The following is a 228873-nucleotide window of genomic DNA, read 5'->3' on the forward strand; positions in this document are numbered from 1 at the left end:
CGCTGAGCTGCGCCCACTCTTGCTGCAGGCCGATGGGCGCCTGCACCCAGGCCGAGCGCACATCTTCCACGCTGAGCTCGAGCTGGCTGAAATCGAGATAGGACGCGCACAGAACCTGCAGGCGCTGCAGATTGTTTTCCTCGAACGACATGAAGGGCATGGTATGCACCGCCAGCAGGGCATCGACCTCGTCGTATTCGTCGAGCCGTAGCGGGGCGGCGAATACCCAGGGGTTGCTGCCGTCGGTTTCGTTCAGATGGGCTTGGGCGATGTGCACCGACTGATGCGTCTCCAGAATGCGGTTGATCAGAACCTCGCCGGGATCGAGCGGGGGCAGGGTTTGACCCAGTGAAGCGGCCAGCCGCCATTGCAGCCCTTGCGGGCCGATTTCGCGCACAAAGATGCCCGCCTCGACCAGGCGGCACGACTGGCTGAGCAGCTGCAGAAAGGCGCGCGGGTCGGGCAGGGGCGCGGGCGTCGGCAGGCCGGGTGTGGCTGCAGGGGCGGCCAGCGCCGGACGGTTGCCCTGGAAGGTGAAGGTTCGGCGCAGGTCGAGCAGGGCGTCGCGCAGGGTCATGGGACGGTCGGTGAGCTCCTGCTCCAAGGTGGACAGCGCTTCCTTGATGACGAACAGGCGGCGCTTGGTGCGCTCCAGCCGCGCCGTCAGGTCTTTGGTGACTTCGCGGTGCAGCACCTGCCGGTTACGGAAGGCCGCGCCGAACTCGCCCAGAATCAGGGTCATCAGCATGCCGCCGAGAAAGAACTCGGCCGGAAATTCCACGGCAGGAGCGCTATGGAACAGCGTGGGGGAGAACTTCCAGAACGCCGCGTAAAACCCCACGCCGAACAGCCCGTATCCGGCGCCGTAACGCACCGCGATCAGCCAGGGGCCGAACCAGGCCCAGGGAAAACCGGCGTGGGCGCCCAGCGGATCATCCGGCCTGAGCTTGGCGCCCAGCCACAGCACCAGCACCGGCAGCAGCACGGCTTCGAACATCGCCATCAGCCGCCCCGACTGCGTATTCGGTCGCCAGTAGCGCAGCCATTGCCAGCGCATACGCGCCGACTCGCTGCGCATGCGGCGGCTGACGCGGGTGGAGAGATTGTCGAGTTTCATGCGGCGGTAAGAAAGACGCTGGGCGCTGAGCGCGTCAGGGCTTGGCGGCGGGTTTTTCGACCGAGGCCGTCACGCGGATGCCGCGCAGAAGCGCTTCGATCTGCGACTGCCCGACCGCGGCTAGCGCCTGATAGCCCCAGCCTGAGCGGCCGCCGCTGGCGCTCCAGACCACTTGGCCTGTCGGCACGTCGGTGACTTGCAGCGTGATGCCCACCGCGGGCTCGCTGTCCACCCCGCTTTTGTAACGCCATTCGGTGACCGTGCCGGAGAGCGCATAGCGTGCGCCTTGCTGCTTGGCCCAGGCCAGCGCCTGCGCTGTGGTCACCGCGGGCTCGGCCTCCAGCGGGTTCTCGGTGGATTTCTGCGGATAGACCACCACGTCGCGCAAGCCCTTTTGCTGCAGCAGCGAGACGGTGATGGCCTGCGCCCTGCGCTCGACCAGCGGCACATCGGTGGCGTTGGCCAGCGGCAGCACGGCGAACTTGGCGTCCGCTGGCACCGAGAGCGACTGGCCGGGCAGGGCGGTGACGGCGCAGCCCGCGAGCAGCATCACGGCGGCGCCGGCCAGACCGAGCGCGGCGCGGCGGGCGGGGGAGTGTGGAGTGGGGGATGGGGACATGGAACTCTCCTGCTTCATCGGGGTGAAAAGAACGCGGTCATCGACCGAACCACAAACGGTACTGCAGACTCCACTGCCGGTTCAGGCCCGAGGTGTTCTGCTGGCGCTGGTAACTCAAAGACAGTTGATCGGGCCCGAACACCGGGCCGTGCAGCCCCAGGTTCAGGTTATTGGTCAGCCCCAACCGGCGTGATTGCAGCACATCGACCTCGGCATAGGGCATCCAGCGGCGGGTGTAGGTGTCGTTGTGCGCCATATTGAAGCCGAAACCCAGGCCGTACACATCGTCGCCCGCCGGGATGAAAAACGCGGCATTGGGCGCGGCGCCGCCCGGAACCAGCGGCGCGTAGTCGGGCAGCGGCGGGCCGGCGTTGGCGCTGAAGCGGTTGGAATAGCCCAGCAGTTTCACACTGAGATCGGGCTCGCTGCGGCGAAACCAAAAGCCCAATTCGAATTGCGTGCTCGCGCCATGCCCCAGCGGATTGCCGCGGCGGGTGTCATACGACATCACCGCCGTGCTGACATTGGCCCACATCCGCCCGAAATCGCGCGACAGTCGCAGCGCCAACCGGTCGCGCGCGCCTGCGATCTGCAGCGGGCCGGATTCATCGGCCACGGCGTTGTGTTCCGCTTCAAGCTGCGCCCGTACCTGACCCGGAAGCTGCGTGCCGCCCTCGATGCGCCAGCCACTCAAGCGACCCACGGCGGTGTTGTGGGTGAGCGCGGCGCCGAGTTGCGAACGCTCGCCCTGCCACTGCAGGCCGAGCTCCGCGTCGCTCCAGGTGGACGGCACGCCGACCAGCGCCGCGGTGTTGTTGCTGTGCATGGACTGGCGGCTGGCTTGCGCCTGCAGCCGCCACTGCCCGCCGAATTGCAGCGACAACCGCAGCACCGGCCCCTGGCGGATTACGTTGTCGATCTGGCGATGTTCCAGCGTAACGGTGGCGCGTTGCGCCAGCGCCAGTTGCTGCTCGGCGGTCTGCCGCGCCAGGGCTTGCAGCGCCGGGTTGTCCTGGCCGCGCTCGGCGGCCGTCTCCAGCACTTTTTCGGCGGTGGCCAGCGCCTGCAGCGGCCGACCGGCAACGCGCTCGGCCTCCGCCCGGTCTTGCGGCAGCAGAGGGCGGGCCGCGCCTTGTTGCAACAGCCGATTGACAGCCTCGCGGTCGCCCGCGCGCAGCGCCATCTGCAGCTCGATGGATTGCCGCGCCGCCGGGGTGAGCACGCGCCGTGCCAGCCACCAGCGGGCGGCCGAATTGGTGTCCAGTCGCAGCAGCCAGTCGGCAATCGCGGCGTTGGCCTGCAGGGTTTGAGGAACGGTCAGATCGCCGCTGCGGAGCTTGTCGCGCAACTGCCCGAGCAGCGCCTGTTGACCCGCGTCATCGAGCCGGGCGTGGCTCAGGCGCAGACGGGCGAGCAGCGCGTTCAGGTCTTGATCAGTGGTTTTACCCTCGGATTTTTTCCCGCTCGCGGCGGCTTTTTGCAGCAGCGCCCACGACTGGTTATAGGCCGCCTGCGCGCGGCGGCTGTCACCGGCCTGCGCCAGCAGATCACCGTAGTTGAGCAGCCAGAGTGCATCGGTCTTTTTGCGGGGGTAGAGCTGCTGCCCGTAGCGCACGGCGGCGGCGTTGTCGCCCAATGTTTGCGCCGCGGCGGAAAGCACGTCGAGGCCATCGGGCAGGCCTTGCAGGCTGCGGCTGTAGAGCGCCACGTCTTGCCGCAAGGCGTCTGGCTGGTTGGCATCGATCAGCATCCACAGCAGGGCGATCTGGTTATCGGTGTTGCCAGGTGCAAGACGCAGGGCCTCGTGCAGATCGGCCAGCGCCCGGTCGGTACGGCCCAGCGCGCGCCAGACCTGCGCGCGTGCGGCGTACATCTGCGGCTGCTGGCGCAGCGGCGCGCCCGCGGCACTGCCCAGCACGACGCGTTCCCACTCGGCGATGCCTTGGGCGCTGGGCTGACGCACCAGCGATTGCAGCCACAACAGCGCCAGCGCCTCCGACGGGGCCTTGGCCCAGGCTTGCGGCAGCAGACGCAGCGCGGCGGCGTCGCCCTGCGATTTTTGCGTGAGGATGATGAAGCGTTGCAGCTGATAGGGCTTGATGCGGTCGCGCAGTTGCGGGTTGTTCCAGATGCTGCCGTAGGCGCTTTGCGCGCTGCGCTGTTCGCCCATGTCCCAGGCGATGTCGCCCAGCAAACCCTGGTGCGCAGCGAGCAAATCGACATCGTTGCAAGGCGGGGTTTGTGCGGCGGCGCTGCCATCGGTGATGACGGCAGCAGCGGGCGCGTTGTGGCAGGGCGTGTCATCCGAGAGGTGCTGGGTTTGCTCGAGCGTCTGCCGCGCCTGCTCGAACTGCCCGTTTTGCAGCAGGGCAATGGCGTAGTCGATACTGCCGCGCAGGCTGAGCGCCCCGCGCTTCAGCGCCTCGGCGTACGTCGCCAGCGAGGCGTCCACCTCGCCCATATTGCCCAGCAGCCAGGCCAGGGAAGTCAGCACCTCGGGCTGCTTGACCGCGGCTTGGCGCAGAATGCTCACCGCTTGTTCAGGATGGCCGCGTACCTCCAGCGCCTGGGCGTATTGCAGCCACTCGTCTGTGGTGAGCGTGGTGTGCGCGGCGCGCTGTTCCCAATAGGCGTCCAGGCCGCTGCTCGAATGCAGCGCGAGCGCCAGCCGACGCAGTTCGTCGAGGGCGTGGCGTGTGAACTCGGCGCGCAGCAGGGCGATCCACTGTTGCATGGCGGCGTCGGGCTGGCCGCTCCACTCCAGCACCTGGGCGCGGCGTTCGGCCCAAGTGCGGCTGCCCGGCTGCTGCGCCAGCGCGGCGTCGGCGATGTGCACCGCGCCGCGCAGATCGCCCCCGGCCAGCAGCACTTGCCAGGCCAGTTCGCGCTGCGCCGGGGTGAGGGCCTTGCCCAGCGCGGCGGCGGGCAGGTCGAGATCGACGGCTTTGCGCAGCCAATCACCCGCCTCGGCGGGCTGGTTGGCGCCCAGTGCCAGCTTCACCATGAACCACGCCATCTGCGGCGCAACCGCGCCGCTACCCAGCGCCGCAGCGGTCTGGCGATAGGCCTGCGTCGGATCGCCGGAGGCCAGCAAGGCGCGGGCGGCCTGCTCGATGAGTTGCTCGCGCTCGGCCTCAGTCACCCGGGTCTTGGCGGTGGCGAACAAGACCTGCGCCGCCAGTGGCTCGGCGTGCACGCCCACCAGCAGACGCGCAGCCTGTAGTGCAGCGGCGGGCGGCAGCGGCAGAAAGCGGGTCACCATGCCGGTGAGCCGCTGCACGGCTTGCGGCTCGTCGAGGCCTTGCAGCAGCACCAGGGTGTCGCGCCATTCGTTGAAGTTGGCGGGTTGGGTGCGCTGCAGCAGCGCGGAGAGGGCCTGCCGGGCCTGCGCCTCTTCCGTGGCGTGCCCCAGGGCGCGGGCATCGAACCAGCGGGCCTTCCAGATTTGCAGCCGAAGGGCGTCGGCCTGCGGGGTGTGTACCGAACGCAGGGTGTCGAGGGCTTGTTGCGACTTGCCAATGTGCATATAGCGCTGCGCCAGCATCAGGCGCAGGTCGATATTGCCGCCGCGCAGATCGACGAGATGGCGCAGGTAGTCGATGGCCAGCCCGTCGTCGGCGCTGGTGCTCAGCAGCCGCATCAGGTTCTGCCCCGGATAGACCAGCGCGAGCGTTGCGGCGCACAACAGGCCCAGCCCCAGCAAGGCACCACGCGGAAATAGACGACTGCGCTGCGGATCGTCTGGAGAGATGTGCAGCGGGTCGCGGGTGGCGGGGCGGGTTTTTTCCAGCATTGAGGCGGATTGTCGGTCAGCGCGCGGTCGTTTAGGCCCGCTTCAGCGTGAGATCGACGGTGGCGCCGCTGCTGCTGACCCGCACCGCTGCGGCCGCCTGCTCGACTTTCGCCCCTTTGGCCGCCTGCACGCTCCAGCCGGAGGGCAGTTGAAACAGGGCTTCGACGGGCAGATGTCCTTGCAGGCTGATTTGTACGCTGCGGTCGTTTTGCACGGCCCAGCGGGTGACGTCGGCATTGGCCTCGATCAGACGCGGGACAGTCGCGGCCAGGGACTGACCCGCGGCTTGGCTACGCAGCACGGCCTGTCCAGCCGTCGCGTGCAGATAACGCTGCTGTTCATGCTCGTTCCAGCCGACGATGTTCTGGCAGTTGGCCAGTGCGGGCGTGGCGGCGGTGACGGGCTGGGTCCACTGGCGCATTTCTGCCCCGCTGCGCAGACGCCAGCCACCGGCCAGCAACCGGGCCACCGTCGCTTGCCGCCAGTCGTTCACGCTGCGGAAGTATTGGTGGCCGTAAATCGCATGCAACGGTTGTTTGAGCACCCATTGATAGACCGTATGCAGACTTTTCGCCCCTGCCGCCTTGGTCACGATGTAGGGGTGGTAATACAGGTCGATGGGCTTGATGCGACGCGGCGAGTCGGTCATCTGATAGCTCTCGACCACGCGCTCGAAGCCGAAATAAGGCCCCTGCCAGTTGTGCGTAAAAACCTCCTCGTTCGACTGCGCGGCATAGACCTGAAAATACTTGCCCTTGGGAATGCCCATGGGCCAGACATCAGACAGCGTGGGCCGGGTCTTGCTGATGGGGGCGCCGCCGCCGTTGATATTGCCAAGCCCGGTTTCATAGGCCATGGCCACGGCCTCATCGGGCGGATTGCAGTCGCCTGGCCAGAGAATCATGTTGCATTTCTTGCCGGGCGGGCAGAGCTTGTCGTCGATGTACTGCGCAGCGTCGACCACATTGCTCTTGGTGCTGAAGGTGTAGTTGGGCAGCGGCAGGTAATTGCCGTAAGGGAAGTTTTTGGTTTCTTTGCCGCGGCTGTGGGTCTCGCTCGCTGCAACCCAGTTGAATGGATGCGACCAGGTGTGGCTGCCGACTTCCACCCAAGGCAGGGCGTACATGCGCTTGGCCCATTTCTGCGACTGGTCGGCCAGTTTGGGATACAGACCTTCGTGGCTGATTTCGCCGATGATCACCGAGGCCAGGGTGGGCACCTTGTATTTTTCGAGGAATTCGGTCACCAGCACTTCGCAGGCCAGCGGCGAGCCGGGCTGGTCACAGGCGTTCGGCCAACCGTCGCCGTCGAAGTGCACGAAAAACGCCCGTCGCCCGGTGCGGGTGGTGATGTCGGGCATGGGGTCTGCGCCCACGCGCAGAGCCGCGCGGAAAAACTCGATCGGCTCGACCGACCAGCGCGTGCCGGTGTTGCCCGGTAGATTGAACACGCCGAACCCGCCCAGCGCATATCCGCCCCAAGGCGTGATGGCGGCGCCGTCCATGATCCGGCCATCACCGCCGGTGGCGCGCAGCCAGACCTGCGATCCGGCACTGGCGGTCAGTTGCACTGTGTCTTGCGGGCTGATTAGTGGTATGACTTCGCCGTTGGGCGTGCCGGGTTGGCGCTGTACCTTGATCGGCGCGTTCAGCGGCTCCCCGACGTGTTCGCCAAGATCGTCTAGCACATCGAGATCGGCGTAGCCCAGCACGGCCACGGGCACGCTTTCCGCCTTGGCGCGCTTGAGCAGAGTGCGGATGTCCAGTGGAATCTTGCCGTCATCGGGGTAGAGCACCACGGCGGCATAGCGGCCCGCCAGCGGTTCGGTGATGGCGGGCGCGCCGACATAGCGATATTCAGGAACCAGGCCGAGATATTCCAGCGGCATGGCGCCGTAGAGGTGCGCGCTCTGCGCCTGCAGCTCCGGGCTGTCGCCCTGTTCGCAGGAATGCAGCAACAGCACGCGGCGCGGCACCAGCTCGACTGTGCCCACACCGAGGCTTTCCAGCGTGGGGTCGGCCACCCAGGGAATGAGCCCTTGCGCGGCGATTTGCTGCGCCGTCTGCCGGGCAGAAGCGCGGTCTTGCGGGGCGCAATAGTCGATGGCGATGCCCGGCAACTTGAACTGGCTGCGCATCTCGCCAAAGCGGGCGAGCAGCCATTCGCGGTCGTCGGTCTTCACTTCGACATAGGTGGTTTCGGCTTGATTCCAGCCGCGATAGAGCGATTCGGCGGCCACGGCCAGAATGCTCGGCGCCAGGGTGGCGTCGACTAGCTCGAAGCCGCGGTTGAGCATCAGGCGGATGCCCGGATAGGCGGCAACCAGGCCGCGCAGGGTTTCCGCCAGCGCCTGGGCCTGAAGCTGGCGCGCCTGCGGGCTTTTGGCCAGCAGTTGATAGGAGTCGAGGGTGTCGAGGAAAAAGGCGCGAAAGCCCGCGTCCCACAGCGGTTTGACGATGCGCTCGCGCAGAAATTGCGGCCAGCCGGCGGCGGTCTGGTCGATCACCCTCGAACCCCAGGCGGCGTTCGACGTCGGCAGCCAAGCCTTGGGCATGTCGGCGTAGTAGGGCCGATCCGCAGTGACTTCGCCCACCGAGACATAGGCCAGCGCCAGGGTGTCCGGCCCCAGCACGGAGACCATTTTTGTATCTTGCGCCAGGGCATACTGCGGTTCGAGCACCACCCAGTCGAAGGCGCGCAGATCGTCCACCGGAATGCGGGCGCCGTAGTAAAAAGCGACTGCGGGCGGCGTGGTGTTGCCGCCCTGCAGGCAGTCGGGGCAATTTCCGCAAGTGCAGGCGGCGTTCTGGGCCATGGCTCGGCCGGCAGTGGCGCCGAGCAAGCCCAAGCCCAACAGGCCTCTGCGGCCCAAAGGGTTGGCAAGCAGGCGGCTCTGCGCAAGAGATTGGAGAAATTGGCGGCGTTGCATAAGGAATTTCAGGGGGACGACACACGTTCAAAGCGCGCCTTGAAGTGAACCGTTCTGTGATCTATACGGACTATGTCCTCAATTTTCCATGAGTTTTGGGAGCGCTTATAGGGTTTGCCTGGGGATTTGGCCTGGAACTGTGATTTTTTACGCTTACGGCATAGTTTGGAGGAGTTTTGATGGCGGTGTACCCCATGCAGACGATGGGCTGGATCGATACCCACGCCCATCTCGATGCCGCCGAGTTTGGCGGACGGGCGCGGGAGGTGGCTGCTCATGCCCGGCAGGCGGGGGTGGTGGGCGGGGTGATTCCGGCCGTCGAGCGCAGCAATTTCGACACGGTGCGTGAGCTTGCGCAGACCTGTGGGTGGGCCTACGCCCTGGGCATTCACCCGCTCTACGTCGACCGGGCGCAAGAGGCCGATCTGGAGGCGCTGCGGCACAGCGTGGGCGAGGCGTTGGTCGATCCGCGTTTTGTCGGTCTGGGCGAGATCGGGCTGGATTTTTTCGTCCCCGGACTCGACCTCGCAAAACAGCAGCGTTTCTATCAGGCGCAGTTGCGCATCGCCCGAGACTTTGATTTGCCGGTGATTCTGCATGTGCGCAAATCGCAAGACGCCTTGCTCGCCGGACTGCGCCGCGCGGGCTTCGGGGCAGGACGGCCCGCAGGCATCGCCCATGCCTTCAACGGCAGCCTGCAGCAGGCGCAGGGCTTCATCAATCTGGGTTTTTCGCTGGGATTCGGCGGCGCCATGACCTTCGAGCGCGCGCTCAACATCCGCCGTCTGGCGGCCGAGGTTGCCGAGACCGCGCCGGTGCTCGAAACCGATGCGCCCGATATCCCGCCGGTCTGGCTTTACCGTCCGCGCGAGGCGCGCGACGATGCGCCCCCGACCCCCAACTCGCCCGAACAGTTGCCCCGCATCGCGCAAACCCTGGCCATGCTGCGCGGCTGGTCGCCGGAACAAACGGCCCGGCAGACCACGGCCAACGCCCTGCGCGCCTTGCCGCGCTTAGGCGGTGCGTTGAACCTCGGGATCGAATCTGGGGCTTGATTTTTGAAGTCTTGACCGTATCTGCTTGCAGGTTTTTTCTTTTCTTTTTCCGCACGCACCATGAGCACTGAACAAACTACTCCTGCCCCTGCCGCCGCGCATACCCACGCCTTTCAGGCTGAAGTGCGGCAACTGCTGCACCTCGTCACCCATTCGCTCTATTCCAACCGCGACATCTTTTTGCGTGAACTGATTTCCAACGCCTCCGACGCCTGCGACAAACTGCGCTTTCAGGCCATCGACGACGCCTCGTTGATGGAGGGCGACGCCGACCTGCGCATCCGCATTGCGGTGGACCCCGAGCAGCGCACCCTCACCATCAGCGACAACGGCATCGGCCTGAGCCTGGAAGAAGCGGTCGAGCATCTGGGCACCATCGCCAAGTCGGGCACGCGCGAGTTCATGCAAAAACTCGGCGACAAACAAAAGCCCGATGCGGCGCTGATCGGACAGTTCGGCGTGGGCTTCTACTCCGGCTTCATGGTGGCCGAGCGCATCACCGTCGAGTCGCGCCGGGCCGGTATGACGCAGGCCGAGGGCGTGCGCTGGGAGTCCGACGGCACGGGCGAGTTCACGGTGGAAACCATCACCCGCGCCAAGCGCGGCACCGATGTCATCCTGCACCTGCGCGCCGATGCCGACGACACGCCGCACGAGGACAAGATCGACAAATACCTGCGGGTGTGGACGCTCAAAGACCTCATCGGCAAATACTCCGACCACATCTCCCTGCCCATCGAAATGCGCAAAGAGAAGTGGGACGCCGAGCAGAGCAAATACGTCGCCACCGACGAGTGGGAGCAAATCAACAGCGCTGCGGCGCTGTGGACGCGCAGCAAGTCCGAGATCACCGAAGAACAATATCTCGAGTTCTACAAGCAACTCATCGGCGACAGCCAGCCGCCGCTGCGCTGGACGCATAACCGCGTTGAAGGCCGCAGCGAATACACCCAGTTGCTCTACATCCCGTCCAAGGCGCCGATGGACTTGTGGGACCGGCAGCAGAAAGCCGGGGTCAAGCTGTATGTCAAGCGGGTGTTCATCACCGATGACGCCGAAAGCCTGATGCCCACCTACTTGCGCTTCGTTCGCGGGGTGATCGACAGCGCCGATCTGCCGCTGAATGTGTCGCGTGAAATGCTGCAGGAAAGCCGCGATGTGCGCGCCATCCGTGAAGGCTCGGTCAAGCGCGTGTTGTCCATGCTCGAAGACCTGGCAGGCAGCGAAGACCAGGCCGAGCGCGACAAGTACGCCGCGTTCTGGGCCGAGTTTGGCGCGGTGCTCAAGGAGGGTTTAGGCGAAGATTTCAGCAACCGCGAGCGACTGGCCAAGCTGTTGCGCGCGGCCTCCACGCACAGCGAGGATGATGCGCCGAGCGTGTCACTGGCCGACTATGTCGCGCGGATGAAAGAGGGTCAGAAGGCCATCTACTACATCACCGCCGAGACGCCGAAAATCGCCCGCTCCAGCCCGCAGCTCGAAATTTTCCGCAAGAAGGGCATCGAGGTGCTGCTGCTCACCGACCGGGTGGACGAATGGATGTTGGGCTTCCTCAATGAGTTCGACGGCAAGCCGCTGCAATCGGTGGCGCGCGGGGCCGTCGATCTCAGCGACATCAAAGGCGCAGAGGACAAGGCCGACGAGGCCAAGGACGACAAAGAGCCGTCTGCCGATCATCAGGCTCTGATCGAGCGCTTCAAGCAGGCTTTGGGCGAGCGGGTGAAAGAGGTGCGCATTTCCAAGCGGCTGGTCGATTCTCCGGCCTGTCTGGTCGCCGCCGACGATGGCATGAGCGCGCATCTGGCGCGCTTGCTCAAGCAGGCCGGGCGCGACGAAATGCCCTCTACCCAACCGGTGCTGGAGATCAACCCGGCGCATGTGCTGGTCAAGCGCGTGGCGGCAGACGAGGCCCATGCCGACGATCTGGCTCAGGTGGTGTTCGATCAGGCCTTGCTGGCTGAAGGTGGCCAACTCGACGATCCGGCGGCTTATGTTCGCCGGGTCAACGCTTTGCTGGCGGGCTGAGCGCGTCCCCGCGGGCTAGTCGTACCCAGGCCCAGGGGCTCAGCTTGGTTTCAGCTCACCCAGCTGACCACGCTGAGCATGGCCAGCAGCAGCATCCACAGCAGCACCGAGCGCCACACCAGCCCCACCACATTGCGTAAATGCGCGGGCTGGGGAATGGCGCCGGGCATCGTGGCTGCAAGGCCGCTCATGCCCAGATCGCCGTTCTCGCCTTCCTGGGTCCAGCCGGGCTCTGTCGGGGCGGCGGGCGTGGCAGCGGCTGTTGCTCCGAGCCGAATGCCTACCGCGCCCGCGGCAGAGGCCAGCATCACCCCGGTATTGCGATTGGCCCAGAGCTGCGAATAGCCGCGCCAGACATCGACGGCATCCTCGAAATTGCCGACGATGGCGTAACCGCTGGCGGTCAGGCGGGCGGGCGCCCAGTCGAGCAGGTCGAAGGCTTTTTGCGAAAAGCTCTGCAGCGCGGGGCTGGCTTCGCTGTCGGTCTGATTCCATTTGCCCGCTACATAGTCGCTAAGGCGATACAGCACGGCGCCTGCCGGGCCGATGGGCAGAATGAACCAGAAAAACACGCCCAGCACATAGCGCTGCACCGACACCAGGGCATGTTCGATGGTTTGCTGGGTGACATCGCTGGTGCTCATGTCCACGGTATCGAGCGCTTTCCACTGTTTGAGCAGGCTGCGCGCGGTGGCGGCATCGTTGTGATTGAGCGCGTCCTGGATGTCCGTGAAGTAGTGGCTGAACTGGCGAAAACCGAGGGTGAAATACAGCACCGCCACATTCCACGCCAGGGCCAGCAGCAGGCTGTAGTGCAGCGCGACGAGATAAATCACCAGTGTGATCAAGGCGGGCAGCAACACGGCGATGAACCAGGCCGCGACGCCGTGATGCGGCCGTCCCGCATCGAAGTTGCGCGCGGCAATATCAGCCAGACTCTGGCGCAGCCGATACACGGCGCTGCCGCGGCCCAGGGGTTTGAGTTGCTCGACAAGCAGGGCGATCAGAACGGAGAGAAAAGCCATGCATCTATCCTAAGGCAACCCTGAACAAGCCTTTTGCGCCTCGCATCCTCGTTGGGCTGTGCGGGAAGGGCTGGGCTTGGCCTTACGCAACCAGCAAGCGGTACAAATTGCGCAGCATGGCGGCCGTCGCGCCCCAGATGACGTAGCGCTGCCCGTTTGCGACATAGGGCATGACCAGAAAGCGGCGCCGCACGGCAACGGGGTTGGGCGCAACATCGTTGCCCGGCCTCCACTCCCTAAGCTCGTGATGCCGGGGGTTCATCAGGAAGGCCAGCGGTACTTCGAAGACCTCGCTGACCTCGTCGGGTTGAGGCTGCAGGTTTTCAGCGGCGGGAATGAGCGCTACCACCGGGGTGACGGCGTAACGCGATGCGGTGCAATACAGCGGCAGCGTGCCGAGCACTTCGGTCCCCGCCGGGCGCAGGCCGATTTCCTCATGGGCCTCGCGTAGTGCGGTTGCGGCAGGATGAATGTCCTGGCGGTCGCAGCGCCCACCGGGGAAACTGATCTGGCCGGCATGTTCGTGCAGGTGGAGATTGCGGCGGGTGAGCAGCACCTGCAGGCCTTCGGCACGTGGTACCAATGCAATCAGAACGGCGGCGCCGCGCAGCGCTTGGGAACTCAGGCGTAGTGAATCTTCAAACAGCTCCGGTGTCCACGCGGTGGGTGAAGCAAAGCGGCGCCGCAGCCAATCCGGCTCAAGCCGCTCGGGAGCGACGGCGGGCAGACCGTCATCGCGGCCGATCAGGTCAGCGCTTTCGGGGTCGATGGGCGTGAGGCGAAGAGTGGACACGTTTGATGTAGAAAACAAAAAAGCCGACGTGCAGTGCAAGTCGGCTTCGGCGGTGATCCGGCTGGGCCGGTATGACCAGGGACAAACGCTGATTAGGCCTCTGCAGTTGCGTTTGCCTGAGCGGCGGCAGCAGACTTGAGCACCAGTTTTTCCTTGATGCGTGCGGACTTGCCGGAGCGGCTGCGCAGGTAGTACAGCTTGGCGCGGCGCACATCACCACGACGCTTGACTTCGATCGACGCGATCTGCGGCGAATACAGCTGGAACGTACGCTCCACGCCTTCTCCGGCCGAGATTTTGCGCACGATGAAGCTGGAATTCAGCCCACGATTACGCTTGGCGATCACCACGCCCTCGTAGGCCTGGTTACGTTTGCGGTTGCCTTCAACCACCTTGACGGACACGATGACGGTGTCACCCGGGTTGAACTGCGGAAAAGTTTTGCCAGCGCTGACGCGGGCGATTTCTTCCTGCTCCAGAGTTGCGATCAGATTCATTTCATGCTCTCCAATGATCTTGCCGTGCCGGTGTGGGTCAGTTGTGGTTGCCGCAGCCCTGATGATGCACTAGCAAGTGCAGTCAGCCTGGCGGCTAGGCCAGCAGAGGATCAAACCTGAAGATTATACCCCAGAGCAGCCAGAAATCTCAGATCTTTCTGGCTCAACTGGTTGGCAGCCTGCATCTGCGCGATCAGGTCAGGGCGCCGCTGCAAGGTCAGGCGCAAGGACTGTTCCCTGCGCCATTGGGCGATGCGGGCATGATCGCCGCTGAGCAGGGCTTCGGGCACGCCGTGGCCCTGATAGTGCTCGGGCCGCGTGTAATGCGGACAGTCGAGCAGGCCGTTGGAAAAGCTGTCCTGCTGGGCTGAATCGGCGCTGCCCAGCACGCCCGGCAGCAATCGGCAGACGGCATCGAGCAGCGCCAGGGCCGGAATCTCACCGCCCGAGAGCACGAAGTCGCCCAAGCTGATCTCCGCGTCCACCCGGCGGTCGATCAGGCGTTGATCCACACCTTCGTAGCGGGCGCAAAGCAAGGTCACGCCATCGGATTGGGCCAGGTTTTCCACGAGTCGCTGGTCGATGCGCCGTCCGGTTGGCGAAAACAGCCAAACCGGGGCTTGCGGGTGCGATGCTAGACGCCGGTCGTCGGCGATGGCGTCTAGCGCTTGTTCCAGCGGCTCGGCCAGCATGACCATGCCGGGGCCGCCGCCGTAGGGACGGTCATCGATGGTTCGGTGCGCATCGGTGGTGAAATCGCGCGGGTTCCAGCATTGCAGTTGCAACTGTCCCGAGTCGAAGGCGCGGCGCGATACGCCGTGGTACTTCAGCGGCTCGAAATAGGCGGGAAACAGGCTGATGACATCAAAGCGCAGCATGGGGCGGGTCAGTCGTAACTGGCGTCCCACAGGGCGATGATGGTCTTCGCGGGCAGATCGACCGAGACGATGTAAGCCTCGACGAAGGGAATCAGCCGTTCGCGCGGTTTGGCGTCCGCACTGGCCTGCGGAATCTGCACGCGCAAAACGGCGTGGGCGGCGCTTTCCATCAAGCCAATGACGCGGCCGAGATCGGCCCCTTCCGGGCTGCGTACCTCGCAGCCGATCAGGTCGGCCCAATAGAACTCGCCCTCGTCAGGCGGGGGAAAGTCGGCACGTCGCACGGCGATCTGACGCCCGCGCAGCGCTTCGGCGCCGCTACGGTCTTCCGGTCCTTCGAGCAGTGCGACCAGGGCGCTGCCGTGACGCCGAACCAGACGTACCGCAATCGGCGTGGGCTCGTTTTCAAAGCCTGGACGGCTGAGCCACCAGGTCTTGGATTTGAGCAACGCGGTCGCTTGCGGGGCGTCCGGGGCGACCTTCACCCAGCCGCGCACGCCCCAGGCGTCGAGGATATGACCCACGAGGTAAAGATTGTCTGGAATAGCCACTTACAAGCCGGTGCGCGGATGAAAAAAGCAAGTGAAAAGCGGGACGACTTTTCAGCCGACCCGCTGCAGGCAAAACCCGTCAGGCTGACCGATCAAGCAGACTTCTGCGCGGTTTTTACCAGGCGCTGCACGGTCGGGGAGACCTGTGCGCCCACGCTGGTCCAGTGGTTCAGACGCTCGGTCGCAATGTGCAGGGGCACTTCGGCGCCACGGGCAACCGGGTTGTAATAACCCAGGCGCTCGATGTAGCGACCATCACGACGGCTACGTGAATCGGTGGCGACGATGTGGTAGAAGGGGTGTGCCTTGGCACCGGCACGGGTCAGACGGATCACAACCATTTTGCTTCCTTGTCAAAAAAATGAGAGCCAACGAGGGGGTCGTGGGCCATGTGTTTGGGCATCGCTTGGGTCAAGCTCTGGCAACCAACCGCTTAGAACCAGGCTTTCTGGGTAGGTGCCTTGCAGCAAATACCGGTGTTGTAGGGCAGCCGTCCGTCGGACGAGTATTGCCCTCAAAAACTTGGGGCGCGACGCTCGAATAAACTCGCCATTATAAACATGCCCCTTTCCGATCTTGCACTTCATGCCTGAATTCACCATTCGCGCCGCCGCTGCGGCAGATGTACCCGCTGTCACCGCCATTTATGGACACCATGTTCTGCATGGCACAGGCACCTTCGAAACTCTGGCGCCTGACGAGGCCGAGATGCTCCACCGTCTGCAGGAAGTGCAGTCGCGCGGGCTGCCGTGGCTGGTCGCCGTGCGCGGCCAGGAGATCATCGGCTACGCCTATGCCAACTGGTTCCGGGCGCGCGAGGCTTTCCGGTTTACGGTCGAAGACTCCATCTACATTGCCCCGAACGGCTTGCGTCAGGGGGTTGGCGGCCAGTTGCTTGATGCCTTGATCGACTCATGTACCCGGAGCGGGATGCGGCAGATGCTGGCTGTCATCGGAGATTCCGCAAACGCCGGTTCAATCGGTCTGCACCGCGCGCGTGGGTTCGAGGAACTGGGGCGCATGTCGGCAGTCGGCTGGAAATTTGATCGCTGGCTCGATGTCGTGTTCATGCAACGCGCGCTGGGTGCGGGCGCCGAAACCTCTCCGATTTGACGGCCCGCCATGACTGCTCAGACCGGATTCAAAAATAAATTCACCGCCGCTTTACTGGCTCTGCTGACCGGCGTGCTTGGCGGTCACCGCTTTTACCTGCGCGGCTTGCGAGATCCGTGGGCCTGGCTGCACGGCCCCTTGTTTCTGTTGGGTTTGCTTGGGGTTTGGCGCTTTGTCGCCCATCGTCAAGATGACCCGCTGACTTGGGCCTTGCTGGCGGTTTTTGTTGCCGTGGTGATCGCTGTGGTGGTGCAGACTCTGGTGATCGGCCTCACTCCGGACGCCAAATGGGATGCGCGCTGGAACGCGGCGGCGGTTCGCCGCAGTCAGAACGGCTGGGGCCCGGTGCTGATCGTGATCTTTGCGCTGTTCATGAGCGTGGGTTCGCTCACCGGTGGGCTCGCCTATGTGCTGCAGCGATTTTTTGGCGGTAGTTGAGCGAGAGATCAGGGGCTCAAGTCACAGCAGCCCGAGTTTTTCGATCGCCTGACCTTCGGCGACACGCTGTTCGGCTAGTTCGGCGACGCGCGTGCCGTCGATGCGGCCTTCCAGCCAGATTTCGGCCAGCGGGGCCAGCACGAAGGCGCGCTGTGCCATACGCGGATGGGGCAGGGTCAGCCGTTCGCTCTGGCGTTGCAGACTGCCGTAGAGCAGAAGGTCGAGATCGAGGGTGCGCGGGGCGTTGATTTCGCCGCTAGGGCGCTGGCGGCCGAGGTCGGATTCGATGCGCAGCAGCGCGTCGAGCAAGGCGTCGGGCGATAGGGCGGTGCGAGCCAGAATGACGGCGTTCCAATAATCGGGGCCGCTGGCGTGTTGCGGTGCGGTGCGGTAGAGGCTGGAGCGCGCGGCGACGCGCGTTAGCGACAGGGCATCGATGGCTTGCACCGCAGCACGCAGGGTGGCTGCGCCGTCGCCCAGATTGGCGCCAAGGGCGACGAACGCTTCGACGTCATCGGCGCAGGACATCGCGTTTCACTCGGAACTGTCGTTGCTGGCGCCGTCGGCAGGGTTCGCTTCAGACGGTTTTTTGCGCCGCCGCCTCCGCCGGGGTTTGCTGGCTGCGCTGGGCTGCGGCGCGGTGGCGAGCATGTCGGCACGGCCCTCGGCGTCGGCGAACTGGAAAGCCTCCCACCATTGCACCAACTCCGGCTCGGCCTGGCCGCTGCGCGCGCGCAGGCTGAGAAAGTCGTAGGCAGCGCGAAACCGTGGGTGTTCGACCAGACTGTTGGCATAGCGCGGGGTGCGGCGTTCGAAGCGCGATTGCAGCGACCAGATTTCGCGCATGTCGGTGGCGATGCGCCGCTGGATGGCCAGGCGCTCGGCCTGAGCTGCCAGCACTTCGTCAGCGGCCTGATCGAGCGCCATGAGGGGGGCGATGCCTTCGGCCAGCAACGCGTTCCAGCGTTGCTCCACGTCATGCCAAAGCAGGCAGGCGAAGAGGAAGCTGGGGCTGGCGGTCTTGCCTTGGGCGATGCGCTCGTCGGTGTCTTGCAGCGCATTGGTGATGAAGCGCTCGCCCTCGGGCTTTTCCAGCACGGGATCGAGCAGAGGCAGCAGACCGTGATGCAGGCCCAGGCGACGGAGCTGTTGCAGCGAGGCGACCGCATGGCCGGTCTGCAGCAGCTTGATGGTCTCGTCGAACAGGCGAGCGGCCGGCACATTGGCGAGCAGATCGGCGCTGGGGCCGATGGGCGCGAGCGTGGCCGGGTCGATATCGAAGCCGAGTTTGGCGGCAAAGCGGGCGATGCGCAGCATGCGCACCGGGTCTTCGCGGTAGCGGGCGGCGGGGTCGCCGATCATGCGCAGGCGCCGCTCTTTGAGGTCTTTCATGCCCCGGTGGTAGTCGACCACCACGTCGCGGATCGGGTCGTAATAGAGCGCGTTGATGGTGAAGTCGCGGCGCTCGGCATCGTCGTCGAGCGTGCCCCAGACGTTGTCGCGCAGCACGCGGCCGCTGCTGTCCACCGCCAGGGTCTTGTCGGCCAGGGCGCGGCGTGAGGTGCGCTCGTTGCCGTCCACAGACTCGGCGGCTTGCGCATCGTGCAGTGCGCGGTAGGTGGAGACCTCGATGATGTCGCGGCCATACATGACGTGCACGATGCGAAAGCGTCGGCCGATGATGAAAGCGCGCTTGAACAGCGGTTTGACCTGCTCGGGCGTGGCATTGGTGGCGACGTCGAAGTCTTTGGGCTTGAGGCCCAGCAGCAGGTCGCGCACCGCGCCGCCGACGATGTAGGCCTCGAAACCCGCCTGCTGCAGGGTCTGCACGGTGTTGCGGGCGTTCTGCGAAAGGCGGCTGGCGTCGATTTGGTGCTGGGCGCGGGGCAGGTCGCGGCGTTGGCCACGGTTTTGCGGGTTGGTTTCGGCTTTGTTCGAGGTGAACAGGCGACTGATGAATTTACGGATCATGTCAACAACTGAAGTGTGGGCCAGCCTTTTTCCTGGGCGACGGCGGCCAGCAAGGGGTCTGGATGGACGACCACGGGGTGGGTGGCGTGTTCGAGCAGAGGGCGATCATTGATGGAGTCGCTGTAGAACCAGATCTGGTCGAAATCGCTCCAGCCCAGTCCTTGCGCGGCCAGCCATTGTTCGGTGCGAACGATCTTGCCTTCGCGGAACGACGGAACGCCCACCCAGTTGCCGGTGTAGCGGCCCTGCGCGTCGCGTTCGAGTTCGACGCCGATGAGGTGCTCGACACCGAAGGCGTCGGCGATGGGGCGGGTGACGAAGGTATTGGTTGCGGTGACGATGCAGCACAGATCGCCTGCGGCTTTGTGACGGTCAACCAGTTGCTGCGCGGCCGGTTGCATTTGCGGCTGCACGACGTCGCGCATGAAACCGGCATGCGCGGCGCGCAGTTCGTCGAGGTCGCGTCCGGCAATCGGCAGCAGGGCGAAACGCAGATAGGCGGCGAGATCGAGGGTGCCGGCCTTGTACTGCCGATAGAACGCCTCGTTCTGCTGGCGGTGTTGCTCGGCATCGACCCAGCCCAGCTCGGCAACGTATTGCCCGAAGGCATGGTCGGAGTCGAAGGGAATCAGCGTGTTGTCGAGATCGAAGAGGGCGAGCTTGCGCATGGAGTGTGAAGGCTGGGTCTGTAGGGATCAGCCTGAAACGGATTCGGGCGACGCCGCGTGCAGCAATTGCGGCTGTGCGGCCAGCAGCGATTTGAGCAGAGGCACGGTGGCCGGTCGCTGCGCTGCCAAAGCATAGCGGTCAAACGCGGCCATCAGCACACCCAGCTGTGACAGGTCGCGGCTGAGGTGGGTCAGCATGTAGTGCAGCAATTCGGGACTGAGTGAGTAGCCGCGTTCCTGCGCCAGGCGCTGAAGCACGCTGGCGCGCACGGCGTCGTCGGGCGCTTGCAGGCGCAGCGCCAGCCCCCAGCTCAGGCGGGTGCGCAGGTCGGTGCGCAGGGGCAGCGCGGCTGGGGCGGCGTTGCCGCAGGCGAGAAAGGCGAGCTCGGCCGAGCGGGCGGCGTTGTATAGGCCGAACAGCCAGTCCTGCTGCCAGTCGGAAAGCTGCTGCGCGTCGTCCACCGCCAGCAGGCCACCGGCATGCTGGGCGAGCAGATCGGTGACATCGGGCCAGGCCGAGGCGGGGGTTTGCGGGGTGAGCAGCAGCGCCCAGCGCCCCTGTTTTTGGAGTTCGCGGCAGGCGGCCCACAGCAGGTGGCTTTTGCCGCTGCCGGTCTCGCCCCAGAGATACAGCGCATTGTGGCGGCGCTGTTGCAGCAGATCATGCAGGGCTTGCAGCGCTAGCGCATTTTCGGGCTGAACGCCGGGATCGAAATTCTCGAAGCTGCGTTCATCCTGCCATTCCAGCGGCAGAATCTGCTGGCGCGTGGTTTGCAGCATGGGTCAGACGAACAGCGCGCTCTGCCGGTACCAGGCGAGCAGGCGGCGCACCACGACCAGCAGCACGGCGCCCGCGGGCAGGGCCAGCAAAATGCCCCAGAAGCCGAACAGGGTGCCGAAGGCCAGCAGAATGAAAATGACCAGCAGGGGATGCAGACCAATGCTCTCGCCGACGAACTTCGGGGTGATGTACATGCTTTCGATCAACTGGCCGATGCCATACACGATGGCCACGGAAATCACGCCGTACCAGCTCAGAAATTGCAGCGCCCCGGCCAGCAGTGCTAGCAGCAGGCCCAGGCCGAAGCCTACATAAGGGACGAATACCGCCAGCCCGGTGAAGATGCCCACGGGCAGGGCCAGATTGAACCCGGCAATCACCAGGCCGAGGGAGTAATAAAACGCCAGAATCAGCATGACCAGCAACTGTCCGCGCAGATACTGGCCGAGGATGACGTCGCAGTCGTGAAAAAAACTCAGCACGGCGTCGCGGTGTTTGGGGGGGATCAGACCGCGAATTCGCACCAGCGTTGGCGTCCAGTCGAGCAGCAGATAAAAGGCCACGACCGGAATCAGCGTCAGATTGCCCAACAGAACCAGCAGGCTTATGCCGCCAGTGCTGGCTGAGCGCAGCAGCAGCCCGGCCCAGTCTTCTCCGTGCGCGGACAGGTATTTGGACAGGGTCTGCTGCACGCTGGCGGTATCGAACTTCACATGAATGTCGAATCGCGCGAGCAGCGGAGTGCCCCAGTTGATGATGGTCTGGAGCAGCAGCGGGAATTTTTCGCGGATCAAGGGCACGATTTCAGTGACCACAGGCACCAGCAAAAGAAACAGACCGATGAACAGACCAATGGCCACGATGATTGCCGCCGCAGCGCCCAGCGCACGCGGAATGCGTCGCCGCTTGAGTCGCTCGACCAGCGGATGCAGCACGTAGGCCAGCGTCAGCCCGACGAGAAAGGGCATCAGGATGCTGCCGAGCAGCCAGATCAGCCAAAGCGCGACAAGGCCGATGACCAGCCAGATGAGGGCATTCTTGACGGGAGGGGTCAGGAGCATGGGGGCGGTCGGGGCGTCGGGGGGAAAGGCTTGCGCAACGGCGCCAGCGTCGGAGCGAAGCAGCAGGCGCGGGCGCGCTCTCGATAAAATCTCTGCCTTGGCATTTTATGCGGGGCGGGTGCTGCGCTCCCGTTCCTCTTCCTCTGCTGCCCATCATGCAAAAAACTCCCCTGACTTATCGCGACGCCGGTGTGGATATCGACGCTGGAGATGCGCTGGTCGATGCGATCAAGCCCCTGGCCCGGCGCACGCTGCGCGACGGCGTGCTGGCGGGTATCGGCGGCTTCGGGGCGCTGTTCGAGGTGCCCAAGCGCTATCGCGAGCCGGTGCTGGTGTCGGGCACGGATGGCGTGGGCACCAAGCTCAAACTCGCGTTCGAGTGGAACCGACACGACACGGTGGGTATCGATCTGGTGGCGATGAGCGTCAACGATGTGCTGGTTCAAGGGGCCGAGCCGCTGTTCTTTCTCGACTATTTCGCCTGCGGCAAGCTGGCGGTGCAGACCGCCACGCAAGTAATCGGCGGCGTGGCGCAAGGGTGCGAGCAGGCCGGTTGTGCGCTCATCGGCGGCGAGACCGCGGAAATGCCTGGAATGTATCCGGCGGGCGAATATGACCTGGCGGGTTTTGCCGTGGGCGCGGTGGAGAAGAGCGGCATCATCGACGGCCGCACCATTGGCGCGGGCGACCGGGTCATCGGCCTGGCGTCGAGCGGCGCGCATTCCAACGGCTATTCGCTGGTGCGCAAGATCATCGCTCGCAGCGGGCCAAACGAGCTGCCGACAACGCTGGACGGACAGGATTTCCGCAGCGCGGTGATGGCGCCGACGCGCATTTACTGCAAACCCGTACTGAAGGCGCTGGCGCAGCACACCATCAAGGGCATGGCCCATATCACCGGCGGAGGCTTGAGCGAAAACATTCCGCGCGTGCTGCCCGAAAATGTGCAATGCGTGCTCGACCCTTCCACCTGGGGCCAGACCGAGCTGTTTGCTTGGCTGCAACGCGAAGGCGGCGTGGATGACGCCGAAATGCGCCGCACCTTCAATTGCGGCGTGGGCTTCGTCCTGGTGGTGGCCGCGGCCGAGGCCGAGGCCGTACTCGCCACCCTGCGCGCTGAAGGTGAGACCGGCTGGATCATCGGCGAGATTCAGCCGCGTCCTTATGCCGATGCGCATCAGGTGCGCTACACCGGCTGAGCCCGGTTTTACTGAAACGCGACTTCGTCGAAGCTGCGCAGCTTGCGGCTGTGCAGACGCCCCATGGTCTGCTGACGCAGCCGCGCGATGGCGCGCAGGCCGATGCGCAGATGCTGTTCGACTTGCTGGCGATAGAACTGGTCGGCCATGCCCGGTAGCTTGAGCTCGCCATGCAGTGGCTTGTCGCTCACACACAGCAAGGTGCCATAGGGCACGCGGAAGCGAAAGCCGTTGGCGGCCACCGTGGCGCTTTCCATGTCGAGCGCAATCGCCCGGCTCTGGCTGAAGCGTCGATCGGGGCCGGGGTAGGGCAGTAGTTCCCAGTTGCGGTTGTCGGTACTGGCCACCGTCCCGGTGCGCAGCACGCGCTTGAGTTCGTAGCCGTGCAACTGGGTGATGTCGGCCACGGCGCCTTCGAGCGCCTGCTGCACCTCGGCGAGCGGCGGAATGGGCACCCAAAGCGGTAGTTCCTCGTCGAGCACATGGTCTTCGCGCACATAGCCGTGCGCCAGCACGTAGTCGCCCAGGCGCTGCGAGTTGCGCAGTCCGGCGCAGTGACCGAGCATGATCCAGGCGTGCGGCCGCAGCACGGCGATGTGGTCGGTGATGTTTTTCGCATTGGCCGGGCCGACGCCGATATTGACCAGGGTGATGCCGCCGTGACCCGGCAGGATGAGGTGATACGCCGGCATCTGCGGCAGTCGGGTGGAGGCCTGTCCCTCGGTTCGCGCCGCGCCCTGGGCGGTGGCCCGGCGGGTGATGACGTTGCCGGGTTCGACGAAGGCGGTGTAGGGCGCGTCGTCGTCGGTCGCAGACGCGGCGGGCTGGTTCATCAGGGCATGGGCCATGCGCACGAACTCATCGACGTAGAACTGGTAGTTGGTGAACAGCACGAAGTTCTGGAAGTGTTCGGGCGCGGTGCCGGTGTAGTGCTGCAGGCGGTGCAGCGAGTAGTCGATGCGCGGAGCGGTAAACAAGGCCAGCGGCATGGGCTGGTCGTTTGGCGTGTCGTGGGTGCCGTTGGCAATGCCGTCGTCCATCGCGGCCAGATCGGGCAGATCGAAAATATCGCGCAGTTGCTGGCGCTGCTCGACGCTGAGATGGCCTTCGACATGCGCCTGACCCGCAAAGCTGAAATGCAGCGGAACTGGCTGTTCACCCACCCCGATTTCCAGCGCAACGCCGTGGTTGGTCAGCAGCAACTGGAACTGGGCGAGCAGATAGTCAGCGAACAGATCCGGCCGGGTGAGGGTGGTTTCGTAAACGCCGGGAGCGGCAACAAACCCGTAAGCCAGGCGCGAGTCAGGGTGCGCGACGCTGTCGATGCGCACCCGCACCACCGGATAGCAAGCCCGCACGCGGCCGGGCGGCAGCGTGCCCGCGATGAACTCGGCCAGCTTGTCGCGCAGATGGGTGATGGCGGCGGTATAGAGGGCCTGCACCTGATCGAGCGCGGCTTGCGCATCGGTGAAGACGGCGCTGGCGGTCGGGGCGGGGCAATGCAGGGCGTGAGGGCGGTGCGACATGTTGCGGGCTGATGGCGAGAGGTGGCGAGAGGTGGCGAGAGGTGGCGGAACGATGGCCGGTATTGTCCACCCGGAGTTTTTCACATCACCACACACTGCTGCACGGCAAGCACCCAAGAATGCAATATGCTTGCTCGGTTGCCCCTATCTTCCTTGTTTCGGTTTTATTTCCATGCGCATCCTGAGCTGGTTTTTGCGGTTGGTGGTCTTCCTGCTTTTGTTCGGTCTGGCGCTGAACAATCTCGAGACCGTCACCCTGCACCTGCTATTCGGCACCGAGTGGCGCACGCCCATGATCGTGCTGCTGCTCGTGGTGTTCGCCCTCGGCGCGGTGCTGGGCGCGCTGGCGCTGCTGCCTTCGTGGATGCGGCACCGCAAACAGGTCCGGCTGGCGCGCAACAGTGAGCCGCCGCCCAAACCGTCTGCTGCCACCGCCGTCGCTCCGGCCGACTTCCCGCAGCATCCAATCGACAGGCCGATCGATGGAGTTTGATCTTTGGTGGCTGCTGATCCTGCCCCTGATGTTCGCGCTGGGGTGGCTGGCGGCGCGCGTGGATCTGCGGCAGGTGGGCAAGGAGCGCGCCCTGCGGCGTGATGCCCCGCAGGCCTACTACCGCGGTCTCAACCACTTGCTCAACGAGCAGCAGGACAAGGCCATCGACGCCTTCATCGAAGCCATGACCGCCGATCCCGATACCGTCGATCTGCACTTCGCGCTGGGCAATCTGTTTCGCCGCCGTGGCGAGTATGAGCGCGCGGTGCGGGTACACCAGAACCTGCTCGCCCGCGCCGACTTGCCGCGCGAAGCGCGTGAACGCGCGCAACTTGCCCTGGCGCAGGATTTTTTCAAGGCCGGGCTGCTCGACCGCGCCGAATCCGCCTACGAAGATCTGCGCCGCAGCGTCTATGCCTCGCAGGCGCTGACGGCGCTGCTGCAGATCAGCGAGCGCACCCAAGATTGGAACAAGGCCATTGCGCGTGCCGGCGAACTGGAGCTGCGCGCCACCGGCGCCTATCAGCGGCAGATTGCGCAATATTGGTGCGAGCTGGCCGTGCAACATCACGCGGCAGGGCGGGCGCAGGAAGCTCAGCAGTCGCTCGACGCCGCGCTGCAGGCCGCGCCTCAGGGCGTGCGGCCGCGCTTGCTGCGCGCGCAGTGGGCGCAGCAGCACGGTGAACTGGAATCGGCTTTGCGCATACTGGAATCCATCGATCTGGTGCAGCCTGAATTCATTGCGCTGGCGGCGGTGCAGATCGCCCAACTGCGCCAGCAGCTCGGGCAGGTGGCCGAAGGGCTGATGTGGCTGCGTCAGCGTTTGCAGCAGACCCCCGCCATCGACCTGCTCGACGCCGTGCTGCTGCTCGACCCCGATCCCGCCTCGCAGGCCCGGTGCGCGCAGGACTATCTGCAGTCGCATCGCAGCCTGCTGGCGCTCAAGCGTGTGCTCGAACACCCCATGCCCGGCGCCACCGTGCCCGAAGCGGCAGCCGCCATGCAGGGTGCGGTGGACAATGCCTTGCGCAGTCGCCAGCGCTACCGCTGCGCGGCCTGCGGCTTCGAGGCGCGGCAATATTTCTGGCACTGTCCAGGCTGTCAGGGGTGGGAGACTTATCCGCCCCGTCGCCTGGAAGAACTCTCCCTTCTTGGATCATGAACGCAGAACAACTCGCCCAATCCCGTGTGCTCATCGTCGGTGACGTCATGCTCGACCGTTACTGGTTCGGTTCGACCGATCGCATTTCTCCCGAGGCGCCGGTGCCCGTGGTGCGCGTGCAGCGCGACGAAGACCGCGTGGGCGGCGCGGCCAACGTGGCGCTCAACGCCTCCGTGCTGGGGGCGCAGGCCACGCTGCTGTCGGTGGTCGGGGCGGACGAGCCGGGCCGCAAGCTGGTCACGCTGCTGGTCGATACCCCCATCCGCAACGCCATGCGGCAAGACCCCACGCTCAAGACCACGGTCAAGCTCAGGGTGGTGTCGCGCCAGCAGCAGCTTATCCGTCTGGATTTCGAGCACAAGCCCGATCACGAAGTGCTCGCCGCGATGATGGAGCGCTACGAGCAGGAGCTGGCCTTCCACGACGTGGTGCTGCTGTCGGACTATGGCAAAGGCGGCCTCGAACACCTCGACCAGATGATGAATCTGGCGCGCACCCAGGGCAAGACCATTCTGGTCGATCCCAAGGGCCGCGACTACAGCCGCTACGCTGGCGCCACCCTGCTGACGCCCAACCGCGCCGAGCTGGCGCAAGTGGTGGGCGACTGGAGCAGCGAGCAAGACCTCACCGCGCGTGCGCAGGGTCTGCGCAAAAAGCTCAGCCTCAAGGCGCTGCTGCTGACGCGCTCGGAAGAAGGCATGAGTCTGTACACCGAGACCGGTGAACTGCATATTCCCACCGAGGCCAAAGAGGTGTATGACGTTTCAGGCGCGGGCGACACGGTAATTGCCACGGTGGCCGTGATGCTCGGCGCCGGGCTTTCCATGGAAGACGCGGTGCGCACGGCCAACCGGGCGGCGGGCATTGTGGTCGGCAAGTTGGGTACCGCCAGCGTGACGCCGAAGGAACTTTGGGGAACGACATGAGAGTCATCGTCACCGGTGCGGCCGGTTTCATCGGCAGCAATCTCGTCAAAGGGCTCAATGCCCGCGGCATTACCGAAGTGATCGCGGTGGACAACCTCACCCGCGGCGACAAGTTTCACAATCTGGTGGACTTGCAGATCTGCGACTACATCGACAAGACGGTGTTCTTCGAGCAGTTCGCCAGCGGCCACTACGGCAAGGTCGAGGCCGTGTTTCACCAGGGCGCCTGTTCCGACACCATGGAACACGATGGCCGCTACATGCTCGACAACAACTACCGCAGCAGCCGCATACTGCTCGACGCTGGCCAGAAGCAGGGCGTGCGCCTGCTCTATGCGTCCAGCGCCGCCACCTACGGCGCCAGCAAGGTGTTTCGCGAGTCGCCCGAGTTCGAGCGCCCGCTCAACGTCTATGGCTACTCCAAGATGTTGTTCGATCAGGTCGTGCGGCGCGTGCTGCCGCATGCCACAACGCAGATCGCGGGCTTTCGCTATTTCAACGTGTACGGCCCGCGCGAACAGCACAAGGGACGCATGGCGTCGGTGGCGTTTCATCACTTCAACCAATACCGCGAACACGGCCAGGTCAAGCTGTTTGGTGAATATCAGGGCTACGGCCCCGGTATGCAGGAACGCGATTTCGTCTGGATCGACGATGTCGTGGCCGTCAATCTCTGGTTTTTCGATCACCCGGGCAAGAGCGGTATTTTCAACCTCGGCTCGGGTCGTGCGCAGCCGTTCAACGATGTGGCGCAAACCGTGGTCAACACCCTGCGGCAGCAGGCGGGGCAACCGGCCTTGAGCTTGGCGGAATTGGTGGATTGCGGCGAGATTGCCTATATTCCTTTTCCCGATGCCCTGGTCGGCAAGTACCAATGCCACACCCAGGCCGACCTTAGCCATTTGCGCGCGGCGGGCTGCACCCATCACTTCGCCACGGTGGAAGAAGGCACCGCGCAATACATGCGCGCGCTGCTTGCCGCGGCCTGATCAACTCGGCTGCGCTTGCCGTGCGGTGTCGCGCAGCATTACCAGTAAAAGCCCCATGCCCGCGAGCATCACCACTGCTGTGATGACCAGCGCGCCGCGGTAGCTCCCCGTTTGCGCGGCAATCGAACCGGCCATTGCCGGGGCGACAATTTGCGCCACGCCGTAGCTCAAAGTCAGCCGGGCCATGGCCTTGGCGGGGTTGTCGGGAAAGCTGCGGCCGATCAGCGTGAGCGTGAGACTGACGATGCCCACGAACGTGCCGCCGTACAGCACGGCGCTGAGCAGATTCAGCGGCAGATTGAGCGTCATCGCGGGCAGGATGATGGAGACGGTCTGCAGCCCGAACGCCAGCAGCAAGGCCTGGAGGTCGCCCATGCTGCGCGCCAGCCGATCCCATACAAAGCTCGACGGCGCCGCGGCAAGCCCCACGATCACCCAGACCCAGCCGCCCTTGTCCGCCAGCGCCGGCAGTTTGTCGAGAATGGCGACGATGAAGGTCGCGCTGATCACATAGCCGAAACCGGCGCAGAAATAGACGGCGATGAACAAAGCCATCCAGCGCCTCGGGGGCGGAACGACAGCGGTTTTTGCACCAGCGCCCCCCAAGGGCCCGGATGCCGCGGGCGAGGGCAACCATAGCCAGGCGGGCACGAAAAACACCAGACCGAGCAAGCCCAGCCCCATCCATTGCTGCGCCCAGCCGAGCCGATCCATCATGGCGCCAACGGCCAGACCCGAGACCACGACGCCCAGCCCCAGCCCGGTGAAATGCAGACCCAGCTCGGGCCGGTGACCGTGGCGGATCAGCCAGTTCAACGCCAGGCCCGAGGCCAGCAGCAGCCCCGCCGTACTCGACAGCCCGGAGAGAAAGCGCAGCACGGCCCAGACCGCGGTGTTGTCGGTGAAGCCCAGTGCGGCGGTTGTCACCACGGCCAGCACCAGCCCGATGCGATACATCACGAACTTCTGCCGCAAATTGCCCACCGCTGCGGCAATGAGTGCGCCGGTGATGTAACCGGCGTAATTGAAGGTCGCCAGCCAGCCCGCTGCCAGGTTGGTGAGACCGGCCTCGCGGTGCATCACCGGCAGCATGGGGGTGTAGGCAAAGCGCGCGAGCCCCACCGTGAGGATGAGGGCGCAGATGCCTGCAAACAGCACACGCAGGCGCGCGCCGTTGCTGGCGGTCGGGAGGGGGGATTGGCGGGTTGGCATGAAGGGGCGCAGAGCTTGCGGCGCTCGTAGCGCTCGCAGCAGATGCTATTCCCAGCCCCCTGCAAGCGGCTTACATCAGCACATGTTCGCCAGCATTGTTCTGGCCGAGGATGATGTAGTTGACCTTGCGGATGTCGGCGAGTTGCGTGCCCCCAGCATAGGAAATGGAGCTTTGCAGGTCTTCCTCCATTTCGCGCAGGGTGTCGGCCAGGCGACCCTTAAGCGGCTCCAGAATGCGTTTGCCCTCGACGTTGCGGTAGGCGCCCTTGTTGTATTCGGAGGCGCTGCCGTAATACTCCTTGAACAACTGGCCATCGACTTCCACAATCTTGCCCGGCGACTCTTCATGGCCGGCCAGCATGGAGCCGATCATCACCATGCTGGCGCCGAAGCGCACGCTCTTGGCGATGTCGCCATGTTCGCGGATGCCGCCGTCGGCGATGATGGGTTTGGTCGCCACTCGCGCGCACCACTTCAGCGCCGAGAGCTGCCATCCGCCGGTGCCGAAGCCGGTTTTCATGCGAGTGATGCACACCTTGCCCGGGCCGATGCCCACCTTGGTCGCATCGGCGCCCCAGGCTTCGAGATCGATCACCGCCTCGGGGGTGCCGATATTGCCGGCGATGACGAAGGCTTGCGGCAGCTTATGTTTGATGTGCGCAATCATGCGCCGCACGCTGTCGGCATGACCGTGGGCGATGTCGATGGTGATGTAGTCGGCGCCCGTGCCCTCGGCGGCGAGTTGGTCGATGAGCGCCTTGTCGTCTTCCTTGACGCCCAGCGAGATCGAGATGAACAAATCGGCATCGCGCATCTGGCGGGCGAAGGCCGCCACGTCCACATCGAAGCGGTGCATCACATAAAAGTAGCCATTGGCCGCCAGCCAGCGACAGACGTTGGCGTCGACCACGGTTTTCATATTGGCCGGCACCACCGGCAGGCGAAAGCGCCGCCCGCCAAACTCGGTCGACGGGTCGCACTGGCTGCGGCTCTCCACCCGGCACTTGCGCGGCAACAGCAGAATGTTGTCGTAGTCGAAGATGTCCATCACAGTCTCCAGAAGCGGCGCACGTTGGCAGCGCGCACAAAAAACCGGGCGGCAAGAAATTCGCGGCCCGGTGACTCATTCTAGGCCGATGCACATCGCTTCGGCACCCTAGAATTCCGCAATGTCTGCCCTCATCCAACAACTCAATCCCGAGCAGCGCGCCGCTGTCACCCTGCCTGCTGAAAATGCTCTGATCCTCGCCGGCGCCGGGAGCGGCAAAACGCGGGTGCTCACCACGCGCATTGCCTGGTTGATTTCCACCGGGCAAGTCACGCCCGCAGGCATTCTGGCCGTGACCTTCACCAACAAGGCGGCGAAGGAAATGATGGCGCGGTTGTCGGCGCAACTGCCCATTCCAGTGCGGGGTATGTGGATCGGCACTTTTCACGGTCTGTGCAACCGCTTTCTGCGGGCGCACTGGCGCGAGGCCGGGTTGCCGCAGACTTTTCAGATTCTCGACATCCAGGATCAGCTCGCCAGCATCAAACGGCTGCTCAAGGCGCTAAATGTGGACGATGAACGCCACCCGCCCAAGCAGGTGCAATGGTTCATCAACGGCGCCAAAGATCAGGGTCTGCGTCCGGGCGATGTGGAAGCGCGCGATCCGCAAAGCCGACAACTGGCCGAGATCTACCTTGCCTACGAGGCCCAATGCACGCGCGACGGCGTGGCCGATTTTGCCGAGCTGCTGCTGCGCTCCTACGAGATTCTGCGCGACAACGCCGCCATCCGTTCGCATTACCGCCAGCGCTTCCGGCACATCCTGGTGGACGAGTTTCAGGACACCAACCGCCTGCAATATCAGTGGCTCAAACAGCTCGCCGGACCGGAGGACGCGCAGGGCGCTTGCGTGTTTGCCGTGGGCGACGACGATCAGAGCATCTATGCCTTTCGCGGGGCGCATGCTGGCAATATGGACGATTACCAGCGCGAGTTTCGTGTCCGTCACCTCATCAAACTGGAGCGCAATTACCGCTCGCACGGCCACATTCTCGACAGCGCCAACACCCTGATCGCCAACAACGCCCGCCGCCTGGGCAAGAACCTGCGCACCGAGGCCGGTGCGGGCGAGCCGGTACGCGTGTTCGAGGCGCCGAGCGACTATGCCGAAGCCCAGTGGCTGATCGAGGAAATCCGGCAATTGCTGCGCGAGGGGCTCGTGCATAGCGAGATCGCCGTGCTGTATCGCGCCAACGCGCTGTCGCGGGTCATCGAAGGGGCGCTGTTCAATGCCGGGTTGCCTTACCGCGTGTATGGCGGTCTGCGGTTTTTCGAGCGAGCGGAGGTCAAGCATGCGCTGGCCTACCTGCGCCTGCTCGACAACCCGCAGGACGACACCGCCTTCCTGCGCGTAGTCAACTTCCCCGCGCGCGGCATCGGCGCGCGCACTCTGGAGCAGTTGCAAGACGCCGCCCGTCTGCGCGCCACGCCGCTGAGCGAAGCCGTGGACGCCCTCGGGGGGCGTGGTGCGGCCAGCCTGCAGGCCTTTCTCGATCTAGTGGCGCAGATGCGCTTTCAGACAGCCGCGATAAGCCTGCCTGAACTGGTGCGCCATGTGCTCGAAGCCAGCGGCCTCAACGCCCACTACCGCGAGGAACGAGAGGGTCAGGAGCGGCTGGAAAACTTGGAGGAACTGGTCAACGCCGCTGCCGCTTTCGTCACCCAGGAAGGCTTTGGCCTACAAGCGACGGCGCAGCAGCGTCAGGCGCTTGGAGCCGCGCCCGACAGCTTCGCCGCCACAGACGGCATCGATCCCGCCACCGGCGAAACCCTCTCGCCGCTGACCGCCTTTCTCACACACGCCGCGCTCGAAGCCGGCGACAACCAGGCGCAGAACGGACAGGACGCCATTCAGATGATGACCGTCCACGCCGCCAAGGGACTGGAGTTCGACGCCGTGTTCATTACCGGGCTGGAAGAAGGCTTGTTCCCGCACGAAAACGCGCTGAGCGAAACCGATGGCGTGGAAGAAGAGCGTCGGCTGATGTATGTGGCCATCACCCGCGCGCGCAAGCGCCTCTACCTCAGCCTAGCCCAGACCCGCATGCTCCATGGCCAGACGCGCTACAACCTGCGCAGCCGGTTCTTTGACGAACTTCCGGCCGAATCGCTCAAGTGGCTCAGCGCCAAACTGCCGGGGTTCGGCGGCGGTTTCGGCGCCGACCAGCACAGCAGTTGGAGTTACACCCCGAAAGTGTCGGTGCCGTCGTTCACGCCAGCGACTTCCAACGCCGGATCACCCTCAAGCACTGGGTTTTCTCCGGCAGGCGTGAGGGGGGCAAGTTCGTCAGGAGCACGCCCGCACGGCCTGCGCATCGGTCAGGCCGTGTTTCACAATAAATTCGGTGAGGGCGTCGTGCTCAGCTTGGAAGGCAACGGCGAAGACACCCGAGCCCAGGTCAAGTTCAACCGTCACGGCGCCAAGTGGCTCGCGCTGAACATCGCCAAACTCACGCCAGTGAATTAGGGACAGTCTGCACAGCTGCTTGCATGAGGCGGCTGAACCAGCCGTCTCATGCAAGGTTTTCGACCGCTAAGCGCTGACATGCCCTGTTTTCGGCTTGAAAAATAAAAAAGGCCTCACAGCAAAAGCTGTAAGACCTTGATTTTTCTCTGTATTCTGTGGCTCCTCGACCTGGGCTCGAACCAGGGACCTACGGATTAACAGAGGCTAAATCAGGCCCAAAATGGGTTGTCGCGCGCCGACGTCCCAAACAAAATCAATCACTTAGACGACAGCAACCGTAACAGAACGTCACTGAGCGTCAGTGCCCGACAGGCTCGGCACTGACAAAAGTACTGACAAGCCGCCTTGCGGACTCCATGCTATCCACGGGGCCGCAGCCAAGCAAGCGAGCTCCATGCGGATGGTCCGTCTGTGGGGCGGAACAACTGGTTCTCTGCGATGCCACACCACGCACGGCCGCGGTGCGTTCCATGGGGAGCAAGCCCGAATTGCTGACGTGCAGACGGGGCCAGGGGGTGCGGCGATGGTATTGGATTGTTCGTGCCGAACGAAAATTGACCCACTTTTGAAGGTTATGCCGACGCAAAATTGACCCGGGTGTTCCACCTACCCTGCTGCTTTTTTAGGCACGGGGAGCAGGAGTGATCACCATGGACATGATTGGCAAGATCCGGCGGATGCATTTCCGCCAGAACAAATCCGTTCGAGAGATTGCCCGCAGTACGGGGCTGTCGCGCAACACGGTGCGTACCTGGCTACGCCAGCCGGGCGATGTCGTACCGCGGTACGCGGCGCGGCGAACACAACCCTCGCGCAAGCTCGCGCCCTATGTGGAGTGGCTCCGGCAGGCCGTGGCCATTGATGCGCAGCGTCCTAAAGCGCAGCGGCGCACGGCCAGGGCATTGCATGCCGAGTTGAAGCGACAAGGCTATGACGGCGCCTACAGCCGCGTCACCGATTTACTGCGCGCTTGGCGACAGGCCGATGGCACGAGCGCTGTGCACGCCTTCGTGCCCTTGACGTTTGCGCTGGGCGAAGCCTTCCAGTTCGACTGGAGTGAAGAGAGCATGGTGGTGGGCGGCGTGCCGTACCGCGTGCAGGTTGCCCACGTCAAGCTGTGCGCCAGCCGTGCCTTCTGGCTGGGGGCCTATCCCAGCCAAGGTCACGAGATGCTGTTTGACGCCCATACCCAGGCGTTTGCCGCCTTCGGCGGAGTGCCGCATCGCGGCATCTATGACAACATGAAGACAGCCGTCGACAAAGTGCACCCGCGCAAGAAGCGCGACGTCAACGCGCGCTTTGCGGCGATGTGCAGCCACTACCTGTTCGACCCCGACTTCTGCAACGTCGCTTCCGGTTGGGAGAAGGGGGTGGTGGAGAAGAACGTCCAGGACAGCAGGCGACGTGTGTGGATTGAGGCCCTGTCGACGCCCTGGCGCTCCTTTGCCGAACTCAATGCCTGGCTGGCCATGCGCTGCCGTGGCTTGTGGCAGGAGATCTTCCATCCCGAGTTCAGCCAGTTCACCGTGGCCGAGATGCTCGAGCACGAGCAGCCGCACCTCATGCCCATGCCCACAGCGTTCGACGGCTATGTGGACAACACGGTCAAGGTCAGCAGCACCTGTCTGGTGGCCATGGCTGGCAATCGTTACTCCGTGCCCTGTGAACTCGCCGGGCGGCGGGTGAGCACCCGGGTGTATCCCACCGAGGTGGTCGTGGTGCATGACGGCGTGTGTGTGGCCCGCCATGCGCGGCTGGCCAACCGGGGACAGACCACCTACGACTGGCAGCACTATGTGCCGCTGATTCAACGCAAACCCGGGGCGTTGCGCAACGGCGCGCCGTTTGCCGATCTGCCCCAGCCCTTGCAGCAACTGCGCCAGGCGCTGCTGCGGCAAGACGGGGGCGACCGGCTCATGGCCCAGGTGCTGGCGCTGGTGCCCGCATCCGGGCTGGAGGCGGTCCTGGTGGCCGCTGCGCTGGTGCTGGAAGCCACGGCCCCGTCCGGGCGCATCAGCGTGGAGCATGTGGTCAACGTGATGGGGCGCTTGCAGACCGGCCCCCAGCCCGCCCAAGTGACCACGGCCTTGACGATGGCCGATCCACCCCGCGCCGACACGGCCCGCTATGACCGCCTGCGGGTGACTGACGAGGAGCGAGATCATGCGTGAGGTCATTGCGGAACTCAAGGCGTTGCGGCTGCACGGCATGGCCGGCGCCTGGGCCGATTTGCAAGGTCTGGGGACGAACGCCAGGCTGGATGCCGCGCAGTGGCTCGTCGAGCATTTGCTGCAGGCCGAGCAGGAAGATCGCGCCGTGCGCTCGGTACGCCATCAAATCCTCTCGGCCCGCTTCCCGGTGCACCGCGATCTAGCGGGGTTTGACTTTGATGCCTCAAGGGTTGATCGCACGCTGGTGGGGCAACTCGCCAGCATGGCCTTTACCGAAGCCGCGCACAACGTCGTGCTGGTGGGCGGGCCCGGCACGGGAAAGAGCCATCTGGGCACGGCCATCGGCGTGGCGGGCATCACGCAGCACGGCAAGCGGGTGCGGTTTTACTCCACCGTCGATCTGGTCAACGCGCTGGAGCAGGAGAAGGCGCAGGGCAAAGCCGGGCGGATTGCGGCAAGCCTCTTGCGTATGGACTTGGTCATTCTCGATGAGCTGGGGTATCTGCCCTTCAGTCAGGCGGGCGGGGCTTTGTTGTTCCATCTGCTGTCCAAGCTCTACGAGCACACCAGCGTGCTGATCACGACCAATCTGGCCTTCGGCGAGTGGTCCAGCGTGTTCATCGATGCGAAGATGACCACCGCCTTGCTCGACCGGCTCACACACCACTGCCACATTCTGGAAACCGGGAACGAGAGCTACCGCTTCCGTCACAGCACGGAAACCGCCAAGACCCGCATCAAGGCGCGGGAGCAAAGGCGTTCGGGCACAGCACAGGCACCCCAGCCCGCTGAGCCCGAGACACCGCTTTGACCCCCACAAGCCCTTGGGGCAAGCCGCTCTGGGCTACGCCCGACGCAGCTTGCCCCAAGGATCCAAACCCACCCACCAGGAGCCAACCCCACGCAAAAACCGTAGACTTATCCACACCCGACTGCGACGCAGTCGGCCTTAGACCCCGGGTCAAAATTGAATCGGCACGGTGGGTCAAAATTCCATCGGCACGAACAAGCCTGGGCCAACGGGTGGCGACGCCGCGTCAAAAACTGCCATCGCTGGCGCTTCAATGAATTGCCCATCCTCGAAAACGGTTCCTGCGGATGCCATGTTTGTCCTCCTTGGTTGTGAATGGCCTATGTCGTATAGGCACCAACTTCTCAACCGGGGATGACCGGGCTTGCCCTGGTCGCCGCAATGCAAGGGCCCCGCCTCACGAAAGGGCGGCCCTCGGCGCGGCTCAAGCTGAAACCGGCGCTTCTCGGACTCTCCATCCAGTGCGCCCGACGCGCCGCACCCCTGTGGTGCTGCAACGCAACAATTTTTGTCCCTAGGAGTCTGGGCGGCAGAATTCCGTGAACCTGTGCCGGAGCGCCGATGCTGGGCGAGCGGACTGTTTTTCGGGCACGGTCGGCATGGCCGGTCGTCTCACGCCCCCGAGAGGGCAGCAGCGGGCGTGTTGTGCGGGGCGGCCTGTGCCCCCATTTCTGTTCAGGCGGGAACCAACGAGGCCATCCGCCGGAGGTTCAGTGCTGCGCAGACGAGTTTCCACTCGGCGCGTACACGCTCAAGGCCGCGCAGGCTGAACTGGCGGAACCCCAGCACGCTCTTGATCCAGCCGTTGGGCGGCTCGGCGATCCACTTGCGCTTGCGATAGGCGGCGCGTCCCGCGGCGGTCTGCATCTTCGCGGCCATGGCCGCGGTGTGCGGCAGCCGCGCGGCATCGATGGCCGCGTGCTGCTTGCCTTCGCGCCCCAAGGCCACAACCAGATCGATCGGCGCATCGCGCAGGTTGTCCTCGCTGCGATAGCCCGCGTCGGCCAGACCCAGCGCGGGCAGCGCGCCCAGGTTCTCCTGGATCGCATCGATCATCGGCAGCAGCCAGTTGGCATCGGGTGCCGTGTTGTCCAGTTCCGCAGCCACGATGATGTGCGCAGCCTCGTCCACCGCCGTCTGCGCGTTGTAGCTGGGGTCGAAGCCGCCGCCGGCGCGCTTCATGATGCGGCTGTCCGGGTCGGTGAAGTTCTCCTGCGCCTTGTCTTCGGGCACGCCGAAGTCGCGCTTGAACCGCGCACCGCGCCGCGGCTTCCCATCCGGCCCCCGGGGACGGCGATCATCATCGTCACTGCGACCACGCTGCGCGTCGGCTTCACGCTGACGCTGTTCCAGCCGCTGGCGCGCCTGCCGGATCGCATCGAGTCGCGCCTCGCGCCGCTCGATCTCGGCCGGGATGTCGAGTTCGGGCTCCTGCGCCTCGGCCTCGTCGGTGGCCTTGGCGCGCGCCAGCAGCGCGTCGATCTGCTTTTTCAGTTCGACCTCGGTGTGCTGCATGCGCGCATAGCTCATGGCCTTGTGGCGGCTCGCGTTGGCCTTGACCTTGGTGCCGTCGATGGCCACCGTGCCCAGCTTGACCAGACCCATCTCGCGCGCCAGGCGCACGACCTGCACGAACAGGTCCGAGAATTCCTGGAGGTGCAGCGCACGGAAATCCCGGATCGTGCGGTGCTTGGGGAAGTTCCCTGCTGCCAGCATCCGGAACGCCAGGTCCTCGTGCAGCCGGCGCTCGATCTTGCGCGAGCTGAACACCCCGGTGGCGTAGCCGTACACCAGAACCTTGACCATCATCGCCGGATGGAAGGGCTGGTTGCGCGCTCCGCCACCCTCATAGCGCGCGTAGAACGCGCTCAGGTCCAGCGTGTCAATCGTGTCGTGGATGAAGTAAGCCAGGTGACCCGGCGGCAGCCAGTCCTGCGGCGCCGCCGGCAGCAGCATCACCTGGTCCGGCTCATAGGGGCGGTAACTAGTGGGCATGCCGTATTAACGCACGCCCACCGTCCTACGTCGACCTCAACAACCTTCTGCCGCTCACACTCCTAGGCTATTGCAGGGAAGGGAATCGGCCTAACATAAGGGTTATCCCTAATCACTATAAGAGGCTCCCCACAAGGGAGGTTTACCGTGAGCACCTTCAAACATTTCCTTGAAAAACTGTTTTCACCCCTTGATGCACAGCAGCAGGCTGAACAGGCGTTCCTCGCCAGGTCCGTTGATGCCTGCGACCTGGAGCGCCGGATGCATGACCTTGAGTACAGCGACGGGGCGGTGCTGGATTTTCCAGTACACGCAGCCCAATCGGGAACCCGCGCTTGGCGGTCGCCGTGGTGACATTCACCGCCGCGGCGTCCGCCATTGCGGAGAAGCCATCGTCGATAGAAGCGACCGTTGCGTCGGCCGTTTCGGTTGCGAAGCATGCCCTGGCATGGCCGTTCGACACGATGCGTGACCAGTACGCTAACGCTGTGCGCGCTGGGCTGGTTGAACGGTCGTTGATTGCGGCAGCACAGTTTGAACGCAAGGTCGCAGTGCTGGAACAATCGCTGCTGGGCGCCTGCGCCCGCCACGTCTGACGGCGGCTTCTGTCCTCTGCTGTTCAACGGGTTGCCGCAGGACGCGGCAATCCGCATATTGGAACGCCGCGGAGCGTATCGCCTTGAGCTGGCTAGTTGTGGCTCTATTCGCGAAACGAATTGACAGCGTCTATAGACGCTGGTGGCGGGGAGGCGCTAGTCGTAGACCTTGGCTTTCCACGAGAAACCTTACAAAGGGCGCCCCTGGTCTATCCACTCCTGGGTCTTGCCGATGGGCAGCCGATACCGAGCGCAGTTGTATGGCTCCAGATACTGCAACTCAGCCTTGAGCATGTCATTGAAGACTGCGCTATCCGCGTCGGGTATCGAAAGACTCGTGACGGCCTGGTCTAGGCGGGCGCCGAAATACACAATCTGGCGAATAGCCTCGCCGAGTTGCTCTCGGTAGCGCACTCGCATCAGGTCAGGCCCGCCCATCGACTCGACCACGACCTGATACTTCTCGATGGAACGGCGATAGGTCCACTCGAAAAGCTCTACTGCTAGCGTCACGTCTAGGCGCTCATAGACACCTAGCATCGCAAGCGCATAGTCCTGCTGCCCTACGTCAAGAAACGAAAGCGGCGCGCAGTTTGCCAGCACGTAAGGCATGTTCGCTGCCAAACGACTCGTCCGCTTGTTGCCGTCCACGAAAGGCTGAAGGTATGCGATATTCACCCATAGAAAGAATGAGGCCTCTACCGGATTGCGAACTTGACGCGCCTTGTCAACGATGTGCCCGAGCATTTCTTCGAGAAGATTGGGAACCTGGCTGGGAACGTAGACGGTGTCTTGAATGTTGACGATTTTCTTGCGGATGGCGCCGAGGTCCGCTGGGTCCGCCAGGAGGTCGCGCATCAGCAGGCTTTGAATGTTCCGAACGACTGGAACGGTGATGCCCTCCGTCGGCACCGCATCGACAAGGAATTCAATGGTCTCCTTGTGGTTCAGGAGCATCGTTGCGTCTCTATCATCACCTTCCGAACGGCCCTTCTCAAACAGGTGGCGCGTGTCCAAGAGGCTCTTGCGATTGCCCTCAAGCCGCGAGGAGAACCACGAGAGGTCGATGAGCAGTTGCTCCAAGACCTTGCGAGCGTATGTTCCTGCGGGCAGTTGGTTCTTTGACCTGCCAGCCTCATACAACTGGTTGGCAAGGAGCGCAGGCAGGAATGAAGACTCGTTCGGCTTGTAGTTGTCGACGAATGAACGCTGATAGGTGATGGGCTTCCTCGTCCCCAGTGGTTCCGACAGTTGAGCCACGAGCGCACGTGCCTGCGCGCTCCACTGCAAGGCTTGCTGAGTCTGTTCAAGGGTGCTCAGAGCGCGCTCGACCGCGGCGGTCGTTTCTGAGGAAGCAGCTCCGGCTGCCTCGGGTATCCGATAGACGATAGCGCGACCGGCGCCGTGCCTTTCAAGACGACCCGTCTTCGCTAGGTTGGCCAATGCACGGTTAACCGTGGGCCGGGGGCGACCAAGATGGGCCTCGATGGCTCCTGCAGCGACTCCCGCAGAACTCCCGCCCTGGCGTTGAGCCACGTACGCGACGATGGCAGTGAGGAGGTCCTCCTTGGGCATGATTTCTCTCAATGAAGTGAATCCTATCATTTATTTTATCATAATTCGGAAAACTTATCAATATTGTGACAAGAAAAAGGCGTATGTGATAGATTTTTGATAGAAAAGCGATTTCATATCGAGAAATGATAAGATTCAAGTGCGCCGACGGGCGGATGCGTCCAGAAGGCGGTGACGCTGAAGCGTTCGGCTTGTTGCTTAGCCCCCCTGATTGGAGCGCCATCTCGTCCCGGGCGGGGCGGACCGCAATTGGACGATGCGTCCAAATTTTTCGATAGTCGCCCTTGCAAAAAAAAGGCGCCGAACCCGGAAAGGATTCGGCGCTGAATTGCGACGCGTGACTGTTCGGCAAGCCGGTCGAGAAACGCGTTCTTGTTGTTGCCTTCTAAAGTCCGCGGGGTGCTGTCAATGGACCATGACGGGCATCGCATCTTGAGCGACAGATAAGTCCGCCCGCCCAGGAGACACATACTCCGGGTCCGGAATGCAAACCACGACGTGGAGTGTCTCGACTGCGAAACTGCTGATGACCGCCCGCGGCGCCGCTTCTAGTTTGAGCAGTAGGTCATAAAGGTCCAAGCCGAGGGCCTCCTGTTCTAGGTCATAGCGCGACTGCATGACCCGTTGTTTGGCGGCATGCCACTGCTCTCCGTTGATGTTGTCGACGAGCCGGGCCGAGCTCAGCAGTGCGACTTGCCGGGTTTCTGGCACAGACACTGCGAGCGTCACACTGTTATGGACCTCGACGGCTTCGATAAACCAGTCACGCGCGACCTGGTCGACCATGGGCACGATGTACATCACTTGCGTCGATGCAGCTTGAATGTGAACCGCCACGCAGAGCATGCCCTGTCGCGATTTGGCGATGCCCATCGCGATGCCGTGCGGGATGGTTGGGTTTTCTAGGAGCCGGACGACGGCGTCAGGTAGCTCACATAGCAATGCGTGCCCGTCGTGACGTGGTTTCTGTTTAAGCGTTGTGAGCTCTTCTGCAAGCTGAACAGGGTCGAGCACGATGCCCGCAGCGCGGGTGGTCTTGATGGTCATAGTCAATGTTCCTTTGAGGTAGTAGGTGGCCTACACGTTGTGTAGCCACCGACCTCTAGGAGCAACAGTTTCAGTGCAACACCTGGCTCTGCACGATGTCCGTGCCCGACGCCTCGTCCATGCTGCCATCTGCTGAAGCACCAGGTGGCCAATCAGCTGGTTGGACGACTACGACGTACCGCTCGCGCGTAATGACATCGTTAATCAACGACGCGTCATACCCCTCCATCTCCGCGATGCGGACGACCGCGCGCAGTTCCGCTCGGTGCAGCTGACCCGAGTGTGGCCCACCAGCGTCCGGCGCGACATCAAGAGAGGCCGGCAGTGACGCGGCGTCCGGCCTTTCGCCGAGGTAAGGCACGTCCAACACGGCGACATACGCTGAATCAGATGCTTCCAGCAGAAATCGGAACCGGCCATCGCGCTCTAACGCCTGAAGCAACCACTTCCGGACGAGCTTGCTTGCAAACGGTGCGACGACTGCGAGCTGCGTGTCGGCAGCTTGCATCGTGAGCACCGCGTAACGCATTCCAGTTTTATTTCCTTGCAGTTCAACCAGAAGGCATGTCTTGTCGTGGCTCTTGTCGGAAAGCAGCCGGAGGAGCGGGTGCGGCACCTCCAAGACTACGGTGTGATGCTGCAGGACTGCATGGTCCAACATGCCCGGAAATGCTCGCTGTAGCTCGTCCGGCGTCCAGATTTCCGCGGATAAGTGATGGATTTTTGGGGATTGGTGTTGATTTCCATGCAAACCTGACCCACTATTTCCATCTCGATCTGACCCACCCTTGTTTGTGAACTTGAAGCTCACGTTGTGGATAAGTTCTTGGGTATCTTCTCCTTCTTGGTCGTCTGTGGGGGTTGCTGTGCAGAGCTGTTTTTGAACCGGAAGCTGTCGTTACCGGTTTCCAGAATATGGCAGTGATGCGTGAGCCGGTCTAGCAGTGCCGTGGTCATTTTGGCATCCCCGAACACGCCGGCCCATTCGCTGAAGCTCAGGTTGGTGGTGATCACGACACTGGTGCGCTCGTACAGCTTGGACAGCAGGTGAAACAGCAAGGCACCGCCTGAAGCGCTGAACGGCAGGTAACCCAGCTCATCGAGAATCACCAGATCGGCATAGGCCAGCCGGTGGGCCAACTGTCCGGACTTGCCGTTGGCCTTCTCCTGCTCCAATGCATTGACCAGCTCCACCGTGGACAAGAACCGAACCCTGCGGTGATGGTGCTCAATGGCCTGCACACCGAGGGCTGTGGCAATGTGGGTCTTGCCAGTGCCGGGCCCGCCCACGAGGACCACGTTGTTGGCATCCTCCAGGAACGCGCACCGATGCAACTGGCGCACCAGGGCTTCGTTCACTTCGCTGTGCGAGAAGTCAAAGCCTGCCAGGTCCCGATACGCCGGGAATCTTGCCCCCTTCAACTGGTAGGCCACCGAGCGCACTTCTCGCTCGGCGGTCTCCGCTTTGAGTAACTGCGACAGGATCGGCTGGGCTGCCTCGAAAGCGGGAGCACCTTGCTCGGCCAGTTCAGTGACCGCCTGGGCCATGCCGTGCATCTTGAGCTCGCGCAGCATGATCACGATGGAAGCGATGGCAGGGTCATGACGCATAGCGGACCTCCCTCAGTTGGTCATAGCGAAGCACGTTGGCCTGGGGTTCCACAGACAGCTTGAGTGCCTGGGGAGAGGTGACAGGCGCCGGGGCCGGCTTGCCATCGAGCAAGCGGTGCAAGACATTCAGGATGTGGGTCTTGCTGGCGGCTCCGGCCTCCAAGGCCAGTTCCACCGCCGCCAGCACAGCCTGCTCGTCGTGGTGCAGCACCAGCGCCATAACCTCCACCATCTCCCTATCTCCACCCGGCTGTTTCACGAGTGCAGCCTGCAGTCGCTTGAAGGCTCCAGGCAGCTCCAGGAACGGAGCACCGTTGCGCAGGGCCCCGGGCTTGCGCTGCAGCACCGCCAGGTAGTGGCGCCAGTCGTAGACGGTCTGGCCAGCGCCATGGTGGTTGCGCTCGATCAGGCGCTGATGCTCACAGACGATCTGGCCCTCGGCCGCGACAACCAGGCGATCCGCGTAGACCCGCAGGCTCACAGGCCGATTGGCCTACGGCGCTGGCACGCTGTAGCGGTTGCGCTCGAAGTGGATCAGGCAGGTGGGCGAGACCCGCTTGGTGTGTTCCACAAAGCCATCGAAGGGCCGTGGCACCGGCATCAAGGCGGCCCGCTCCTGGGCCCAGACGTGAGCTACGGTACCCGGCAGCTTGCCATGCGCAATCTCGCGCCATAGCGCCTGGCAGCGTTGTTCCAGCCAGACGTTGAGATCGTCGAGGGCCGGGAAGGCCGGCACGACTTGCCACAGCCGGTGGCGCGCATCACACACATTCTTCTCCACCTGGCCCTTCTCCCAGCCGGAGGCGGGGTTGCAGAACTCGGCCTCGAACAAGAAGTGGCTGGCCATGGCCGCAAAGCGTGCGTTGACATCACGTTCCTTACCCCTGCGAACCCGATCCACAGCGGTGCGCATGTTGTCATAGATACCCCGGCGCGGCACGCCACCGAACACCGCAAAGGCGTGGTTGTGCGCGTCAAACAGCATCTCGTGGGTCTGCAGCAGATAGGCGCGCAGGTAGAACGCCCGGCTGTGGCTGAGCTTGAAGTGCGCCACCTGCAGCTTGGTGCGCACTCCGGCAATAACCGCCCAGTCCTCACTCCAGTCAAACTGAAAGGCCTCACCTGGGCCGAAGGTCAGGGGCACGAAGGTGCCACGGCCCGTAGTCTGCTGGGCCACCAGGCGCTCCTCGTGCCAAAGCCGGACGAAGGCCGCGACGCGGTTGTAGGAGCCCGGGTAGCCCAGGGTCTGTAGATCCGCGTGCATCTGCTTGACGGTGCGCCGCTGCTTGCGTGATCGGCCAGCCTCGGCCTTGAGCCAGCCAGCGAGTTTGCCAGCGAAAGGATCGAGCTTGCTGGGGCTAACCCGCTTGGCGTAGTGCGGTTCGGACTCGCCTGCGCGCAGGTACTTGCGGATGGTGTTGCGAGAAAGGCCGGTGCGGCGGGAGATCTCGCGGATGGACATCTGCTCGCGCAGGGCCCAGCGTCTGATAACACTCAGTGTTGCCACGTCTATCACTCCTGGTCTCCTGCTGCTAAACAAAGCAGCAGGTTAGGGTTAGTACGTGGGTCAGATTTAGATGGAAATCCTGGGGGTTACTGGGTCAGTTCTGGATGGAAATCAACATTCGGAGCATCTGATTTGAGGATTGAGGCCGCATTGTCGGGCAGTGCTACGCCATTGTTATGCTGAAATGTTATAGATAACATTTTTGGCGTCCGATGTTCGCCTAGGGGTCACTCACTCACATCCGCATTGTTATCGACATTTTTCCCGATAAGGTGGCTATATCTGGATTCTGGACAACCACAAACGCCCTGACCGCAAGGGCAAGGTTCAGCTCATCGACGCCACGCGCATGTACGCCAAGATGAAGAAGAGCCTGGGCAACAAGCGGGTGTTCCTCACCGAGGGGCAAATCGCCGAAATCGTTGCGACGTATGCCGGCAATCTCGATGGCGCCACCTTTGGCCTGGAGTACAAGGAGCCGGTCAAGGGCAACGGCCAAGGAGCCACCAGCGGCCAGACCGAGGACGAACCACCCCGCGTGGTGTCCAAAATCTTCCCGAACACTTTCTTCGGCTACCGAAAAGTGACGGTCGACCGCCCGCCACAGCCAGGCAAGGAGGTGAAGGTCAAGTTCAAGAAAGGCCAGAAGCCGTATGACCCTGAGCTACGTGACACCGAGAGCATCCCGCTGGGCGAGGACATCGCCGCCTACATGGCGCGCGAGGTGTTGCCGCACGTGCCGGACGCCTTTGTCAACGAGGACATCAAGGACGAGAAGGACGGCCAGGTTGGCAAGGTGGGCTATGAAGTCAACTTCAACCGCTACTTCTATGTCTACAAACCGCCGCGCCCGCCTGAGGTGATTGCCGAGGAGATTCGGGCGATGGAGGCAAGGTTCCTGGAGTTGATGAAGGGGGTGGTGGCGTGAGCGCATTGACCGCGCTGAAGCATGTCGCTCGATTTGAGTATGGCGACGCACTCGCCCAAGAAGCAAGGACAGAGGGGGAAGTACCTGTCTATGGCTCGAACGGGATTACCGGTACGCACAATGCTGCCAACACTTTCGGACCCGCAATCATCGTTGGCCGTAAAGGCTCCTTTGGGAAGGTTACGTGGACCGATGTACCCAGCTTCTGCATCGATACAGCCTATTTCATCGACAGCCGAAGCACGAAAGCAAGCCTTCGCTGGCTGTACTGGTCGCTACAGACGCTTGGCCTGGACGAACACTCCGAAGACACGGGCGTTCCAGGCCTTTCCCGTGAAAAGGCTTACCAAGCCAAGTTGAAACTACCGCCAAGCGTAGAGCAAGAACGCATCTCCAACTTCCTCGACGAGAAGACGGCGCGGATTGATGCTTTGATTGCAGAGAAGGAGAGGTTGGTTGAGAAGCTGGAAGAGCACTGGGCTTCCGTAATTTCCACTGAGCTTGGAGCCAACGAGACTGAAGGGAAGCATGCTTGGACAACTATTCCGCTCAAGTATGTGACAGTCGCACGGTGTGACGGGCCGTTTGGGTCGGCGCTCACGTCAGCCCATTATGTCGATGAGGGCGCACGAGTGATTCGTCTGCAGAACATCCGCTTTGGTGAATTCGACTCCACAGACGCGGCGTTCATAGACGACGACTATTTCGCCCGTGAACTTACCTATCACTCGGTTCTGGAGGGCGACATTTTGATTGCGGGACTTGGTGATGAGAAGAATTTTGTTGGCCGAGCGTGCGTAGCGCCAAATCTGGGCTCGAACGCGCTGGTCAAAGCTGATTGCTTTCGTTTCCGCGTTGATACCAAGAGGGTTCTGCCAAAATTTGTGGCGCTGCAATTGTCCGCCACGGCGCAGCGTGACGGAGGCTTGCTTTCTTCCGGGTCAACACGGCAGCGTATCCCGCTTACCGTCACTGAATGCAGGCTGCTGTGCCTGCCAGCGTTGGCAGAACAGATTGACATCGTCGAGCGACTAGAGCGACGAAAGCGGGAACACTCGACCTTGCTGCATCACACGGCTGAGCACATCGCCCGCCTCCGTGAGTACCGCTCATCCCTGGTTTCAGCGGCCGTCACGGGCCAGCTGAATGTCGACGCCTTTGAGGCTCGGCAGGTGGAGGCGGCCTAGTGGCTGGCAGGAAGCAGCACTACGTTCCCCGCTTCTTGCAGGCGGGGTTTCGCAGTCGCCCGCAGACTGCGGATGGTGCTCCTCGCACGTGGCTCCATCTGCCAGGTGCTAAGCCTGTTGAAGCGGCGCTGTCGGATGTTGGGCACGATGCTTGGTTCTATACGTTCCGGCGTAACGGTGTGACTATTGAATGTGCGGATGGCGCTATTTCAGAAGCAGAGCGCGCGTGGATGAGCAGCCTCGTCCGGAGCCTGCGCGAAGACGCGGCGTTTGACCTGGACGGCCATCACGCCGAGATTTCCCACTTGCTATCCCATCTGGTTCTGCGAAACCGAGCAGTGTGGAAGCTCATTGAGGCTCCAGCTGGTCCGTTGTTCGACAGATTGCGAGAGGCGGCGCAGGACACGGTTTGGCTCGCGGGCTCCGTCAAGCAGCTGTTGGGGTCAAATCGCTCGTTCTTCGAGGAAGCACTTTCAGCGATGTACCCAGGAGCTGACATCGGGGTATTGCTCGACCAATTCGAGAGCGCACTTGCGGCCGGCAACGTGTCCCCCGCATCTGAAGGCGCGATGTCAATGTTGAAGTTCGTGCAGGACAGCCTTCTGCCTCGTGTGCTCAGCGTCCTTCGCGTGCGGGTCATGGGAGATGCACTCAGAGACCCCAGTCAATTCAAGTTGTTCAAGGACTGCACCTTTGAGGTTGTTCGGAGTGAGAACGGGTGTCTCATTCAGGGAGACACACCCGTGGTCTTTCACAAAACGGATGGCACGGGCTTTACGCCCATCCCGTCAGAGGGAGAAGACTTCGACTACGCCTACATGCCATTAGCGCCCTCGGTCTTTCTCCTTGCTTCCAAGGGTGGCAGGCCATCCTTTCTGGATGACCTCCGAGACGCTAGCGCCGCTTGTTCCGATACGTACTTCATCGCCACCGAGCAAAGCGATGCACTCGCCCAGCTCGCGCAGACAATTGGCAACAGCTTTCCAGTGCCGAGTCAACAGCAAATCAATGGCATGTTTGCCGAGTCGTTGAACGGAGGTGGCTCCTTTGATGCGGACGACACCGAGCTGACGGCAGTCCTCGACACGCTGTTCGCCGACTTCCTCGGCCCGAATCCGCCGGTGTTGACCAACGCATAACCACAGCGCCTATACGGCTGGACCTACATCAATAAGAAAAAATCCAAATGCCCAAGCTCTCCAACGTCCACACCGAACGCATCTTCGAGAACGAGCTCTGCGACCACTTGGCCACCCACGGCTGGACCGTCCGCACCCACCTGCAGAATGCGACCGGCTACAGCCGCGAGCTTGCCCTGTTCCCGGACGACCTACTGGTGTTCGTGAAGGAAACGCAAGGTAAGCGTTTGCCGAACCCATCTTTTCAATGAGTCTGAGCTGAGCGAAGCTTGGGTTTTTTCGGGGGCTCCATGCGATCAGACAAACTCAGTGAAGAGTGGATTGATGAGATTCTGGCGATTCTTGATGAACTCAAAGCCAGCGGGATGAAGGCCGAAGCGTTTGCGCAAAGCAAGGGGCTGGGCTACGGGCAACTGCGCGGCTGGCTGTCGAGCGCGCCGCGCTGGCGCGCCCAACGCGCGGGTCTGGCCCTGCCGCCTCGGCGCAGCGCCTTCGTGCGCGCCCACTGCAACCCGTCCCCCGCTGCGGCTGCGGAGGGAAGCCCCCATCCCGGACACGCCCGCATCACCTGCGAGGGGGCCCAGCGCCGCGCCCAGATTGACTGGCCCGTGGCCCACGCAGCCGAGTGCGCGCAGTGGCTGCAGGCCTGGCTGGGATAAGCCATGCTGCGCATGGAGGCCATCTGGCTGGCCGTGGGCGCCAGCGATCTGCGCGGCGGCATGGACAGCCTGCTGGGGCAGGTTGTGGCCCGGTTTGGCTCAGCACAACGCCACCATGCCTACGTGTTTGCCAACCGCCGCGCCACCCGGCTGAAGGTGCTCGTCTTTGATGGCTCGGGGATCTGGCTGTGCACGCGCCGACTGCAAGAAGGCCGGTTTGCCTGGCCGCAGGACGATCATGAGGCGCTGCACCTGAGTGCCGAGCAATGGCGCTGGCTGGCCGCCGGCCTGCCGTGGCAGCGCATGACCGCGCACGCCAGCGCCATTGCCGTGGTGTAGTCCCCCCGGGCGTTTGTCGATCGGGGCAACTCCCGATTCTCGCGCGCGCGTGCGCGCGAGAGAATTCGGCATGGTCAGCGCCATCGACGACGACAAACTCCAGTCCCTGGGCGACGATCCGGCGGCGCAGTACGCGCGTACGGTCATTGCCCAGATGCAGGCCGATCTGAAGTTCCAGCAGACCAAGATTGCGGCCCTGAGCTTCGAGCTGGCGCGCCTCAAGCAATGGCGCTTCGGCCAGTCCAGCGAGAGCCTGGACACGCAAGGCCAGCTCTTCGACGCCAAGACGCAGGCGCTGCTGCAAGCCGAGGAACAGGCCGAGGACCGCGCCGCCGATGCGGAGCGCACCGCCCCAGGCAAACGTCGCCCCAAACGCCAGCCCCTGCCCAGCCAGTTGCCGCGCATCGAGCATCGCTACGAGATCGACTCCGGCCTGTGCCCGCAGGGCCACACCCTGCGCCGTATCGGGGAGGAGATCAGCGAGCAACTCGACTGCGAGCCCACGCGTTTCTTCGTGCACCGGCACATCCGCGGCAAGTATGCCTGCGCCTGCTGCCAGACGGTGTTGGCTGCACCCCTGCCAGCGCAACTCATTGACAAAGGCATTCCCGCCCCCGGCCTGCTGGCGCAGGTGGTGCTGGCCAAGCACGACGATCACCTGCCGCTGTACCGCCAGGAGGAGATTTACCGCCGCAGCGGCGTGCACCTCCCGCGCTCGAGCCTGGCGCAGTGGGTGGGCCTGTGCGGGGTGCGCCTGGAACCGCTGGCCCAGGCCCTCAAAGACCATCTGCTGGAGCAACCCGTGCTGCATGCCGATGAGACCCCGGTAGCCGAGCTGGCGCCGGGCACGGGCAAGACACACCGCGCTTATGTCTGGGTCTACCGCAGCGCGGCTACGCCGGCGGTGGTGTTTGACTATTGCGCCAGTCGTGCCGGTGCGCATGCGCGCGACTTCCTGCAGGATTGGTCAGGCACCTTGCTCACCGATGACTTCAGCGGCTACAAGGCGCTGTATGCCCAGGGGAGCATTGTGGAGGCGGGGTGCTGGGCGCATGTACGCAGAAAGTTCTTCGAGGCGCACAAGCTGGCGGGCAGCGCCATCGCGCAGGAGGCGCTTGAGCGCATCAAAGCCTTGTATGCCATTGAGCAGACCCTTCAGGAGCATCCGCCCGATGGGCGCACCGCGCTGCGCCAGCGCCAAAGCCAACCCCTGCTCGATGCCTTGCACGCCTGGCTGATCGGGCAGCGCTCGCTCTTGGCCAAGGCCGACGCCACGGCGCGGGCCATCGACTATGCGCTGGGCCGGTGGCGGGCGTTGTGTGTGTTTGCCACCGATGGGCGCGTGCCGATCGATAACAACGCGGTGGAAAACGCGATTCGGCCTCTCGCCCTGGGCCGTAAGAATTGGCTCTTCGTGGGCTCGCCCCAGGCCGGCCGCCGAGCCGCCGTGCTCATGACGCTGATCGAATCGGCCAAGCTGTGCGAGGTCGACCCCTGGGCCTATCTCAAGGATGTGCTGACGAAGCTGCCCACCTGGCCCAACAGCCGTCTGGGCGAATTGCTGCCGCACAACTGGGCGAATACCAATCCCCCTGCACTCAGCACCTGACCTTCACTTCGGGTGTCAAGAGGGGTTGGCGGGACGCTTACACTTGAAGTTCGGTGTCAGACATGAACGTGTCATTGAAAAAAAATGGGGTGCAGCCTTACGGCCGCACCCCGCATCACAATCAGTTCACCCGCACCCGCACCCGCCAACGCGCCCCGCCTTCTTATTCGGCCATGGGTTCCGGAAAGTCGTAGTCATCGCCTTCCGGCTCCAGGATGTCGCCAGGCATATCGAGCATCACGACCCGCTGTGGAGCCCGGGAGAGTTTCTGGGTGGAGGCCGTCGCGCCCGGCAGGCGCATCAGCACATCCTTCCATCCCCCGAGAGCCCAGTCGGTTCCCGTCATCAGCCGCTTGATTCCCTGGTGCTGCGTGGAACTGCATACGGCGAGTTTCCAGCTTGCGCTGGAACGGGCCCACAAGGCGCGGACGCCGAACTCCTCGAGCTGTCTGCTCAACTGCTCGCGGTGTTCGTTGTCTTGGGCGTGCACGATGCTCGTGACGACGTCACGAATCGTCATGTGCGCCTTTTCCTTCGCGCCGTTGACCTTGTGGAACATGACAACCTTGCGGCTGAGCAGGACGTCGAGGCAAGCCTCAGCATCCCTTTCGACCACCGCGTGCGCGGGCACGTCCAGGTCCATCGCGCCAATGACTGCGCGCAGTTCCTCGGGTGAGGCGACGCCCTTGTGGGTCAATGCGACGTACCCCGCAATGAGGGGGGCATGCTTATCCGCGATGCGAGACTCGTGCCCGAGGGCGATGAGCATGGAACGCGCATCAGCCACAGCCTCACGCATCACATTCCACCGGTCCACGAGCAGGCGCCGAAGGCGCGCACCTAGCGCCACCGAATCGCCTATACGGGCGAGGTCAAGCAGCGGTTCATAGCGCACCCGCGACGTCTCCGGTAGCGGATGCAGCATCAGCCGGACCGTCCGGCTTTCGGTTGCCGCATTGAAAGCCGGCAAACTGATGCCTGCCACCAGCACACCGGCCGGTGCATTGAAATACCGCGGCCGGCCACCAATGACCCGCGTGAGTCGTTCGGATGCACTGGCACTGAACTGCAGCCGCAGTAGCTCGCCAAACTGCTCAAGCGCCGCCTTCTTTGACCCTCGCGCTTCCACCTCGTCAACAATGAGTGCCGCCGCCGAATGTTCCAGCGCATAAATCGTCTGGGCCATCGTCGGCACACCATCGCGTCGGATGGCCTGCGGCCCCAGCAACGCGCCGAGAAACTCGATGAGCGTCGTTTTGCCGGAGCCGCGCTCCGCGGAGATGGCCAGGATGGGACGGTGGGAGAGGACGGTCCCGTAGAAAGCCGAGACAAACCAGCCCACCAACTTCATCCAGTCGCCCCGGCCAGAAAGACCGAAGCCGGCCAGCACGCGCAGCACGCTTTGGACATCGTCCTCAGATGCGCAAGGCGTGTCCAAGGAAAAACCCAGGTCAGGGCCACTTTGATACACGGGCTCCCCGTTGCGACGTTCCAGCGAGACCGGTTTGCCGCTCGGGGAGGCGACTTGTTGGCCAAAATTCACCACCAAGTCGTCGCCCTCGCGGTACAGGCCGGGCCCACGCACGGCTTTGAGGTCGAAGAGCCCGCGGCGGTCGCACTCCTCGGCAATCGCCTCGGTGAGCGCCTGAGCCTCCTCGACTTCCGCCTGCAGTTCTGTGTCGTACACCGTGCTGGCCTTGCACGCCTCCCGGCCAAGCCAGACCTGGAGTTTGCCGATTCGCAAATCGTTTGCGCGCAGTGTCACGAGTTGGCCGGTTTTCAGCGACAGCACAACATAGCTGCCCTCCAGCGTATGTCCCATCGGCACCCAGCCGCCTTCGGGGACAACAAGATTCGCGACATCAACAGCGGCAGCGACGCCCAACTCTGGGTTACGGATTTTTGAGGGCTTGAAAATATTGAAAATGTTCATCATGGTGGCATCGACCTCATTGGGTCTGTTTTTGAGATTCCACGCTCCCGGGATTGGGAACGCGGGTCATGCCTTTGACGGTTTCACGTCGTCCATGCCGTAGTCTCCGCGCGGACGCGGTACGGATTGAGAAAACTGGCCGCATGATGCAGCCATAGCGTCTGTCATCGGAACGCCACCTGAAGTGTCCTAGGGCTTATCGCTTGCCGTTGTTTCCGCACGGTGTGCGGAGTACGTGGTGTCTGATTGTGTAAGAGCGTGGGTTCCGCCGTAACCCTGTAACCGTTACGACCTGAGCCTGCGTGTTGAACGCAGGGCCAGAATAAAGCGAACGGACCCCCTCAGCTAGGGGGGGTGGGGCAACAGAAAAACAAATCCCCGATTTGCGTGAACATTTTCACGCTTCCGTGGCTCTGCGACTTCGAGAGTCGCAGAGCCAGTCCACGCGCGTGCGCTTCCCAGCGATTCGCCGCAAGGCGCATGCCGAAGGCCGGCGGGCGCTGTGCTGGCCCGACTTTAGCTAAAGCGTGCGGCGACTTTAAGGCAAGGCCTCCCGACTTTAGGACAAGGACTCCCTACACGGTCCATCCTCCACTGACCGTGAGCCGAACCATGCATCCATCTGACCCGCTTTTGACCAAATCGACTGTCTCCGACCTGCTGCATTGCAGCGAGAGAACCCTGGAACGCCTTGTGCGCAGCGGAGAATTTCCGCCCCCCCTGCGCCACGGCAAAGAAGCGCTGTGGTTCGAGTCGGTGGTCCAGCACTGGCTGCAAACGCAGCGCGAGGCCCAACTCGCCTGGGTGCCGAAGACGGTCACCGCAGCCCGCGGACCCGCCCCGTTGCATCACCCCGCGCTGTTCGCGATGGCGCCCCCCGCGGATACCGCCAAGCGTGCGCCGGCTTGAAGAACCCAGGGTCGGGGAACCGACCTGCAGTAGGGTGGGGGCAATCAAACGCGCCGCCGCCCTGCGTTTTCTTCCGAACCGGGGCAGAGCGCCAGCGCCCGCCCACCGCGCCAGGCGCCCTGGAAGACGGCCCCGACCATGGAAGTGGTCGGGGCCGTCTTGCTTGGGTTTCGCTCACGCAGAACGTCGCTGATACTGGTCGAGGCGGACGATGTTATCGGGCGCAGGCTGAGGCGCTGGCGGACGTTGCACCAGACTCTCCCCCACTGCGGGCCTCTGGGCGTCGCTGGTGTCGACGTGGGCGCGCCGGCGCGCACGCGGATGCTTTCTGGGACCCTGCGGGTCGTACTGTGGTGGTAGTACGGTGGAGCCGGGCCCGCTCTGCGCATCGAGACGGTCGAGTTCGTCGACAACATCGGTGCACGTCATGTCGACATACACTTCGGCCATGCGCGTGGAGGTGTGTCCCAGAAGGTGCTTGATGGCAGTCACCGTCGCCCCTTTGCGGGCGTAATACGTGGGGGCGATATGCCGCAGGTCGCGGAACGGCAAGGTCGGAAGCCCGGCCTTTATGCGCACTCCGTCCCAGGCCATGTCGACTGCGTTGGAGCGCAGCGGAAACACGCGCTCGGCATGCAGGCGCGGCACGCGTGCGAGCACCTCCACGGAGCGACGGCTCAGCGGGATTTCGGCAAGCCGACCCTTGGCCCAAATCGTGGCCTTGCGCCCCTCAAAGTCGATTTTGTCCCAGCGCAGCTTCAGCAGCGAGCCCTTGCGCATGGCCGAGCACATCGCCAGTTCGACCAGCGGCCAGATTTGCGGGTTGTCGCACTCGGAGAGTGCTTGCACCAGGCGCTCGATTTCCGCGCTGCCGACGGTGACAAAGCGTTTGTCGCCGGTGCGCAGTTTCACGCCGACGCATGGGTTCTCAAACAGGGTCCATTTCCAGGTGGTGATGGCGACGTTGAAGCAGCTCTTGAGCAGAGCGATTTCTTTTTGCACCGTGCTCTCGGAGAGCCCATCGGCGAGCATGGTGGTCTTGAGCTGCTCCATGTCGGCTGTGGTGATGCGGCTGCACAGTGTGGCGCCCAGGGCGTGAATCTTCGCGTAGGTGCGGGCGGACTTGGCGAGCCGGGCGTCGAGGTGGCGCTGCCAGCCCGCGGGCACGACTTTGTCCGCCGACTTCAGGCACAGAGAGCGTCGACCCTGCGCGTCGCATTCCACCGCCAGGGCCGGGTAGCCGGCGGCGGTGATGTAGTGGTTGATGCGGTCGATTTCTGCTTGAAAGCCGTCCTTGACCAGGGTCTTGAGCTGGGCGTACTCCACCAGCAGGGCGCCCAGGGTCACCCGGGCTGGTCCGCCGAATGCCGCCTCCGGGGTGGCGTCGACCCGGGCCTGCTCACTGCTGAGCCAGGCCCGGGCCTCCTTCTCGTACTGGAACTTCTTGCACGCCGTGCGCCCATCGGGCAGGTGGACCTCGGCATGCCAGCCGGCGCGGCCTTTGATTTGAAAGGGTTTCATCGCGCACCTCCGTGAACAACACAGGAGGGCAGTCGGCCCGTCTGGGCGCGCGCTGGCGGAAGGGGAGAGGTAGTTTGCTTCATGACAAGTCCTTAGAAAAGTGGGAGGGACTTGGCGTGAAGCCATCGCTGTTCTTAAAGTCGGTTGCCGGCGCGGGCCGACACGACGACTTTAAGGATGTCGCGCGCGACCTCGCGCAGGATGCCGCCCCGGTGGGCAGCAATCTGCGCGATGGCGTTTGTACGACATCACGCGACACCGGACGACTGCAGGTCACTGACAAAATCACTGACATGCCCTGTTTTCGGCCTGAAAAAATAAAAAGGCCTCACAGCAAAAGCTGTAAGGCCTTGATTTTTCTCTGTATTCTGTGGCTCCTCGACCTGGGCTCGAACCAGGGACCTACGGATTAACAGTCCGGCGCTCTACCGACTGAGCTATCGAGGAACAGCAAAGCACAAAACTATACCGCGCAATCAATCTGACGTCAATAGATTTCGCAGTGATGCGCGAAGACGCTCAGTCGAACACTGGCGTTTCCACCCCGAGAACCTTGTGCAGTTTCGGGCTGGTGGTTGTGTATTGCAGGTGGATTTTTTTCTCCGGGAAGATGAAGGGCGCTGCGCCGAATGCGGCGAGGGCGGCTTCGTGGAAACCGGAGAGGATGAGTTTCTTTTTGCCGGGATAGGTGTTGATATCCCCCACTGCGAAAATGCCGGGTATGCTGGTCTGGAATTTTGCGGTGTCGACGACGAGTTGCTTGCGCTCGATTTCCAGCCCCCATTCCGCGATGGGGCCCAGTTTGGGAGACAGGCCGAAAAAGACGAGCAACATATCGAGCGGCAGGCGGCGAGTGATGCCGTCGTTGCCTGTGACCTTGATCATGTGCAGCTGACCCTCAGCGTTTTCTTCGTAGCCGCTGACTTGGCCGACGAGGAATTGCATCTCGTGCTGTTCGCAAAGGGCGTGCATTTGCGCGACGGATGCGGGGGCGGCGCGAAAGCCGTCGCGGCGATGAATGAGCGTGACGCTTTCCGGCTTGTTTTCGCTGGACTGAACGAAGTGCAGCGCCCAGTCGAGTGCCGAGTCGCCGCCGCCCACGATGACCAGGTTTTTGTTGGCGAACTGCGCCGGGTTGCGAACCCGGTAGAACAACTGGCTGCCTTCGAATTTACCGAGTCCGTCCACCTTGAGGGTGCGGGGCTGAAAAGAGCCCACCCCGGCGGCGATGAACACGGTTTTGGTAAGCAGCCGGGTGGATTTGGTGGTTTCCACGAGGAAGCGGCCATCGGCCTGGCGTTCCAGCACAGTGACTTCCTGCCCGAGGTGGAGGGTGGCGCCGAAGGGTTCGATCTGCTTGAGCAGGTTGTCGGTCAGCTCCTGCCCGGTACATACCGGCACGGCGGGAATGTCGTAAATCGGTTTGTCGGGGTAGAGTTCGACACATTGCCCGCCCGGGTGAGCCAGGGTGTCGATGACGTGGGCCTTGATCTCCAGCAAGCCGAGCTCGAACACCTGGAACAGGCCGACCGGGCCCGCGCCGATGATGACGGCGTCCGTTTCAATGATGTCGGCCGCGACTGAAACGGGAGAGGCGTTGGATAGGTCCATGCGAGAGGGTCTTGAGAAATAGATCAAGGCGGCAACACGGCCGCCGATGGAGTTAGAACGTGCGGTGAGCAGATCAGCGCTGCAGGTATTGCAGCTTGTCGGGCTTGTCTTTCCACTCGTCCGCGTCATCGGGCGCGGCTTTGCGCTTGGTGATGCTGGGCCACTGGCGAGACAGTTCTGCGTTGAGCTTGATGAAAGCCTGCTGGTCGCCCGGCACATCTTCTTCGGCGTAGATGGCGTTGGCCGGACACTCAGGCACGCACACGGCGCAGTCAATGCATTCGTCGGGGTCGATGGCGAGGAAGTTGGGGCCTTCACGGAAGCAGTCCACCGGGCAGACGTCAACGCAGTCGGTGTATTTGCAGCGGATGCAGTTTTCAGTAACGACGAAAGTCATTTGCGGAACCGGATGTATCAAAGGGTCAAAATTTTAACTGGCGCGGCCAGGTCGGCTCTGCATCAGATCAAAACCCGGCTACCGCAGGGGTGAGCCCATGAAAAAAACCACCGCGTCAGGCGGGCGGACGACGGTGGTTGAGTGGCGGCAACGCGCTCAGGTTTTGCGCGAAGTCGCCGCGGCCAGCGGCACGGCCGGCGCACTGCGCGTGCGTTGGCCCATGCGCTGCCACAACTCGAAGCCGATCATGCCCGCGACCATGCTGCTGAAAAACAGCCACTCCTGCCAGGTCGAGGCGGCCAACGATGCGAGCGAGGGCCCCGGGCACAGGCCGGTCATGCCCCAGCCGATGCCGAAAATGGCACTGCCCAGAATGAGCTTTCCGGTGATGCCCCGGGTCGATGGAAAGGCGATTTTTTCGCCGACCAGAGATCGGGCGCGTCGTTGCGCCAGTTGCATGGGCACCAGTGCGACGACCACGGCAGTGACCATGACGAGAATCAGGCTCGGGTCCCAAGGGCCGGCGATGTCGAGAAAGGCAATGACCTTGGCGGGATCGGTCATGCCTGAAACAAGCAGGCCGATGCCAAACACGATGCCGCTGAGAAAGGCGAGGGTTTTCATGGCTCAGGCCCCTCCGAGGATGTGGCGCATGACGAAGGTGGTCGCCATGCCCATGCCGATGAAGGTGCCCACTGCCGCCATCGAGCGCGGCGAAAACCGGGACAGCCCGCAGACGCCATGGCCGCTGGCGCAGCCCGAGCCCAGCCGGGTGCCGAAGCCCACAATCAATCCGCCGATCGCAATCACCGGCCACGACTCGCCGTAATGTGCGCCGGGCACCGGGCGGAACATCACCCAGATGAACGAAGCGGCGATCAGTCCGCCGAGAAACCACAGCCGCCATGGCGTGGGGCGTTTGGCCTGCAGGGCCTCGTTGATGGCGCCGCCGAAAATGCCGCTGATCCCGGCGATCTTGCCGCCGCCCAGCGCCATGGCGCCCGCTGCCGCGCCAATCAGCGCCCCGCCGAGAATGGCCGTGCCGGGCGTGAAATGCGCCCAATCGATGCTGAACATTTGTCTCTCCTTCGTGACATGGGCATGTTTGTCTCTGGTTTTATTGACGCCAGCCAGTATTCTGGTCAGGCCGTTTGCCGTACCGCGCCGACATGCAAGCGTCGCGGTACCAACTCATTTGCCAGGCGGTTCGTTGCCGCCGTGGCAGTAAATCTGATAGAGGGTCATCAGCACCGCGCTGGCTGCCGGGCTGGCCAGGCTGTAATACACCCGCTTGCCCTCGCGCCGCGTTTTCACCAAGCCTTGCGCACGCAGCACGGTGAGCTGCTGCGAGAGCGTGGGCTGGCTGACGTCGCAGGCCACCTCCAGGTCGCTGACGCAGATCTCCCCGCGGTTGATCTGACACAAAATGAGCAAACGGTCAGGATTGCCCAGGGTTTTCAACAAGGCGCCCGCCTGTTCCGAGTTGCGCCGCATGAGCTCGACGCTGGGAATCTCAAAATCTTGCGTGCTTGACATTGACATGGCTCACTCAATCAGGTAACTCCTAATGGAAAAACAATATATTCTTTTCTATAGTGTTTCTGCAACGCATTCCGCCTAGGAGATACCCGTATGAGTACGCAGACCCCCACCGTTCAGAGCTGGTTTCACGCGCCCACCTTTACGGCGACCCATTGCATCATCGACCCCGAAACTCGCCACTGCGCAATTCTCGACAGCGTGCTCGACTTCGATTACGCCTCGGGTCGCACCAAAACCGACTTTGCCGACCAGATCGCCGCCTACGTGCGCGAGCAGGGGCTCACGGTGGACTGGCTGCTGGAAAGCCATGCCCATGCCGACCATCTCTCCGCCGCGCCCTATCTCAAAAAGCTGTTCGGCGGCCAGATCGCGATTGGCGAACACATTCAGGACGTGCAGAAAGTGTTCAGCCAGGTGTTCAACGACAGCACCATGCCCACCGACGGTTCGCCCTTCGATCATCTGTTCAAGGACGGTGAGACCTTTGCCATTGGCAAGCTGCAAGCCCGGGTGATGCATACCCCCGGCCACACGCCCGCCTGCGTCACTTATCTCGTGGGCGACAGCGCCTTTGTCGGCGATACTCTGTTCATGCCCGACTACGGCACGGCGCGCTGCGACTTCCCGGGCGGAGACGCGCATGTGCTTTACCAATCGGTGCACAAGCTCTACAGCCTGCCGCCGCAGACCAAGCTCTACCTTTGCCACGACTACATGCCCGGCGGCCGCGACCCCATCTGGCAGACCACGGTGCAGGCCGAGCGTGAGGGCAATGTCCAGCTCAATGCCCAGACCACCGAGGAGGAGTTCGTCGCTTTCCGCAAAAAGCGCGACGCCACGCTGAACATGCCCGCGCTCATCCTGCCCTCGGTGCAGGTCAATGTGCGCGCCGGTGAAATGCCTAAACCCGAAGCCAACGGGGTCAGCTATCTCAAGCTGCCGGTGAACGCGCTGTAAACCATGTCGGAGCGGGTCCGGGCTGGTTAGACTGCTGGGCTTTTGCCTGTCTTCTGATCCGTCATGACCGCTGCCGATACCGCTTCCCAGAATCCGTATGCCAACCCGCAGGCCGCCGCTCGGCGGGTGCTGCAGGCGCTCAGCGCCGAACTGCAGCTCCCGGCGCAGCAGATTCAGTCGGCCATCGAATTGATGGATGGCGGGGCTACGGTGCCCTTCATTGCCCGCTATCGCAAAGAGGTGACGGGCGGCATGAGCGACGACCATTTGCGCACGCTGGAAGAGCGCCTGCTCTATCTGCGCGAACTCGAAGACCGCCGCGCCGTGGTGCTGCAGTCCATCGCCGAGCAGGGCAAGCTCACGCCCGAACTGCAGGCCGCCATCAGCGCGACTGGGCAAAAGCAGGAACTCGAAGACCTTTATCTGCCCTACAAGCCGCGCCGCGTCACTCGGGCGCAAAAAGCCCGCGAGGCCGGGCTGGAGCCGCTGGCCGATCTGCTTTGGCTGCAGCCGCAGACCGATCCGCTGCAGGCGGCGGCTGGGTTCGTCCGCCCGCAGGACAGCACCGAGGCGGCAGATACCTCCACCCCGCAGTCTTGCCTCGACGGCGCCCGCGACATTCTGAGTGAACGCTGGGCCGAAGCCCCGGCGGTGGTCGCCCCGATGCGTGAATGGCTGTGGCAGACCGGCCACCTGATCAGCCAGTTGCGCGCCGGAAAAGAGCAAGAAGGCGCCAAATTCCGCGACTATTTCGACTACGCCGAGCCGCTGGACAAAGTGCCTTCGCACCGCGCCCTGGCCGTGTTGCGCGGGCGGGCGCAGGAGGTGCTCGATGCCCGCATCGACCTGCCGCCAATGCCCGAAGGCACGGTCGCACCGACGCTGGCTGCCCTGGCCGAGGGGCGTCTTGCCGTGCTGCTGGGCTGGAGCCATCAGGGCCGCGCCGCAGACGACTGGTTGCGCCGCGCGATACAGTGGACCTGGAAGGTCAAACTCTCCCTCACGCTGGAACGCGAGTTGCTGTCGCGCCTGCGCGAACAATCCGAGGCGGTGGCCATCGATGTATTCGGTGCCAATTTGCGCGATCTGCTGCTGGCCGCCCCTGCCGGGCCGAAGGTGGTCATGGGACTCGACCCCGGCATTCGTACCGGGGTGAAAGTCGCCGTGGTCGACGCTACCGGAAAACTGCTCGATACCGCCACGGTTTACCCCTTCGAGCCGCGGCGCGACGTGCAAGGCGCACTCGCCACCCTGGCGGCGCTGGTGCAACGCCACGGCGTGCAACTCATCTCCATTGGCAACGGCACCGCCAGCCGCGAAACCGATCTGCTCGCCGCCGAACTGCTGCGCAACGCCAACCAGCCCGGCTTGACCAAGCTCACGGTGAGCGAGGCCGGCGCCTCGGTGTATTCGGCCAGCAGTCTGGCCAGCCGCGAGTTTCCCGATCTGGACGTGAGCCTGCGCGGCGCGGTGTCCATCGCCCGCCGGGTGCAAGACCCGCTGGCCGAACTGGTGAAGATCGACCCCAAGAGCATCGGCGTCGGCCAGTATCAACATGACGTGAACCAGACCGCGCTGTCGCGCAAGCTCGATGCCATCGTCGAAGACTGTGTGAACGCCGTCGGCGTCGACCTGAACACCGCCTCGGCGCCGCTGCTGGCCCGCGTGGCCGGCCTGAGCGCGCGCATTGCCGAGCAAATCGTGCTGCACCGCGACCAGACCGGCGCTTTCGCCAACCGCGAGGCACTCAAGACGGTGCGCGGCCTGGGCGACAAAACCTTCGAGCAGGCCGCAGGTTTTCTGCGCATCAACGGCGGCGACAACCCGCTGGATCGCACCGGCGTGCATCCTGAGAGCTATCCGCTGGTGGAAAAGGTGCTGGCTGCGGCAGGCCAGCCGATCAGCCTGTTGATGGGCAATCGCGATACGCTGCAGCGCCTGCGCCCCGAGCAGTTCGTGGACGACCGCTTCGGCGCGTTCACCGTGCGCGATGTGTTGGCCGAGCTGGAAAAACCCGGCCGCGATCCGCGCCCCGAATTCCGCACGGCCAAGCTGCTCGTCGGTGTGCACGATATCAAGCAGCTCGAAGCGGGCATGCAGCTCGAAGGCACGGTTACCAATGTCACCGCGTTCGGCGCGTTCGTCGATCTGGGCGTGCATCAGGACGGGCTGGTGCATGTCTCACAAATGGCGCAGCGCTTCGTGAACGACGCCCGCGAGGTGGTCAAGACGGGCGACATCGTCAAGGTGCGTGTGGTTGAGGTGGATGTGGCGCGCAAGCGCATCGCGCTGTCGATGCGGCCGGCCGACCCGGCGCGCGATGCGGCGCGTCCGCAGGGCGGGCAGGGCCAGTCCCGTCCGCGTGAACGCCAGGAGGGCGGCCGCACGGGCAGCCATCGCGCGGGCGCTGCACCGTCCCCGCAGAACACCGCGATGGCGGCCGCCTTCGCCAAACTCAAGCGCTGAGGATGCGCCTGTTTGCCGTGTCAGATCAACTGACTTGACACCGTCGCGCTTGAAAATATCCTCCTGACGCCGTATCTACAGGGCAGTTCAAGACGGAGGATTCCATGCGGATCGAAAAACTCACCACCCAGTTTCAGGAGGCATTGGCGGAGGCGCAATCGCTTGCGGTCAATCACGGCAACGCCTATATCGAGCCGGTGCATTTGCTGCACGCCTTGCTCGGCCAGGACGGCCCCAAAGCGCTGCTCGCACGCGCCGGGGTGAATGTGCCGGGGTTGACGGCAGCCACCGCGCAGGCCATCGATCGTCTGCCCGAAGTCGAAGGCACCGATGGCAATGTGCAAGTCAGCCGCGAGCTCAACGGGCTGCTCAACCTCACCGAGAAAGAAGCCACCAAGCGCAACGATCAGTTCGTCGCCAGCGAATTGTTTTTGCTCGCTGTGGCCGACGACAAGGGTGAGGCCGGGCGCATCGCGCGTGAAAACGGCCTCTCCCGCAAGTCGCTGGAGTCGGCCATCGAGGCGGTGCGCGGCGGGCAGAACGTCAACAGCGCCGAGGCCGAAGGCGCGCGTGAGTCGCTGAAAAAATACACCATCGACCTCACCGAGCGCGCGCGCCAGGGCAAGCTCGATCCGGTGATCGGCCGAGACGACGAAATTCGCCGTGCCATCCAGGTGCTGCAGCGCCGCACCAAAAACAACCCGGTGCTGATCGGCGAGCCGGGCGTGGGCAAGACGGCCATTGTCGAAGGGCTGGCGCAGCGCATCGTCAACGACGAGGTGCCCGATAGCCTGCGCGGCAAACGCTTGCTGGTGCTCGATATCGCCTTGCTGTTGGCCGGGGCCAAGTTTCGCGGCGAGTTCGAGGAGCGGCTGAAAAACGTGCTCAAGGAGTTGTCGCAAGACGCCGGGCAGACCATTGTGTTCATCGACGAGATTCACACCATGGTCGGTGCGGGCAAGGGCGAAGGCGCGATGGACGCGGGCAATATGCTCAAACCGGCGCTGGCGCGCGGCGAACTGCATTGCATCGGCGCGACCACGCTCGACGAATACCGCAAGTACATCGAGAAGGACGCTGCGCTGGAGCGCCGCTTCCAGAAGGTGATGGTCGATGAGCCCAGCGTGGAAGACACCATCGCCATTCTGCGCGGCCTGCAGGAGAAGTACGAGGTGCACCACGGGGTGGAGATCACCGACCCGGCCATCGTCGCCGCGGCGGAGCTGAGCCACCGCTACATCACCGACCGCTTCCTGCCCGACAAGGCCATCGACTTGATCGACGAGGCCGCGGCCAAGATCAAGATCGAGATCGACTCCAAGCCGGAGGCGATGGACAAGCTCGATCGCCGGCGCATTCAGCTCAAGATCGAGCGCGAAGCGGTGAAGCGCGAGAAGGATGAAGCCTCGCAAAAGCGCCTGGCGCTGATTGAGGAAGAACTCGCCAAGCTCGACCGCGAGTACGCCGATCTGGACGAAATCTGGAAGGCCGAAAAGGCCGCGGTGCAGGGCTCGGCCGCGATCAAGGAAGAGATCGACAAGATCCGTTTCGAGATCGAGGAACTCAAGCGCAAGGGCGATTTCAACAAGGTGGCCGAGCTGCAATACGGCCGCCTGCCGGAGTTGGAGCGCAAGCTGCATGAGGCGCAGGCCAAGGAAACCGCGGACGGCGACCAGCCGCAGGCGCGGCGCCTGCTGCGCACCCAGGTGGGCGCGGAGGAAATCGCCGAGGTCGTCTCACGCGCGACCGGCATTCCGGTGTCCAAGCTGGTGCAGGGCGAGCGCGACAAGCTGGTCCACATGGAAGAGCGCCTGCACCGCCGTGTGGTGGGGCAGGACGAGGCGATTCGCGCGGTGTCCGACGCCATTCGCCGCTCGCGCGCCGGGCTGTCCGATCCGCGCAGGCCCTATGGTTCTTTCCTTTTCCTCGGCCCGACGGGCGTGGGCAAGACCGAACTGACCAAGGGACTGGCCGAGTTCCTGTTCGACACCGACGAGCACATCGTGCGCCTCGACATGAGCGAGTTCATGGAGAAGCATTCGGTCGCCCGTCTCATCGGTGCGCCGCCGGGTTATGTGGGCTATGACGAAGGCGGCTACCTCACCGAAGCCGTGCGCCGCAAGCCCTACAGCGTGGTGCTGTTCGACGAGGTAGAGAAAGCGCATCCGGACGTGTTCAACGTGCTGCTGCAGGTGCTCGACGACGGGCGGCTCACCGACGGTCAGGGCCGCACCGTGGACTTCAAGAACACGGTGATCGTGATGACCAGCAATCTTGGCTCGCATCAGATCATGGCGATGAGCGGCCAACCGCAGCAGGCCATCCGCGATGCGGTGTGGGAGGAGGTGAAGGCGCATTTCCGTCCGGAGTTTCTCAACCGCATCGACGAGGTGGTGGTGTTCCACGCTCTGGGTGAGAAAGAGATCGCGGATATCGCGCGCATCCAGTTGCGCGGTCTGGAAGGGCGACTGGCGCAGCTCGATATGCGGCTGGATGTCAGCAGCGAAGCACTGGCCGAGATTGCCCGAGAAGGCTTCGATCCGGTGTTTGGCGCGCGGCCGCTCAAGCGCGCCATTCAGCAGCGCATCGAGAACCCGCTGGCCAAGCTGATTCTCGAAGGCCGCTTCGGTCCGAAGGACGTGATTCCGGTCAACCTCAAAAACGGCCAGATCGTGTTCGAACGGGGCTGAACACCGGCCAGGGTGACCGGCTGAAGGGCGGAGCGTTCAGCTTTTCAGCCACTTGAGGAAATCGGCATAGGCCTTCGGGCTGCCGGCTTCCCATCCGGTGAGGCCCAGGGCTTTGTTGGCCCGCTCCGAAGCCGCGCCGAGCAAATCGGCGCGCACTTTGGCCACTGAGTCCTCCGGCACGCTTGGGGCGGCCAGCACTGCCCACATGGGCATGGGCTGATGCTGCAACAACACGCCGCCCTCGGCCAGCCACTGCTTAGAGACCACGGGGGTTACCACCCCGATGGCCGCGACGTGCATGTCGCGCATCAGACCTGTGACCGCATTCTGCGTTTTGACGTGGACAACTTTGGGCAGCTGCTTGGCATGCCCCAGCCACAGCTTTTGCGCAATCATGTCCACCAGGCTACCCTTTTGCGGCGCAAGCAACACCGCCGACGGCGAACTCCACACCGCGTCGGGTGAGATGCAGGTCTCCGGCACAGCGGTGCTGAGCCCGAGCACGCTCAGACTGCCGCCGCCAACGAGAATTTTCCCGGCCTGATTGGGGCATTGCCGGGCGATCAGATCGGTGCCGAAGTGCATCGTGTCTTTGCCCACGGCAACCAGCTGCCAGCCCTTGGCCAGCAGGGCGGCGGTCAGGTTGGGCGGTTTGACAAAGGCAAAGCTGTAGCGGCTCTCGTCGGAACTCGCCTGCGCGGTCTTGAGGTCGAAGTTCGGCAACCACAAAACCTTGCGGTTGACCGCGTTGCTGACGACATCGCTGAGTGTCTGCCCGATGACATTCAGGGCTTGTTGGTTCTCAGCGGCCAGTCCAAACTGAAAGCCCATGAGCAAGGGCGCTGCGGATGCGACCGCAGGCGTCGGCGCGGCCTCGGCCTGGCGGGCCGCCAGGCCACCACAGAACAAGCTGACCAGCAGCATGCCCACGGCGGCAAATGAGAGGATGGGGCGCGTTTGCCCTGGCTCTGTGTGCAGATGGGAAGAGAACATGATGTGGTGGGGCCCCGTGGACAGTCAGGCGACTTGTGAGCGGTGGATTGCACCGGGAAGTGGCGCAACGGGTCGCGCTTCGATGTCAATTCGCTGCTGTGTAATACATTGAATACATTGAATGCGAAGCTCCACTTTACAGTTGGGCTGAGTTTGTCCGATCAGGAGTTTCCCTGGGGCTGACAGAATGTGAAGTCTGTGCGTGCATGTGTTTGCGCCGAACTCGCACGATGTCGGCAGACTCCACCACAGCACAGAGACAAAGATCGGGAGCCTGGGGGAATGGTTGCTTTCAAATGGATGTTGATGAGCGCGCTGGTTCTGGCGTTCTCAGGTTGCGCCCAGCAGCCGCATGAACAGAAATGGGCGATGGACTACATCGGTCCGAAAATCATGCAGCCGCTGCAATTCACCGATATGGCTTCGAGCAGCGGCAAGCTGGAGTCGTCCAAGGACTTTCTCGGCAAGGTGGTGGTGCTGTATTTCGGCTACACCCACTGCCCGGACGTCTGCCCGACCACCATGGCGCACCTCGCCCGCGCCGAGCAACTTCTAGGGCCGCAGGGTAAGGACGTGCAGGTGATCTTCGTCACGGTCGATCCCAAGCGCGATACGCCGAAGGTGCTCGATGCCTATGTGCACGCTTTCATGTCCAGCGCCATCGGTCTGAGCGGCACCGTGGCGCAGACCAAAACGCTGGCGGGTCGCTATCACGTCAGCTATTCCTACGGCAAGCCCGATGCGCATGGCAACTATGTGGTTAACCACAGTGCGGCGATCTATGTGTTCGGCCCCCACGGCAATGGCCGCTTGATCGGCACCGAACTCACGTCGCCCGAAGGCATTGCCCACGATGTGCACCAGCTTCTTGCCGATGCGCACAAAAGCTGGTGGCAAAAGCTGGTTTGACGGCGCTGATCTGACGGCGATTAAGCGCTGCCGCCGCGTGCGAAGCCCTTGACCTGCAAGGGACGATGCGTGTCATTGACCACCATCACACGTTGTCCCGGCGGCAGGGCGGTGAGGGGCAATGCGTGATGATCGAGCGGGGCGATATGTAGCACGTTGATCGCCATCAGCGGCGCTTGAGGCGCGCTGGCCGCGTGAACCGTGAGTGCCGCGGTGGCCAGGGTGGTCAGCCCACCGGCCAGCAGGGCTTTGAGAAGGGCGCGCTTGGACATGGCACACTCCAGATGCAGTCAGAGCGCTTTGGAGTGGCTGGGTGACGTTTGGTTGCGTCTTGCCTGGTAAAGAGTTGTGACGCGAGTTGTGACGCTCAGCCGAGCCCGGACGCGGCACAATGCGAGCCTGTTTGAAAACGAACGTTTTTTGCGAAATTCACCATGACGTTGCCTCCCATCTTGTCTCAATCTCGATTCCTGTCGCGCCGCCTCGTTTTGCTGGGAGCGCTGGCCTTGCCGCTGGCGGGCTGCGGGCACCACAACAACCAGACCTGGCAGCTCAGCAACATCACCGGCGTGATGCCCAATCTCGAATTCAATCTCACCAACGATCTGGGGCAGAAGGTCACGGCGGAGAACTACAAGGGCAAGGTTGTTTTGCTTTACTTCGGCTACACCCATTGCCCGGATGTTTGTCCGACCACCATGCAGCTCATGTCGAATGTGGTGCAGCAGCTTGGCCCGGAGGGCAAGGATGTCCGTATCCTGTTCGTCAGCGTGGACCCCAAGCGCGACTCCAACACCATACTCAAGGCGTACACCGCGGCATTCAGCCCCAACGCCGTCGGCCTGACCGGCACCATCAAACAGATCGATGATTTGACTCGGCGCTATCGCGTGGCCTTCAGCTATGGCAAGCCCGATGCGCAGGGGAACTATGTGGTGGATCACAGCGCGGGGGTTTACATTTTTGGTCGCAGTGGACGCATTCATCTGCTGGGTTCTGACACCAATCCTCCCGCCGCGTTTGTGCACGACCTCAAGCAACTGATCGCCGACGAGGGCTGACGCAACCGTGCGTTGATGCCAGGAATGAAAAAGGCCCGGAATTCCGGGCCTTTTTCATGGGCGACAACCGCGCTATTTCGCTGCCCCACTCGCCGATGGCTCGGCCTGCAGCGAGCGCATCACCGCAGCGGCGGGGTCTTCCTCTACAGCGGCTGGTGCACTGCCACCTTCGGCCGGGGCAGCTTCTGATGCACCAAAGCTCGGTGGGGCGATGGACTCATAGCTGTTGTCATCAGACGGCCCAATGATCTGCACCTTGTTGATATCGACTTCAGCATGATGGTCCAGGCCGCTGGTGACCAGACCCGGGAAGGCAATGATCAGGCCAACCATGATGATCTGGATCAGCACGAAAGGCACCGCACCCCAGTAGATCTGCCCAGTGGTCACGCGGGCGATGCGCTTGCCGGTCTCCTTGTCGGTGTAGTCGTCCTTGGCCGCGACGCTGCGCAGGTAGAACAGCGCAAACCCGAAGGGCGGGTGCATGAACGAGGTCTGCATATTCACCGCCAGCAGCACGCCGAACCAAATCAGGTCGATGCCCAGCTTCTCCGCCACCGGCCCGAGCAGCGGAATGATGATGAACGACAGCTCGAAAAAGTCGAGGAAAAAGGCCAATACGAACACCAGAATGTTCACGACGATGAGGAAGCCCAGCACACCGCCTGGCAGGCTGGTGAGCAGATGCTCCACCCAGACGCGGCCATCGAGTCCCTGGAACACCAGGTTGAACACCGTGGAGCCGATGAGAATGAACAACACGAAGGTGGAGAGCTTGGTCGTGGTGTTGAGCGCCTGCTTGAGCAGATCGATATTGAGCCGCTTGCGACTAAACGCCATGATCAGCGCGCCCACGGCGCCCATCGCGCCGCCTTCGGTCGGCGTGGCCACGCCCAGGAAAATGGTGCCCAGCACGAGGAAGATCAGCGTGAGCGGCGGCACCAGAGCAAAAGTCACGCGTTCGGCCATCTGCGACAACAGATTGAGTCGGAAGGCCCGGTTGAGCAGCGACAGCACCAGCGAAAGAATCACGCCGAAGGTCATGGCCACGACGATGGTTTCATCCGTCGCAGCAATCACTTCGTGCCCCGCGCGCCAGCTCAGCAGGGCGCTGTAGTTGCGGGCCAGCACGATGCTGGAAATCAACACCACACCGAACAGAATGCCCAGCGAACGCAGGCCACTGTCACCGTTGGGCTCGCGAATGGTGCGGGCCTCGGGTGGCAGCGCCGGGGCCCATTGCGGCTTAATCAAGGTCACGCCCACGACGTAAGCGAGGTATAAACCCGTGAGCGCGAATCCGGGGATGAACGCGCCCTTGTACATATCGCCCACGCTGCGGCCGAGCTGGTCGGCCATGACGATGAGCACCAGCGACGGCGGGATGATCTGCGCCAGCGTGCCTGAAGCGGCGATCACCCCCGAGGCCAGACGGCGGTCATAGCCGTAACGCAGCATGATGGGCAGCGAGATCAGGCCCATCGAAATCACCGAAGCCGCCACCACGCCCGTGGTTGCCGCCAGCAGCGCACCGACAAAAATCACCGCGATCGCCAGGCCGCCGCGAATCGGGCCGAACAACTGGCCGATGGTTTCCAGCAAGTCTTCGGCCATGCCGCTGCGCTCGAGCAGCAGGCCCATGAAGGTGAAGAAGGGAATGGCCAGCAGGGTGTCGTTCTGCATGATGCCGATGATGCGCAGCGGAATGGCTTCGAGCAGCGCCTGCGGCATCAGCCCGAGTTCCACGCCGATGAAACCGAACAGCAGGCCGCAGGCTGCCAGGCTGAACGCCACCGGAAAGCCGACTAGCAAAAACAGCACCAGCGCCGCGAACATGATGGGCGCGATATTCGCAATGAGAAAGGCGGTCATTTATTGGGCCTCTTTCGTCTTTTGCGCCAGAACAAATTCAGCCAGTTCTTCTTCTGCCGTTTTTTCGTTTTTCTTTACCAGCGGGTCGTCGATCAGCCCGCGCAAAAATGCCACGCGCTTGATCAGCTCGGACACGCCCTGCAGCCCGAGCAGCGAGAAGCCAATGGGCACGAGGATGTAAACCGGCCAGCGGATCAGCCCGCCGGCATTGCTCGACATCTCGCCCGAGGCGATGGCGTTGATCACCGTGGGCAGCGAAAGCCGCACGGTTTCAACCACGAAGGGAAACAGAAAGAACACGATGCCGATGATGTCGATCCAGTTGCGCCCACGCGGCGAGAGCTTGCTGGAGAGCACGTCGATGCGCACATGCTCGTTGTGCAAAAACGTATATCCGGCCGCCAGGAGAAACACCGCGGCGAACAGATACCACTGAATTTCCAGAAAGGCGTTCGAGCTGTAGTCGAAGACTTTGCGTACGACCGCATTGAGTGCGCTGATGATGGCCGAAGCAAGAATGAGCCAGAGGGCAAAGCGGCCCACGCGCTCGTTGAGCCAGTCAATCCCGCAGGATAGGGCAAGTAAGGCGTTCAAGACATCTCCCGATTGTTTTGTGAACGAGTCGTTGACGGCTGTTTGTTCAGAGAAGTGTCATGGCAAGGCTTTATCGCATGACAGAGATGAAACAGTCCGCGCCCGAAGTATAAAGATGTAACAGACGCGAACTGAAATTTCCGGGCTCGGGTTTGCCCGCAGAGCAGGGGGTGAAGCAGTCTTGCGCGCGGCGGCGGTAATCGCCGCGGCGTGCAAAGAGGGATAAGAGGCAGCGGCGCTCAGGCGCGCACGTCAATGCCCGGAGTGCCCGCTTTCAATAGGCCGATGATGGCGGCTTGGGCAAAGCCTTCGTTGCGGAAGACGCGCAGCACCTCGTCAACCTGCTCCGGCGCGCAGCTCACGAGCAGGCCGCCGGAGGTCTGCGGATCGGTGAGCAGCGTTTGAGCCAGCGGCGGCAGATCGGCGGCAAGCGCGACTTCGCCGCCATAACTGGCCCAGTTGCGGCGCGATGCGCCTGTGATGTGGCCGGCGTTCGCCAACTCCACCACGCCTTCGATGAGGGGCACATCGGCGAAGCGCACGTCCGCCCGCAGTCCCGAGCCGCGGCAGACTTCCAGCAGATGGCCGAGCAGGCCGAAACCAGTGACGTCGGTCAGGGCATGCACGCCGGGCAGCAGGGCCAGCTTCTTGCCGGGGGTGTTGAGCTGCGTGGTGTTGGCAATCATGCGCGCGTAGCCCGCGGCATCGAGCGCATCGCTTTTGAGCGCAGCCGACTGAATGCCCACGCCCAGCGGTTTGCCCAGCACGATCACGTCGCCGGGTCGGGCGCTGTCGTTGCGGCGGATGTGGCTGGGGTGCGCCAGACCCATGACCACCAGTCCGTAAATGGCCTCGACCGAATCGATGCTGTGCCCCCCCGCAATGGGAATGCCGGCCTGCGCGCAAACGGTCTCACCGCCCCGCAAAATGTCCCCCACGATATCCAGCGGCACCACGCCGATGGGCATGCCCACGAGCGCCAGCGCCATGATGGGCGTGCCGCCCATGGCGTAGATGTCGGAAATGGCGTTGGTCGCGGCGATCCGTCCGAAGTCGAAGGGATCGTCCACGATGGGCATGAAGAAATCGGTCGTGGCAATCAGCGCCTGTTCGGGGTTGAGCAGATACACCGCAGCATCATCCGCAGACTCGTTGCCGACCAGCAGGGCCTCAGGCCTGGGCAGTAGCGGCGCGTGCTTTTTCAGGATTTCAGACAGGACGCCCGGCGCAATCTTGCAGCCACAACCGCCGCCATGCGACAGCGAGGTGAGGCGGGGGGCGGCGGTTGCGGCAGGGGTGTTGGGAGCTGAGTTCATGGGACAAGGCTTTGTGGATCAGCCAGGAGTAGAAACAAAAGAATCGTCCTGCCAGTTCTGGCAGAACTGCAAAAAGCGTTGCAGCGGCTGGGAGAAGGTCTTTTTCTGGTGATGCACGATGTAGAGCGTGCGGTGCATGGGCGGCAGCGGGCTGCGCACGGTGACGAGGTGGCCGTGATCCAGCGCATCGCGCACCAATCGGCGGGGAATACAGGTCAGCCCCAGGCCGGCGATGGCCGCGCCGCGTATGGCCTCCGAACTACCCAGCACCATGGCCCGCTCGAAGCCGTGCAAATGTTCGAGCAGCAGGGTTTCGACGGTTTCGCGGGTACCCGAACCCGGCTCACGCAGCAGCCAGCGGGCTGCGCGCAACTCGTCCAGACTGACCTCACGGCCCGCCAGAGGACTGTCTGGGGCGCAAACCACGACCAGCGCATCGCGCAGCCACGGTGCAATGGCCAGGTCGTCGCGGTGACAGGCGCCTTCGACGAGCCCGAGATCGACCTCGAACTGCGCCACGGCCTCGGCGATGGCCTGGGTGTTGCCCACACGCAGACAGAACTGCGCGGCAGGAAACTCACGGCAGAACTCCGCCATGATGCCCGGCAGAATGGCGTTGCCCACGGTGCTGCTCGCGCCGATGCGCAGCGCCGCTGCGCCCGCGCTGAACAGCGCTTCGATGCCGCGGGTCTGATCGAGGATGGCCATGGCGCGGGGCAACAGCAGGCGGCCGGAGTCATTGAGCACCAGCCGTTTGCCGACCCGGTCGAAGACGCGCTCGCCGAGCTGCGCTTCCAGTTCCGCCAGCGCCGCACTGACGGCGGACTGCGACATCGACAGGGTATCGCCCGCGGCGGTGGCACTGCGGCTGTGCGCAATCTCCACCAGCACTTCCATTTGCCGCAGGGTCAGTCGCATGAGTTTGATCTATTCGTTGGATTGATTTCAAGCCAAGCATAAACCAGACGGCTTGAATACCCACGCAGCCATCACAGAAAAAATTGCCTTCCGCCTTGGAACTTTGGGGCTGGGGAAAAGTCTGAGATGTTGACGAAAAAGATCGGGATTTGTAGAATTGGCCCACTAGTTTCGTCGGGTATTTTCCATTCCGGCACTGTGTAATGTCTGCTGCAAGCCTGCCCAAGGCGGTCGCCCTGACGTTGCAACTGGCCATCATTCATGTTGAGGAGAGCCGCCATGCGACTGACCACCAAAGGACGTTTTGCCGTAACCGCGATGATCGACGTGGCCATGCGTCAACATCTCGGCCCCGTAACTCTGGCCGGCATCAGCCAGCGCCAGCATATTTCCCTTTCTTATCTGGAGCAGCTGTTCGGCAAACTGCGCCGTCATGAGCTGGTGGATTCCGTGCGCGGCCCCGGAGGCGGCTATACGCTTTCGCGCAAATCGGAAGAAATCAGCATTGCCGACATCATCATCGCCGTGGACGAACCTCTCGACGCCACTCAGTGCGGCGGCAAAGAAAATTGCAACGGCGAAGACAACGGCCCCTGCATGACGCACGACCTCTGGGCGCAGCTCAATGCCAAGATGGTGGAGTTTCTCGATTCGGTCAACCTCAAAGGGTTGGTCGAGCAGAACCTTGCCAAGGGGGTCACGGTGGAAGAAGTAGCCATCACCCGTAAACCCGTGTCTCCGCTGCCGGTGACGGCCAAGCCGATCAAGGTCAAGGCGCCGAACTCGGTGTTCAACCTCGCGCAGACTTTGAATTAAGCCTGGTTTCAAGAGATTTGAGCCCGGCGCTGCGCGCCGGGTACGTGTCGGGTGCATTCCGCGATGAATTTTCGCCGATAACAAGCACACATCCTGAGCATTTCCACTGAGCATTCCCACCATGTCCACCACGCCTCATCTTCCGATTTACATGGACTACGCCGCAACCACGCCCGTGGACCCGCGGGTGGTCGATGCCATGATTCCCTGGCTGCGCGAGCATTTCGGCAACCCGGCGTCTCGTAGTCATGCCTGGGGCTGGGAGGCGGAGGCTGCGGTGGAAAAGGCTCGCGAGCAAGTGGCCGCGCTGATCAACGCCGACGCCAAGGAGATCATCTGGACGTCCGGTGCCACCGAGTCGAACAACCTCGCCATCAAGGGCGCTGCGGAGTTCTATCAGGGCAAGGGCAAGCACATCGTCACCGTCAAGACCGAGCACAAGGCGGTGCTCGATACCGTGCGCGAAATGGAGCGCCGGGGTTTTGAGGCCACCTATCTCGACGTGCAGCCCAACGGTCTGCTCGACCTCGACGTATTCAAGGCGGCGCTGCGACCTGACACCATTCTGGTTTCGGTCATGCTGGTCAACAACGAGATCGGCGTGATTCAGGACATTCCGGAAATCGGCCGCATCTGCCGCGAGCGCGGCATCATTTTTCATGTCGACGCGGCGCAGGCCACCGGCAAGATGGTGATCGATCTGCAGACCTGGCCGGTGGATCTGATGAGCCTGGCTTCGCACAAGACTTATGGCCCCAAGGGCATCGGTGCGTTGTATGTGCGGCGCAAGCCGCGGGTGCGGCTGATTCCGCAAATGCACGGCGGCGGACACGAGCGCGGCCTGCGCTCGGGCACGCTGCCTACGCATCAGATCGTGGGCATGGGCGAGGCGTTTCGCATCGCCAAGGCCGAACTCGGGGCCAGCATCGAGCGCGCCCGCATGTTGCAGCAGCGCCTGCTCGACGGCCTCAAGGACATCGAAGAGGTTTATGTGAACGGCGATTTGGAGCGCCGCGTGCCGCACAACCTCAACATCAGTTTCAACTACGTCGAGGGCGAATCGCTGATCATGGCGATCAAGGGCATTGCAGTATCCAGCGGCTCTGCCTGCACTTCCGCCAGCCTGGAGCCCTCATATGTGTTGCGCGCCCTGGGCCGCAGCGATGAGCTGGCGCATTCCTCGCTGCGCATGACCATCGGTCGTTACACGACCGAAGAGGAAATCGACTCCGCCGTGCGTCAGCTGCGCGAGAGCGTGGCCAAGCTGCGCGATCTCTCGCCCCTCTGGGACATGTACAAGGAAGGCATCGACATCAGCACCATCCAGTGGGCGGCGCACTGAGCTCCTTGCGGCTAAGCGCCTATCTGCATCAGGGTTGTGCAAATAGCCGACAATAGAGATCGGAATTATTGGATGTGTCGTTCGCCGCTTCCGGCGAGCGCTTCGAGGAGGACAAGATCATGGCTTACAGTGACAAAGTGGTGGACCATTATGAAAACCCGCGTAACGTGGGCTCTTTTTCCAAGGACGACCCGCAGGTCGGCACCGGCATGGTGGGCGCTCCGGCGTGTGGCGATGTGATGAAGCTGCAGATCCGCGTCAACGATCAAGGCGTGATCGAAGATGCCCGCTTCAAAACCTACGGCTGCGGTTCGGCCATAGCCTCGTCTTCGCTGGTGACCGAGTGGGTCAAGGGCAAGACGCTCGATCAAGCGCTTGAAATTCGCAACAGCCAGATCGCCGAAGAACTGGCGCTGCCGCCGGTCAAGATTCATTGCTCCATCCTGGCCGAGGACGCCATCAAGGCCGCAGTGAGCGATTACCAGCAGCGTCATGGTCGTACTGCCGGGCAAGCGCTAGCCACTGAGCAGGCCCAGGCAGCCTGAGCGCGCTCAATTAGACGTAGACCAAGGGAATCGAGGGAACTGAAGATGTCAGTCACATTGACCGAGCGCGCGGCCGAGCAGGTGCAGCGCCATCTCGCCAAGCGGGGTGCGGGGCTGGGAGTGCGCCTGGGCATCAAGACCACCGGCTGCTCCGGCATGGCCTATAAGCTCGAATTCGTCGATCAAGCGTCTGAGGAAGATCAGGTGTTCGACAGCCACGGTGTCAAGATTCTGGTCGATCCCAAGAGCCTGGCCTACGTGGACGGCACCGAGCTTGATTTCGTGCGCCAGGGCTTGAACGAAGGCTTCCAGTTCAACAACCCCAACGAAAAAGATCGCTGCGGCTGCGGCGAGTCGTTCCGGGTTTGAGCGGCTTCGGCGCCTTGCTCATGGACGTCGCTCGGCGCCTTTGATCTGATGGATCTCGCTCAGTCTTATTTCGCCCTGTTCGGCCTTCCCGAAACCTTTTCCCTCGACGCAGCGCAGTTGGAACGGGCGCGGCTCGCGGTGCAGTCGCAAGTGCATCCCGACCGATTCGCCTCCGGGTCGGATCGCGACAAGCGCTTGGCCATGCAGATGGCGGCGCAAGCCAACGCGGCCTACCTCACCCTCAAGAACCCGGTTCAGCGCGCGTCCTACCTGTGCGAGCGGCGTGGCGTGGCGGTGCAGGCAGAGAACAACACCGCCATGCCGACCGAATTTCTGATGCAGCAGATGCAATGGCGCGAAGCGCTCGATGAGTTGCGGGAAGCGGCCGATGCAAGCGGGCTTGAGACCTTGCGGGCCGAGGTGCAGGCGCAGCGCGCTCAGCGCATCGAAGCCATTCGTCAGGCGCTCGATGAACAGAACGCCCCTCAAGCGGCCGCCGAGCAGGTGCGCGCCCTGTTGTTTCTCGACCGTTTTGTCGAAGAGCTGCGGCGCACGGCCGATTCCTTGCCGCAGCCCTCCGCTTGATGCCCGTTTGATACTCGATTGATTTCATTTCCTCGCTCCGGCACCTCGATTCAACACTGGCCGAGCTGAGCGATTACCTCCCTTTTGCCATGGCCCTGTTGCAAATCTCCGAACCCGGACAATCGCCCGACCCGCACCAGCACCGACGTGCCGTGGGCATTGATCTGGGCACCACGCATTCGCTCGTCGCCGCCGTGCTCAGCGGCTCACCGCAATGTCTGCCTGATGCGCAGGGAGAGGTGCTGCTGCCCTCCGTGGTGCACTACCACGCTGATGGCCGCGCCGAAGTGGGCCTGCGCGCGCGTGAAGAGCAGGCGCTCGATCCGGCCAATACCCTCGTTTCGGTCAAACGCTATATGGGTCGCAGCCCGAGCGATCTGCCGCCGACGGCGCTCGCGCATTACCGCATCAATCACGATGCGCGCATGGTCCGATTCCAGACCGCCGCTGGCGAGATGACGCCGGTTCAAGTCTCGGCCGACATCCTGCGCGTGCTGCGCTGGCGTGCTGAAGACACGCTGGGCGGCGAGCTGGTCGGTGCGGTGATCACCGTGCCCGCCTACTTCGACGATGCCCAGCGTCAGGCGACCAAAGACGCCGCGCAACTCGCGGGTTTGCATGTGCTGCGCCTTATCAACGAACCCACGGCCGCGGCGCTGGCCTACGGCCTCGATCATGGCGCCGAAGGTCTGTATGTCATTTACGACCTGGGCGGAGGTACCTTCGATCTTTCCGTGCTGCGGCTGAGCAAAGGAGTGTTCGAAGTGGTCGCCACCAGCGGCGACACAGCGCTGGGCGGTGACGATTTCGACCAGCGCATCGAGGCGCTGATGCGGCAGCAGGCCGGCAATCCCGAGCTGTCAGCCAGCCTGCAACGGCGGTGGCGCATGGCCGCACGCCAAGCCAAAGAAGCGCTGAGCGCGGCCAGCTCGGTGGAATACACCGTGGCACTGGCCGATGGGGCCTCTCACACCGGCACTTTGCAGCGCGACGATTTCGAGCAGGCCAGCGCCGATCTGGTGAAACGCACCCTTGCGCTGTTGCGCCGCGCTTTGAGCGATGCGCAGGTCAGTGCCTCAGACGTGCAGGGCGTGGTGCTCGTGGGCGGCGCCACGCGCATGCCCATGATTCGCCAGGCGGTTGCGCGCGTCATGGGCAAGGCGCCGCTCACCGATCTCAATCCTGACGAAGTGGTGGCGCTGGGCGCAGCCATTCAGGCCAACGCGCTGGCGGGCAATGCCGGGGCCGACGATGTATTGCTGCTCGATGTCATTCCCCTGTCGCTGGGCGTCGAAACCATGGGCGGGCTGGTCGAGCACATTCTGCCGCGCAACAGCACCATTCCTCAGGCGCGAGCGCAAGACTTCACCACCTTCCGCGACGGGCAGACCGCCATGGCCATTCATGTGGTGCAGGGCGAGCGCGAACTGGTGAGCGACTGTCGTTCGCTGGCGCGCTTCGAGCTGCGCGGCATTCCGCCCATGGTGGCGGGCGCCGCGCGTATCCGCGTGACCTTCGCCGTCGACGCCGACGGTCTGCTCGAAGTCAGCGCGCAAGAGCTGACCACCGGCGTGCAGGCCCAGGTGCAGGTCAAACCGGCTTACGGCCTGGACGACGCGCAAATAGCGCAGATGCTGCACGACAGCGTGGCCCACGCCCAAGATGACCGCGACGCCCGCATGCTGCAGGAAGCGCGGGTGGACGCTCAGGCCCTGCTGGCCGCCACACGCAACGCCATGCAGCTCGACCGCGATCTGCTGAGCGAGCAGGAAGTCGCGCAGATTCACACGGACATGGCCGCGCTGGCGCAGGCCGAACAAGGCGGCGACATCGATCAGATCTGCCTCGCCACCGAGGCGCTGACGCGGCAGACCGATGCGTTTGCCGAGCGGCGCATGAACCGCAGCATTCAACGCGCGCTGGCGGGTCAATCCGTCGATCAGATCGCGCAGCTCACCGACACGCCGTCCAGCACGGCGTCCTGAGACTTTTCTCGATTCTCACCATGCCCATCATCACGGTTCTGCCGCATCCCGAATACTGCCCGCAAGGCAAACAAGTCAGCGCCGGGCGCGGCACCTCGATTTGCGAGGCCCTGCTGGAAAACGGCGTGCCCATCGAACACGCCTGCGACATGCAATGCGCCTGCACCACCTGTCATGTGGTGGTGCGCAAGGGCTATGACAGCCTGGGTGAACTCGACGAAAGCGAAGAAGATCTGCTCGACCGCGCCTGGGGACTGGAGCCCACCTCGCGTCTATCCTGCCAGGCCATTCTGGCTGACGAAGACGTGACCATCGAGATTCCGAAATACTCGATCAACCACGCCAAGGAACACGGCTGAGCCGTCGCGGTTCACCGCAGGCGGATCAGATCGGGCGGCGGGCCCTTGGCGCCCGCTAAACGGCTCAGCAGCAGACGATAGATGTCCAGGTCGAAGCCGCCGCTGTCGGCCTCGCGTCGGCCCTCCATCAACTCGGCCAGATCGTTTTCGCAACGCGCCGTGCCCAGATGCCGCCATTGGTCGAATACATGCACCTCGGTGCGATCCTGCTCAGGGCTGTGCTCGCGCAGCCCGACGGGCCCGTCGTAAGGCCAGGCGCGCAGGCGTTTCGCAGCCAGCGCCAGCAGCAGGCGGGCGTGATGCCGCTCGGCTGATTCGAGGCCACAGCACACCCCCTTGCACTGACCGATTTGCTGCGCGAAGCAGCGGCCCTTGCCCGATTCAAGCCCCAGCGCCTGCGGGCACAGCGCGTGGCGCTGGGCGAGGGCGCGTAAGGCCTCGACAGCCTGACGCTTGCTCCGGTAACAGCCATACAACTGCGGGAAAAATCGCGGATCGAGTTCGTCTCCGCGCACCAGCGTGAGCAGTGGCCGAGCCACGGGATCTTTCGCCAGCCGCCATGCACAAAGCTGTCGCTCGCGGCGCAGTTGCCGGTTGAGCAGGGGCTGCAGTTCCTTGATGAGCCGCATCTCCAGCAGCAGGGCGCCAAACTCACCCGCCGTCTCGCGCCATTCGACCCGCCGCACCTCCTGCGCCAGGCGCAATTCCCGCGCGTCGCGGTGATCCGCCTGAAAGTGCGACAGCACCCGGGCGCGCAGACGCACGCTCTTGCCGATGTAGAGCGGCACTTCACCTTCGCCGTAGAACAGATAGACCCCGGACGCTTCGGGAATGTCGTCCACCGGGGTTTCCAGATGCGGCGGCAGGCTCGCACTGCCGCGCAACAACTCCAGAGCCGCAGTCTGCACCGAGGCAGGGCCAAGTTCCGTCTGGGCGATATGTAGCCATTGATGCAGTAGCTCAACATCGCCCATCGCCCGGTGGCGCGCCGTGGTGTGCAGCCCGTGGCGGCGCATGATGGCGTCCAGCCCATGCCCGCGGGCCTGCGGGTAGAGCTTGCGCGACAGGCGTACGGTGCATAAGGTTTTCACCCGCAGATCCACTCCTTCGCGCGCCGCGGCCTGCTTCAGAAAACCGTGGTCGAAGCGCACGTTATGCGCCACGAGCACGGCGCCGTCCAACGCGGCGAGTAGTTCGGGCAGCACCTCGCCAAACGCCGGAGCTCCCGCCACCATGGCGTCGTCGATGCCAGTGAGCTGCTGGATGAAAGGCGGAATGCGCTGCCCCGGATTGACCAGCCGACTCCACTTCGCGACCACTTCCCCCTGCTCAACCCGCATGACCGCCACTTCGGTGATGCGATCGAGCACCGGGTTGGAGCCGGTGGTTTCGAGATCGAGCAGAACGTAGCAGGGCAGCATGGCTGGAATTGTCGGCGAAACGGGAATAAAAAAACCGCAGCCGAGGCCGCGGTTTTCTGGGTTGGGGCGAATCAGAACTTCCAGCCCACCGACACGCCCAGAGTGTTCTGGGACATGGACAGGTCCTCGGTGCCACCGGGGCCATAAGGCGGCGGTGCGAGATTGCCAGTCACGTCGCTCTTGAAGGCGTGGATGTAATCGGCCGAGACTTCCATCGTGTTGCTCACAGCGTAGGTCATGCCCAGCGTGAGGTGATCCTTGATCACCCCAGGAGCAATGGTGTTGAAGAACACATTCTGCGAGGTGACCGGATTGTCGCTGTGGTTCCACCCGGCGCGCACCGTCAAAGCCTGGTCGATCGCATAAGCCACGCCGAGTTTGACAACGGTGATGTTTTTCCAGCCGAAGCCAGGGCCATTCGGGGCGCCAAGGGGGTTCTGCAGAAAGGTGGTCGATGTGTTGCCGATCGCGCTGACGTCGCTGTAGAGAATGCGCTCAACATCTCCAGCAACCGTCAGCGGGCCAGTTTTCCAGGCAAAGCCGATACCGTAATTCGCCGGAATATCAAAGCTGCCGTTGTCAGCAAACAGACCGCTGTATTTGCTGAATTTGCTCATGTGCGTCTTGGGCTGATAGGTGGCGCCAAGCGAGAAACCGGGGGCCAGTTCGCCAATCCAGCCGATGCGCACGCCGACGCCATTGGAGGAATCGTGTCCGTTATCCGTCAGATTCGAGGGGGATTGCGATGCCATAGAAAAAGCACCCAGGCCATTTGCTCGGAAGGTTTGATGCACCAGATTCACTGCCACGCCGATGGTTTGCGTTGGCGTTACTCGCCAGGCGAAACTGGGCGAAATAAACATCTGTTGCAGATCGACCCCGGCGCCATTGGCCAGACCCGTCATGGAGCCGCCGATGTTGCTGTAGCCCGAGTTCATCCCGCCGTTGCCATACAAGCTCACGCCAGCCGACATGGTCGGGTTGATCATGTAGTTGGCGCCGATTTCCGGGATGATGAAGTTCTGCTGATCGTTGCCGCTGTAGGTCGTGCCGTTGATTTTGGCCTCACGGTTCGGGCGGAACAGACTGAGCCCACCGTCGACACGATTACCGATTAGGGCCATGCCGGCCGGGTTGGTGGCGGCGGCCAGGGCGTCTTGCGGCAGGGCGATGCCCACGCCGCCCATGCCGTTGGCCTTCACGCTGAAGCCGGGCTGGAAGTACCCGTCGGTCGCGTGCGCTGCGGGAAGTGCGATGCCGGCCAGGGCCAGCGAGAGTGCCAGTTTTTTCAGATGCATTCTTTTGTCTCCTACCGAGCGAGCAGCCCGGCCTCCATAGGTGGTTGATGGCGCCGCTCCAACACGGCGATGACTCGAAATACTGATTTGAGTATTTGAGGCTGAGGTGATGTTAGGAGGACATGCGCATACACCACATTGTGTTTAGTGTTGATTGCGCGAGTGTGTGAATTGTTGTAGTGAATCCGGAAAAGCCGCACAAATACTATATGGAGTATTAGCGCGGCGAGTGTGCGGAATCTGTATTGCGTCCAGCTTCAGGCTGCACAGTTCACTCAGGCCGTGGGCGGCACGTAGCCTTGCGGCATTTCGGCGCCTTCGCCGAAAAAGTATTTTTCCATCTGCCGCGCCAGGTATTGGCGGGCGCGGGCGTCGGCCAGGTTGAGGCGGTTTTCATTTACCAGCATGGTCTGGTGCTTGAGCCAGGCCGCCCAGGCTTCCTTGGAGACGTTGTTGTAGATGCGTGCGCCAAGTTCGCCGGGGTAGGGAGCGAAATCGAGGCCTTCAGCCTCGCGGCCGAGTTTGATGCAGTGAATCGTGCGTGCCATGAAAGTGTCCTTTATTGAGGTTTCAACCGAGATGTTTGACCAGCACACGCGAGCGTCGCTGGTCGTCGTAGCGCAGGCGGCGCTCGGGCGGCAGCCATTCGCGCTCGACCAGCACAAAGCCCCGTTTGAGAAACCAGTGCATGGTGCGGGTGGTGAGCACAAAAATGCTGTGCAGTCCCAGCGCCCGAGCGCGTTGTTCGATGTGTTTGAGGATGCGCTCGCCATCGCCCTGACCTTGGGCGGACGGGTGAACGGTGAGCGCGGCCATTTCGCCGGTTTTCTGCTCGGCGTAGGGGTAGAGCGCGGCGCAGCCGAAGATGATGCCGTCGTGCTCCAGTACCGTGTAGTAGCTGATGTCGCGTTCGATTTCGGTGCGGCTACGCTTGACCAGCACGCCTTGTTCTTCCAGCGGCTCGATGAGTTGCAGGATGCCGCCCACGTCGTCGGCCGTGGCTTGCCGCAGATGTTCGAGATGCTCGTCGGCGATCATGGTGCCCACGCCGTCGTGGGTGAAGAGTTCGAGCAGCAGCGAGCCGTCGATGGCAAACGGCACGATGTGCGCACGCGTCACGCCGCCGCGCACGGCGCATACCGCGTGGCGCAAATAAAACGCGGTGTCGGTGGGCTGTTGCGGATCGGGCAGGCGCGACAGCAGGCTCTCGGCCTGCGCCACGGTCAGTTCGGGGATGAGGTTGTGCGCGTCGTCGATCACGCCGTCCACCTCGGTGATCAGCACGAGCTTTTCCGCCTTGATGGCCGCGCCCACGCTGCTGGCCACGTCTTCCATGCTGAGGTTGAAGGCTTCACCCGTGGGCGAGTAGCCGAAGGGCGACATGAGCACGACCGCGCCATATTCAAGCGCGCGCTGAATGGTGGGCGCATCGACCTTGCGGACCAGCCCGGTGTGCTGGAAATCAAGGCCGTCGATCACGCCCACGGGGCGGGCGATGATGAAATTGCCGGAGACCACGCGCACGGTGGCGCCGGCCATCGGCGTGTTGGGCAGGCCTTGCGAGAACGTAGCTTCAATCTCGAAGCGCAACTGGCCCGCCGCTTCCTGCGCGGCATCGAGCGCGACTTCATCGGTCACCCGCATGCCGTGCGAGTAGCGCGCGCCGACGCCTTTTTCGCGCAACTGCGCTTCGACCTGCGGACGAAAGCCGTGCACGAGCACGATGCGCACGCCCATCGCGGTGAGCAGCGCAACGTCCTGCACCAGCGCGTTGAGGCGTCCGGCCGCGATCAGTTCGCCGGCGATGGCGACCACAAAGGTCTTGCCGCGATGGGCATGGATGTAAGGCGCGACGGAGCGCAGCCAATCGACGAATTGTTCTTGCTGGGCGATCATGGCCCGATTATCCGAAAATGTCGGGTTGCTTTTGTTTTTGATGTCTTCCATGCCCGAATCCACCGCCGCCCGACCCCCTCGCCAGCGCCATGCTGCCGCGCCGCGCAAGCCTGTGGCGGCCACGCCCGTGGGCGAAGTGCGCTTTCCTGAAGATCTGCCGGTTTCGCTGCGGCGCGAAGACATCGCGCGTGCGCTGCGCGAGCATCAGGTGGTGATCGTCTGCGGCGAAACCGGATCGGGCAAGACCACACAGTTGCCCAAGATCGCGCTGTCCATCGGCCGCGGGCTAGGAGCGGGCGGAACGGGGCTGATCGGCCACACCCAGCCGCGGCGGCTGGCGGCCACCAGTATCGCCAAGCGCGTGGCGCAGGAACTCGGCAGCGAGCTGGGCGCGATTGCCGGATACAAGGTGCGCTTCAACGACCGGCTGCAGCCCGGGGCGTCGATCAAGCTGATGACTGACGGCATTTTGCTGGCGGAAACCCAGACCGACCCTCTGCTGCGCGCCTACGACACCCTGATCATCGACGAGGCGCACGAGCGCAGCCTGAACATCGACGTTCTGCTGGGTTACCTCAAACAGTTGCTGCCGCGCCGTCCTGACCTGAAAGTGATCGTGACTTCGGCCACTATCGATGCTCAGCGGTTTGCGGAGCACTTTGCCGAAAGCGCTCCCCGCCCGGCGCCGGGCCGCCCCAAGCCGGGCGGCGCCCCCTCGGGGGGCAGCGACGGGGCGCAGCCCGGAGCGTGGGGGCAGTCCACTCTTGCTCCAGTCATCGAAGTTTCGGGGCGGCTGTATCCGGTGGAAGTGCGCTGGCGGCCTTTTGGCGTGGACAAGGGTGATGACCGCGACCAGTCTGCGGCGATCTGCGATGCGGTGGACGAGCTTTGGCGGCTCGGCTCCGGCGACATTCTGGTGTTTCTGCCTGGCGAGCGCGAAATCCGCGAAGCCGAGGCGGCGCTGCGCAAACACCATCTCGACACCAAGCGCGTCGGCGTGGAAATCCTGCCGCTGTACGCCCGGCTGTCGCAGGCCGAGCAAGACCGGGTGTTTGCCTCGGGCGGTGCGCGGCGCATCGTGCTGGCAACCAATGTGGCCGAAACCTCGCTCACCGTGCCTGGCATCCGCTACGTCATCGACGCTGGTCTGGCGCGGGTAAAGCGCTACAGCTACCGCAACAAGGTGGAAATGCTGCAGGTCGAGTCCATCAGCCAGGCGGCGGCGCAGCAACGCGCCGGCCGTTGCGGCCGGGTGGCCAACGGCGTGTGCATCCGGCTGTACGACGAAGCCGAGTTCGCCGAGCGGCCGCGCTTCACCACGCCGGAGATCCAGCGGTCTTCGCTGGCCGCCGTCATTCTGCGCATGAAGGCGCTGGGGCTGGATTCCATCGAGCAGTTTCCGTTCATCGAGCCGCCGCCGGGCAAGGCGATTGCCGACGGCTACCAGTTGCTCACCGAACTGGGCGCGGTGGACGACCGCAATGCGCTCACCCCTCTGGGCCGCGAGCTTGCCCGACTGCCGCTGGACCCGCGTATCGGCCGCATGATTCTCGAAGCCCGCAACCGCGAGGCGCTGACCGAAGTGCTGATCATCGCCGCGGCGCTGTCGGTGCAAGACCCGCGCGAACGTCCCGCCGAGGCGCAGCAGGCAGCCGATGAAGCGCATCGCAAGTTCAGCGACGAGCGCTCCGAATTTCTCGGCTGGCTCAAGCTCTGGGCGCATTACCACGCGGCCATTGCCCACAAAAAGTCGCAGCGCAAATTGTGGGGCGAACTGCGTGGCCAGTATCTCTCGCCGCTGCGCCTGCGCGAATGGCATGACGTGCACAGCCAGCTCCACACTCTGGTGTCCGAGCAGGGCTGGCGGCTCAACACCGCCGAGCCTACCTATGAGCAGATTCATTGCGCTTTGCTCAGCGGCCTGCTCGGCAACGTGGGCTACAAGGGCGAAGACGATGCCCAGTACCTAGGCGCGAGAGGCATTCGCTTTGCCATCCATCCGTCGTCGCCGCTGGGGCGCAAGGCCGGGCGGTGGATCATGGCGGCGGAGCTGGTGGAAACCACGCGGCTGTACGCCCGCGGCGTGGCGCGCATCGAGCCGCAGTGGCTGGAGCGCGTGGGCGCGCACCTGCTCAAGACCAGCCTGCTCGATCCGCACTGGGAAAAGAAGCCAGCGCAAGTCACCGCCTTCGAGCGCGCGACGCTGTACGGACTGGTGGTTTACAGCCAGAGACGGGTGGATTTCGGCCGTTTCGATCCCAAGCAGGCGCGCGAGATTTTTCTGCGCGAGGCCCTGGTGGCGGGCGAGTGGGACTGCCGCTGGCCCTTTTTTCAGCACAACCAGGCGCTGATCGCCGACATCGAACGACTCGAACACAAGGCGCGGCGGCTCGACGTGCTGGTGGACGAAGAACTGATCTACGCCTTCTACGACCAGCAAGTGCCAGACGAAGTGCACGGCGGCGCCAGTTTCGACCGCTGGTATCGCGATGCGGTGCGGGCCGAGCCGAAGCTGCTGTTTCTGCAGCGCGACGAGTTGATGCGCCACGAAGCGGCCGGCATCACCACCGAGACGTTTCCTAACCGCCTTAAGCTCGGCGCGCTGGAACTGCAGCTCGACTACACCTTCGACCCCGGCGGCGCGCGCGACGGCGTCACATTGCAGGCGCCGCTGGCCGCGCTCAACCAGATACCTGCGCAGCGGCTGCAATGGCTGGTGCCGGGGCTGCTCAAGGAAAAGATTCTGGCGCTGCTCAAAAGCTTGCCGCAGCGCCCGCGTTCGCGCCTCGTGCCGCTGCCGCAAACCGCGGAGGCGTTCGCCGCGCAGCTCACGACGGCCGAGCGATTCGGCCAGGGCGATCTGCTCGACGCCTTGCGCGATCTGGTGCGCGAGCACACCGGGCTGGCGCTGCAGCGCACCGACTTCAAGCTCGAAACCCTCGGGCCCCATCTGTTTTTCAACGTGCAGGTGATCGACGCCCACGGACGGCGCATCGACGTCGGGCGAGACATCGACAAACTGCGCGCCGATCACGGTCAGGCTTCACGCAGCGCGTTTGCCGAACTGGCCAAACTGCGCACCGGACTGTCGCCGCAAAAAAACGCCAAGGCCCCGTCCGAAGCCCCGGCGCCTCCCCGCGCGGCGCCCGGCGCGTTGGCCGCAGCACCGCGCGAAGCGCCCATCAATGTGCCCACCGATGCGCTGCAAGGACTGACGGATTGGACTTTCGACGCCCTGCCGGAACTGCTGGAGCTGCGCCGGGGCGCGCACACCCTGATCGGCTTTCCCGCCCTGGTGGACAAGGGCGGCGCGGTCGATGTGGAGGTATTCGACACCGCCGAGGAAGCCGCACGGTTGCACCGTAGCGGCCTGCGCCGTCTGTTCGCCCTGCAACTGCGCGATCAGATCAAGCATGCGGAAAAAAATCTGCCCGGATTCCAGCAGGCGGCGATGCAGTTCATGTCGCTGGGCACCGCCGAACTGCTGCGCGCGCAGATCGTGGATGCGGCGCTCGACCGGGCCTTTCTCGTCGAGCCGCTGCCTGCCGACAAGCCCGCTTTCGCCCAACGCTTGAGCGAGGGCAAGCCCCGTTTTCAACTGTTGGCCGCCGAAATGGCGCGGCTGGCGGCGCAGATTCTGGATGAATACGCGCAAGTGCAGAAAAAACTCGCCGCGTTCAAGAACCAACCCGCGCTGCACGCCGACATCCGTGCCCAGCTGCAGGCCTTGTTGCCTCCGCGTTTCATCGCCGAAGCGCCGCCTGCGCAAATCGCGCACTTTCCCCGCTATCTGCAGGCCATCGGGCGGCGGCTGGATAAATTTCGCACCGATCCGGCCCGCGATGCGCAACTCGGCACCCAGCTCGCCCCTTGGCTCACCCGCTGGCAGCGCGAGGCGGCGAGTTATCACGGGCACCTGCCGCCACGCCTGCAAGAGCTGCGTTGGCTGCTCGAAGAACTGCGGGTGTCGCTGTTCGCCCAAGAGCTGCGCACGCCCATGCCGGTATCGCTCAAGCGTCTGGAAAAAGTCTGGGCGCAGTGGCAGGGCTGATCCCAGACTGTCCATTAGGCGGGGCTTTGCCCCTACACGGGCGCTGGCGGGCGGTTTGGGGCGTCTTGACCCCCGCGCTTCGCGCCCATAGCGACGGCTATGGGCTTGTCGCGCAGGGGCCAATCCATCCCCAAGCCGCCGCGCCATCATCCCGTGTCCTAATGAACAATCTGGGCTGATCCGGGAATACCCTCGACAATGTATAGATACTTCTTGATACATCTCAAGGCAGGGTGAGGGCGCAGTTTCTAGCATGGTCATCATGTCGAGTTCCATCCTTCCCCTGTCCAGCGCCCCCAATCAGATGCCGAAGCACCCTGCTGAAGCGACCGGCTGCTATCACTGCAGCCTGCCTTTGGGCGACGCGCCGGTGCGCATGGAGCTGGACGGGCAGTGGCGCAGCTTTTGTTGCCAGGGCTGCGCGGCGGCCGCCGAGATCATCGTGCAGGGCGGGTTGTGCGCCTATTACGACCGCCGCACCGCAGGCGAAGGCGCGCTGGCCGCGCTGCCGTGCGAAGAGATCGACAAACTCCATCAACAGTGGATGGCGCTGGCCGACCCGGCGTTTCTCTCTGCCTATGCCACGTCGCTGGGCGAGGGCCGGTGGAGCACTCAGATTGCGGTCGATGGCATTCATTGCGGCGCCTGCGTCTGGCTGATCGAGCAGCGGCTGCGGGCCATACCGGGCGTGCTCGCCGCCACGGTGAACTACTCCACCCGCCGCGTGGCGTTGCAGTGGGACGCCAACACCGTGCAACTGGCGCAGGTGTTTCAGGCGCTGGCCGAGGTGGGTTATCGCCCGCTGCCCAACGCGCGTCACCAGAGCGAGCTCAATCACCGCCGCGCCCGTCGCTTGGCCATTTTGCGCACCCTCGTGGCCTGGCTGGCGATGATGCAGGTGATGATGTTCGCCTGGCCGGGCTACCTCGATGCCGAGGGGCTCAACGCGGCAGAGCAGGGCATTTTCCAGTGGGGCAGCCTGGCGCTCACCTTGCCCGCCTTGCTGTTTTCCGGCTGGCCTTTCCTCATGGGGGCGCTGCGCGACGTGCGCAACCGTCGCCTGGGGATGGACGTGCCCGTCACTCTCGGTCTGTGGAGCGCGTTTGCCGCCAGTGTGTGGAGCGTGCTGCACGGCGAGAGCCATGTGTATTTCGACTCGGTGGTGATGTTTCTCGCTCTGTTGCTCACCGCGCGCCTGATCGAAGACGGCCTGCGCCAGCGCAGCCTGAACGCGGCCGAGGAACTGATGGAACAACTGCCCGCCGCCGTGCGGGTGCGAGCCAGCGGCGAAGAAGAGTGGCGCAGTGTGGCCATTACCCAGGTGCGCGCAGGCGATGAGGTGGAGTTGCCCAGCGGCAGCGCCGCCGCGGTGGACGGCGTGGTGATCTCGGGCGCGTCATTAGTGGACGAAGCCCTGCTCACCGGCGAGAGCCATGCCGTGCCCAAACAGGCGGGCGACGCCATTCTGGCGGGCAGCATGAACCGGCAATCGCCGCTGATCGTGCGGGCCACGCAAACCGGCGCGGGCACGCGCATCGCGCAAATGGTTGAGCTGATGCAGCATGCGCTGGCCAGCAAGCCGCGCTCGGCCCAGTTGGCCGACATCGCCGCGCAATGGTTCACGCTGGGTTTGCTGGCGGTGGCCGCGCTTACCGTGCTGCTGTGGTGGTGGCTCGATCCGGCGCGCATCGTGCCGACACTGGTGGCCGTGCTGGTGGTGAGCTGCCCCTGTGCCTTGTCGCTGGCGGTGCCTGCGGCGCTGGCGGCGTCCACCGCGCAACTCTCGCGGCACGGCGTGCTGCTCGCTCGCGGTCACGCGCTCGACCGTGCGCCGCAGGTCGATCTCTGGTTGTTCGACAAGACCGGCACGCTGACCACGGCCGAACCCGTTGTCTCGGCCGTGCGCCTGCTCAATCCGTCCTACAGCCGTGAGCAGGTGCTGGCGTTGGCGCGCGCGCTGGAGCAGGGGGTGCAGCATCCGCTCGCGCGGGCGTTCATGGCGTCTGCCGCGCAGGGCGACGCCGTAGAAGCGGTGCAGGATTTGCGCGCTGTGCCGCATGGCGGCATGCAGGGCGTGTGGCAGGGACAGACGCTGCGGCTGGGGCATGCAGCCTTCTCGGGTGTGGCGCAAGCGCAGCCGCCCGAAGCCAGCGATATTCCGCTCACCCGGCTTGGCCTGAGCCTCGATGGGCGTGCGCTGGCCGTGTTCGACATCGCCGAAACGCTGCGCCCCGGTGCGCAGGAGGCCTTGCAGTCGCTGCAAGCCGCTGGCGCCGAGGTTGCGGTGTTGTCGGGCGATGCGGTACGTACCGTTCAGGCCTGGGCCACGCGGCTCGGCGTGGCGCGCGCCGAGGGCGGCCTGAGCCCGGAGGACAAGCTCGAACGCGTGCGCCAATGGCGCGCGCAGGGGCGGGTGGTGGCGATGGTGGGCGACGGGGTGAACGATGCCCCGGTGCTGGCGGCAGCCGATCTCTCGGTGAGCTTTGCCGGCGCCGCGCCGATTGCCCGGGCCGGGGCCGATGTCATCTTGCATCACCCGGACATGCGCGCCTTGCCGCGGCTGGTCGCCACCGGACGGCGCACGGTGGGCGTGATGCGGCAGAACCTGATCTGGGCCGTGGTCTACAACCTGCTGGCGATTCCGCTGGCGGTGGCGGGTTTCATCACCCCGGTCTGGGCGGCGGTTGGCATGAGTACCTCCTCGCTGCTGGTGGTGCTCAATGCAGCCCGCCTGGCGCGCCGCGATCGTGTTGCGCCCACTCTTTGAAAGCGCGCCATGGAAGGCTCTCTGCTCATTCTCATCCCCATCAGTGTGCTGCTGGTGCTGCTCATCGTGGGGGTGCTGTGGTGGGCGGCGCGCAGCGGTCAGTTCGACGATATGGAAGGTCCGGCCCACGCCATTCTGATGGACGACGATAAACCCAAACCTGAGTCTTTACCCGAGAAAGAGGCAGAGAAATCCGCCGACGCTGAAGGGCCGCAACAACGGACTTGATCTGCACATTGCGGCAAGGTGTCGCATTGACAGCGCAGCGACCCCGGCCACTTCCTAGTGCTTACCCTTACGAAATGAAATGTGTTGATACATGTCAATTCAGTGTGTCCATAAGTAAATGACCATACTCTACATTACGGTTCGTTACTTCTTATCAACAGGTGGAGCAGATGAGCGATCTGACGCTTAAACAGACTTACAACTACGCGCTGGTGCGCAAATTCACCGTCATGACCCTGGTTTGGGCCGTGGTGGGCATGCTGGTTGGCGTGTTCATTGCGGTGCAACTGGTCTTTCCCGACATGACCTACGGCATGGAGTGGCTGAGCTGGGGGCGTTTGCGTCCACTGCACACCAATGCGGTGATTTTCGGTTTTGGCGGTACGGCGCTGTTCGCGACCTCTTACTACATCGTGCAGCGCACTTGTCAGGTGCCGCTGTTCGCGCCCAAGCTGGCTGAGTTCACCTTCTGGGGATGGACGGCGGTCATCGTGCTGTGCGCCATCACCTATCCGCTGGGCATCACCAGCGGCAAGGAATACGCTGAACAGGAATGGCCGATCAGCCTGCTGATCGTCGTGACCTGGGTGGCGTATGCCGTGGTGTTTTTCGGCACCATCATGAAGCGGAAGACGCCGCACATCTATGTGGCGAACTGGTTCTTCGGCGCCTACATCATCACCATTGCGCTGCTCTACATCGTCAACAACATCAAGCTGCCCATCAGCCTGCTGTCGTGGAAGAGCTACTCGGTGTACGGCGGCGCGCAGGACGCGATGATCCAGTGGTGGTACGGCCACAACGCCGTGGGCTTCTTCCTCACCACCTCCTTCCTGGGCATGATGTACTACTTCATCCCCAAGCAGGCCGAGCGCCCGATCTATTCGTACCGCCTGTCCATCGTGCACTTTTGGGCGCTGATCTTCACTTATATGTGGGCCGGCCCGCACCACCTGCTGTACACCGCGCTGCCCGACTGGACGCAGTCGCTGGGGATGGTGTTCTCGCTCATCCTGCTGGCGCCGAGCTGGGGTGGCATGATCAACGGCATGATGACTCTGTCGGGCGCCTGGTACAAGCTGCGCGAAGATCCCATCCTCAAGTTCCTGATCACCGCGCTGTCGTTCTACGGCATGTCCACCTTCGAAGGGCCGATGCTCTCCGTCAAGACGGTGAGCGCGCTGGGTCACTACACCGACTGGATCATCGGCCATGTGCATTCCGGCGCCATGGGCTGGGTGGGCATGATCACCATGGGCAGCCTGTACTACCTGATTCCGCGCCTGTGGGGCCAGACTCAGATGTGGAGCAAGCGCCTCATCGAAGTCCACTTCTGGACGGCGACCATCGGCGTGGTGCTCTACATCGCCTCGCTGTGGGTGGCTGGTGTGACCGAAGGGCTGATGTGGCGCGCCATGCAGGCTGATGGTTCGCTGACCTACAGCTTCATCGAGAGCGTCAAGGCGGTCATTCCCCTCTACGTCATTCGCGCCATCGGCGGCTCGATCTATCTCTTCGGCATGTGCCTGATGGTCTACAACGCCTATCGAACCATCCGCCAGGGCAAGCCCGTCGACGCGCCGGTGCCCGCACTGAGCGTGGCCCACGCCTGATCACGATTCGGAGATATTCATGGCAACTTTTAATCACGAGACCATCGAGAAGAACGTGGGTCTGATGATCGTGCTGGTGGCGATCGTCGTCAGCATCGCCGGGCTGGTTCAGCTCGTGCCCCTGTTTTTCGACAAGAGCACGACCCAGCCCATTCCCGGCGTCAAGCCCTACACCGCCTTGCAGCTCGAAGGTCGCGATGTGTATCTGGCCGAGGGCTGCTACCTCTGTCACTCACAGATGATCCGCCCGCTGCGCGCCGAGGTCGAGCGCTATGGCCACTACTCGGTGGCGGGTGAGTCGGTTTACGACCATCCCTTCCAGTGGGGCAGCAAGCGTACCGGCCCCGATCTGGCCCGCGTCGGCGGCAAGTATTCCGACGAGTGGCAGCGCCTGCATCTGCGTCAACCGCGCGATCTTGTGCCCGAAAGCATCATGCCGGCCTACACCTGGCTGCAGCACCAGCCTGCCGAGGCCAATCAGATCCAGGCCAAGATGCGCGCCATGAAAACTCTGGGCGTGCCTTACACCGAAGCCGAGATCGCTGCGGCGCCGCAAGAGCTCGAAGGCAAGACCAAGGAAGACGCGCTGATCGCCTACCTGCAGGGTTTGGGCACGGCGCTGAGCAACTACAAGTCCAAGGCCAACTACATCAACTACTGAGGAAGCGCCATGTCCTTCGGCTCGATCGTTCTCGTTCTCTCCATGGTGGTCTTCGCCGGCATCGTGTGGTGGGCGTTTTCGCCCCGGTTCAAAAAGACGCATGAAAAGGACGGAATGATCCCTTTCCTCGATTCCAAGAATCACCCGCCCGAGTCTTTCGACAAGGGCGATGAGTCCAAGACCTCCGACAAGACCAAATCATGAACCAGTTCTATTCCCCCGGGTGGGCCTTCTGGATCGGCGGCGTCACCATTGTTTCCATCGTTGCCCTGTTCCTTTTTCTGCGCGGTACAGCACGGCAAACCGTGTTTCGCGACAAGGCGGGCAATCCCATCGCTACGACCGGCCATGTCTGGGACGGTGATCTGCAGGAGTTCAACAACCCCTTGCCGCGCTGGTGGATGGGGCTGTTCATCCTGACACTGATTTTTGCAGTGATCTACCTGTCGCTCTACGGCGGCCTGGCGTTTTACAAGGGCATCCTCGGGTATTCCAGCGACAAGATGTACCAGCAGGAATCGGCCGCGTTCGATGCGCGCATTGAGCCCCTGTATGCGGCCTACATGAAAACGCCGATTCCCGAACTCGCCGCCAACCCCACGGCCATGGCCACTGGTCAGCGCATGTTTCTGACCTATTGCTCCCAGTGTCATGGATCAGACGCGGGGGGCACCAAGGGCTTTCCCAACTTGACCGTCCACAACGCCAATGCCTGGCTGTACGGCAACAGCCCCGAGGTTTTGGTGGAAACCCTTACCAACGGCCGCTTGGGCATGATGCCGCCGATGGAGGCCGCGGTTGGCGGCAAACCCGGCGTGCTCGCCGTGGCTAATTATGTGCGCAGCCTCAGCGGCATGAAGCACGATGCCCAACTGGCGGCTCAGGGCAAGCCCTTGTTCGCCACGGCCTGCGCGGCTTGCCACGGCGCCGACGGCACGGGCAACAAGGCTCTGGGCGCCCCCGATCTGGCCGACCCCAAGCGGCAGTGGCTGTTCGGGTCGAGCATCGAAACCATTTCGCACACCATTGAGAAGGGTCGTGCCGGCCAGATGCCTGCGCAGAAAGACTTTCTCTCGCCCGAAAAGATTCACTTACTTGCGGCCTACGTTTACAGCATCAGTCATGGTGCGCAAGCGGCGAAGTAAGTCCAGTCCTCGATTCTTTTCATTCTCTGACCCACATCGGGGCGCAAGATCAAATGCGCCCCGATGCCGCTTGAGTCAGTCCCGTATTTTTCAGCCCGGAACGTGCGATGAACGCCAAGGCGCCAGAACCCAGCGACGACGATATTTCAGCCTCTGAAGAGTGGCTGTACGAGGTTCGCAAAAAAATCTACTCCCGCTCCGTCACCGGTTGGTTCAATAACTGGCGGGTGTTCATGGTGGTGTTCACCCAGGCGCTGTTCTACGGCTTGCCCTGGTTGCAGTGGGATGGCCGTCAGGCCGTGCTGCTCGATCTGTCCACCCGGAAGTTCTACTTCTTCGGCATGATTCTGTGGCCGCAGGACGTGATCTTCCTCGCTCTGCTGCTGATCATCTCGGCCTACGGTTTGTTTTTGTTCACGGCCATCGCTGGGCGACTGTTTTGCGGCTATGCCTGCCCGCAAACGGTGTACACCGAAATTTTCATGTGGATCGAGCGCAAGGTCGAGGGCGACCGACTGGCACGCATCCGCCTCGACGGCTCCGATTGGAATGCCCGCAAGATCAGCAAGAAAGCGCTCAAACACGGGTTGTGGATTGCAGTGGCCTTGTGGACGGGCTTCACCTTCGTGGGCTACTTCACGCCCATTCTGACCTTGGCCGGTCAGGTCATCAGCGCAAACCTAGGCCCCTGGCAGACGTTCTGGATTTTGTTCTACGGCTTCGCCACCTATGGCAACGCCGGGTTCATGCGCGAGCAGGTCTGCAAGTACATGTGCCCTTATGCCCGCTTTCAGTCGGTGATGATCGACAAGGACACGCTCATCGTCACCTACGACACCGAACGGGGCGAGCCGCGCGGCAAACGGGGCAAACATGTCGACCCGCGCGCGCAAGGCAAGGGCGATTGCGTGGACTGCAGCATCTGCGTGCAAGTCTGCCCGACGGGCATCGATATCCGCGATGGCCTGCAGTACATGTGCATCGGCTGCGGCGCCTGTGTCGATGCCTGCGATCAGGTCATGGACAAGGTGGGTTATCCGCGCGGGCTGATTCGCTACTCCAGCGAAAACGCCATGAAGAACAAGTGGAGCAAGCGCCAGCAATGGGCGCATCTGCTGCGACCACGCATTCTTATTTACTCGGCATTGCTGCTCATCATGGTGGGGCTGTTCGTCGGCGGGCTGGCCACGCGCGACCCCTTGAAGATGAATGTGATGCGTGATCGCGGCGTGCTGTCGCGCGAAATTCCCGGTGGTCTGGTCGAGAACGTCTATCAGATCCAGCTGATGAACACCACGGAAAAGGCGCGAAAGATTCGCGTCGAGGTCAAGGGCCTGGAGGGCGTGGCGGTGCATGATCGAAATACCTACGAGTTGCCCGCATCGACCAATATTCTCGAGCCGCTGGAAGTGACTATTCCAGTCGACAACGCGAAGAAGGGCGTTTACAAAATCGAGATCATTGCCACATCGGAAGGCGAAAAGCCGATCTCTGCGTCGAGCAAGACCACCTTCATCGTCCCTTGAACACCCGAACCGCAGGAGAAGTTTCCATGCAAACCGCCGCTTCCCGCCCCTGGTACCGTGAGCCATGGCCCTGGTTTTTGATCGCGCTTCCCCTGATCGCGGTTTTGGCCAGTGTCTACACCATCTATCTGGCCAGCCGCACCCCCGACAGCCTGGTGACCGACCACTACTACAAAAAGGGGCTCGCGGTAGGCGGCGACATTCAGCGCGAGCGACATGCCCAGGCCCTGCATCTTTCGGGACAGATTTCGATCGCAGCCGGGCGCATTGACCTCAAGCTCAACCAGCAGATCGCTCCCGACACCCTGCACTTGATGTTGCGTCATCCCTTGTCCAAGCAGAAAGACGTGCAGATCGACTTGCACCGCGGCGCCTCAGGTACTTACAGCGCCTTCTCACCACCCATTGAGCCCGTGCGTTACCGCGTGCATGTGGAAACGGCAGACTGGCGCCTCGCGGGTGTCTGGATTCCGGGGACGACGCTGACGCTCGAACCGGGTGTCTGAACAAAACAAAGGGGCTCCTCTCGGAGCCCCTAAATTCACTGGCTATCGCTCAGAGTGATCAGGTTTGCGGCATCAACAATTCAGCGAGGGCGCGGCGATCCGTGATGCGGATCTGGCGCTGCGCCACATGAATCAACCCCGCGGAGTGAAACTTGGACATCAGACGGCTGACCGTCTCCAGTTTCAAGCCGAGATAACTGCCAATCTCTTCGCGGCTCATGCGCAAGACGAATTCATCGGGCGACAGGCCACGGGCCTTGAAGCGTTCGGACAAGTCGAGCAAAAAGCGGGCCAGCCGCTCATCTGCATGCATGCTGCCCAGAGAAAACTGATCTTGCTGCGCCCGCACCAACTTGCCGCCGACGATGCAATGCAGCTGATGCTGCAGCGAGGGCAGGTCGCGCGTGGTGGTTTCCAGCGCACGCAGATCGATTTCGCAGGCCTCGCTATCTTCGAGCGCGACCGTGTCGGTGAAATAGGTGTGCTGCCCAAGACCCTCCAGGCCCATCAACTCACCGGGAATGTGGAAACCGACAATCTGCTCGCGTCCGTCGGGGCTGGTGACATACGATTTGAAAGATCCTGCATGCACCGAATACACCTTGGTCATGGCTTGGCCGGTGCTGAAAAGCGCTTCGCCCTTCTGCACCCGCACGGTTGCCTGAATCACGTCTCGGATACGCCCCATTTCCGACGGCTGCAGCGCAATCGGTAGGCAGAACTTACTTTGAAAGCACACATCGCAAGGATGGGGTTTTTCCATCTGCGTGGCGGTGGGGGTCGGGGTCGATTTCATAGATTTGGATGTCGCGATATTTGCTTCAGTTGATGTTTACAGAATACAGCAGAACACCATGAATACAACCATTCCACTGACCCTGTTGTTGATGGGCCTCACAGGCGGGCTGCACTGCGCCGCCATGTGCGGGGGACTGGTGGTGGCCTCCGAGCGCGCATCCACAGAACATGTGCTCCTTCCGGCGCGTCAGTTGTTTCAAAATCAACTGCAATTACAGGGCGCACGGGTGTTGTCCTACACCATTTTGGGGGGAATCGCCGGTTTGATCGGGGCTGGGGTGTGGGCCGCCAGCGCGCGGCCAGTGCAACTGAGCCTTTTTACCCTTGGCAACCTGGTGCTCGTTGCGGTGGGCCTATGGATGACTCTGCAACAGGTGCTTTCACCGCGCTGGCTGGCCTGGAAGCTGAAGTGGCTCGGCGGCAGTTGGGTTGGGCGCGGATTGACCCGGTTGACTCAGCCCTTGCTATCGCGGCTGTTGCCCTTCAACACCTTTCCAAAACGGCTGGGCGCCGGGCTACTCTGGGGTTTGCTGCCTTGTGGACTGGTGTATTCCGCGCTTTCTCTGGCGTTTCTCAGCGCCACGGCATGGGAGGGCGCGCTGGCCATGCTGGCCTTCGGCCTGGGCACTCTGCCGCATATGCTCTTTGCCGGTCACACGCTGCGTTGGGTAAGTCAGCGCACCAATCAGCGCTGGTTTCACCTGGCTGCCGGTACGTTGCTCTTGCTGTTTGCCGCCTATGGCTTCTGGAAACTGTTCCATGCGGGCAGCGAATTGCCGATGGGCGGCTGCGCCTGAGCGAGCCCCAGCTTTTAGGCGATGTCGAAGGTGTGGATTTGGAAGTGCCCGGCGCGCAGGTCTGCGAAGTAGCGCTGCAATGTTTGCGCCACGCTGCGAAAGGCGATCTGCTCCCAGGGAATGTCCGCTTCGTGAAAAAGCTGGACATCGAGACTTTCTTCCCCCGCTTGCCATTGGGGCTGGGTGAGTTGCCCCCGGTAAAAGAAATAGACCTGATTCGCGGGCAGCACGTTGATGACCGCGTAAAGACCCTTCAACGCCACTTCGGCACCGGCTTCTTCACGGGTCTCCCGAAGGGCGCCCACTTCGGTGCTTTCGCCAATTTCCATAAAACCCGCGGGCAAGGTCCACAAACCATAGCGCGGCTCGATCGCCCGCTTGCACAACAAAACCTGTTGCCCCCAGGCCGGTATGACGCCGACGATGTTGCGCGGATTTTCGTACTGGATGTGCCCGCAGGCCGGGCAAACCGCGCGCGGACGGGAATCGCCTTCAGGCACGCGGTAGATCACCGGGGAGCCGCAGGCGGTGCAATGGCGTATGGGAGGATTGTGCATGGGCTTGGCTGAGTGCAGGAGATCAGTCTATTTTGAAACCCAATGCGCTGCCAACTCGGTACCGTCATCGCACAAAAGCCCTAAACGCGTTGATGACTTTAGATATCGTCGTCACGAGTTGTGGCATGATGGCGCTGTTTGGCGCTGTTCATACCAACCGCGCTATTGAGATGCCCGAGACGCTTCCTCGACACGATCTATCAGATCGGCACTGGGAATTGCTCGAACCCCACTTGCCTGGACGAGCGGGAGTTTGGGGCGGGGTTGCGCGGGACAACCGCCAATTCATCAACGCCGTGTTCTGGATTCTTCGCACCGGTGCGCCGTGGCGAGACCTGCCGGTTTCGTACGGTGGGTGGAAAAACACCCATCGGCGTTTTTGCCGCTGGCGCGACAAGGGCATTTGGGAGTCGCTCCTGGAGCAGTGCATTGATGAGCCCGATTTCGAGTGGATCATGATCGATGCCAGTCACTGCAAGGTTCATCCGCACGCAGCGGGTGCGCGGGGTGGCAATCAGGCGATGAGCCGCACACAAGGGGGCTCAACACCAAGATACATCTGGCCGTGGATGCGCATGGTCTGCCGCTCCGAGCGGTTATTACAGAAGGTACCCGAGCGGATTGTGCAGAGGCTGAGCGGTTGATGGACGGGTTCAAGATGGACTACCTGCTTGCCGACAAAGGCTACGACAGTGACGCCATCGTGGCGCATGCCCAAGCGCAAGGCGCGCAAGCCGTGATTCCGCCACGCAAGCACCGCAAGCCACCCCGCACGTATGACAAAGCACTCTACAAACTACGTCACCTGGTCGAGAACGCCTTCCTGCATCTCAAGCGGTGGCGGGGCATCGCCACGCGCTACGCGAAAAACGTCGCCTCATTCGTTGCCGCCGTGCAAATTCGCTGCCTTGCCCTCTGGCTGCAAATCTTGTGACGTCACTATCTACCGCCGCAAGGAGGCCCAGGAGCGCACCACGGCATCCCGGCGCAAAACCCCGCGCGCCCAGCCATGAGCCCCGCACCTCAACCCTCGGGCATCACCCAGGGCTTGACCCTCTTGATCGACCCGCACTGGTCGCCCGAGCAGGCACTGGCCGTCGTCGAACTCCTCTACGACCTGCGCGCGCGCATCTGGGCGCACAACGAGCTTGCGCTGCAAGCCAGGCTCCGCGACGACCGCACCACCGCGCTCGACATCAACGGCGTCGACGCCCCCCCGTTCTGACATCCTTCCAGTCGCCGTCCCGGACCACGACGCCGGGCTGTCTTCGTTCGCCCCGGCGCCGCCTCGCTTCCTCAAATCGCTCCCCGCCGTTCTCGCCGCCAAATAACGCCGCCAAATTTACGCGGATTCAGAACGCCGGCAACAGGCGGTCAAGGTTTCTCACCGCACCCTGTTCGACGCGCAGAGTGTCAAGCGCCAGTTGGGCATCGCCGTGTCGTCCTGGGACGGTTTCATGACGCGCATGAAAGCGCTGGCCGAGCGCAAGGTGACGGAGACCCAGGTCGAGGCCTTCTTGAACCGGGTCCTGGCGGCATCCGGCGTGGTGCCGACCACCGACAAAGCGCTCAAGGCCTTGTTGGAGATGTACCGCACCGGCCAAGGCGCCGATCTGCCCTCGGCCCACGGCACGGCCTGGGGTCTGGTCAATGCGGTGACCGGTTATGTCGATCACCAAAAGCGCGCCCGCAGTGTCGATCACCGTCTGGACTCAGCCTGGTTCGGCCCGGGCGCTCAGCTCAAACAGGCCGCTTGGGACGAAGCCGTCAAGCTCGTGGCCTGACTCCCCATGCCACTCCACTCACCGCCCGGCCCAATTTTTCAAGCAGCCAGCTTCGCGCTGGCCAGCCGGTTCAGGCTCACCCCCTGCTCTGCGGCCTGGGTTGCAAGAGAGCGATGGACTTCCGGCGGGATGCGTACACGGAACTGGCCGCTGTAGTGCTTCTCGGCCAAGGGCTGCGGAATGTCCTCCCCGGATTGGCGCATGTCTTCGACACATTGCGCGACGATCCGTCGAATACCCTTGAGGGCGGCATCAGGCGTGCCAGCCAGCCAGGACAGCGAGGGGAATTCCGCGCATAGGCCCACATGCTCGCCATCTTCCGGCGACCAGGTGACGCGATAGGTGTAGTGATCAGCGCTCATGGCGCATGCTCTCCAGTTTCTCAATGGCAGCGAGCACCTGCCGGACTTGGTAAGTCTTGGCCTTGCCCTTGTCCGATTGGATGTTGACGCGGGGATCTCCTGCCCAAGGCATGCGAAAGACCGCATGGCTTGGGCCGGACTGCCGAGGTTTTCCGAAGTACGCCTCGCAGACCTTGCGCAGATCGGCAAACCGCACGCTTGCAGGTTCGCGGCGCATCTGCCCAAGGATTTTGCTGGCGTCGCTCATGGCGTAATGGTATCAATAATGGCCCCAATGTGTCATCCCAGCTTGCGCGCGCGGTCCAGCGTGCGTTGCCAAACCTTTTCAAAGCTGCCGTTTTCATGGTTGGGCTTCCACGAAAACACCTTGCCGTCGATTCGGCGAGGCAGAGCATGCAAAGCTTCCACTGCGGCGCTGGAGAGCGCCACGGTGCGGCTCTCACCGTTCTTGGTGTCCAACAGATGGGCTGTGCCTGTTGTCGATTTCTTCCCCTTCCCAGGATTGATCTTGATGTATTCCCAGCGCAAGGAAAACAGCTCACCCATGCGCATGCTGGTTTCCACGGCGAGCAACAGAACCTCTTTTACGCCCACAGCGCGTGACATGGCTGCGGCCGCCAGCAGGTAGTCCAGTTCCCCAGCTCTCAGCCGACGGTCGCGAGCCTTGGGCTGCGCAGGCTTGCGTATGGCCTTGACTGGGTTGCCTGCGGGCAGGGCGATGCTCATTTCCTTTTCTACATGGCCGAATAGTGCGGACAGTGCGTTGAGCTGGTGAATCACGGATTGCGGCGAGTAGCCTGATCGAAGCAGTTCATCACGCCAGGCAGCGACATCAACTGAACGCACAGATCCCAGGAAAAAAGCGCCGAACCGGGACTTTGCCATGCGGGTATGCGTGCCAGCGGAATGATCACGTTTGAGCGGCACCACCTCGGAGAGATATCTGTCTGCGACTTCGCCGATCGTCACGCGTCCAGCGTCATTGCGCAGGGCGGCGATGTTGCCGCGCTGGTATTCGCGCTCGACTTCACGCGCCCAGGTTTCTGCATCGACCTTCAAATCAAAGGTGCGGCTGATCGTCGGTGCGCCCTTGCGCCGAATCTTGACCTGCCAGCCGCCGCCCCTCTGTAGAATAAAGGCCATTCAGTATCCTTTCAGCTTTACCAATTGTCCCCAGATTGTCCCAAAACGCGTGCGAGCAATAAGGAAAGCAAGCAACGACGGGGGTTGTAGGGCATTCTAACTTTTGCTTTGGGAGCAGAGGGTCGGAGGTTCGAATCCTCTCGCCCCGACCACCCGACAGAGGTCACCCGCCGGAGCTTGGGCGAAGCCATTTCAGGAGTTTCGACCCAAGGTATCGGCGCCGATCCTGATCCATCTGCCCGTAGCTCAGCTGGATAGAGCAACGGCCTTCTAAGCCGTAGGCCACTGGTTCGAATCCAGTCGGGCAGGCCAAAAAACTCCAATTAAATCAATAATTTATACAGAAATCCCGACCTCACCAGTCGGGCTTTTTTGTGCCAAAAACGGCCGTCAGTGGGAACGCATTCCCACTCAATTCCCACTGACGGCCACGTTTTCCATTGCATTCCTTCCACCGCATTCCCACTGGCGAGCGCTGAGTGCACTTGATGGGGCAGATCCCCCTCGAAGATCAGGCCCACGCCTCAGCCAACGTCAGATCGCGCCGCGTCGCAGCAGTCCAGTCCCAGCGACGGACAGGCAACCCGTCTGCTGCCGGACGCGTCACGCACCCCAAAAAAGCTCATCTTCTTAATCGATTCGGCGCCATAATGGCTCGCATGGCGAACAACCGCGATCTCTTTTTTGAAGACTGGTGTGATCCAGTGGATGTCCGCATCCTGCAGGATGCGGAGGAGATCCGCGCTCAGCGTGCATGGCAAGACGCATGCCTCGAACAGGCCCAACGCCAGGCTGAGGAAGAGTCGTTTGCGCGCGCGCTCAACGCCTCTGGGTTCTGCGGTTTAGGAAATGTCCGCACCTTCATGACCATCAGTGCGCACGTGGCCATCAATCGCAGGGCCCCACTCACTGCCTTATTGGCAGCGCTGCGTCGTATTTTGGTCGGTCTCTTGCAAGACAAATTGTCCAACCGGCTGTGCCGTCTGGCGGCGCGGCGTGCTATCGCCCTTGCCGCCACTCCCTCCGGGCGCTCTATTCCGAGCGACTGCCTCACCCCGCGTCTAGTCGCACAACGTCCCTTTGCCGCCCGCGCCACGCGGGCCGCTCTGATGCGCTAATCGGATTCGATCCGGCGTATCCGCCGCCCGCGCGATCCTGCGTCGGCGGTTTTTTTGCGCGTCCGCCGCGCAGTGCGCCCACCCCTCGCGTGTTCCCAACCACGAAGGAGCACCCCATGGACCCCCTGTTTTTGACCTTGCAAGAGGTCGCCCACCTCTTGCGTCGGCGCACGAAAACCCTCGCCAACGCCGTGAATCCTCGCAATGATCGTCTCGAATTTACCGACGGCAGCAGCATCGCCACGATCAAACTGGGCCGCGCCCGGCTCGTACCCCGAAGCGCCCTGGAGCAGTTCCTGCGCGAACGCGGCTTGACGCTCGACGCCCCGCAGATCGCGGCCGCCACCCAGACACCCGCCGCGGTTTCACCAGTAGACGCCGTGCCTCCGCCCAAACCCCGCGGCCGACCCCGCGAAGCCGTGGGGCACAACCGCGTGGGAGGGCTGTGACATGCGTGCCCTCTTTCAGACAAAAGAACGGGCCCATGCTTCGGCCCATGCTTCTCGCGCAAAAAAGAATAGGCCCCATCGGGGGCCCATTCTTTCTCCTGGCCTGGAAATAGGCCTCATCCGAGGCCCATTCTTTTCGCGGCGCCTGGAAATAGGCCCCATCCGAGGCCCATTCTTTTCGTGGCGCGCGGAAATAGGCCTCATCCGAGGCCCATTCTTTGGCGCATCCCCGCAGCTAGCCCGACGCACCCCCGACACACCCCTTGCCCGCTGGCAAGGGAAAGCACCGACAAAGGCCCCGCGCAGCATGCCTTTCGTGCGAGAAGGCGCGCGGAGCAAGGGGCGTGTTCGAGAAACCTGTGATGCGCCTGGGTGGTGCAGGTGCGGAGCGGGCACCGTCTGTCGCCCGTCGATGTCGCCGGATTGCTTCGAGGGTGTCCTTCGAGATTCGACGCCGCAGCATCCCCCTGCCCCGATTGGCGGGCTGTGGCGCCACCGGGTGCGTGCGCCCAGACGGTTAGCAGCAAGCCATGTTTTCGCTTCGCTCAAACGGCTTGGTCAGGGCTGCGCCCCGACACCCCGAGGCGGCCTTCGCTGCGCTCTTGCCGCCCGCCGCGTGCAGGCCTGGGAGGGTCGGCCATGATGCTCGAGACCCTTCCACCGCTGTCCCGCCGGCGCAAGGGCGGCCGCCCCAAGGGCGACCCCGCTGCCGTGCGCGCCATCACCCTCGGTGTGCGCGTGTCGCCGTCGGAGTACGCCGCGCTGAAAGACAAGGCCGCGCACATGGGCGTGACGCCGGCGCAGTGGTTGCGCCAGGCCGCCCTGTCCCGCCGCCTGCCGTCACCCCCCGTGCCGGCAATCAACCGCGCGGCGTATGCCGAACTGGCCCGGCTGTCGGCCAACCTCAATCAGTTGGCCTGGCATGCCAACCTCGGCGAGAGCGTGCAGGTCGATGCCGATCTGCTGCATCGGCTGGCGTCCGAGGTGCGTCAGTTGCGCCTGGCGCTGATCGGTGCAGGAGGTCAGCCATGATTGCCAAAGCCATCAAGGGCCGCGGCTTCCGCGGGGCGCTAGCGTATGACCTGGGCAAAGAACAGGGCCGGATCCTGGCGTCCAACATGGCCGGTCGTACTCCCCGCGAGCTGGCCGCCGAGTTCGGCGCGGTGCGCCGGCTGCGGCCCAATCTGGGCAAGGCCGTGTTGCATGTGTCGCTGTCGGCCGCCGTGGGCGAGAAGCTGACCGATGCGCAGTGGCAGCAGATCGCGCAGCACTATCTGCGGGGAATGGGGTTGACGAACAACCCGTTCATCGTCACGCGGCACACGGACACCGAGCACGAACACATCCACCTGCTCGTCAGTCGCATCACGCTGTCTGGCAAGGTAGTGAGCGACGGGCGGGACTATGCGCGGCAGGAAGTCCTCATGCGAGAGATCGAGAGAGCGTTCGGTCTGCAATCCGTGGCGCCCAGCCGTGCGTCGCCGCGCAAGGCGGCCCGGAAGGGCGAGATCGAAGGCGCGTTGCGCACAGGCCAGCCGTCCAGTCGCCAGCGCTTGCAGCAGTTGTGCGACGCCGCAGCCGCGGGCTGCGACAGCTTCACCACCTACGTGGAGCGGCTGGAGGCCGTCGGCGTGGAGGTGGTGCCGGTGGTGCAACGGGGCGGGGCGAAGCTCTCCGGCCTGTCCTACCGGCTCGAGGGCGTGCTGATGAAAGGCAGTGACCTGGGGCGCGGCTATGCCGCCGCAGGGATTCAACAACGAGGGGTGAGCTATGAACAAGACCGAGACGTTGCGGCAGTCCGCCGCTGCAGCGAACGAGAAGCGGCTCGCGCATTTGGCGCAGCAGATCGAGGCGGTGCGCCAGGCGAAGCATCAGCGCGTGGAGGATCTGGCGACGAGCCTGGAGCCGCTGGCGCAGGCGATGGCCGCCTTGAGCGACGAGACGCTGCAGACCTTGATGCTGATCGAGCGCAGGACACGCGAACAGGCCGAAGCGTTCACGAGTCAGTTGCAGGACGAGGTGCGCGCGTTCCGGGAGGCCACGGCCGCGGCGCGCAAGGCCGCGGACCGGATGAAGCAATCGATGTTCGTGCCGAACGAAAATTGACCCACTTTTGAAGGTTATGCCGACGCAAAATTGACCCGGGTGTTCCACCTACCCTGCTGCTTTTTTAGGCACGGGGAGCAGGAGTGATCACCATGGACATGATTGGCAAGATCCGGCGGATGCATTTCCGCCAGAACAAATCCGTTCGAGAGATTGCCCGCAGTACGGGGCTGTCGCGCAACACGGTGCGTACCTGGCTACGCCAGCCGGGCGATGTCGTACCGCGGTACGCGGCGCGGCGAACACAACCCTCGCGCAAGCTCGCGCCCTATGTGGAGTGGCTCCGGCAGGCCGTGGCCATTGATGCGCAGCGTCCTAAAGCGCAGCGGCGCACGGCCAGGGCATTGCATGCCGAGTTGAAGCGACAAGGCTATGACGGCGCCTACAGCCGCGTCACCGATTTACTGCGCGCTTGGCGACAGGCCGATGGCACGAGCGCTGTGCACGCCTTCGTGCCCTTGACGTTTGCGCTGGGCGAAGCCTTCCAGTTCGACTGGAGTGAAGAGAGCATGGTGGTGGGCGGCGTGCCGTACCGCGTGCAGGTTGCCCACGTCAAGCTGTGCGCCAGCCGTGCCTTCTGGCTGGGGGCCTATCCCAGCCAAGGTCACGAGATGCTGTTTGACGCCCATACCCAGGCGTTTGCCGCCTTCGGCGGAGTGCCGCATCGCGGCATCTATGACAACATGAAGACAGCCGTCGACAAAGTGCACCCGCGCAAGAAGCGCGACGTCAACGCGCGCTTTGCGGCGATGTGCAGCCACTACCTGTTCGACCCCGACTTCTGCAACGTCGCTTCCGGTTGGGAGAAGGGGGTGGTGGAGAAGAACGTCCAGGACAGCAGGCGACGTGTGTGGATTGAGGCCCTGTCGACGCCCTGGCGCTCCTTTGCCGAACTCAATGCCTGGCTGGCCATGCGCTGCCGTGGCTTGTGGCAGGAGATCTTCCATCCCGAGTTCAGCCAGTTCACCGTGGCCGAGATGCTCGAGCACGAGCAGCCGCACCTCATGCCCATGCCCACAGCGTTCGACGGCTATGTGGACAACACGGTCAAGGTCAGCAGCACCTGTCTGGTGGCCATGGCTGGCAATCGTTACTCCGTGCCCTGTGAACTCGCCGGGCGGCGGGTGAGCACCCGGGTGTATCCCACCGAGGTGGTCGTGGTGCATGACGGCGTGTGTGTGGCCCGCCATGCGCGGCTGGCCAACCGGGGACAGACCACCTACGACTGGCAGCACTATGTGCCGCTGATTCAACGCAAACCCGGGGCGTTGCGCAACGGCGCGCCGTTTGCCGATCTGCCCCAGCCCTTGCAGCAACTGCGCCAGGCGCTGCTGCGGCAAGACGGGGGCGACCGGCTCATGGCCCAGGTGCTGGCGCTGGTGCCCGCATCCGGGCTGGAGGCGGTCCTGGTGGCCGCTGCGCTGGTGCTGGAAGCCACGGCCCCGTCCGGGCGCATCAGCGTGGAGCATGTGGTCAACGTGATGGGGCGCTTGCAGACCGGCCCCCAGCCCGCCCAAGTGACCACGGCCTTGACGATGGCCGATCCACCCCGCGCCGACACGGCCCGCTATGACCGCCTGCGGGTGACTGACGAGGAGCGAGATCATGCGTGAGGTCATTGCGGAACTCAAGGCGTTGCGGCTGCACGGCATGGCCGGCGCCTGGGCCGATTTGCAAGGTCTGGGGACGAACGCCAGGCTGGATGCCGCGCAGTGGCTCGTCGAGCATTTGCTGCAGGCCGAGCAGGAAGATCGCGCCGTGCGCTCGGTACGCCATCAAATCCTCTCGGCCCGCTTCCCGGTGCACCGCGATCTAGCGGGGTTTGACTTTGATGCCTCAAGGGTTGATCGCACGCTGGTGGGGCAACTCGCCAGCATGGCCTTTACCGAAGCCGCGCACAACGTCGTGCTGGTGGGCGGGCCCGGCACGGGAAAGAGCCATCTGGGCACGGCCATCGGCGTGGCGGGCATCACGCAGCACGGCAAGCGGGTGCGGTTTTACTCCACCGTCGATCTGGTCAACGCGCTGGAGCAGGAGAAGGCGCAGGGCAAAGCCGGGCGGATTGCGGCAAGCCTCTTGCGTATGGACTTGGTCATTCTCGATGAGCTGGGGTATCTGCCCTTCAGTCAGGCGGGCGGGGCTTTGTTGTTCCATCTGCTGTCCAAGCTCTACGAGCACACCAGCGTGCTGATCACGACCAATCTGGCCTTCGGCGAGTGGTCCAGCGTGTTCATCGATGCGAAGATGACCACCGCCTTGCTCGACCGGCTCACACACCACTGCCACATTCTGGAAACCGGGAACGAGAGCTACCGCTTCCGTCACAGCACGGAAACCGCCAAGACCCGCATCAAGGCGCGGGAGCAAAGGCGTTCGGGCACAGCACAGGCACCCCAGCCCGCTGAGCCCGAGACACCGCTTTGACCCCCACAAGCCCTTGGGGCAAGCCGCTCTGGGCTACGCCCGACGCAGCTTGCCCCAAGGATCCAAACCCACCCACCAGGAGCCAACCCCACGCAAAAACCGTAGACTTATCCACACCCGACTGCGACGCAGTCGGCCTTAGACCCCGGGTCAAAATTGAATCGGCACGGTGGGTCAAAATTCCATCGGCACGAACAGATGAGTTGTTTACGCTGCTGGAAAAGGCGGATCGGATTTAGCGCAATGATGGCAATCGATCACAAAGGCCAGTTCAAGCAGCGCGTCCGGCTATGGGCCGACAAGCTGGACGTCAAGATTGTCTGGTTGGGTGTGCGGCCGATGCGGAACAAATGGGCCTCGTGTTCCACCGCAGGCCATTTGAATTTCAGCGACGAACTGCCTGGCTTGAAACCCGAACTGTGGGACTACGTGATCGTCCACGAGCTGCTCCACTTCTCTGTTCCCAATCACGGAAAACTTTGGAAGAGCCTGATGCGTTCACATCTGGGCGATTATGAAGCATATGAGGACGCGCTAAAGCGGATTGTGGGCAACAAGTCGCCGCAGCGTACGCGCTGAAACATACTTCGGTGTATTGCGCAATGCGCCCGATGGCTTCGAGAATGTGGGCGATGTAGTCGGGAATGCGCAACTCGGCGCGTTTCATACCGCGCGGGCCTCTGCAAGCACTACGGCACGGAACTTCTCAGGGAGATCACCCGGGGTGAGGACATCAACAGGCACGCCCAGCAAGCGCTCCAGTTCGACCTGGATGGCCGCAACATCCATCAGTGACGTTTCCGCCGTGGGATCAACCAGCACATCCAGGTCACTGCGGTCGTCATCCTCGCCACGCACGACCGACCCGAAAACACGCGCGTTGCGGGCACGATGGGCCAGAACAATGCGGAGAATCTCGGCTCGATGGTTTTGCAGGGCTTGGGAGGGCTTCATGATCGCGCATTATCCCAGCTTCTTCGCCAGTTTCTCCGCCTCGATATGCGTGTAGCGCTTGAGCATGGCGAGTGACTTGTGACCGGTCATGCTGGCTACCTCCATGACGCCGAGGCCCAGCTCAAACAGTCTGCTTGTCGCCTCATGTCGCAGATCGTGAAACCGCAGATCGGACAAGAATGAGGGGTCGGGCTTCACGCCTTTCCCGGCGTAATTGGCTTCGTATTGGCGCCGCGCGCGTGCAAGGCACAGACGCCATGATCGCTCAAAACTTTGCGACGTTGCCCACCCGAACACGCGGCCGTCGATCCGACGCGGCAAGCTCTGCAGCGCCGCCGCCGCAGCACTCCCGAGTTCGACACCAACTGTCGTAAGTGCTTGATCTGTCTATGGCAGGTTGTTGAAATTGCCACTACAGCAGGGGCAGTTGGGTGTCTTGGGTGGGTTTTTTGATGTTGAGTGCGGCCAGGACATCGGCCTGGCGAGGTTGGATGGTGGAGATGCCGTGGATGGGGGCGCCGCTGTCGATGCGCACGGTGTGGCGCTGGATGCGGCGCAGGTCGGCCAGGGCGGTTTCTGGAGACAGTTCGCTGCTGGCGAGTTTGAGGCGCTGGCGCATGACGCGGTACAGGATCAGCGCGATGAAGCACAGGCTGGCGTGGGCCTTGATGCGCTCGGGCCGGCGGTGGAACACCGGGGCGATCTCGATCTCGGACTTGAGCACCTTGAAGCCACGCTCGATGTCGGCCAGCGACTTGTAGCGCCGCACCACCTCGGCCGGGCTCAGATCCTGGACATTGGTGACCAGCATCAGCTTGCCGTCCATGAGTTGCGCTCGCGCGAGTGCGGTTTCATCGATCGCATAGGTGAACAGATCGGACTGCAGGTCCACCTTGATGATGCGCGCCAGGCGGGCGTCGCTGACTTCGTGGAAGAAGCGGGCCTTGGCGCCGGAATCCGAGAGCTTGCGCCCGCGCTGGACTTTGCCTTCGTCCTGGGCGTCGAGCTTGCCGGCCAACTGATCGGCGCGTTGCTGCAAGGCATGGATGCGTGCAAGGCGCTCCTGGGTTTGCTCGGTCGCTCGCACGGGGCTGTGGACCACCACCAGGCGATGGCCTTGCCACTGCGCCTCTTCGACGATCTCCTGGTTGGCCTGGGCAGCACGCTCGCTCATGGGCTCGAGAAGATCGACAAACTCACCGTAGCGTCGCCCCGGCACCGCCAGGATGAACTCCAGCGGCCGATCTCCAGCCCCATGCAACTTGGACAACGCCTCGATGTTGTCAAGCGAAAGTAGCCCGCGGTCGGCCACCACCACCAGGCGCCTGATGTGCGGGTAGCGCGAGAGCACCTTCTTCAAGGTGGGCTCCAGGGTCGGCGCCTCGGCGGCGTTGCCGTCGAACACCTCGTGGAAGATCGGCATGCCGTCGGCTGTCTGCACCACGCCCAGCAGGAACTGCCGGGCGATCACGCCCTCCTTGGACAGGCCGAAGTGGCGTACATCACCGTCTTGCTGGCTGAGACCTTCGGCGCGGATGGTGGTCAGATCGTAAAAGACCACCGAGAGGTCTTCATCAATGAGCGGGCGCAGCAACTGGGCCACGCAGTCGTCGACGGCTTGCTGGTGGTCCATCAGGGCATCCATGCTGCGCAGCAAGTGCTGATGCGTCAGCTTGTCCACGTCGATGCCGGGCATGCTGACGGTCTGCAGCCAGCGCAGCACGCCCAGCTTGGAGTCTGGGTCGCACAGTCGGTTGAAGACCATCACACGGATCGCGTGCTCGACCGCAGTGGTGAACCGGGCGCGCCGGAAGATGGCGCCCAGGCCATGGAATCCGAGTTCGTGCCACAAGGCGTGCAGGGCCCAAACATCGCCCAACGTCAGCGCCGACTCGAAGCGCACCTGAGACGGATCACTGTCGCCCGAAGGCCGACCCTTGGCCCGCAGCAAGGCCCCCAGCAGGGCATCGAGCGGTCCGCCCTGTTCGTCCAGACGCCCGAGGGTTGCGATCGTGCGTTGCCGGGGTTGGCCATCCGCGTTGCGGAACGACTCCACCAGCCGAACGTAGCGGTGACCGCCCGAGGAGGAGATCTTGAGGAACATGCACCAAGTATAGCGCTGCGCACGCGCAGATGAACTACTTCACGGTAGTAAATTGGCACTACAAAGAAATCTGAAAACGCCCTTCTGAGCGCTTGCAAGTGATTGATTCATAGGACCCCGGCGATTGTTTGTGGCTGCGCAACGGCTTCGAACTGTCGAACTCAGGAGCACTGGACAGCGCCACCGTCCGGCTCTCGCCGTTCTTGGTGTCCACTAGATGCGCGGTGCGGCGGACGAGATCGATCCGCGACCATTCCAGCCCGAGCAACTCGCCCAGGCGCATGCTGGACTCGACGGCCAGGGTGATAGCCTGCCGCATGCCGGGCGCGCGGTCAGACCGTCCGGCATCTGCGGCAGCAAGCAACGCCTCAAGCTCACCGGGCTGCAAGCGCCGATCCCTTGCCTTGGGCAACGACGGCTTGCGTATCGACTTGACCGGGTTGCCAGAGGGCAGAGAGATGCTGAGTTCTTTTTCAACGAACGTGAACAGCCCGGACAGCGCGTTGAGATGGTGAATGACAGACTGCGCAGACAGGCCTTCGGCCAGCAGTTCATCACGCCAGGCCGCCACATCGGCGGCGCGGATGGCGGCAAGAAACATCGGGCCGAACCGCTCCGATGCAACGCGCATGTAGCGCGTCACGTCCGCGCGTGATGCCAGCGACTGCACAGGCCCGGCCACATACCGCTCCGCGACCTGCGTGAATGTGGTCTTGCCCGCGTCATCGCGTAGCACGGCGGCATTGCCGCGTTGAAGTTCGCGCTCGACCTCCCGCGCCCAGGCCTCCGCGTCGCTTTTCAGATCGAACGTGCGTGAAAGTGTCGGCATGCCGCGCCGCCGAATCTGCACCATCCAGCCTGCTTTCCGTTGCTCAAAGTACGCCATAACCGAACCCCCGATTCCCACTAGATTCCCACAAATGTCGGGAAAAATACTAGCAGATCAAGCATTCATGCGGGTTGCAGCGATTTTGTTTTCGGCCTTCTAAGCCGTAGGCCACTGGTTCGAATCCAGTCGGGCAGGCCACTTTTCAGACCGGATACTCAACTTGCTCGGGAGCAGCACACGTAGCTGCGTTCAGTTGCTGTGCGTGCGCAGGTAGTCGAGCGAGGCGGCGGTTTCTGGGCTGAGACCTTGGGCGTTTTGTGACAGCAGGGCGTTTTCGATCTTGGTGGCCAGGGTCTTGCCGAGTTCCACGCCCCATTGGTCGAAGGGGTTGATGCCGTAGAGCCAGCCTTCCACGACGGTGCGATGTTCATACAGGGCCAGCAGGGCGCCGAGGTGGTAGGCGCTCAAGCGCTCCATCCAGATGAAGGTGGACGGGCGGCCACCGGGGCAGGCGCGGTGATGCGCGGCGCGGGCGGCGGCTTCGGGCGACATGCCTTGGGCCATGAGTTCGGTTTGCCAGCTAGAGGCGTCTTTGCCGTTCCACAGCGCGTCGGCCTGGCCCAGCGCGTTGGCCAGCAGCGCCATGTGTTCGCGCAGGTGGCGGTGCCAGGGATGGGCTACGGCGACGATTTCGTGGAACACGGGAACGGCGGCCTGGTGCAGCAGTTGAAAATAGGTGTGCTGCACCGGGGTGCCCACGCCGCTGATGACCGCAGGGCCGCTGACGTGGACGGGCTGCATGCCGTCGGCGCTGGTGGATTTGCCCAGCGATTCCATCAGCAGTTGTTGCAGGTACAGCGGCATGCGCGAGAACGCATCGCCATACAGCCCGATGGAGAGCAGGGGCAGGCCAAAGCGCACGCGATAGGCGTGCGACAAGCCAGCCATCAGCCCCGGGGCGCTGCTTTCCAACGGGGTGCTGAGGAAGTGCTGGTCCATATCGTGCGCGCCGGCGTGAAGCTGGGTCACGGTTTCACGGCCGAAGGCGAGCAGCAACACCATGCCGTGGGCACTCCACAGCGAGAAGCGTCCGCCGATCTCGGGCAACGAGCGGAAGATCTGATTCGCAGGCAAGCCAAAGCGCTGCAGCGCCAGCTCAGCGTTGGCAGTGAGCGCGACCAGGCGTTGGCGGGCCTTGTCAGTGCCGATGCCGTCGCCCAGCCAGCGCAGGGCGATGTCGGCGTTGCGCATGACTTCCTGGGTGCGGAATGACTTGCTGTTGATGATGATCCAGCTGCGCTCGGGCTTGGCCGCCGCCAACGCGGCGTCGATGGTGGCGCCGTCGAGGTTGGCGACCCAGTGCACGCGGCAACGCGGCGTCTGCAGCACCGAGAGGGCGGTGTGCAGCGCGAGCATGGGGGTTTCAGAGCCGCCAGCCCCGAGATGAATGATGTCGAGCCCTTCCGCTCCGGCTTGTTCCACCCGTTGGTCTACCCAGTCGGCCATGCGGGTGAACTCGGCTTGCAGAAAGTCGGCGGCGGCCTGCGAGGGCGCATCAAACCCCTTGGCGCCCAGCCGGGACAGCACATGCCAGGCGGGACGGTTTTCGCTGCCGTTGAGTACCGTCTTGCTCACCAGGTCTTGCGCCTTGTTGGGCAGGGCGGCGAGGGTTTTGAGCGCGGTGGCGAGCGCCTGCTCGCCGTGGCGGGTGAACTCCAGCCGCAGGCCGGCGGTGTCGATGGTCTTGGGTGTGGGCATGAGGTTCGGCGGGCGGATTGAGTCGGACGAAAATCGATCGATGGACGCAGGGGTGAGCTGACGGGGCTTAGCTTAGCAAGGGCTTGGCGTGCCAGATCTGCTCGGCGTATTCGGCAATGGTGCGGTCGGAGGAGAACGGGCCCATGCCGGCCACATTGGTCAGCGCTTTTTTCGCCCACTCATCAGGCTTGCGGTAGAGCGCATCGACCTTGCTCTGCGTGGCGATATAGCTGGCGTAGTCGGCCAGCAGCATGTAGTGGTCGCCCCAGTTGACCAGCAGGTCGTAGATGCTCTGATAGCGATGCGGTTCTTCCGGACTGAAGCGGCCGTCGCGCAGGGTTTCGAGCACGCGCGCCAGCTCGGGGTTGGCGCCGACGATGGCGTTGGGCTGGTAGCCAGTCATGCGCAGATCGGTCACTTCGCCTGCGGTCAGGCCGAAGATGAAAATGTTGTCGGCGCCGACGTTCTCCTGGATTTCGACATTGGCACCGTCGAGCGTGCCGATGGTCAGCGCGCCGTTGAGCGCCAGTTTCATATTGCCGGTGCCCGAAGCCTCGGTACCCGCGGTGGAAATTTGCTCGGATAGGTCGGCCGCTGGAATGATGACTTCGGCCGCACTCACGCTGTAGTTGGGCACGAACACGACTTTGAGCAGATCGCCCACGCGGTCATCGTTGTTGATGGTTTTGGCGACATCGTTGATGAGCTGGATGATGAGCTTGGCCATGTGATAGGCCGAGGCCGCCTTGCCCGAAAAAATGACGACGCGCGGCACGGTGACGCTGCCCGGCTGTTCGAGGATGCACAGGTAGCGGGTTATGACGTGCAGCACATTGAGCAGCTGGCGCTTGTATTCATGGATGCGTTTGACCTGCACGTCGTACAGCGCATCGACCGGGATGGTCACGCCGTGATGGGTTTTCAGCCACGCGGCGAATCGCGCCTTGTTGCTGCGTTTGGCGCCCTGGAACTCTTTGACGAGGTCTGAGCTGCCCAGCAGCGGGCGCAGCTTGGCCAGTTCGGACAGGTCGCGCCGCCAGTGGGCGCCGATGGTTTTGTCGAGCAGCGCGGCCAGCGGCGGATTGGCCAGCGCCAGCCAGCGACGCTGGGTGATGCCGTTGGTCTTGTTGTTGAAGCGGGCGGGCCAGAGCTTGGCGAAGTCGGCAAAGATGGACTGCTGCATCAGTTCGGAGTGCAGCTTGGAGACGCCATTGACCGAATGGCTGGCGAGCACGGCAAGATAAGCCATGCGCACTGAACGCGTGCCCGATTCGTTGACCAGAGAGACGTGCCGCATGAGGTTCACATCGTGCCCGTGCTTCTGCGTCAGCCGGGTGAGGAAGTAGGCGTTGATGTCGAGAATGATCTGCAGGTGGCGGGGCAATACGCGGCCCAGCATGTCGATCGGCCAGGTTTCAAGCGCCTCCGACATCAGGGTGTGGTTGGTGTAGGAGAACACGCCCTGACAGATGCGCCAGGCATCGTTGAAGGGCAGGTGATGGACGTCGAGAAACAGGCGCATCAACTCCGGAATGGCGAGCACCGGGTGGGTGTCGTTGAGGTGGATGGACACCTTGTCGGCGAACTGGTCGAAGCCGGTATGCGTCTGCAGGTAGCGGCGCATCAAATCTTGCACGCTGGCGCTGCAGAAAAAGTATTCCTGATGCAGCCGCAGCTCGCGTCCGGCGTCGGTCGAGTCGTCGGGGTAGAGCACGCGTGAGACGTTTTCGGAATGGTTTTTCTGCTCGACCGCGCCGAAGTAGTCGCCGCGGTTGAAGGCGCCCAGATCGATCTCCTTGGTGGCCTTGGCGGACCACAGCCGCAGGGTGTTGGTCGTGGTGGTGTCGTAGCCGGGAATGATGGTGTCGTAGGCCATGGCCTCGACATCGTGGGTGTCCACCCAGCGGGCGCGGTCGCCCTCTTTGATCACATGACCGCCGAACTGCACGCGGTACACCACTTCGGGGCGGGGGAACTCCCAGGGATTGCCGTCGGTCAGCCAGTAGTCGGGCGTCTCCACCTGGCGGCCATCGACGATGGTCTGGCGGAACATGCCGTAGTCGTAGCGGATGCCGTAGCCGTAGCCGGGAATGCCCAGCGTGGCCATGCTGTCGAGAAAGCAGGCGGCCAGGCGGCCCAGACCGCCGTTGCCTAAAGCAGCGTCGGGCTCCAGATCGGCGATGGCGTTCATGTCCACACCCAGTTCGCGCAGCGCCTGGCGCAGCGGCTCGGTGATTTCCATGGCGAGCAGGGCATTGGTGAAGGCGCGGCCGATGAGAAATTCCATCGACAGGTAATAGACCTGCTTGGCGTCTTGTTCGTTGCGGGCGTGGGTGGTGTCGAACCAGCGTTCCACCATCAGGTCGCGCACGGCGTAAGACGCGGCGTGCAGCCAGTCGACCGGCTGCGCCGAACGCGGGTCTTTGCCGATCTGGAACATCAGCTTGTTGGAGATGGCGCGCTTGAGCGCCGCCACGTCGTGCGGCGGGGTGTCGTGGACGAAGGGAACGTTCGCGGCTTCGGGAATGGGCGGTTTAGGTTCGGGGGTCATGGGAGAGCGTGGGAAAAATTCGGGAGGGCAGCCTGGTAGACCACACGGTATTGTCGGGCCGCCTGCGTCCAGCTGAAGTCTTGATGCATGCCGGTTTGCCGCACCCGCGACCAGGCGCGCGGCTGGCGATAGAGGGCCAGCGCACGCCGCACCGCGTGGCGGTAATCCGCTTCGGAAAAGTTTGCAAAAACAATGCCCGTGGCCGTGCCGTCGTCGAGGGTGGCGAGATCGGCGTCGACCACGGTGTCGGCCAGACCGCCCACGGCGCGCACCAGCGGCAGGCTGCCGTAGAGCAGGCCGTACATCTGGGTGAGGCCGCAGGGCTCGAATCGGGACGGCACGAGGGTGATATCGCTGCCGGAAAAAATGCGGTGGGCAAAGGCTTCGTCGTAGCCAACGCGCAGGGCCACGCTGCCCGCATGACGCTGTGCCGCATGGCTGAAGGCCGTTTCCAGTTCGTGGTCGCCGCTACCCAAGACCAGCAACTGCCCGCCGCCTTCAACCAGGGTGTCGATGGCGGCGAGTACGAGGTTGAGGCCCTTCTGCTCGGTCAGGCGGCTGACCACGGTGAACAGGGGCGTGTCTTTGCTGAGAGTCAGACCGGTTTCTTCTTGCAAGGCGGCTTTGCAGCGCGACTTGCCCGCGAGACTTTCGGCGCTGTAGTGTCGCGGAATGTGGGCGTCGGTCGCGGGATTCCACACGGCCGCATCGACCGCGTTGAGAATGCCGCTGAGGTCGTTGCGCCGGGTGCGCAGCAGCCCATCGAGGCCGAAGCCCTGTTCGGGCGTCTGGATTTCGCGCGCATAGCTGGGGCTGACCGTGGTGATCTTGTCGGCGTAAAACAGACCGGCCTTCATGAACGAGACCTGGCCATGAAATTCCAGACCATCGACTTGAAACGCGGCGGAAGGCAGGCCGAGATCGCCCATCACGTCTGCCGGAAAAATGCCCTGGTAGGCCAGGTTGTGCACGGTATAGATACATGGCACCGGCTTGCCCGCGCTGAATTTCAGGCAGGCTGCCGTCAGGCCGGCATGCCAGTCGTGGCCGTGCACGAGGTGCGGCGCCCAGGCGGCGTCAAGGCCGCGCGCGAGCCGCGCTGCCGCCCAGCCCAGCGCGGCGAAACGCCGATGATTGTCGGCGTAGGGACGGCGCTGCGCGTCTTCGTAGGGATTGCCCGGGCGGTTGTATAGGCTGGGCGCGTCGAGCACATAGGCGTGTACCGGGCGGCCCTCGGCGCCTGGCACGGCGGGAAGCGTGCCGAACAGCACGCCGACGGTCTCGCCCCAGGGCAGGGCGAACTGGCCGATCGTTTCGCCGCTCGCCAGACCGGCGCGGATGGCGGGAAAACCGGGCAGCAGCACGCGCGTGTCGCAACCGGCCGTGGCCAGCGCCGCGGGCAGGGCGCCGGCGATATCGGCCAGGCCGCCGGTCTTGAGCAGGGGGAAGATTTCGGCACTGACCTGCAGCACGCGCAAGGCCACCCCGCCGCCGGGCCGCCCCAAGGCGGGGTGCGCCCCCTCGGGGGGCAGCGCAGGCGAAGCCGCAGCTTGGGGGCTAGGTTCAGTCATCGTCTTCCTCGTTCAGCTCGGTCTCGCCCAGCGCCCGCAGCATTTTTTTGGTCACCAGCACCACGCCATTGGGGGTCCGCTCGAAGCGTTTGGCGTCGAGCTCCGGGTCTTCGCCGATCACCATGCCCTCGGGCAGCACGCAGCCGCGGTCGAGTATCACTTTGTTCAGGCGGCAGGAGCGGTTGATGAGCACATCGGGCAACAGCACGCACTCGTTGATGGTGCAGAACGAGTGCACCCGCACATTGGAGAACAACACCGAGTTGCTGACCGAGGAGCCCGAGAGAATGCACCCGCCCGAGACCATCATGTTGATGGTCTTGCCGTGGCTGCCGTTGTGGTCTTGCACGAACTTGGCCGGAGGAAGCTGGCGCTGGCTGGTCCAGATCGGCCATTCGGTGTCGTAGAGGTTGAGCTCGGGGGTGACCGAGGCCAGATCGAGGTTGGCGGCCCAGAAGGCGTCGAGCGTGCCGACGTCGCGCCAGTAGGGCTGGCTTTGCTGCCCGCCCTGCACGCACGACATGGAAAAGGGATGCGCGTGCGCCAGGCCTGCGCGCACCGCTTTGGGGATGATGTCTTTGCCGAAGTCGTGCGAGGAGGCGGGGTCGGCCATGTCTTCGTCCAGCATGCGGTAGAGCGCGCTGGCGTTGAAGATGTAGATGCCCATGCTGGCCAGCGACATCTGTTCGTTGCCGGGCATGGCGGGGGGATCCGCGGGTTTTTCGATGAACTCGACGATCTTGCGGCTTGCGTCGATGGACATGACGCCGAAGGCGCTGGCCTCGCTGCGCGGCACTTCGATGCAGCCCACGGTGACCTGCGCGCCGCTGGTGGCGTGGTCTTGCAGCATGATGGAGTAGTCCATCTTGTAAACATGATCGCCGGCCAGAATCACCACATATTCGGGCTTGCTCGACTGGATGATGTCGATGTTCTGATAGACCGCATCTCCCGTGCCGCGGTACCAGTGTTCTTCGTCCACCCGTTGCTGCGCGGGGAGCAGATCGACCATTTCGTTGAGTTCGGCGCGCAAAAAGCTCCAGCCGCGCTGCAGGTGGCGCAGCAGCGAGTGCGATTTGTATTGGGTGATCACGCCGATGCGGCGGATGCCCGAATTGACGCAGTTGGACAGCGCGAAGTCGATGATGCGGAACTTGCCGCCGAAATACACCGCGGGCTTGGCGCGCTTGTCGGTGAGTTGCTTGAGCCGCGAGCCGCGCCCGCCGGCCAGCACCAGGGCGATGGAGCGGCGCACCAGCATGTGCGGCTGCATCTGGCGATCTTGCATGTTCATCGGGCTCAAGGGGCTGTTCTGATTCATGGCTGGTCTCCTGTGTGTTTTAGGGGTGAAGCTCGAAGGCAAACTGACTGTCAGGTCATCACGCTGGGGGTGTCCATGCCCGTCCAGTGGCGCACCCGGGCCACCTGCTCGGCCAGGGCGATGAGCGGGGCGAGCGCCTGTTGCGCGTGCAGGTCGTGGCGCGCGGGGTCGGGCTCGTGGTGCTCGAGGTAGATGCGCAACGTGGCGCCTTCGGTGCCCGTGCCCGAGAGGCGGAACACCACGCGCGAGCCGCTTTGCAGAATGATGCGCACGCCTTGTTTGCTGCTGACGCTGCCGTCGGTGGGGTCGGTGTAGGCGAAGTCGTCGGCCAGGGCCACGGGCTCGCCCGCGAGAACCTGGCCAGGAAGGCCGGGCAGGGCGGCGCGCAAGTCGCGCATCAGCGCGTCGGCCTGTTCGGTGGGGATGCCTTCGTAATCGTGGCGCGAATACACGCAGCGGCCATGCTCGGCCCATAGTTCGCGCACCAGTTGTTCCACCGACTTGCCGGTAACCGCGACGAGATTGAGCCAGAACAGCACGGCCCACAGGCCGTCCTTTTCGCGGATGTGATTCGAGCCGGTGCCATAGCTCTCTTCCCCGCAGAGGGTGACTTTGCCGGCATCGAGCAGGTTGCCGAAAAACTTCCAGCCGGTGGGGGTCTCGTAGCAGGCGATGCCCAGGGCTGCGGCGACGCGATCGACCGCGGTCGAGGTGGGCATGGAGCGCGCCACACCGGCCAGCCCGCTGGCATAGCCCGGAATGCGCTTGGCGTGCGCCGCCAGCACGGCGAGGCTGTCGGACGGAGAGACCACGAAGTTGCGGCCGACGATCATGTTGCGGTCGGCGTCGCCGTCGGTGGCGGCGCCCATATCGGGGGCGTCGGCCGCGGCCATGTGATTGATCAGGTCGGTGGCGTTGACCGGGTTGGGGTCGGGGTGCAGATCGCCGAAGTCTTCGCGCGGTTCGGCGTTGACCACGGTGCCCTTGGGTGCGCCGAGCTCGCCTTCGAGCAGGGCTTTGGCATAGGGACCGCCCACCGCCCACATGGTGTCCAGCCGCAGGCGGAAGCCGCGGGCGAACAGGGCGCGAATGGCGTCGAAATCGAACAGCTCGCGCTGCACCGCGCAATAGTCGGCCACCGGGTCGATGATCTCGATTTGCGTGCCCAGCAGGGTGTGGGTGCCGAGAGCGTCCAGCGGCAGGTCGGGGCTGTCCACCGTGCGGATTTCATACACCTCGCGCGAACGCAGGTAGATGGCTTCTGTGACCGACTCGGGCGCGGGGCCGCCGTTGGCGATGTTGTATTTGATGCCGAAGTCGCCTTGCGGCCCGCCGGGGTTGTGGCTGGCCGACAGCACGATGCCGCCGCTGGCCGCCCGGCGGCGAATGACCGCGCTCATCGCCGGGGTGGACAGCAATCCTCCTTGCCCCACCAGCACCCGCGCGTAGCCCTGCGCCGCCGCCATGCGCAGGATGGTCTGGATGGCGATGCGGTTGTAGTAGCGCCCGTCGCCGCCCACGACCAGGGTCTTGCCGCTGGCGTCCCCCAGCACGTTGAACAAGGCCTGCACAAAGTTTTCGAGATAGCCGGGTTGCTGGAACACGCTGACTTTTTTGCGCAGCCCTGACGTGCCGGGGCGCTGGCCTTCGAAGGGCGTGGCAGGGCGGGTGACGAGTTTCATGCTCAAAGGTCTCCTGGGGTGTGCGGCGCGGCGCCCTCCAGCGTGGCGATCCACAGGCTGGTGGGCGGCAGCGTTTGCTGAGATTGCAGCCGCTGGGCTTTGTCCTGAGCCTCATTGTCGCCGGGCAAAGCGACAAAACCATTGTCTGTGGACAGTCTAAGCAGCCACGCCCCCGGCCTGAGGGTGAAAGCGGCTTCTTGTCCCTCGGCATTGATCAGAATCAGAACCTGCTGCGGGGCCACGCCCTGCAAAGGTGTCTTTGCAGCACACAACAGCACCATGAGCGCGCCGTGGTCGTCGAGCGTCCAGTCGGCCTGTTCCATCGGGTGGCCGTCGGCCCGGTACCACACCGCGCCGGGCTGGGATGCGGTGGCCACCGGGGCCCACCAGGCGTGGTTTTGCAGCAGCGGGAGGCTGCGCCGCAAGGCCAGCGCGCCGCGCACGAAGTCGAGCAGAGACGCATCGGCCTGCGCCCAGTCGATCCAGGAGATCGGATTGTCCTGGCAGTAAGCGTTGTTGTTGCCGCGCTGGGTGTGGCCGAGTTCGTCGCCCGCCAGCAGCATGGGCGTACCGAGTGCGAGCAGCAGCACCGCCAGCAGGGCGCGGCTTTGCCGGGCGCGGGCGGCGAGGATGTCGGCCGATTGCGTGGGCCCTTCGACGCCGTTGTTGATGCTGAGGTTGTGGCCGTGGCCGTCGCGGTTGTCTTCGCCGTTGGCCTGGTTGTGGCGGTGGGCGTAGCTGACCAGATCGCGCAGGGTGAAGCCGTCGTGCGCGGTGATGAAGTTCACGCTGCTGTGCGCCCCGCGCAGTGCGGGGTTGAACACATCGCTCGACCCCGCCAGCCGGGTGGCGAACTCGCCCGGCGCGTTTTGATGCTGCAGCCAGAAGCCGCGCTGGGTGTCGCGGAAGCGGTCGTTCCACTCCAGCCAGCCGGGCGGAAAGCCGCCCAGGCGGTAACCACCCAGCCCCAGATCCCAGGGCTCGGCGACGAGCAGGCAGTTGCACAGCAGCGGGTCTTGCGCCACCGCGCTGAGAAAAGCGCCGTCGGGCTGGAAGTCGTATTGCACCCGCGCCGTGCCGCGCGCCAGGGTGCTGGCCAGATCGAAGCGAAAGCCGTCCACGCCAAACTCGCTCACCCAGCGGCGCAGGCTGTCCAGGGCCACGCGCAGCACCAGAGGCTCGTTGAGGTTGACACTGTTGCCGCAGCCCGTCCAGTCGAGCGTGCGCTCGGGCTCTTGCGGGTTGCGGTGGTAGTAGAGCGCGTTGTCGATGCTGCGCATCGACAGGGTGGGGCCGCTGTGCGGGTCGAGCTCGGCGGTGTGGTTGTAGACCACGTCGAGAATCACCTCCAGCCCGGCGGCGTGCAGGGCTTCGACCAGGGCGCGGAATTCGCTGCGCGGCGTGCTGCCCTCGGCGCCGCTCCACAGCCGGGTTTCGGGCGCGGCCCAGGCAATGGGGGTGTAGCCCCAGTAATTGCTCAGGCCCATCTGCAGCAGCCGGGCTTCGTCGGCGCGAAAGGCGATGGGCAGCAGGCTGACCGTGGTGACGCCCAGTGCCTTGAGGTAGGCGAGGCTGGCCGGATGCGCCAGCCCGGCGTAGCTGCCGCGCAGGGCGGGGGGCACGTCGGGGTGCTGCGCGGTGAAACCCTTGACGTGCAATTCGTAAATCACCCGCTGCGCCGGGTCGATGACGGGGCGGGGCTGGGCCAAAGGGGGCAAGTCGGCGACCACGCGGGCCTTGAGTGCGGTGGCGGCGTTGTCGCGCGGGTCGGGACGGTCGGGGTGGGCCGGATCGTGGCCGAGGTGCACGTCGCTGCCGTCGTAGCGGCCGACGACTTCGCGGGCGCAAGGGTCGAGCAGCAGCTTGGCTGGGTTGAAGCGGTGGCCTTCTTTGGGCGACCAGGGGCCGTGCACCCGCCAGCCGTAGATCAGCCCTTCGACGCCGCCGGATTCTGCGGCCAGTACGCCTTGCCAGATGCCATCATGCAACGTGGGCATGGGCAGGCGGGCGACTTCGGTCTGCCCGTCCGGGGCGAACAGGCACAGCTCCACCGCCTGCGCATGCGGTGCCGCCAAGGCGAAGTGCACGCCGTCGGACTGCAGTTGCGCGCCCAGGGTCGCAACCCGTGCGGCTTGCAGCCCGAGGGGGGGCGATTTGACGGGGTGTTTTGCCCGGCGGCGTTGCGCGCTCATGGCATCAGGCGGCGGGCCGCAGAATGACGCAAGCCAGCGGCGGCAGGGTGAGTTGCAGCGAGAACGGGCGGCCATGCGAGGGCTGGGCCTCGGCTTCGCGCAGGGCCAGCGACAGGCCGGAGCCGTCGTACACGGCATCGTCGGTATTGATCAGCGCCTCCCAGCGCCCGCCTTGCGGCACGCCGATGCGGTAGTCGTGACGCGGGGTGGGGGTGAAGTTGCACAGCACGACGAAGCGGCTGCCCTCGCTGGCACCGCGCTCGTAGGCCAGCACCGATTGCGAAGCGTCGTCATAGGTGATCCAGGCGAAGCCGCCCGGGTGATGGTCGAGCTGATGCAGCGCCGGGTGGGCGCGGTAGGTGAGGTTGAGGTCGCGCACCAGACGTTGCACGCCCTGGTTGGGCGCGTGCAGCAGCGCGTCCCAGTCGAGGCTGTAGTCGGACTGCCATTCCGAAGCCTGCGCGAATTCGTCGCCCATGAACAGCAGCTTCTTGCCAGGATGACTGAACATATAGCCGAGATAGGCGCGCAGGTTGGCGAACTGTTGCCAGCGGTCGCCGGGCATCTTGGCGAGCAGCGAGCCTTTGCCATGCACCACTTCGTCGTGCGAGAGCGGCAGCACGAAGTTCTCGTCATAGGCGTACATCATGCTGAAGGTCAGCTCGTTGTGGTGGTACTTGCGGTGCACCGGGTCTCGGCGGATGTAGCTCAGGCTGTCGTGCATCCAGCCCATATTCCACTTGTAGTGAAAGCCCAGGCCGCCGCTTTGCAGGTCGTCGCTCGGCGGGCGGCTGACGCCGGGAAAGGCGGTGGACTCTTCCGCGAGGGTTATGGCGCCCGGCCGCTGCACGCCGACGGTGTGGTTCATGCGGCGCAGAAAGTCGATGGCTTCGAGGTTCTCACGTCCGCCGAACTTGTTGGGCACCCACTGACCGGCCGGGCGGCTGTAGTCGCGGTAGAGCATGGAGGCTACGGCGTCCACGCGCAGGCCGTCGATGTTGAAGCGCTCCAGCCAGTACAGGGCGTTGGCCACCAGATAGTTGCGTACTTCGGTGCGGCCGAAGTTGTAGATCAGGGTGTTCCAGTCGTGGTGGAAGCCCTCTTTCGGGTCGGCGTATTCGTACAGATGTGTGCCGTCGAAGTTGGCCAGGCCATGCGGGTCGGATGGAAAGTGTGCCGGCACCCAGTCGAGAATCACGCCCAGTCCGGCTTCGTGCGCGGCATCGACCAAAAACTGAAAGTCTTCGGGCGTGCCGAAGCGCGCGGTGGGCGCATACAGGCTGATGGGCTGATAGCCCCAGGAGCCGTCGAAGGGATGTTCGCTGACCGGCAGCAGCTCCAGATGGGTGAAGCCCAGGTCGCGGGCATAGGGCACCAGGGTTTCGGCCAGTTCGCGGTAGCTCAGCCAGCGCCAGCCCTCCACCTTGCGCCACGAGCCCAGATGCACCTCGTAAATGCTGATGGGTGCCTCGAAGCCATTGGCCTGCGCCATGCCGGGGCGGATGGGGTGCAGGGGCGGCAGGCCCTGCACGATGCTGGCGGTGTTGGGTCGCAGTTCGGCGCGGAAGGCCATCGGATCGGCCTTTTGCAGCAGTTCGCCGTGCTGGGTGAGGATCTCGAATTTGTAAAGCGCGCCCTGGCTCACGCCGGGGAGGAAGATTTCCCACACGCCGCATTCGCGCCGCAGCCGCATGGGGTGGCGGCGGCCGTCCCAGCCGTTGAAATCGCCGATCACCGAAACGCGCCGCGCGTTGGGCGCCCACACCGCAAAGCGTGTGCCAGCCACGCCGAGCATCTCGCCCGGATGCGCGCCCAGACATTCGTAGGGACGCAGATGGGTGCCTTCGGCCAGCAGCCAGGCGTCGGTCTCGCCCAGCACTTGCGGAAAGCGGTAGGGGTCTTCGAGGTCGGTCACCCAGTTCGGATCGCCCGGCTGCAAGGGCGGCCAGGTCACCCGCAGCACATAGTCGAAGGGCTTGCGGCGGTGGCCCATGCGGGCGCTGAATACCGCGGTCTCGTGCTGCCGCTCCAGCGCGGCGACCGATTCGCCGCTGGTGCGCTCGATCACCTCCACGCCCAGCGCGCCGGGCAGTACGGCATTCACCCACAGCGTGGCGCCGCGCAAATGCATGCCGAGCACGCCAAAAGGGTCGGCGTGGTGGCCTGCGGCGAGGTCGGCGATGTCGTGTTCGGTCAGCATGGCGAGGTTCCAGTTCAGGCGGGGAGACGGTTGTAGAGCTGGCCGAAACGCAGCAGGCCAGCTGCATGCCCCGGTTGTACCTGATCCCAGGTGAAGCGCCAGGTCCAGTTGCCTTGCGCCGTGCCCGGTGTGTTCATGCGCTGCGTGCCATCCAGACGCAGCACGTCCTGCAAGGCGAACAGGGCGATGTCGGCCACGCTGGCGCTGGCGGCGCGGATCAGCGTCCAGGCGATGTCGCCGCCGTCGCAGGCGAGGTATTCGCGCAGATGGTGGCGCACCGCTTCAGGCGCAGTCGCCCACCAGCCCTGCGAGGTGTCGTTGTCGTGGGTGCCGGGATAGACCACGGTGTCGTGGGTGTAGTTGTGCGGCAGGTAGGCGTTGTCGCCGCCATCGTTCTGCCCCCAGGCGAAGTGCAGGATGCGCATGCCGGGAAAGCCGAAGCGCTGGCGCAGGGCGGTGACTTCGGGGGTGATGACGCCCAGATCTTCGGCAATGATGGGCAGGGGCCCGAGCGCTTTGGACACCGCCTCGAACAGCGCCACGCCCGGCGTCTGCACCCAGCGGCCGCCGATGGCCGTGGGCTCGTCGGCGGGGATTTCCCAGCAGCTCTCGAAACCGCGGAAATGATCGACGCGCACCCAGTCCACCAGCTCGAAGGTGGCGCGCAGCCGCGCGATCCACCAGGCAAACCCTTCGGCCTCGTGCGCCGCCCAGCGGTAATGCGGGTTGCCCCAGCGCTGGCCGGTGGCGGAAAAATAGTCGGGCGGCACCCCGGCCACAACGGTGGGGTTGCCGCTGGCGTCGAGCTGGAACAGGTCGGGCCGGGCCCATACATCGGCGCTGTTGAGCGAAATGAAAATCGGCATGTCGCCCATCAGCCGCACGCCTTTGTCGTGGGCGTAGGCGCGCAGCGCGGCCCATTGGCGGAAAAAGCACCATTGGGCGAAGGTCCAGAAGGCGACGCGCTCGGCGTGCCGCGCCCGTGCTTGCTGCAGCGCTTCGGGCTGACGTTGCGCCAGCGCGGCGTCCCAGGTGTTCCACAAGCGCTCGCCGTAGTGCTCGGACAGCGCCATGAACAACGCGTAGTCGTTGAGCCAGACGGCGTGCTTGGTTTGGAAGGCGGCCAGGTCGGCGCGCTCCTGCGGCGTGGCGGTCGTCTCGAACCGCGCTGCGGCCCGGCGCAGACGTTCCATGCGATACGGGATGACGCGGTCGAACTGCACGCGCTCGTCCGACAGTCCCTCTTGCGCGACGAGATCGTCGGCTTCCAGCCAGCCGCGCCGGTGCAGCTCGGTGAGGTCGATCAGCAGCACATTGCCGGCGAAGGCCGAACTGCTCATATAGGGCGAGCCGCCCAGGCCGATGCCGCCCAGCGGCAGGAATTGCCAGACCGATTGTCCGGCGGCATGCAGCCAGTCGATGAAGTGGTAGGCCGCGGGCCCGAGATCGCCGCTGCCGTGCGGGCTGGGCAGACTGGTGAGGTGCAGCAGCACGCCGCTGGAGCGGGGAAAACGGGGGGTGGGCGTCATGAGTCAGGGGGACAGAATCAAGGCAGACGGAATCAGGGCGCCCATCAGGCAAACCAATAGGCGTCGAACGGTGTTTTGGACTGCTGGATGAGGTAGCCAATGGGCAGATGCGGAGTGGGCGGCGGTTCGCTGGCGCGTGCATAGACGGCGCGTTTGGTCTCGCCCGAAATCGACAGCAATAGCCGACCCGCGCCGAGCAGCGCGGCCAGGCTCAGGCTGATGCGCGTGTGCGCGGCGTGCGGCGGCGTCACGGCCAAGTAGGGCAGGGCATAGTCTGGGCTAAGCCCGAGGGGCAGTTCGGCAGCGCCGGGAAACAGCGAGGCGGTATGGCCGTCATCGCCCATGCCCAGCAGCGCAGCGGTGAGGGGTTGCGCGAGAGCGCGGAATTGCGCGTTGGCACGGTCCACGCATCCGGCCAGATCGGACGCATCATCGACCAGGGGCAGGAACTGGGCCTGCGCGGCGGCGCCCGTCAGCAAATGGGCGCGCACCAGGGCGGCGTTGCTGTCGGCGTGGTCGGGCGGCACCAGCCGCTCATCGACCAGAGTGAGGGTGACGCGCGGCCAGTCGATCGGCGCCCGCGCCAGCGCCTGAAACAAGGCAATGGGCGAGCGCCCGCCGGAGACCGCCAGCACGGCCCGTCCTTGCTGGGCGATGTCCTGCGCCAGCGCGTCGGCCAGGGTGCGCACCAATCGGTCGATTTGCTCCTGCGGGGTGGTGCAGAGGTGCAGCATCACTCACAGTTCCTCATGCCATGAAGCGCCATCGCGCGAGAGCAGGGCGCTGGAGGCGGCCGGCCCCCAGGTGCCTGCGGTGTAGGTCTTGGGCGCCTCGCCATTACGCTCCCAGCAGTCCAGAATGGGCTCCACCCAGCGCCAGGCGGCGGTGAGTTCGTCGCGGCGCATGAACAGCCCCAGCTGGCCGCGGATCACGTCGAGCAGCAGCCGCTCATAGGCATCGGCGCGGCGTTTTTGCGCGGTGGACTCGAAGTCCAGATCGAGCTGGGTGGGGTGCAGCCGCATGCCGTCGCCGGGTTCCTTGGCGAGAAAATGCAGGCTGATGCTCTCATCGGGCTGCAGCCGGATGACTAGGCGATTGGCCCCCTGCAGCCCGACCGGGCCGCCAAACAGCGACAGCGGCACCGCCCGGAAGTTGATGACAATTTCCGCCAACCGTTCCTGCAGCCGCTTGCCGGTGCGCAAAAAGAAGGGCACCCCGGCCCAGCGCCAGTTGACGACCTCGGCCTTGATCGCCACGAAGGTTTCGGTGCGGCTGGCCGGATCGATGTCGGGCTCTTGCAGATAGCCCGCCACGGGTTTGCCGTCGATGGCGCCGGCGCGGTATTGTCCGCGTACCGTCCGGGTGGCCACGTCGGATTCGGTGAAGGGCTTGAGCGCCTGCAGCACCTTGAGCTTCTCGTCGCGAATGGCATCGGCCTGCAAACTGGCCGGCGGCTCCATGGCCACCATGCACAGCAGTTGCAGCAAGTGGTTCTGCACCATGTCGCGCAGCGCGCCGGTTTTGTCGTAAAACTCGCCGCGCCCCTCCACCCCCAGGTCTTCGGCGATGGTGATCTGCACGTTGTCCACCCACTCGCGGCGCCACAGCGGCTCGAACAGCACGTTGCCAAAGCGCATGGCCATGAGGTTTTGCACCGACTCCTTGCCCAGATAGTGGTCGATGCGGTAGAGCTGGCTCTCGGCAAAAGACTGAGCTACCGCCGCGTTGATGGCGTCGGAAGAGTCCAGATCGTGGCCCAGGGGTTTCTCCAGCACCACGCGCACGTCGGGATGATTGAGCCCGACGCGGGCGAGTTGCGCGCAGATGCCGGCAAACAGGGACGGCGCGGTGGCGAGGTAGCAGACCGTGACCCGTTCGCCGCCTCTGCCCAGCAGTTCGGCCAGGGCGTCGAAATCGGCCGGGTGAGCGGCGTCGAGCTTGAGGTAGGTGACGCGGGCGGCGAAGGCCGTCCAGACCGGGGAGCTGAAATCCGCCTTGAGGTGCGGGCCCGATTGGGTGCGCACCTGCGCCAGATAGTCATCCAGCGTCAGCGCGCCCCGGCCGAGGGCGACGATGCGCCCGGCCGGATGCAAGGTGCCGGATTGGTGCGCCTGATACAGCGCGGGCAGCAGCTTGCGCATGGCCAGATCGCCAGTGCCACCGAACAACACCATGTCGAAAGAGGGAGTAGCGCCCATATTGTGTTCTGTCGGTGTCGAAGTGGCCATGAGAAAAATCCAGATTCAGTGTAGGGAGAAGCGCGGCCGACATAGGGCTGACAAACCCTCCTAGCCACGAAAAATTGACACACATCATTGAAACCGTGTGCGCCAAGCGCGGCTCGAATGGTAGGTCGCTCGTATGTCAGCAACTTGCCGGGGCCGGATCAGCAAGCAATTTTCCGGCCATCTGGCTGCCACACAGCGCGGCGACGCTGCGGCCTACTCCAGCGCGCTCGCCTGACGATCAGGGTTGCGCGCCAGCCTCTGGGCCCTCGGCGCCTGGTGCGCGCCGTTTGAACATGCCCCAGCCCTTCATGCTCAGCACGCAGTCATCGTGTTGATTGAAAAGCTCCCACTGCGACTGCACCAGCCCGACGTCGGGCTTGCTGCGCATGGGGCGCGCGGCCAGCACCGTCATGCGAAGGCGCAGCCGATCGCCCGGGTGGACGGGCTTCAACCAGCGCAATTCGTCGATGCCGGGCGAGCCCAGGCTGGTCGAACGCAGCAGGTAGGCGTCGCACATCAGCCGCATCGCCATGCTGCAGGTATGCCAGCCGCTGGCAGCGAGCCCGCCGAAAAGGGAGTTTTTGGCCGCTTCATCGTCGACGTGGAAAGGTTGCGGGTCGAACTGGCGGGCGAAGTCGAGCACGGCTTCTCGGCTGACCAGGGTGCTGCCGCAGTCGCGCATGGCCCCTGCGGGAAAGTCTTCCCAATGCAACAGATCGGATTCGGGTGGGATGGGCGAAGTGTTCATGGCCGGATGCTAAACGCACTCCAAAAGTCGTGCAGCGCGAGTTAGACGCAAATAGTTACATATCTCTTGGTGTTTTATTCGATTTTTCTGAATCCGCCGCCTTCGTCGCGGCGTATCGCTCATATCGGAGACGAAAACCGGCTGGGGTCGGCTTGAGGCTGCGGTCATTTCACGCGCGTGGGATGGAACATCTGACCATAAGGAGCGAGACCATGAGTACACATCGTTGGAAGAGAACCCTCGCGGCCACAGCCGTGGCAGGGCTGGGGGTCTGGGGAATGAGCGCAGCACATGCGCAGGGCAGTCGGCTGCTGGCGACCAGCGGGGTCACCGAGGTGGGCGGCTCCACGGGGGGCGGTATCACCCCCTGGGCGGTAATTGCCGGGTATGACACAGGCGACGAGGTCGGCGGCTCGGTCACCGGCACTTACGTCACCGTGCCGAACTATGGGCTGACCACTCTGGGCGCGGCTGTGGGCATTCACAACCGCTTCGAGATCTCGGTGGCCCACGAGAATCTCAACGTCAATCTGGGCAGCTTGTCCAGTCTGGGTGTGCTGGGCAATCAGCCCGGTGGGTTGGGCTTGATCAACAGCGGCGGCGTAGCGCCAAGCATCAATCTGGGCAACCAGACCATCAGCATGGACGTGCTGGGGCTGAAGGCCCGGCTGTTTGGCGATGTGCTCTATACGCCCTATCCGCAGGTGTCCGTGGGCATCAAATACAAGAAAAACAACGATTTCAACAGCAACTTCTCTGGGCTGGGCCCGATCGGCATTCCGAAATTCTTTGGCGCCGCCAGCGATTCGGGTACCGATTTCTACGTCGCCGCGACCAAGGTATTCCTCAACGGCCTGTTCCATCGCGTCACGCTGGTCAACCTGACCTTGCGCGGCACCAAGGCCAACGCCATGGGTCTGCTGGGCTTCGGCACCAATGCCAACAACGGCATCGCCGGGGCGCTGGGAACCAAGAGCAACGACAGCTACCACGCCGAACTCGAGGGCTCGGCGGCGGTGTTCTTGCGCCCGGATGTGGCCGTGGGTGGCGAGTTCCGACAGCAACCCGACAACATGAAGTACCCGATCAATTCCAGCGCCACGGCCATCGGTTCGCCCGGCACGATGAAAGACGTGTTCATCGCCTACTTCCCGAACAAGAGCCTGTCGTTGACCGCCGCTTATGCCGATCTCGGCCCCTTGCCGTTCCAGGCCAGCAACAAAGGCTTCTACCTCTCGCTCAACGGCACGTTCTGATTTCTAACCCTTTCAGGAGAAACATCCATGAAACTGCAATCCCTCCCGCTGGCGCGCCATCTCGGCGGCGTCGCCCTGACCTGCGCGCTGGCATTTCCGGCGCTGGCGCATGCTCAGATGACCTCGGGTCAGACGCTATATGAACAGCTCGGCGGCAAACCGGCCATCACCAAGGTCGTGCACGACATGATCGTCAACGTTGCCGCCGACAATCGCATCAACCATTTCTTCGCCAAGACCAATATTCCGCATCTGCAGATGGAACTGGTCAATCAGGTGTGCGAAGGCACCGGCGGCCCGTGCAAGTACACCGGGCTGAATATGCGGCAGGCGCACAAAGGCATGAATCTGAGCACGGCCGATTTCAATGCCCTGGTCGAAGATCTGCAGAAGTCCATGGACAGCAATCACGTGCCCCTGGGGCTGCAGAACCAGTTGTTGGCGATTCTGGCGCCGATGGAGCCTCACGTCGTCCACCAATAAGGCGCATTGGCATCTGGTTTTGCGCAGGCTCGCGGGCCTCCGCTTCAGTATCGTGTCAAAGGAGATCACTCATGCATAACCCGAAATCGTCATTTCCCCTGACCAACCCCCAGCGGCGCAGTCTGTTGCGCCGCGGCGGCCTGCTGCTCGCGGTGGTCGGCGCTGCGGCCATCGTGCCGGCACAGGCCGACGACGGCATGCTGAGCAAGGCAGCCGTGCACTATCAGGACATGCCGCACAGCGGCCAGCAGTGCAGCAACTGCGCCTACTTCATTCCGGGCTCATCGGCTACGGCCAGCGGGTCTTGCCGACTGGTTGCGGGAACCATCTTTCCGAACGGCTGGTGTCAGCGGTTCTCTTCCTAAGAAGGGCTGAATTGAAACAACAAAGCCGCCCTCGGGCGGCTTTGTCAATGTGAGCTGACCGGCTCGATCTGGCGTCAGACGCGGCTGCGATATTCGCCGGTGCGGGTGTCGATCTCGATCTTGTCGCCGGTGGCGACAAAAATGGGGACGGGCACTTCATAGCCGGTGGCGAGTTTGGCGGGCTTGAGCACCTTGCCGGAAGTGTCGCCCTTGATGGCGGGTTCGGTATAGATGATTTCGCGCACCACGGTCGTGGGCATTTCGACGGAGATGGCCTTGCCGTCGTAGAACACCACTTCGACGGACATGCCGTCTTCGAGGTAGTTCAGGCTGTCGCCCATATTGTCTTTTTCGACTTCGTATTGGTTGTAGTCGGCGTCCATGAAGACGTACATCGGGTCGGCGAAGTAAGAGTAAGTGCACTCTTTGCGCTCCAGCGTGACCGAGTCGATCTTGTCGTCGGCCTTGTAAACCACTTCGGTGCCGCCGCTGGTGAGCAGGTTCTTCAGTTTCATTTTGACCGTGGCGGCATTGCGGCCACCGCGGCTGTATTCGGTCTTTTGCACCACCATCGGGTTGTCGCCAACCATGATGACATTACCGGCGCGGATTTCTTGTGCGATCTTCATTGAACAGTCTGTGGGGTTTCAAATAAACGCTCATTCTACCGGGCGGGTGCAAGGGAGGGCCGATTGCTGGCGAGTTGCTGCACTTCATCGACCAGTTGACTGGCCAGATCAGCTTGGGTTTGCAGGCTGCGAGACCACTTGAGCGCATGGCGCTGCAAGGCGGGCAGGCTGCTCACAAACTCCAGCCAGGCGGGCGCCAGGTCGAGGCCCCGGTTCCAGGCGGTCCAGAAATGCACCACGGTGTCGCGCAGTTCGCTGTCGGCTTCATTGAGGTAGAGATCGAGGAAGGCATCCAGCTTGCGGTCGTGGGCGCTGTCTTCCTGTGGGTAGATGTGCCAGACGAAGGGCTTGGCTGCCCATTGCGCGCGGACGAAGGAATCTTCTCCCCGCACGATGCAGACGTCGGCCGCCCAGAGCAGTTCGTCGAAGCGTTGCTGCGGGATGTACGGCAGGGCGTAGATGCTCAGGCTGCCGCGCGAGGTGATCTGGCCGGTTTGCAGCGTCATGTCCAGCCAGGTGTTGATGGCCGTCATCACCGGGCCGGGGCAGACCCAGAGTGCCACCGGACGCTCGGAAGCGGCCATGGTGTGCAGCCAGCCATCGAGCCGCTGACGGGCATAGCTGAACAGCAGCACGGTAAGCGCATGGTCGGGCGGGGGCGGCAGGCCGAGGGCGCGCAGGGCGATGCGTTTGGCCGAGGGCTGCATCTGCCAGTTGTCGCGCTGCGAGATCAGGTTGGATTCGCGCAGCAGACCGCCGGATTTGTCGGTGAAGCCGGGGTAGTAGAAATACTTCATCAGCCCACCGCTTTGCGGCGAAGGCTTGAGGTGATGCAGGTCGACCCACTTTTCTGCGCTGAGGTGTTCGAGGTTCAGCCAGACGGGCTGGGGCGAGGCCTTGCCGATCTGCGCAATGAAGGCGTCGCTCAGGTGACAGCCGAACATTTCGACGACCACATCGCCCGGCGTGGCCTGGGCCTGCCGGGCCCAAGGCACAATCTGCACCCCGGCCAGGTTCTGCTCCGCAGCACGGAGCTGAACCTGCGGCGCAATATGGGCGAACGCCTTGAAGTCGTCCAGGAATAATCGCACCTGTTGCTGGTGCTCCGCGGCGAGTTGCCGAGCAAGTCGCCAAGTCACGCCGATATCGCCGAGGTTATCGACGACATGGCAAAACAAATCCCACCGATGTTGGACTTTCATGAATATGCAAGGTGACGACGCACCGCTTTCGAGCTCACTTTTTTATGATCCGCATTGTCGTCTGTGCCCACGACTAGCGGCCTTTTTACACCAAGTCAAACAAGATCATCCCGATTTTGCCTGTCTGCCGGTGCCGCCTTTGGGGCCGCTGGATGCGCCGCTGCTCATCGCGGGCCTGGCGCCAGGCCTGAAGGGGGCCAATGCCTCGGGGCGCCCGTTCACGGGAGATGGCGCCGGGCCGCTGCTGTTCGGCACGCTCACCGAACTGGGTCTGGCTTCGCGGCCCGTACCCGTGCGGATCGGCGATCACCCCTCGACGCTGCGGGCCGACGATGGCCTGCAACTGCACGGCTGCCGCATCAGCAACGCGGTGAAATGTCTGCCGCCTGAAAACAAGCCCTTGCCCGCGGAGATTCGCACCTGCAATCGATTCATCGCCGCAGAGATCACGGCCATGACGAATCTGCGGGTGATCGTCGCTCTGGGCAAGGTAGCGCACGACGCGGTGCTCATGGCGCTGGGGCAGAAAGCCTCCTCGGCCCGCTTCGCCCATGCCGCAGAGCATCGCTTGGGCGACTATATGCTGATCGACAGCTACCACTGCAGCCGCTACAACCAGAACACCGGCCGCTTGACCGCCTCGATGTTTCGCGCGGTGTTCGAGCAGGCCTTGCACCTTGTGAACTGAGACTCATGGCATCCGATCCTTCACAACCGGAGCACAGCGCGGCGCTGCTGGCGCAGGTCGCGGCGTTGCCGCATCTGCCCGGCGTTTATCGCTACTTCGCGGCCGATGGCAGTCTGCTCTACGTGGGCAAGGCGCGCGATCTGCGCAAGCGCGTGTCGAGCTACTTCCAGAAAGATCATGGCGGCACGCGCATCGGGCTGATGGTGTCGCGCATTCATCGGCTCGACACCACGGTCACCCGCACCGAGGCCGAGGCGCTGCTGCTCGAAAACAACCTGATCAAGACGCAGCATCCGCGCTACAACATTCTGTTCCGCGACGACAAGTCTTACCCGTATTTGCAGATCACCACGGCGCACGAATACCCGCGCGTGGCGTATTACCGCGGTGCGACCGACCGCAAGCAGCAGTATTTCGGCCCCTATCCAAACGCCTGGTCGGTGAAGGAAAGCATCGCGGTGCTGCAAAAGGTGTTTCAGTTGCGCACTTGCGAGGACACGGTGTTTTCCAACCGCAGTCGGCCCTGCCTGCTGCACCAGATTCACCGCTGCACGGCGCCCTGCGTGGGCAAGATCAGCGCGGCGGACTATGCGCGCGACGTGCAGCATGCAGTGCGCTTTTTGCGTGGCGATCACGGGGTGGTGATGGGCGATCTGCAGTTGCAGATGCAGTCGCTCTCCGACGCGCTGCGTTTCGAGGAGGCCGCTGTGCTGCGCGACCAGATCGCCGCGCTCTCAGGCGTACTGCAGCAGCAAAGCATGGAAGTGGGCAGCGCCGAAGACGTGGACATCCTGGCCGTGGCGCTCAAGGGAGGTCGGGCCTGCGTCAACCTCGCCATGGTGCGCGGCGGTCGGCATCTGGGCGACCGGGCCTACTTTCCCAGCCAAGTTCAGGCGGCGTTGGAGTTGGGCGACGACCTGGCGGATGGCGTCGCCCCCGAACAGGGCGCTCCCGGCCAGGCCGCGCAGCGGGTGCTGCAGGCTTTTGTCGCGCAGCATTACCTGCAGATGGCGCCGCCGCCGGTTCTGGTGTGCGACTTGCCCGTCGAGCCGGAATTGCTCGATGCCCTGGGCGAACACGCTGGGCATCGCATGCAGCAGGTCACGCAGCCGCGCGGTCAGCGGCGCGACTGGCTGGAAATGGCACAAAAAGGCGCGCAGATCGCGCTGACACGCTTGCTCGCGGAAGAAGGCTCGCAGCGCGAGCGCACCTTTGCCTTGGCGCAGGCGCTTGGCCTGGGCGCCGAACAGGCCGAAGGCTTGCGCGCGGAATGCTTCGACATCAGCCATACCGCGGGCGAGGCCACGCAGGCGTCTTGCGTGGTGTACGCCGAACACGCCATGCAGCCGTCGCAATACCGGCGGTTTCGCATCAACGACATCACGCCGGGCGACGACTACGCCGCGATGCGCCAGGTGCTCACCCGGCGCTATAAGCGCGTTGCCGAGGCGCAGGCCCAGGGGGCGTTTGCTGCCGACGGCGAAACGCCTAGCGATGCACGCCTGCCCGATCTGGTGCTGGTCGATGGCGGTCGCGGGCAGGTGACCATGGCGCGCGAGGTGTTCACCGAGCTCGGTCTGGATCTCAGCGTGATCGTTGGCGTGGAAAAAGGCGAGGGCCGCAAGGTCGGTCTGGAGGAACTGGTGTTTGCCGACGGCCGCCCCAAGCTGACGCTACCGGCCGATAGCGCCGCCCTCATGCTGGTGGCGCAAATCCGCGACGAGGCGCACCGCTTTGCCATCACCGGCATGCGAGCGGCGCGCGCCAAGGTGCGCACGGGCGGTTCGCGGCTCGAAGACATTCCCGGCATCGGCCCCAAGCGCCGCGCCAAGCTGCTGGCGCGGTTTGGCGGCATTCGCGGCGTCGAGGCCGCCAGCGAAGACGACCTGATGACGGTGGACGGCATCTCTCGCGAACTCGCCCACCTGCTTTACAAGGCGCTGCACTAAAAAAGTGAGCGCATCGTGACTTATCGGGCTGCTGACTGGGTCGCGTGCGTTTTGTGCAGCGAGGCCTTGTATAACGCGACGACTTCCGTGAACTGCTCGGGGTTCAGCAGAGTGCGCATCCTGTCCACGCAGCCCGCGCGCATGGCCACCAGCGCGGCTTCCTGCTTGCCGATCTCTTCGATCAGGGCTTGACGCTCGGGGGTGTCGCCCATGCCATCCAACAGCGCAGCGCGCAGTTGCAGGCGGGTGTTGGCCAGCTTGTCTTCAGCGGCCTGGCGTTTGGCGGGTGCCGTCTTGAGCCATTGGGCAAACTGCTCTTGCTGGGCGGCATCGAGCTTGAGCGCTTTTTCGTGCTGTTTGATGATGGGAACCAGCGCGATGACCGGCTCGCCCAGGTCATAGGCGGGGCGTTCGGCTCGGGCGGACTGCATCGGGGCGACGAAGCCGAGTAAGGAACAGAGAAAGAACGCGGCTGCGCTGCGCTTGAAGCGTTGTTGGGTGGAAGTCAGCATGGCAATCTCCTATGGCTCTGTTGATGCAAAAGGCAGCACGTAAATATGAATGTAATCAGATGTATCAGATTGTCTGTTGATCTCACACAAAAACCGGAGTTGTGCGGCAAAGGGCCGCAGGTTTGTTCATCGATACGGTAAAAGCGCCTTGGGGGTATCCGTTGCGGTTGAAATTCCCCCCACCCCGAATTCCGAATTGATATAGATCAAGCGCCCGTTTTGTGCTGCCGCCGCTACGGCACGCAACCCGTCTAGGCTTCGCCCTGCCTGCATCAGGAGGGTGCGTTGCTGAAGCCTGAACTCCAGTGTGGTGAACCGTCGCGTGTGGATTAGCGGCGGCGCCAATCGGGGTCATTTCGGCCGGGCATTCAGGGTTTTCCCAGCGGCGTTTTGTCATCTTGTTCCCTGATCTATATCAGCGAATACTGATGTACGGATAGAAACCTGACGGCCAGCGGCGTCAAGACCGTGATCCACCGTCGACACATTGCTTGAAGGAGTTTGTATGTCTGAGTTGCTTGGCATTTACCCGACGTGGTACGTGCCCCAAATTGGCACGGCCTGGGTGATGGGCATCATCGGCACGATTCATGTGCTGGCGTCCAACACCTCGGTTGGCGCCGCTGTGTTGTTTGCCCTGCTGGAGAGCCGGTCGGTGCGTGAGAACAAGCCGGAAATCATGCAGTACATCAAGAAGTACGGCATGTTTCTGCTGGTGTTTTCGTACATCTGGGGCTCGGTCACCGGTCCTGGCATCTGGTATTCCACCACGGTTGCCAGCCCGCGCGGCATTTCCGCGCTGATCCACAATTTCGTCTGGGCCTGGGCCACCGAGTGGGTGTTTTTCACCGTGGAGGTGATCGGGGTTTACGCGCTGGTCTACACCATCGGCAAGATCGATCCGAAAACGCACCTGAAAATCACCTGGACATTCGTGGTGAGTTCTGTGGCCACGCTGGTGCTGATCATCGGCATCCTGTCGTTCATGATGTGGCCGGGCAGCGACCGCTGGTATCTCACCGGCTCGGTGTTCGATGCGTTCTACAACTTGAACTTTGCCGCGCAGCTTGCCGATCGGGGCTTCCTGATGCTCACCTCGGCCGCAGTGGTGGGTAGCATCATCGTCGCCGCCATCCCCAAAGGGGATCCGCTGCGGCGAGACGTGGGGCAGACCGTAGCCAGACTCGGTCTCACCGGTCTGATCGGCGGGGCGCTGTCATTCATGTGGTACGTCGCCACGCTGCCACCCAATGCGCTGGTCATCCTCAAGGACCGGATGCCGCATTGGTTTGGTTATGTCGATGTCCGCGTCACCACCTTCGTGCCGCTGATGGTCACGTCGCTGCTGATTGGCGCCTATCTGCTCTGGATCTATCTCAAGCCGCAAGCGGTGCGCGTGCCCTTGGCTGCAGCCATGGTGGTCATCCTGCTGGTCGCGGGAATCTGGCCGGAAGAACGCACCCGCGAAACCCTGCGCAAACCCTGGGTGGTGGGGCAATATATGTACTCCAACCAGACCATCGGGCGCGACGTGCCGGGCCTGGGCATCAAGGACGAAGTGCCCATCATCGCCAAAGAGGGTCTGCTCAAGGCGGCAGCCTTCGTGCCGGCCGATCTGCGGGTGATCACACCGCAGAACCAAATGGAGGCCGGGCGATTGCTGGCGGTGATGTCCTGCGCCAACTGCCATTCGATCAACAAGGACGGTCCGCTGCGCCCGTTGCCCAAGCTGCTGCACGGCACGACGGACGTGGCGATGATCCAGGGCTTCCTAGCCGGGCCGCTCGCTCATGGCACGGTGCCTTACATGCCCAAGATCGATCTGCCCGGTGACGAGCAAAAGGCCCTCGCCACCTTCCTGGCTGCCGTCAATGCCGGCACGGTGGACGCCGAGGGTCGTCTGATCGCTCGTGCGCCCATTGCGGCGCCGCTGCGCACCGCGGTGGCGCAAGCCGCTGATCAGCAACCTACCCAAGCAAAGGACTGACATCATGGATAACGCTTCCGTTTCCGCCATGCTGCACGCCTTGCAGGACCCGGCTGGTCTGCCAGCGCCTGCGTGGATTTTCCAGTATCTCAATGTGCTGACCTGGTCGTTTCACATCGCCTTCGTCAATCTGTCTCTAGGCTCGGGACTGCTGGCCATCATCGCTTTCATGCGCCGCCAGCAGCCCGCCTGGGCGCGGCTGTCGGTGGCGATGACCGGGGTGGCCAAGATCGCCGTGTCGATGGCCATCGTGCTGGGTGTGGCGCCGCTGCTGTTCACCCAGACGATTTATGACCCGTCCTGGTACACCAGCAATGTGCTGTCGGCATTCTGGGTGATCTTTTTCATCTTCACCCTGGGGATTGGCTACACCATGTGGTTCGTGTTCTATTTCAAGAACCACGACGTGTCGCATGCCGCCCAAGCCCCGGACACCACCGTGTGGTGGGCCACCGGCGCGCTCTCCCTGCTGATTTTCGACGGCTTCATCATGCATGTGCTGTCGTATCAGGGGCTGTTTCCGCAGAAGTGGATGCAGTGGTACGCCCCGCAAGGCGTGCCGGTGATGAACGGCATGGGCATTCACGCCTTCGAGTTGCCGCGCTTCGCGTTCTTCATCGTCATGTCGCTGACCATGACCGGGGTGTTTCTGCTGGGCTACGCACGCTATTTCCGCGCCCGAGACGACTTTCCCAGTGACTATCTGGACCTGGCGCACCGTATTGGCGTGAAGACCGCTTACTGGGGTGTGGCGCTGCAACTCATCACCGGCCTGCTCTGGGCCTGGGGGCTACCTGCCTACATGCAGGTGTTCACCCAGCCGCTGTTCTGGCTCACCCTGCTGCTGATCGTCGGCGTGGTGCTTTACGCGCGGCAAGTGCCCGTGGGGGGATCCGCCCTGCAGGCGTATTCAGCCATGGCGTTTTACGCCTTGATGGCCCTGGTTGTCTCGGTGGACCGCGAGGCGCTACGCGTGGCTTATCTGGCTCCATTCCACTACGACCTCGCCTCGAAACCGCACTACGAGTGGGGCGCAGTGGTCTGGTTCTTCGCCACTTTTGTCGCGGTGGGCGGCTCTCTCGTGGCGTTCTACACCACCATGCTGTGGAAAGCCGGCAAGGTCAAAGGGCTTTACACCGCAGATCGCACCGTATCCCGTCTGGGCGATGTGGCGGTCTGGATCAACTGGACCTGGATGGCCTCATTCTTCGCCATCGGCGTGTGGGCCTATGTGCGCAACATCCTTTGATGTGCGCCCCTGAATTTGGAACTCTCCATCATGACTCTTTTGAAATCTCTCTCCCTGACCGTCGCGGGCGTCTTGTTCACCGTCGGCATGGCCCAGGCCGCACCGTCGGCCGCGATCAGCGCCAAATTCGGCGTGTGCTTTGCCTGTCACGGCGTTGATGGTCATGCCATCCTGCCGACCTATCCCAACCTGGCGGGCCAGAACAAAGACTATCTGGTTCAGACCCTCAGGGAATTCCGCGACGGCAAGCGTCCCAATGATGTCATGGGGCCGATGGCCAAGCCACTGAGCAACAACGATATCGACGAAGTGGCGATGTACTTCGCCGACATCAAACCGGGGAAGAAGTAAGCCCAGCAGACGATGCGGCAGGCGCAGGCGCATGGGTTGGCGTCTGCACCCGCACCCGCACCCGCACCCGCACCCGCACCCGCACCCGCACCCGCACCCGCACCTGCACCTGTGTCTGTGGCTGCAGCCCGCCGCCCAGCGCCTGATAGAGCAGGGCGGTGTCGTTCAGGCGCGCAGCCTGCGCGGCGATTAGGCCGATGCGGGTCTGTTGTAGCTGTTGTTGCGCGGTGAGCAGTTGCAGCGCGCTGGCTGTGCCTAGCGCGTATTGCTGCTCCACCAGTTGCAGCGAAGTTTGCGCCCAGGCTTCGGCCGCGCTCTGTGCCTGCAAGGCTTGGGCGTCGTGTTCCAGCGAGCGCAGCACATCAGCCACCTGCCGCAAGCCTTGCAGTACAGTTTCGCGGTAGTTGGCGGCTGCAGCATCAAAGCCGGCCTCTGCAGCGCGTGCCTCGGCCTTCAGCCCGGGTTTGAACAAAGGCTGGGCCAACTGCCCGGCCACTCCCCAGATCAATGAACCACTGCCGAACAGACTGGCCGCGGTCAGCGCCTGGCTGCCCAGGTTCGCACTCAGAGTGAGCTGCGGGTATTGTTTGGACACCGTCACGCCGATCTGCGCGCTGGCGGCGTGCAGCAAGGCTTCGGCCGCGAGGATGTCGGGCCGCTGACGCACCAGCTCAGACGGCAGACTCAGCGGTAAATCGGCGGGCAGGTTGAAGTCGTCCAAGGTGAAACGCGGATTCTTCGCCGTGCCGGGTTCTTGCCCGCTGAGCACGGCCAGCAAATGGACCGCCTGGTCAGCGCTGTTGCGCAGCGGGGCGATGCTGGCGCGAGTTTGTTCCATCTGGGTTTGCAGCGTGGCGATGTCCGAGGCCGTGGCCACGCCGAGACGTTCGCGCGCGCGGGTGATTTCAAGCTGCTCCTGCTGCGTTGCCAGCATTTTCTGCAGTGCGTCGATCTGAGCGGCCAGCAGTGCCTGCTTCACGGCCGTGGCGACCACGGCTCCAGCCAGACTGAGTTGCGCAGAATCGAGCTGGTAACGCCGCCATTCGGTCTGTGCCGCCAGTGCTTCGAGCGCGCGACGGTTGCCGCCGGAAAGATCAAAGGCGTAGCTCACGCCAACCCCCGCGTTGTACAAGTCGTAGCGCCGCTCCCCGCCGGGTAGTCCCATGGCCGCGCTGTTGTTCTGCAAGGTCTGCGCCCCGAGCGTGGCGCTGACCTGTGGATAAAGGGTGGAGCCGCTTTGCGCGGCATAGGTTTCGCGCGCCTGTCGCAGCGTGGACTGCGCTGCGGCGATGGTCGGGCTGTGCTGCAGAGACTGCACGACCAGGGCGTCGAGCTTGGGTGAAGCAAATGCCTTCCACCACATTGCGGCCACGGGTTGACCCGCGATGAACTGCTGCGCGCCACCCAGCTCGCCGGGCGTCGAAGCCGTGCGGGCGGGCGGCTTACCGCTGGTGTACGACATGGCCTGTGGAGCGGGCGGCGTTTTGAAATCCGGCCCAGCGGCGCAGCCTGCCAGCAAGGCACAGACGATGAGCGGCCAGGGCCGCGGAGCGTGGGGAATCAAAGGCATCAAAGGCGCGGTACGCATCATGCAGGGCTTTCGGCAGAGGGTTGGGTCACATCGGGATGGGCATGAAACTCGACATAAAAGCGCACCGGGCCGATGGGGGCCACTTCATGCGGTACGGTCGGCTCGACGATGCCGGGTTTGTCGGGCGTGAGCAGATGTCGTTCGGGCACGGTTGCGAGAATGCGGTATTCCAGCAAGCCCTGGGTGACGTGGATCACGCCCCAGACGCCGGGTTTGGTGGTGTGTTCCTTGAGCAGGCCCTTGGGTATCGTGGATTCGGTGAACTCGGGCGTGCGGCGGTAGGGGCGCACATCTGCGGGTAGGTTTTTCAACATGGGAGAACTCCTTCCTATGCGGTTCAGTCGAAGCCCCGTCCTTCGCCGGCTTCCTCGTGGGTCACGCCGTCGCGGATGTGATAGATGCGCTTGAAGGTGGGGATGATCTTTTCGTCGTGGGTGACGACGATGATGGCGGTCTGGTAGCGCTTGGCCATGTCGCCCAGGATGCGGATCACCGCCAGCGCGCGCACGCTGTCGAGCGGCGCAGTGGGCTCATCGGCGAGGATCACCGGCGGACGGTTGACCAGGCCGCGGGCGATGGCCACGCGCTGCTGCTCGCCGCCGGAGAGCTGCGAGGGCATGGCCTTGGCGCGGTGCTGCACGTCGAGCGCGGTGAGCAGTTCCAGCGCACGCTGGCGCGCTTTGCCGTTGGGTTCGCCAGCGAGCATGGGCAGCAGCGCGACGTTGTCGGTGACGTCGAGGAAGGGAATGAGATACGGCGCCTGGAACACGAAGCCGATCTTGTCGCGGCGCAGGGCGCGCAGGTCGCGAATCTTCCAGCCGTCGTCGTAGATCACCTCGTTGCCCAGAGTCATGCGCCCGGCGGTCGGCTCGATCACCGCGCCCAGACACTTCAGCAGGGTGCTCTTGCCCGAGCCCGAGGGGCCGACCAGCCCGACCACTTCACCCGGCGCGACCTCCATGTCCACGCCCTTGAGCGCGTCCACCGCGGTGTCGCCGCTGCCGTAGCGCTTTTTCAGGCCTTCGATGCGGATGCCTCTGCCTGTCATGGTCAACCTCCGATCGCTTCGGCCGGGTCGACCTTGAGCGCCATGCGGATGGCCACCAGGCTGGCCAGCGCGCAAATCACCATCACCGCGAAGAACCCGGCGATGGAGTCGCCCGGCATGAGCAGCACGAACTTGGGAAACAGCGGCGCGGCGAAGGTGGCGGTGATCTTGCCCACGGCGAAGCCGATCAGGCCCAGCGCCAGCGCCTGCTGCATGATCATGGCGGCGATGGTGCGGTTGCGCGTGCCGATGAGCTTGAGCACCGCGATTTCGCGGATCTTGTCCATGGTGAGCGTATAGATGATGAAGGCGACGATGGCGGCGCTGACGATGGCCAGGATGACCATGAACATGCCGATCTGCTTGGCCGCCGTGGCGATGAGCTTGTTGACCAGAATGTCTTGCATCTGCGCGCGGGTGAACACGGTCAGGCGTTTCCAGCGCCGGATGGGCGCGGCCACTTCGTCGGCGGTATAGCCGGGCTTGATGCGCACCAGCACGGCATTGACATAGTTATTGGTGCTTTGCGAGGCGATGATGGCGTCAAGCAGCCCGGGCACACCGGGGCGGTTGAACGCCGGGTTCTCGGCGGTACGGCGGCGCTGCTGCAGGATGGCCTCGTTGTCCTTCAGGAACTGCGCCTGCTGCGCATCCTTGAGCGGAATGAACACCATCGGGTCGCCGTTGGAAGAGACCATGCGCCGCGTCAGCCCGACCACGGTGTAGCGATTGCGGCGGATCTGCAGGGTGTCGCCCAGTTTGAAGCCGCTGGCGATGTCGGCCACCGCCTCGTAATGGCTGCGGGTGATCTGCCGTCCGGCCACCAGATACGGCGGCCAGCCCGCGCTGCCGGGGCCGTCGGGGGCGATGCCCACCACCATGGCGCGCACATCGCGCGGCTCGCCGTGATTCGCAGCGCGCACCTGCATGGTGAGGTAGGTGATGTTGTTGGCGCTGGCCACGCCGGGCATGGCGGCGATGCCGCGCCAGGTGTCGTCATACAGACTGGACGATTCGGCGTAAGGCCCCTGCGTGTCTTTCTGCACCACCCACAGATCGGCGCCGCTGTTGTCGAGCAGCACCATGGCATCGTCGATCATGCCGCGGTACACCCCGGCCATGACCAGGGTGACGCCGATCAGCAGCCCCAGGCCGATGCCGGTGAACACGAACTTGCCCCAGGCATGCAGAATGTCGCGTCCGGCCAGGCTGATCATGGCGAGACTCCGGGAATGCGGTCGACGATGCTGATGTGGCTGCGCGCGCTGAGTGTGCGCTGGCTGTAGACCACCACGCGCTCGCCGGTCTTCAGGCCCTCGACCTGGACGTGCCCGTCGAGATCGCGGCCCAGCACCTTGACGCGGGCGAATTGCAGCTTGTCGCCTTCGACGCGCCACACGCCGAGCTGGTCGTCCACGCGCTGCAGACTGGCGTTGGGCACGGTCGGACGCGCCGGTAATGCGGGCAGGGCGACAGTGATATCGGCCAGCTCACCGATCGGCGGCAGCGGCTGCGGCAAGGGGGTGAACGCAATCTTGGCCAGGGTCTCCTCAGTCACCGCGTCAGCCACGGGATCGACCCGCAGCACCCGCCCGGCCAGAGTCTGGTTCGAGCGAGAACGCAGCACGATGCGCGCCGGCAGATCGGCGGCCAGGCCGGTGGCCGTGAGCTGGTCGAAGCGGGTGTCGATCCACAGGCTATCGGGCGCGATCAGTTCGACCACCGGGGCGCCGGCGACGACCGTCGATCCGGGGTCGGCGTCGCGCGCGGTGACCAAGCCGGCAGTGGGCGAAACCAGCTTGAGGTTGCTGCGCTGGGCCTGCAGCGCGGCGAGGTCGGCGCGGGCGCGCTCGACCGCATCCTGCGCCGCCTGCAGCGCGGCTTCGGCCGACTGCAGTTCCTGCTGGCGGGTGGCGAGCAATTCCTCGGTGGTGCCGTGTGCGGCAAGCAACTGGGCATAGCGTGTCGCCTGCGTCCGGGCGAAATCGCGCTGGGTCTGCGCCTGGCGCAACTGCGCCTGGGTGCTCAGCAAGGCCGCCCGTTGCGAGCGGATGCGCTCGTCTAGATCCACCGGGTCCATTTCGCCGAGCACCTGGCCGGCACGCACCCGGTCGCCGACATGGACATCAAGACTTTTGACCCGTCCGGCCACGGTCGGACCAACCAGGGTGGTGTAGCGCGCCTGCACCGTGCCGATGCCGAACAGCGCCGGGTTGATCGCATGGCTTTCAACCGTGGTCACGGTAACAGGCACCGCTGCCAGCGGGCCGGTGCGCAGCGCTACATAGCCCAGCAGCAAGACGAGAGGAATCAGCACCGTCAGCAACAGCAGGGTGCGGCGATTGAGGGCGGAGAAATTCATTTTGTGCTCCCGATACAGCGGCGATACAGCGCAAACGCACCGGGCGCCGCGCTGCGGATGTGTTCTGGTTCGCCAGACAGCAGGGTCTGCATCACCAGACCTTGTATGGCCCCGACGAACATGGCGGCGGCCGCGTCGGGCTCGATGTCCTGGCTCAATTCGCCGCGCTGTTGTCCTTTGACGATGAGTTGGCGTACGCGCTTGCCGTAGGCGGCCAGCAGCGTGCGGGCCGCGCGTTTTGCCGCCGTGTCCTCGGCGCGCTGGAGTTCACCGAACAACATGCGCGGCACGCCCGGGTGCTCGGCCACGAAGGCGGCATGCGTGAGGAATACCGCCTCCAGCGCATCGAGCGCGCTGTCGTGGCTGGCGATGGCGCGATCGACCCGGGCCATCAGCCGCGTGGCGACCCATTGCATCACCGCTTCCCAGATGGCGTCTTTGGTGGGGAAGTGACGGAACAGCGCGCCCTGCGTCAGCCCCATGTGCTGGGCGATGGCGCTGGTCGTGATGTCGCTCGGATTACGTTGCGCGGCCAGTTCGATGACGGATTCGACCGTGGCCTCGCGGCGTTCTTCGGCAGGCAGATGCGGGGGACGAGTATTCAATTTGAGCGCAGAATTAAAGTAAGTAAGTGAATACTAACATCGCACATCGCAGAAAAGCACACCCAGGTCGATGCTGATGACACCCGGTGTGCTTTGTCGGGGAGGGCGACTCGGGTCAGACCCGGCCGGTCTCTTTCGGGCTGTTGATGATGGCGTCAAACTCGGCCTGCGTGATGTACTGCGGTGTGTAGCTGACGCCTGCCGCGGTCAACTGCGAGACGAAGGAGCGCAGATGATTGCGCGATCCCTTCAGTAGATTCATGTAAACCAGCTTGACGTCTGGGTTGTCGGTCTGCGCGATACGCTCGTTGAGGTCTTTGATGTCCAGATCCTCGATGGCGGCGCCAACCTGCAGCGCCGCATTCAGCGAGGTCTGCCCATGGCTCATCAGCGCGTTGAACAGGGTCTGCAGTTCGGGATCGACGAACACCCCCGTGCCGGTATGCGAGGCGGGGTCGGGCAATTTATAGCGGGTGATCAGAGTGCCCACGGCGTCCATGTGCTGCTGCTCGCTGGCCGCGATGTTGTTGAAAATGGGCCATCCCCACTGGGTGTAGAGCAGTTGATAGACATCGCGGGCGAGTTTTTCTTCTTCACGCATGAACACGATGCTGGCGGCTTCAGTGTTGTCGAGGGTGCGGGTGCTATCGCCGCCGCTGCGGCCATTGCCAGCAAAGGCCGCGGTGACCATCAGCGCGCCGCCCAGGGCGAGAATGGCTTTGGAAAAGTAGGTGGGGGTTTTCATCGGTTCGAAGTCTGTGATGGAAGGAATCAAATCGCGCCGGTTTCTGTCGGGCTGTTGATGATGGCGTCAAACTCGGCCTGTGTGATGTACTGCGGCGTGTAGGTCACGCCTTGCTTGGTCAGTTGCGAGATGAAGGCGCGCATGTGGTTGCGCGAGCCCTTCATCAATTCGTTGAACACCAGGGCGATGTCGGCGTTGTCGGTGGCGGCGATGCGCGTCTGCAGGTCCTGAATATCCAGGTCTTCGATCGTCGCCCCCACGGTGAGCGCGGCGATCAGTGAAGTCTGGCCTTGCGCCATCAGGGCGTTGAACAACTCCTGCACGTGCGGATCCTGGAACACGCCGGTTGCCGTTGCGGCCGCAGGATCGGGCAGGTTGTAGCGCGTCAGCAGTAGCGCCACGGCGTCCATGTGCTGCTGCTCGCTGGCCGCAATATTGCTGAACACCTTCTGTCCCCACTGCGTGTAGAGCAGTTGATAGACGTCCCGCGCGAGTTTTTCTTCTTCGCGCATGAACACCAGTGCGCTGGCTTCGGTGGCCGAAAGATCCGACGGGGGGAGGGCGTCGAGCTGCGTGCTGAGCGCGGCGGTGGCCGTGGCGGAGGTCGCGTCGGTGCTCGCTGGTGTTGCGGCGACGGTGGAATCGCCACCGCCGCAGCCGGTGAGAGCCAGCACCGCAGCGCCGAGGGTGGTGTTGAGAAAAGTTCGGCGTTGCATGTTTGGGTTCTCCGAGGGTTAGTTCGTCGTGGTGACAGGGGCCGCAGGGGCCGGTTTCAGCGACGGATCCTGGATGCGCTGCCGGTCGCGCTGCTGCAGCTTCTGGCCCTGACCAGCGCCCTGTGCGGTGCCACTGTTCTGATTCATGTTGCGATGCTGGTACTGGTGTTGCTGCATCTGGCCGGTTCCGGCGCCCGCTGCGGCTCCGGCACCCATGCCACCGCTCATACCGCCACCCATACCGCCACCCCCCATACCGGCGGCAAAAACGGAACCTGCAGCCCCCATGGCCACGGCAGCGGCCAGAAGACGAAGAGAAGTGCGTTGTTTCATGATGAACTCCTTGAAGTTGAAAAACGTGAATCAGCGTCGACCACGCCCACTGCCTTGTCCGCCCGCATGAGCCCCGCCACCGGCTCCGGCGCCGCCACCCGCAGCAGCGCCAGCCGCCGCAGGTCTTGCGGGAGAGCCGACGGCCAGCCCGGCCATGGCTGCCGCACGCTCCATGCGGCGCTCATAGCCCGTGCCGAAAGGGGCCTCGTTCCCATGCGGTGCTTGCAGGGCCGACAAACCCGTAGCTGCTCCGGCAACCGGGCTGTGCAGCGATTTGCCCGCCTGGGCCGCCGCACCGGCTTCGGCCTGCCGCGCCTGATCAGCGGCGACTTGTCGTGTGGCATCGAACAAGGCTCCCGCGCTCAGAGGCTTCTGCTGCGCCTGAGCCGTCGCCAAGCCCGCGAGGCTCAGACCGAGACCGACGGTCAGGCGGAGGCAAGAATGAGCGAAAGCGTGCATGGCGGTACGGACAAGGCAGTGGTTGTGGTCGATGGGGGACATGTTTCGATGGCGAGGTTGCGCCTGGATGTCTTGCACGAGGCGTTGTATTCCCTTGCGTATCACTTTGTTTCACTCCATGTCGGCAAACGCCGCCAGCCCCTTGGAAGTCCTAGACTTCGGGCCATGAATTCACCTGCTCCCAGTCAGCGCATTCTGGTGGTCGATGACGACCCGGAATTGCGCGCCATGCTGCGTGATTACCTCACGGGCAATGGCTTTGCGGTCGATCTGGCTGCTCATGGCGACGCCATGCGCGCCTGTCTGGCGCAGCAAATGCCGCACGCCGTCATCCTCGACTTGATGCTGCCCGGCGAGGACGGGCTGGCGCTGGCGCGTGAACTGCGGCGCAGCAGTGATCTGCCCATCCTCATGCTTTCGGCACGCGGCGAAGAGATTGACCGGGTGATCGGACTGGAGGTCGGTGCCGATGACTATCTGCCCAAACCTTTCAGCCCCCGCGAGCTGCTGGCCCGTCTGCGCGCCTTGTTGCGCCGGGCGCAGCCGACCTCTGCGGGGGATTTGCCGCCCGCGTCCAAACCGGCAGAACAGGCGGTGAGGTTCGGCCCCTTCTTGCTCGATGCCGCGGCGTTTCGCTTGCTGCGTGACGGGCAGGATGTGGGATTGAGCGTGGCCGAGTTCACCTTGTTGCAGGCCATGGTCGCGCATCCCAACCGCGTGCTCAGCCGCGATCAACTCATCGACTGGCTCAAAGGCTATGAGCGCGATGCCTTCGATCGCAGCATCGACGTGCGCGTCGCTCGCCTGCGTCGCAAGATCGAAGATGATCCGGCCCATCCCGTTTACGTTCGCACCATCCGGGGGCAGGGTTACCTGTTCAATCCGTCAGGCGTAGGCGCCTGACCTCGCTTCATGCAGCCCACTGCAGGACTGAGCGAAACCGGACCGCACAAGCGCACGCTGCGGCAGCAGACGTTGCGGGCGATGCTGGTACTGGTGTTGCTCCTGGAGCTGGCATTTGCCGGGGTCGCGCTGCTGTTCGTGCTCATGCCCATGGCGCAGCGCTCGGCAGACGATCTCGCGGGTCTCATGGTGCTGTCCGCGCAAACTTGGGCAGAACTGCCTCCGCAAACCCGCCCGGCGTTTCAGCAAGAGCTGCACAACCGCTATCGTCTCAGCCTGTTGCCCGATATGCAGCCGCCTGCCGACAACGGCATGACGCACGGGCTTTACATCGGCTTTGTTGAACAGTCTCTGCAGCAACGCACCGGGCATGCGGTGTATTTCCGTCAGCAGACCGACGCGCAGGGACACATCTGGCTCTGGACCAGCATTCCCGCAGGCGGGCGCGACATCGGCGTGGGGTTCGATACCGGCCGCATCCAGACGCAACCCATCCGAGCCCTGTTGATCGGTCTCGCCCTGACCTTGCCGCTGTCGTTTCTGCTGGCCTTGTGGTGGGCGCGGCGCATTTCGCGGCCGCTGGTGTCCATGGAGCAGGCCGCAGCCGGGCTGGCGCGCGGCGATACCCCGCAGCGTTTGTCGCAGTCGGGGCCGCGTGAAATCGCCAACCTTGCGGCGCATTTCAATCAAATGGCCGAACGTATCGACGCCTTGCTGCAGGCGCGCACGACGCTGCTTGTCGGCGTATCGCACGATCTGCGCTCGCCCCTGGCGCGCATCCGTCTGGCGCTGGAACTGCAACGCATGGCGCCCACTCCCGAACGGCTCGACCAGATCGAGCGCGATGTTCTGGCGATGGACCGGCTGATCGGCGAGGTGCTTGCCCTCGCTCGCGGCCTGCGAGCGCAAGCCGCAGAAGACCTCGTCTTGAAGCCCTGGTTGCAAGAACGATTGCAGATGCACGATGAATGGGCGACATCACGCGGTGCAACCCTCGGCGTGCAATGCCCGGACGATCTGCACGCGTGGGTGGATGACGCGGCCTTGCAGCGCGTGGTGGACAATTTTCTGACCAACGCGGTGCACTACGCCGCAGGCCCCATCACCTTGCAGGCGGGGCCGGGCAGTTCACCCGGCCGGGTCCGTATTGCCGTGCTTGACCGCGGCCCCGGCGTTCCCGCCGATCAGCTCGACGCGGTATTTGCGCCCTTCACCCGGCTCGATTCTGCCCGCACGCCGGGGCACGGCTCCGGCCTGGGTCTGGCCATCGCAAGGCAATTGGCGCAGCAGCACGGCTGGGAGGTTGGACTGCAGCAGCGTGACGGCGGGGGGTTGATCGCCTGGGTGGAGGCGCCGGTGTCGCCCATCCATTTAGTCTGATGGGGGCTTGGCGGTGCGCTTGCGACGCCGTACCCGCCACAACGTCCAGATGACCAGCGCGATGGCAATACCGCCGTAGATGTAGAGCAGAAGATCGACATGGGCGGCGAACCAGTTGGAGTTCATGAAGTCAGTTTCCTGTCGCGGCAAGGATGAGCCAGGGCATTCACCCTATCATGCCGCTCATCGACGCAGCCATTTTCCGAACTTCGCATTCTCTACTTCCATGTCTTTGCGTGCGCTCAATCTGCCGACGCTGCTCACCTGGGCGCGCGTGGCGGCCATTCCGCTGGTCGTCGGGGTGTATTTCCTGCCCACCGACTGGATGACCCTGCCCGAGCGCAACCTCACCGCGACCATTTTGTTCATTCTCAGCGCCATCACCGACTGGCTCGACGGCTATCTGGCGCGTAAATGGAACCAGACCTCCGCATTCGGCGCCTTTCTCGACCCGGTGGCCGACAAGCTGATGGTCTCTGCGGCCCTGCTCATCCTGCTGCAGCTCGGGCGCGTCGATGCCCTGGTGACGCTCATCATCATCGGCCGTGAAATCGCCATCTCCGCGCTGCGCGAATGGATGGCGCAAATTGGTCAGTCGCGTCGGGTGGCGGTGAGCTATGTCGGCAAGGTCAAGACGGCCGTGCAGATGGTGGCCATCCCCTTTTTGCTATTCGGCGGAACCCTGTTCGGTGTGGTGGACACGGTGCTGATCGGCCAGTGGCTGATCTGGGCGGCGGCAGTGCTCACCCTCTGGTCCATGCAGTATTACTTCCGCATTGCTCTGGCGGGGATGAAATTGACGTGAGTGCCGCACAGGTTGGCACACCTGCCGTGCTGCGTCGTGTCATGCCCTGGGTGTTCGTGCTGATCTGGAGCACCGGCTTCATCGTCGCCCGCTATGGCATGCCCTACGCCCCGCCGCTGAAATTTCTCAGCCTGCGCTATGCCTTTTCGCTTTTGGTGCTGTTGCCGCTGGCCGCATGGCTGCGCACGTCATGGCCGCGCGGCGGCAAACAATGGCTGCATCTCGCCGTGGTGGGCGCCTTGTTGCAGGCGGGCTATCTGGGCGGGGTGTGGGCGGCAGTCAAGCAGGGCATTCCGGCCGGAACGGTGGCGTTGATCGTGGGCCTGCAGCCCTTGCTCACGGCGGTGCTGGTCTCGGCCGCAGGCCAGCGCATTCATGCTCGCCAATGGCTGGGCCTGCTGCTGGGCTTTGGCGGCTTGGCGCTGGTGGTCCTGCATAAGTTCGACGGTGGACAACTGAGCGCCCACAACCTGCTGCTGTCACTGCTCGCACTGTGCAGCATCACCGCCGGAACGCTGTGGCAAAAGCGCTTTGTTCGTCCGACCTCGGTCTGGGGCGCATTGAGCATTCAACTTCTGGCGGCCATGATCATCACTGCGCCGTTTGCGCTGCTGGAGACGGAGCCCGTGGTGTGGAACGGGCAGCTCATCGGGGCCCTGGCTTGGTCGGTGCTGGCGCTGACGGTCGGGGCAGGGGCCTTGCTCTATCTGCTCATTCAGCGCGGCGCGGCGGTGCAGGTGACTAGTCTGATCTACTGGGTGCCGCCCGTCACCGCCTTGATGGGCTGGGCCTTGTTCCACGAAACGCTCGGCCCGACGACCTGGGTGGGCATGGCGCTGGTGGCCGCCGGCGTCATCGCCGTGACCCGTAGGCCTACGACGGTGTTGATCCAGCGTTGAACAAATTTTCAGGAGATCCCATGAATGCAAGCCCATCGGCTTCGCCTCTGCGCATCGCCGTTCTGGCCGGTGACGGCATCGGGCAAGAGGTTGTGCCCGAAGGCCTGCGGGTGCTCGACGCGGCGGCCCGCCGTTTTGGCATCGCCCTGCAACTCGATCATTTCGACTTCGCCTCATGCGACTATTACCTGCGACATGGTGAGATGCTGCCCGCGAACTGGAAGGAGCAGATCGGCGGCCATGACGCGATTTTGTTTGGCGCCGTCGGCTGGCCGCAAACCGTGCCCGATCACGTCTCACTGTGGGGATCGTTGCTGCAATTCCGGCGTGAGTTCGATCAGTATGTCAATCTGCGTCCGGCAAAGTTGATGCCCGGCGTGCATGCGCCGCTGATCAAGCGAGACGGCAGCGCCTACGCGCCGGGCGAGATCGACATGCTGATCGTGCGCGAAAACACCGAGGGCGAATACTCCAGCATCGGCGGGCGCATGTTTGCCGGCACCGAGCGCGAAGTGGTCATCCAGGAAACGGTGATGAGCCGCATCGGCGTGGACCGCGTGCTGCGCTACGCCTTCGAGCTGGCACGCAGCCGACCGCGCAAACACCTCACCTCCGCCACCAAATCCAACGGCATTTCCATCACCATGCCCTACTGGGACGAGCGGGTGCAGGCGATGTCAGCTGACTATCCCGATGTGATGCGCGATCAGTTTCACATCGACATTCTCACCGCGCATTTCGTGCAACGCCCTCACACGTTTGATGTGGTGGTGGCGAGCAATCTGTTCGGCGACATCCTCTCCGATCTCGGGCCCGCGTGCTGCGGCACCATCGGCATTGCGCCCTCGGCCAATCTCAACCCGGAGCGGCGCTTTCCCTCCTTGTTCGAGCCGGTGCATGGTTCCGCCCCAGACATCGCAGGAAAAGGCATTGCTAATCCTATCGCCCAAATCTGGAGCGCAGCGTTGATGCTTGACTTCCTGGGCCACCGCGAAGCGCACGACGCCATATTGCGGGCCATAGAAACCGTGCTCGCGCCCAAGAGCGGCGCACCGCGCACCCCCGATCTCGGCGGAACCGCGACCACAGCCGATCTGGGCCGGGCGGTGGCCGAATGCATTTAACTCATGGCTAGAATACGCGGTCTTGCGCAGGCAACACGACCGATGACACGCCGCATTGACACGAGCGAATGCCCCCGGCTCTAATCGCCCGATCACCGCCGCGCCCGTGCAGGGCGCGGGCTTTGCGTTTTATCCAGACCGATCCAGACTGAAGAGGGACACAAGTGAACAAGGCAGAACTGATTGAACACATGGCCAACAACGCCGATCTCAACAAGGCTCAAGCAGGCCGCGCGCTTGACGCGCTGATCGATGCCGTGCGCCGCACCTTGAAAAAGGGCGACAGCGTGTCGCTGATCGGCTTCGGCACCTTCGCCGTGACCAAGCGCGCTGCGCGCACCGGCCGCAACCCCCGCACCGGAGCCGCCATCAAGATCAAGGCCGCCAAGATCCCGAAGTTCCGTCCGGGCAAGGGTCTCAAAGACGCCATCAAGTAATTTGTTCCGGTGGCAGCGCGGCGCGATCCCAACGCTGCTGCTGCCGCTTCAGGCAATAACCGGGTGCTTAGCTCAGTTGGTAGAGCGGCGCCCTTACAAGGCGTAGGTCGGGGGTTCGAACCCCTCAGCACCCACCATCGGTTGTTGCATCGTCCGACTTCATTCTGATTCTCGCGGTTGTCTCGTCGCACTTTCCGGCGGCCTTGAACGACCGCAAACAATGTGGGCAGGTTCCCGCATTGCACCCCTCTCCAAGCCCGCGCCACCATGCTCGAATCCATACGCAAACACAGCAAGCTGATGCAAATCGTGCTGTTCGTGTTGATCTTTCCGTCTTTCGTGCTGTTTGGAATTCAGGGCTACTCCAGCTTTGAGGGGAGCGCTGATGCGGCGGCGAAGGTGGGCGGTCAGACCATCAGCATGCAGCAGCTCGACGCTGCCAACCGCGATGAGATCGCACGCCTGCAAAGCATGCTCGGCAGCGCGGTGGACATCAAGCAGCTCGACACGCCCGAGCAAAAGCTGCGCACGCTCGACGGCATGATTCGCCAGACTTTGCTGCAACTCGAAGCCCGGCGCGAACATCTCGAAGTGACCGACGCTCAGGTGCAACAGGCCATTTTGCAGATTCCGCAAATCGCCGCGTTGCGCAAGCCCGATGGCAGTTTCGATGTGCAGGCCTATCGCAGCCTGATCGCCGCACAGGGTATGAACACCGCGCAATTCGAAGCGCAGGTGCGCGAGCAGCTCATCCTGCAACAGGTGCTCAGCGGTTTGGCCGGATCGGTGATCGACAGCCAGGCTCTGGCCACAGCCGCCGCCAAAGCGGCTGCGCAACAGCGCGTAGTGCGTCTGGCCCTGTTCAAGCCTGCGGACTACACCGCACAGGTGCAAGTGACCCCGCAAGAGGTCGAGACCTTCTACAAGAACAACACCGCCCGTTTCCAGAAACCCGAGTCAGCTGACATTCAGTATGTGGTTCTGAGCGCCGCTGAAGTGGCCGCGGGCATCAAAGTCACCGCCGAGCAGGCTAAGGCTTTTTACGACGCCAATTTGTCCAAATTTTCGACACCGGCCGAGCGCCGCGCCAGCCACATTCTGATCGCAGTTCCTACCGATGCCACAGCGGCGCAACAAGAACAAGCCAAGGCGCGCGCCGAGGCCATCGCCAAGCAGGTGAAGGCCAACCCCGCTGAATTTCCCGCGCTGGCGCGCAAGGATTCGCAAGACCCGGGCTCTGCCGAGAAGGGCGGTGATCTGGGCTATTTCACCGCTGATGCGATGGTCAAGCCCTTTGCCGATGCGGTATTTGGCATGCAGAAAATCGGCGAAATCGCCGGGCCGATCAAGACCCAGTTCGGCTATCACATCATCGAGCTCACCGGCATCAAGCCGGGCGCACAGCAGCCCTTCGATGCCGTCAAGGCCAGCATTGAAAAACAGTTGCAGCAAGAGGCCGCGCAGAAACAGATGTCGGCCGATGTGGAAGCCTTCACCAATGCGGTGTTCGAGCATCCGGACAGCTTTCAGGCCGTCGAAGACAAGCTGCATCTGAAGGTGCAATCCGCCAGCAACGTTACCCGCACGCCGCAGCCCGCAGCGCCAGATGCGGTCAGTCCGCTGTCGAGCAAAGCGTTCCTCGACGCGCTGTTTGCCGAATCCAGCTTGCGCAACAAACACAATCTGCAGGCCATCCAGATTGCGCCCAACGTCTGGGCTTCTGCTCGCGTGCTGTCGTTCAGCCCGGCGCAGACCCTGCCTTTGGCGCAAGTGCAGACCCAGGCGCGGCAGATGTTGGTCGATCAGAAAGCGGCCGAACTCGCTCGCAAAGCGGGCGAGCAGGCGCTGAAGTCGCCCGCCACCCTCACTTTTGGCGCGCCACAGACGATCAACCTGACCCAACCAACCCCTGGTGTTTCGCCGCTCATCGTTTCCAAGGCATTCGGGCTGAGTGCCAGCAAGTTGCCCGCCACCGCTGGTGTTGATCTCGGCGCGCAAGGCTATGCCGTGCTGCAACTCGACAAGGTGATCGAGGGCCAGGCGCCCGCACAACTGATCAGCGCAGCCGCCAACGCCGAGCAACAGGCGCTCACCCAGGGCGTGATGAACGCCTACATCGAAGCCTTGAAGAAGCGTTTCGGTGTGGAAATTCTCTACAAACCCAGGGCTGAACCCGCAGCCGCCGGCTGATTGCCGCGACTGCAGGTCTTCGAAAAGGCCAAGACTTTCGTATAGAATGTTCGTTTTTCTGCGGTGGCTGTAGCTCAGTTGGTAGAGTCCAGGATTGTGATTCCTGTCGTCGTGGGTTCGAGTCCCATCAGCCACCCCAACGAATCATCAATAAAAACACGCACTTAGATGCGTGTTTTCTTTTTCTGGGGAACTTCTAGGGAACTTTCCGGGCCGCAGGCGGAGCGATCAACGCCTCCAGGCGGGCCATCTCCGAGTCGTCCCGTTGGCCATCGATCCACTTCGAATAAGTTCGCAGGAACATCTCGACACTGTGCCCCAACTGGCGTGCGCAAAACGCGGGCGTCATGCCAGCCATCAACATGGCCGTCGAGTACGTGTGTCGCATGTTGTAGGGTCGCCTGTAACGGACTCCGAGCAGCTTGAGCGTCGGTGTCCAGTAACTACGCCGGAACGCACGCTCGTCAATCCAGGGAGTACCGTAGCGCGGGTCCTGGAATACCTCGGCGCCGGCGGCTTGGGTGAACGCGCGCTGTCGCTGCAGTGCAGCCTTGGCCATGCTGTTCAAGAGCACCGTGCGTGCCACGTTGGTCTTGGTGCTGTCCTTGTGCTCGCCGCGCACAACCGCCTCGCTGACCAGCACAGTGCCGCTGCGCAGATCAACGTTTTTCCATTTCAGAGCGAAGATCTCCGATGTTCGCAGCCCGGTCCACATCCAAAATTCGACCATGTTCGCAACTTGGCCTGGGTGGCTCTGGCGCAGGCGACCGATGATCGCTGCACCTTCATCGGCGCTGAACGGATCGGGCGGCTCCTTCTGGTGCTTCGCCCTTGGTATGTCCCCTGCAGGGTTCTCTTGGATCAGGTTGTCAGCTACCGCCAGATCAAGCGCCTGGCGCAGCACGCTCATGTAGTTGTTGATCGTCTTGCCAGACAGGTCAGGGCGCTTGGCCAACGCGGTCTGGACGTCGGACTTGACTAGGCCACGCAGAGCTTTGCTGCCAACGGCAGCTTCCCAAAACGCCGCTGCCGACTTGTAGCCGGCCAGGGTGCTGTGCTCGACGCGCTGCGCTTCTAGCCATGTTTCAAGCTGGCCCTTGACCGTCAGCCCCGCACCCTGGCCATTGGCCGGGAAGTACTCGACCATTGAAAACGTGCCATGTTTGATTCGCTGCCGAATCTCGACGGCCAGCCGGTGTGCGTACTTCACATTCGGCGGGGTGGGCGGCATGGGCTTGCCGCTGAGCATCAGTGTTTCCCGGCGCCTCTGTCCATGGAAGGAGAAAAACAGGCGGATCGAGTTCGCTCGAATTTCTACGCCGTTGCCTTTTCCACCCATTGCGTGTATCCCTTAATGCTGATGAAGATTCCGCCGTCTGGCGAGCGTTTGTATTCCCGGCCTTCAATCCACTTGCCATCTTCAATTTTGCGCCGGATGGCCTTTTGGGAGAGGCCTGTGATGGCTGCGGCCAACTGGATTGTGACGTAGGGCGCGGGGGAGATGGGTGGTTGGACGGCGGGTTGCGTGGGATTCTGGCGGCTCATCGCGCGGCCCTCCCTTCCATCTGAGCTGGGGGCACGAGGGCTAGCAGAAAGTCAGCCAACGGGGCGATCCCCAAGCTGCCGCGCCCGCGCGGGTCTAGTAACTGGACGAGCCCGCTTTGCCACCCATGTGGATCGGGCCTTACTAGAACTTGTTTTCCGCTGCGTGGAGCTGTGACTTCAACGCCAGCCGCGCCCGCTGCCTCCAGAAGCGCGCGCGCCGCCGCCACCTTTGTCGCCTCTGCAGTCTGCTCAGCATGCTGCTTGGCTTCCTGGGTCTCCCGGCGGGTTTTGGCGGCCCAGTCGTGACGGGGATTCTCAGCCAAGCAGGCAAGGATGTAGGCGACCGCCTTGCCGCCACGAAGCTCATTTTTTTGCAGCGAGTTGCAAAGAGTTGAGTAGAGGTCCTGCAGGCGGCACCCTTGCGCTTTGCACGCGCGCAGCACAGTGCCAAGCTGGCCTTTGCTCAGTCCCAGATCTCCAGCAATCTGGCGCAGCTCATCCACTGGCGCAGCCTCATTTTCTTTTGACTTATCCACATGGGTCCGGGCGGTACGCCAGGTTCTTCCTGACGTTTCATGGAGGATCAATGACGGTTCGGGTGTCAAAGCTATGACACCCGTCTGCGCGCGTCCGTGCAAGGGGTCGCACGCAGACGTGCGACCCCTTGCATCCGTGCCACCCCTCGCGCTGGCGCCAGGGGTCAGGCGGGAGAGATTGATAAGGTATCGACGGCTCGCCTTTGGGGCGCCGCCCGCCTGGTTTCCCACCACCTCAAGCCAGCCTGCGCCGATCAGGCGATGAATAATCCGCCTAGCTTGGGACTCGCTAAGGCGCATCCGCCTGGCCGCTGTGGGAATGCTGGGGTAACAGAGTCCCTCATCATTTGCCCAATCGGCCAAGGCAAGCATTGCCAGCAGCTCACTGCCGGCGCCTGGGAAGTGGTCCCACACTGCCGTCATGACGCGGATGCTCATGCCAACCCCCTTTCTGCCTGGCAGTCCCACAGCCCCCGCTGCCGTTTCCTCAGTTCTGGAATTTCCAGTAGCTTTTGCTCAATCCTTCGAGGGGTAATGCCGATGCGCAAAGCCGCCTCTTTTTTGCGAGTTCTGGCAAACTCTAGTGCTGCAATTTCGCGTGAGATTTCAGTATTATTTAAGGCCTTTTCTTCAAGAATTGTCAGCTCGCTTTGCAGCTCAGAATAAGCCGATTTTTCAGCATCGTCTGCAGAGAAATCTGAAGTGATTTCTTCCGGGCTATCGCCACCCTCCAAATGCAATTCTTTTGGCCGCCGTTTACCATGTTTTTGCATCAAAATTCCACGCAATTTTTTGAAGAATTTTGATTCATCTCCACAGGACAGAAGTTGCGCCTCAAACAGCGCGCCCCACTCTGTTTCGTCGCATCCAGCATCGACATGCATTTTGTCGATTTGCGCTTGATTTTCTTGATAGAAAATGGCGATGTTTACAAGGATAGGATCAGAATTATTTTCGACTCGATTCAGAACATAATTTTTTGAATTTGCACGCATTGCCGCACCTGATTCATAATGTGCGGGCCACCCGTTGATAAAACGCGGGCGTAAAAAAAGCCGCCCGAAGGGCGGCTGCGGTGCGCGGGGGAGGCCCGAAGTGTTGCGCACGCAGCCGCTAGGCGGCTGCGCGGGGGCGTTGTGAGAGGCGCGGGGTAAGGCAGAGGTGAGGCAGCGAGCGGCCGCCTGGGGCGGTCGGGGGTGAAAAGTTACTTTTTTGGTTGGTGATCGCTTGGGTGGCGCTAGACGCGCGCAGGCTGGAAAGCAAAGCCAGCGCCGCTGCCCCCAAGCGCTGCGCATGACTTTGCGCAGCGGCCTCGGCCCAGCTCGAACTGAGTTCTGCCTGCGCCTTCACCCTGGCGTCACGATCTCCAACTATTATTATTCCAAGGGTGCTAATTAAAACAGAGCCCAGGGCAGCCAAAAAGATTACATTTCCAGCAAGCGGCTGAAACTGGTGGTGTAAAATTGGACCGGCCAGCAGAATTAAAAGCATGCCTGCCACAGCCGGCACAGCCCTTTTCATGTCACTTGTCCAGCCCTTCCCAGCAAGCCGCCCGCGCGCTAGCTGCGCACGCCGAGCGTTATCGCTCGGTGTGTTAATCAAAGAAATGGCGCGGCTGAAATGCATATTCAAAATTCTGCCAGAGAAATTTCCACAGCACAAGCGTCCGCATCATTTTATTACAATCGCCGCAAATATTTATGCAAGGGCGAACTGTAATGCATGGTGAACCGGGGATGTTTCCCGGTCGAAGAAGCATTAGAGCGCACCTCCCTGTGTTCCTTCGACTAAAGGAGTTGTTCTCCGTCCTGACGACATCGGAGAAGTGTCAACCGATGCCGCGAAGCGCCAGATAGATAATTCCAGTCATCCCCAGAAATGCAAAACCGGCCTTGTGCATAAATATTTGCTGACGTTGGTTCGGTTTCCCCAGCCTGAAGTAAACGAATGGTTCGAGGGCGCGCCAACCGTCGAGCGGTGGCAGCGGGAGCAGGTTGAACAGCCCGATGCTGATGTTTAACCCCGCCACAGCCTGCAGGAGGCCATGCAGCGGGCCGGGGTCGGCGCCGAGCAGCAGGAGGATGCTGCCAAGCAGCATGCTCGCTGCAGGCCCAGCAAGGGCAATCGCGGACACGCGCCAGCCGGATGGATCACCCAAAGTTTGGACTGACGCCTGAAGTGGAATGAGCCTGAAAGTCACATTTCTGAGTTTGAGGCCAGGGCCAAAGCCGATCTCGATGTCGCCTGGTCGGTAGCCGAGCCAGCGTGCCGCCCAGGCGTGGCCGAGTTCGTGAGCAAGGAAAGAGGATGTGAAAACGAGCCAGACAGCAGCGAGCAGGATGAGAAGGGCGAGGGGGAGAGGCATGGCAATGTGGGGCAGGGGGACGATATATCCTCACCCCTGGCCCGCGAAATCCTTGCCTGAAGACCTCAGCGCCGACAGGCGCAACGGCGGCCCGCCCGATCTCAAGAGAACAAAGCACGAAAGCCGCCTCTCGCCCGCCTCGATTTTCCAGGGAGCGACAGCGACTGGGACATGCCGCTGCCGGCTCCAATTACCGCCCTCGGCCGGCATCCTTGCTCCTCGCCACCGCAGGCTGAGGAGCAGGCCGAGTAGCTGCCGCCTGCCTGCCAGCCCCGCGCCCAGCATTCATCTGCTTGACCTGCCGCGCATCCTTGTATGCCTGCACTTCATCGCGCGACGCGCTGGCCGTTGACTTATTCAGCCTCACACCAGCCTGCTGCGCAGCCTTGGCAACGTCCTGCGTATAAAGCTTGGCCACATCGCGCATCCGGGTCAAATTGACGTAACTCTCACGATCACCATGCCGCCCGCCCTCGGTATTGTGGTGAACCCACACCTGATTTTTGGTCTGTCCCTGGGCGCTGACAGAGGTCGTTGCGTAGGCATGGTCGATGTGCCGATACTCGCGCAAATTGACGGCCACCTCTCGGCCGCCATCTAGGCGGGCATGCATGACCCCATCCTGAATTTTCATGACCACGCCCGACATGCCATTCAGTTTCCGATCCCCGTCTGCTTTCCCTGCGTCCCGCTCGCTTCGCGTCAATGATTCATTTTTCGTGAATCGAATCCGATCCCCAGGCGCGAATTCGCGCTCAGTCTGCCGAAAACTCTGCAGATTGGCCTTGCCTGCCTGCACCGTAACGCGATGCCCGGACTCCAGGCGCAGCGCTACGGTGTTGTGCTCGGCACTGGTCCTTTCCACCCGCGCGTATGCGTTCTTCTCGACCCCGATTGCTTTATAGCTTGCCCCAAACTGCACGATCTCGCCGGGGCGGTAGGAGGCAGCCCGCTTGGACTCTGCGGCGGTTTTGTCAGTGCGTTCCAGTGTTTCCACCTTGACCCCGGCCTGCAGCTCGCCGTGTGCTTTCCGCTCATCTCGGACCGCATCATTGATGCCCCGGCAGTCTGAGTTTGTACTGGTGATGACGATGACGTTATCCCGCTCGGCGGGGGGCAAAGCGACGTAATCCCGCGACAATTTTTTAATCACCGCCGCGTTGTCCTCCCGCGCAGCCACGCGCAGCGCCTCGCTTTGCTCTCGGCCCTTTTCCGGGTGTTGCACAAGAGCTGCTTCCTGGGCGTGGCGGATTTCAACTGCAGGGGTTGCTTGCACGGCGACGGCGTGGTCACCATCAAGAATGCGGCCGACGATGGATTTTGCTTCCTCGGTTTGCTGGCGTCGGATTGAATCACGGCCCAGCTCAACTGTGGGCATGTGCGCCTGCGCCTGCTCGAAAGCTGTCCCAGCGCCGATCGATTGATGCTGCAGCCGGTCTCCAAGGAAAACGGTTTTTTCACCAGCCTGCTCGGTGCTTTTGATGACCTTGTTGAAATCCGTGGTCGCAGACATGCTGGCCTCATCCATCACATTTAGGATGCGCATCGGTTTATCTGCATCTCGGCTCTGAGCCTGCGCCTGCAGGGCGCGATACTCAGCCGACCGGGCGATGGCGTCACCAATGCCGAGCTGGGCCTTGACTAGGCTGCCCCGCAGCAAACCTACACGGCCCCAATTTTCATGTTTGACAAGAGCCCGCTTCGCCTCGTGCTTGATCAGCGCTCGCCAGGGTAGGCTGGCCACGCCACGCCCGAAAAAGGCGTCCACACTGCGATTGATGCCTTGCCGCGCAGCCGCTGCAGCCTCAGATTTCAGCGTGCCGCCTTGCCGATAGACATGGCCATCGCGTCCGACTGAATAGGTCTTTTTTGTCAGGCCAGCATGGCGCATGTTGCGAACCTCGACTGATCGTGATTGCTGGTACAGGGCGGCGGTATATGTCTCTCCGCTGCGAGTGATGTAATACCGGCGCCCGCCGTTGTCCTGCGACTTGGTTACGGATTTGTCTTTCTCCAGCTTCTCGAAATCAGGCCGAGGCGATAAGGAGGATCGCCTGTCCAACGTGCGCAAGGCGGCTCGCGCGAGCATCGCGTCTTTCTCTTTGATCTCTTCATCAATCAGGTGCCGGGCGGTGGTGCCGGACTTGATCCCAGACTCCTGCTCCACTTTTCGGGCCTGCTCAGCCCCATTGCTGTGCCCGCGCACTGCCCAGCCCTTGCTCTCGGCCGCCTCGCGCACGAACTCCAACAGGGTTGTCTTGCCAGTACCAGCAAGCCCCTGTACCCCCTGGAAGCGGTCATTCCCCGTGAGGATCATGTGTGCCGCGTTGCGCTGCTCATCGCTCAAAGCAAACCCTTTTTTTCTCTCCCATAATCCGAGGCTCTTATCAAACTCTGCGTCGCTCATCACTTTGATGTGCGCGCCACGCCCAGCCTCCAGGTGGTGTGCCAAGAACTTCTCCGCCTCCATTCCTCCTCGCGTGGTGATCTTCCCGTCCGGCCGCTCGCGCAACTCGCCGGCCTTGAACTCGCGCTGGATGGCGGCCTCCAGATCGGCGTAGCTGGCTCGGCCCTCGACAAAGCGCGCCGCGTTGGCGTACAGATCTTTTCTCGAAAACGCCATTTCCCGTTCGCCCAGGTGCTTACGTGCCATCGCCACGGCCCGCTCGGCTTCCTGGCGTGGGGTGGTCTGCTCCAGCTCCATCGGGCCTTTCTCATGTCGCTCGGCGGGTTGCAACCCTGCGGCCTGGCCGCGCTCCAGCCATTGCTCACGCTGCAGCTCCGCGCTGTCGGGCGCAGCCTTGGCGGCGCGGGTGGAATAGAAGGCCCGCGTCCTGTCAGCGCCAGTGGCCTGGTCAGGCTCGATCCCCTGAGCCGCCAGCCACGCATCGATTTGTTGAGTCCGCAGGCTGAATTCATTCACCTGCTCCGGCGTGTAGCCCTGCAGCTCGAAATTGCCATCATGAGCAAAGTCGAGGCGGTAGCCGGCCTTCTGCAACTCGTGGGCCATGGCGGCCTTGTAGATCTGATCTGCAGTGGTTCGCAGCTCCAGCAGCCGCTCGTTGCTGAGGCTCATCCAACGACCCTCGTGCATCGTCATGTTGGCGATCACGACATGGGTGTGAGTCTGAGGGTCCAGCTCGCGGCTGATTGAGTGCTCAAATTTGGCGTAGATGAGATTGCCTTGTTCGTGCCGAACGAAAATTGACCCACTTTTGAAGGTTATGCCGACGCAAAATTGACCCGGGTGTTCCACCTACCCTGCTGCTTTTTTAGGCACGGGGAGCAGGAGTGATCACCATGGACATGATTGGCAAGATCCGGCGGATGCATTTCCGCCAGAACAAATCCGTTCGAGAGATTGCCCGCAGTACGGGGCTGTCGCGCAACACGGTGCGTACCTGGCTACGCCAGCCGGGCGATGTCGTACCGCGGTACGCGGCGCGGCGAACACAACCCTCGCGCAAGCTCGCGCCCTATGTGGAGTGGCTCCGGCAGGCCGTGGCCATTGATGCGCAGCGTCCTAAAGCGCAGCGGCGCACGGCCAGGGCATTGCATGCCGAGTTGAAGCGACAAGGCTATGACGGCGCCTACAGCCGCGTCACCGATTTACTGCGCGCTTGGCGACAGGCCGATGGCACGAGCGCTGTGCACGCCTTCGTGCCCTTGACGTTTGCGCTGGGCGAAGCCTTCCAGTTCGACTGGAGTGAAGAGAGCATGGTGGTGGGCGGCGTGCCGTACCGCGTGCAGGTTGCCCACGTCAAGCTGTGCGCCAGCCGTGCCTTCTGGCTGGGGGCCTATCCCAGCCAAGGTCACGAGATGCTGTTTGACGCCCATACCCAGGCGTTTGCCGCCTTCGGCGGAGTGCCGCATCGCGGCATCTATGACAACATGAAGACAGCCGTCGACAAAGTGCACCCGCGCAAGAAGCGCGACGTCAACGCGCGCTTTGCGGCGATGTGCAGCCACTACCTGTTCGACCCCGACTTCTGCAACGTCGCTTCCGGTTGGGAGAAGGGGGTGGTGGAGAAGAACGTCCAGGACAGCAGGCGACGTGTGTGGATTGAGGCCCTGTCGACGCCCTGGCGCTCCTTTGCCGAACTCAATGCCTGGCTGGCCATGCGCTGCCGTGGCTTGTGGCAGGAGATCTTCCATCCCGAGTTCAGCCAGTTCACCGTGGCCGAGATGCTCGAGCACGAGCAGCCGCACCTCATGCCCATGCCCACAGCGTTCGACGGCTATGTGGACAACACGGTCAAGGTCAGCAGCACCTGTCTGGTGGCCATGGCTGGCAATCGTTACTCCGTGCCCTGTGAACTCGCCGGGCGGCGGGTGAGCACCCGGGTGTATCCCACCGAGGTGGTCGTGGTGCATGACGGCGTGTGTGTGGCCCGCCATGCGCGGCTGGCCAACCGGGGACAGACCACCTACGACTGGCAGCACTATGTGCCGCTGATTCAACGCAAACCCGGGGCGTTGCGCAACGGCGCGCCGTTTGCCGATCTGCCCCAGCCCTTGCAGCAACTGCGCCAGGCGCTGCTGCGGCAAGACGGGGGCGACCGGCTCATGGCCCAGGTGCTGGCGCTGGTGCCCGCATCCGGGCTGGAGGCGGTCCTGGTGGCCGCTGCGCTGGTGCTGGAAGCCACGGCCCCGTCCGGGCGCATCAGCGTGGAGCATGTGGTCAACGTGATGGGGCGCTTGCAGACCGGCCCCCAGCCCGCCCAAGTGACCACGGCCTTGACGATGGCCGATCCACCCCGCGCCGACACGGCCCGCTATGACCGCCTGCGGGTGACTGACGAGGAGCGAGATCATGCGTGAGGTCATTGCGGAACTCAAGGCGTTGCGGCTGCACGGCATGGCCGGCGCCTGGGCCGATTTGCAAGGTCTGGGGACGAACGCCAGGCTGGATGCCGCGCAGTGGCTCGTCGAGCATTTGCTGCAGGCCGAGCAGGAAGATCGCGCCGTGCGCTCGGTACGCCATCAAATCCTCTCGGCCCGCTTCCCGGTGCACCGCGATCTAGCGGGGTTTGACTTTGATGCCTCAAGGGTTGATCGCACGCTGGTGGGGCAACTCGCCAGCATGGCCTTTACCGAAGCCGCGCACAACGTCGTGCTGGTGGGCGGGCCCGGCACGGGAAAGAGCCATCTGGGCACGGCCATCGGCGTGGCGGGCATCACGCAGCACGGCAAGCGGGTGCGGTTTTACTCCACCGTCGATCTGGTCAACGCGCTGGAGCAGGAGAAGGCGCAGGGCAAAGCCGGGCGGATTGCGGCAAGCCTCTTGCGTATGGACTTGGTCATTCTCGATGAGCTGGGGTATCTGCCCTTCAGTCAGGCGGGCGGGGCTTTGTTGTTCCATCTGCTGTCCAAGCTCTACGAGCACACCAGCGTGCTGATCACGACCAATCTGGCCTTCGGCGAGTGGTCCAGCGTGTTCATCGATGCGAAGATGACCACCGCCTTGCTCGACCGGCTCACACACCACTGCCACATTCTGGAAACCGGGAACGAGAGCTACCGCTTCCGTCACAGCACGGAAACCGCCAAGACCCGCATCAAGGCGCGGGAGCAAAGGCGTTCGGGCACAGCACAGGCACCCCAGCCCGCTGAGCCCGAGACACCGCTTTGACCCCCACAAGCCCTTGGGGCAAGCCGCTCTGGGCTACGCCCGACGCAGCTTGCCCCAAGGATCCAAACCCACCCACCAGGAGCCAACCCCACGCAAAAACCGTAGACTTATCCACACCCGACTGCGACGCAGTCGGCCTTAGACCCCGGGTCAAAATTGAATCGGCACGGTGGGTCAAAATTCCATCGGCACGAACAGGCTGCCGAGTCAGAGGCAGTCGGCTGGCCGAGCGTGGCGCGGTCATAGGCCGCGTTGTTCATCGCTTGCTGGCAGTAAACATGGGCCTGAACGGCTTGCTGGTCGGCGTGTTGCTGGCCGGCATGCAAGACGAATAGCCAGGCTGCGAGCAGCCCAGTTGCGGCGGCCACAATCAGCCCGAGGAATGTTGTTTGCCCCATAGTGACTCCTTTCAGTCGTTGGGTTCAGTGAGCGGAAGGCTCACGCCGATTCCCCCTGGCCGCGAAATTCGCGCCAGATCAGGTAGTACCGGGCGGCTGCCCAGAAGAACAGTTCGCTGAACTCAGTGTCGAGCGCTCCGCGTGCGAGCATCTGCACGGCTACGGGGTCAGACTTATCCAGGCCGATTAGCCGCAGATGCGGCGCCAAGGCCGACTTGACGATGAGCTGCGCCACGTCCATGGCCAAAGGGTCCGCGTCGATGTGGTCGGCCACTTCGGCTCGGAAGGCCGTGTTGCCCTGCATGCCATCCCAGAGATCCACGGTGGCTTGGTGGATCGCCTGGTTGAGTGAGGCCAACTGCGCGTCTGTCAACGGGTGTTCGGTGGTGGTGTTCATGATGTAACTTCCTTTTAAGTGGTGTGGCGGCAAGATCAAGCCGCTTGCAATGATTTGGGTTCGGCCGTATCGCGAGCGAGGCGAACGGCCGCGAGAATGTCGGCCGGCTCGCAACCGCAGCAGCAGGACAGGCGCATGCCGGTGTCGGGCGCGAAGTTCACAAGCAGCGAGCTTGTGGACGCACCTTGATGCGCAGGACACCGGACATGCAGGGTCGCGTAGCTCAGTTGATCGATCCCCTGATCCTGGGAAATCAGAGCGAGCAGATCGGCGAGGTCATTCACGCTGCCATGGCGCATGACGGCACCTCACGTTGGGTCAGTGCTTCAAGCTGCTTGGCTGACACGTGGTCATACAGCGCGCACATCGAAATGCGGGCTTCCACGGGCATGCGCGCCCAGGTGGGCTCGGAGGGCGCCAGGGCGCACCACATCGGGTCCGCTCGCATCGTCTCGACTCGTCGCCCCAGTTCCCTCTCCAGATCGGCGTGGACGATGAAGTCGTCTTTTTTCAAGATTTCCGCCATCAAAAAGACTTGGGCGACGGGGACATCGAGATACTGTGCCGCGACCCGCAGCTTTTCGTGCGACATTTGCGGCACGGACTTCACGCCGGTCAGGAGACTGGACAAGTACGGGAACGAGACTCCCAACGCCTCGGCAAGTTGCTTTTGCGTATGGCCTCTGCTGCGGGCCGTGTTCCACAGCGCGACCATTAAGGCGGCGCCAGGGGTGTGTTTGGTGACACTCTTCATCAATGATCTCCGTTCGGTTGGCTGGGCACATCGCCCATGCGAGTACCCCTCTTTTGCGAAATTTGTTTTGGCATCTGGAGTGGGCATCCGGTCATTTGGTCTGAACCCGCAGGGCGCTCGGCAGGGGGGATGAGCGGGCTCGTGCAGCACCGCATCCCCCACAGCTCCGAGTCCCAGCAGCAGTCGCCGCAGCTATCGGGAGCCTGGGACTGCGCGCTTTGCATCAGCCCGCCGCCAGTGGGATGGCGAGTTGCAGGCCGACGAATCCAGATCCAGGTGGAATGCCGATCAGCTCACGCATGCGCGGGGTCTGGTTCGGCACAACGATCAGGTTGAATCCGGCACCGTCCAGCGCGGGGAAGCGGGTCTTGAGGATCAAGCCAACGCCGGGTGACACCTTGTGCCGCGTGTAGCCCGACACAAGCCCGCCCATCACGCCTGCGCGCAGATCAGCGCCCGCCCAGGCCACGGACCAGGGGGTGTAATCGAGCGCGTAATAAAACGACGTGCGGCGTTCACTGTTGCGATAGATGCCAAACATCATGCTGGCGTCGTCACCGAGCAGGGGTTGGTCGATCCCGATGCCAGGGTTGTCCTGGCTGTACTGGTGGCGGGCATAGCTGGTGAGGTGGTAACTCGCTGCCGTGACATCGATCTCCATGGGAGCCAGGTGCGGCATGGTCAGGCCCGGCAACTCTGCAGCGTGGGCTGGGGCGAGCATCGCCATGGTGAGGTTGAGCGCCGCCAGAGCGAACAGCGCGGCGATGGCCCCGGCGACAGCTTGCGCGGCGGGGATGAGGCGTTTTTTCAGAGAGGTTTTCATGGTGAGTCCTGATGGTGGTTGGTATGGGCACGTCGCCCATGCGAGTACCCCGCAGGTGCGAAATCGCGGGGACTTGCGCCGAGCGCAGCGCACGGCGAGTCATCCGAAATCTGGGTGACTCGCTGAAGGTGTCCGTTGCACGATCACACAAAAAATTGGAGTTCGAGCCTGTGGTCACCAGGAGAAATCGGCACCCGCGCTGAGCCCCGCCTGGCCGTTTGACGATTCACTGATGCCGATCGTCCCAATGGCGTTCGGGTGAAACTCATGCGCGTAAGTGACGCCGAAGGCGCTGGCGTCGCCGTAGTGGCCGACACGCACTGCCACCCCGTTGTGCTTGCCCGGCGCAATTTGTGGCGCAGCCTGAGCGAGCGCTGCGGCGGCTGCCGCATCGGTGTAGGACTTGGCCTGTCCGACCGCTTGGCCAATGGCGTTGTTCAAACCTTGATTGAGTTGCTGCACATTCACCGCGTCGTGCGGGGCCGTGCCGGCAGCGACGTTGGTGATCTGGCGGCTCTGGCCGGTGGCAGAGTTTCCGACGCTGACGGAGTTGTCGCGGTTGGCGACACTGCCCGCACCGAGGGCGACTGAGTTATTGCCATTGGCGGTGGCTTGGTAGCCGAGCGCGACGGAGTTCGCGCCGGCGGCGTTCGCCTGGTAGCCGATGGCGGTGCCAGGGTCGGCATTGGCCTTTGCCCCCTGGCCGATGGCCACAGCTCCCACGGTGACAGGATCAACGCCTGTGCTGGGCGTGATCGACGCGCCACTACCGATGGCTACCGCCCCGGAATAGCTGCCCGTGTTGCCTCCCCCAGTTGCCACGGCGCCATTCCCTCCGGCCGTGTTCTGGAGAAGTTTGCCGTTGATCGTGCCAACTGCAGTTTGCAGTTGGCCGATGGCTTGGGTATTCGCAGTTTGCTGGGTCTGAATGGCTGCGATCGACGAGGTGTTGGACTGCGTAGCGGTCAGCGCCTGGGTGGCATCGCTCTGCGCAGAAGCTGCCTGTGTGCTGGCCTGCTGTGCCGTAGCCTGCGCATTCCCGGCCGCAGTCTGAGTCGCCTGGGCAGCGCTTTGTGTTTGCTGGATCGCTGACGTATTCGCCGCAATGGCTTGCGTGTTGGCTACCTGTTGGGTCTGGACGTTGCCAACTGTGGATTGCAGGCCGGTAATCGCTTGCGCATTGGTCTGCGCACCTGTCGCTGCCTGTGTGGCTGTGGCCTGCGCAGCTTGTGCGTTGGTTAGTGCAGTGCCGGCGGTCGTGACGGCATTGGCTGCGGCTGTGCTCGCCGCCTGGGCGGTACTTTGTGCGCTGGACGCGGCCGTGTTCGATCCCGTCACGCCAGCATCCAGTGCGCCGATCGCCCCTGCCACCGTGGCTTGTGCTTGCCCCTGGACGGTCATGGCCGCCGTGTTACCGAGCGTCGCCAAGTTGGCATTCGCGGTGGTGGTGGTATTTGTCAGTCCAGACTGCAGGTTGGCGATGTTGACCACGTTCGTTTGCTGCTGCGTTTGGACGCCAGCCACGCTTGACTGCAGTCCACTGATCGCGGTTGCGTTTGTGCTTGCTGTGGTCTGAGCCGCATTTGCCGTGGCCTGAGCATTGGCCGCTGCTGTCGATGCGCTGGAGGCCGCTGATTGAGCCTGTTGCGCGGTGGTCTGAGCGGAGCTTGCTGCCGTCTGCGCATTGGTCGCGGCTGCTTGGGCCGACTGTGCGGCGGTGTTGGCGCTACCGGCCGCAGTGTTCGCACTGGCTGCTGCTGCGGCTGCATTGGACACGCCTGAATTCAATGCTCCGATTGCGCTGCCGACATCGGTGTAGGTGCTGCCGTTTACTGTATAGATGGGCGCTGTGATGGCGCCTCCTGTGCCAACGGCGGCGCCACCGCCGAGGGCAGCTGCCAAACCAGTTGAGGACGACGCGGCGCTATTGGCGGTAGTCTGGGCGGCAGATGCGGCTGTAGCCGCATTGTTCGCCGTGGTCGAAGCACTCGAAGCGGCCGACTGTGCGGCGTTGGCAGTGGTCGCAGCGCTGCTCGCTGTCGTCTGCGCTGCCGATGCTGTCGAGCTGGCCGTGTTGGCGGTCTGCTGGACGGTGTAGAGCTGCCCGCCATTCACCGCATCAGTACTGCCGCTGGCGATGGTGCCGGCCGTCACATTGATGATTTTGCGTGTGGCACCGCTCGCCCCAATGCTGACGACATTTGATTGCCCGCCGTCATTGCTGCCGCTGCCGAGGGCAATTGACCCTGCACCAGTTGCGCTGGTTCCTGCGCCAAGGGCGACGGAATCGGTCGCACTGGCCGTCGAGTTGTAGCCTGCCGCCAAGGCGCTCCCGCCACCGCCGGTGGTTCCTCCTGCCGCAGCACCCGATCCAACTGCGATGGAGTAGCTGGCCGTCGCCTTGCTGCCCGTGCCAGCGGCGACCGAAGACATGCCGCTGGCCGTTGACGAACTCCCTGCTGCGAGGGAATTGCCGCCACTAGCATTGGCGGCTGTACCGACTGCAGTGGCAGCCGGGCCGACCGCGCTGGCTTTGTAGCCCAAGGCAGCGCCCGAATTCCCGGCAGTAGCGGTATTGCCGATGGCAGTGCCGCTGATGGACGTTGTTGAGGAGCCGTCGCCGCTGGCAATATTGCCACTGCTGTCCTGCTGGGTGACGTTGGTACTGGTAACGCCCGTGCCAGTTGCTGAGCCGCCTGTCGCCGCATGCGCTGGGTTTGCAGCGAGCGCACTGATAATTAGGCTGGCCAGGAGAGCCTGGCGCCAAGCTGGTTTCTGGAATTTCATGGTGACCTCGTGAGGGTGGATGACATCCGTACCCCGCACGTGCGAAATCAGCGAGCGGCCAGCCGTTGATCCGAAAGCTTCCCGATGGCCAGATAGCAGCCGGAACGGATAGCATGATGGGGGGAAACGGCCCTGGGTTGGGCATCAAAACACGCTAGATGAACACCCGAAAAGCGTGTGTAACCCCGCGCCACGATTGAAGTTTGCTTTGTGCTTTTGCATAAGCGCAAAGCAATTAGCGATAAGCGATAAGCACAAAGCACAAAGCACAAAGCACAAAGCACAAAGCACAAAGCACAAAGCACAAAGCACATGGCTGCCGACGAGCTTGCCGAGCACTACCTGACGAGTTTGGCGAATGGGACCGGGTTTCTCATCAACCCCCTGGTGTTCTGGATCCGGCCGGGGTCTGCGTTCCTACAGACTATGCACGCCGCTGCGCGGCGGCTGGGCTTCTTGTCTCTATATCTGAGCCTGGGTCAGGATCAGACTGACGACTCGGAACGGCAGCTTCAAAAGCTGATCGACAAGGCGCTGGGTTGGAGGGGAGCACAGCCATGGAATACCACCCTCGCGGGCAAGCTGGACCTCCTGCAGCAACGCAAGCGCAAGAAGATCGTGCTGCTGATGGATTGCGCGGACCGTGCGTGGGAGACAGAGCCGGGGCGGAACATGATGTACGGCCTTAAGGCCGCGAGGGAGCAGATGAACCTGGGGCGCGATGGGATTGGCCTGCTGCTGATACTGGCAGGGCCTGGCGAGGCTGGCCTTCGATGGCTAGTGAGGGGGAACGATGCCCCGTTCTTGGGTGCCTCGCTGAAGGAATTGCCGCAGGGTGTTGATGCTGGCTAGGGTGTTGTTCTGAACAACACCCTGTGCCGATCATGGCGGCGCCTAGGAAAGGTGTTGTTCTGAACAACACCCTGTGCCGATCATGGCGGCGCCTAGGAAAGGTGTTGTTCTGAACAACACCCTATGCCGATCATGGCGGTGCCTAGGAAAGGTGATGTTCTGAACAACACCCTGTGCCGATTGCGGGCAGACATGGCCACCTTCGCCCAGATCTGAATTGCGTTGTTGCAACCCAATGAAGGACGCCTAGCAAAGGCGGGAGCGTCCAAGCCACATTTGCTGGACGCTTCAGGCCAATGGCATTTCCACAGAGGAAAAGGACAGCCGATGGGCTTTGTGCAACGCTATCCTGGGCCGATCCCAAAGGGAAACCAAAGCGTCCGGCACTTGTGGCTTTTGAGGCGAAAACTTGTAGCGTTCCGGGACGTTTGTCGCCAAAACTGACAATTGCGCAAATTCCTACTAACTCCTGCAAATTGGTGAAAACCTCGGTCGCTGTCGCTCCCTGGAAACCACGGCCAACAAGGGCGGTGTCCGTGTTGCGGCCACTTGAAGTCGGTCCGGCCGCCGTTGCGCCTGTCGGCGCTGAGGTCGAGGTCAGTGATGCCCTATAGTGCCATTTCAGTTAGGCCGGTCTCGCCTTTGGCAATACCCGCATGGCCTGGAAGCCGCACCAATCCTCGATTTCCGGCCAAGCGCATTGTGATGGGCAGGATTTACGCAAATTTTTTGAGTACCGTGATTATGAGACATATCAAGGTACTGAAGTAACAAGGAGATGGCGATGGATGCTGCAATGCAGGCGGCGCTACCGGCCGCAGACAATTACATGCTGATCGGGTCGATTTTCATCGTGGTGGGCGTGGGGCTCGGAACCTGGATGAATTTGCGGCACCGCAAGGATCAGCAGGGAGGACGATGAGATGGAAGTAGAGAAAACCACCGACATCTATGGGCTTGCCCTGTTCGGGATTTGGACCGTTCTTTTGCTGCTCCTTTGGGCTTACATCCTGTATGACAGGCGGAAGAGCCGAAACCCAACCCGCCGACAGCTGCAGGCGCCCACAAGTGAAAAGGGAGGCTCACTGTCATGAGCCCCCTGACGGGAGTGGCGCTCGGCCTGCTGGTGATGGCCGCTGGGTCCATTGGGATGGTGCGGTTTGTGGTTTCGCACCTGAAGCCGAGGGATCGGGCCGACCGCGAACAGCATGGCAAGCATGCTCCTAGCCAGAGCACCGGCTGAGCGCCAAGTGTTTTGGGCGATCTGAATTCACACTCTCGCAAGCGCTGTTTGCATCGGATACAGCACTGGAACCAAAGTTGCCATGGTCTCTCAGCTCATACTTTCCCTGGTTGAGCCGCCGAGTTAATTTAGTTTCATACTTCGACACTTTTTCGATAACTTCCGGGTTCTGTATGTCCACCAAGCAACGCCCCCCAGACTCCATGCCCATCAACCTCAACAAGCCACAACAGTGGAAGGCCGACATCGCCCGGTCCGTCGATATGTACAACGACTGGTTCATGAAGTTCGCGCCAGTGGCGTTCCGCAGTACACGCGTTCAGACGACCAGAGACGTGGAGGCTGCCTTGGCGGCGACTGGCAACCTAACCAACATCAAGCCTGCGCTGCTGCGCCAGCACCCGGAAATCCTGCCAACCTTGCGCATGTCTACCTGTCCGCCGATTGCAGTTGACAGGCTAATCGGCCTAGCAGGAGTCTCAACCACTCTTGTAAAGAGTATGGAGCTCGACAAAAAGCTGCCTGTACGCATGCCCATCGTCGTGGCCGACGCCCAGCTCGTCAAGATCGGCACCATTATCGAGAAGATGGCCGATCCAGACATCTTTGTCTGGATCGGGCGCACAGAGGCCCCAACCGAGGTCGAAATCCACCGCGCGGCGACCATCGTCGCCGACCGCCTGTGCGGTGCCGTCGCCAATCCGATCATCCGAAACGCCCAGGAGAAGCGGCAACTCGCCGCAATCAAGACCTGGCTGGAAGCGCGCGGCTATAAGCAGATCCATGGCGGTGATGGCGTCAAGTTCAACGCCATGCAGCCTGGCACCTTCAGCTTTCGCATGAACGTGCCAGTCAAGCTCGAAGGGGGCGTCCAGCAGGTCAATATTCCGATTGATGCCGTCATCATGCCAAAGACCGCTAAGGCCGGAGACTTCCCGATTTTCTTCGAAGCCAAGTCCGCTGGCGACTTCACCAACACGAACAAGCGCCGCAAGGAAGAGGCTGTCAAGATGGCCCAGCTCCGCAGCACCTACGGTGAGCAAGTTCGCTTCAACCTCTTTCTGTGCGGATACTTTGACAGCGGTTATCTCGGCTACGAGGCCGCCGAAAGCATTGATTGGGTGTGGGAACATCGCATCGACGATTTTGCAATGTTTGGAATCTGACATGACCACCAAGCCCGACACGCTCGAAGAGCAACGCCTCGCGCTGCAAGCAGCCCTCGATGGGAAGAAGAAGCAGGCTGAGCGTAATCGCCTCGGGCAGTTCGCTACTCCAACTGCGCTCGCGCGCGACGTTCTGACCTATGGGCTTTCGCTCACGGCAAAGAGCGAACCGTTGAACTTCTTTGATCCTGCCATCGGTACGGGCTCCTTCTATGCAGCCCTGATGTCGACGTCAACAGGACGACGTATCGCCGCCGCCCATGGATTCGAGATTGATCCTCACTACGGCGAGCCTGCCCGTGCTTTCTGGCATGGCACACCGCTGCAAATCACCCTCGGGGATTTCACGCGGGCCGAGCCCCCCGCGATTGGCAAGCCGAATCTGTTGATCTGCAATCCGCCCTACGTGCGGCATCACCATCTCGAACCGGCGGATAAGGTGAGACTTCAGAACCTCGCGCGTGATCGAGCGAACCTTAGCCTCAGCGGCCTCGCCGGACTCTACTGCTACTTTATTGCCCTCGCACATACATGGATGGCCGAGGGGGGCCTCGCCGGGTGGTTGATCCCGAGTGAGTTCATGGATGTGAATTACGGGCGCTCGCTCAAGGACTATTTGCTGCGTGAGGTCACGCTTCTGCACATTCATAGATTCGACCCGAACGATGTCCAGTTTGACGACGCGCTTGTGTCTTCAGCTGTAGTTTGGTTCCGAAATGAAAAGCCTCCAGCTGACCACAAGGTGATGTTTTCCTATGGAGGCACCTTGCAGGCTCCTGTCATCATCAAGAAGATCAATGCGCAAGATCTTGAGAAGGCTGACAAGTGGACGCGCTTCCCAAAAAACGACCCCGCAGCCGAGCACGATGGTTATCGGCTCGGCGATCTCTTCGCCATCAAACGCGGTCTCGCAACTGGTGACAACAGTTTTTTCATCCTTGACGAGGCGAAAGCAAAGGCGCTTCATTTGCCCCCGCGCTTCCTTAGACCCATCTTGCCTAGTACGCGCTACCTCAAGGTTGATGAGATCAGCGCCGACGAGAACGGTGTTCCGCTGCTAGACAAGCGTCTGTTTCTCCTCGACTGTAACTTGCCCGAAGATGACATTCGCCGCGATTTCCCAGCTCTATGGGACTACCTGAAGACAGGTCTTGCGCATGTTGCGTCTCGGTATCTGTGCCGTTCGCGGCGCTATTGGTATGCGCAAGAGAATCGCAAGCCTGCCCCTATCGTCTGCACATATCTAGGGCGTAGTGACCATGCTGGCAGGACTTTTCGGTTCATCCTCAACGAATCTGACGCTACTGCGTCGAACGTTTATCTGTTGCTCTATCCCCAGCCTCTTCTTGCGAGGCAGCTTGCTGTGCGCCCGAATGCTATGCGCGGGCTTTGGGAGGCTCTAAACAGCATTAAAGCGGAAACGCTACTCGGAAGTGGTCGCGTCTATGGCGGCGGTCTGCACAAGCTCGAACCAAAAGAGCTTGCCAATGTCCCAGCTGACAACCTCGCCGCCCTCGTTGGCCTTGAAATCAAGCGGCACATGAAGCAAAAAGAGCTTGTTGACGAACTAGTCGCGTGAACAGGTTGGCCCACACACCATAGGCGGGATGGATATGGATATTTGGAGTATCGACAGACTGACGCTATTCTTATTTTTTGTGATTCCCGGTTTCGTCAGCCTAAAAGCTTATAGCCTAAATTTTCCCGGGCGGATTGTGAAATCGAGCGAGCAGCTTATTGAGGCTGTGACTTACAGTTGCATCAACTACGCATTGCTATCGCCGTTGGTCTATTTGGGTTTCAGGAACAAATTCTGGCTAGATCGTCCCATATTCTCGATCCTTTTTCTTCTGGTGATTCTTTTTGGAGGACCGCTACTTTTGGTCGTAGGACTGGCAGCGTTCAGACGAGCTAGGTGGGTACAGCGTTGGCTACCTCATCCAACCGAATACGCGTGGGACTTCGTATTCGGTCAGAAGACTCCATGGTGGATAATCGCCTCGCTTGACGATGGGACAAAGATTGGCGGACTCTACGGCCTGAAGTCTTTCGCCGCTAGCGGTGTCGAGAAGGGAGGCCTTTACCTTGAACAAGCCTGGGTTCTGAATAGTGATGGAGGGTTTGATCGGGAGAGGGAAAGTACCGGCGGTTATCTGATTTCGGCCGATGCGATCAAGACGCTCGAATTTTTCAATTGCAATTTGTAGCTACGTGTAAAGAGGAGGGAAAGGATGCCAACCAAGCCAATCAAAGGAATTGCCCAAGACGGGCATGTGCCACTGATGAAGGGTTATGTTCCACTGAAGGAAGGTCACCAGCCTGTGCTGAAACCTTCCGGAGGGCATCAACCATCGACCAGTCAACAAAAACCATTTGTTCCAGCGCCGCCGCCAAAAAAACCATAAAGTGATCTGTCGGATGCATCGGATATTGATCCTGCGCTTAGCGTGAGGCAGTTTCTGTATAAATTTAGGACAAATTGACGTGACGGACGACCACCGCATTGAAACTTACAAGGTCACACCTTGTCGATCGAAGGTTTCAAGTATTCCATCCTTGTGAATGGCGGGGCCGCTGTTGCATTGCTGGGCTTATTTGGGCCGCCGGCGGCTCCATTCTTCGTTGGGCTATGTCAGTCCAATGCAATTCGAACGGGCTTGGCTTGCTGCCCGAAACAGGCAGGCTGCATAACGGTCTCAGCTATAAGTTCCGAAACTCGCGGGCAAGGTCAGTCGGGAGCGTAGGCTCCGCCGATGAATTGTGGGATTACGTGCTCGATACTAGACATCGACTCGTCGATTTCTTTGATGCGGTACATGCATCGGGGCATCTCGTTCTCCGTGGTGTTGCGACCTTGGTACGCTATTTATGTCTCGCTTTTCGACCAAGGGTTCATCAATGAATTTTCCACTGAATGAGGCGATCGAATTCAACGGTCAGTGGTGGCTACCCTCCAGGGAAGGCGGCGAGCCGCCGCGTATCTGGAAGCCAGGTGTTCTAACTTGGAAGAATCGCGACGCGACGCTCGAACTATTCAGTCCGTTGACAGAAACGCGCGGCTCTGTAATAGCACTGCAGGAACGTCGCTACCCAGCAATCCACGGCATTAGCACTCGCAGTGAACATGTGAGCATTCTTGATGGGCTCTCGATCCCGGCAGGATTTAACTTCGGGTCGGCTGGCCTCCTTGAGAGAGAAACGGTACGGTCAAGTTGGGTGGCTGTTGGCGCGCACGTTGACGAGACCACACAGTACGGCGAGCTGCGCGTACGGGTACCCGGCCTTGATTTGTGGCTCGGACGTGCAAACGTCACGTCAGACTACGCGGCAGAGCAGACCGGGAAACCGGCCACTGTGGTCTATAAGGTTGCCCTCCTGCCAAGCGAAGAGATGCACATCAAAGCGGAGCCTTTGACGGTGAGCTTCGAGATTGGTAGCTCCCATAAATGGGGCACCGGAAAAATCCGAGTCGATACTTCGGCTTGGCTCAGAATCAAATCGCCGACACCGAACTCGTTGGATTGGCTTTTGGAACAGTTCGGCAAAGTGTCGACACTACTGACGTTGATCGCGGGAGCCCCCATGGGGCCGGATTGTCTTATCGCGAAGACCTGGGACGGCACCGATCTTCAAGTGTTGGTTTCACTTTCTGACGATAAGACTTGCGACCTAGACGAACCTTTTCATTTTTTTCTCACTCGGCCGGCGACGGGTTGTGATCTTTGCGTCCTGCTCAATCGTTGGTTCGACGTCAATCGAGATGTAGGCCAGATCAGTCAACTTGCGCGGGGAGTCCTTTCCTCAAGTGACTTGTGGCTGCATGTTGAGTTCGCAACACTTATGCAGGCACTGGAAGGATTCCATAGGGCAACAATGGATGGGTTGTATCTGCCAGAGGAGGAATATGAGCCCTATAAGAAAGCTCTGATCAGCGCCATTCCCGGCTCTGCGCCGACAGGCTTGCGTGATGCCCTGAGATCGCGAGTTCGGTACGGAAACGAGAAGTCGCTGAGGACGCGATTGCGAGAGCTTGCCAACCGGATCGAGCCTGACGTGATGTCCCTGCTAATGGGCGGTAAGCCTGAGATTCCGGGCGCATGGGTGGACACGCGAAATCAGTACACACATTGGGATGGTGATGTCGGTCCAGCCATTCTCCAAGGCATTGAAATGCATCGTGCGAGTGTGCGGATGCGGCTCTTCCTGCGTGTGTTGTACCTACACCTTTTGGGCATTTCACCGGAGGCGATGCTGAAGGCTTTAAACGGTGCGAATAGAGAGTCCCAGTATCTCCTGCAGCTCAACGCAGTCTTGCATCATCAGAATAATCCAGAATCGCAGGCCGGCGGATTTATGAGCATCACAGTTCAAGATCCATAGCCGTCTGCAGTTTCACTGATCTCTTCCAGGACGCAATCTGACGACGTTAGTGAGTGAGGAGGAGAGAACACCGCCGAGTCTTCTGTACGCTGCCCTATGAATTAATATATGAAAAATATCGTTGCAATAATTTTTCTTATTGTAAGAATCTCTTCTATTAATAAAATAATTTGGGTTTCATTGCTATTAGCTTTTTTATTCTCTATTTTTTATATAATAAAATATCATATCCCAACCTCGGTTGAAGGAGCGGAAATAAGCGTATTTGCTTCAGGTGGATGCACTCAAATTTGTCAAAACGACGCCACGAAAGCTCTCAGTGATTGGGAAAGTTCAATCACTGCAGATCCTTACCAAATTCCAGCTACACCGGCAAGTGCTCTGCCTCCATGGATCAGTGAATGCGTGCAGAAGTGCCAGAATCGTGGTGTTATTGGCAATTTGGCGTATATCAGGAAGGGGATGAAAGCAGTTGGAAATGGCAAATAAGCGAATAATCGCTTCTGCAAATTGATTATTCAGACCTCGCTGCGCCGGATGGCGCCCCCTGTCCTGCTCAAACGCCGCGAAGTCCTCATTGGGCAGCCCGATCTTCCGACCCAAAACCGTAAGCGCATCGCCCGCATGCAAATCCTTCATCAGATTGTCCACGCTGGCGAAGCGCTTGCCTCGACCGGACTCAAGTTCCGCCATCGCTTTGCGCCTGGTCGCATTTGGAACTTTGATTTCGAAGGGCATTTGCCTAGCTCCTTCAATCTTGAACTGATTCGCTGTGGGGAGACTCCGCATTTGAAGCGGTGCCGCCAACGACGCCACGGAATGCTTCAGCAAACCCCTGCGGGTTGACATCGATGCGCAATTTTGGGCCTTCAAGCGTTTCCGATTCCGTATCCACAAAAACGCTGAAATATTTGCATCCGACAGGCACCTCGACGCCGCCGAGCGAAAAGCCAGCCATGACGACTTGTCGAGTCGAATCTGGCCGGGAGTGCAGTGCAACGTCTGATTGGGCCGGTGGTGACTCCGGCCGAACCTCCATTAAGAGAAACCCGTCATCACGCGTGATGCGGATGCGCAGACTCTTGAACGGCCGCTCGACTGGAGTGTTGACCCAAATGTAGACGGCCAACCTGGGAAGAACGGTAGGTAAGGCCGGAAGCAAAATGCCTCCCGTAAAAACGCCCATGAAGGAAGGCTTGTTGCCAACCTCTAGGCGAATGTCGTCACACCAAATTGCGTGAACGTAACGATCGGTCATTTCTCGGCCCCGTCCTGCAATGATTGCCGCGTGTTCGACCACGCCTCGGCAAATCGATCCAGCCCAACGCCGAGCGCGGCGGCGAGAGTCATTGCGACAGTCAACGTGGGCTCGTGTTTGCCGGACTCATAGCGCGAGACGTGAGGTTGCTCCCACCCACATTTTTCGCCGAGCTGACGCTGAGACAATCCAGCCGCCAATCGAAGCGACGCTAGCGTTGGGCGATCTTGATAGAAGTTTTCTGCAACCCACTTTCGCCCCTCCTGCAACTGGGCGGCTGAATCTGCGTTCTGGTCAAGCTCGTCTAGCAACTGGTCGAATGCCGAAAATGATTTCCGGCTCGCCTCTGGGGGCTGTAGCGCTTCAAAGTGATAAATCTGGCACGGCTCCGTGTTGGCGGGAGGCGGTGATCCGAGGCGATTGAGCCAATGGAGATCACCGTCAACCGCGATGAGCGCTACCGAGGGATCAAGCACGCGGGAATTCTTCTCGAATGCGTCTGATAACGCGCTGTCGGATCGGATGAGTTGGGTCGTCATAATCAATGGCATTTCTCGGTACGATGGCCATGATGTTGTAGCTTTGATCAGGCCAGTTGTAGCAATAAATCAAGCGATATTTCAGGCCTTGGCGCTCCAAATCCCAAGACTTGACGCGCCAAACTGGCAGTCGTTCGACGTTTTGAACGTCGTTCCATTTCATGACAGAGATTGCTCCCGTGCGATCACTGCCATGTCCATGGTCCAGCAACTTGCCCACCAACGCAGGATCAGCGCGTAGTTGCTGAACGAAAGCGGCCAGACGTGCAAATCCATCGGGATCACCTGCCCGTATTTGTACCAAGTCGTTCGTGGCGTCGTTGTGGACTCGAATCAAAGGATGATACCAACTATGGTATGTCTCGGCGCATTCGTCAAGGATCAATCGGCTGCCGGTGAGCCCTTTGTTGGATTGTAGATACGCTTGTAGTGGTGTTTCGATGCCGTCGTGTAGTCAGTACGCGGATGGCATTTCTCGCCACGCCCATCCGATGTGAGGATGGGACGGATGTTGATCTGGTGCATGAGCCTGACAAGGTGTGGTCTCAGCCGAGCCTTGAAATATGCCGCATAGAGCCGCTTTTGCCAGAAGCTAGGCTATTTCAGGTGCTACTTGGCACACTGAGGAGCGTGGTCGTTTTGGATTGTGCAATCCAAAGCGACGCGACGGTGAGTTATGCATTGTCCAGCGTTCAGGCGTTGTTCTGATGGTCGTGTAGTGAACAGCGCTCTGGACTTGTCCACGTGTAAACGCTCAAATTCCGCTGTTTGATGATCCATCCATGCATCAACACTCGCAGGCTTGTTCACGTGCAAACGGTCAGGGCTGAAACTGGGGAACTTCTCGGGGAACTTTTATGGGAATGCAGGGGCACAATAGGGCATTCTCCAGAGAGAACAACACCCCTTCGCGCCCCTGAAGGCCCCTGCCAAATGGGTTCGAGTCCCATCAGCCACCCCAAAACACCCCAAGTTTTCTGTAACGCCTTGATTTGTATATAGGTAAAGGCGTTTTCCGACTTTAGCTAAAGTCGGTTGCTACACGGTCTGTCACACAACTTCCCAGTGGAACGGACCCATGAAAGCAATAGCAGAAGGCCTGTATCAACGCGGCAAGGGCGGTACTAAATACGTCCGCCTCCGCATCCCAGCTGCCGCTCGGCAGGCATATCCCAAAAATCAAACCCACGTCGTGCGTAGCTTGCGCACTGCAGACCCACGTGAGGCGAAGCGCCTTTTTCGTGCAGAAGCTGCCCGCATCGAGGCGGAATTCAAGGCTGCGACCGAGAAAGTGAATCAGATGCAGCCAGTGCCATTGACGGTCCGGCGCGTCCGAACGCTGTCTGATGCGCAACTGAAAGCAGTCTGCAATTACTGGATTCGGTCCGTTCTTCTGACGGATGAATGGCAACGTAGTCAGGGATTGCTGGACGATGAGGATTTCGAGGACCTCGGCGCCAAGCTGATTGAGCAGCGCAGAGACCTGGGCCAAAAATTGGCCCAAGGGCGTAGTGACTACGTGATGCCCGCCTTGCACGCCTTTCTGTACTGTTGTGGTCTCGATATGGACTTTTCTCAAGAAGAGGCGCAGCGGGTTGGATATGCCTTTCTGAGGGCCATCGTGCAAACCTTGGACCACCAACTTGCACGCCAGCGCGGCGAGGTTGTGCCGACGGATGACGTTGCGCCTGATGCGCCACATCCTGCCCTCATCACGAATCCAAAATTCGTGATTGGGCCGACATGGGCGGATGTGTTTGAGCTCTGGCGGGGTTTTGTGCCCAACAGGCCAAAAAGCACGGCCATTGCGGCGCAAACACCTTGGCGCGACCTGGAAATTTTCGCAGCAAGGCAGGGGGTCAATGGCCCCCAGCAAGTCACGCCGGTTTTGATGAGCGCATTCGTGGACGCGATGAGGAAGCGAGGACTCGCCGTAAAAACCATCAACGAACGGTTGAACAAGGTCAAAGCCATCTTCAAAATCGCTGTCGGTAAGCACAAACTTCCGTCGAACCCTGCTGCCGACACCTTGGGAGCCAAGCTAAATAGCCTAGAGAAGCGGCAAAAGCGTCGATTGCCATTCGACAACGACGATTTGCAGCAGCTTTTTGGCTCACAAGTTTTTGTCGAACACAAGCGTTCGCGGGGGCAGGCGGGGGAGGCAAGCTATTGGATTCCGGTCTTAATGTTTTACACGGGCGCGCGTCCTGAAGAACTGGCCGGACTTGCCGTCGGCGATATCTGCCACGACCAAAAATATGGTTGGTATTTAAACCTCATTGACCAGCCGTCGATTGAGGATGATGTCTTCGATACCATTCCAAATAGCCATCGCCGAACCCTCAAGAACGCGCCGTCAATTCGCAAAATTCCCATAGCTCAACAACTGATAGACCTTGGGCTGCTGCGATACGTCGAATGGATAAGAAAGGAAGGCCATGGGGTTCTATTTCCCCGGTTGAAGCCTGATTGGCATGGCAAGTTGTCTGGCGCATTCTCAAAGTGGTTTGGGCGTTACAAGAAATCTGTTGGAATCGGCAATCCAAAGAAGGTCCTCTACTCGTTCCGGCATACGATGAAGGACCTACTTGAGCAGGCGCAGGTCTCCACGAAATATCTTCAGAGAATCCTCGGGCACACAAGCGGTGATGGCGCCGTGACTGATGGTTATGGTTCTGATGTGCCTTTGGAGGTCCTTTTCGCACACTTCTCCAGGGTTCGATTCCCCAGCGTCCCAATAACCCCATGGAAACCGGGCACCGGGGGATGTTCTTTAAAAAAATCGGAGGGGAATTAAATAACTCGGCGGGCCGGCGCCGAGTCTGACACGGGTCTGCGTCAGAGAATGAATTTTTTAAGGAAGCAGGGCCGGCCCATCCTGTCCTTTCCTCGACTCCAGCAACGACCTCGGCAGAGGCCCCCGCCACTGAGCGGGCTGTATGAGGCGTCCGTGTCGTTCCTTGGGGAGGAGCGCTCCGTTCAGCCCATACTGTCCATCTCGCCGTCAGAGTGTTCTGCGGCTCCTCCGTCGCTGCCGGATTTCACGATAAATTTGGCCTCTGAAACGTATAGCAACGGGATTTCAGCCAGATAGTTGCGTTGGTCCGTCACAGGCCACCCGCGACGAGCCAGGTCATCACGAAGCTTATTGACGAACGCGCGGTTACAGGCAAATAGCACTCTCGACAGTTGCATATCGCCAGGCAACGGCGCCAAAGCCGTGGCACCTGCCGTGTGCGATTTTCTAATGGTCAATAGCCAGGTCAAAAGTTTGTCATAGTCTGGCCGGTTACGTCGGCTACGCTCGACCTCGACCCACACCACATTCTTTCCGTCGCGTACCAGGATGTCGGGTATTTTGCCGAGGATGCCTGCTTTGCCGCCGAACCATTGTCCTTTCGCAATCTCATATTCGGTCGCCACGCGATAGCCCTGAAGCGTTGCCACAATCGCCAACTCGTTGGCTAACCGCCTATGGTGGTAATAACTCAAACTCACGCGGCGTAGCTGGTCCTTGCCCGACCGGGCCGGGATTCCTTGTGCCAGTAAAGCGCGAGCCCCCGCTTCGGATAGCGCATACAACATACTGCCGTCTGGCCCCTTGGCTGAAATGACGGAATGCTGCGTGCGCAGTCGGGCGACCGAGCGCTGCGCCATGCGCAGGGCGCTCGCGGTGAGTTCGACCCGCTCCGGCAAAAATTCGCCGGGTCGTTTTGGCCGCCCCCGCATCCAGAGCAGCGCGGCAATATCGCGCGTGCGCAGCCAGCCATACTTATGCAGCGCTTTCAGAATGCGCTGCTCGTTCAGTCTGGCCATATCTTGTCCGTCGCGTTGCGTCATCTTCTGTCTTCCTCCTGACACGTATAGCGACAGCCCTGCCATGCATATCCCCATGCGCCTGGAGGCGCACGGGGGAGGTGAACACGGCGGACGACGCCACTTTTCCTTCGCTGGACGCTCAGCCGCGGCTCTTGCCCCTGGACGGAGCGCGCATCCTTTGAATCCGGGCGCCCACACCTTGGACACCGCTGGCGCGGCATCCAAGGCGCGGGAAACCCGGTGAACCGTTGCGCTGGACGCTGCACTGGCTACGGCTGCGCCTGCGGTCCGTCGCCTGTGGCTCGGACTCCACCGGGTTTCCCGCGCCTGCGGCTTGGGCGCCGGGGCTGCGCCCCCCAAGCTCCACCGGCAGCCTGGGGGCTGCCTGCCTGCGGCGCAGGGCTTCGCCTGTCTCCCTGGACGGTCGGCACCCTGGCGGGCTGCGTCACGCAGGCTGGAGCTTGGCTCCCCCCGCCGCAAGGCGGCCCGTCTGGGGCCGGGCGCACCTTGCGGGGCCGCGGGCTGGACGCCCTGGCCCCACGGCGCCGCCGTGGCTCCCCTACACACCCGGCTGCGCCCGGTGTTGCGTGCGATGCTTGCCGAGGCAACTGGCACCGTCTGCAAACAGACCGTGCGAAACGGCATGGTGACGAAGGCCGGTCGCATTCGCCCATCCCTTTCTCACTGAGCTCGTTCTGAGCCACCAAGGCCCGTGCTCGGGTTCGACCGGGCCGGGGAAAAGCACGTCGCCACGCCATCGCCAGCGGCTCTGTCATGCCGACCTGCATCCCGGCTTATTCCGGTCTCCCACCTGCGCGCGACCTCTCCCTTGAGGCGGCTCCGACGAGCAGACACAGTGTGAAAGGAAAGTACCCATGACGAAAGCGACTATCACCACCATGAACGCCACTTCACCCTTGGGCGTTCCCCCCAAGCCCCCCGAGGCTCACCAACCAGCAGAACGTGTGTTCTCCAATCTGTTGCAACACGCACTAAATGAGTCGGGGCTGGTCAGTAAGGCCTACAGCCGGTTTCACCGTTACAGCCTGGGCAATCAGCTGTTCGCGGCGTCGCAACTGTTGAGCCGAGGTCTTCCGCTATCGCCGATTGCTAGTTTTCGGGGCTGGCAAGACTTAGGACGGGCGGTGCGCAAGGGCGAGAAGGCGTTAACCCTGTACATGCCTGTGACGCTCAAACGGCAGGCCAAGGGCGACCAGAACGGCACCGACGACGCGGACACGTTCACCCTGTTCAAACTTGCGCGGAACTGGTTTTCTCTAGAGCAGACCGAGGGCGCAGAGGTCGAGTTGCCGCCGTTGGCGATTCCGGCATGGGATGCCGGCCTGGCCCTGGTGACGCTGGATGTCACGGAGGCCCGATTTTCCATGCTCAACGGCAACGTGCAAGGCTACGCACAGGGGCGGCAAATCGCCGTTAACCCGGTTGCGCTCTATCCCCATAAGACGCGATTTCACGAGCTGGCTCACGTTGTGCTTGGCCACACAGCGCATGCGGAGTGCGCAGACACACTCATGCTGTCGCGTTCACTTCAGGAAGTCGAGGCGGAAGGTGTCGCTTATGTGCTCTGCGCTCTGCTGGGCTTGCCTGGCTTGCCGGAGTCGCGCGACTACATCCAGGGCTGGCTCGACGGTGGGCAGTTGCCAGAGAAATCGCCAAAACGGATGTTTTCTGCAGCGCAGCGCATCCTGGCGGCGGGCCAACCAAAAGCATCCACCTGAAAACTTGCCCGCCCACAGGGCGGGTGCTCATTAAAAGGAAAACGAAATGAAACTTTGGAATGTTCTATGCGGTTGGGTCTTGGCCGGTCCGTCAGAGGTATGTCGGCCCTGCATCCCAGATGACCATGCCATCGCACCGTGCTCTAACGGGTTGCAGGCTGGATTTATGGTGCAGGATATCTGCACGAGTAGCTCGTCGCTGTCGGATTGGTCGTCGTTCTCGTCTTCAGGGTGTACCGATGTGTTTCATAGTGCCGATTCTGCGATGGATGTTTGGTAAATTGCCCCGAGCTCGATGCGGGCGTTCTGGCGGTGGTCGCCAAGGGCGGATGTCCCTGCATTGACACTGCAATGCAGGGACCCCGATGGCCAACCCAACAACTACAAACTACACCCACACTCAAGAAGCGACGCAACGCCCGGATGTGGGCCTGCAAGACCAGTTTTCGGCCAAAAGACCAGCTAAGACCTACCGTTACGACAGCAGCCTCGACCCAGCCTTGAGCTGGGACGAGAACCGGGACCGTGAGCTGGCCGAGTGGCTGATAGGATTGGTCCAGCGCTGTGCGACCGAAGGCGAGGCTGCTGTGTTTGCGCAGCCCCAAGCATGGCTGGGCGGAGGCGTGCAGGTGCAATCCCTCAAAGCCGCTGCCGACCTGCTAAAGAATCTCTCAAAGCCTTTCCTGAACTGGGCGGGGAAGGCGGAACGCCATCAGATTGCGGTGCCGACGGTGCCGCTGTTCGTGCACGAGCGGCATTCGCCCAAGGCCATCCTCGACGGCATCAAGCACCGTAAGGCCAAGGGCACGACGCTGGATATGTTCGGTGACGGCGGGCTCGATGTGACCGACAAGCTCGACGCATACGAGCACAAGGGGCCGTGGCAGAACCGGATGATTCTGGGCGACAGCCTGCAGGTAATGAACTCGCTGCTGGAGTTCGAGGGTTTGGGCGGGCAGGTTCAGATGGTCTACATGGACCCGCCGTATGGGGTGAAGTTTGGGTCCAACTTTCAGCCGTTCGTGCGGAAACGCGATGTCACGCATGGTGGCGATTCAGACATGACTCGCGAGCCAGAAATGGTTAAGGCGTACCGCGATACTTGGGAATTGGGCCTCCATTCGTATCTAACCTACCTGCGGGACCGATTGACTTTGGCGAAGGAGTTGCTGCACGAAAGCGGTAGTGTTTTCGTTCAGATTTCCGAAGAAAATATTCACCATGTGCGAGAACTTCTTGATGAGGTCTTTGGTCATCAAAACCTCGCGGGTCAGATTACTTTCAAGAAGACAGGCGGGCAAAGTAGTTCACTTATCCCATCCATTGGCGACTACTTGCTTTGGTATGCTAAGGATAAGGGAAAGCTAAAATATCGCCAGAACTTCTATAGGAAGGAGCCCGGGGAAGAAGGCGCGAAGCAATATAACTGGGTCGAGTTGGCTGATGGTTCTCGTAGGTCAATGACCTCCGAGGAAGTTGAGTCTGGAAACATTCCAGTCGGCGCGAGAATATTCCAGCCTTATCCTCTTGTTTCAATGGGCGCCGCCCCTAAGGAGCAGCCCTTTGAATGGAATGGCCGCACGTTTTATCCATCCCCGAACCGCCACTGGAGTGTCACCCTAGATGGCTTGAAGAGGCTCGCTGAGACGGATAGGTTGATGGCGCAAGGCAACACGCTTCGGTTTATAAATTACCTATCTGACTACCCGGTATCGCCAATAACAAACATTTGGACGGATACGCAGACAAGCGGGTTTGCAAGCGACAAACTCTATGTGGTGCAAACTCTGCCCTTGGTTATCCAGCGGTGCATGCTGATGTGCACGGACCCTGGCGACCTTGTGCTTGACCCGACCTGCGGTTCCGGCACGACGGCATATGTCGCCGAGCAATGGGGCCGCCGCTGGATTACCTGCGACACCTCGCGCGTGCCCCTCGCACTGGCGCGGCAGCGACTGCTGACGGCGACGTTCCCGTACTACGAGCTGAAGAACCCGCAGGTTGGCCCGGTGGGCGGCTTCGAATACAAGCGCCGCCAGAACCGCAAGGGTGAAGAAGTCGGCGGGCTGGTGCCGCACATCACGCTGAAGTCCATCGCCAACGACGAGGCCCCGGCCACCGAAGTGCTGGTGGACCGGCCCGAGGTGAACAGCGGTGTGGTACGCGTGGCGGGGCCGTTCGTTGTCGAGGCCACCATTGCGCCGGCTCAGGTGGTGAACGACGAGCCGGCTGCCGCGGCGCCGGCCGCCGCACCGCAGTCGCTGGACGATGCCATCGGCGCCGCCGATGCCGCGAACGGCGGCCTGCCGTTGGCCGTGGCCGAACCGGCCGCGCGTTACGGCGACCCCGCGACGCACATCGAGCGCATGACCCAGGTGCTGCGTCAGTCCAAGACGCTGCGCCTGCCCGGCAACCGGGAACTGGTGCTGGCCGACATCCGCAGCATGACCGACAGCGACGTGTTGCACGCCGAGGGCACCGACGGCGAGGGCAACCGCATCGCGGTGGTGTTCGGCCCCGAGGACGGCGCCATCTCGTCCGACGTGGTGTTCGAGGCAGCGCGCGAAGCCTACTTCCTGAAGTTCCCCAGCCTGTACTTCTTCGGCTTCGCCATCCAGGCCAAGGCGCGCGAGCTGCTGGAGGACCGTGCCAAGCTACGCGTGCCTTGCACCTACGTCACGGTAACGCCCGACGTGGCGATGTCGGACCTGCTGAAGACGAGCCGGGCCAGCGAAATCTTCTCCGTGACCGGCCTGCCGGACGCGGTGCTGCGCAAGACTGGCAAGAAGAACGACGAGGGTGCCACGTTGTACGAGGTCGAGCTGTTTGGCTTGGACATCTTCAACCCGGCGACGATGGAACAGGAAGCCATTGAGGGCCAGAACATGCCGGCTTGGATGCTGGACACCGACTACGACGGCCTGAGCTTCTACGCCACCCAGGTCTTCTTCCCCAAGACCGCCGCATGGGACAACCTGCAGAAGTCCCTGAAGGCAGAGTTCGACCCGTCGGTGTGGGCGCACCTGGCCGGCACGGTCAGCGAGCCCTTCGCAGTGGGGCCGAGGCAGCGCGTGGCCGTGAAGGTCATCGACGAGCGCGGTAACGAGCTGATGCGGGTGCTGGAGGTGAAGGCATGAGCGCGCGGCTTCTGGTTCTCCGCGTTGGCTACATGGAGCGTTACGACGGGCCGGACACCATCACCAGCGGCGGCGCCTACATTGCCGCGAACGGTGTGGGTGGTGAGGTCTTCAACTTCAAGCCTAGCCGTGGGAAGTGCTATGGCTACGCCATGAGCCGCCACTTCGCTGGCCTCAACCTGCGCTACATCGCCGACTCGCAAGCTTGGCGCGAGGGCGACGAACTGTCAGGGGTCGATGTGGTGTTCATCGCCCGCAGGCCCGGGGTGGGCCAGGTCGTGGTGGGCTGGTATCGCAACGCAACGGTGTTCCATCGGCAGTACCGCGTCAGGCGTGGCTCTATCCCCGGCATGAACGAGGCCGTTCGACGGTTCCTGTGCGTTGCCGATGCCGACGATGTGCGGCTGCTGCCGGAGGACGAGCGCACGTTTGACGTGCCCTACGCGCCGGCAGGCTTCAAGGGCTTCCCAGGGCAGTCGAACGTCTGGTATCCGAGCCACCACACCGACCATCCGGGCGTGACAGCCTTCGTCCGCAAGCTGACCAAGTACATCGACACCACGCCTGGCGTTGAACTGCCCGACGACGAGGCACTAGAGCGCAAGAGCGGCGGCAAGAAGGGTCGCTCAAGCGCGCCGGACCACGCGCACAACGTAATGGTGGAGGTGGCCGCAGTAAACGCCGTGTGGGAGTGCTACGAGGCCAACGGCTACACGCTGAAGACGGTCGAGACCGAGTGCCTGGGGTGGGACCTTGAGGCGACCAAGGGGCGACAGACCTTGCGGCTGGAGGTCAAGGGCACGGCGGGCACCGCCATCTACTTCGAACTGACCCCGAATGAGTACGCCAAGCTGAAGGAGCATAGCGCCGACTTCCGCGTGTGCGTGGTCTGCGAGGCGCTGACTAGTCCGCGCATCTTTGACCTGAAGCCTGAGGCCTTCGGCGTCGGCTGGCGCCTGGTGTCCGAGCGGGGTGATGTGACGGTGCCCCTGATGGAGCGCATTGCGGCCGTCGGCGCCGAAGTCGCGCAAGGCGAGGGGGCTGCGGCATGAGCCAAATCAACGCCGTCGAAGCGCCCATCATCAACTCACCCTACGACGAGCCGCAATTTCATTGGCATATCGAGGTTGCCAAACCTCCCGAGAAACGTCCCGGCCGACGGCCTGCGTCGTATTTCTTCCGCGTGCCTGACCGTGCGGCCCGAGGGCGCAAGACCAAGAAACAGGAAGCCCTGTTCGATGACGCCTCCAAAGGCCAGGAATATCTGCTGGACTTGGCGAATCTGATTCGCCAGCGCCGCCAGGAATGGCGCGAGCGAGACTATGCGGGAGCCACCAAGGTTACCCGCGAATTGCTTGAGCTTTGGCAGTCGCCTGACCGGCAGCAACGGCTGTTTTATGCCCAGCTCGAAGCCGTCGAAACCGTGCTGTTTCTTGTGGAAGGGCCGGACGACCTCAAGCAAGGGGTGAACGTACCGACCGATGAGCCCGGCGGCGATGCCAAAGAGGCAGGTTACAAGGCCTTTGTCCGCTACGCCCTCAAGATGGCTACGGGCAGCGGCAAGACGACCGTCATGGGGATGCTTGCCGCGTGGTCGATTCTGAACAAGGTGGCCCAGCCCCAAAACCCGGCGTATTCCGACACGGTGCTGCTTGTTTGCCCGAACGTCACTATCCGCGACCGATTGCGGGAGTTGGACCCTAATTTAGATGAGCTGAGCCTGTACCGCACCCGTCAGCTGGTTTCCCTGCAACGCATGCCGGACCTGCGGCGCGGGGAGGTGTTTATCACTAATTGGCACAACCTCGAACGGCGCGAACTGAGCGACGTGAATGGCACATCGGCCCGCGTGGTCAAGCGTGGTGTTCCGGTCGAGAAGCTGCGCACCGTCAAGCTCGGCGGCCGGGATGACCTGAGCGAAGCCGACATTCGGCAACAAGCGCTGACCGGAGCCTTTGATATCGTGCGCGAGTTGCGCGACGCCAAGGGACGCCTGACTGGGTTCGATGTCCGGGAGGTGCGTTACTACGAAAGCGACGCGGCGTTTTTGCGTCGCGTGCTGGGTAACCGGAAGGGTCGAAGCTCGGCCATCTTCGTGATGAATGACGAGGCGCACCACGCTTACCGGCGGGGCAAGCTGGATGCCGAGGACAGCTACGCCATCGACGAGGAAACCGCCGAGGTCGATGCGCGCGAGGCGACTGTCTGGGTCGAGGGTCTGGACCGCATCAACAACGCGCTGGGCGGAAAGAAGAATGGGATTCGCCTTTGCTTGGATTTGTCCGCGACGCCGTTCTATATCCAGGGCAGTGGCAATGAGGTCGGCAAACCGTTCCCATGGGTCGTCTCGGATTTCAGTCTGCTCGAAGCCATCGAGGCCGGGCTGGTCAAAATCCCGCAGTTGCCGACTCAGGACATCGGCGGCACGCAGACACCGGCCTATTTCAACGTCTGGCGGTGGGTGCAGGAGCTAGCTGAGAAAGACGGAGCCAGCGGCAAGCTCACGCCTGATGTGTTGATGCGCTATGCCACCCAGCCCATCATGCAGCTAGGAGTCTGGGCGGCAGAATTCCGTGAACCTGTGCCGGAGCGCCGATGCTGGGCGAGCGGACTGTTTTTCGGGCACGGTCGGCATGGCCGGTCGTCTCACGCCCCCGAGAGGGCAGCAGCGGGCGTGTTGTGCGGGGCGGCCTGTGCCCCCATTTCTGTTCAGGCGGGAACCAACGAGGCCATCCGCCGGAGGTTCAGTGCTGCGCAGACGAGTTTCCACTCGGCGCGTACACGCTCAAGGCCGCGCAGGCTGAACTGGCGGAACCCAGCACGCTCTTGATCCAGCCGTTGGGCGGCTCGGCGATCCACTTGCGCTTGCGATAGGCGGCGCGTCCCGCGGCGGTCTGCATCTTCGCGGCCATGGCCGCGGTGTGCGGCAGCCGCGCGGCATCGATGGCCGCGTGCTGCTTGCCTTCGCGCCCCAAGGCCACAACCAGATCGATCGGCGCATCGCGCAGGTTGTCCTCGCTGCGATAGCCCGCGTCGGCCAGACCCAGCGCGGGCAGCGCGCCCAGGTTCTCCTGGATCGCATCGATCATCGGCAGCAGCCAGTTGGCATCGGGTGCCGTGTTGTCCAGTTCCGCAGCCACGATGATGTGCGCAGCCTCGTCCACCGCCGTCTGCGCGTTGTAGCTGGGGTCGAAGCCGCCGCCGGCGCGCTTCATGATGCGGCTGTCCGGGTCGGTGAAGTTCTCCTGCGCCTTGTCTTCGGGCACGCCGAAGTCGCGCTTGAACCGCGCACCGCGCCGCGGCTTCCCATCCGGCCCCCGGGGACGGCGATCATCATCGTCACTGCGACCACGCTGCGCGTCGGCTTCACGCTGACGCTGTTCCAGCCGCTGGCGCGCCTGCCGGATCGCATCGAGTCGCGCCTCGCGCCGCTCGATCTCGGCCGGGATGTCGAGTTCGGGCTCCTGCGCCTCGGCCTCGTCGGTGGCCTTGGCGCGCGCCAGCAGCGCGTCGATCTGCTTTTTCAGTTCGACCTCGGTGTGCTGCATGCGCGCATAGCTCATGGCCTTGTGGCGGCTCGCGTTGGCCTTGACCTTGGTGCCGTCGATGGCCACCGTGCCCAGCTTGACCAGACCCATCTCGCGCGCCAGGCGCACGACCTGCACGAACAGGTCCGAGAATTCCTGGAGGTGCAGCGCACGGAAATCCCGGATCGTGCGGTGCTTGGGGAAGTTCCCTGCTGCCAGCATCCGGAACGCCAGGTCCTCGTGCAGCCGGCGCTCGATCTTGCGCGAGCTGAACACCCCGGTGGCGTAGCCGTACACCAGAACCTTGACCATCATCGCCGGATGGAAGGGCTGGTTGCGCGCTCCGCCACCCTCATAGCGCGCGTAGAACGCGCTCAGGTCCAGCGTGTCAATCGTGTCGTGGATGAAGTAAGCCAGGTGGCCCGGCGGCAGCCAGTCCTGCGGCGCCGCCGGCAGCAGCATCACCTGGTCCGGCTCATAGGGGCGGTAACTAGTGGGCATGCCGTATTAACGCACGCCCACCGTCCTACGTCGACCTCAACAACCTTCTGCCGCCCACACTCCTAGCCGATGAATGGCGGCAGACGGCCGCAGCTTGGCAGGCGCAGTTTGAGGCAGGTCACCGCAAAACGGATGTGCCTCCCGTATTCATCATCGTCTGCCGAGATACCGCTCTAGCCAAGGAACTGCATGATTGGCTGGCCAACGGCAATCCAATCTATGGAGCGGCACCTGAACAATTCCGTAATGCGCCAGGCCGCGAGTGGACCGTGCGCGTGGATAGCAAGGTTGCCGAGGATATTGCGGAGGGGGGCGGCAAGAATGATGAGGCACGTCGGCTGCGTTTCGTCCTGGAAACCATCGGTCGTACAGCGTGGCCGGGCAACAAGGTGCCCGAGGAATATGCGGCCTTGGTGGACAAACACAACCACAAGGCGATGGAGGACGAGGACAACGGCCTCGTCACCATCGACGCCAGCATTCCACCTGGCCGGGACGTGCGCTGCATCATCAGCGTGGCGATGTTGTCTGAAGGCTGGGACGCAACGACCGTCACTCATGTTGTCGGCCTGCGGCCCTTCGGCTCGCAGTTGCTGTGTGAGCAGGTCGTCGGGCGCGCGCTACGCCGCACGTCCTACGCTGTGGACGAAGCGACGGGTTTTTTTCGGGAAGAGACGGCCAAGGTGTTCGGTGTGCCGTTCGAGCTGATTCCGTTCAAGGTTGAGGGCGGTGCGCAGCAACCGCCATCGCCTCCCGCGAATCAAATCTACGCAGTTCCCGAGAAGTCCGATTACGAAATCACGTTCCCGGTAGTTGAAGGCTATGTGGACCCCGGCATCACGCGTCTGGCGGTCGATTGGCCCAAAGTGCCAACCTTGGCTCTGGACCCGATGGAAGTGCCCGACATTACCTTGATGAAAGGGCTGACCACGGTAGACGGAACTCTGGCCGCTTACGGCCCTGGAGCTGCTGGCGTGGTGGACCTTGCGCAGTGGCGTTCCAAGGTGCGCGTGCAGCAGGTCGCTTTCACGCTGGCAAAGGTCTTGGCTCAGCAATGGGTGCAGGAGCGCGGCGAGGAAATTCCAATGCACCGGCTGTTCCCGCAGCTGCTTGGATATGCCCAGCAGTTCCTGGCGTCGAAGCTCGATTGCCGTGGTAACCGAGCCCCACAAGATGTAGCACTCAACCCGTATTTTCAGAAGGCGGCCGGTATTCTGCTCGATGCCGTCCAGGCCGTAGACGAGAGTGGCAAGGCCCGCGAACGGCCAGTTGTCGCGCCTGGCAGTGCAGGAGAGCGTTCAACCCGCTATGTGGAGTTCTACACCGGACGGCAGCCGTGGCCCGCACAAAAATGCCACCTCAACGCCATTGTGGCCGACACCAAGACGTGGGAGCAGGCTGCGGCTACCGCATTGGATGCCCACATCCGTGTCAAACGCTGGGTCAAGAATGACCACCTCGGTTTCGTGGTGCCGTATCGCAAAGATGGACTTCGCCGTAAATACCTTCCGGATTTTCTCGTGGAGCTGACCGATGGGAGGCGACTGATAGTCGAAGTCAAGGGGGAGCTTGGTGATGCCGAAATCAAAGCCGCTGCAGCGCATCGCTGGTGTGGAGCCGTGAACAACGACGGCCGTTACGGTGTGTGGCGTTACCGGATGGTTCGGCACCCAGCTGACCTACTCAAAATCCTTGATGAAGTTGCTGCTTGACGCTGACGTCACAGGTCCCCAGAACATCCATACGAGGGTTTTGACCGAAACCAAAAAGCCATTTTTTTGGGTTTCGCAAGCGCTGTTATCTGATATAGGTCTGTTCATCAGGCACTGAGCCAACGGGAGATTGTGGACTGGCTGACCGAGAGTTCTTCAGCAATTGCGCGCATGCTTTTCCCTTGGATTTTGAGTAGGCGGGCTGTTGCGCGGTGTGAGGTGCCCGTCGAATTTCGCCTTCCAGATGGCCGCTCTCATGCCGCCATGGATGGCTGATCGCCATGCTTGCTGAGCCACTCCTCCAGGAAGCGAATCGGCGAGCGGTAGCCCAGCGTGGAGTGGCGGCGACTCCGGTTGTAGAACGCCTCGATGTACTGGAACAGGTCGGCCTGCGCGTCGGCGCGGGTCGGGTACGACGTGCCGTGCACCCGCTCGTTTTTGAGGCTGTTGAAGAAGCTCTCGGTCGGCGCATTGTCCCAGCAGTTGCCCTTGCGACTCATCGATGCGGTCATGCCGAAGTCACGCAGCTTGGCCGCCATGGCGGCACTTGCGTATTGACTTCCGCGATCGCTGTGAAACACGATTCCAGCCTCGGGCTTGCGCCGGAACCACGCCATGGTCAGGGCATCGGTGACGATGTCCGCGGTCATGCGCGGTTTGATCGACCAGCCGACGATCTCGCGGTTGAACAGATCGAGGACGATGGCCAGGTACAGCCAGCCCTCGCCGGTTTGGATGTACGTGATATCCCCCGTCCAGACTCGATTCGGCGCCTCGGGTGCGAAGTTACGCGCCAGCAGATTCGGCGCGATGGGCAGCGAATGCCGGGAGTCCGTCGTCGCCTTGAATCGTCGCTTGTGGCGTGCCCTGATGCCGTGCTCGCGCATGAGTCGTTCCACCCGCCGCAGGCCGATGCGATGGCCGCGCCCCTGCAACTCGCGGTGCATGCGCCGCGAGCCGTAGGCAGCCTTGAACTCGGCGTGGATGCTGCGCATCAGCGTCAGGGCCTGCGCATCGCTCAGGCGGGCGCGATCGGGCTTGCCGCCGCGGCGCCAGGCGCGGTAGCCGCTGATGCTCACGCCGAGCACCTCGCACAGCTCAGGCAGGGGATGGTCGCGGCGCTGCGCGTCGATCCACGCGTACTTCACAGCGCATCCTTGGCGAAGTACGCAGTCGCTTTTTTTAAGATGTCCACGTGCATCCGCAGCCGGGCGTTCTCCGCCCTCAGCCGCGACAGCTCCATCTGTTCCGGCGTCACCGGCTTCGCGCCCGCTCCCGCCAGATGGCCGGCCTGGGCAGCCTTCACCCAGTTGCGCAGCGTCTGCTCCACCAGCCCCAGTTCGCGAGCTGCCGCACCCACGCCAACTGCCTGGGCATGCTTGACGGCCTGGTCCTTGAACTCGGCCGTGTACTGCTGTTTCGGGATCGTCTTCACTTCGTCTCGTCCTTCAGGTCTCGATGCTACACATCGGCTCCTGGAAGACGAAAAACGGCAGGCAGCTCAGTGAGATTCTGTAGATGCGCGTCGCGCTTCTCCAGAGCGGCGACCACGCGCTGCCTGCAGCTCGGGGGTGTGTGTTCGGTCAACGAGCGCCTTTTTTGACGCCTCGCTGAAATTCTGCCAGGTGTATCGCGCGACACTGCGCGCGGTGGCCTTGATTTCGCTGTACGCGAGCGGGTCGCGCTGCATCACGTCCGCTTCGGAAAAATTGTTGAGCTCCAGTGCCTGCTTCAAGACCGAGCCTTCCCAATTATCGCGGCGGCCTCCGCTGGATTTGAATGGCACAACCGCCCGATATGCCCAGTGTCTCAGATGCTCGAACAAGAGGCAATTCCGGCCCAGGGCACCGTGCACCGATTCGCGAAGCTTGGCCTTTGGTATGAGGTCTACCCATTCAGCCAACTCTGCAAGCTCGTATGGCTCTAAACGCCCTGGCACGGTATCCCAGTCTGGGTGTAGTGGATTTTTGCAGACCAAGCCTGCATAGCCGCTGTCGGCGCGTAACTTGACGGCCAAGCCACCTTCAATTGCAGCGCCGTATCGGATGGGCCCGGAACGAGCGTTATCGTGCTTGGCTATCGGGATTGCGAGTTCGTATGCCACATGAGCGCGGCCGGTACCGGGCGTTATCGCAGTCCAGCTAGGTTCTGGGACGCCATACTCATCATGCCAATACCGCTCATGCGCTGTCGCTCGCACGTCGTGGTCGATGTCTAGCACCACGCGGAACTGCAATTCCGGCGCGTTTGCTTGGATGTATCGGCGCGCAAGGGCGGTCGATTGGCTGCGGATTTGGAGACCGGAAGCCTTGTCGTCGGTGCAATAGGGACGATGCGCGAGGCGGGGCGGCTCGAAATTGGGGGCATGTTGCAAGGCTGTCTCCAGCCCTGCCGGTGGGAAGTGCCTGGTGGCTCCGAAGAGTTGACCTGAGAGCCCACCTATCAAACGGTTGATGGCTAATACTTTGCGACTGACCTGAGCTCGACCCAATGGGGCGGGCATAGCCACCCTGCTGCGTTCTGCTACGGCAGGGGATAAGGATGTTTGTTATTCGGCGGCTTTTTGGGAACTAGAAGCGGTCCCGATTCGCGCAAGGGGGTTGGGGGCGCAGGTGCTCCTGCCAGGCATAAAAAAGTTGAATCACGTTGGTCTCCTGCAAACGATTGAGACTCGTGTAGCAATCACCTTTTATACGGACTTTTCGTTGGTATTTCCGCTGCCGCTGCTGTTACACTAACCGTTCCACAGTCCGATGTGGCAAGAGAGCTGAACCCGCATAGATGCTGGGTTCTTAAGGTGTCCAAAGGTCTCCCATCAGCCACCCCACAGCATCAAATACAAAGCCCAACCCCTTCGGTTGGGCTTTGTGCTTTTTGGCTCACGCCAGCAGCGCTGCGGTTTGCAGGGCCATGACGCCTTCTTCGTCGGTGGGCAGGGCGAAGGCGGGGATGGGGCTGTCGCCGTGGGTGATGCAGGTCTGGCCTGCTGCGTTGTACAAGGGGTCGAGGCGCAGGCCCAGCCAGGACAGGGCATTGCACACTTCTTGCCGCACGCGGGCGCTGTGGGTGCCGATGCCGCCCGTGAAAACCAGGGCGTCGAGGCCGCCGATGTCTGCGGCGAGTGCGCCGATGTGATGGGCCACGCTGGCGGTGAACAGGGCGATTGCTTCTTGCGCGCGCGCATCGGGGCTGGCTTCGAGGGTGCGCATGTCGCCACTCAGGCCGGAAAGGCCTTTGAGTCCGCTGTCGTGGTAGAGCATGGCGGTGATTCTCTGCGGGTCGAGGTGCTCTTCGGTGATCCAGTGCAGCACCAGGCCGGGGTCGATGGTGCCGCAGCGGGTGGACATGACCAAGCCGTCGAGTGCGGTGAACCCCATGGTCGTGCTCACGCTGCGCAGACCCCGCAGACCGCACAGGCTGGAGCCGCCTCCCAAATGCGCCACGATGACGGCGCCTTGCGCGCGCTCGCCCAGCAGCGGCGGCAGTTTGTGGGCGATGGCGTCGTAAGACAGGCCATGAAATCCGTAGCGTTTGAAGCCTTTGTCGTGCCAGTCGCGCGGGATGGCGTAGCGGCGGGCGAGATCGGTCTGCGTGGCGTGAAACGCGGTGTCGAAGCAGGCGATCTGCGGCACATCGGGCAGGCGGGCGGTGGCGGCGCCCACCCCGGCGAGCCCTGGCCCTTGATGCAGCGGGGCGAGGCTGCGCAGGGCGTCGAGGGCGGCGCGCACGGACGGTGTGATGCGCTGGGCCGATGTGAAGGTGGTGCCGCCATGCACGATGCGGTGGGCCACGGCGGTGATGGGGCCACAGCTGGGGCCGCAAAGCGCTGGTGTGATGAGGGTGTCGAGCAGGGTGTCCACCTCGGCGGCGATGTCGCCGCGCGGATCGCTTGAAGCGGTGCGGTGAGTCTGGCCTTGCGCGTCGGTCCAGCGCAGGGTGGCCTGGCCGTCGTGGCTGTCGATCTCGCCGCGCAGTTGGGCGGCCTCTGGCAGGTGTGGCCCGTGGCAGTCGCCGAGTTTGAACAGGGCGAATTTCAGGCTGGCTGAGCCGGTGTTGAGGCAGAGCAGGGTGGGCGAGGGCATGGCGGGTTCTCTTTACGCGTGGGTCGCGGCGTCGATCGTGCCCATCTGGCCCGCGGCCCTGAGCAGGGCCTGGCGTTGCAGCACGGCCAGGGCGCAGGAGGCGAGCCGGGCTTCCACGCCATCGGCCCGGCTGGTGAGGATGATGGGCACGCGGGTGCCGATGACCAGCCCGGCGATGGTCGCGCCGCCGAGGTATTCGAGTTGCTTGGCCAGCATATTGCCCGACTCCAGATCGGGCGTGAGCAGAATGTCGGCCAGACCGGCTACCGGCGAGTTGATGCCTTTGGTCTTGGCGGCGGCCAGCGACAGCGCGTTGTCGAAGGCCAGCGGCCCGTCGAGAATGGCGCCGGTGATCTGCCCGCGGTCGGCCATTTTGCACAGTGCGGCGGCGTGCAGCGTGGCGGCCATATTGGCATTGACGGTCTCCACCGCGGCGAGAATGGCCATGCGTGGCGTTTCGACGCCCAGCGCCTGCGCCAGTTCGATGGCGTTTTGCGCGATGTCGCGCTTGGTGTCGAGATCCGGAGCGATGTTGATCGCTGCGTCGGTGATGAACAGCAGCCGGTCGGCCGCCGGGGCGTCGATGACGAACACATGGCTGGCGCGACGGCCGGTGCGCAGGCCGGTCTGGGCGTCGAAGGCGGCGTGCATCAATTCGTCGGTGTGCAGCGCGCCTTTCATCAGCGCGCCGACCTTGCCGCTGCGTGCCAGTTCGACCGCCAGCGCGGCGGCGGCGTGGCTGTGCTCGGTGGACATGAGTTGCCAGGGCGAGAGGTCGATGCCCGCGGCCTCTGCCGCCGCGCGGATACGGGCTTCCGGGCCGATCCACACGGGTTCGATCAACCCGGCCTGGGCGGCGTCGATCGCGCCCTGGATGGAGACTGCGTTCACCGGATGCACCACGGCCACGCGCATGGGTTTGAGGCCCTTGCAGCCCTCGCGCGCTTTGCTCACCAGCGCGAGCAGACGCTGGCCCGGATCGACCAGATGCAGTTGCGGCAGATGGGTGCGCGGGCGGCAGATTTTTTGCGTGGGCGCCTGCACCAGTGCCTGCCCGGAGGCGATGGTTTCGCCGCGCTGGTTGACCACCTTGCAGTCGAAGCGGATCTGGTGGCGCTCGGTCAATTTTTCGCGTGCGGTCACCGAGGCGGTCACGGTGTCGCCCAGCATCACCGGGTGGTCGAACGACAACGATTGATCGACGTACACCGTGCCCGGCCCCGGCAGTTCGGTGCCGAGCAGGTTGGACAGCAGCATGCCGCTCCACATGCCGTGCGCCACCACCTGGTGAAACGGCGTGCTGCGGGCAAACTCCTCATCGACGTGCGAGGGGTTGGCATCGCCCGACATCACGGCAAAAGTGGAAATGTCGGCCCGGGTGAGGGTGCGCTGCAGGGTGGCGGAGTCGCCCAGGGAGATTTCGTCGAAGGTGCGGTTGCAGATCGTGTCGGTCATGAGTAGAGTCTCGTAGAGTGAGTTCAGCGCTGCAGCACATACTCGCCGGGCGCTTCGGCCAGCGGGGGATAGTCCACACTGCCGCAGGCGGGCGGCGCGACTTGCTGCGCGCTGCCTTTGGCCACCAGCCATTGCTCCCAGCGCGGCCACCAGGAGCCTTCTTCGGCCTGCGCTATTTGCACCCAATGCGCCGGGTCGATGTAAGGGCGACCGCCGGGGTGCAGCGCCCAGCGATAGTGGCGGCGTGGATGGCCGGGCTCGCTCACGATGCCCGCGTTGTGTCCGCCGCTGGTGAGCACAAAGGTCACTTCGGAGTCGGCCAGCAGATGGATCTTGTAGACCGATTTCCACGGTGCGACATGGTCGGTCTCGGTGCCGACGACGAACCAGGGCGCCGTCACGTTTTCCACCGCGACCGGGCGGCCATCGACGGCGTAGTGCCCTTCGGCCAGGGCGTTGCGCAAGTAGAGCTTGCGCAGGTATTCGCTGTGCATGCGATAGGGCATGCGGGTGGCGTCGGCATTCCAGGCCATGAGATCGTTCATCGGCGCGCGCTCGCCCATGAGGTAATCGCGCATCAGGCGCGACCAGATCAGGTCGGACGAGCGCAGCATCTGGAAGGTGCCGGCCATCTGGGTGGTGTCGAGATAGCCCTGCGACCACATCAGGTCTTCGAGAAAACTGATCTGGCTCTCATCGGTAAACAGGGTGAGTTCGCCGGCTTCGGTGAAGTCGGTCTGCGCCGCGAACAGGCTGACACTGGCCAGACGTTCATCACCGCGCCGCGCCAGCGCTGCGGCTGCGATGGACAGCAGGGTGCCGCCCAGGCAGTAGCCTGCGGCGTGCACCTTGCGGCCGGGCAGGATGGAAGTCACCGCATCGAGCGCGGCAAAGGGGCCGAGGTGCAAATAGTCATCCATGCCCAGATCGCGTTCGTCCGCGCCCGGGTTTTTCCACGACAGCATGAACACCGTGTGGCCCTGATCGACCAGAAACTTCACCAGCGAGTTGTGCGGCGACAGGTCGAGGATGTAGTACTTCATGATCCACGCCGGCACGATGAGCACCGGCTCGGCCAGCACCGTGGGCGTGGTCGGGCTGTACTGGATGAGTTCCATCAGGCGGTTGCGCAGCACCACTTTGCCCGGGGTCGCCGCCAGCTCGTGGCCGGGGCGAAACTGCTCCACCCCGGCGGGCGGGCGTTTGTCGAGCATGCGCTGGGCATCGTCGAGCCAGTTGCGCAGGCCTTGCGCCAAATTGGCGCCGCCGCTGCTCAGGGTGCGCTCCAGCACTTCGGGGTTGGTCCAGAAAAAGTTGCTGGGCGAGAGCATGTCCATCCACTGACGCGCCATGAAGGCCACCACCTGCTCGTGATGCGGCGACACGCCGCGCACGCCGTGGGCGGTGGCATCGACGAGTTGTTCGCGCAGCAAAAAGCGCTGGGCCAGCAGGTTGAACGGAAACTGCTGCCACTGCGCCGCACTGAAGCGCCGGTCGTTGGGGGTGGGGGCGACGCAGTCGGGGCAGGGGGTGCGGTCGGCGCGCAGGGCGTGCGTGCCCAATTCGGCGGCGTAGCGCAGCCATCGCCCCTGCATCTCCAGCGCCTGTGCGGCGAGGCTGGCCTGCTTGCCGGGCGAGGCCGCCATGTGCATGCCCCAGTCGGCAAAGGCCAGGCCGAGCGCGGCGGGCGACAGACCGAGCGTGGCCTTGGCCGTGAGAGCGTGCAGCGCCCGGTCGATCAGTTCGCGCATGGCTTGCTCGTGGTCGGGCGGGGTGAGCGCCTGCGCATCGGCGGGAGGCAGAGGGATGCTAGTCGGTGCGATTGCACCCAGCGCGCCAGCCTGAACGTCGGCTACGGCATTGGCGGCGGCCACGGGCGGCGATTCGGCGGCCTTGTTCACGGCTTGTTTCACTGGCAAGGGCGTCGTGGCAGTTGCCGGGGCGGTAGTGCGCAATTTGCGCGGTTTGCGGCTTGGAGCTGGGATCTGGCTCTTAGGAAACTCGCCGGGCCGCCCTAATGGTTCCTGGCCCTTCGAGGGGAGAGCCGAGCGAAGCGCTGGTTTTCGGGGTGGGCTCATATCGCTTCTCCTTGACAGATCATTCCATTTGAATGTCGCAGTGCAGCATGGCACTTGATCCGCATCAAGTCGGCGGGGTATGCAGATGCAACACGCAGATGCAATGCGCCACGCCGTTCTGTCACGCCGCTGGCGAAACACTTCCTGCAAAATAGCACTCCATCATGAAATTACGAGAAAGCCGGTTATGCGCGTCACAGTCATAGGAGCGGGTTATGTGGGTCTGGTGACCGCTGCGTGTTTTGCCGATGTGGGCAATCAGGTCACCTGCATCGAGCGCGATGCCGAGCGCCTGTCTGCACTGCGCGACCGGGCCGAAGTGCCGTTCTACGAACCGGGTCTGAGCGATCTGGTGCGGCGCAACATCGAGCAGGGCCGTCTGACCTTGAGCCCGAGCATCGCCGAAGGGCTGCCGGGTTCGCAGGTGTGCTTCATAGCGGTGGGCACGCCGTCGCTGCCCAATGGTCAGGCCGATCTGTCTCAGGTGGAAGGCGCCGCCACGGAAATCGGCCGCGCCATGACCGGACCGCTGGTGGTGGTGCAGAAGTCCACCGCGCCGGTGGGCACCATTCCCAAGGTGCGCGCGCTGGTCGAAGCCGGTCTGGCGGCGCGCGGGGTGAGCCATCGCCTAGGCGTGGTGAGCAATCCGGAATTTCTCAAGGAAGGTTCCGCCATTGAAGATTTCACCCGCGGCGACCGCATCGTGCTGGGCAGCGACGACCCGCAGGCCATCGCCACCATGCGCGAGCTGTACCGGCCGTTCAACCGCAATCACGAAAAAATCATGGTGATGGACGCCGCCAGCGCCGAACTCACCAAATACGCCGCCAACGCCATGCTGGCTACGCGCATCTCGTTCATGAACGAACTCGCCCGCATCGCCGAAGCGGTGGGGGCGGACATCGAGCAGATTCGCAAAGGCATCGGCGTCGATCACCGCATCGGCAGCCATTTTCTCTACGCTGGCGCGGGCTATGGCGGCTCGTGCTTTCCCAAAGACGTGAAGGCCCTGGCGCACACCGCGCGCGAACTCGGGCTGCACGCCGAACTGGTGGAGGCGGTGGAGGCGGTCAACCAGCGGCAGAAGCTGCGGGTGTTCGAGAAAATCAGCGACCACTATCAGGGCAAGCTGGCTGGCAAGACCATCGCCCTGTGGGGCTTGGCCTTCAAGCCGAACACCGACGACATGCGCGACGCGCCCAGTCTGGACCTCATCACCGCGCTGCTGCAGGCCGGTGCGCGAGTGCAGACCTGGGACCCGGTTGCGGTAGAAATGGCGCGGCGCCTGCTGCCCGAGCATCCCGCGCTGGAGTTTTCCGCCGACGCCCGCGCCACGCTGAGCGGGGCGGATGCGTTAGTCGTCATCACCGAATGGCATGCCTTCCGCTCGCCCGATTTCACCTCTCTGGCAGCCACCCTGCGCGACCGCGTGGTGTTCGACGGCCGCAATATCTGGGACCCGGAGTTCGTGCGCAGCACGGGCCTGCGTTACTACGGCATCGGTCGCGGCTGACTACCCGATTACTTTAGCGTTTGCCGTCTTGGGATGAACGAACTCGCACACTGTCCTGAGATTCTTCCGCCTGAGCTTGCCGAGTTGATTGATTGCTTCGGTCGGGCTTGGGCGAATAGCCCGTCTCGTCCTTGTCCTTCTGCCAAGGCCATTGCGCATTGGTCTGAATTGTTGACTGCATGGGTAGCTGCTGACGACTTGCCTTTGTTTGTCCGCAAACACGCCAACAACCGCGGTTCCGTTATTTCTCACCCATCTGGTCGCTCCCTTGTTCCCTGTGACAACAGCCCCGCCCACTGGGCATACGTCATGGCAACAAATGGCGAATGCCCATCGCCTCAAGACATCAAAGCGCTTCTAGAAAAAGATGCAATCCCCGTCGCTATGATTCAGAATGCTGCGGAAAGAACCGTCGCCAAATACCATTGCAGACTTGCAAGAAGGTTCAACGTCAACAAGTACGGCTGGAAACTTGCCCACATTCAGGGCGTCGGGCTGAATAACCGGAACCCCATTTCCGCGCTTCCTCTTCAGCGGCTTACTGATCAATTCCTCTCGCTCATGGCGCCAGCCAATATGTTTGTCGTCCCTCTTGCTTGGGGCGGTATCGGGGAGATCGAAGCGGTAATTCAAGCGGTGAAGTCCGTGCAATTTACCGACGACCGCTTAATCCATCAAGTCATTGGCGCTACGCGATAAAGCCGCGCAGCGCCAATGACTTTTACTGTAGGCACCACAAGCAGCCGATTTTTTCCGCTGGGAATTCGTTTCTGCGTAACTTTCGGCGATAGGCGGCCCCTGCCAGATATCTCTCAGGAGATCGGCACGATCTCCTTGCCGTAGGGGAAGAACGCCAGCCCGGCCAGCTTGATGTGCTGCAGGGCGAAGGGGATGCCGATGATGGTGATGGCGCATAGCACGGCCGAAACCAGGTGCCCCAGCGCCAGCCACCAGCCGAACAGGATGGCCCAGATCAGATTGCCCAGGGCGCCGATGCCGCTGCCCAGCGTGCCCGCGGGTTTGTCCGCCACTTTGCGGCCGAAGGGCCAGAAGCTGAAGGTGCCGATGCGGAAGGCTGCAATCGCCCAGGGAATGCCGATGATGGTGATGGCGCAGATCAGCGCGGTAAACCACCAGGCCAGGCCCATGACAAAGCCGCCGAGGATGAACCAGAGAATGTTGCCGATCAGTCGCATGAAAGTCCTTGGATGAGGAAACAGGGGTATTTTGCGTGACATGCGGCCTTGGCCCGCGGATTGCAATGACAGGGGCAGAAGTCCTGCCGCATGACGGGTTGAGGTGAAGCAGACGGGGGTTTTTCCCGCTTTGGCGTCAATCGACCGACGGCAGGACGTGCAAACGTCAGGAAATCGTCGCCGCCATGTCGCCCTCTGCCTTACCCGATCCGCTGAGTTGGACCGAACTGCTGCGCGTGTTCGGTGGTCTGGTCGTCGTCATCGTGGTGTTGGTTGCCGCGCTGTGGTTGCTCAAACGCTTTCAGACTGGCCTGCGCACGCCCAGCGGCCCGATGCGGGTGCTGGCTACCCTGAGCCTGGCGCCGCGCGAGCGTCTGCTGCTGGTGCAGGTGGGTGAGCAGCAACTGCTGCTGGGGTCGAGCGCGCAGGGGCTGGCCTGTCTGCATGTGCTGAGCACGCCCGTCGAATTGCAGCCGCCAGCAGGAGGGCAGGGCTTGGGCGCCGCACTGCCGCCGACCTTTCCTGACTGGCTGCGACGCGCTGTTGAGCAGCGCGGAAAGGCCAAGCCATGAAGCGTGCGCACTTGCTGCGGCCCTCGCGCTGGTTGCCGCGCGGTTTGGCGGCCGCCTTGCTGCTCTTACCGCTGTGGGCGAGCGCGCAGGTGTTGCCCGCGTTCACCTCCAGCCCGGCAGCGGGCGGCGGCACCGAATACAGCTTGAGCGTGCAGACCCTGCTGTTCATGACCGCGCTGGTGTTCCTGCCGGCCATGCTGCTGATGATGACGGCGTTCACCCGCATCATCATCGTGCTGTCGCTGCTCAAGCAGGCGCTGGGTACGACCACGGTGCCGCCCAGCCAAGTCATCGTCGGGTTGTCGCTGTTTCTCACCTTCTTCGTTATGAGCCCGGTGCTCAATCAGGTGAATGACGTGGCGATCAAGCCACTGATGGACAACCAGATCACCATGCAGCAGGCGCTGCAAATGGGCGCCGCGCCGCTGCGCACCTTCATGCTGGGGCAGACCCGGCAGGAAGACCTGGCGCTGTTCGTCAAGCTCTCGGGACACAAGGCACTGGACAAGCCCGCAGACACGCCCATGAGCCTGCTGGTTCCGGCCTTCGTGACCTCGGAGCTGAAGACCGCTTTCCAGATCGGCTTTGTGATCTTCATTCCCTTTCTGATCATCGACATGGTGGTGGCCGCGGTGCTGATGTCGATGGGCATGATGATGCTCTCACCCGTCACCGTGTCGTTTCCGCTCAAGCTCATGCTTTTCGTGCTGGTGGGCGGGTGGGAACTGGTGATCGGCTCGCTGATGCAGAGCTTCATTCACTGACTTCGAGGACGACATGACTCCAGAAGCCATTACCACCATCGCGCAGCAGGCGCTGTGGGTGACTTTTCTCGTGGCGCTGCCGCTGCTGGGGGTGGCGCTGGTCGTCGGCCTGGTGGTGAGCCTGATTCAGGCGGCCACCCAGCTCAACGAAATGACCCTGAGCTTCGTGCCCAAGGTGCTGGCGATGGGGCTGGCCGGGGTGATTGCCGGGCCGTGGATGTTGCATGTGATGATGGACTTCACCATCCGCCTGTTCCAGAGCATTCCGCATCTGCTCAACGGCGGCTGATCGCGCTGCGCACCGACATGATTCATTTCACCAGCATCCAGATCGAGACGTGGATCGGCGCGTTTTTCTGGCCGTTCGTGCGGGTGCTGGCCATGCTGTCGCTGGCGCCGGTATTCAGTATGGGCAGCCTGCCCACGATGGTGCGCGTCGGTCTGGCGGTGCTCATCGCCGTGGCCATTGCCCCGGCCTTGCCTGCCATGCCGCCGGTGCAGTTCGGCACGGCGACGGCGTGGATGTTGTTGTTGCAGCAACTGTTGGTCGGCGGGGCCATCGGCCTGTCGATGACCCTGATTCTCAGCGCGGTGATGTTCGCCGGCAGCGTGATCGGTCTGCAGATGGGCATGGGATTTGCCACCCTGTTCGACCCGGTGCAGGGCGTGCAGGTCACCAGTCTGGCGAGCTTTCTCAATATGGTCACGATGCTGCTGTTTCTGGCGGTCAACGGCCACCTCATTTTGCTGGCGGTGATTGCGCGCAGCTTCACCCTGCTGCCGGTCGCTCCCAATCTGGGGCTGGCCGCGCAGACCTGGTTCACCCTGGCGCAGCAGGGCGGCAGCGCCATTTTCAGCCTGGGACTGGCGCTGGCAGCGCCGGTGATCGGGGTGCTGCTCATCGCCAACCTCGGGCTGGGCGTGCTGACCAAGCTTGCTCCGCAGCTCAATCTGTTCGCCGTGGGTTTTCCGATGTTTTTCATCATGGGTTTTCTGGCGCTGTATCTGGTGATGCCGGTGATGCAGAACGTGGTGCAGCATCTGGTGGATGTGGGTCTGAGCCTGTCTGGCCAGGTGTTGCTGCAGGGCGGGGCGCGCTAGGCGCGACGGGAGCAAGACATGGCTGAAGACAGCGCCCAGGAAAAGGAATTACCCGCCTCGCAAAAGCGCAAGCAGCAGGCGCGCGAAAAGGGGCAGGTGGCGCGCTCGCGCGACCTCACCTCCAGTCTGCTGCTGCTCGGCATGGCGGCCGTGGTGTACACCGCTGGCGGATGGTTCTACGACATGGGGCGTGAGCTGCTTCAGACCGGGCTGACCGTTTCTGCCAGCGCCTCCCAAGACCCCGCAGCCATGTTGCAGGCCGCAGGCAGAGTGCTGGTGCTTGGGCTCATCGTGCTGGCGCCGGTGCTGGCGCTGACCTTTGTGGCCAGTGCGGCAGGCGGAGTGGCCATGGGGGGCTGGGTGTTCAGCACCGAGGCGCTGGCGCCGGACTTCAGCCGTCTCGACCCGGTCAAGGGTATCGGGCGCATGTTTTCCATCACCGGGCTGGGCGAGTTGGGCAAGGCGTTGCTCAAGGCCATTGTGATCGCGGTGATCGCGGGCATCGTGATCTGGAACGAGCGCGGCGAGCTGCTCGGCCTGCTGCAGGTGGAGCCTCAACTGGCGCAGATGCAGCTCGGCCAGATCACCGCCCGCGCTTTTCTGTGGATGGCTTCGGGCACGCTGCTGGTGGCGGCCGTTGATGTGCCGTGGCAGTTGTTCCAGATGAACAAAAAGCTCAAGATGAGCCGCCAGGACCTGCAGGACGAAATGCGCGAAAGCGAGGGCAATCCGCAGATCAAGCAGAAGATGCGCGAGTTGCAGCGCGAGCGCGCCCGCAAGCGCATGATGGCCGCCGTGCCCAAGGCCGATGTGGTGGTGACCAACCCGACGCACTATGCCGTGGCGCTGGCCTACAAAGAGGGCAAGAACCGCGCCCCGGTGGTGTTGGCTCTCGGGGCCGATCGGGTGGCCGCGCGCATTCGCGAAGTGGCCGCCGAGCACAACGTGCCGGTGATCGAAGCGCCGCCGCTGGCGCGGGCGCTCTACCACCACGCCGAACTGGAGCAGGAGATTCCGGTGGCGCTGTACAACGCCGTGGCGCTGCTGCTGGCCTATGTGTTTCAGTTGCGCGCCGCCCCGCAGAGGGCGGTAGAGCCCGACGACTGGGAAATTCCCGCTGAATTTGTCGTGAACGAGTAAGCCCCATGGCCACTTCCCCTTCTTCCTCCCCGACCGTCATGCCGGCCTGGCGCGCACTGCTCAAGCGCATGGACTGGCGCATGCTCGCCGCGCCGATTCTGGTGGTGCTCATCCTGATGATGCTGGTGGTGCCGCTGCCCACCTTCGTCCTTGACATGCTGTTCACCTTCAACATCGTGTTGTCGCTGATCATCATGCTGGTCACGCTCTATCTCACCCGGCCGCTGGACTTTGCCGCGTTTCCCACCGCGCTGTTGTTCACCACGCTGCTGCGCTTATCGCTCAACGTCGCGGCGTCGCGGGTCATTCTGCTGCACGGGCAAAACGGCGAGGGCGCCGCCGGGGCGGTGATCGAATCGTTCGGCAAGTTCGTCGTGGGGGGCAACTACGCGGTGGGCATCATCGTGTTCGCCATTCTGGTGGTGATCAACTTCGTGGTGATCACCAAAGGTGCCGGGCGCATCGCCGAAGTGAGCGCGCGCTTCACCCTCGACGCCATGCCGGGCAAGCAAATGGCCATCGACGCCGACCTCAACGCCGGTCTGATCGACCAGGAAGAAGCGCGCAAGCGCCGCGCCGACGTGGCGCAGGAAGCCGACTTCTACGGTGCGATGGACGGCGCGAGCAAGTTCGTCCGCGGCGATGCGGTGGCGGCCATTCTCATTTTGTTCATCAACCTGATCGGCGGCCTGATCATCGGCGTGTTCATGCACGGCCTGGGTCTGGGCGAGGCGGCGCAGAACTACACCCTGCTGTCTATCGGCGACGCGCTGGTGTCGCAGATTCCGGCGCTGGTCATCTCCATGGCCGCGGGTATTGTCATCAGCAATGTGTCCACCGGGCAGGACGTGGGGCGGCAGCTGGTCAGCCAGTTGTTCAACCAGCCGCGCGTGCTCGCCATCACCGCGGGCATTCTGGGGCTGGTGGGTCTGGTGCCGGGCATGCCGCATCTGGCGTTTCTCGGCGCGGCGGCGGTGCTGGGCGGCGTGTTGTGGTGGCAGCTCAAAAAGCAGAAGCAGGCCGCAGCGCTGGCGCAGGCCGCGCCTGCGGCCGCAGAGCCGGCCGAGCCGGAAGAAGTGAGCTGGGAGCAGATCGAGCCGGTCGACACGCTTTCGCTCGACGTGGGCTACCGCCTTATTCCGCTGGTCGACCGCAACCAGGGCGGCGAGTTGCTCGGGCGCATCCGTGGCGTGCGCAAAAAATTCGCGCAGGAAATGGGCTTTCTCGTCGCCTCGGTGCACATCCGCGACAACCTCGAACTGCGGCCCGGCGGCTATCGCATCGCGCTCAAGGGGGTGGATGTGGGCAGCGGCGAAATCTTCCCCGATCTGCTCATGGCCATCAACCCTGGGCAGGTGATGGGTGATCTGCAGGGCACGCCGACGAAAGACCCGGCCTTCGGCCTGCCAGCAGTGTGGATCAACAAGGAACAGCGCGACCGCGCGCAGGCGCTGGGCTATACCGTGGTCGATCCCAGCACGGTGCTGGCCACCCATTTGCACCACCTGCTGCAAACCCATGCCGCCGAACTGCTCGGGCGCGAAGAAGTCGAAGGGCTGCTGGCGCATCTGTCCAAGCGTTCGCCCAAGCTGGTGGAAGATCTGGTGCCCAAGCTCATTTCCGCCGACCGGCTGCGCAAGGTGCTGCAGAACCTGCTGACCGAGGGCGTGCCCATTCGCGACATGCGCACCATCGCCGAAGTGCTGGCCGAACACGCGGGCCAGGTGAGCGATACCGACGAACTGACCGCCCGCGTGCGGCTGGCGCTGGGCGCTTACATCGTGCAAAGTCTGTCGCCCAATGGGCAGGAACTCTCCGCTGCGGTGCTCGACGGGCAGCTGGAACAGATTCTGCTTTCAAGCCTGCGCGCCGACCCGCAACAAGCCGCGGTCGAACCCGGGCTGGCGCAGCGCCTGATGGACAAGGCGCGCGATTTGATGCAGCGCATGGAAGCGCAGGGCGCCACCGGCGTGCTGCTGGTGAGTGCGCCGCTGCGGCAGTTTCTCGCCCGGCTGCTGGCGCGCAGCGCGCCGCGGCTGCGCGTGCTGTCCTATGCTGAAATTCCCGACCAGAAACAGGTCAAGGTCACCGCCACGCTGGGGGCGTAAATGCTGGAGTCTGAATCGTGAAAATCAAACGCTATACCGGTACCAATACCCGCGAGGTGCTGACCCGCATCCGCAACGATCTCGGCGCCGATGCGGTGATCCTGTCGAATCGGGAAATCGTCGGCGGCGTCGAATTAATGGCGGCGGTGGACTTCGACGCCAGCCGGTTTCCGTCGGACGAGCCGGGCGAAGGGGGGGCGGGTACTAAGGCTGCGGTGCAAACCCCTCCCCACCCCAACCCTCCCCACGAGTGGGGAGGGAGCGAGCCGCGGGATGTCTCGGGGAAAAGGACAGTGGAAACCGTCAAGGCGTCGCCACCACGCGCCGAACTCTCCTCCCCCACCCGAGGGGGAGGTTGGGAGGGGGAGGGCAGCGCCCCTCGAAAGCCCGCTGACGACCTACCCTTGCCCGCCGTGGCGCGCGTAGCCGCGCCGGTCGCGCCGACCGCTGTGCCGCGCGCCGCAGCGCAGGCGGCGCCGATCACGCTGGAACAGAAGGATGCCGCGTCGCTCGCCACAGCGCACACGGGCGCTGCGGCCGACCCCGCGATCCCGGCCCACCGCAGCATGCGCGACCCTGCCGCAGCGATGGCGCCGAAAGACGAACTCGGCGCCATGCGGCACGAACTGCAGGACTTGCGGCAGTGGATGCAGTCGCAGATGTCGGGCCTGGCCGACGCCGGGCCGCTCACCCCCGTGGGCGAGCAGTTGCAGGCGCTGGGCTTCTCCACCGCGCGGGCGCGGCAACTCGGCAGCCAGGCCCTCAACCTGCGCGGCGCGCTGGCCGCCTATCTCGGCAAGGGGCTGCAGGTCGCGGCCGATCCGGTTTCCGCGGCCGGCATTTACGCCCTGGTCGGGCCGACGGGCGCTGGCAAGACCACCACCATCGCCAAGCTCGCCGCCCGTCTGGTGTTGCGCCACGGCACGGCGGCGGTGGCGCTGATCACCACCGACACCTACCGCATCGGCGGGGTGGAACAACTCAAAATCTACGGCCGCATTCTGGGCGTGCCGGTAGCGGTGGCGCGCGATGGCGAGGAACTGCAGCAACACCTGCGCGACTTCGCCGACCGCCGCTATGTGCTGATCGACAGCATCGGCCTGAGCCCGCGCGACGCGCGGATGGCCGAGCAGATGCAATGGCTGCAGGCGCTGGGCGAGGGCGTCACCCGTCTGTTGGTGGTCGGCGCCGGGCTGGCGCCTTCGGCCTATGCAGAACTGTGGTCGCTGTACCGCCGTCTGCCGGTGGCGGCGGCCATTCTCACCAAGCTCGACGAGAGCCCGAGCTTCGGCGCCGCGCTGCAATGGCTGGTAGAGGGCAGCGTGCCGCTATGGTTCTACACCGACGGCCAGCGCGTGCCGGAAGACCTTCATGTGCCGTCGCTGGCTAAGATCACGGCTTTGCTGGAACACGACCCCGTGACCCGTTTCGACTCCGCACCTGCTCCGCTAGCCGCCGCTGTTGGTGCGATAACCGCCCGTACCGCTTGACCCGACAGAAAGACGCCATCATGGATCAAGCCGAAGGACTACGCCGCCTGCAGCGCCCCCCGACCAAGGTCATCACTGTCGCCAGCGGCAAGGGCGGGGTGGGCAAGACCAATGTGGTCGCCAATCTGGCCATCACCCTGGCGCGCAGCGGCCAGCGGGTGATGGTGTTCGACGCCGACCTGGGTCTGGGCAATATCGACATCCTGCTCGGCCTCACGCCGCGCTACAACATCAGCCATGTGCTGTCGGGCGAGAAGCAGCTCAGCGACGTGCTGGTGCGCGGGCCGCAAGACATACTGGTGCTGCCCGCCTCCAGCGGTGTGGCCGGTATGGCGTCGCTCGACGTCGCCACGCAGTCGCGGCTGATCGATGCGGTGAGCACGCTCGATATTCCGCTCGACTATCTGCTGGTCGATTGCGCCGCGGGCATCGCGGGCGACGTGCTCACTTTCAGCCGCGCCGCGCAAGACCTCATCGTGGTGCTGAACAACGAGCCCGCCTCGGTGGCCGACGCCTACGCGCTTATCAAGGTGTTGAGCAAACAATACGGCCTCAAACGCTTTCACCTGCTGCCCAATATGGTGCGCGATGCGCGCGAGGGCCAGGCGCTGTTCGCCAAGATCACCGGTGTGGCAGATCGCTACCTCGACGTGTCGCTCGATCTGGTGGGCAGCATTCCGCTGGACGCGTCGCTGCGTGCGGCGGTGCGCAGCCAGCGCGCCGTGGTCGAGTCGGCGCCGCAGAGCGCGTCCGCCGTCGCCTTTGCCGCTTTGGCAGCCCGGGTGAAAAACTGGCCGCTGCCACAGGGGCCTAGCGGTCGCATCGAATTTTTCATGCAGCAGTGGCTGCGGGCAGAGCAGGTCGCCTGAGGGCGCGCTGCTCCGTAGACACGGCTCCCGATCGGATGAAACCCGGCCTCTATCCCGCCCCCGAAACCCGCGAGGAGCGCCTGAGCAAGCATTTGCCCATGGTGCGGCGCATCGCGGGCCAGATGGCGGCGCAACTGCCGGCCTCGGTCGATTTCTCCGATCTGGAACAGGCCGGGATGATCGGCCTGTGGGACGCGCTCGACCGCGGCGAAATGCAGTCGCCCGCACAGTTCGCGACCTACGCCGCCATTCGCATTCGTGGCGCGATTTACGACGAACTGCGCAAGCTCGACTGGCTGCCGCGCCGCAGCCGCGCCAAAGAGCGCCAGATCGAGCGCGCCGAGCAACTGCTTACGCAGCGTCTGGGTCGCCATCCGGAAGACGGCGAACTCGCCGCGCATCTGGGCTGGGAACTGGCCGAGTATTACGACGCGCTGGCCGAGACCAGCATGCAACTGGTTTACCTCGAAGACCTCACGCACGACGACGGCGGTGATTACGCCGACCGCAAGGCCGACGAAGCCAGCCTGCTGCCCGAAGAACTGCTGCAGGATGCTCAGCTCGAACGTGATCTGCAGGCCGCCATTGCCGATCTGCCCGAGCGAGAGAAGCTGGTGCTGTCGTTGTATTACCAGGAAGACCTGCAGCTCAAAGACATCGGCCGCGTGCTCGAAGTGAGCGAATCGCGGGTCAGCCAGCTCATGAAACAGGCGGTGATGCGACTGCGCGCGCGGCTGCAGGCGCATCAGCATTCAGCTAGCGGTGCGGGCCGCCGTACTGCGCCATAACAAAACAGGGACGGGGAATCTTTCATGGATATTTTGACCATTGTCGGCGTCGTGGTCGCGCTCGGTTCCATCTTGCTGGGGCAGATGCTCGAAGGCGGGCACATCAGCTCCATCATCCAGGGAACGGCCTTTCTCATCGTGATGGGTGGCACCACGGGCGCCGTCATGCTGCAGTTTCCGCTCAAGGTGTTCATTCGTTCGCTCAAGATGTTGCCCTGGATGGTGCTGCCGCCCAAAGGCGACCCGCAGGAGACGATCAAGCAGATTCTGGAATGGAGCGACACCGCGCGCAAAAACGGTCTGCTCGCGCTCGAAGCCATGATCGAGTCGGTGCCCGATCCGTTCGTGAAAAAAGGGCTGCAGATGCTGGTGGACGGCACCGATCCTGAAAAAATTCGCTCCACCCTCGAGCAGGAAATCGGCGCCGTCGAGCATCACGACACACAGGCTGCCAAGGTGTATGAATCTTCGGGCGGCTATTCCCCCACCGTCGGCATTCTGGGCGCGGTGCTCGGCCTGATTCACGTGATGGAAAACCTGGCTGACCCCAGCAAGCTCGGCGGCGGCATTGCCGTGGCCTTCGTCGCCACGGTGTATGGCGTGGGCGCGGCCAACCTGTTTTTCCTGCCGGTGGCCAACAAGCTCAAGAGCATCGTGCACAATCGCGCTAAATTGCAGGAGATGCAGGTGGACGGCCTGGTGGCCATCGCCGAGGGCGAAAATCCCCGCATCATCGAAGGTCGGCTGCAGAGTTACTTTGCGCACTGAAGTCTGCAGGCCTGATCTGCATCCGGCACAGTCTGGCGGGAGGTGAAGATGGACGATGCGACGATCAACCCGGTGAGCCCCTACGACCCGGTTTCGCGCCTGCCCGATGGCGGTGGGCGGGGGCGGCGCGATTCCCCGGATCGCCAACCGTCCGCCAGCCGTTCCCCCTCGGGCTCTGCGCCGCCCGCCGCGCCAGACGCCGCCCCGACCGAAGTGCCCGATCCCGACGCCACTCGGGGGCGGCATATCGACGACCGCGCTTAAGAGGGTGTGACCGACCTCTGACCGTTTCTCCGATCCCCCGCGCCGCCATGACCCTCATCCTCCTCGTTTTCGCCGCGCTGATCGTGGCGCTGCAAATCGCACTGACCTTCACCCTCAAGCGCATGCTCGACCTGCTGGCGGCAACGCGCGATGAGGTTCATGGCCTGCAGCTTCGCGTGCAGACCCTGGAGCACGAGCGCGACGCCGCCACCCCGCCGCCTTCGGCGCTGTTCACCCTGATGCCGCGCGCAGATGCGCCTGCAACGGCTCCCACTCCATCGCCGCCTCCCGAACCTCCCCCGGCACCCAGCCCCGCCGAACCCATCGACCTGCCCGTGCTCCACGAACCTGTCGCTGCGATTTCTACCGACGCCGTGGGCGCGCAGGTGCGCGCCCTAGCCCGCCAGGGCATGCCCGTGCGCGAGATTGCCGAGCGTTGCGGGCTGAGCGAGGCCGAGGCGGAGCTCATCATTCACCTGCGCCAAGAGCCGGTCTGACACTAAATGAGCCCGGCGCAAATCCTCGGCGGCGTTCCGTCGGTCACGCCCGCCGGGGCGACGGGCGCTGCCCGGACCGAACCGACGGCCTTCGCCGCCGCTCCGGGCACCGCGTTCGAGGCCGAGGTGGTTCAGGTGCAGAGCGCCACGCCCGCTGCGGCCAACCTGGCGGCAGCGGCGGCGGGTGGGCGGCTGCAAACGCAGGTTTTGCTGCGGCTGGGCAACGCCCTGGTGAGCGCCACTCTGCCCGGAGCTACCCCCCAGGTCGGCGCGCGCCTGCCGCTGATTTACCTGGGATCGCAGGGCGGCCAGCCGCAATTTCTCCTCGCGCCGCAGCAGGCGGCGCAGGCAGCCGCCCAGTCGCAGTTGTCCGGCCCGGGGCAGTTGCTCGGTCTGCTGCAACAAATGCAGGCGTCTGCGAGCGCTTCTGCTGCGAACACCGCCGCGGGCGCCAGCGCGAATGCCAGCGTCCTTGGCGCGGACGCCCGCGCCGCGACGGCCGCAGCCGCGCCGGTCTGGTCCAACCCTGCCCAGCCGCCCCAGCAGGCCGCGCAACTGCTGGCCAGCGCGCTGAGCAACAGCGGCCTGTTTTACGAAAGCCATCTGGGCGCTTGGGCGCAGGGGCAGCAGCCCCTGTCGACCTTGCTGACGCAGCCGCAGGGCAAGCTCTCGCCCTTGCTGCAAACCGACACGGCAACGCCACCGTCTTCTTCTGCATCCGCCGCCCAGGCGGGGCATGGCGCCCAGCCCAGCGCAGCGCCCGCGACCACGCCTTTCATGCAGACTGCACCCACCCCGCGCCATGCGGCCCTGGCGGCTTACCAGACCGTTCAGGCGGGGCCGCAGACGGCGAGCGATCCGGCCGCATTGGCCGCACGCCTGCCTGCCGAATTGCATGGGGTGGTGCAGCAACAGTTGCAGACGCTGATGCAGGGGCAGATCGTCTGGGAAGGGCTGTTGTGGCCCGGCCAGACCGCGCGCTGGAGCCTGCGGCCCGACCCCGAAGACAGCAGCCGTCGGCAGGGTACGGCCGCCGAGCGCTCGTGGAGCACCCAGGTCGAACTTGAACTGCCGCAGCTGGGTCAGGTGCAGGCGCGTCTGCAGCTCAACGGCAACCGCGTCGATCTGCTGCTGCGACGCAGCCCGCAGGCGCAGGAGCGCATCGACGCGGCGCTGCCCCAATTGCGCGCGGCGCTGCAGTCCGCCGGGCTGGAGGTCGGCGGCGTGCAGCTTGGCTCGTTTGCTGACGGAGCTACCGTATGAGTGCCGAGCGGCCAACCAAGCCGCCGCAGCGCGCTGAACTGCGGCAGGCCGTCGCCCTGCGTTATGACGCCGATGCCGCGGGCGCGCCGGAAGTCGTCGCCAAGGGGCAGGGTCTGGTGGCCGAAGCCATCATCAATCGGGCGAAGGAGGCGGGGGTGTATGTGCACGAGTCGCCGCAGTTGGTGCAACTGCTCATGGCGGTCGATCTCGACACGCAAATTCCCCCTGCGCTCTACACCGCCGTGGCGGAGTTGCTCGCCTGGCTCTGGCGGCTGGAAGCGGGCGGCGAGCAGAAAGAGTCACCGGATTTACATTTGCCTTGAGTCGGCTGCAATACGATTCAATTCAAACCAAACCAAACCACATTCACCCGGATTCACATGCCCACCATTTCCGACCAGGCGCGCGCCACCCTCAAGCGCTTGCTCGAACTCAAGCTGCAGCCCACCCCGGACAATTACCGCCGCGTTTTTGAAAGTCTGCAAAAGGGCGCAGCGCTTCCGTCCGCAGAGCCTTCGCTGGAAAGCCCGGATTGGGGCCGTGCGCTGCCCCGGCTGCTGGAGCAATGGGAGCGCTCGCAAAGCGGGCTGACCCAGTTGCAAAAACGCCAGCAGCTCGACCGCCTTGCCGCCTTGCCTACGCCGCAGGCCCAGTGGCGCGAGTTGGAGCAACTGCTAGAGCGCTGGAGTGCGCTGCCCGCGCGCAGCGGCAGTCAGAGCGCGTCCACCCCCATTGAAACCCGCGACGACGCTTTGAGCCGTGCAGGCAGCGAATGGCGCGAGCTTTGGCTGCAAACCCTCAAATTTGGCGTGCGCCCCTTTTGCGCGCACGACACCGCGCAGCGCCTGCTGCGCGAGTTGATGGCGGCGGCGGAAAATGCCGAACAGGCGGCCGACCTGGGCACGCAGGCGCGCGAAGTCTGGCTGGCCATCGACCGCGAGCAATCCACCGAAGAGGCGGTGCGCAACGGCTTGATTGAACTCGCGCGGCTGTTGCTCGATCATCTCGGCGATCTGGTGCCGCAGGCCTGGGTAGGCGTGCAGGCCACGGCGATTCGCGAGCAATTGCAGACGCCGCTGGTCCCCGAGCGCATCGAATCGGCGCAGAATGCCGTGCGCGATCTACTGGTGCGCCACAGCGTGCTGCGCAAGAGCGAAGACGACGCGCACCACACCGCCAAGGCGCTGATCGATCTGTTGGTGCGCAAGCTGGGCGACTACGCCGCTGAGGGCGGCGAATACAACCAGCGCATGGAAGCCCGGCTGCAGCAATTGCAGAGCAGCCGCGAGTGGGACGAAATCCGCGATCTGGTGCAGGATGTGCTCGACGACAGCCGCAATATGCAGCAGCGCAGCGGCGAACTCGGCGTGCATCTGGCCGAGGCGCAGCGCCAGGCGCAGGCGGCGCAAGAGCGCATCCGCTCGCTCGAAGGCGAACTAGAACAGGTCAGCCAGCAATTGCAGGAAGACCCGCTCACCGGCGCGCTCAACCGCCGCGGGCTGGATGCCGAGTTCACCCGTATGCAGTCGCGCGTGGTGCGTCAGGGCCAGCCGCTCACCCTGGCGCTGCTCGACCTCGATCACTTCAAGGCGGTGAACGACACCCACGGCCACGATACTGGCGACGCCGTGCTCAAGGCGCTGGTGGCGCAGGCCAAACGGCTGATCCGGCCGAGCGACCGCGTGGCGCGCATGGGGGGCGAGGAGTTCATGCTCCTCCTGCCCGACACGCCGGTGCAGCAGTCGCTCGTCGTGGTGCAGCGGCTGCTGGTTGCGTTCAGCGATCAGACCCTGGTGCAGGACAGCACGGGGCGGCGCATTCCCCTGAGTTTCAGCGCCGGGGTGGCCGAACTGTGCCCGGATGAAGACTTCGCCGCGATCTATCAGCGCGTGGACGCCGCACTGCTGCAGGCCAAGCAGGCGGGGCGCAAACGGGTGGAATTCGCCGTGCCCTGCGATGGTGCCAAGGCCGGTGGCAGCCTGCCCAAGAGCGCGCTGCGATTCTTCGCGCTTCGGGGGTAAGTTTTTTGGCCTCGCTGGCGTCGCCTCACAAAATGCAATGCAAAGTACGTCGGGGCGCGTTTCAAAAGCGCTGGGCGGTCGCCAGCGGCAAGAACAGGGTCAGCGGCGAGTCTGGCAAAGCGATGAAGCCGTGATGCCGGTAGAAAGCCGCTGCCGCCTCGTCCTTGGCGTCTACCATCAGGGCAAAGGCGGCAATCTCCGAACGGGCGGCGCGGTCGAGCGCATCAGCCAACAGCGCACCGCCAAGACCTTGTCCCTTGAATGCCTGATCGACTGCCAAGCGGCCCATACGAACGGCCGGCACGGTGGGATAGCGCGGCAGCTTCTTGCCGGTGCCCGCCGGAAGATCGGCCAGCAGCAGGCTTGCCGAGGCCAAGGTGTAGTAGCCCGCGATGCGCTGCCCGTCAGCCAGCGCCACGAAACAGGCAGCGATGCGGCGACGCATGTCCTGGGTGACTTGTTCGCGCAGGTAGCGGTTCAGCGGCTCCGAATCACTATTGAAGGTGACGCGATCATGCCCGGCATCGAGCGGCGCAAGCTGGAACGGGGCGCCGCTCATTCAGCGCGCAAGAGCTTGCTGCGGCGGCTAAAAGCGCGCTCCAAGGCGGGGGCTGGTTTGGGTGGCGACAGCAGCGCTTGCGCAAAACATTCCTGATCGGCCAGAGACAGACGGATGACTTCGGCTTGTTCGATGGCGCGCTGCGCGGCGTCCTGCACGGCGGACACCACGAAATCGGTCATGGTGCGCCCCTGAAGCTCGGCGGCGCGCTTGAGCATCGCATGCAGATCGGTGCTGATTCGGGCTTCGAGACGGGCAGTAGAAATTGCAGCGGGCATGAATTTGTCCTCTAGCTCAATAATACGGCAATGTGCCGTACAAATTAAGACGGATTTTCGACGGCCTTGGGCGATTTTTTCAAGCGGCCATTCTGGCGCGGGCGGGCCGACTTCAGTCGGCCCGGTTGCGTTCCGCATTTTCCCGCACCCATTGCTGCGCGCGCTGGCCCAGGCGGGTTTGGGGTGACGAGGCCTGGGTGAGCCAGCGGAAGGTTTGCAGCCAGGCGGGCACGTCGGCCGCGGCCATCGGCCGCGCCAGGGCGTAACCCTGACCATAATCAGCGCCCAATACCGCAGCCACCTCCACCAGCGCCGGGGTTTCCAGGCCTTCGACCACCACTTTTAGGCCGAGCGCCTGGGTCATGTGGACCAGGGCGCCGATGAAGCCGATCATGCCGTCTGCCCCGGTTTGCGCTTCGGAGGGAATCTGCCGCACCAGGCCCTGGTCGATTTTCACCGTGTGGAAGGGTAGGGTGCGCAGCCGTAGCAGACTGCTGTAGCCGCTGCCCAGATCGTCCATCACCAGCCGCGCGCCGGTGGCGGCCAGGCTGCGCACCGCGCGGTCGCGCTCGGCGTCGTTCTGGAAGTCGGCGTCTTCCAGAATTTCCAGCCGCAGCCGATCAGGCGCGATGTGCCGGGCAAGCAGCGCGTCGGCCACCCAGCGGGCGCATTCGGGCATGAGCAAGACTTCGAGCGGCAGGTTGATGGAAAGATCGAGGCGCTGACCCGCGGCATCCCATTGGGCTAGCTGGTTCAGCGCCTGCTCCAGCCCGAGGGTGAACAGGCGGGTGAGCTCGGAGGCGCCAAACGAGGGCAGGAACTGGCCGGGGCCGATCAGCCGCCCGTCTTCGAGCCGCAACCGGGCCAGCGCTTCCATGGCGGTGGGCTCACCCGTGTGCAGATCGACCAGGGGCTGATAGTGCATTTCCAGACCGCCGCTGAACAGGCGGTGGCGCCAAGCGCGGCGGTCCTGCAGGGGCATGGGGGCGGATTCGCGCCGGGTCATCAGGCCGTAAAGCCCGCGTTCGAAGAGTTGTTCGATGCCGCGCAGGAAGCTGTGCATGCTCTGCGTTTCGAACTGGCCGGGGTAGCGCCCATAGAGGCCCATGACGGCGAGCATGCGGCCGCGGCTGTCTTTCACCGGCAGCGCGGCCGAACTGCGCACGCCGACGCTGTGCGCCACCGCACGCCAGGGCGCCATGCGCGGATCGGTAACGTAGCTGGCGTTGGTCTCGATCTGCTCGCTGCGCCAGCAGCGCGGGTGCGGGGTGAGGCCGAAGGGGCTTTGCGGGTCGATGTCGAGATTGGCCATGGCCACCGCATCGAGCGCCTGCCAGTATTCGTCAAACGCCCCCGCGGTGAACTCGGGGATGAAGTGCCCCTGCGCGTCGGGCTTGTAGATCACCGTGGCTGCCATGCCCGGCAGGGCGGTGACTGATTCGAGCACGGTGCGGGCCAGATCGGCCCATTGGGTCAGTTCAGGCTGCATCTGCTCCAGCCCGAACAGCATCTGTTGATATTGCTCGCGCTGCGTCTGCGCCCCATCGCTTTGCCATTGCAGCTCGCGCTGCAGGCGCGCGGTGGTGACCTGAGCCAGCACGGCTCGATCAGCGCTGCGCACCGGGGCTTCGCCCAGCAAGTCGTGCAGGCTTTGCAGATACCAGCCGAAACTGTTGACCAGCGCCCCGGTGCTGACTCCCACCAGCGCGTGAATCGCGCCGGTGTGCCGCGCTTGTTCCTGATGGGTTTCGGCCGACAGGTCGGGGTGAAGGATTTGCAGCAAGCGGGCATGCTGCCGGCTGCGTAAATGGGCGGCCTCCTCCGCGGAGAGGGCGGCGAGCAGCGCGGCCGATTCCGGGTCTTGGCCCAGGGTGGAATAGAAGCGCTCGACGAAGGTCTCGGCGTTGCGCTCCAGCAGGTCGCCAATCAGGCCGAGCAGGCGGTGGGCGGTTTCGCCATAGGGATCGACATGAATGGGCAAGTCGGCGGGTTTGTCGGCGGCCTGCTCCAGGCCATCGCCCCAGACCTGCCACCAACTGGTGCGATCGGCCTTGTGCGCCTTGCTGGCGTAAAGCGCGGCATCGGCGTGGCGCAGCAGCACCTCGGCCTGCGCCTCGTCGGCCGGGTAAAGCGTCACGCCCAGGCTCATGCTCACCTTGGCCAGCACGCCGTCGCCGAGGTCGAACGGCGTTTCGACGGCGCCGTGAATGCGGTCGAGCACGATGGGCAGATCGCTGGCCTGCGCCACGCCTTCGAGCACCAGCACGAACTCGTCGCCGCCCAGCCGCGCGACCAGATCGGTCTCGCGCACGGCGGCCCTGAGGCGCTCGCCCAGTTGACGCAGAAGCTGGTCGCCCGCGGCGTGGCCGTGGGTGTCGTTGACCGGCTTGAAATCATCGAGATCCATCACGCCCACGACCAGCAAATTTTTGTGGCGGCGGGCCCGGGCCATGGCCAGCGGCAGGTGGTGTTCGAGGGCAAGGCGGTTGGGCAGGCCGGTCAGGGCGTCGTGGCGGGCCAGGTGGCGTTGCTGCGCCTGCTCGGCTTCCAGATCGGCCTTGAGGTCGATTTCGCCCAGCGCCTGCTCGATCAGCTTGCCCACCCGGCGCAACAGGCCGTGCAGGCCTTCGTCCAGATCGTCGACGTTGAACAGCACCAGCACCAGCGCCGCCCAGCGCCCGCCGTTGCGGCGCAGCGGCAAGGCCAGGGCAAGCGGTTGCCAGCCCGGCAGGGCGTACTCGGCCCAGGGTTGCAGCAGGGGCGAGTGCGGGTCGGTCTCTTGCGCTTCTTCCGAGGTGTGCCAGGCGCGGGCCAGGGCGTGGGTTTGGGTGGAGCTGACCAAGAGCGGCGGCGATTGGGCGGACAGCGTGTCCAGCGCATTTCCCCCGGCAGCGAGCGGGTGCACGCGCTCGTGCACATCGGGCTGGGCGACCCATACGGCGGCGAACAAGCCGGTTTCGAGCAGGCGGGTGCAGGCGCTCTCCAGCACTTCGGCGTCGTTGCGCGCGCTGATCAGAATGTCGATCTGCGCCATCACTCCGCGCACCAGTTCCTGCTGGCGCTGGCGACTTTCGCGCTCTTTGCGTTCGGCCTCGGCCAGTTGCAGACGATCGAGTCCGCGGCCCAGGCTGCGCGCGAGTTCTTCGAGCAGATTGCGTTGGTCTCGGGTGATGCGCGCGCGGCTGTCGCGGTAAATGCTGAACACCGCGTAGAGCCGGTTTTGCCGCAGCACCGGCAAGGCGGCCATGGTGCGCAGACCGAACTGCTTCATGCGCCCCGCCCAGGGCAGCAACAGTTGGGCGGAGTCTTTGCCTTGCACATAAAGGGGCGCAGCGTCGCGCCAAACCTTGCCAAACGGCCCCTGGCCGCTGATCTGATCGGCATGGATGGACAGCGGCATTCCGTCGAGATAGGCGGTCTTTCCAGCGGCAGCGAGCACCTTGGCCTGCCCGCCGACATCGGGCTGACCGATCCAAGCCAGTTGCATGCCTCCGGCGTCGGCGCTGATGTCGCAAATGCGCTGGAACAGCGTGGCCTCATCCGGGGCTTCGGCTACGACCTGGCTGGCCTGCGCCAATGCGGCATTGATCTGCGCCAGCCGGTGCTGGCGCTCCAGACTGCGGTTGATCAGCAAGCCGCCGAGCAGTTGCATCAGCAGCAACATCGCCCAGCCTGTCAGCATCGGCCAGGTCTGACGCCACCACAGCGCGGTGAGCGCGCTGGCCGGCAGGCTGGTGAAGGCAACGACCGAATGCGCGCCCAGGCGTTGCCAAGCGCCCAGGAGCTCAGCGCCGCCCGCCGCCTGCACCGGCCCGAGGAAAACCCCATGCGTTTGCTCGGGATGCGCGGCAATTTCGCGTGCGAGCACCCCGCGCGCGGGTGCATTCTTGAGCGAGGGCTGGATTTGCGGCAGCGGCGCAGGCAGCCGCGCGAGCAAATAGCCGTCACTGCGCAACAGGCCCACCGCCGGCACCCAGCGGCCCTTGCTGTTGAAACTCGACAAAGTGTGCTGCAGATTTTGCAGCGCTCGCTGCAGGCCCACGTCGAAAATCAACATGACCTCGGGACGAGGCGCGCCTTTGTGCAAGGTCAGCGCGCAGCGGGCCGGGGTGATGTGCTGCTCTGGCGCCAGCGGATCGGGCTGCAGCAGCCCGATGCGAATCCGCCCCGGCGTGGACAGGGTCTGCTGAAAACCCGGCGACGCGGAGATGGCCGCACGCGCCTGCGGCGGGATTGCGCGACTCGGTGCAAGCGCCAGCACATCGCCGGTCGGCGCGACCAGGGAAACGCCGTCGATGAAGGGCATCAGCGCGTTCATTTCGCTCAGCCACGGCTCCGGCTGCTGCAGCAGATCGGGGTTGTCGTGAAGCTGCCGCTGCGCCACGGTGCAAGTGGCCTGAAGCTGGTCGTAACGCTGGTTTATCGCGTCGGCCCAGAACGCGGCCTCGCTTTGCAGAATTTGCTCGATGCCGTTGCGGTTGCGATCCCAGCTCACCCAGAGCACCACGCCAACGGCCGCAGCCAGCAATAAATTGGCGATGAGCACCGCAATCAGGATGCGGCGGCGGTCTGTCTGGAAACGGGTGTTGTGAGCCATGCCATGAATCGAAAAATACAGCCCGGCATTACAACACCTCGCGGGCAGGCATCATCCAGACTGTCTGCGGAATGATCGGCAACGGTGTAAAAAATGACAAAGCGCAGGAGGGGTCAGATGACCGACTTCAAATAAACGCCAGCCGCACGGCGCCCCAATGACGGCCGCCCACGCTCACCGGGCGCGATAGCTCCTGCATGATCTCGCCGGTATCGCGGGCATAGACCTGCAGCAGATAGGGGTTGGTGTTTTGCGCGGCGGCCAGACCCACCGGGTCGTTGAACAGTCGCATGGAGCGGTTGCCCGCCAGATCGGTGGCGTAGTCGCCGGTCAGCGGGCGATCGAACACGCTGTTGTGTGCCGCGGCGTAGCCGTTGCGGTCCACCAGCAGCGCAAAGCGGTATTGCTCGCTCTTGCCCAGCCAGGCGTCTTCGATGGGCTGGATGCGGCTTTTGATGAACTCGGTGAAGCGGGTGCGGAATTTCTGCGGCTTGGTTCCGGGCACCGGCTCGTACTGTTCGTCCCACAGCGCCTGCTCGGTGAGCGCGCCGCTGGCCAGCGCCTGAGCGAGTGCGGCCTCGATCTCTTTGCAAACGGCGTCGAGATCGCGCATCACCTGGCTGGTTTTCGAGGCGGTGACGAATTGCGTGGCCGCCTCGAACAAGGTCTGGCTGGCGTTGAGCGACTGCTGCACTTCGTCGGCAATGCGCTCGCTGGTGGCGATGGTCTGGTTGGCGCTGGCCTGTACCGTGCTGGACAGTGCGGCGAACTGGCCGCTAATGGTGCGCACGGCGTCCACCTCGTGACCGAGTTGGGTGTAAACCTTGTTCACGCCGGAATTCATCGCCTCGATGTTGCGGGCGATGTCCTGGAAATTGGCCGACATGGCTGTGGCCAGCGCTTTGCCGTTGTCCATCTGCGCGGCGAACTGCTGGGTCGATTGCGTGACCACTTGCAGGCTGCGGCTGACTTCGGCGGCGAAGGTGGCGATGCTCTGCACCGATTGCTGCGTGTTCATCGCCAGCTTGCGGATTTCTTCGGCCACCACGGCAAAGCCGCGTCCAGCCTCGCCCACGCGGGCGGCTTCGATATTGGCGTTGAGCGCCAGCAGGCTGGTTTTCTGCGCGATGTCCTTGATGACTTGCGTGACCGCGGTGACTTGCGCAAAGCCTTTGCCGAGCGCCTGAATTTCGGTCTGGTTCTGGCTCGTGGTCTGCGCCAGTTGCTCGAACACCGCATTGGCCTCATGCGCCTCGCGCGCGCCGCGCGTGCTGAGCAGGGTGATGCTTTGCGAATCGGCCCGCAACGCCTCGGTCTGGCCCTGCACCCCGACGATGCCGCGGATGAAGGTTTCCAGGCTTTCGCCCATGGCGCCGATGCGCTCGGTCTGCTCCTTCGCATGCCTTTGCGCGTCCTGCGTGGCGGTGCGCGCCTCGAAGCTGATGCGCGCAATGCCGTAGGCCACCCCGGTGGCGTTGTGCGTGGTGGTATCGACCAGATGCGTGACCAGGGCGAGGAATTCATCCAGACCCGCACCGCATCCTTGGGGCGCCGTTTGCCGCAGGTCGACCGGGCGCTGGGTGAGCAAGTGCTGCAGAAATTCCGCCGGGGTGTTGCTACTGGCTTCTGCTGGGGGTGCTGAGGGCGTGGTATCCATCGGTCGATTCGCTTTGTTAAACCGCTTGAATGAAAAAACGGGAGCGTTCAGGCGTGCGCGGCAATCGCCTTGCGAATGGTCTGCGCCAATTCGTCGGCGACGAACTTCGCCACATAGGCATCGGCGCCCACGCTGCGGGCATGGTCCTCATTGGCCGAGCCCGACAGCGAGGAGTGGATGACCACCGGAATGTTCTTGAAGCGCTCGTCCTGCTTGATGTGGCGGGTGAGGGTGAAGCCGTCCATCTCGGGCATTTCCAGGTCGGTGAGCACCAGCTGCACCTTGTCTTCGATGCGCTTGCCTTCGGCGCGCGCCTCGTTCGCCAGGGTTTGCAGGCGCTCCCAGGCTTCCTTGCCGGTTTTGGTGCTGACGAAGGGCGCGTGCAGTGCCTGCAAGGCCTTCTCAATCTGCGCACGGGCCACATAGGAGTCGTCGGCCGTGAGAATGACCGCGCCGGGCTTCAGCCCCAGCGCCGGGCCCATATTGTGGGTGTCTTTCACCTCATGCACGCGTGAGGGCAGCACGTCGCGCAGCACCTTTTCCACGTCGAGCACCAGCGCCAGCCGGGTGGTCTGATCGTCTTCCAGGCGGGCGATGCTGGTGACCATGCCGCCCACGGCATTGGCCTCGGCCGACAGCACCTTGCTCCATTCCAGCCGCACGATTTCTTCAACCTCTTCCACCGCGAAACCCTGCACCGAGCGCTCGTACTCGGTGACCACCAGAATGTTCAGCCCGGTCTTGGGCACGCAGCCGACCACGGCCGGCAGGTCGATAACGGGGATGATCTGCCCGCGGATATTGGCCACGCCCAGCACATGCTTGGGCGCACCGGGCATGACGGTGACCTGCGGCATCACCAGCGCCTCGCGCACCTTGAATACATTGATGCCGAACAGCTCGCGCCGCGACGATTGCGGCTCTTCGCCAAGGCGAAACAGCAGCAGTTCGAATTTATTGGTGCCAGCGAGGTTGGAACGCTCGTCGACTTCTTGCAAGACGTTGGAATTCATGGTGGGGTCCTGTGGGCTGCAATGAATGAATCAGGGAATCTGGCGCATCAGCGCTTCCAGACGGTCGGTGATGGTGTCGCTCAAGGCTTCCAGCCGGGTGGCCAGCTCGGTGGTGCGGGCAGTGTTGTCGGTGCGGATGGCTTCGACCAGTGCCTGGCCGGTGCGGTGCACGTCCTGGTGAACGGAATCGACGCCGACAAAGCCGGCATCGCTGCCAAAGTAGCCCGCGCCCGCACCGAAGTACCACTTGCCGAAGAAGCAGCCGTGGAAGTTCGACACATCCATGTCGATCTTCTCTTGCTTCTGCGCCGCGGTGAGCAACTGGCCGATCCACTGGTAGTGCATGGCCAGCGAGACCCGCAGGGTGACGGCGGGGTCAAGCCACTTCGACACCGCGGTGACGCCGGTCTTGAGCTGCTCGCGTGAGGTGCGGATGAGGGTCATCATGGCCTCGAAGCGTTGCACCAGCACCTGCATCAGCGCGGCGGCCTGTTCGGCATCCAGGCGCTGGCGGTCGGCGTCGCTGACCAGTTGGCGCATCAGAGCGGTCTGCTCGGTCGTGACGGTGCGTACCTTGCCGAGCATGCTCTTGACCTCGACCAGTGTTTCGCCGGTGTTGGTGACCAAGGCGCCGACACGCTGCACCCGTTGCACCGAGCGCGCCATGTCGGTGCCGACGTCGGACGACTGGTCGCGCAGGTTATGGGTGAGTTCTTCGATTTCGTGGGTGATGCGGGCAGTTTTGCGCGCCAGATTGCGCACCTCGTCGGCCACCACGGCAAAGCCGCGCCCGTGTTCGCCAGCTCTGGCGGCCTCGATGGCGGCGTTGAGCGCCAGCAGATTGGTCTGCGAGGCGATTTCGCTGATGCCCGCAGTGAGCGTCTCGACTGAGCGCACCGCATCGACAAAGCCGGTGAGCTTGGCTTCGGTGTTGGAAATGAAACGCGACACATCGGCCACTTCTTCAAGCGTGGTGGAAATGGATTTTTCACTGTGCTCGACCGATTCAGTGGTGGCGTCGACCCGGCTGCGCAAATCGTCGAGCTGGGTTTGCGCGGTGTGGGTTTGCAGGGCTGCGCCTTGCAGCCGCGCCGCCATATCGCCCACCCGCTGCGACAGGCCGTGGATGTCGTGGTCGAAACCGGCGGTGCGGCTTTCGGCGAACGCGAGCGACTGGGTGGTGGTGCGCAGCGCGTCCACGCCGTGCAGCAACATCTGCCGCACGCCGCCGAGCTTGCGCACCCAGTCGTCGGCGTCGATCAGGTCGATGTCGCGCAGCGCGGCTTCGCCCTTGCCGCTGATCAAATCGAGCACGGCTTGCAGCACCCGTTCGCGGTCTTCGCGCACGCGCTCAAGCAGCCCGCCGGGGGGGACTTGAGCTCCGGTGTTGACTGACGTTTGTTTTTTCTCACGGCCACCCTCCCCACCCCAACCCTCCCCACCCTGTGGAGAGGGAGTCTGGTTGTCTCCTCCTCCACTCAGTGGGGGAGGTTGGGAGGGGGAGGATGCGTCCGCATCCACGATGGTTGCCATGTCGGGGCTGTCGGGTTCCACTGACTGTCTCCGGTTGTCGGGTCGGGCAGGGCTTCAGCCGACCTTGCTCTGGCTCTCGATGGCATCGCTGAGCGCTTGCAGTCGGTCGACGATCAGATCTTCCTGATCGCTGAGTGAGCTGGATAAGCGCGCCACCTGATCGCGCTGGCCGCCGTGCACGGCTTCGAGCAGTTGCTTCGCAGTGGCGTGAATCTGCGCATGCGGCGCTTCGAGCGCGCGGAAGGCGGAGAGGCCGCCAAAAGTCGCCACGCCCTGGCTGTCATACCACTTGCCCAGGCGGCAGTTGTGGTGGTCGGTGACTTCCGTGGGCAGCTGGGCCTGTTTGTCTTTCGAGGCTTCGGCCAGAATGTGATTGACAAAGTCTTTGTGATCTTCCTGCGCCGACTGCAGCATCATGCGCGTGGCGCTGGTCTGCATATTGCTGACCTGATTGTTCATGCGCACCACGACCGACTGCACCAGATCGAGCTCCTTGCCCGAGTTGGCGCTGGTGGTGGCGATGTCGTGGGCCTGCTGGCCGATGGCGGTGGTGTTTTCCTCCACCTCGGCGGTGGCGACCTGTACCCGGCGCGCCAGATTGCGCACTTCGTCGGCCACCACGGCAAAGCCGCGGCCATGCTCGCCGGCTCTGGCGGCCTCGATGGCGGCGTTGAGCGCGAGCAGATTGGTCTGGTAAGAGATTTCGCGGATATTGCGCACGATGGCGCTGATGGCGTTGACCTGCTCTTGCAGGTGCGCGACTGCGGCGCCGTTGCCATTGATGGCGCGGCCCACATTGCTAATGGCGGTATCCACCGAGGTCATGGACTGGCCGATGTCGCCGGCCGCGCTGTTGAGGGTGCTGACCACCTCTTTGAGCCGATCGCTCACGGCGCTGACGTCTTTGAGGTGCGACACATCGCGCCAACTGGCATGAAACGCGATGACCTGGCCTTGCGGATCGCGCACCGCAACGAAAATAAGCGCGAAGATCACCTTGCCCACGGCCATCTCCTGCACATGTTTTTCCAGGCTGCCGTCGGCCAGACGCCGCAGGATGGCGCGGATGCGTTCCGGGTCTTTGTGGAACTGGTGAATGGAATGGTGCAGAGCGTTGCGCACGTCGGCGCCGCGCAGGGCTCCGTTGAGAGTGGTGTGAAACCGCTCCATGGTTTCGCGCGCGGTGCGGTTCATGTAGAACACGCCGTTTTCCATGGCGGCGTTGGCCTCGGCCAGCATTTCCAGGCTGTCGAGCGGTTCCAGAGCTTGTTGCAGATAGTGGAGGGCGGTGGCGTCCATGATGGTGACGAGAGAGATTAGGGTGAGATGGGGGGCGGGCTTACTCGATGGCCGAGCCGACCTTGAGCGCGTCGAACCAGTCAATGAAGCGCTTGACGTTCTGGCCGGTATAAATGGCGCCGTGCTGCGGGGCGAGAAAGTCGATGTCCATCTTCGAGACACGCTCGCACCAGTTGCGCTTGGCCGCCATCGACGGCATCCAGCGTTTATGGAAATACTCGGCGGACTTGATGTGCTCGTCGAACGCGGCGGGTGATTCGATGTTGCGGCGATCGACGAAGGGCGCATGACCGGCGGGCAGCAGCGCCGCGCCCACATCGCCGCAGAACAGCACTTTGGCGAAGGCGTCATAGACGTGGAAGTTCGCCGAAGAGTGCAGATAATGCGCGGGGACGAACTGCAGCCGGGCGGAGCCCAGAGTCATTTCGCCGCCTTCATCGGGAATGTCGCGCAGATCGGCGTCGAGCGCGCCGTAATGGCGGATAAAGCCGCTCCACAGCTTGGGCACATGCCAGGCGATGGTCGGGCTGCAAGCGTTCCACAGCGGCAGGCTGGAGGCGATGTCGGGGTCTTGATGGCTGACGAAAGCGGCTTTGAGCGAGCCGGGTGGGGCCACTTCGACCAGGGCGCTGAACACCTGCGGGAAGATCTCGAATCCGCCCGGATCGAGGATGAGGGTTTGGTCGTCCACGCTCAAGGCATAGACGTTGGAGTCGATGACGCGGCGCTCGTCCTGGTCGTAGATGATGTTCCAGTGGTGGTTACCCTGGCTGAAAAATTGCAGCGATTTCATTCGATGATCCTTTCAATTTGTTCGCGATAGGTGCGCAGCAATTCCTGCACGCCGCTCACAGACCGATCCATTTCCAGCGAGACCTGCGCCAGCGGCGCGCTGACCGTGCCTTTCAGCGCCGCTTCGATGCGGCCGTTGACCACGACATAGTCGAGCTCGGCAATGACGGACTGAAAGCGGTCGAGCGCCGAGTTCAGCGCCAGACCGGCGCGGCGGCTGCCCGCGGCGTGGCGATCCTGCATGTCGGCGTGCTGGCGCATGCGCTCGGCCAGTGAGGGGC

Annotated in this window: 203 protein-coding genes, 5 tRNA genes and 10 pseudogenes (2 of these 218 running past the window's edge); 105 read left to right on the top strand and 113 right to left on the bottom strand. The window is 63.1% G+C overall.

Features of this window, described 5'->3' with window-relative positions; translation table 11 throughout:
- The 4 genes in view from THI_RS05780 to THI_RS05795 are tightly spaced (at most 37 nt apart) and all read right to left on the bottom strand, a layout consistent with a single transcriptional unit that may run on beyond the window.
- A protein-coding gene (locus THI_RS05780) for a hypothetical protein (protein ID WP_013105305.1) crosses the window boundary here: on the bottom strand, positions 1 to 1117 show its 5' portion. 359 nt of this gene lie to the left of the window's left edge; only the first 1117 of its 1476 coding nucleotides appear in the window; it begins with the start codon at positions 1115 to 1117; its stop codon lies beyond the left edge, outside the window.
- Between the two features lie 34 nt (positions 1118 to 1151).
- Positions 1152 to 1736: an LpoB-related protein gene (locus tag THI_RS05785; RefSeq protein WP_013105306.1), complete on the bottom strand. Its 585-nt coding sequence runs from the start codon at positions 1734 to 1736 to the stop codon at positions 1152 to 1154.
- Positions 1737 to 1773: 37 nt separating this feature from the next.
- Complete coding sequence (locus THI_RS05790) at positions 1774 to 5529, bottom strand: tetratricopeptide repeat protein (RefSeq protein WP_013105307.1); 3756 nt, start codon at positions 5527 to 5529, stop codon at positions 1774 to 1776.
- Positions 5530 to 5560: 31 nt separating this feature from the next.
- Positions 5561 to 8344, bottom strand: a complete 2784-nt coding sequence (locus tag THI_RS05795; RefSeq protein ID WP_231836405.1) for a bifunctional glycoside hydrolase/polysaccharide deacetylase family protein — start codon at positions 8342 to 8344, stop codon at positions 5561 to 5563.
- A 293-nt stretch (positions 8345 to 8637) separates the two neighbouring features.
- Between THI_RS05795 and THI_RS05800 the strand changes: the two genes are divergently transcribed.
- Both THI_RS05800 and htpG read left to right on the top strand, forming a co-directional pair.
- A complete protein-coding gene (locus tag THI_RS05800) occupies positions 8638 to 9513 on the top strand; it encodes a TatD family hydrolase (RefSeq protein WP_013105309.1) in 876 nt (291 codons plus the stop codon).
- 60 nt (positions 9514 to 9573) lie between these two features.
- Positions 9574 to 11538, top strand: a complete 1965-nt coding sequence (htpG, locus tag THI_RS05805; protein ID WP_013105310.1) for a molecular chaperone HtpG — start codon at positions 9574 to 9576, stop codon at positions 11536 to 11538.
- A gap of 50 nt (positions 11539 to 11588) precedes the next feature.
- Here htpG and THI_RS05810 read toward each other — a convergent pair whose 3' ends face one another.
- From THI_RS05810 to rpsP, 6 genes are all read right to left on the bottom strand, one after another.
- Complete coding sequence (locus tag THI_RS05810) at positions 11589 to 12563, bottom strand: CobD/CbiB family protein (RefSeq protein ID WP_013105311.1); 975 nt, start codon at positions 12561 to 12563, stop codon at positions 11589 to 11591.
- 82 nt (positions 12564 to 12645) lie between these two features.
- On the bottom strand, positions 12646 to 13356 hold the full coding sequence (locus THI_RS05815) for an NUDIX hydrolase (protein WP_013105312.1): 711 nt from the start codon (positions 13354 to 13356) through the stop codon (positions 12646 to 12648).
- 92 nt (positions 13357 to 13448) lie between these two features.
- Complete coding sequence (rplS, locus tag THI_RS05820; protein WP_013105313.1) at positions 13449 to 13853, bottom strand: 50S ribosomal protein L19; 405 nt, start codon at positions 13851 to 13853, stop codon at positions 13449 to 13451.
- Positions 13854 to 13963: 110 nt separating this feature from the next.
- On the bottom strand, positions 13964 to 14731 hold the full coding sequence (trmD, locus tag THI_RS05825; protein ID WP_013105314.1) for a tRNA (guanosine(37)-N1)-methyltransferase TrmD: 768 nt from the start codon (positions 14729 to 14731) through the stop codon (positions 13964 to 13966).
- Between the two features lie 8 nt (positions 14732 to 14739).
- Entirely contained in the window at positions 14740 to 15282 is a 543-nt protein-coding gene (gene rimM / locus THI_RS05830) for a ribosome maturation factor RimM (protein ID WP_013105315.1), read from the bottom strand.
- A gap of 92 nt (positions 15283 to 15374) precedes the next feature.
- Entirely contained in the window at positions 15375 to 15623 is a 249-nt protein-coding gene (gene rpsP / locus THI_RS05835; protein WP_013105316.1) for a 30S ribosomal protein S16, read from the bottom strand.
- Positions 15624 to 15867: 244 nt separating this feature from the next.
- Between rpsP and THI_RS05840 the strand changes: the two genes are divergently transcribed.
- Both THI_RS05840 and THI_RS05845 read left to right on the top strand, forming a co-directional pair.
- A complete protein-coding gene (locus tag THI_RS05840; RefSeq protein ID WP_013105317.1) occupies positions 15868 to 16395 on the top strand; it encodes a GNAT family N-acetyltransferase in 528 nt (175 codons plus the stop codon).
- 9 nt (positions 16396 to 16404) lie between these two features.
- Positions 16405 to 16833 carry a TM2 domain-containing protein gene (locus THI_RS05845; protein WP_013105318.1) on the top strand — a complete coding sequence of 143 codons (429 nt, stop codon included), beginning with the start codon at positions 16405 to 16407 and terminating at the stop codon, positions 16831 to 16833.
- Positions 16834 to 16854: 21 nt separating this feature from the next.
- On the opposite strand, the gene folK is transcribed toward THI_RS05845, so the two are convergent.
- Genes folK through THI_RS05870 form a run of 5 tightly spaced genes read right to left on the bottom strand, consistent with a single transcriptional unit; the run spans position 16855 to position 21314 of the window.
- Positions 16855 to 17361: a 2-amino-4-hydroxy-6-hydroxymethyldihydropteridine diphosphokinase gene (gene folK, locus THI_RS05850; RefSeq protein WP_013105319.1), complete on the bottom strand. Its 507-nt coding sequence runs from the start codon at positions 17359 to 17361 to the stop codon at positions 16855 to 16857.
- Positions 17362 to 17367: 6 nt separating this feature from the next.
- Complete coding sequence (gene pcnB, locus THI_RS05855) at positions 17368 to 18804, bottom strand: polynucleotide adenylyltransferase PcnB (RefSeq protein WP_013105320.1); 1437 nt, start codon at positions 18802 to 18804, stop codon at positions 17368 to 17370.
- Positions 18801 to 19472, bottom strand: coding sequence for a histidinol-phosphatase (locus THI_RS05860; protein ID WP_013105321.1), 672 nt, complete (start codon positions 19470 to 19472; stop codon positions 18801 to 18803). Before THI_RS05860 ends, pcnB begins: the two co-directional genes overlap by 4 nt.
- A 27-nt stretch (positions 19473 to 19499) precedes the next feature.
- A complete protein-coding gene (gene hda, locus THI_RS05865; RefSeq protein WP_013105322.1) occupies positions 19500 to 20252 on the bottom strand; it encodes a DnaA regulatory inactivator Hda in 753 nt (250 codons plus the stop codon).
- 3 nt (positions 20253 to 20255) lie between these two features.
- On the bottom strand, positions 20256 to 21314 hold the full coding sequence (locus tag THI_RS05870) for an AI-2E family transporter (RefSeq protein WP_013105323.1): 1059 nt from the start codon (positions 21312 to 21314) through the stop codon (positions 20256 to 20258).
- Between the two features lie 155 nt (positions 21315 to 21469).
- On the opposite strand from THI_RS05870, the gene purM reads away from it, so the two are divergent.
- The gene (gene purM, locus THI_RS05875) at positions 21470 to 22513 is read left to right on the top strand and encodes a phosphoribosylformylglycinamidine cyclo-ligase (RefSeq protein WP_013105324.1); all 1044 of its coding nucleotides are present in this window, start codon (positions 21470 to 21472) and stop codon (positions 22511 to 22513) included.
- Positions 22514 to 22521: 8 nt separating this feature from the next.
- Here purM and THI_RS05880 read toward each other — a convergent pair whose 3' ends face one another.
- Complete coding sequence (locus THI_RS05880; protein ID WP_013105325.1) at positions 22522 to 24039, bottom strand: AMP nucleosidase; 1518 nt, start codon at positions 24037 to 24039, stop codon at positions 22522 to 22524.
- Between the two features lie 172 nt (positions 24040 to 24211).
- Here THI_RS05880 and THI_RS05885 point away from each other — a divergent pair, with 172 nt between their 5' ends.
- From THI_RS05885 to rfaD, 4 genes are read left to right on the top strand one after another with little or no spacing between them, the layout of a single operon-like run.
- On the top strand, positions 24212 to 24532 hold the full coding sequence (locus THI_RS05885) for a LapA family protein (RefSeq protein ID WP_013105326.1): 321 nt from the start codon (positions 24212 to 24214) through the stop codon (positions 24530 to 24532).
- Positions 24522 to 25694 carry a lipopolysaccharide assembly protein LapB gene (gene lapB, locus THI_RS05890; protein ID WP_013105327.1) on the top strand — a complete coding sequence of 391 codons (1173 nt, stop codon included), beginning with the start codon at positions 24522 to 24524 and terminating at the stop codon, positions 25692 to 25694. The genes THI_RS05885 and lapB overlap by 11 nt, the downstream gene beginning before the upstream one ends.
- Positions 25691 to 26620, top strand: coding sequence for a D-glycero-beta-D-manno-heptose-7-phosphate kinase (gene rfaE1 / locus THI_RS05895; protein ID WP_013105328.1), 930 nt, complete (start codon positions 25691 to 25693; stop codon positions 26618 to 26620). Before lapB ends, rfaE1 begins: the two co-directional genes overlap by 4 nt.
- Positions 26617 to 27609: an ADP-glyceromanno-heptose 6-epimerase gene (rfaD, locus tag THI_RS05900; protein WP_013105329.1), complete on the top strand. Its 993-nt coding sequence runs from the start codon at positions 26617 to 26619 to the stop codon at positions 27607 to 27609. The genes rfaE1 and rfaD overlap by 4 nt, the downstream gene beginning before the upstream one ends.
- Here rfaD and THI_RS05905 read toward each other — a convergent pair whose 3' ends face one another.
- Positions 27610 to 28821, bottom strand: a complete 1212-nt coding sequence (locus THI_RS05905) for a YbfB/YjiJ family MFS transporter (protein WP_013105330.1) — start codon at positions 28819 to 28821, stop codon at positions 27610 to 27612.
- A 70-nt stretch (positions 28822 to 28891) separates the two neighbouring features.
- Positions 28892 to 29869 carry a GMP reductase gene (locus THI_RS05910; protein ID WP_013105331.1) on the bottom strand — a complete coding sequence of 326 codons (978 nt, stop codon included), beginning with the start codon at positions 29867 to 29869 and terminating at the stop codon, positions 28892 to 28894.
- A gap of 121 nt (positions 29870 to 29990) precedes the next feature.
- Here THI_RS05910 and THI_RS05915 point away from each other — a divergent pair, with 121 nt between their 5' ends.
- The 3 genes from THI_RS05915 (at position 29991) to istB (THI_RS05925) (ending at position 35318) form a co-directional block, all read left to right on the top strand.
- Positions 29991 to 32336, top strand: a complete 2346-nt coding sequence (locus tag THI_RS05915; RefSeq protein WP_013105332.1) for a UvrD-helicase domain-containing protein — start codon at positions 29991 to 29993, stop codon at positions 32334 to 32336.
- A gap of 650 nt (positions 32337 to 32986) precedes the next feature.
- On the top strand, positions 32987 to 34507 hold the full coding sequence (gene istA, locus THI_RS05920; RefSeq protein WP_013104226.1) for an IS21-like element ISThsp2 family transposase: 1521 nt from the start codon (positions 32987 to 32989) through the stop codon (positions 34505 to 34507).
- Positions 34500 to 35318 carry an IS21-like element ISThsp2 family helper ATPase IstB gene (gene istB / locus THI_RS05925; RefSeq protein WP_013104225.1) on the top strand — a complete coding sequence of 273 codons (819 nt, stop codon included), beginning with the start codon at positions 34500 to 34502 and terminating at the stop codon, positions 35316 to 35318. The genes istA (THI_RS05920) and istB (THI_RS05925) overlap by 8 nt, the downstream gene beginning before the upstream one ends.
- A 675-nt stretch (positions 35319 to 35993) precedes the next feature.
- On the opposite strand, the gene THI_RS05930 is transcribed toward istB (THI_RS05925), so the two are convergent.
- Entirely contained in the window at positions 35994 to 37313 is a 1320-nt protein-coding gene (locus tag THI_RS05930) for an IS1182-like element ISThsp1 family transposase (RefSeq protein WP_013104216.1), read from the bottom strand.
- Between the two features lie 147 nt (positions 37314 to 37460).
- Here THI_RS05930 and THI_RS18375 point away from each other — a divergent pair, with 147 nt between their 5' ends.
- Positions 37461 to 37667: a DUF3563 family protein gene (locus THI_RS18375; RefSeq protein WP_079668458.1), complete on the top strand. Its 207-nt coding sequence runs from the start codon at positions 37461 to 37463 to the stop codon at positions 37665 to 37667.
- The gene (locus THI_RS05935) at positions 37649 to 37909 is read left to right on the top strand and encodes a hypothetical protein (protein WP_013105333.1); all 261 of its coding nucleotides are present in this window, start codon (positions 37649 to 37651) and stop codon (positions 37907 to 37909) included. Before THI_RS18375 ends, THI_RS05935 begins: the two co-directional genes overlap by 19 nt.
- Before the next feature lie 189 nt (positions 37910 to 38098).
- On the opposite strand, the gene THI_RS05940 is transcribed toward THI_RS05935, so the two are convergent.
- From THI_RS05940 to istA (THI_RS05960), 5 genes and pseudogenes are all read right to left on the bottom strand, one after another.
- Positions 38099 to 39484 carry a Fic family protein gene (locus tag THI_RS05940; RefSeq protein ID WP_013105334.1) on the bottom strand — a complete coding sequence of 462 codons (1386 nt, stop codon included), beginning with the start codon at positions 39482 to 39484 and terminating at the stop codon, positions 38099 to 38101.
- 405 nt (positions 39485 to 39889) lie between these two features.
- Positions 39890 to 40531, bottom strand: coding sequence for a hypothetical protein (locus tag THI_RS05945; protein ID WP_013105336.1), 642 nt, complete (start codon positions 40529 to 40531; stop codon positions 39890 to 39892).
- Positions 40532 to 40601: 70 nt separating this feature from the next.
- Positions 40602 to 41192, bottom strand: coding sequence for a hypothetical protein (locus THI_RS05950; protein WP_013105337.1), 591 nt, complete (start codon positions 41190 to 41192; stop codon positions 40602 to 40604).
- A gap of 146 nt (positions 41193 to 41338) precedes the next feature.
- Positions 41339 to 42142: an IS21-like element ISThsp10 family helper ATPase IstB gene (istB, locus tag THI_RS05955; RefSeq protein WP_013104582.1), complete on the bottom strand. Its 804-nt coding sequence runs from the start codon at positions 42140 to 42142 to the stop codon at positions 41339 to 41341.
- A pseudogene (gene istA, locus THI_RS05960) lies at positions 42132 to 43658 on the bottom strand (IS21-like element ISThsp10 family transposase). The gene istB (THI_RS05955) and the pseudogene istA (THI_RS05960) overlap by 11 nt, the downstream one beginning before the upstream one ends.
- Before the next feature lie 340 nt (positions 43659 to 43998).
- Here istA (THI_RS05960) and THI_RS05965 point away from each other — a divergent pair.
- From THI_RS05965 to tnpC, 7 genes are all read left to right on the top strand, one after another.
- On the top strand, positions 43999 to 44577 hold the full coding sequence (locus THI_RS05965; RefSeq protein WP_041608920.1) for a hypothetical protein: 579 nt from the start codon (positions 43999 to 44001) through the stop codon (positions 44575 to 44577).
- Positions 44574 to 45764: a restriction endonuclease subunit S gene (locus THI_RS18055; RefSeq protein ID WP_013105341.1), complete on the top strand. Its 1191-nt coding sequence runs from the start codon at positions 44574 to 44576 to the stop codon at positions 45762 to 45764. Before THI_RS05965 ends, THI_RS18055 begins: the two co-directional genes overlap by 4 nt.
- A gap of 230 nt (positions 45765 to 45994) precedes the next feature.
- Positions 45995 to 46903 carry a hypothetical protein gene (locus THI_RS05975; RefSeq protein ID WP_041608921.1) on the top strand — a complete coding sequence of 303 codons (909 nt, stop codon included), beginning with the start codon at positions 45995 to 45997 and terminating at the stop codon, positions 46901 to 46903.
- Positions 46904 to 46950: 47 nt separating this feature from the next.
- Positions 46951 to 47154: a hypothetical protein gene (locus THI_RS05980; protein ID WP_013105343.1), complete on the top strand. Its 204-nt coding sequence runs from the start codon at positions 46951 to 46953 to the stop codon at positions 47152 to 47154.
- Positions 47155 to 47193: 39 nt separating this feature from the next.
- A complete protein-coding gene (locus THI_RS05985) occupies positions 47194 to 47562 on the top strand; it encodes a hypothetical protein (RefSeq protein ID WP_013105344.1) in 369 nt (122 codons plus the stop codon).
- A 3-nt stretch (positions 47563 to 47565) separates the two neighbouring features.
- A complete protein-coding gene (gene tnpB / locus THI_RS05990; protein WP_013105345.1) occupies positions 47566 to 47901 on the top strand; it encodes an IS66 family insertion sequence element accessory protein TnpB in 336 nt (111 codons plus the stop codon).
- 70 nt (positions 47902 to 47971) lie between these two features.
- Positions 47972 to 49510, top strand: a complete 1539-nt coding sequence (tnpC, locus tag THI_RS05995; RefSeq protein WP_013105346.1) for an IS66 family transposase — start codon at positions 47972 to 47974, stop codon at positions 49508 to 49510.
- 163 nt (positions 49511 to 49673) lie between these two features.
- On the opposite strand, the gene THI_RS06000 is transcribed toward tnpC, so the two are convergent.
- Complete coding sequence (locus THI_RS06000) at positions 49674 to 51446, bottom strand: hypothetical protein (RefSeq protein ID WP_013105348.1); 1773 nt, start codon at positions 51444 to 51446, stop codon at positions 49674 to 49676.
- Between the two features lie 609 nt (positions 51447 to 52055).
- Here THI_RS06000 and THI_RS06005 point away from each other — a divergent pair.
- Complete coding sequence (locus THI_RS06005; RefSeq protein ID WP_013105350.1) at positions 52056 to 52352, top strand: helix-turn-helix transcriptional regulator; 297 nt, start codon at positions 52056 to 52058, stop codon at positions 52350 to 52352.
- A gap of 174 nt (positions 52353 to 52526) precedes the next feature.
- Here the strand turns inward: THI_RS06005 and THI_RS06010 are convergent, their stop codons facing one another.
- From THI_RS06010 to THI_RS06040, 7 genes are all read right to left on the bottom strand, one after another.
- Positions 52527 to 53873 (bottom strand): tyrosine-type recombinase/integrase, encoded by a 1347-nt coding sequence (locus THI_RS06010; protein WP_013105351.1) that lies wholly within the window; start codon positions 53871 to 53873, stop codon positions 52527 to 52529.
- A gap of 371 nt (positions 53874 to 54244) precedes the next feature.
- Positions 54245 to 54320, bottom strand: a tRNA-Asn gene (locus THI_RS06015).
- 72 nt (positions 54321 to 54392) lie between these two features.
- Positions 54393 to 55484, bottom strand: coding sequence for an NAD(P)/FAD-dependent oxidoreductase (locus tag THI_RS06020; protein WP_013105352.1), 1092 nt, complete (start codon positions 55482 to 55484; stop codon positions 54393 to 54395).
- A 73-nt stretch (positions 55485 to 55557) separates the two neighbouring features.
- Positions 55558 to 55881: a ferredoxin FdxA gene (fdxA, locus tag THI_RS06025; RefSeq protein ID WP_013105353.1), complete on the bottom strand. Its 324-nt coding sequence runs from the start codon at positions 55879 to 55881 to the stop codon at positions 55558 to 55560.
- A gap of 156 nt (positions 55882 to 56037) precedes the next feature.
- Positions 56038 to 56505, bottom strand: a complete 468-nt coding sequence (locus THI_RS06030; RefSeq protein ID WP_013105354.1) for a DUF6691 family protein — start codon at positions 56503 to 56505, stop codon at positions 56038 to 56040.
- A 3-nt stretch (positions 56506 to 56508) separates the two neighbouring features.
- The gene (locus tag THI_RS06035; RefSeq protein WP_013105355.1) at positions 56509 to 56958 is read right to left on the bottom strand and encodes a YeeE/YedE family protein; all 450 of its coding nucleotides are present in this window, start codon (positions 56956 to 56958) and stop codon (positions 56509 to 56511) included.
- Between the two features lie 114 nt (positions 56959 to 57072).
- Positions 57073 to 57423 (bottom strand): ArsR/SmtB family transcription factor, encoded by a 351-nt coding sequence (locus THI_RS06040; RefSeq protein ID WP_013105356.1) that lies wholly within the window; start codon positions 57421 to 57423, stop codon positions 57073 to 57075.
- A gap of 90 nt (positions 57424 to 57513) precedes the next feature.
- Here THI_RS06040 and THI_RS06045 point away from each other — a divergent pair, with 90 nt between their 5' ends.
- The 3 genes from THI_RS06045 to clpB all read left to right on the top strand — a co-directional run bounded on the left by THI_RS06045 (position 57514) and on the right by clpB (position 63536).
- On the top strand, positions 57514 to 58380 hold the full coding sequence (locus THI_RS06045) for an MBL fold metallo-hydrolase (protein ID WP_013105357.1): 867 nt from the start codon (positions 57514 to 57516) through the stop codon (positions 58378 to 58380).
- 63 nt (positions 58381 to 58443) lie between these two features.
- Entirely contained in the window at positions 58444 to 60846 is a 2403-nt protein-coding gene (locus THI_RS06050; protein WP_013105358.1) for a Tex family protein, read from the top strand.
- A 104-nt stretch (positions 60847 to 60950) separates the two neighbouring features.
- Positions 60951 to 63536 (top strand): ATP-dependent chaperone ClpB, encoded by a 2586-nt coding sequence (clpB, locus tag THI_RS06055; protein ID WP_013105359.1) that lies wholly within the window; start codon positions 60951 to 60953, stop codon positions 63534 to 63536.
- A 36-nt stretch (positions 63537 to 63572) separates the two neighbouring features.
- Here the strand turns inward: clpB and THI_RS06060 are convergent, their stop codons facing one another.
- Positions 63573 to 64529, bottom strand: a complete 957-nt coding sequence (locus THI_RS06060; protein WP_013105360.1) for a substrate-binding domain-containing protein — start codon at positions 64527 to 64529, stop codon at positions 63573 to 63575.
- A gap of 282 nt (positions 64530 to 64811) precedes the next feature.
- On the opposite strand from THI_RS06060, the gene THI_RS06065 reads away from it, so the two are divergent.
- Positions 64812 to 65438: an SCO family protein gene (locus THI_RS06065; protein WP_041608924.1), complete on the top strand. Its 627-nt coding sequence runs from the start codon at positions 64812 to 64814 to the stop codon at positions 65436 to 65438.
- Between the two features lie 20 nt (positions 65439 to 65458).
- Here the strand turns inward: THI_RS06065 and THI_RS06070 are convergent, their stop codons facing one another.
- Positions 65459 to 65710 carry a hypothetical protein gene (locus THI_RS06070; RefSeq protein WP_013105362.1) on the bottom strand — a complete coding sequence of 84 codons (252 nt, stop codon included), beginning with the start codon at positions 65708 to 65710 and terminating at the stop codon, positions 65459 to 65461.
- Positions 65711 to 65872: 162 nt separating this feature from the next.
- On the opposite strand from THI_RS06070, the gene THI_RS06075 reads away from it, so the two are divergent.
- Entirely contained in the window at positions 65873 to 66499 is a 627-nt protein-coding gene (locus THI_RS06075) for an SCO family protein (protein WP_013105363.1), read from the top strand.
- A gap of 72 nt (positions 66500 to 66571) precedes the next feature.
- Here THI_RS06075 and THI_RS06080 read toward each other — a convergent pair whose 3' ends face one another.
- The 4 genes from THI_RS06080 to THI_RS06095 all read right to left on the bottom strand — a co-directional run bounded on the left by THI_RS06080 (position 66572) and on the right by THI_RS06095 (position 71199).
- Positions 66572 to 68371, bottom strand: coding sequence for a TRAP transporter large permease (locus THI_RS06080; RefSeq protein WP_013105364.1), 1800 nt, complete (start codon positions 68369 to 68371; stop codon positions 66572 to 66574).
- Positions 68372 to 68965, bottom strand: coding sequence for a TRAP transporter small permease subunit (locus THI_RS06085; protein WP_013105365.1), 594 nt, complete (start codon positions 68963 to 68965; stop codon positions 68372 to 68374). It lies immediately after the preceding gene.
- A 239-nt stretch (positions 68966 to 69204) separates the two neighbouring features.
- Positions 69205 to 70281 carry a selenide, water dikinase SelD gene (selD, locus tag THI_RS06090; RefSeq protein WP_013105366.1) on the bottom strand — a complete coding sequence of 359 codons (1077 nt, stop codon included), beginning with the start codon at positions 70279 to 70281 and terminating at the stop codon, positions 69205 to 69207.
- A gap of 18 nt (positions 70282 to 70299) precedes the next feature.
- Positions 70300 to 71199 (bottom strand): LysR family transcriptional regulator, encoded by a 900-nt coding sequence (locus tag THI_RS06095; protein WP_013105367.1) that lies wholly within the window; start codon positions 71197 to 71199, stop codon positions 70300 to 70302.
- A gap of 279 nt (positions 71200 to 71478) precedes the next feature.
- Here THI_RS06095 and iscR point away from each other — a divergent pair, with 279 nt between their 5' ends.
- From iscR to fdx, 7 genes are all read left to right on the top strand, one after another.
- Complete coding sequence (iscR, locus tag THI_RS06100) at positions 71479 to 72015, top strand: Fe-S cluster assembly transcriptional regulator IscR (protein WP_013105368.1); 537 nt, start codon at positions 71479 to 71481, stop codon at positions 72013 to 72015.
- Positions 72016 to 72136: 121 nt separating this feature from the next.
- Positions 72137 to 73357 (top strand): IscS subfamily cysteine desulfurase, encoded by a 1221-nt coding sequence (locus tag THI_RS06105; protein WP_013105369.1) that lies wholly within the window; start codon positions 72137 to 72139, stop codon positions 73355 to 73357.
- A gap of 119 nt (positions 73358 to 73476) precedes the next feature.
- On the top strand, positions 73477 to 73902 hold the full coding sequence (gene iscU, locus THI_RS06110; protein WP_041609169.1) for a Fe-S cluster assembly scaffold IscU: 426 nt from the start codon (positions 73477 to 73479) through the stop codon (positions 73900 to 73902).
- 45 nt (positions 73903 to 73947) lie between these two features.
- The gene (iscA, locus tag THI_RS06115; protein ID WP_013105371.1) at positions 73948 to 74271 is read left to right on the top strand and encodes an iron-sulfur cluster assembly protein IscA; all 324 of its coding nucleotides are present in this window, start codon (positions 73948 to 73950) and stop codon (positions 74269 to 74271) included.
- 48 nt (positions 74272 to 74319) lie between these two features.
- On the top strand, positions 74320 to 74856 hold the full coding sequence (gene hscB / locus THI_RS06120; RefSeq protein WP_013105372.1) for a Fe-S protein assembly co-chaperone HscB: 537 nt from the start codon (positions 74320 to 74322) through the stop codon (positions 74854 to 74856).
- An 89-nt stretch (positions 74857 to 74945) separates the two neighbouring features.
- Positions 74946 to 76841, top strand: coding sequence for a Fe-S protein assembly chaperone HscA (gene hscA, locus THI_RS06125; RefSeq protein WP_013105373.1), 1896 nt, complete (start codon positions 74946 to 74948; stop codon positions 76839 to 76841).
- 20 nt (positions 76842 to 76861) lie between these two features.
- Entirely contained in the window at positions 76862 to 77200 is a 339-nt protein-coding gene (fdx, locus tag THI_RS06130) for an ISC system 2Fe-2S type ferredoxin (protein WP_013105374.1), read from the top strand.
- A gap of 11 nt (positions 77201 to 77211) precedes the next feature.
- Here the strand turns inward: fdx and THI_RS06135 are convergent, their stop codons facing one another.
- From THI_RS06135 to argA, 4 genes are all read right to left on the bottom strand, one after another.
- Positions 77212 to 78621, bottom strand: coding sequence for an exonuclease domain-containing protein (locus tag THI_RS06135; RefSeq protein ID WP_013105375.1), 1410 nt, complete (start codon positions 78619 to 78621; stop codon positions 77212 to 77214).
- Positions 78622 to 78692: 71 nt separating this feature from the next.
- Entirely contained in the window at positions 78693 to 79919 is a 1227-nt protein-coding gene (locus tag THI_RS06140; RefSeq protein ID WP_013105376.1) for an OmpP1/FadL family transporter, read from the bottom strand.
- Between the two features lie 275 nt (positions 79920 to 80194).
- Positions 80195 to 80467: an oxidative damage protection protein gene (locus THI_RS06145; RefSeq protein ID WP_013105378.1), complete on the bottom strand. Its 273-nt coding sequence runs from the start codon at positions 80465 to 80467 to the stop codon at positions 80195 to 80197.
- Between the two features lie 22 nt (positions 80468 to 80489).
- Positions 80490 to 81815: an amino-acid N-acetyltransferase gene (gene argA, locus THI_RS06150; RefSeq protein WP_013105379.1), complete on the bottom strand. Its 1326-nt coding sequence runs from the start codon at positions 81813 to 81815 to the stop codon at positions 80490 to 80492.
- Positions 81816 to 81864: 49 nt separating this feature from the next.
- Here argA and hrpA point away from each other — a divergent pair, with 49 nt between their 5' ends.
- From hrpA to THI_RS06195, 9 genes are all read left to right on the top strand, one after another.
- Complete coding sequence (gene hrpA, locus THI_RS06155) at positions 81865 to 85866, top strand: ATP-dependent RNA helicase HrpA (protein WP_013105380.1); 4002 nt, start codon at positions 81865 to 81867, stop codon at positions 85864 to 85866.
- A 262-nt stretch (positions 85867 to 86128) separates the two neighbouring features.
- A complete protein-coding gene (locus THI_RS06160; RefSeq protein ID WP_013105381.1) occupies positions 86129 to 88633 on the top strand; it encodes a heavy metal translocating P-type ATPase in 2505 nt (834 codons plus the stop codon).
- Positions 88634 to 88642: 9 nt separating this feature from the next.
- A complete protein-coding gene (ccoS, locus tag THI_RS06165) occupies positions 88643 to 88861 on the top strand; it encodes a cbb3-type cytochrome oxidase assembly protein CcoS (protein WP_013105382.1) in 219 nt (72 codons plus the stop codon).
- A gap of 170 nt (positions 88862 to 89031) precedes the next feature.
- A complete protein-coding gene (gene ccoN, locus THI_RS06170) occupies positions 89032 to 90474 on the top strand; it encodes a cytochrome-c oxidase, cbb3-type subunit I (RefSeq protein WP_013105383.1) in 1443 nt (480 codons plus the stop codon).
- A gap of 19 nt (positions 90475 to 90493) precedes the next feature.
- Positions 90494 to 91135, top strand: coding sequence for a cytochrome-c oxidase, cbb3-type subunit II (ccoO, locus tag THI_RS06175; protein WP_013105384.1), 642 nt, complete (start codon positions 90494 to 90496; stop codon positions 91133 to 91135).
- 9 nt (positions 91136 to 91144) lie between these two features.
- Positions 91145 to 91339 carry a CcoQ/FixQ family Cbb3-type cytochrome c oxidase assembly chaperone gene (locus THI_RS06180; RefSeq protein ID WP_013105385.1) on the top strand — a complete coding sequence of 65 codons (195 nt, stop codon included), beginning with the start codon at positions 91145 to 91147 and terminating at the stop codon, positions 91337 to 91339.
- Complete coding sequence (ccoP, locus tag THI_RS06185) at positions 91336 to 92280, top strand: cytochrome-c oxidase, cbb3-type subunit III (RefSeq protein WP_013105386.1); 945 nt, start codon at positions 91336 to 91338, stop codon at positions 92278 to 92280. The genes THI_RS06180 and ccoP overlap by 4 nt, the downstream gene beginning before the upstream one ends.
- A 107-nt stretch (positions 92281 to 92387) precedes the next feature.
- Positions 92388 to 93806, top strand: a complete 1419-nt coding sequence (ccoG, locus tag THI_RS06190) for a cytochrome c oxidase accessory protein CcoG (RefSeq protein WP_013105387.1) — start codon at positions 92388 to 92390, stop codon at positions 93804 to 93806.
- A gap of 26 nt (positions 93807 to 93832) precedes the next feature.
- Positions 93833 to 94312, top strand: a complete 480-nt coding sequence (locus tag THI_RS06195) for a FixH family protein (protein ID WP_013105388.1) — start codon at positions 93833 to 93835, stop codon at positions 94310 to 94312.
- A gap of 58 nt (positions 94313 to 94370) precedes the next feature.
- Here the strand turns inward: THI_RS06195 and THI_RS06200 are convergent, their stop codons facing one another.
- Positions 94371 to 95108, bottom strand: coding sequence for a helix-turn-helix domain-containing protein (locus tag THI_RS06200; protein WP_013105389.1), 738 nt, complete (start codon positions 95106 to 95108; stop codon positions 94371 to 94373).
- 58 nt (positions 95109 to 95166) lie between these two features.
- Here THI_RS06200 and THI_RS06205 point away from each other — a divergent pair, with 58 nt between their 5' ends.
- The gene (locus tag THI_RS06205; protein WP_013105390.1) at positions 95167 to 95907 is read left to right on the top strand and encodes a sulfite exporter TauE/SafE family protein; all 741 of its coding nucleotides are present in this window, start codon (positions 95167 to 95169) and stop codon (positions 95905 to 95907) included.
- A 14-nt stretch (positions 95908 to 95921) separates the two neighbouring features.
- Here THI_RS06205 and THI_RS06210 read toward each other — a convergent pair whose 3' ends face one another.
- Positions 95922 to 96464 (bottom strand): NUDIX hydrolase, encoded by a 543-nt coding sequence (locus THI_RS06210; protein ID WP_013105391.1) that lies wholly within the window; start codon positions 96462 to 96464, stop codon positions 95922 to 95924.
- Positions 96465 to 96634: 170 nt separating this feature from the next.
- On the opposite strand from THI_RS06210, the gene THI_RS18380 reads away from it, so the two are divergent.
- The 3 genes and pseudogenes from THI_RS18380 to THI_RS06230 all read left to right on the top strand — a co-directional run.
- Positions 96635 to 97398, top strand: a protein-coding gene (locus THI_RS18380; RefSeq protein ID WP_197535446.1) for an IS5-like element ISThsp6 family transposase whose coding sequence is annotated in 2 segments (ribosomal slippage) — positions 96635 to 97007 and positions 97007 to 97398 — 765 coding nt in all. Because the reading frame shifts where the segments join, the coding sequence is not laid out codon by codon here.
- A gap of 75 nt (positions 97399 to 97473) precedes the next feature.
- Positions 97474 to 97689 carry a hypothetical protein gene (locus tag THI_RS06225; RefSeq protein WP_013105394.1) on the top strand — a complete coding sequence of 72 codons (216 nt, stop codon included), beginning with the start codon at positions 97474 to 97476 and terminating at the stop codon, positions 97687 to 97689.
- 145 nt (positions 97690 to 97834) lie between these two features.
- A pseudogene (locus THI_RS06230) lies at positions 97835 to 98248 on the top strand (DUF932 domain-containing protein); the annotation flags it as partial.
- 38 nt (positions 98249 to 98286) lie between these two features.
- On the opposite strand, the gene THI_RS06235 reads toward THI_RS06230, so the two are convergent.
- The 3 genes from THI_RS06235 to THI_RS06245 are packed head-to-tail and all read right to left on the bottom strand — an operon-like array spanning position 98287 to position 99669.
- Positions 98287 to 98610 (bottom strand): type II toxin-antitoxin system HicB family antitoxin, encoded by a 324-nt coding sequence (locus THI_RS06235; protein WP_013105396.1) that lies wholly within the window; start codon positions 98608 to 98610, stop codon positions 98287 to 98289.
- The gene (locus tag THI_RS06240) at positions 98600 to 98857 is read right to left on the bottom strand and encodes a hypothetical protein (protein WP_013105397.1); all 258 of its coding nucleotides are present in this window, start codon (positions 98855 to 98857) and stop codon (positions 98600 to 98602) included. Before THI_RS06240 ends, THI_RS06235 begins: the two co-directional genes overlap by 11 nt.
- A 32-nt stretch (positions 98858 to 98889) precedes the next feature.
- Positions 98890 to 99669 (bottom strand): tyrosine-type recombinase/integrase, encoded by a 780-nt coding sequence (locus THI_RS06245; RefSeq protein ID WP_231836408.1) that lies wholly within the window; start codon positions 99667 to 99669, stop codon positions 98890 to 98892.
- A 162-nt stretch (positions 99670 to 99831) separates the two neighbouring features.
- On the opposite strand from THI_RS06245, the gene THI_RS18770 reads away from it, so the two are divergent.
- From THI_RS18770 to THI_RS06290, 10 genes and pseudogenes are all read left to right on the top strand, one after another.
- A tRNA-Pro gene (locus THI_RS18770) sits at positions 99832 to 99905 on the top strand.
- Between the two features lie 83 nt (positions 99906 to 99988).
- Positions 99989 to 100065 (top strand) — tRNA-Arg (locus THI_RS06250).
- 347 nt (positions 100066 to 100412) lie between these two features.
- Positions 100413 to 100871 (top strand): hypothetical protein, encoded by a 459-nt coding sequence (locus tag THI_RS06255; RefSeq protein WP_231836410.1) that lies wholly within the window; start codon positions 100413 to 100415, stop codon positions 100869 to 100871.
- 116 nt (positions 100872 to 100987) lie between these two features.
- Positions 100988 to 101320, top strand: a complete 333-nt coding sequence (locus tag THI_RS06260) for a helix-turn-helix domain-containing protein (RefSeq protein ID WP_013105400.1) — start codon at positions 100988 to 100990, stop codon at positions 101318 to 101320.
- Positions 101321 to 101959: 639 nt separating this feature from the next.
- Positions 101960 to 102352, top strand: coding sequence for a plasmid mobilization protein (locus THI_RS06265; protein WP_013105401.1), 393 nt, complete (start codon positions 101960 to 101962; stop codon positions 102350 to 102352).
- An 86-nt stretch (positions 102353 to 102438) separates the two neighbouring features.
- Positions 102439 to 102714: pseudogene (locus THI_RS19585) on the top strand (relaxase/mobilization nuclease domain-containing protein); the annotation flags it as partial.
- A gap of 376 nt (positions 102715 to 103090) precedes the next feature.
- Complete coding sequence (locus THI_RS18775; RefSeq protein WP_050985917.1) at positions 103091 to 103426, top strand: IncQ-type mobilization protein MobB; 336 nt, start codon at positions 103091 to 103093, stop codon at positions 103424 to 103426.
- A 92-nt stretch (positions 103427 to 103518) separates the two neighbouring features.
- Entirely contained in the window at positions 103519 to 105039 is a 1521-nt protein-coding gene (istA, locus tag THI_RS06280) for an IS21-like element ISThsp2 family transposase (RefSeq protein ID WP_013104226.1), read from the top strand.
- Positions 105032 to 105850, top strand: a complete 819-nt coding sequence (gene istB / locus THI_RS06285) for an IS21-like element ISThsp2 family helper ATPase IstB (RefSeq protein WP_013104225.1) — start codon at positions 105032 to 105034, stop codon at positions 105848 to 105850. Before istA (THI_RS06280) ends, istB (THI_RS06285) begins: the two co-directional genes overlap by 8 nt.
- A 243-nt stretch (positions 105851 to 106093) precedes the next feature.
- On the top strand, positions 106094 to 106429 hold the full coding sequence (locus THI_RS06290) for a M48 metallopeptidase family protein (protein WP_013105403.1): 336 nt from the start codon (positions 106094 to 106096) through the stop codon (positions 106427 to 106429).
- A gap of 84 nt (positions 106430 to 106513) precedes the next feature.
- Here the strand turns inward: THI_RS06290 and THI_RS06295 are convergent, their stop codons facing one another.
- From THI_RS06295 to THI_RS06365, 15 genes are all read right to left on the bottom strand, one after another.
- A complete protein-coding gene (locus THI_RS06295; RefSeq protein ID WP_013105404.1) occupies positions 106514 to 106804 on the bottom strand; it encodes a nucleotidyltransferase family protein in 291 nt (96 codons plus the stop codon).
- Between the two features lie 9 nt (positions 106805 to 106813).
- Positions 106814 to 107125: a tyrosine-type recombinase/integrase gene (locus THI_RS06300; RefSeq protein WP_050985918.1), complete on the bottom strand. Its 312-nt coding sequence runs from the start codon at positions 107123 to 107125 to the stop codon at positions 106814 to 106816.
- A gap of 91 nt (positions 107126 to 107216) precedes the next feature.
- Positions 107217 to 108908 carry an IS1634-like element ISThsp7 family transposase gene (locus tag THI_RS06305; RefSeq protein ID WP_013104896.1) on the bottom strand — a complete coding sequence of 564 codons (1692 nt, stop codon included), beginning with the start codon at positions 108906 to 108908 and terminating at the stop codon, positions 107217 to 107219.
- Positions 108909 to 108966: 58 nt separating this feature from the next.
- Positions 108967 to 109794, bottom strand: a complete 828-nt coding sequence (locus THI_RS06310; protein ID WP_013105405.1) for a tyrosine-type recombinase/integrase — start codon at positions 109792 to 109794, stop codon at positions 108967 to 108969.
- Between the two features lie 192 nt (positions 109795 to 109986).
- A complete protein-coding gene (locus THI_RS06315) occupies positions 109987 to 111495 on the bottom strand; it encodes a phosphoglucose isomerase-related protein (RefSeq protein WP_013105406.1) in 1509 nt (502 codons plus the stop codon).
- Positions 111496 to 111562: 67 nt separating this feature from the next.
- Complete coding sequence (locus THI_RS06320) at positions 111563 to 114046, bottom strand: glycogen/starch/alpha-glucan phosphorylase (protein ID WP_013105407.1); 2484 nt, start codon at positions 114044 to 114046, stop codon at positions 111563 to 111565.
- Positions 114043 to 115524: a glycogen synthase GlgA gene (gene glgA / locus THI_RS06325; RefSeq protein WP_176140469.1), complete on the bottom strand. Its 1482-nt coding sequence runs from the start codon at positions 115522 to 115524 to the stop codon at positions 114043 to 114045. The genes THI_RS06320 and glgA overlap by 4 nt, the downstream gene beginning before the upstream one ends.
- Positions 115525 to 115609: 85 nt before the next feature.
- Complete coding sequence (gene glgC / locus THI_RS06330) at positions 115610 to 116938, bottom strand: glucose-1-phosphate adenylyltransferase (RefSeq protein ID WP_013105409.1); 1329 nt, start codon at positions 116936 to 116938, stop codon at positions 115610 to 115612.
- A 50-nt stretch (positions 116939 to 116988) separates the two neighbouring features.
- Entirely contained in the window at positions 116989 to 118620 is a 1632-nt protein-coding gene (locus THI_RS06335) for an alpha-D-glucose phosphate-specific phosphoglucomutase (RefSeq protein WP_013105410.1), read from the bottom strand.
- Positions 118621 to 118622: 2 nt separating this feature from the next.
- Positions 118623 to 120812, bottom strand: coding sequence for a glycogen debranching protein GlgX (glgX, locus tag THI_RS06340; protein WP_013105411.1), 2190 nt, complete (start codon positions 120810 to 120812; stop codon positions 118623 to 118625).
- Between the two features lie 4 nt (positions 120813 to 120816).
- Entirely contained in the window at positions 120817 to 123012 is a 2196-nt protein-coding gene (gene glgB, locus THI_RS06345) for a 1,4-alpha-glucan branching protein GlgB (RefSeq protein ID WP_013105412.1), read from the bottom strand.
- Positions 123013 to 123026: 14 nt separating this feature from the next.
- Positions 123027 to 124541 (bottom strand): 4-alpha-glucanotransferase, encoded by a 1515-nt coding sequence (malQ, locus tag THI_RS06350; protein ID WP_013105413.1) that lies wholly within the window; start codon positions 124539 to 124541, stop codon positions 123027 to 123029.
- Between the two features lie 44 nt (positions 124542 to 124585).
- A complete protein-coding gene (gene pgl / locus THI_RS06355) occupies positions 124586 to 125275 on the bottom strand; it encodes a 6-phosphogluconolactonase (RefSeq protein ID WP_013105414.1) in 690 nt (229 codons plus the stop codon).
- A 3-nt stretch (positions 125276 to 125278) separates the two neighbouring features.
- Positions 125279 to 126769, bottom strand: coding sequence for a glucose-6-phosphate dehydrogenase (gene zwf, locus THI_RS06360; RefSeq protein WP_176140467.1), 1491 nt, complete (start codon positions 126767 to 126769; stop codon positions 125279 to 125281).
- A 238-nt stretch (positions 126770 to 127007) separates the two neighbouring features.
- Entirely contained in the window at positions 127008 to 127517 is a 510-nt protein-coding gene (locus THI_RS06365) for a MaoC family dehydratase (protein ID WP_013105416.1), read from the bottom strand.
- A gap of 212 nt (positions 127518 to 127729) precedes the next feature.
- On the opposite strand from THI_RS06365, the gene THI_RS06370 reads away from it, so the two are divergent.
- The 3 genes from THI_RS06370 to THI_RS06380 all read left to right on the top strand — a co-directional run bounded on the left by THI_RS06370 (position 127730) and on the right by THI_RS06380 (position 129621).
- Complete coding sequence (locus THI_RS06370) at positions 127730 to 128773, top strand: DUF3034 family protein (RefSeq protein ID WP_013105417.1); 1044 nt, start codon at positions 127730 to 127732, stop codon at positions 128771 to 128773.
- 27 nt (positions 128774 to 128800) lie between these two features.
- Positions 128801 to 129256, top strand: a complete 456-nt coding sequence (locus THI_RS06375; protein ID WP_013105418.1) for a group I truncated hemoglobin — start codon at positions 128801 to 128803, stop codon at positions 129254 to 129256.
- Positions 129257 to 129327: 71 nt separating this feature from the next.
- A complete protein-coding gene (locus THI_RS06380) occupies positions 129328 to 129621 on the top strand; it encodes a high-potential iron-sulfur protein (protein WP_013105419.1) in 294 nt (97 codons plus the stop codon).
- Positions 129622 to 129695: 74 nt separating this feature from the next.
- On the opposite strand, the gene efp is transcribed toward THI_RS06380, so the two are convergent.
- The gene (gene efp / locus THI_RS06385; protein WP_013105420.1) at positions 129696 to 130250 is read right to left on the bottom strand and encodes an elongation factor P; all 555 of its coding nucleotides are present in this window, start codon (positions 130248 to 130250) and stop codon (positions 129696 to 129698) included.
- Between the two features lie 35 nt (positions 130251 to 130285).
- The gene (gene earP / locus THI_RS06390) at positions 130286 to 131452 is read right to left on the bottom strand and encodes an elongation factor P maturation arginine rhamnosyltransferase EarP (RefSeq protein WP_013105421.1); all 1167 of its coding nucleotides are present in this window, start codon (positions 131450 to 131452) and stop codon (positions 130286 to 130288) included.
- Positions 131453 to 131582: 130 nt separating this feature from the next.
- Here earP and THI_RS06395 point away from each other — a divergent pair, with 130 nt between their 5' ends.
- Both THI_RS06395 and uvrC read left to right on the top strand, forming a co-directional pair.
- Positions 131583 to 132140, top strand: a complete 558-nt coding sequence (locus THI_RS06395) for a uracil-DNA glycosylase (protein ID WP_231836414.1) — start codon at positions 131583 to 131585, stop codon at positions 132138 to 132140.
- A 5-nt stretch (positions 132141 to 132145) separates the two neighbouring features.
- A complete protein-coding gene (gene uvrC, locus THI_RS06400; RefSeq protein ID WP_013105423.1) occupies positions 132146 to 134089 on the top strand; it encodes an excinuclease ABC subunit UvrC in 1944 nt (647 codons plus the stop codon).
- Positions 134090 to 134109: 20 nt separating this feature from the next.
- Here the strand turns inward: uvrC and THI_RS06405 are convergent, their stop codons facing one another.
- Positions 134110 to 134601, bottom strand: a complete 492-nt coding sequence (locus tag THI_RS06405) for a hypothetical protein (protein ID WP_013105424.1) — start codon at positions 134599 to 134601, stop codon at positions 134110 to 134112.
- A 505-nt stretch (positions 134602 to 135106) separates the two neighbouring features.
- On the opposite strand from THI_RS06405, the gene THI_RS06410 reads away from it, so the two are divergent.
- Genes THI_RS06410 through THI_RS06420 form a run of 3 tightly spaced genes read left to right on the top strand, consistent with a single transcriptional unit; the run spans position 135107 to position 138188 of the window.
- Positions 135107 to 136588 (top strand): cytochrome ubiquinol oxidase subunit I, encoded by a 1482-nt coding sequence (locus THI_RS06410; protein ID WP_013105426.1) that lies wholly within the window; start codon positions 135107 to 135109, stop codon positions 136586 to 136588.
- A 4-nt stretch (positions 136589 to 136592) separates the two neighbouring features.
- Positions 136593 to 137837: a hypothetical protein gene (locus THI_RS06415; RefSeq protein WP_013105427.1), complete on the top strand. Its 1245-nt coding sequence runs from the start codon at positions 136593 to 136595 to the stop codon at positions 137835 to 137837.
- A gap of 30 nt (positions 137838 to 137867) precedes the next feature.
- Positions 137868 to 138188, top strand: a complete 321-nt coding sequence (locus tag THI_RS06420) for a c-type cytochrome (RefSeq protein WP_013105428.1) — start codon at positions 137868 to 137870, stop codon at positions 138186 to 138188.
- On the opposite strand, the gene THI_RS06425 is transcribed toward THI_RS06420, so the two are convergent.
- The 10 genes from THI_RS06425 to THI_RS06470 form a co-directional block, all read right to left on the bottom strand.
- Positions 138169 to 139758, bottom strand: a complete 1590-nt coding sequence (locus tag THI_RS06425; protein ID WP_050986031.1) for an efflux transporter outer membrane subunit — start codon at positions 139756 to 139758, stop codon at positions 138169 to 138171. The two genes, THI_RS06420 and THI_RS06425, sit on opposite strands and share 20 nt — an antisense overlap.
- Before the next feature lie 17 nt (positions 139759 to 139775).
- Positions 139776 to 140093 carry a TehB family protein gene (locus THI_RS06430; RefSeq protein WP_013105430.1) on the bottom strand — a complete coding sequence of 106 codons (318 nt, stop codon included), beginning with the start codon at positions 140091 to 140093 and terminating at the stop codon, positions 139776 to 139778.
- Between the two features lie 23 nt (positions 140094 to 140116).
- Positions 140117 to 140827: an ABC transporter ATP-binding protein gene (locus THI_RS06435; protein WP_013105431.1), complete on the bottom strand. Its 711-nt coding sequence runs from the start codon at positions 140825 to 140827 to the stop codon at positions 140117 to 140119.
- A 2-nt stretch (positions 140828 to 140829) separates the two neighbouring features.
- Positions 140830 to 142044, bottom strand: coding sequence for an ABC transporter permease (locus THI_RS06440; RefSeq protein WP_013105432.1), 1215 nt, complete (start codon positions 142042 to 142044; stop codon positions 140830 to 140832).
- On the bottom strand, positions 142041 to 143189 hold the full coding sequence (locus THI_RS06445) for an efflux RND transporter periplasmic adaptor subunit (RefSeq protein WP_013105433.1): 1149 nt from the start codon (positions 143187 to 143189) through the stop codon (positions 142041 to 142043). The genes THI_RS06440 and THI_RS06445 overlap by 4 nt, the downstream gene beginning before the upstream one ends.
- Entirely contained in the window at positions 143186 to 143794 is a 609-nt protein-coding gene (locus THI_RS06450; protein WP_013105434.1) for a TetR/AcrR family transcriptional regulator, read from the bottom strand. Before THI_RS06450 ends, THI_RS06445 begins: the two co-directional genes overlap by 4 nt.
- Positions 143795 to 143909: 115 nt before the next feature.
- The gene (locus THI_RS06455; RefSeq protein WP_013105435.1) at positions 143910 to 144539 is read right to left on the bottom strand and encodes a DUF2202 domain-containing protein; all 630 of its coding nucleotides are present in this window, start codon (positions 144537 to 144539) and stop codon (positions 143910 to 143912) included.
- A 26-nt stretch (positions 144540 to 144565) separates the two neighbouring features.
- Positions 144566 to 145255, bottom strand: coding sequence for a DUF2202 domain-containing protein (locus THI_RS06460; protein ID WP_013105436.1), 690 nt, complete (start codon positions 145253 to 145255; stop codon positions 144566 to 144568).
- An 18-nt stretch (positions 145256 to 145273) separates the two neighbouring features.
- On the bottom strand, positions 145274 to 145588 hold the full coding sequence (locus THI_RS06465; RefSeq protein ID WP_013105437.1) for a hypothetical protein: 315 nt from the start codon (positions 145586 to 145588) through the stop codon (positions 145274 to 145276).
- 30 nt (positions 145589 to 145618) lie between these two features.
- The gene (locus THI_RS06470; RefSeq protein ID WP_013105438.1) at positions 145619 to 146089 is read right to left on the bottom strand and encodes a hypothetical protein; all 471 of its coding nucleotides are present in this window, start codon (positions 146087 to 146089) and stop codon (positions 145619 to 145621) included.
- A gap of 123 nt (positions 146090 to 146212) precedes the next feature.
- Between THI_RS06470 and THI_RS06475 the strand changes: the two genes are divergently transcribed.
- Together THI_RS06475 and THI_RS06480 are read left to right on the top strand one after the other, a co-directional pair.
- Positions 146213 to 146950: a response regulator gene (locus THI_RS06475; protein WP_013105439.1), complete on the top strand. Its 738-nt coding sequence runs from the start codon at positions 146213 to 146215 to the stop codon at positions 146948 to 146950.
- Positions 146951 to 146959: 9 nt separating this feature from the next.
- Positions 146960 to 148330 carry a sensor histidine kinase gene (locus tag THI_RS06480; RefSeq protein WP_013105440.1) on the top strand — a complete coding sequence of 457 codons (1371 nt, stop codon included), beginning with the start codon at positions 146960 to 146962 and terminating at the stop codon, positions 148328 to 148330.
- On the opposite strand, the gene THI_RS19490 is transcribed toward THI_RS06480, so the two are convergent.
- Positions 148322 to 148456, bottom strand: a complete 135-nt coding sequence (locus tag THI_RS19490; protein WP_013122811.1) for a hypothetical protein — start codon at positions 148454 to 148456, stop codon at positions 148322 to 148324. The two genes, THI_RS06480 and THI_RS19490, sit on opposite strands and share 9 nt — an antisense overlap.
- Before the next feature lie 100 nt (positions 148457 to 148556).
- Here THI_RS19490 and pgsA point away from each other — a divergent pair, with 100 nt between their 5' ends.
- From pgsA to THI_RS06515, 7 genes are all read left to right on the top strand, one after another.
- A complete protein-coding gene (pgsA, locus tag THI_RS06485) occupies positions 148557 to 149135 on the top strand; it encodes a CDP-diacylglycerol--glycerol-3-phosphate 3-phosphatidyltransferase (protein ID WP_013105442.1) in 579 nt (192 codons plus the stop codon).
- The gene (locus THI_RS06490; RefSeq protein WP_013105443.1) at positions 149132 to 150034 is read left to right on the top strand and encodes a DMT family transporter; all 903 of its coding nucleotides are present in this window, start codon (positions 149132 to 149134) and stop codon (positions 150032 to 150034) included. The genes pgsA and THI_RS06490 overlap by 4 nt, the downstream gene beginning before the upstream one ends.
- A 20-nt stretch (positions 150035 to 150054) precedes the next feature.
- Positions 150055 to 151158, top strand: coding sequence for a tartrate dehydrogenase (locus tag THI_RS06495; RefSeq protein WP_013105444.1), 1104 nt, complete (start codon positions 150055 to 150057; stop codon positions 151156 to 151158).
- 164 nt (positions 151159 to 151322) lie between these two features.
- A complete protein-coding gene (locus tag THI_RS06500) occupies positions 151323 to 151595 on the top strand; it encodes an HU family DNA-binding protein (protein ID WP_013105445.1) in 273 nt (90 codons plus the stop codon).
- Positions 151596 to 151656: 61 nt separating this feature from the next.
- A tRNA-Val gene (locus tag THI_RS06505) sits at positions 151657 to 151732 on the top strand.
- A gap of 130 nt (positions 151733 to 151862) precedes the next feature.
- Positions 151863 to 153785, top strand: a complete 1923-nt coding sequence (locus tag THI_RS06510) for a SurA N-terminal domain-containing protein (protein ID WP_013105446.1) — start codon at positions 151863 to 151865, stop codon at positions 153783 to 153785.
- A gap of 63 nt (positions 153786 to 153848) precedes the next feature.
- Positions 153849 to 153924 (top strand) — tRNA-His (locus THI_RS06515).
- A gap of 57 nt (positions 153925 to 153981) precedes the next feature.
- On the opposite strand, the gene THI_RS06520 is transcribed toward THI_RS06515, so the two are convergent.
- From THI_RS06520 to mobF, 7 genes and pseudogenes are all read right to left on the bottom strand, one after another.
- Complete coding sequence (locus THI_RS06520; RefSeq protein WP_041608926.1) at positions 153982 to 155124, bottom strand: site-specific integrase; 1143 nt, start codon at positions 155122 to 155124, stop codon at positions 153982 to 153984.
- Complete coding sequence (locus tag THI_RS06525) at positions 155100 to 155330, bottom strand: excisionase family protein (protein ID WP_013105448.1); 231 nt, start codon at positions 155328 to 155330, stop codon at positions 155100 to 155102. The genes THI_RS06520 and THI_RS06525 overlap by 25 nt, the downstream gene beginning before the upstream one ends.
- Positions 155327 to 155866, bottom strand: coding sequence for a hypothetical protein (locus THI_RS19280; protein ID WP_231836416.1), 540 nt, complete (start codon positions 155864 to 155866; stop codon positions 155327 to 155329). The genes THI_RS06525 and THI_RS19280 overlap by 4 nt, the downstream gene beginning before the upstream one ends.
- 249 nt (positions 155867 to 156115) lie before the next feature.
- Positions 156116 to 156304 (bottom strand): annotated as a pseudogene (locus tag THI_RS19590) (helix-turn-helix domain-containing protein); the annotation flags it as partial.
- Positions 156301 to 156972 carry a hypothetical protein gene (locus THI_RS18785; protein WP_013105450.1) on the bottom strand — a complete coding sequence of 224 codons (672 nt, stop codon included), beginning with the start codon at positions 156970 to 156972 and terminating at the stop codon, positions 156301 to 156303. The pseudogene THI_RS19590 and the gene THI_RS18785, both read right to left, overlap by 4 nt.
- Positions 156973 to 157694: 722 nt before the next feature.
- Positions 157695 to 158231 (bottom strand): M50 family metallopeptidase, encoded by a 537-nt coding sequence (locus THI_RS06535; protein WP_013105452.1) that lies wholly within the window; start codon positions 158229 to 158231, stop codon positions 157695 to 157697.
- Positions 158232 to 158421: 190 nt separating this feature from the next.
- Entirely contained in the window at positions 158422 to 161487 is a 3066-nt protein-coding gene (gene mobF / locus THI_RS06540) for a MobF family relaxase (RefSeq protein ID WP_013105453.1), read from the bottom strand.
- A gap of 44 nt (positions 161488 to 161531) precedes the next feature.
- Between mobF and istA (THI_RS06545) the strand changes: the two genes are divergently transcribed.
- Positions 161532 to 163052: an IS21-like element ISThsp2 family transposase gene (gene istA, locus THI_RS06545; protein ID WP_013104226.1), complete on the top strand. Its 1521-nt coding sequence runs from the start codon at positions 161532 to 161534 to the stop codon at positions 163050 to 163052.
- A complete protein-coding gene (gene istB / locus THI_RS06550) occupies positions 163045 to 163863 on the top strand; it encodes an IS21-like element ISThsp2 family helper ATPase IstB (protein WP_013104225.1) in 819 nt (272 codons plus the stop codon). The genes istA (THI_RS06545) and istB (THI_RS06550) overlap by 8 nt, the downstream gene beginning before the upstream one ends.
- A gap of 438 nt (positions 163864 to 164301) precedes the next feature.
- Here istB (THI_RS06550) and THI_RS06560 read toward each other — a convergent pair whose 3' ends face one another.
- The 5 genes from THI_RS06560 to THI_RS06580 form a co-directional block, all read right to left on the bottom strand.
- Positions 164302 to 164658 carry a hypothetical protein gene (locus THI_RS06560; RefSeq protein ID WP_013105455.1) on the bottom strand — a complete coding sequence of 119 codons (357 nt, stop codon included), beginning with the start codon at positions 164656 to 164658 and terminating at the stop codon, positions 164302 to 164304.
- Between the two features lie 35 nt (positions 164659 to 164693).
- The gene (locus THI_RS06565; RefSeq protein WP_013105456.1) at positions 164694 to 164957 is read right to left on the bottom strand and encodes a hypothetical protein; all 264 of its coding nucleotides are present in this window, start codon (positions 164955 to 164957) and stop codon (positions 164694 to 164696) included.
- Positions 164939 to 165412 carry a helix-turn-helix domain-containing protein gene (locus THI_RS06570; RefSeq protein ID WP_013105457.1) on the bottom strand — a complete coding sequence of 158 codons (474 nt, stop codon included), beginning with the start codon at positions 165410 to 165412 and terminating at the stop codon, positions 164939 to 164941. The genes THI_RS06565 and THI_RS06570 overlap by 19 nt, the downstream gene beginning before the upstream one ends.
- A gap of 223 nt (positions 165413 to 165635) precedes the next feature.
- Positions 165636 to 166235, bottom strand: coding sequence for a hypothetical protein (locus THI_RS06575; RefSeq protein ID WP_013105458.1), 600 nt, complete (start codon positions 166233 to 166235; stop codon positions 165636 to 165638).
- 174 nt (positions 166236 to 166409) lie between these two features.
- Positions 166410 to 168560, bottom strand: a complete 2151-nt coding sequence (locus tag THI_RS06580; RefSeq protein ID WP_176140470.1) for a YadA family autotransporter adhesin — start codon at positions 168558 to 168560, stop codon at positions 166410 to 166412.
- A gap of 774 nt (positions 168561 to 169334) precedes the next feature.
- Between THI_RS06580 and THI_RS06585 the strand changes: the two genes are divergently transcribed.
- From THI_RS06585 to THI_RS06600, 5 genes are all read left to right on the top strand, one after another.
- Positions 169335 to 169874, top strand: a complete 540-nt coding sequence (locus THI_RS06585; protein WP_013105461.1) for a hypothetical protein — start codon at positions 169335 to 169337, stop codon at positions 169872 to 169874.
- 784 nt (positions 169875 to 170658) lie between these two features.
- Positions 170659 to 170796, top strand: coding sequence for a hypothetical protein (locus THI_RS18790; protein WP_156515502.1), 138 nt, complete (start codon positions 170659 to 170661; stop codon positions 170794 to 170796).
- Positions 170797 to 171320: 524 nt separating this feature from the next.
- Positions 171321 to 172283: a XamI family restriction endonuclease gene (locus THI_RS06590; RefSeq protein ID WP_013105465.1), complete on the top strand. Its 963-nt coding sequence runs from the start codon at positions 171321 to 171323 to the stop codon at positions 172281 to 172283.
- Between the two features lies 1 nt (position 172284).
- Entirely contained in the window at positions 172285 to 173862 is a 1578-nt protein-coding gene (locus tag THI_RS06595; protein ID WP_013105466.1) for an Eco57I restriction-modification methylase domain-containing protein, read from the top strand.
- Positions 173863 to 173896: 34 nt separating this feature from the next.
- Positions 173897 to 174490, top strand: coding sequence for a DUF6338 family protein (locus THI_RS06600; protein ID WP_041609179.1), 594 nt, complete (start codon positions 173897 to 173899; stop codon positions 174488 to 174490).
- A gap of 40 nt (positions 174491 to 174530) precedes the next feature.
- On the opposite strand, the gene THI_RS18795 is transcribed toward THI_RS06600, so the two are convergent.
- Positions 174531 to 174707 (bottom strand): hypothetical protein, encoded by a 177-nt coding sequence (locus THI_RS18795; RefSeq protein ID WP_156515504.1) that lies wholly within the window; start codon positions 174705 to 174707, stop codon positions 174531 to 174533.
- 474 nt (positions 174708 to 175181) lie between these two features.
- Between THI_RS18795 and THI_RS06605 the strand changes: the two genes are divergently transcribed.
- Positions 175182 to 176663 carry an ApeA N-terminal domain 1-containing protein gene (locus tag THI_RS06605; protein ID WP_013105470.1) on the top strand — a complete coding sequence of 494 codons (1482 nt, stop codon included), beginning with the start codon at positions 175182 to 175184 and terminating at the stop codon, positions 176661 to 176663.
- A gap of 333 nt (positions 176664 to 176996) precedes the next feature.
- Here the strand turns inward: THI_RS06605 and THI_RS19645 are convergent, their stop codons facing one another.
- From THI_RS19645 to THI_RS19080, 4 genes are read right to left on the bottom strand one after another with little or no spacing between them, the layout of a single operon-like run.
- The gene (locus tag THI_RS19645) at positions 176997 to 177401 is read right to left on the bottom strand and encodes a hypothetical protein (protein WP_013105472.1); all 405 of its coding nucleotides are present in this window, start codon (positions 177399 to 177401) and stop codon (positions 176997 to 176999) included.
- Between the two features lie 13 nt (positions 177402 to 177414).
- Positions 177415 to 177921: a DUF6941 family protein gene (locus tag THI_RS19075; protein WP_013105473.1), complete on the bottom strand. Its 507-nt coding sequence runs from the start codon at positions 177919 to 177921 to the stop codon at positions 177415 to 177417.
- On the bottom strand, positions 177918 to 178397 hold the full coding sequence (locus tag THI_RS06620; RefSeq protein WP_013105474.1) for a helix-turn-helix domain-containing protein: 480 nt from the start codon (positions 178395 to 178397) through the stop codon (positions 177918 to 177920). The genes THI_RS19075 and THI_RS06620 overlap by 4 nt, the downstream gene beginning before the upstream one ends.
- Positions 178390 to 178845 carry a hypothetical protein gene (locus tag THI_RS19080; protein ID WP_157096565.1) on the bottom strand — a complete coding sequence of 152 codons (456 nt, stop codon included), beginning with the start codon at positions 178843 to 178845 and terminating at the stop codon, positions 178390 to 178392. Before THI_RS19080 ends, THI_RS06620 begins: the two co-directional genes overlap by 8 nt.
- A gap of 693 nt (positions 178846 to 179538) precedes the next feature.
- Here THI_RS19080 and THI_RS06625 point away from each other — a divergent pair.
- Complete coding sequence (locus THI_RS06625) at positions 179539 to 181257, top strand: DUF6538 domain-containing protein (RefSeq protein ID WP_013105477.1); 1719 nt, start codon at positions 179539 to 179541, stop codon at positions 181255 to 181257.
- Positions 181258 to 181439: 182 nt separating this feature from the next.
- On the opposite strand, the gene THI_RS18060 is transcribed toward THI_RS06625, so the two are convergent.
- Positions 181440 to 182300, bottom strand: coding sequence for a hypothetical protein (locus THI_RS18060; RefSeq protein ID WP_141130530.1), 861 nt, complete (start codon positions 182298 to 182300; stop codon positions 181440 to 181442).
- An 854-nt stretch (positions 182301 to 183154) separates the two neighbouring features.
- Here THI_RS18060 and THI_RS06635 point away from each other — a divergent pair.
- The 4 genes and pseudogenes from THI_RS06635 to THI_RS19595 form a co-directional block, all read left to right on the top strand.
- On the top strand, positions 183155 to 184018 hold the full coding sequence (locus THI_RS06635; RefSeq protein WP_013105480.1) for an ArdC-like ssDNA-binding domain-containing protein: 864 nt from the start codon (positions 183155 to 183157) through the stop codon (positions 184016 to 184018).
- A 365-nt stretch (positions 184019 to 184383) separates the two neighbouring features.
- Positions 184384 to 187155, top strand: a complete 2772-nt coding sequence (locus THI_RS06640) for a site-specific DNA-methyltransferase (protein ID WP_013105481.1) — start codon at positions 184384 to 184386, stop codon at positions 187153 to 187155.
- Positions 187152 to 188207 carry a protein NO VEIN domain-containing protein gene (locus tag THI_RS06645; protein ID WP_013105482.1) on the top strand — a complete coding sequence of 352 codons (1056 nt, stop codon included), beginning with the start codon at positions 187152 to 187154 and terminating at the stop codon, positions 188205 to 188207. The genes THI_RS06640 and THI_RS06645 overlap by 4 nt, the downstream gene beginning before the upstream one ends.
- Positions 188204 to 189781, top strand: a pseudogene (locus THI_RS19595) (DEAD/DEAH box helicase family protein); the annotation flags it as partial. The gene THI_RS06645 and the pseudogene THI_RS19595, both read left to right, overlap by 4 nt.
- An 83-nt stretch (positions 189782 to 189864) precedes the next feature.
- Here the strand turns inward: THI_RS19595 and THI_RS19600 are convergent.
- A pseudogene (locus tag THI_RS19600) lies at positions 189865 to 190098 on the bottom strand (transposase); the annotation flags it as partial.
- Positions 190023 to 191183: pseudogene (locus THI_RS06655) on the bottom strand (IS1182-like element ISThsp1 family transposase); the annotation flags it as partial. The pseudogenes THI_RS06655 and THI_RS19600, both read right to left, overlap by 76 nt.
- 50 nt (positions 191184 to 191233) lie before the next feature.
- Here THI_RS06655 and THI_RS06660 point away from each other — a divergent pair.
- Positions 191234 to 192895 (top strand): annotated as a pseudogene (locus THI_RS06660) (BPTD_3080 family restriction endonuclease); the annotation flags it as partial.
- Between the two features lie 107 nt (positions 192896 to 193002).
- On the opposite strand, the pseudogene THI_RS19605 reads toward THI_RS06660, so the two are convergent.
- The 6 genes and pseudogenes from THI_RS19605 to THI_RS06690 all read right to left on the bottom strand — a co-directional run.
- Positions 193003 to 193095, bottom strand: a pseudogene (locus THI_RS19605) (helix-turn-helix domain-containing protein); the annotation flags it as partial.
- Positions 193096 to 193149: 54 nt separating this feature from the next.
- Positions 193150 to 194330 (bottom strand): IS3-like element ISThsp4 family transposase gene (locus tag THI_RS06665; RefSeq protein WP_157096564.1). Its coding sequence is split into 2 segments (ribosomal slippage): positions 193150 to 194084 and positions 194084 to 194330, totalling 1182 coding nucleotides; the frame shifts between segments, so codons are not numbered across the junction.
- Between the two features lie 66 nt (positions 194331 to 194396).
- Positions 194397 to 195269 carry a replication initiation protein gene (locus tag THI_RS18400; RefSeq protein WP_013105485.1) on the bottom strand — a complete coding sequence of 291 codons (873 nt, stop codon included), beginning with the start codon at positions 195267 to 195269 and terminating at the stop codon, positions 194397 to 194399.
- Between the two features lie 505 nt (positions 195270 to 195774).
- Entirely contained in the window at positions 195775 to 196977 is a 1203-nt protein-coding gene (locus THI_RS06680) for an acetate/propionate family kinase (protein WP_013105487.1), read from the bottom strand.
- 12 nt (positions 196978 to 196989) lie between these two features.
- A complete protein-coding gene (locus THI_RS06685; protein WP_013105488.1) occupies positions 196990 to 198432 on the bottom strand; it encodes a bifunctional enoyl-CoA hydratase/phosphate acetyltransferase in 1443 nt (480 codons plus the stop codon).
- Positions 198433 to 198455: 23 nt separating this feature from the next.
- On the bottom strand, positions 198456 to 200183 hold the full coding sequence (locus THI_RS06690) for a PHA/PHB synthase family protein (protein ID WP_013105489.1): 1728 nt from the start codon (positions 200181 to 200183) through the stop codon (positions 198456 to 198458).
- 514 nt (positions 200184 to 200697) lie between these two features.
- On the opposite strand from THI_RS06690, the gene THI_RS06695 reads away from it, so the two are divergent.
- Together THI_RS06695 and THI_RS06700 are read left to right on the top strand one after the other, a co-directional pair.
- Complete coding sequence (locus tag THI_RS06695) at positions 200698 to 202023, top strand: UDP-glucose dehydrogenase family protein (protein WP_013105490.1); 1326 nt, start codon at positions 200698 to 200700, stop codon at positions 202021 to 202023.
- A gap of 33 nt (positions 202024 to 202056) precedes the next feature.
- Positions 202057 to 202722 carry a hypothetical protein gene (locus tag THI_RS06700; protein WP_013105491.1) on the top strand — a complete coding sequence of 222 codons (666 nt, stop codon included), beginning with the start codon at positions 202057 to 202059 and terminating at the stop codon, positions 202720 to 202722.
- Positions 202723 to 202835: 113 nt separating this feature from the next.
- Here THI_RS06700 and THI_RS06705 read toward each other — a convergent pair whose 3' ends face one another.
- Positions 202836 to 203219, bottom strand: coding sequence for a YccF domain-containing protein (locus tag THI_RS06705; RefSeq protein WP_013105492.1), 384 nt, complete (start codon positions 203217 to 203219; stop codon positions 202836 to 202838).
- Between the two features lie 185 nt (positions 203220 to 203404).
- Between THI_RS06705 and fliO the strand changes: the two genes are divergently transcribed.
- From fliO to THI_RS06775, 15 genes are read left to right on the top strand one after another with little or no spacing between them, the layout of a single operon-like run.
- Entirely contained in the window at positions 203405 to 203791 is a 387-nt protein-coding gene (gene fliO / locus THI_RS06710; RefSeq protein ID WP_013105493.1) for a flagellar biosynthetic protein FliO, read from the top strand.
- On the top strand, positions 203788 to 204555 hold the full coding sequence (gene fliP / locus THI_RS06715) for a flagellar type III secretion system pore protein FliP (RefSeq protein ID WP_013105494.1): 768 nt from the start codon (positions 203788 to 203790) through the stop codon (positions 204553 to 204555). The genes fliO and fliP overlap by 4 nt, the downstream gene beginning before the upstream one ends.
- Before the next feature lie 13 nt (positions 204556 to 204568).
- Positions 204569 to 204844, top strand: a complete 276-nt coding sequence (gene fliQ, locus THI_RS06720) for a flagellar biosynthesis protein FliQ (protein ID WP_013105495.1) — start codon at positions 204569 to 204571, stop codon at positions 204842 to 204844.
- A 17-nt stretch (positions 204845 to 204861) separates the two neighbouring features.
- Positions 204862 to 205656, top strand: a complete 795-nt coding sequence (fliR, locus tag THI_RS06725; RefSeq protein ID WP_013105496.1) for a flagellar biosynthetic protein FliR — start codon at positions 204862 to 204864, stop codon at positions 205654 to 205656.
- 18 nt (positions 205657 to 205674) lie between these two features.
- Complete coding sequence (gene flhB / locus THI_RS06730) at positions 205675 to 206796, top strand: flagellar biosynthesis protein FlhB (RefSeq protein ID WP_013105497.1); 1122 nt, start codon at positions 205675 to 205677, stop codon at positions 206794 to 206796.
- A 5-nt stretch (positions 206797 to 206801) separates the two neighbouring features.
- Positions 206802 to 208904: a flagellar biosynthesis protein FlhA gene (flhA, locus tag THI_RS06735; RefSeq protein WP_013105498.1), complete on the top strand. Its 2103-nt coding sequence runs from the start codon at positions 206802 to 206804 to the stop codon at positions 208902 to 208904.
- A 17-nt stretch (positions 208905 to 208921) separates the two neighbouring features.
- On the top strand, positions 208922 to 210394 hold the full coding sequence (flhF, locus tag THI_RS06740; RefSeq protein ID WP_013105499.1) for a flagellar biosynthesis GTPase FlhF: 1473 nt from the start codon (positions 208922 to 208924) through the stop codon (positions 210392 to 210394).
- A gap of 20 nt (positions 210395 to 210414) precedes the next feature.
- Positions 210415 to 211263 (top strand): MinD/ParA family protein, encoded by an 849-nt coding sequence (locus THI_RS06745; RefSeq protein ID WP_141130535.1) that lies wholly within the window; start codon positions 210415 to 210417, stop codon positions 211261 to 211263.
- Positions 211264 to 211298: 35 nt separating this feature from the next.
- Positions 211299 to 212051 carry a FliA/WhiG family RNA polymerase sigma factor gene (locus THI_RS06750; RefSeq protein ID WP_013105501.1) on the top strand — a complete coding sequence of 251 codons (753 nt, stop codon included), beginning with the start codon at positions 211299 to 211301 and terminating at the stop codon, positions 212049 to 212051.
- Positions 212052 to 212075: 24 nt separating this feature from the next.
- Positions 212076 to 212819, top strand: a complete 744-nt coding sequence (locus THI_RS06755; RefSeq protein WP_013105502.1) for a flagellar motor protein — start codon at positions 212076 to 212078, stop codon at positions 212817 to 212819.
- A 48-nt stretch (positions 212820 to 212867) separates the two neighbouring features.
- Entirely contained in the window at positions 212868 to 213083 is a 216-nt protein-coding gene (locus THI_RS18405) for a hypothetical protein (protein ID WP_013105503.1), read from the top strand.
- Between the two features lie 47 nt (positions 213084 to 213130).
- Positions 213131 to 213580: a DUF2802 domain-containing protein gene (locus THI_RS06760; RefSeq protein ID WP_013105504.1), complete on the top strand. Its 450-nt coding sequence runs from the start codon at positions 213131 to 213133 to the stop codon at positions 213578 to 213580.
- Positions 213581 to 213586: 6 nt separating this feature from the next.
- Positions 213587 to 214843: a flagellar hook-length control protein FliK gene (fliK, locus tag THI_RS06765; protein WP_013105505.1), complete on the top strand. Its 1257-nt coding sequence runs from the start codon at positions 213587 to 213589 to the stop codon at positions 214841 to 214843.
- Positions 214840 to 215166, top strand: coding sequence for an EscU/YscU/HrcU family type III secretion system export apparatus switch protein (locus THI_RS06770; protein ID WP_013105506.1), 327 nt, complete (start codon positions 214840 to 214842; stop codon positions 215164 to 215166). The genes fliK and THI_RS06770 overlap by 4 nt, the downstream gene beginning before the upstream one ends.
- Before the next feature lie 57 nt (positions 215167 to 215223).
- Positions 215224 to 216864 (top strand): GGDEF domain-containing protein, encoded by a 1641-nt coding sequence (locus THI_RS06775; protein ID WP_013105507.1) that lies wholly within the window; start codon positions 215224 to 215226, stop codon positions 216862 to 216864.
- A 61-nt stretch (positions 216865 to 216925) separates the two neighbouring features.
- Here the strand turns inward: THI_RS06775 and THI_RS06780 are convergent, their stop codons facing one another.
- From THI_RS06780 to THI_RS06820, 10 genes and pseudogenes are all read right to left on the bottom strand, one after another.
- Positions 216926 to 217423, bottom strand: a complete 498-nt coding sequence (locus THI_RS06780; protein WP_013105508.1) for a GNAT family N-acetyltransferase — start codon at positions 217421 to 217423, stop codon at positions 216926 to 216928.
- Positions 217420 to 217701: a type II toxin-antitoxin system TacA family antitoxin gene (locus THI_RS06785; protein WP_013105509.1), complete on the bottom strand. Its 282-nt coding sequence runs from the start codon at positions 217699 to 217701 to the stop codon at positions 217420 to 217422. Before THI_RS06785 ends, THI_RS06780 begins: the two co-directional genes overlap by 4 nt.
- A 112-nt stretch (positions 217702 to 217813) precedes the next feature.
- Positions 217814 to 222298 carry an EAL domain-containing protein gene (locus THI_RS06790; protein ID WP_013105510.1) on the bottom strand — a complete coding sequence of 1495 codons (4485 nt, stop codon included), beginning with the start codon at positions 222296 to 222298 and terminating at the stop codon, positions 217814 to 217816.
- A gap of 127 nt (positions 222299 to 222425) precedes the next feature.
- A complete protein-coding gene (locus THI_RS06795; RefSeq protein WP_013105511.1) occupies positions 222426 to 223955 on the bottom strand; it encodes a methyl-accepting chemotaxis protein in 1530 nt (509 codons plus the stop codon).
- 47 nt (positions 223956 to 224002) lie between these two features.
- Positions 224003 to 224968: a chemotaxis protein gene (locus THI_RS06800; protein ID WP_013105512.1), complete on the bottom strand. Its 966-nt coding sequence runs from the start codon at positions 224966 to 224968 to the stop codon at positions 224003 to 224005.
- Between the two features lie 30 nt (positions 224969 to 224998).
- The gene (locus THI_RS06805; RefSeq protein ID WP_269450360.1) at positions 224999 to 226315 is read right to left on the bottom strand and encodes a methyl-accepting chemotaxis protein; all 1317 of its coding nucleotides are present in this window, start codon (positions 226313 to 226315) and stop codon (positions 224999 to 225001) included.
- A 240-nt stretch (positions 226316 to 226555) separates the two neighbouring features.
- The gene (locus tag THI_RS19610) at positions 226556 to 226960 is read right to left on the bottom strand and encodes a CZB domain-containing protein (protein WP_408033240.1); all 405 of its coding nucleotides are present in this window, start codon (positions 226958 to 226960) and stop codon (positions 226556 to 226558) included.
- A 21-nt stretch (positions 226961 to 226981) separates the two neighbouring features.
- Positions 226982 to 227800 (bottom strand): annotated as a pseudogene (locus THI_RS19495) (methyl-accepting chemotaxis protein); the annotation flags it as partial.
- A gap of 40 nt (positions 227801 to 227840) precedes the next feature.
- Positions 227841 to 228593, bottom strand: coding sequence for an oxygen-binding di-iron domain-containing protein (locus THI_RS06815; protein ID WP_013105515.1), 753 nt, complete (start codon positions 228591 to 228593; stop codon positions 227841 to 227843).
- A protein-coding gene (locus tag THI_RS06820; protein ID WP_013105516.1) for a hypothetical protein crosses the window boundary here: on the bottom strand, positions 228590 to 228873 show its final stretch. 331 nt of this gene lie beyond the right edge of the window; the window shows 284 of its 615 coding nt (coding positions 332-615); its start codon lies off the right edge, out of view — the gene reads right to left on this strand; the stop codon is at positions 228590 to 228592. Before THI_RS06820 ends, THI_RS06815 begins: the two co-directional genes overlap by 4 nt.

Source organism: Thiomonas arsenitoxydans, assembly GCF_000253115.1.
GTDB classification, from domain to species: domain Bacteria; phylum Pseudomonadota; class Gammaproteobacteria; order Burkholderiales; family Burkholderiaceae_C; genus Thiomonas; species Thiomonas arsenitoxydans.

Bases quoted from the DNA above. Each gene is read 5' to 3' on its own strand.
- THI_RS05785 (WP_013105306.1), bottom strand. From the start codon at position 1,736: ATGTCCCCATCCCCCACTCCACACTCCCCCGCCCGCCGCGCCGCGCTC.
- THI_RS05790 (WP_013105307.1), bottom strand. From the start codon at position 5,529: ATGCTGGAAAAAACCCGCCCCGCCACCCGCGACCCGCTGCACATCTCT.
- THI_RS05795 (WP_231836405.1), bottom strand. From the start codon at position 8,344: ATGGCCCAGAACGCCGCCTGCACTTGCGGAAATTGCCCCGACTGCCTG.
- THI_RS05800 (WP_013105309.1), top strand. From the start codon at position 8,638: ATGGCGGTGTACCCCATGCAGACGATGGGCTGGATCGATACCCACGCC.
- htpG (WP_013105310.1), top strand. From the start codon at position 9,574: ATGAGCACTGAACAAACTACTCCTGCCCCTGCCGCCGCGCATACCCAC.
- THI_RS05810 (WP_013105311.1), bottom strand. From the start codon at position 12,563: ATGGCTTTTCTCTCCGTTCTGATCGCCCTGCTTGTCGAGCAACTCAAA.
- rplS (WP_013105313.1), bottom strand. From the start codon at position 13,853: ATGAATCTGATCGCAACTCTGGAGCAGGAAGAAATCGCCCGCGTCAGC.
- trmD (WP_013105314.1), bottom strand. From the start codon at position 14,731: ATGCTGCGCTTTGATGTCATCAGCCTGTTTCCCGCCTATTTCGAGCCG.
- rpsP (WP_013105316.1), bottom strand. From the start codon at position 15,623: ATGGTTGTGATCCGTCTGACCCGTGCCGGTGCCAAGGCACACCCCTTC.
- THI_RS05840 (WP_013105317.1), top strand. From the start codon at position 15,868: ATGCCTGAATTCACCATTCGCGCCGCCGCTGCGGCAGATGTACCCGCT.
- THI_RS05845 (WP_013105318.1), top strand. From the start codon at position 16,405: ATGACTGCTCAGACCGGATTCAAAAATAAATTCACCGCCGCTTTACTG.
- folK (WP_013105319.1), bottom strand. From the start codon at position 17,361: ATGTCCTGCGCCGATGACGTCGAAGCGTTCGTCGCCCTTGGCGCCAAT.
- pcnB (WP_013105320.1), bottom strand. From the start codon at position 18,804: ATGATCCGTAAATTCATCAGTCGCCTGTTCACCTCGAACAAAGCCGAA.
- THI_RS05860 (WP_013105321.1), bottom strand. From the start codon at position 19,472: ATGCGCAAGCTCGCCCTCTTCGATCTCGACAACACGCTGATTCCCTTC.
- hda (WP_013105322.1), bottom strand. From the start codon at position 20,252: ATGCTGCAAACCACGCGCCAGCAGATTCTGCCGCTGGAATGGCAGGAT.
- THI_RS05870 (WP_013105323.1), bottom strand. From the start codon at position 21,314: ATGCTCCTGACCCCTCCCGTCAAGAATGCCCTCATCTGGCTGGTCATC.
- purM (WP_013105324.1), top strand. From the start codon at position 21,470: ATGCAAAAAACTCCCCTGACTTATCGCGACGCCGGTGTGGATATCGAC.
- THI_RS05880 (WP_013105325.1), bottom strand. From the start codon at position 24,039: ATGTCGCACCGCCCTCACGCCCTGCATTGCCCCGCCCCGACCGCCAGC.
- THI_RS05885 (WP_013105326.1), top strand. From the start codon at position 24,212: ATGCGCATCCTGAGCTGGTTTTTGCGGTTGGTGGTCTTCCTGCTTTTG.
- lapB (WP_013105327.1), top strand. From the start codon at position 24,522: ATGGAGTTTGATCTTTGGTGGCTGCTGATCCTGCCCCTGATGTTCGCG.
- rfaE1 (WP_013105328.1), top strand. From the start codon at position 25,691: ATGAACGCAGAACAACTCGCCCAATCCCGTGTGCTCATCGTCGGTGAC.
- rfaD (WP_013105329.1), top strand. From the start codon at position 26,617: ATGAGAGTCATCGTCACCGGTGCGGCCGGTTTCATCGGCAGCAATCTC.
- THI_RS05905 (WP_013105330.1), bottom strand. From the start codon at position 28,821: ATGCCAACCCGCCAATCCCCCCTCCCGACCGCCAGCAACGGCGCGCGC.
- THI_RS05910 (WP_013105331.1), bottom strand. From the start codon at position 29,869: ATGGACATCTTCGACTACGACAACATTCTGCTGTTGCCGCGCAAGTGC.
- THI_RS05915 (WP_013105332.1), top strand. From the start codon at position 29,991: ATGTCTGCCCTCATCCAACAACTCAATCCCGAGCAGCGCGCCGCTGTC.
- istA (WP_013104226.1), top strand. From the start codon at position 32,987: ATGGACATGATTGGCAAGATCCGGCGGATGCATTTCCGCCAGAACAAA.
- istB (WP_013104225.1), top strand. From the start codon at position 34,500: ATGCGTGAGGTCATTGCGGAACTCAAGGCGTTGCGGCTGCACGGCATG.
- THI_RS05930 (WP_013104216.1), bottom strand. From the start codon at position 37,313: ATGCCCACTAGTTACCGCCCCTATGAGCCGGACCAGGTGATGCTGCTG.
- THI_RS05940 (WP_013105334.1), bottom strand. From the start codon at position 39,484: ATGCCCAAGGAGGACCTCCTCACTGCCATCGTCGCGTACGTGGCTCAA.
- THI_RS05945 (WP_013105336.1), bottom strand. From the start codon at position 40,531: ATGACCATCAAGACCACCCGCGCTGCGGGCATCGTGCTCGACCCTGTT.
- THI_RS05950 (WP_013105337.1), bottom strand. From the start codon at position 41,192: ATGTTGGACCATGCAGTCCTGCAGCATCACACCGTAGTCTTGGAGGTG.
- istB (WP_013104582.1), bottom strand. From the start codon at position 42,142: ATGCGTCATGACCCTGCCATCGCTTCCATCGTGATCATGCTGCGCGAG.
- THI_RS05965 (WP_041608920.1), top strand. From the start codon at position 43,999: ATGTACGCCAAGATGAAGAAGAGCCTGGGCAACAAGCGGGTGTTCCTC.
- THI_RS05975 (WP_041608921.1), top strand. From the start codon at position 45,995: ATGAGCAGCCTCGTCCGGAGCCTGCGCGAAGACGCGGCGTTTGACCTG.
- THI_RS05980 (WP_013105343.1), top strand. From the start codon at position 46,951: ATGCCCAAGCTCTCCAACGTCCACACCGAACGCATCTTCGAGAACGAG.
- THI_RS05985 (WP_013105344.1), top strand. From the start codon at position 47,194: ATGCGATCAGACAAACTCAGTGAAGAGTGGATTGATGAGATTCTGGCG.
- tnpB (WP_013105345.1), top strand. From the start codon at position 47,566: ATGCTGCGCATGGAGGCCATCTGGCTGGCCGTGGGCGCCAGCGATCTG.
- tnpC (WP_013105346.1), top strand. From the start codon at position 47,972: ATGGTCAGCGCCATCGACGACGACAAACTCCAGTCCCTGGGCGACGAT.
- THI_RS06000 (WP_013105348.1), bottom strand. From the start codon at position 51,446: ATGATGAACATTTTCAATATTTTCAAGCCCTCAAAAATCCGTAACCCA.
- THI_RS06005 (WP_013105350.1), top strand. From the start codon at position 52,056: ATGCATCCATCTGACCCGCTTTTGACCAAATCGACTGTCTCCGACCTG.
- THI_RS06010 (WP_013105351.1), bottom strand. From the start codon at position 53,873: ATGAAACCCTTTCAAATCAAAGGCCGCGCCGGCTGGCATGCCGAGGTC.
- THI_RS06020 (WP_013105352.1), bottom strand. From the start codon at position 55,484: ATGGACCTATCCAACGCCTCTCCCGTTTCAGTCGCGGCCGACATCATT.
- fdxA (WP_013105353.1), bottom strand. From the start codon at position 55,881: ATGACTTTCGTCGTTACTGAAAACTGCATCCGCTGCAAATACACCGAC.
- THI_RS06030 (WP_013105354.1), bottom strand. From the start codon at position 56,505: ATGAAAACCCTCGCCTTTCTCAGCGGCATCGTGTTTGGCATCGGCCTG.
- THI_RS06035 (WP_013105355.1), bottom strand. From the start codon at position 56,958: ATGTTCAGCATCGATTGGGCGCATTTCACGCCCGGCACGGCCATTCTC.
- THI_RS06040 (WP_013105356.1), bottom strand. From the start codon at position 57,423: ATGTCAATGTCAAGCACGCAAGATTTTGAGATTCCCAGCGTCGAGCTC.
- THI_RS06045 (WP_013105357.1), top strand. From the start codon at position 57,514: ATGAGTACGCAGACCCCCACCGTTCAGAGCTGGTTTCACGCGCCCACC.
- THI_RS06050 (WP_013105358.1), top strand. From the start codon at position 58,444: ATGACCGCTGCCGATACCGCTTCCCAGAATCCGTATGCCAACCCGCAG.
- clpB (WP_013105359.1), top strand. From the start codon at position 60,951: ATGCGGATCGAAAAACTCACCACCCAGTTTCAGGAGGCATTGGCGGAG.
- THI_RS06060 (WP_013105360.1), bottom strand. From the start codon at position 64,529: ATGTTCTCTTCCCATCTGCACACAGAGCCAGGGCAAACGCGCCCCATC.
- THI_RS06065 (WP_041608924.1), top strand. From the start codon at position 64,812: ATGGTTGCTTTCAAATGGATGTTGATGAGCGCGCTGGTTCTGGCGTTC.
- THI_RS06070 (WP_013105362.1), bottom strand. From the start codon at position 65,710: ATGTCCAAGCGCGCCCTTCTCAAAGCCCTGCTGGCCGGTGGGCTGACC.
- THI_RS06075 (WP_013105363.1), top strand. From the start codon at position 65,873: ATGACGTTGCCTCCCATCTTGTCTCAATCTCGATTCCTGTCGCGCCGC.
- THI_RS06080 (WP_013105364.1), bottom strand. From the start codon at position 68,371: ATGACCGCCTTTCTCATTGCGAATATCGCGCCCATCATGTTCGCGGCG.
- selD (WP_013105366.1), bottom strand. From the start codon at position 70,281: ATGAACTCAGCTCCCAACACCCCTGCCGCAACCGCCGCCCCCCGCCTC.
- THI_RS06095 (WP_013105367.1), bottom strand. From the start codon at position 71,199: ATGCGACTGACCCTGCGGCAAATGGAAGTGCTGGTGGAGATTGCGCAC.
- iscR (WP_013105368.1), top strand. From the start codon at position 71,479: ATGCGACTGACCACCAAAGGACGTTTTGCCGTAACCGCGATGATCGAC.
- THI_RS06105 (WP_013105369.1), top strand. From the start codon at position 72,137: ATGTCCACCACGCCTCATCTTCCGATTTACATGGACTACGCCGCAACC.
- iscU (WP_041609169.1), top strand. From the start codon at position 73,477: ATGGCTTACAGTGACAAAGTGGTGGACCATTATGAAAACCCGCGTAAC.
- iscA (WP_013105371.1), top strand. From the start codon at position 73,948: ATGTCAGTCACATTGACCGAGCGCGCGGCCGAGCAGGTGCAGCGCCAT.
- hscB (WP_013105372.1), top strand. From the start codon at position 74,320: ATGGATCTCGCTCAGTCTTATTTCGCCCTGTTCGGCCTTCCCGAAACC.
- hscA (WP_013105373.1), top strand. From the start codon at position 74,946: ATGGCCCTGTTGCAAATCTCCGAACCCGGACAATCGCCCGACCCGCAC.
- fdx (WP_013105374.1), top strand. From the start codon at position 76,862: ATGCCCATCATCACGGTTCTGCCGCATCCCGAATACTGCCCGCAAGGC.
- THI_RS06135 (WP_013105375.1), bottom strand. From the start codon at position 78,621: ATGCTGCCCTGCTACGTTCTGCTCGATCTCGAAACCACCGGCTCCAAC.
- THI_RS06140 (WP_013105376.1), bottom strand. From the start codon at position 79,919: ATGCATCTGAAAAAACTGGCACTCTCGCTGGCCCTGGCCGGCATCGCA.
- THI_RS06145 (WP_013105378.1), bottom strand. From the start codon at position 80,467: ATGGCACGCACGATTCACTGCATCAAACTCGGCCGCGAGGCTGAAGGC.
- argA (WP_013105379.1), bottom strand. From the start codon at position 81,815: ATGATCGCCCAGCAAGAACAATTCGTCGATTGGCTGCGCTCCGTCGCG.
- hrpA (WP_013105380.1), top strand. From the start codon at position 81,865: ATGCCCGAATCCACCGCCGCCCGACCCCCTCGCCAGCGCCATGCTGCC.
- THI_RS06160 (WP_013105381.1), top strand. From the start codon at position 86,129: ATGTCGAGTTCCATCCTTCCCCTGTCCAGCGCCCCCAATCAGATGCCG.
- ccoS (WP_013105382.1), top strand. From the start codon at position 88,643: ATGGAAGGCTCTCTGCTCATTCTCATCCCCATCAGTGTGCTGCTGGTG.
- ccoN (WP_013105383.1), top strand. From the start codon at position 89,032: ATGAGCGATCTGACGCTTAAACAGACTTACAACTACGCGCTGGTGCGC.
- ccoO (WP_013105384.1), top strand. From the start codon at position 90,494: ATGGCAACTTTTAATCACGAGACCATCGAGAAGAACGTGGGTCTGATG.
- THI_RS06180 (WP_013105385.1), top strand. From the start codon at position 91,145: ATGTCCTTCGGCTCGATCGTTCTCGTTCTCTCCATGGTGGTCTTCGCC.
- ccoP (WP_013105386.1), top strand. From the start codon at position 91,336: ATGAACCAGTTCTATTCCCCCGGGTGGGCCTTCTGGATCGGCGGCGTC.
- ccoG (WP_013105387.1), top strand. From the start codon at position 92,388: ATGAACGCCAAGGCGCCAGAACCCAGCGACGACGATATTTCAGCCTCT.
- THI_RS06195 (WP_013105388.1), top strand. From the start codon at position 93,833: ATGCAAACCGCCGCTTCCCGCCCCTGGTACCGTGAGCCATGGCCCTGG.
- THI_RS06200 (WP_013105389.1), bottom strand. From the start codon at position 95,108: ATGAAATCGACCCCGACCCCCACCGCCACGCAGATGGAAAAACCCCAT.
- THI_RS06205 (WP_013105390.1), top strand. From the start codon at position 95,167: ATGAATACAACCATTCCACTGACCCTGTTGTTGATGGGCCTCACAGGC.
- THI_RS06210 (WP_013105391.1), bottom strand. From the start codon at position 96,464: ATGCACAATCCTCCCATACGCCATTGCACCGCCTGCGGCTCCCCGGTG.
- THI_RS06225 (WP_013105394.1), top strand. From the start codon at position 97,474: ATGAGCCCCGCACCTCAACCCTCGGGCATCACCCAGGGCTTGACCCTC.
- THI_RS06235 (WP_013105396.1), bottom strand. From the start codon at position 98,610: ATGAGCGCTGATCACTACACCTATCGCGTCACCTGGTCGCCGGAAGAT.
- THI_RS06240 (WP_013105397.1), bottom strand. From the start codon at position 98,857: ATGAGCGACGCCAGCAAAATCCTTGGGCAGATGCGCCGCGAACCTGCA.
- THI_RS06255 (WP_231836410.1), top strand. From the start codon at position 100,413: ATGGCGAACAACCGCGATCTCTTTTTTGAAGACTGGTGTGATCCAGTG.
- THI_RS06260 (WP_013105400.1), top strand. From the start codon at position 100,988: ATGGACCCCCTGTTTTTGACCTTGCAAGAGGTCGCCCACCTCTTGCGT.
- THI_RS06265 (WP_013105401.1), top strand. From the start codon at position 101,960: ATGATGCTCGAGACCCTTCCACCGCTGTCCCGCCGGCGCAAGGGCGGC.
- THI_RS18775 (WP_050985917.1), top strand. From the start codon at position 103,091: ATGAACAAGACCGAGACGTTGCGGCAGTCCGCCGCTGCAGCGAACGAG.
- istA (WP_013104226.1), top strand. From the start codon at position 103,519: ATGGACATGATTGGCAAGATCCGGCGGATGCATTTCCGCCAGAACAAA.
- istB (WP_013104225.1), top strand. From the start codon at position 105,032: ATGCGTGAGGTCATTGCGGAACTCAAGGCGTTGCGGCTGCACGGCATG.
- THI_RS06290 (WP_013105403.1), top strand. From the start codon at position 106,094: ATGATGGCAATCGATCACAAAGGCCAGTTCAAGCAGCGCGTCCGGCTA.
- THI_RS06295 (WP_013105404.1), bottom strand. From the start codon at position 106,804: ATGAAGCCCTCCCAAGCCCTGCAAAACCATCGAGCCGAGATTCTCCGC.
- THI_RS06305 (WP_013104896.1), bottom strand. From the start codon at position 108,908: ATGTTCCTCAAGATCTCCTCCTCGGGCGGTCACCGCTACGTTCGGCTG.
- THI_RS06310 (WP_013105405.1), bottom strand. From the start codon at position 109,794: ATGGCGTACTTTGAGCAACGGAAAGCAGGCTGGATGGTGCAGATTCGG.
- THI_RS06315 (WP_013105406.1), bottom strand. From the start codon at position 111,495: ATGCCCACACCCAAGACCATCGACACCGCCGGCCTGCGGCTGGAGTTC.
- THI_RS06320 (WP_013105407.1), bottom strand. From the start codon at position 114,046: ATGACCCCCGAACCTAAACCGCCCATTCCCGAAGCCGCGAACGTTCCC.
- glgC (WP_013105409.1), bottom strand. From the start codon at position 116,938: ATGAATCAGAACAGCCCCTTGAGCCCGATGAACATGCAAGATCGCCAG.
- THI_RS06335 (WP_013105410.1), bottom strand. From the start codon at position 118,620: ATGAAACTCGTCACCCGCCCTGCCACGCCCTTCGAAGGCCAGCGCCCC.
- glgX (WP_013105411.1), bottom strand. From the start codon at position 120,812: ATGAGCGCGCAACGCCGCCGGGCAAAACACCCCGTCAAATCGCCCCCC.
- glgB (WP_013105412.1), bottom strand. From the start codon at position 123,012: ATGCTGACCGAACACGACATCGCCGACCTCGCCGCAGGCCACCACGCC.
- malQ (WP_013105413.1), bottom strand. From the start codon at position 124,541: ATGACGCCCACCCCCCGTTTTCCCCGCTCCAGCGGCGTGCTGCTGCAC.
- pgl (WP_013105414.1), bottom strand. From the start codon at position 125,275: ATGCTGCACCTCTGCACCACCCCGCAGGAGCAAATCGACCGATTGGTG.
- zwf (WP_176140467.1), bottom strand. From the start codon at position 126,769: ATGGCCACTTCGACACCGACAGAACACAATATGGGCGCTACTCCCTCT.
- THI_RS06365 (WP_013105416.1), bottom strand. From the start codon at position 127,517: ATGAACACTTCGCCCATCCCACCCGAATCCGATCTGTTGCATTGGGAA.
- THI_RS06370 (WP_013105417.1), top strand. From the start codon at position 127,730: ATGAGTACACATCGTTGGAAGAGAACCCTCGCGGCCACAGCCGTGGCA.
- THI_RS06375 (WP_013105418.1), top strand. From the start codon at position 128,801: ATGAAACTGCAATCCCTCCCGCTGGCGCGCCATCTCGGCGGCGTCGCC.
- THI_RS06380 (WP_013105419.1), top strand. From the start codon at position 129,328: ATGCATAACCCGAAATCGTCATTTCCCCTGACCAACCCCCAGCGGCGC.
- efp (WP_013105420.1), bottom strand. From the start codon at position 130,250: ATGAAGATCGCACAAGAAATCCGCGCCGGTAATGTCATCATGGTTGGC.
- earP (WP_013105421.1), bottom strand. From the start codon at position 131,452: ATGAAAGTCCAACATCGGTGGGATTTGTTTTGCCATGTCGTCGATAAC.
- uvrC (WP_013105423.1), top strand. From the start codon at position 132,146: ATGGCATCCGATCCTTCACAACCGGAGCACAGCGCGGCGCTGCTGGCG.
- THI_RS06405 (WP_013105424.1), bottom strand. From the start codon at position 134,601: ATGCTGACTTCCACCCAACAACGCTTCAAGCGCAGCGCAGCCGCGTTC.
- THI_RS06410 (WP_013105426.1), top strand. From the start codon at position 135,107: ATGTCTGAGTTGCTTGGCATTTACCCGACGTGGTACGTGCCCCAAATT.
- THI_RS06415 (WP_013105427.1), top strand. From the start codon at position 136,593: ATGGATAACGCTTCCGTTTCCGCCATGCTGCACGCCTTGCAGGACCCG.
- THI_RS06420 (WP_013105428.1), top strand. From the start codon at position 137,868: ATGACTCTTTTGAAATCTCTCTCCCTGACCGTCGCGGGCGTCTTGTTC.
- THI_RS06425 (WP_050986031.1), bottom strand. From the start codon at position 139,758: ATGCCTTTGATTCCCCACGCTCCGCGGCCCTGGCCGCTCATCGTCTGT.
- THI_RS06430 (WP_013105430.1), bottom strand. From the start codon at position 140,093: ATGTTGAAAAACCTACCCGCAGATGTGCGCCCCTACCGCCGCACGCCC.
- THI_RS06435 (WP_013105431.1), bottom strand. From the start codon at position 140,827: ATGACAGGCAGAGGCATCCGCATCGAAGGCCTGAAAAAGCGCTACGGC.
- THI_RS06440 (WP_013105432.1), bottom strand. From the start codon at position 142,044: ATGATCAGCCTGGCCGGACGCGACATTCTGCATGCCTGGGGCAAGTTC.
- THI_RS06445 (WP_013105433.1), bottom strand. From the start codon at position 143,189: ATGAATTTCTCCGCCCTCAATCGCCGCACCCTGCTGTTGCTGACGGTG.
- THI_RS06455 (WP_013105435.1), bottom strand. From the start codon at position 144,539: ATGAAAACCCCCACCTACTTTTCCAAAGCCATTCTCGCCCTGGGCGGC.
- THI_RS06460 (WP_013105436.1), bottom strand. From the start codon at position 145,255: ATGCAACGCCGAACTTTTCTCAACACCACCCTCGGCGCTGCGGTGCTG.
- THI_RS06465 (WP_013105437.1), bottom strand. From the start codon at position 145,588: ATGAAACAACGCACTTCTCTTCGTCTTCTGGCCGCTGCCGTGGCCATG.
- THI_RS06470 (WP_013105438.1), bottom strand. From the start codon at position 146,089: ATGTCCCCCATCGACCACAACCACTGCCTTGTCCGTACCGCCATGCAC.
- THI_RS06475 (WP_013105439.1), top strand. From the start codon at position 146,213: ATGAATTCACCTGCTCCCAGTCAGCGCATTCTGGTGGTCGATGACGAC.
- THI_RS06480 (WP_013105440.1), top strand. From the start codon at position 146,960: ATGCAGCCCACTGCAGGACTGAGCGAAACCGGACCGCACAAGCGCACG.
- THI_RS19490 (WP_013122811.1), bottom strand. From the start codon at position 148,456: ATGAACTCCAACTGGTTCGCCGCCCATGTCGATCTTCTGCTCTACATC.
- pgsA (WP_013105442.1), top strand. From the start codon at position 148,557: ATGTCTTTGCGTGCGCTCAATCTGCCGACGCTGCTCACCTGGGCGCGC.
- THI_RS06495 (WP_013105444.1), top strand. From the start codon at position 150,055: ATGAATGCAAGCCCATCGGCTTCGCCTCTGCGCATCGCCGTTCTGGCC.
- THI_RS06510 (WP_013105446.1), top strand. From the start codon at position 151,863: ATGCTCGAATCCATACGCAAACACAGCAAGCTGATGCAAATCGTGCTG.
- THI_RS06520 (WP_041608926.1), bottom strand. From the start codon at position 155,124: ATGGGTGGAAAAGGCAACGGCGTAGAAATTCGAGCGAACTCGATCCGC.
- THI_RS06525 (WP_013105448.1), bottom strand. From the start codon at position 155,330: ATGAGCCGCCAGAATCCCACGCAACCCGCCGTCCAACCACCCATCTCC.
- THI_RS06535 (WP_013105452.1), bottom strand. From the start codon at position 158,231: ATGCCTCTCCCCCTCGCCCTTCTCATCCTGCTCGCTGCTGTCTGGCTC.
- istA (WP_013104226.1), top strand. From the start codon at position 161,532: ATGGACATGATTGGCAAGATCCGGCGGATGCATTTCCGCCAGAACAAA.
- istB (WP_013104225.1), top strand. From the start codon at position 163,045: ATGCGTGAGGTCATTGCGGAACTCAAGGCGTTGCGGCTGCACGGCATG.
- THI_RS06560 (WP_013105455.1), bottom strand. From the start codon at position 164,658: ATGAACACCACCACCGAACACCCGTTGACAGACGCGCAGTTGGCCTCA.
- THI_RS06565 (WP_013105456.1), bottom strand. From the start codon at position 164,957: ATGCGCCATGGCAGCGTGAATGACCTCGCCGATCTGCTCGCTCTGATT.
- THI_RS06570 (WP_013105457.1), bottom strand. From the start codon at position 165,412: ATGAAGAGTGTCACCAAACACACCCCTGGCGCCGCCTTAATGGTCGCG.
- THI_RS06575 (WP_013105458.1), bottom strand. From the start codon at position 166,235: ATGAAAACCTCTCTGAAAAAACGCCTCATCCCCGCCGCGCAAGCTGTC.
- THI_RS06585 (WP_013105461.1), top strand. From the start codon at position 169,335: ATGGCTGCCGACGAGCTTGCCGAGCACTACCTGACGAGTTTGGCGAAT.
- THI_RS18790 (WP_156515502.1), top strand. From the start codon at position 170,659: ATGGATGCTGCAATGCAGGCGGCGCTACCGGCCGCAGACAATTACATG.
- THI_RS06590 (WP_013105465.1), top strand. From the start codon at position 171,321: ATGCCCATCAACCTCAACAAGCCACAACAGTGGAAGGCCGACATCGCC.
- THI_RS06595 (WP_013105466.1), top strand. From the start codon at position 172,285: ATGACCACCAAGCCCGACACGCTCGAAGAGCAACGCCTCGCGCTGCAA.
- THI_RS06600 (WP_041609179.1), top strand. From the start codon at position 173,897: ATGGATATTTGGAGTATCGACAGACTGACGCTATTCTTATTTTTTGTG.
- THI_RS18795 (WP_156515504.1), bottom strand. From the start codon at position 174,707: ATGCATCCGACAGATCACTTTATGGTTTTTTTGGCGGCGGCGCTGGAA.
- THI_RS06605 (WP_013105470.1), top strand. From the start codon at position 175,182: ATGAATTTTCCACTGAATGAGGCGATCGAATTCAACGGTCAGTGGTGG.
- THI_RS19645 (WP_013105472.1), bottom strand. From the start codon at position 177,401: ATGCCCTTCGAAATCAAAGTTCCAAATGCGACCAGGCGCAAAGCGATG.
- THI_RS19075 (WP_013105473.1), bottom strand. From the start codon at position 177,921: ATGACCGATCGTTACGTTCACGCAATTTGGTGTGACGACATTCGCCTA.
- THI_RS06625 (WP_013105477.1), top strand. From the start codon at position 179,539: ATGAAAGCAATAGCAGAAGGCCTGTATCAACGCGGCAAGGGCGGTACT.
- THI_RS18060 (WP_141130530.1), bottom strand. From the start codon at position 182,300: ATGACGCAACGCGACGGACAAGATATGGCCAGACTGAACGAGCAGCGC.
- THI_RS06635 (WP_013105480.1), top strand. From the start codon at position 183,155: ATGACGAAAGCGACTATCACCACCATGAACGCCACTTCACCCTTGGGC.
- THI_RS06640 (WP_013105481.1), top strand. From the start codon at position 184,384: ATGGCCAACCCAACAACTACAAACTACACCCACACTCAAGAAGCGACG.
- THI_RS06645 (WP_013105482.1), top strand. From the start codon at position 187,152: ATGAGCGCGCGGCTTCTGGTTCTCCGCGTTGGCTACATGGAGCGTTAC.
- THI_RS06680 (WP_013105487.1), bottom strand. From the start codon at position 196,977: ATGCCCTCGCCCACCCTGCTCTGCCTCAACACCGGCTCAGCCAGCCTG.
- THI_RS06685 (WP_013105488.1), bottom strand. From the start codon at position 198,432: ATGACCGACACGATCTGCAACCGCACCTTCGACGAAATCTCCCTGGGC.
- THI_RS06690 (WP_013105489.1), bottom strand. From the start codon at position 200,183: ATGCGCGAACTGATCGACCGGGCGCTGCACGCTCTCACGGCCAAGGCC.
- THI_RS06695 (WP_013105490.1), top strand. From the start codon at position 200,698: ATGCGCGTCACAGTCATAGGAGCGGGTTATGTGGGTCTGGTGACCGCT.
- THI_RS06700 (WP_013105491.1), top strand. From the start codon at position 202,057: ATGAACGAACTCGCACACTGTCCTGAGATTCTTCCGCCTGAGCTTGCC.
- THI_RS06705 (WP_013105492.1), bottom strand. From the start codon at position 203,219: ATGCGACTGATCGGCAACATTCTCTGGTTCATCCTCGGCGGCTTTGTC.
- fliO (WP_013105493.1), top strand. From the start codon at position 203,405: ATGTCGCCCTCTGCCTTACCCGATCCGCTGAGTTGGACCGAACTGCTG.
- fliP (WP_013105494.1), top strand. From the start codon at position 203,788: ATGAAGCGTGCGCACTTGCTGCGGCCCTCGCGCTGGTTGCCGCGCGGT.
- fliQ (WP_013105495.1), top strand. From the start codon at position 204,569: ATGACTCCAGAAGCCATTACCACCATCGCGCAGCAGGCGCTGTGGGTG.
- fliR (WP_013105496.1), top strand. From the start codon at position 204,862: ATGATTCATTTCACCAGCATCCAGATCGAGACGTGGATCGGCGCGTTT.
- flhB (WP_013105497.1), top strand. From the start codon at position 205,675: ATGGCTGAAGACAGCGCCCAGGAAAAGGAATTACCCGCCTCGCAAAAG.
- flhA (WP_013105498.1), top strand. From the start codon at position 206,802: ATGGCCACTTCCCCTTCTTCCTCCCCGACCGTCATGCCGGCCTGGCGC.
- THI_RS06745 (WP_141130535.1), top strand. From the start codon at position 210,415: ATGGATCAAGCCGAAGGACTACGCCGCCTGCAGCGCCCCCCGACCAAG.
- THI_RS06750 (WP_013105501.1), top strand. From the start codon at position 211,299: ATGAAACCCGGCCTCTATCCCGCCCCCGAAACCCGCGAGGAGCGCCTG.
- THI_RS06755 (WP_013105502.1), top strand. From the start codon at position 212,076: ATGGATATTTTGACCATTGTCGGCGTCGTGGTCGCGCTCGGTTCCATC.
- THI_RS18405 (WP_013105503.1), top strand. From the start codon at position 212,868: ATGGACGATGCGACGATCAACCCGGTGAGCCCCTACGACCCGGTTTCG.
- THI_RS06760 (WP_013105504.1), top strand. From the start codon at position 213,131: ATGACCCTCATCCTCCTCGTTTTCGCCGCGCTGATCGTGGCGCTGCAA.
- fliK (WP_013105505.1), top strand. From the start codon at position 213,587: ATGAGCCCGGCGCAAATCCTCGGCGGCGTTCCGTCGGTCACGCCCGCC.
- THI_RS06770 (WP_013105506.1), top strand. From the start codon at position 214,840: ATGAGTGCCGAGCGGCCAACCAAGCCGCCGCAGCGCGCTGAACTGCGG.
- THI_RS06775 (WP_013105507.1), top strand. From the start codon at position 215,224: ATGCCCACCATTTCCGACCAGGCGCGCGCCACCCTCAAGCGCTTGCTC.
- THI_RS06780 (WP_013105508.1), bottom strand. From the start codon at position 217,423: ATGAGCGGCGCCCCGTTCCAGCTTGCGCCGCTCGATGCCGGGCATGAT.
- THI_RS06785 (WP_013105509.1), bottom strand. From the start codon at position 217,701: ATGCCCGCTGCAATTTCTACTGCCCGTCTCGAAGCCCGAATCAGCACC.
- THI_RS06790 (WP_013105510.1), bottom strand. From the start codon at position 222,298: ATGGCTCACAACACCCGTTTCCAGACAGACCGCCGCCGCATCCTGATT.
- THI_RS06795 (WP_013105511.1), bottom strand. From the start codon at position 223,955: ATGGATACCACGCCCTCAGCACCCCCAGCAGAAGCCAGTAGCAACACC.
- THI_RS06800 (WP_013105512.1), bottom strand. From the start codon at position 224,968: ATGAATTCCAACGTCTTGCAAGAAGTCGACGAGCGTTCCAACCTCGCT.
- THI_RS19610 (WP_408033240.1), bottom strand. From the start codon at position 226,960: ATGAACAATCAGGTCAGCAATATGCAGACCAGCGCCACGCGCATGATG.
- THI_RS06815 (WP_013105515.1), bottom strand. From the start codon at position 228,593: ATGAAATCGCTGCAATTTTTCAGCCAGGGTAACCACCACTGGAACATC.